General features: G+C 38.1%; 181 protein-coding genes, 6 pseudogenes, 3 riboswitches and 1 other annotated feature (1 of these 191 only partly in view). Of the genes and pseudogenes, 140 read left to right on the forward strand and 47 right to left on the reverse strand.

Going from position 1 to position 189,162, the window contains the following annotated elements; genetic code table 11:
- The 6 genes from H131_RS10255 to H131_RS10270 all read left to right on the forward strand — a co-directional run.
- On the forward strand, positions 1-274 hold the 3' end of the coding sequence (locus H131_RS10255) for a phosphotransferase (RefSeq protein WP_010859056.1). Its footprint begins 662 nt before the window's first position; 274 of the gene's 936 nt are visible here — the last part of the coding sequence; the start codon falls outside the window, past its left edge; its stop codon occupies positions 272-274.
- Between the two features lie 475 nt (positions 275-749).
- Positions 750-872 (forward strand): hypothetical protein, encoded by a 123-nt coding sequence (locus H131_RS25850; RefSeq protein WP_268890989.1) that lies wholly within the window; start codon positions 750-752, stop codon positions 870-872.
- A 57-nt stretch (positions 873-929) separates the two neighbouring features.
- Positions 930-1,070, forward strand: coding sequence for a hypothetical protein (locus tag H131_RS24960; RefSeq protein ID WP_196228878.1), 141 nt, complete (start codon positions 930-932; stop codon positions 1,068-1,070).
- Positions 1,039-1,464, forward strand: coding sequence for a trypsin-like serine peptidase (locus H131_RS10260; RefSeq protein WP_196228879.1), 426 nt, complete (start codon positions 1,039-1,041; stop codon positions 1,462-1,464). The genes H131_RS24960 and H131_RS10260 overlap by 32 nt, the downstream gene beginning before the upstream one ends.
- An 803-nt stretch (positions 1,465-2,267) precedes the next feature.
- Entirely contained in the window at positions 2,268-2,417 is a 150-nt protein-coding gene (locus tag H131_RS24350; protein WP_010859059.1) for a hypothetical protein, read from the forward strand.
- A gap of 443 nt (positions 2,418-2,860) precedes the next feature.
- A complete protein-coding gene (locus H131_RS10270) occupies positions 2,861-10,468 on the forward strand; it encodes a non-ribosomal peptide synthetase (RefSeq protein WP_010859061.1) in 7,608 nt (2,535 codons plus the stop codon).
- A gap of 281 nt (positions 10,469-10,749) precedes the next feature.
- On the opposite strand, the pseudogene H131_RS10275 reads toward H131_RS10270, so the two are convergent.
- Positions 10,750-11,128: pseudogene (locus H131_RS10275) on the reverse strand (MFS transporter); the annotation flags it as partial.
- 107 nt (positions 11,129-11,235) lie between these two features.
- Positions 11,236-12,246 (reverse strand): alpha/beta fold hydrolase, encoded by a 1,011-nt coding sequence (locus tag H131_RS10280; protein ID WP_010859063.1) that lies wholly within the window; start codon positions 12,244-12,246, stop codon positions 11,236-11,238.
- Between the two features lie 134 nt (positions 12,247-12,380).
- On the opposite strand from H131_RS10280, the gene H131_RS10285 reads away from it, so the two are divergent.
- Positions 12,381-13,274 carry a LysR family transcriptional regulator gene (locus tag H131_RS10285; protein WP_010859064.1) on the forward strand — a complete coding sequence of 298 codons (894 nt, stop codon included), beginning with the start codon at positions 12,381-12,383 and terminating at the stop codon, positions 13,272-13,274.
- A gap of 324 nt (positions 13,275-13,598) precedes the next feature.
- On the opposite strand, the gene H131_RS10290 is transcribed toward H131_RS10285, so the two are convergent.
- The 5 genes and pseudogenes from H131_RS10290 to H131_RS25320 all read right to left on the reverse strand — a co-directional run.
- Positions 13,599-13,943 (reverse strand): hypothetical protein, encoded by a 345-nt coding sequence (locus H131_RS10290; RefSeq protein WP_010859065.1) that lies wholly within the window; start codon positions 13,941-13,943, stop codon positions 13,599-13,601.
- Positions 13,944-14,019: 76 nt separating this feature from the next.
- Positions 14,020-14,265, reverse strand: a complete 246-nt coding sequence (locus H131_RS10295; RefSeq protein ID WP_010859066.1) for a hypothetical protein — start codon at positions 14,263-14,265, stop codon at positions 14,020-14,022.
- A 65-nt stretch (positions 14,266-14,330) separates the two neighbouring features.
- On the reverse strand, positions 14,331-14,633 hold the full coding sequence (locus H131_RS24965; protein ID WP_010859067.1) for a VanZ family protein: 303 nt from the start codon (positions 14,631-14,633) through the stop codon (positions 14,331-14,333).
- A 401-nt stretch (positions 14,634-15,034) separates the two neighbouring features.
- On the reverse strand, positions 15,035-15,349 hold the full coding sequence (locus tag H131_RS10305) for a hypothetical protein (protein ID WP_010859068.1): 315 nt from the start codon (positions 15,347-15,349) through the stop codon (positions 15,035-15,037).
- Positions 15,350-16,122: 773 nt separating this feature from the next.
- Positions 16,123-16,287 (reverse strand): annotated as a pseudogene (locus H131_RS25320) (IS110 family transposase); the annotation flags it as partial.
- Between the two features lie 367 nt (positions 16,288-16,654).
- Between H131_RS25320 and H131_RS10315 the strand changes: the two are divergent.
- The 18 genes and pseudogenes from H131_RS10315 (at position 16,655) to H131_RS25325 (ending at position 42,540) form a co-directional block, all read left to right on the forward strand.
- Complete coding sequence (locus H131_RS10315) at positions 16,655-18,136, forward strand: serine hydrolase domain-containing protein (RefSeq protein ID WP_051112148.1); 1,482 nt, start codon at positions 16,655-16,657, stop codon at positions 18,134-18,136.
- Positions 18,137-18,496: 360 nt separating this feature from the next.
- A complete protein-coding gene (locus H131_RS10320; protein ID WP_010859071.1) occupies positions 18,497-19,045 on the forward strand; it encodes a GNAT family N-acetyltransferase in 549 nt (182 codons plus the stop codon).
- A 381-nt stretch (positions 19,046-19,426) separates the two neighbouring features.
- Complete coding sequence (locus tag H131_RS10325) at positions 19,427-21,463, forward strand: hydantoinase/oxoprolinase family protein (RefSeq protein WP_010859072.1); 2,037 nt, start codon at positions 19,427-19,429, stop codon at positions 21,461-21,463.
- A gap of 3 nt (positions 21,464-21,466) precedes the next feature.
- Positions 21,467-23,146 carry a hydantoinase B/oxoprolinase family protein gene (locus H131_RS10330; RefSeq protein WP_010859073.1) on the forward strand — a complete coding sequence of 560 codons (1,680 nt, stop codon included), beginning with the start codon at positions 21,467-21,469 and terminating at the stop codon, positions 23,144-23,146.
- Between the two features lie 15 nt (positions 23,147-23,161).
- A complete protein-coding gene (locus H131_RS10335; protein ID WP_010859074.1) occupies positions 23,162-23,914 on the forward strand; it encodes an IclR family transcriptional regulator in 753 nt (250 codons plus the stop codon).
- A 19-nt stretch (positions 23,915-23,933) separates the two neighbouring features.
- On the forward strand, positions 23,934-25,508 hold the full coding sequence (locus H131_RS10340) for an OPT/YSL family transporter (protein WP_010859075.1): 1,575 nt from the start codon (positions 23,934-23,936) through the stop codon (positions 25,506-25,508).
- Between the two features lie 15 nt (positions 25,509-25,523).
- Positions 25,524-26,567: an S-methyl thiohydantoin desulfurase domain-containing protein gene (locus H131_RS10345; RefSeq protein ID WP_010859076.1), complete on the forward strand. Its 1,044-nt coding sequence runs from the start codon at positions 25,524-25,526 to the stop codon at positions 26,565-26,567.
- A 2,631-nt stretch (positions 26,568-29,198) separates the two neighbouring features.
- Positions 29,199-29,909: a YrpD family protein gene (locus tag H131_RS10350; protein WP_010859078.1), complete on the forward strand. Its 711-nt coding sequence runs from the start codon at positions 29,199-29,201 to the stop codon at positions 29,907-29,909.
- A gap of 524 nt (positions 29,910-30,433) precedes the next feature.
- Complete coding sequence (locus H131_RS10355) at positions 30,434-32,353, forward strand: N-acetylmuramoyl-L-alanine amidase (protein ID WP_010859079.1); 1,920 nt, start codon at positions 30,434-30,436, stop codon at positions 32,351-32,353.
- 128 nt (positions 32,354-32,481) lie between these two features.
- Positions 32,482-32,691: pseudogene (locus H131_RS26250) on the forward strand (IS110 family RNA-guided transposase); the annotation flags it as partial.
- Between the two features lie 939 nt (positions 32,692-33,630).
- Positions 33,631-34,179, forward strand: a complete 549-nt coding sequence (locus H131_RS10360) for a hypothetical protein (RefSeq protein WP_010859080.1) — start codon at positions 33,631-33,633, stop codon at positions 34,177-34,179.
- A gap of 340 nt (positions 34,180-34,519) precedes the next feature.
- On the forward strand, positions 34,520-34,963 hold the full coding sequence (locus H131_RS10365) for a carboxymuconolactone decarboxylase family protein (RefSeq protein WP_010859081.1): 444 nt from the start codon (positions 34,520-34,522) through the stop codon (positions 34,961-34,963).
- A 216-nt stretch (positions 34,964-35,179) separates the two neighbouring features.
- Positions 35,180-35,554: a hypothetical protein gene (locus tag H131_RS10370; RefSeq protein ID WP_010859082.1), complete on the forward strand. Its 375-nt coding sequence runs from the start codon at positions 35,180-35,182 to the stop codon at positions 35,552-35,554.
- 147 nt (positions 35,555-35,701) lie between these two features.
- Complete coding sequence (locus H131_RS10375; RefSeq protein WP_010859083.1) at positions 35,702-36,100, forward strand: hypothetical protein; 399 nt, start codon at positions 35,702-35,704, stop codon at positions 36,098-36,100.
- 8 nt (positions 36,101-36,108) lie between these two features.
- Positions 36,109-40,932: a DUF4132 domain-containing protein gene (locus H131_RS10380; RefSeq protein ID WP_010859084.1), complete on the forward strand. Its 4,824-nt coding sequence runs from the start codon at positions 36,109-36,111 to the stop codon at positions 40,930-40,932.
- Between the two features lie 45 nt (positions 40,933-40,977).
- Positions 40,978-41,127 (forward strand): DUF6678 family protein, encoded by a 150-nt coding sequence (locus H131_RS26120; protein ID WP_419185163.1) that lies wholly within the window; start codon positions 40,978-40,980, stop codon positions 41,125-41,127.
- Entirely contained in the window at positions 41,124-41,372 is a 249-nt protein-coding gene (locus H131_RS26125; protein ID WP_419185164.1) for a DUF6678 family protein, read from the forward strand. The genes H131_RS26120 and H131_RS26125 overlap by 4 nt, the downstream gene beginning before the upstream one ends.
- Before the next feature lie 214 nt (positions 41,373-41,586).
- On the forward strand, positions 41,587-42,540 hold the full coding sequence (locus H131_RS25325; RefSeq protein WP_036130088.1) for a methyl-accepting chemotaxis protein: 954 nt from the start codon (positions 41,587-41,589) through the stop codon (positions 42,538-42,540).
- A 276-nt stretch (positions 42,541-42,816) separates the two neighbouring features.
- On the opposite strand, the gene H131_RS10390 is transcribed toward H131_RS25325, so the two are convergent.
- Complete coding sequence (locus H131_RS10390) at positions 42,817-43,680, reverse strand: YwqG family protein (RefSeq protein ID WP_010859087.1); 864 nt, start codon at positions 43,678-43,680, stop codon at positions 42,817-42,819.
- A 369-nt stretch (positions 43,681-44,049) separates the two neighbouring features.
- Between H131_RS10390 and H131_RS10395 the strand changes: the two genes are divergently transcribed.
- Entirely contained in the window at positions 44,050-44,664 is a 615-nt protein-coding gene (locus H131_RS10395) for an HD domain-containing protein (RefSeq protein ID WP_036131328.1), read from the forward strand.
- A gap of 221 nt (positions 44,665-44,885) precedes the next feature.
- Here H131_RS10395 and H131_RS10400 read toward each other — a convergent pair whose 3' ends face one another.
- Positions 44,886-45,329 carry a hypothetical protein gene (locus H131_RS10400; RefSeq protein ID WP_010859089.1) on the reverse strand — a complete coding sequence of 148 codons (444 nt, stop codon included), beginning with the start codon at positions 45,327-45,329 and terminating at the stop codon, positions 44,886-44,888.
- Positions 45,330-45,902: 573 nt separating this feature from the next.
- Between H131_RS10400 and H131_RS10405 the strand changes: the two genes are divergently transcribed.
- From H131_RS10405 to H131_RS26135, 4 genes are all read left to right on the forward strand, one after another.
- The gene (locus H131_RS10405; protein WP_036131331.1) at positions 45,903-46,664 is read left to right on the forward strand and encodes a DUF817 domain-containing protein; all 762 of its coding nucleotides are present in this window, start codon (positions 45,903-45,905) and stop codon (positions 46,662-46,664) included.
- A gap of 969 nt (positions 46,665-47,633) precedes the next feature.
- Entirely contained in the window at positions 47,634-47,759 is a 126-nt protein-coding gene (locus tag H131_RS25855) for a hypothetical protein (protein WP_268890999.1), read from the forward strand.
- A gap of 235 nt (positions 47,760-47,994) precedes the next feature.
- Positions 47,995-48,420, forward strand: a complete 426-nt coding sequence (locus H131_RS26130; RefSeq protein WP_010859092.1) for an excalibur calcium-binding domain-containing protein — start codon at positions 47,995-47,997, stop codon at positions 48,418-48,420.
- Between the two features lie 28 nt (positions 48,421-48,448).
- Positions 48,449-49,309 carry an SH3 domain-containing protein gene (locus H131_RS26135; protein ID WP_010859093.1) on the forward strand — a complete coding sequence of 287 codons (861 nt, stop codon included), beginning with the start codon at positions 48,449-48,451 and terminating at the stop codon, positions 49,307-49,309.
- A gap of 171 nt (positions 49,310-49,480) precedes the next feature.
- Here H131_RS26135 and H131_RS25340 read toward each other — a convergent pair.
- Positions 49,481-49,782: pseudogene (locus H131_RS25340) on the reverse strand (transposase); the annotation flags it as partial.
- 319 nt (positions 49,783-50,101) lie between these two features.
- Between H131_RS25340 and H131_RS10425 the strand changes: the two are divergent.
- From H131_RS10425 to H131_RS10480, 12 genes are all read left to right on the forward strand, one after another.
- Positions 50,102-51,988 (forward strand): ABC-F family ATP-binding cassette domain-containing protein, encoded by a 1,887-nt coding sequence (locus H131_RS10425; RefSeq protein WP_010859095.1) that lies wholly within the window; start codon positions 50,102-50,104, stop codon positions 51,986-51,988.
- A gap of 12 nt (positions 51,989-52,000) precedes the next feature.
- Positions 52,001-53,125 carry a conserved virulence factor C family protein gene (locus H131_RS10430; protein WP_010859096.1) on the forward strand — a complete coding sequence of 375 codons (1,125 nt, stop codon included), beginning with the start codon at positions 52,001-52,003 and terminating at the stop codon, positions 53,123-53,125.
- A gap of 375 nt (positions 53,126-53,500) precedes the next feature.
- Complete coding sequence (locus tag H131_RS10435; RefSeq protein ID WP_010859097.1) at positions 53,501-54,730, forward strand: M20 family metallopeptidase; 1,230 nt, start codon at positions 53,501-53,503, stop codon at positions 54,728-54,730.
- Positions 54,727-55,821, forward strand: a complete 1,095-nt coding sequence (locus H131_RS10440) for a tartrate dehydrogenase (RefSeq protein WP_230491836.1) — start codon at positions 54,727-54,729, stop codon at positions 55,819-55,821. Before H131_RS10435 ends, H131_RS10440 begins: the two co-directional genes overlap by 4 nt.
- Position 55,822: 1 nt before the next feature.
- Positions 55,823-56,569 carry an SDR family NAD(P)-dependent oxidoreductase gene (locus H131_RS10445; protein ID WP_010859099.1) on the forward strand — a complete coding sequence of 249 codons (747 nt, stop codon included), beginning with the start codon at positions 55,823-55,825 and terminating at the stop codon, positions 56,567-56,569.
- Between the two features lie 10 nt (positions 56,570-56,579).
- Positions 56,580-58,034, forward strand: coding sequence for an aldehyde dehydrogenase family protein (locus H131_RS10450; protein ID WP_010859100.1), 1,455 nt, complete (start codon positions 56,580-56,582; stop codon positions 58,032-58,034).
- A gap of 15 nt (positions 58,035-58,049) precedes the next feature.
- On the forward strand, positions 58,050-59,078 hold the full coding sequence (locus H131_RS10455) for an ABC transporter ATP-binding protein (protein ID WP_010859101.1): 1,029 nt from the start codon (positions 58,050-58,052) through the stop codon (positions 59,076-59,078).
- Complete coding sequence (locus tag H131_RS10460; RefSeq protein WP_010859102.1) at positions 59,053-60,030, forward strand: ABC transporter ATP-binding protein; 978 nt, start codon at positions 59,053-59,055, stop codon at positions 60,028-60,030. Before H131_RS10455 ends, H131_RS10460 begins: the two co-directional genes overlap by 26 nt.
- 99 nt (positions 60,031-60,129) lie before the next feature.
- Positions 60,130-61,095 carry a P1 family peptidase gene (locus H131_RS10465; protein ID WP_010859103.1) on the forward strand — a complete coding sequence of 322 codons (966 nt, stop codon included), beginning with the start codon at positions 60,130-60,132 and terminating at the stop codon, positions 61,093-61,095.
- A gap of 20 nt (positions 61,096-61,115) precedes the next feature.
- Positions 61,116-62,669 (forward strand): ABC transporter substrate-binding protein, encoded by a 1,554-nt coding sequence (locus H131_RS10470; protein ID WP_010859104.1) that lies wholly within the window; start codon positions 61,116-61,118, stop codon positions 62,667-62,669.
- Between the two features lie 16 nt (positions 62,670-62,685).
- Entirely contained in the window at positions 62,686-63,627 is a 942-nt protein-coding gene (locus H131_RS10475) for an ABC transporter permease (RefSeq protein WP_036130091.1), read from the forward strand.
- A gap of 12 nt (positions 63,628-63,639) precedes the next feature.
- Positions 63,640-64,467 carry an ABC transporter permease gene (locus tag H131_RS10480; RefSeq protein ID WP_010859106.1) on the forward strand — a complete coding sequence of 276 codons (828 nt, stop codon included), beginning with the start codon at positions 63,640-63,642 and terminating at the stop codon, positions 64,465-64,467.
- Here H131_RS10480 and H131_RS10485 read toward each other — a convergent pair.
- Complete coding sequence (locus H131_RS10485) at positions 64,456-66,093, reverse strand: PucR family transcriptional regulator (protein ID WP_010859107.1); 1,638 nt, start codon at positions 66,091-66,093, stop codon at positions 64,456-64,458. The genes H131_RS10480 and H131_RS10485 overlap by 12 nt on opposite strands.
- 152 nt (positions 66,094-66,245) lie before the next feature.
- Between H131_RS10485 and H131_RS10490 the strand changes: the two genes are divergently transcribed.
- Complete coding sequence (locus tag H131_RS10490) at positions 66,246-67,604, forward strand: aspartate aminotransferase family protein (protein WP_010859108.1); 1,359 nt, start codon at positions 66,246-66,248, stop codon at positions 67,602-67,604.
- A gap of 45 nt (positions 67,605-67,649) precedes the next feature.
- Here H131_RS10490 and H131_RS10495 read toward each other — a convergent pair whose 3' ends face one another.
- Positions 67,650-68,102, reverse strand: a complete 453-nt coding sequence (locus tag H131_RS10495) for a MarR family winged helix-turn-helix transcriptional regulator (protein WP_010859109.1) — start codon at positions 68,100-68,102, stop codon at positions 67,650-67,652.
- 159 nt (positions 68,103-68,261) lie between these two features.
- On the opposite strand from H131_RS10495, the gene H131_RS10500 reads away from it, so the two are divergent.
- The 4 genes from H131_RS10500 to H131_RS10515 all read left to right on the forward strand — a co-directional run bounded on the left by H131_RS10500 (position 68,262) and on the right by H131_RS10515 (position 70,128).
- Positions 68,262-68,525: a methyl-accepting chemotaxis domain-containing protein gene (locus tag H131_RS10500; protein ID WP_010859110.1), complete on the forward strand. Its 264-nt coding sequence runs from the start codon at positions 68,262-68,264 to the stop codon at positions 68,523-68,525.
- Positions 68,526-68,562: 37 nt separating this feature from the next.
- Complete coding sequence (locus H131_RS10505) at positions 68,563-69,003, forward strand: GNAT family N-acetyltransferase (protein ID WP_010859111.1); 441 nt, start codon at positions 68,563-68,565, stop codon at positions 69,001-69,003.
- Positions 69,004-69,010: 7 nt separating this feature from the next.
- Positions 69,011-69,637, forward strand: a complete 627-nt coding sequence (locus H131_RS10510) for a YczE/YyaS/YitT family protein (RefSeq protein WP_036130094.1) — start codon at positions 69,011-69,013, stop codon at positions 69,635-69,637.
- Between the two features lie 188 nt (positions 69,638-69,825).
- Entirely contained in the window at positions 69,826-70,128 is a 303-nt protein-coding gene (locus tag H131_RS10515; RefSeq protein WP_155242402.1) for a hypothetical protein, read from the forward strand.
- A gap of 52 nt (positions 70,129-70,180) precedes the next feature.
- On the opposite strand, the gene H131_RS10520 is transcribed toward H131_RS10515, so the two are convergent.
- The 3 genes from H131_RS10520 to H131_RS10535 all read right to left on the reverse strand — a co-directional run bounded on the left by H131_RS10520 (position 70,181) and on the right by H131_RS10535 (position 73,084).
- Complete coding sequence (locus H131_RS10520) at positions 70,181-71,512, reverse strand: hypothetical protein (protein WP_010859114.1); 1,332 nt, start codon at positions 71,510-71,512, stop codon at positions 70,181-70,183.
- Positions 71,505-72,002, reverse strand: a complete 498-nt coding sequence (locus H131_RS10525; protein WP_010859115.1) for a sigma-70 family RNA polymerase sigma factor — start codon at positions 72,000-72,002, stop codon at positions 71,505-71,507. Before H131_RS10525 ends, H131_RS10520 begins: the two co-directional genes overlap by 8 nt.
- 692 nt (positions 72,003-72,694) lie before the next feature.
- Entirely contained in the window at positions 72,695-73,084 is a 390-nt protein-coding gene (locus H131_RS10535) for an RDD family protein (RefSeq protein ID WP_010859117.1), read from the reverse strand.
- Positions 73,085-73,270: 186 nt separating this feature from the next.
- Between H131_RS10535 and H131_RS10540 the strand changes: the two genes are divergently transcribed.
- A complete protein-coding gene (locus H131_RS10540) occupies positions 73,271-73,576 on the forward strand; it encodes a Dabb family protein (RefSeq protein WP_010859118.1) in 306 nt (101 codons plus the stop codon).
- 77 nt (positions 73,577-73,653) lie between these two features.
- Here the strand turns inward: H131_RS10540 and H131_RS10545 are convergent, their stop codons facing one another.
- From H131_RS10545 to H131_RS10565, 5 genes are all read right to left on the reverse strand, one after another.
- On the reverse strand, positions 73,654-74,616 hold the full coding sequence (locus H131_RS10545; protein WP_010859119.1) for a carbohydrate kinase family protein: 963 nt from the start codon (positions 74,614-74,616) through the stop codon (positions 73,654-73,656).
- A gap of 11 nt (positions 74,617-74,627) precedes the next feature.
- A complete protein-coding gene (locus tag H131_RS10550) occupies positions 74,628-75,506 on the reverse strand; it encodes a DMT family transporter (RefSeq protein WP_010859120.1) in 879 nt (292 codons plus the stop codon).
- Between the two features lie 367 nt (positions 75,507-75,873).
- Complete coding sequence (locus H131_RS10555) at positions 75,874-77,124, reverse strand: glutamate-5-semialdehyde dehydrogenase (RefSeq protein ID WP_010859121.1); 1,251 nt, start codon at positions 77,122-77,124, stop codon at positions 75,874-75,876.
- A 12-nt stretch (positions 77,125-77,136) separates the two neighbouring features.
- Positions 77,137-78,231: a glutamate 5-kinase gene (gene proB / locus H131_RS10560; protein WP_010859122.1), complete on the reverse strand. Its 1,095-nt coding sequence runs from the start codon at positions 78,229-78,231 to the stop codon at positions 77,137-77,139.
- Positions 78,232-78,598: 367 nt separating this feature from the next.
- Positions 78,599-78,982, reverse strand: coding sequence for a hypothetical protein (locus H131_RS10565; protein ID WP_010859123.1), 384 nt, complete (start codon positions 78,980-78,982; stop codon positions 78,599-78,601).
- Between the two features lie 345 nt (positions 78,983-79,327).
- Between H131_RS10565 and H131_RS10570 the strand changes: the two genes are divergently transcribed.
- Together H131_RS10570 and H131_RS10575 are read left to right on the forward strand one after the other, a co-directional pair.
- Positions 79,328-79,951: a LysE family translocator gene (locus H131_RS10570; protein ID WP_010859124.1), complete on the forward strand. Its 624-nt coding sequence runs from the start codon at positions 79,328-79,330 to the stop codon at positions 79,949-79,951.
- Positions 79,952-79,966: 15 nt separating this feature from the next.
- Positions 79,967-80,764: a DUF1835 domain-containing protein gene (locus H131_RS10575; RefSeq protein ID WP_010859125.1), complete on the forward strand. Its 798-nt coding sequence runs from the start codon at positions 79,967-79,969 to the stop codon at positions 80,762-80,764.
- A gap of 117 nt (positions 80,765-80,881) precedes the next feature.
- On the opposite strand, the gene H131_RS10580 is transcribed toward H131_RS10575, so the two are convergent.
- Positions 80,882-81,808 (reverse strand): LysR family transcriptional regulator, encoded by a 927-nt coding sequence (locus tag H131_RS10580; RefSeq protein WP_010859126.1) that lies wholly within the window; start codon positions 81,806-81,808, stop codon positions 80,882-80,884.
- A gap of 302 nt (positions 81,809-82,110) precedes the next feature.
- On the opposite strand from H131_RS10580, the gene H131_RS10585 reads away from it, so the two are divergent.
- Positions 82,111-82,863, forward strand: a complete 753-nt coding sequence (locus H131_RS10585; protein ID WP_010859127.1) for an alpha/beta hydrolase — start codon at positions 82,111-82,113, stop codon at positions 82,861-82,863.
- Positions 82,864-83,283: 420 nt separating this feature from the next.
- On the forward strand, positions 83,284-84,636 hold the full coding sequence (gene brnQ / locus H131_RS10590) for a branched-chain amino acid transport system II carrier protein (RefSeq protein WP_010859128.1): 1,353 nt from the start codon (positions 83,284-83,286) through the stop codon (positions 84,634-84,636).
- A 150-nt stretch (positions 84,637-84,786) separates the two neighbouring features.
- On the opposite strand, the gene H131_RS10595 is transcribed toward brnQ, so the two are convergent.
- Positions 84,787-85,545: an SDR family oxidoreductase gene (locus H131_RS10595; RefSeq protein WP_010859129.1), complete on the reverse strand. Its 759-nt coding sequence runs from the start codon at positions 85,543-85,545 to the stop codon at positions 84,787-84,789.
- A 193-nt stretch (positions 85,546-85,738) separates the two neighbouring features.
- On the opposite strand from H131_RS10595, the gene H131_RS10600 reads away from it, so the two are divergent.
- From H131_RS10600 to rarD, 15 genes are all read left to right on the forward strand, one after another.
- Positions 85,739-86,305, forward strand: a complete 567-nt coding sequence (locus tag H131_RS10600) for a TetR/AcrR family transcriptional regulator (RefSeq protein ID WP_010859130.1) — start codon at positions 85,739-85,741, stop codon at positions 86,303-86,305.
- 91 nt (positions 86,306-86,396) lie between these two features.
- On the forward strand, positions 86,397-86,900 hold the full coding sequence (locus H131_RS10605; RefSeq protein WP_010859131.1) for a DUF4275 family protein: 504 nt from the start codon (positions 86,397-86,399) through the stop codon (positions 86,898-86,900).
- A 286-nt stretch (positions 86,901-87,186) separates the two neighbouring features.
- Positions 87,187-87,789 carry a TetR/AcrR family transcriptional regulator gene (locus tag H131_RS10615; protein WP_010859133.1) on the forward strand — a complete coding sequence of 201 codons (603 nt, stop codon included), beginning with the start codon at positions 87,187-87,189 and terminating at the stop codon, positions 87,787-87,789.
- A 58-nt stretch (positions 87,790-87,847) separates the two neighbouring features.
- Positions 87,848-88,717 (forward strand): alpha/beta hydrolase, encoded by an 870-nt coding sequence (locus tag H131_RS10620; RefSeq protein WP_010859134.1) that lies wholly within the window; start codon positions 87,848-87,850, stop codon positions 88,715-88,717.
- Positions 88,704-90,098, forward strand: coding sequence for a dihydrolipoyl dehydrogenase (lpdA, locus tag H131_RS10625; RefSeq protein ID WP_010859135.1), 1,395 nt, complete (start codon positions 88,704-88,706; stop codon positions 90,096-90,098). The genes H131_RS10620 and lpdA overlap by 14 nt, the downstream gene beginning before the upstream one ends.
- A 748-nt stretch (positions 90,099-90,846) precedes the next feature.
- A complete protein-coding gene (locus tag H131_RS10630; protein ID WP_010859136.1) occupies positions 90,847-91,161 on the forward strand; it encodes a PadR family transcriptional regulator in 315 nt (104 codons plus the stop codon).
- Between the two features lies 1 nt (position 91,162).
- Positions 91,163-91,699 (forward strand): DUF2812 domain-containing protein, encoded by a 537-nt coding sequence (locus H131_RS10635; protein ID WP_010859137.1) that lies wholly within the window; start codon positions 91,163-91,165, stop codon positions 91,697-91,699.
- Positions 91,700-91,713: 14 nt separating this feature from the next.
- The gene (locus H131_RS10640; protein WP_010859138.1) at positions 91,714-92,244 is read left to right on the forward strand and encodes a DUF2812 domain-containing protein; all 531 of its coding nucleotides are present in this window, start codon (positions 91,714-91,716) and stop codon (positions 92,242-92,244) included.
- A gap of 12 nt (positions 92,245-92,256) precedes the next feature.
- Complete coding sequence (locus H131_RS10645; protein ID WP_010859139.1) at positions 92,257-92,787, forward strand: DUF2812 domain-containing protein; 531 nt, start codon at positions 92,257-92,259, stop codon at positions 92,785-92,787.
- 12 nt (positions 92,788-92,799) lie between these two features.
- Positions 92,800-93,705: an ABC transporter ATP-binding protein gene (locus H131_RS10650; RefSeq protein ID WP_010859140.1), complete on the forward strand. Its 906-nt coding sequence runs from the start codon at positions 92,800-92,802 to the stop codon at positions 93,703-93,705.
- Positions 93,689-94,933, forward strand: a complete 1,245-nt coding sequence (locus H131_RS10655) for an ABC transporter permease (RefSeq protein ID WP_080647652.1) — start codon at positions 93,689-93,691, stop codon at positions 94,931-94,933. The genes H131_RS10650 and H131_RS10655 overlap by 17 nt, the downstream gene beginning before the upstream one ends.
- A 157-nt stretch (positions 94,934-95,090) precedes the next feature.
- Positions 95,091-95,351, forward strand: coding sequence for a hypothetical protein (locus tag H131_RS10660; protein ID WP_010859142.1), 261 nt, complete (start codon positions 95,091-95,093; stop codon positions 95,349-95,351).
- A 62-nt stretch (positions 95,352-95,413) separates the two neighbouring features.
- Positions 95,414-96,595 (forward strand): toxic anion resistance protein, encoded by a 1,182-nt coding sequence (locus H131_RS10665; protein ID WP_010859143.1) that lies wholly within the window; start codon positions 95,414-95,416, stop codon positions 96,593-96,595.
- 170 nt (positions 96,596-96,765) lie between these two features.
- Positions 96,766-97,302 carry a hypothetical protein gene (locus tag H131_RS10670; protein WP_036130104.1) on the forward strand — a complete coding sequence of 179 codons (537 nt, stop codon included), beginning with the start codon at positions 96,766-96,768 and terminating at the stop codon, positions 97,300-97,302.
- 413 nt (positions 97,303-97,715) lie between these two features.
- Complete coding sequence (gene rarD, locus H131_RS10675) at positions 97,716-98,621, forward strand: EamA family transporter RarD (RefSeq protein ID WP_010859145.1); 906 nt, start codon at positions 97,716-97,718, stop codon at positions 98,619-98,621.
- 74 nt (positions 98,622-98,695) lie between these two features.
- Here the strand turns inward: rarD and H131_RS26140 are convergent.
- The 3 genes and pseudogenes from H131_RS26140 to H131_RS10685 all read right to left on the reverse strand — a co-directional run.
- Positions 98,696-98,761, reverse strand: a pseudogene (locus H131_RS26140) (IS3 family transposase); the annotation flags it as partial.
- A 149-nt stretch (positions 98,762-98,910) separates the two neighbouring features.
- Positions 98,911-100,125, reverse strand: coding sequence for a tyrosine--tRNA ligase (gene tyrS / locus H131_RS10680; RefSeq protein WP_010859146.1), 1,215 nt, complete (start codon positions 100,123-100,125; stop codon positions 98,911-98,913).
- Positions 100,126-100,200: 75 nt separating this feature from the next.
- Positions 100,201-100,442: a binding site (T-box leader), on the reverse strand.
- Between the two features lie 461 nt (positions 100,443-100,903).
- The gene (locus tag H131_RS10685) at positions 100,904-101,281 is read right to left on the reverse strand and encodes a hypothetical protein (RefSeq protein ID WP_155242404.1); all 378 of its coding nucleotides are present in this window, start codon (positions 101,279-101,281) and stop codon (positions 100,904-100,906) included.
- 572 nt (positions 101,282-101,853) lie between these two features.
- Here H131_RS10685 and H131_RS10690 point away from each other — a divergent pair.
- On the forward strand, positions 101,854-103,755 hold the full coding sequence (locus tag H131_RS10690; RefSeq protein WP_010859148.1) for an endonuclease MutS2: 1,902 nt from the start codon (positions 101,854-101,856) through the stop codon (positions 103,753-103,755).
- 82 nt (positions 103,756-103,837) lie between these two features.
- Here H131_RS10690 and H131_RS10695 read toward each other — a convergent pair whose 3' ends face one another.
- Positions 103,838-105,085: a helix-turn-helix domain-containing protein gene (locus tag H131_RS10695; protein WP_010859149.1), complete on the reverse strand. Its 1,248-nt coding sequence runs from the start codon at positions 105,083-105,085 to the stop codon at positions 103,838-103,840.
- Positions 105,086-105,295: 210 nt separating this feature from the next.
- Between H131_RS10695 and H131_RS10700 the strand changes: the two genes are divergently transcribed.
- Positions 105,296-106,591, forward strand: coding sequence for an MFS transporter (locus tag H131_RS10700; RefSeq protein WP_010859150.1), 1,296 nt, complete (start codon positions 105,296-105,298; stop codon positions 106,589-106,591).
- A gap of 121 nt (positions 106,592-106,712) precedes the next feature.
- Here H131_RS10700 and H131_RS10705 read toward each other — a convergent pair whose 3' ends face one another.
- The 4 genes from H131_RS10705 to H131_RS10720 form a co-directional block, all read right to left on the reverse strand.
- Positions 106,713-107,429, reverse strand: a complete 717-nt coding sequence (locus tag H131_RS10705; protein WP_010859151.1) for a LutC/YkgG family protein — start codon at positions 107,427-107,429, stop codon at positions 106,713-106,715.
- Entirely contained in the window at positions 107,429-108,856 is a 1,428-nt protein-coding gene (locus H131_RS10710; protein ID WP_010859152.1) for a LutB/LldF family L-lactate oxidation iron-sulfur protein, read from the reverse strand. The genes H131_RS10705 and H131_RS10710 overlap by 1 nt, the downstream gene beginning before the upstream one ends.
- Positions 108,857-109,005: 149 nt before the next feature.
- Complete coding sequence (locus tag H131_RS10715; RefSeq protein WP_010859153.1) at positions 109,006-109,722, reverse strand: (Fe-S)-binding protein; 717 nt, start codon at positions 109,720-109,722, stop codon at positions 109,006-109,008.
- Between the two features lie 175 nt (positions 109,723-109,897).
- Complete coding sequence (locus H131_RS10720) at positions 109,898-110,626, reverse strand: FadR/GntR family transcriptional regulator (RefSeq protein ID WP_010859154.1); 729 nt, start codon at positions 110,624-110,626, stop codon at positions 109,898-109,900.
- A 583-nt stretch (positions 110,627-111,209) separates the two neighbouring features.
- On the opposite strand from H131_RS10720, the gene H131_RS25860 reads away from it, so the two are divergent.
- The 4 genes from H131_RS25860 (at position 111,210) to H131_RS10740 (ending at position 113,080) form a co-directional block, all read left to right on the forward strand.
- A complete protein-coding gene (locus H131_RS25860; protein WP_268891021.1) occupies positions 111,210-111,344 on the forward strand; it encodes a hypothetical protein in 135 nt (44 codons plus the stop codon).
- Between the two features lie 82 nt (positions 111,345-111,426).
- Positions 111,427-112,137 (forward strand): cytochrome c biogenesis CcdA family protein, encoded by a 711-nt coding sequence (locus H131_RS10730; RefSeq protein ID WP_010859156.1) that lies wholly within the window; start codon positions 111,427-111,429, stop codon positions 112,135-112,137.
- Between the two features lie 34 nt (positions 112,138-112,171).
- Positions 112,172-112,558 carry a response regulator gene (locus H131_RS10735; protein WP_036130115.1) on the forward strand — a complete coding sequence of 129 codons (387 nt, stop codon included), beginning with the start codon at positions 112,172-112,174 and terminating at the stop codon, positions 112,556-112,558.
- Between the two features lie 24 nt (positions 112,559-112,582).
- Positions 112,583-113,080 carry a CcdC family protein gene (locus H131_RS10740; RefSeq protein ID WP_010859158.1) on the forward strand — a complete coding sequence of 166 codons (498 nt, stop codon included), beginning with the start codon at positions 112,583-112,585 and terminating at the stop codon, positions 113,078-113,080.
- Positions 113,081-113,139: 59 nt separating this feature from the next.
- Here H131_RS10740 and H131_RS10745 read toward each other — a convergent pair.
- A protein-coding gene (locus tag H131_RS10745; RefSeq protein WP_155242405.1) for an IS3 family transposase occupies positions 113,140-114,284 on the reverse strand; the annotation gives its coding sequence in 2 pieces (ribosomal slippage) (positions 113,140-114,011 and positions 114,011-114,284; 1,146 coding nt in all).
- Between the two features lie 355 nt (positions 114,285-114,639).
- On the opposite strand from H131_RS10745, the gene H131_RS10755 reads away from it, so the two are divergent.
- Positions 114,640-114,831, forward strand: coding sequence for a hypothetical protein (locus tag H131_RS10755; protein ID WP_010859160.1), 192 nt, complete (start codon positions 114,640-114,642; stop codon positions 114,829-114,831).
- A 42-nt stretch (positions 114,832-114,873) separates the two neighbouring features.
- Here the strand turns inward: H131_RS10755 and H131_RS10760 are convergent, their stop codons facing one another.
- A complete protein-coding gene (locus H131_RS10760) occupies positions 114,874-115,314 on the reverse strand; it encodes a DUF2621 domain-containing protein (RefSeq protein ID WP_196228881.1) in 441 nt (146 codons plus the stop codon).
- Positions 115,315-115,425: 111 nt separating this feature from the next.
- On the opposite strand from H131_RS10760, the gene H131_RS10765 reads away from it, so the two are divergent.
- The 11 genes and pseudogenes from H131_RS10765 to nikE all read left to right on the forward strand — a co-directional run bounded on the left by H131_RS10765 (position 115,426) and on the right by nikE (position 123,980).
- Positions 115,426-115,641, forward strand: coding sequence for a DUF1659 domain-containing protein (locus H131_RS10765; RefSeq protein ID WP_010859162.1), 216 nt, complete (start codon positions 115,426-115,428; stop codon positions 115,639-115,641).
- Positions 115,642-115,673: 32 nt separating this feature from the next.
- Positions 115,674-115,898, forward strand: coding sequence for a DUF2922 domain-containing protein (locus H131_RS10770; protein ID WP_010859163.1), 225 nt, complete (start codon positions 115,674-115,676; stop codon positions 115,896-115,898).
- A 168-nt stretch (positions 115,899-116,066) separates the two neighbouring features.
- Entirely contained in the window at positions 116,067-116,189 is a 123-nt protein-coding gene (locus H131_RS23660) for a YvrJ family protein (protein ID WP_010859164.1), read from the forward strand.
- Positions 116,190-116,297: 108 nt separating this feature from the next.
- Positions 116,298-116,903, forward strand: coding sequence for an SCO family protein (locus H131_RS10775; RefSeq protein WP_010859165.1), 606 nt, complete (start codon positions 116,298-116,300; stop codon positions 116,901-116,903).
- A gap of 266 nt (positions 116,904-117,169) precedes the next feature.
- Positions 117,170-117,706 (forward strand): annotated as a pseudogene (locus H131_RS10780) (DUF1572 family protein).
- 118 nt (positions 117,707-117,824) lie between these two features.
- Positions 117,825-118,026, forward strand: a riboswitch (cobalamin riboswitch).
- 392 nt (positions 118,027-118,418) lie between these two features.
- Complete coding sequence (locus H131_RS25350; protein WP_010859167.1) at positions 118,419-118,844, forward strand: class I SAM-dependent methyltransferase; 426 nt, start codon at positions 118,419-118,421, stop codon at positions 118,842-118,844.
- A 16-nt stretch (positions 118,845-118,860) separates the two neighbouring features.
- A complete protein-coding gene (gene nikA / locus H131_RS10790; RefSeq protein ID WP_010859168.1) occupies positions 118,861-120,480 on the forward strand; it encodes a nickel ABC transporter substrate-binding protein in 1,620 nt (539 codons plus the stop codon).
- Positions 120,481-120,596: 116 nt separating this feature from the next.
- Positions 120,597-121,559: a nickel ABC transporter permease gene (gene nikB / locus H131_RS10795; RefSeq protein ID WP_010859169.1), complete on the forward strand. Its 963-nt coding sequence runs from the start codon at positions 120,597-120,599 to the stop codon at positions 121,557-121,559.
- A 1-nt stretch (position 121,560) separates the two neighbouring features.
- The gene (locus tag H131_RS10800) at positions 121,561-122,385 is read left to right on the forward strand and encodes an ABC transporter permease subunit (RefSeq protein ID WP_010859170.1); all 825 of its coding nucleotides are present in this window, start codon (positions 121,561-121,563) and stop codon (positions 122,383-122,385) included.
- A gap of 2 nt (positions 122,386-122,387) precedes the next feature.
- On the forward strand, positions 122,388-123,176 hold the full coding sequence (locus H131_RS10805; RefSeq protein WP_010859171.1) for an ABC transporter ATP-binding protein: 789 nt from the start codon (positions 122,388-122,390) through the stop codon (positions 123,174-123,176).
- A 12-nt stretch (positions 123,177-123,188) separates the two neighbouring features.
- Positions 123,189-123,980, forward strand: coding sequence for a nickel import ATP-binding protein NikE (gene nikE / locus H131_RS10810; protein WP_010859172.1), 792 nt, complete (start codon positions 123,189-123,191; stop codon positions 123,978-123,980).
- 86 nt (positions 123,981-124,066) lie between these two features.
- On the opposite strand, the gene H131_RS10815 is transcribed toward nikE, so the two are convergent.
- Positions 124,067-124,627: a hypothetical protein gene (locus H131_RS10815; RefSeq protein ID WP_010859173.1), complete on the reverse strand. Its 561-nt coding sequence runs from the start codon at positions 124,625-124,627 to the stop codon at positions 124,067-124,069.
- 359 nt (positions 124,628-124,986) lie between these two features.
- Between H131_RS10815 and H131_RS10820 the strand changes: the two genes are divergently transcribed.
- The 7 genes from H131_RS10820 (at position 124,987) to H131_RS10845 (ending at position 133,904) form a co-directional block, all read left to right on the forward strand.
- Positions 124,987-126,666, forward strand: a complete 1,680-nt coding sequence (locus tag H131_RS10820; protein WP_010859174.1) for a methyl-accepting chemotaxis protein — start codon at positions 124,987-124,989, stop codon at positions 126,664-126,666.
- A 326-nt stretch (positions 126,667-126,992) separates the two neighbouring features.
- Positions 126,993-128,954 (forward strand): methyl-accepting chemotaxis protein, encoded by a 1,962-nt coding sequence (locus tag H131_RS10825; protein ID WP_010859175.1) that lies wholly within the window; start codon positions 126,993-126,995, stop codon positions 128,952-128,954.
- Positions 128,955-129,200: 246 nt separating this feature from the next.
- The gene (locus tag H131_RS24380; RefSeq protein ID WP_155242406.1) at positions 129,201-129,350 is read left to right on the forward strand and encodes a hypothetical protein; all 150 of its coding nucleotides are present in this window, start codon (positions 129,201-129,203) and stop codon (positions 129,348-129,350) included.
- Positions 129,351-130,085: 735 nt separating this feature from the next.
- Positions 130,086-130,241 (forward strand): hypothetical protein, encoded by a 156-nt coding sequence (locus H131_RS24385; RefSeq protein WP_155242407.1) that lies wholly within the window; start codon positions 130,086-130,088, stop codon positions 130,239-130,241.
- 402 nt (positions 130,242-130,643) lie between these two features.
- Entirely contained in the window at positions 130,644-130,904 is a 261-nt protein-coding gene (locus H131_RS10835) for a hypothetical protein (RefSeq protein ID WP_010859177.1), read from the forward strand.
- A gap of 661 nt (positions 130,905-131,565) precedes the next feature.
- Positions 131,566-132,846 carry a hypothetical protein gene (locus H131_RS10840; RefSeq protein WP_010859178.1) on the forward strand — a complete coding sequence of 427 codons (1,281 nt, stop codon included), beginning with the start codon at positions 131,566-131,568 and terminating at the stop codon, positions 132,844-132,846.
- Between the two features lie 413 nt (positions 132,847-133,259).
- Positions 133,260-133,904, forward strand: a complete 645-nt coding sequence (locus tag H131_RS10845) for a hypothetical protein (protein ID WP_010859179.1) — start codon at positions 133,260-133,262, stop codon at positions 133,902-133,904.
- A 219-nt stretch (positions 133,905-134,123) separates the two neighbouring features.
- Here the strand turns inward: H131_RS10845 and H131_RS10850 are convergent, their stop codons facing one another.
- On the reverse strand, positions 134,124-134,774 hold the full coding sequence (locus H131_RS10850) for a FusB/FusC family EF-G-binding protein (protein ID WP_010859180.1): 651 nt from the start codon (positions 134,772-134,774) through the stop codon (positions 134,124-134,126).
- A 461-nt stretch (positions 134,775-135,235) separates the two neighbouring features.
- On the opposite strand from H131_RS10850, the gene H131_RS10855 reads away from it, so the two are divergent.
- The 9 genes from H131_RS10855 (at position 135,236) to thrS (ending at position 142,690) form a co-directional block, all read left to right on the forward strand.
- Positions 135,236-135,634 (forward strand): MarR family winged helix-turn-helix transcriptional regulator, encoded by a 399-nt coding sequence (locus H131_RS10855; RefSeq protein WP_010859181.1) that lies wholly within the window; start codon positions 135,236-135,238, stop codon positions 135,632-135,634.
- Entirely contained in the window at positions 135,634-135,981 is a 348-nt protein-coding gene (locus H131_RS10860; RefSeq protein WP_010859182.1) for a DUF3147 family protein, read from the forward strand. The genes H131_RS10855 and H131_RS10860 overlap by 1 nt, the downstream gene beginning before the upstream one ends.
- Before the next feature lie 16 nt (positions 135,982-135,997).
- A complete protein-coding gene (locus tag H131_RS10865; protein ID WP_010859183.1) occupies positions 135,998-136,474 on the forward strand; it encodes a GNAT family N-acetyltransferase in 477 nt (158 codons plus the stop codon).
- A 91-nt stretch (positions 136,475-136,565) separates the two neighbouring features.
- Positions 136,566-137,030, forward strand: coding sequence for a hypothetical protein (locus H131_RS10870; protein ID WP_010859184.1), 465 nt, complete (start codon positions 136,566-136,568; stop codon positions 137,028-137,030).
- 221 nt (positions 137,031-137,251) lie between these two features.
- Complete coding sequence (locus H131_RS10875) at positions 137,252-137,761, forward strand: hypothetical protein (protein ID WP_010859185.1); 510 nt, start codon at positions 137,252-137,254, stop codon at positions 137,759-137,761.
- A gap of 277 nt (positions 137,762-138,038) precedes the next feature.
- The gene (locus tag H131_RS10880; protein WP_010859186.1) at positions 138,039-138,854 is read left to right on the forward strand and encodes a lipid II flippase Amj family protein; all 816 of its coding nucleotides are present in this window, start codon (positions 138,039-138,041) and stop codon (positions 138,852-138,854) included.
- A gap of 38 nt (positions 138,855-138,892) precedes the next feature.
- Positions 138,893-139,504 (forward strand): hypothetical protein, encoded by a 612-nt coding sequence (locus H131_RS10885; RefSeq protein ID WP_010859187.1) that lies wholly within the window; start codon positions 138,893-138,895, stop codon positions 139,502-139,504.
- A 186-nt stretch (positions 139,505-139,690) separates the two neighbouring features.
- Positions 139,691-140,095, forward strand: coding sequence for a hypothetical protein (locus H131_RS10890; RefSeq protein ID WP_010859188.1), 405 nt, complete (start codon positions 139,691-139,693; stop codon positions 140,093-140,095).
- A 666-nt stretch (positions 140,096-140,761) separates the two neighbouring features.
- On the forward strand, positions 140,762-142,690 hold the full coding sequence (gene thrS, locus H131_RS10895) for a threonine--tRNA ligase (protein ID WP_010859189.1): 1,929 nt from the start codon (positions 140,762-140,764) through the stop codon (positions 142,688-142,690).
- 93 nt (positions 142,691-142,783) lie between these two features.
- Here the strand turns inward: thrS and H131_RS10900 are convergent, their stop codons facing one another.
- Together H131_RS10900 and H131_RS10905 are read right to left on the reverse strand one after the other, a co-directional pair.
- A complete protein-coding gene (locus tag H131_RS10900) occupies positions 142,784-143,272 on the reverse strand; it encodes a hypothetical protein (protein ID WP_010859190.1) in 489 nt (162 codons plus the stop codon).
- Between the two features lie 234 nt (positions 143,273-143,506).
- Positions 143,507-143,674, reverse strand: coding sequence for an aspartyl-phosphate phosphatase Spo0E family protein (locus H131_RS10905; protein ID WP_010859191.1), 168 nt, complete (start codon positions 143,672-143,674; stop codon positions 143,507-143,509).
- Positions 143,675-144,218: 544 nt separating this feature from the next.
- Between H131_RS10905 and H131_RS10910 the strand changes: the two genes are divergently transcribed.
- Complete coding sequence (locus H131_RS10910) at positions 144,219-144,581, forward strand: nuclear transport factor 2 family protein (protein WP_010859192.1); 363 nt, start codon at positions 144,219-144,221, stop codon at positions 144,579-144,581.
- A 167-nt stretch (positions 144,582-144,748) separates the two neighbouring features.
- On the opposite strand, the gene H131_RS10915 is transcribed toward H131_RS10910, so the two are convergent.
- Positions 144,749-145,303 carry a GNAT family N-acetyltransferase gene (locus H131_RS10915; protein WP_010859193.1) on the reverse strand — a complete coding sequence of 185 codons (555 nt, stop codon included), beginning with the start codon at positions 145,301-145,303 and terminating at the stop codon, positions 144,749-144,751.
- 495 nt (positions 145,304-145,798) lie between these two features.
- On the opposite strand from H131_RS10915, the gene H131_RS10920 reads away from it, so the two are divergent.
- From H131_RS10920 to H131_RS10930, 3 genes are all read left to right on the forward strand, one after another.
- Complete coding sequence (locus H131_RS10920; RefSeq protein WP_010859194.1) at positions 145,799-146,395, forward strand: SMI1/KNR4 family protein; 597 nt, start codon at positions 145,799-145,801, stop codon at positions 146,393-146,395.
- Between the two features lie 53 nt (positions 146,396-146,448).
- A complete protein-coding gene (locus tag H131_RS10925; RefSeq protein ID WP_010859195.1) occupies positions 146,449-146,934 on the forward strand; it encodes a GNAT family N-acetyltransferase in 486 nt (161 codons plus the stop codon).
- Between the two features lie 190 nt (positions 146,935-147,124).
- On the forward strand, positions 147,125-147,544 hold the full coding sequence (locus H131_RS10930) for a GNAT family N-acetyltransferase (protein ID WP_010859196.1): 420 nt from the start codon (positions 147,125-147,127) through the stop codon (positions 147,542-147,544).
- 165 nt (positions 147,545-147,709) lie between these two features.
- Here H131_RS10930 and H131_RS10935 read toward each other — a convergent pair whose 3' ends face one another.
- Positions 147,710-148,444, reverse strand: coding sequence for a class I SAM-dependent methyltransferase (locus H131_RS10935; protein ID WP_010859197.1), 735 nt, complete (start codon positions 148,442-148,444; stop codon positions 147,710-147,712).
- A 467-nt stretch (positions 148,445-148,911) separates the two neighbouring features.
- Here H131_RS10935 and H131_RS24970 point away from each other — a divergent pair, with 467 nt between their 5' ends.
- The 3 genes from H131_RS24970 (at position 148,912) to H131_RS10950 (ending at position 151,159) form a co-directional block, all read left to right on the forward strand.
- Positions 148,912-149,433: a CPBP family intramembrane glutamic endopeptidase gene (locus tag H131_RS24970; protein ID WP_268891043.1), complete on the forward strand. Its 522-nt coding sequence runs from the start codon at positions 148,912-148,914 to the stop codon at positions 149,431-149,433.
- A gap of 99 nt (positions 149,434-149,532) precedes the next feature.
- Positions 149,533-150,708: a c-type cytochrome biogenesis protein CcsB gene (ccsB, locus tag H131_RS10945; RefSeq protein WP_010859199.1), complete on the forward strand. Its 1,176-nt coding sequence runs from the start codon at positions 149,533-149,535 to the stop codon at positions 150,706-150,708.
- 22 nt (positions 150,709-150,730) lie between these two features.
- Positions 150,731-151,159 carry a hypothetical protein gene (locus tag H131_RS10950; RefSeq protein WP_010859200.1) on the forward strand — a complete coding sequence of 143 codons (429 nt, stop codon included), beginning with the start codon at positions 150,731-150,733 and terminating at the stop codon, positions 151,157-151,159.
- 71 nt (positions 151,160-151,230) lie between these two features.
- Here the strand turns inward: H131_RS10950 and H131_RS10955 are convergent, their stop codons facing one another.
- The 4 genes from H131_RS10955 to H131_RS25355 form a co-directional block, all read right to left on the reverse strand.
- Positions 151,231-151,431: a cold-shock protein gene (locus H131_RS10955; RefSeq protein ID WP_010859201.1), complete on the reverse strand. Its 201-nt coding sequence runs from the start codon at positions 151,429-151,431 to the stop codon at positions 151,231-151,233.
- A gap of 355 nt (positions 151,432-151,786) precedes the next feature.
- Positions 151,787-152,413 carry a response regulator transcription factor gene (locus tag H131_RS10960; RefSeq protein WP_010859202.1) on the reverse strand — a complete coding sequence of 209 codons (627 nt, stop codon included), beginning with the start codon at positions 152,411-152,413 and terminating at the stop codon, positions 151,787-151,789.
- A complete protein-coding gene (locus H131_RS10965) occupies positions 152,406-153,917 on the reverse strand; it encodes a sensor histidine kinase (protein WP_230491837.1) in 1,512 nt (503 codons plus the stop codon). The genes H131_RS10960 and H131_RS10965 overlap by 8 nt, the downstream gene beginning before the upstream one ends.
- A gap of 117 nt (positions 153,918-154,034) precedes the next feature.
- Complete coding sequence (locus H131_RS25355; RefSeq protein WP_230491838.1) at positions 154,035-154,601, reverse strand: hypothetical protein; 567 nt, start codon at positions 154,599-154,601, stop codon at positions 154,035-154,037.
- Positions 154,602-154,814: 213 nt separating this feature from the next.
- On the opposite strand from H131_RS25355, the gene H131_RS10970 reads away from it, so the two are divergent.
- The 22 genes from H131_RS10970 (at position 154,815) to H131_RS11075 (ending at position 173,453) form a co-directional block, all read left to right on the forward strand.
- A complete protein-coding gene (locus H131_RS10970) occupies positions 154,815-155,735 on the forward strand; it encodes a hypothetical protein (protein ID WP_010859203.1) in 921 nt (306 codons plus the stop codon).
- 169 nt (positions 155,736-155,904) lie between these two features.
- Positions 155,905-156,882 (forward strand): thymidylate synthase, encoded by a 978-nt coding sequence (locus H131_RS10975; protein WP_010859204.1) that lies wholly within the window; start codon positions 155,905-155,907, stop codon positions 156,880-156,882.
- A gap of 198 nt (positions 156,883-157,080) precedes the next feature.
- Positions 157,081-157,287, forward strand: a complete 207-nt coding sequence (locus H131_RS10980; RefSeq protein WP_036130132.1) for a hypothetical protein — start codon at positions 157,081-157,083, stop codon at positions 157,285-157,287.
- A 55-nt stretch (positions 157,288-157,342) separates the two neighbouring features.
- Entirely contained in the window at positions 157,343-157,549 is a 207-nt protein-coding gene (locus H131_RS10985; protein WP_010859206.1) for a hypothetical protein, read from the forward strand.
- Between the two features lie 149 nt (positions 157,550-157,698).
- On the forward strand, positions 157,699-158,109 hold the full coding sequence (locus H131_RS10990) for an Rrf2 family transcriptional regulator (protein ID WP_010859207.1): 411 nt from the start codon (positions 157,699-157,701) through the stop codon (positions 158,107-158,109).
- Positions 158,110-158,182: 73 nt separating this feature from the next.
- Positions 158,183-158,812, forward strand: a complete 630-nt coding sequence (locus H131_RS10995) for an NAD(P)-dependent oxidoreductase (protein ID WP_010859208.1) — start codon at positions 158,183-158,185, stop codon at positions 158,810-158,812.
- A gap of 149 nt (positions 158,813-158,961) precedes the next feature.
- Complete coding sequence (gene aspA, locus H131_RS11000) at positions 158,962-160,380, forward strand: aspartate ammonia-lyase (protein WP_010859209.1); 1,419 nt, start codon at positions 158,962-158,964, stop codon at positions 160,378-160,380.
- A gap of 377 nt (positions 160,381-160,757) precedes the next feature.
- The gene (locus H131_RS11005; RefSeq protein ID WP_010859210.1) at positions 160,758-161,048 is read left to right on the forward strand and encodes a PAS domain S-box protein; all 291 of its coding nucleotides are present in this window, start codon (positions 160,758-160,760) and stop codon (positions 161,046-161,048) included.
- Positions 161,049-161,289: 241 nt separating this feature from the next.
- Complete coding sequence (locus H131_RS11010) at positions 161,290-162,531, forward strand: methyl-accepting chemotaxis protein (RefSeq protein WP_010859211.1); 1,242 nt, start codon at positions 161,290-161,292, stop codon at positions 162,529-162,531.
- 509 nt (positions 162,532-163,040) lie between these two features.
- Positions 163,041-163,343, forward strand: a complete 303-nt coding sequence (gene ureA / locus H131_RS11015) for an urease subunit gamma (protein ID WP_010859212.1) — start codon at positions 163,041-163,043, stop codon at positions 163,341-163,343.
- A 16-nt stretch (positions 163,344-163,359) separates the two neighbouring features.
- Entirely contained in the window at positions 163,360-163,728 is a 369-nt protein-coding gene (locus H131_RS11020) for an urease subunit beta (RefSeq protein ID WP_010859213.1), read from the forward strand.
- Positions 163,725-165,440, forward strand: a complete 1,716-nt coding sequence (ureC, locus tag H131_RS11025; RefSeq protein WP_010859214.1) for an urease subunit alpha — start codon at positions 163,725-163,727, stop codon at positions 165,438-165,440. Before H131_RS11020 ends, ureC begins: the two co-directional genes overlap by 4 nt.
- 97 nt (positions 165,441-165,537) lie before the next feature.
- Positions 165,538-165,984 carry an urease accessory protein UreE gene (locus H131_RS11030; protein ID WP_010859215.1) on the forward strand — a complete coding sequence of 149 codons (447 nt, stop codon included), beginning with the start codon at positions 165,538-165,540 and terminating at the stop codon, positions 165,982-165,984.
- Positions 165,926-166,666 carry an urease accessory protein UreF gene (locus H131_RS11035; protein WP_230491839.1) on the forward strand — a complete coding sequence of 247 codons (741 nt, stop codon included), beginning with the start codon at positions 165,926-165,928 and terminating at the stop codon, positions 166,664-166,666. Before H131_RS11030 ends, H131_RS11035 begins: the two co-directional genes overlap by 59 nt.
- 20 nt (positions 166,667-166,686) lie before the next feature.
- Entirely contained in the window at positions 166,687-167,316 is a 630-nt protein-coding gene (gene ureG, locus H131_RS11040) for an urease accessory protein UreG (protein ID WP_010859217.1), read from the forward strand.
- The gene (locus H131_RS11045) at positions 167,309-168,115 is read left to right on the forward strand and encodes an urease accessory protein UreD (RefSeq protein WP_010859218.1); all 807 of its coding nucleotides are present in this window, start codon (positions 167,309-167,311) and stop codon (positions 168,113-168,115) included. Before ureG ends, H131_RS11045 begins: the two co-directional genes overlap by 8 nt.
- Positions 168,116-168,150: 35 nt before the next feature.
- Positions 168,151-169,743 (forward strand): ABC transporter substrate-binding protein, encoded by a 1,593-nt coding sequence (locus H131_RS11050; protein ID WP_010859219.1) that lies wholly within the window; start codon positions 168,151-168,153, stop codon positions 169,741-169,743.
- Positions 169,733-170,701, forward strand: coding sequence for an ABC transporter permease (locus tag H131_RS11055; protein WP_010859220.1), 969 nt, complete (start codon positions 169,733-169,735; stop codon positions 170,699-170,701). Before H131_RS11050 ends, H131_RS11055 begins: the two co-directional genes overlap by 11 nt.
- A complete protein-coding gene (locus H131_RS11060) occupies positions 170,701-171,513 on the forward strand; it encodes an ABC transporter permease (RefSeq protein ID WP_010859221.1) in 813 nt (270 codons plus the stop codon). Before H131_RS11055 ends, H131_RS11060 begins: the two co-directional genes overlap by 1 nt.
- The gene (locus tag H131_RS11065; protein WP_010859222.1) at positions 171,506-172,255 is read left to right on the forward strand and encodes an ATP-binding cassette domain-containing protein; all 750 of its coding nucleotides are present in this window, start codon (positions 171,506-171,508) and stop codon (positions 172,253-172,255) included. Before H131_RS11060 ends, H131_RS11065 begins: the two co-directional genes overlap by 8 nt.
- A 12-nt stretch (positions 172,256-172,267) precedes the next feature.
- Complete coding sequence (locus tag H131_RS11070) at positions 172,268-172,990, forward strand: ABC transporter ATP-binding protein (RefSeq protein WP_010859223.1); 723 nt, start codon at positions 172,268-172,270, stop codon at positions 172,988-172,990.
- Between the two features lie 265 nt (positions 172,991-173,255).
- Entirely contained in the window at positions 173,256-173,453 is a 198-nt protein-coding gene (locus H131_RS11075) for a hypothetical protein (RefSeq protein ID WP_010859224.1), read from the forward strand.
- Positions 173,454-173,553: 100 nt separating this feature from the next.
- On the opposite strand, the gene H131_RS11080 is transcribed toward H131_RS11075, so the two are convergent.
- A complete protein-coding gene (locus H131_RS11080) occupies positions 173,554-174,021 on the reverse strand; it encodes an NUDIX hydrolase (protein ID WP_010859225.1) in 468 nt (155 codons plus the stop codon).
- 439 nt (positions 174,022-174,460) lie between these two features.
- Positions 174,461-174,642: riboswitch (cobalamin riboswitch) on the forward strand.
- Between the two features lie 276 nt (positions 174,643-174,918).
- Between H131_RS11080 and H131_RS11085 the strand changes: the two genes are divergently transcribed.
- The gene (locus tag H131_RS11085; protein ID WP_010859226.1) at positions 174,919-175,701 is read left to right on the forward strand and encodes a hypothetical protein; all 783 of its coding nucleotides are present in this window, start codon (positions 174,919-174,921) and stop codon (positions 175,699-175,701) included.
- Between the two features lie 1,113 nt (positions 175,702-176,814).
- On the opposite strand, the gene H131_RS11095 is transcribed toward H131_RS11085, so the two are convergent.
- Positions 176,815-178,755, reverse strand: a complete 1,941-nt coding sequence (locus H131_RS11095) for an elongation factor G (protein WP_010859228.1) — start codon at positions 178,753-178,755, stop codon at positions 176,815-176,817.
- A 175-nt stretch (positions 178,756-178,930) separates the two neighbouring features.
- Positions 178,931-179,114: riboswitch (cobalamin riboswitch) on the forward strand.
- Between the two features lie 227 nt (positions 179,115-179,341).
- Between H131_RS11095 and H131_RS11100 the strand changes: the two genes are divergently transcribed.
- On the forward strand, positions 179,342-180,337 hold the full coding sequence (locus H131_RS11100; RefSeq protein WP_010859229.1) for an ABC transporter substrate-binding protein: 996 nt from the start codon (positions 179,342-179,344) through the stop codon (positions 180,335-180,337).
- A 95-nt stretch (positions 180,338-180,432) separates the two neighbouring features.
- The gene (locus H131_RS11105) at positions 180,433-181,104 is read left to right on the forward strand and encodes an NAD(P)/FAD-dependent oxidoreductase (RefSeq protein WP_010859230.1); all 672 of its coding nucleotides are present in this window, start codon (positions 180,433-180,435) and stop codon (positions 181,102-181,104) included.
- Between the two features lie 23 nt (positions 181,105-181,127).
- Here the strand turns inward: H131_RS11105 and H131_RS11110 are convergent, their stop codons facing one another.
- Together H131_RS11110 and H131_RS11115 are read right to left on the reverse strand one after the other, a co-directional pair.
- The gene (locus tag H131_RS11110; RefSeq protein WP_010859231.1) at positions 181,128-182,324 is read right to left on the reverse strand and encodes a class I SAM-dependent rRNA methyltransferase; all 1,197 of its coding nucleotides are present in this window, start codon (positions 182,322-182,324) and stop codon (positions 181,128-181,130) included.
- Positions 182,325-182,384: 60 nt separating this feature from the next.
- Entirely contained in the window at positions 182,385-183,302 is a 918-nt protein-coding gene (locus H131_RS11115; protein WP_010859232.1) for an alpha/beta hydrolase, read from the reverse strand.
- 172 nt (positions 183,303-183,474) lie between these two features.
- Between H131_RS11115 and H131_RS11120 the strand changes: the two genes are divergently transcribed.
- Positions 183,475-183,963, forward strand: coding sequence for a dihydrofolate reductase (locus H131_RS11120; RefSeq protein WP_010859233.1), 489 nt, complete (start codon positions 183,475-183,477; stop codon positions 183,961-183,963).
- Positions 183,964-184,028: 65 nt separating this feature from the next.
- Here H131_RS11120 and trhA read toward each other — a convergent pair whose 3' ends face one another.
- Positions 184,029-184,664 (reverse strand): PAQR family membrane homeostasis protein TrhA, encoded by a 636-nt coding sequence (gene trhA, locus H131_RS11125; protein WP_010859234.1) that lies wholly within the window; start codon positions 184,662-184,664, stop codon positions 184,029-184,031.
- Positions 184,665-184,939: 275 nt separating this feature from the next.
- Between trhA and H131_RS11130 the strand changes: the two genes are divergently transcribed.
- The 6 genes from H131_RS11130 to H131_RS24390 all read left to right on the forward strand — a co-directional run bounded on the left by H131_RS11130 (position 184,940) and on the right by H131_RS24390 (position 189,066).
- A complete protein-coding gene (locus H131_RS11130) occupies positions 184,940-185,782 on the forward strand; it encodes a DegV family protein (RefSeq protein WP_010859235.1) in 843 nt (280 codons plus the stop codon).
- Between the two features lie 328 nt (positions 185,783-186,110).
- Positions 186,111-187,040 (forward strand): GDSL-type esterase/lipase family protein, encoded by a 930-nt coding sequence (locus H131_RS11135; RefSeq protein WP_230491841.1) that lies wholly within the window; start codon positions 186,111-186,113, stop codon positions 187,038-187,040.
- Positions 187,041-187,044: 4 nt separating this feature from the next.
- Positions 187,045-187,623, forward strand: coding sequence for a YpmS family protein (locus tag H131_RS11140; RefSeq protein WP_010859237.1), 579 nt, complete (start codon positions 187,045-187,047; stop codon positions 187,621-187,623).
- Between the two features lie 13 nt (positions 187,624-187,636).
- Positions 187,637-188,167 (forward strand): peptide-methionine (S)-S-oxide reductase MsrA, encoded by a 531-nt coding sequence (gene msrA / locus H131_RS11145; protein ID WP_010859238.1) that lies wholly within the window; start codon positions 187,637-187,639, stop codon positions 188,165-188,167.
- The gene (gene msrB / locus H131_RS11150; protein ID WP_010859239.1) at positions 188,164-188,592 is read left to right on the forward strand and encodes a peptide-methionine (R)-S-oxide reductase MsrB; all 429 of its coding nucleotides are present in this window, start codon (positions 188,164-188,166) and stop codon (positions 188,590-188,592) included. Before msrA ends, msrB begins: the two co-directional genes overlap by 4 nt.
- Before the next feature lie 300 nt (positions 188,593-188,892).
- On the forward strand, positions 188,893-189,066 hold the full coding sequence (locus tag H131_RS24390) for a hypothetical protein (protein ID WP_010859240.1): 174 nt from the start codon (positions 188,893-188,895) through the stop codon (positions 189,064-189,066).
- Positions 189,067-189,162 lie beyond the last annotated feature (96 nt).

Raw genomic sequence — 189,162 nt, forward strand, 5'->3', positions numbered from 1 at the left:
CTTACTTTTATTCCATAATGAGCTAGAAACAGCTCCAGATACCTTGTTTAATCCAAAACAATGGGAATTATTCTTGTCTGGCTATACCAAGTGGATTACCTTAACTACCTTAGAAAAAAAACATTGGCAATATGCAGTGAGTCATGTTTTTTTAGATGAAGTGATGTGGCTTATGGCTGAATATGAAGAAGATTGGATAAATGATGAGCAATACAATTTATTTAAAAGTATCATACAGATTTTTATGGATTCTTCAGCCTATTTACTTGAATAAAGGTCGTAAAGCCGCTTCAACCCTTGATGTATTAGAGTTTGTATGTAAGGTGAAAGTAAAATGCTAACATAAGGGATTATAATCGAGGCTTCTCATTAGTTGTGCAAACTTTTGGGAAGCTTCTTTTTTTATTTCTTTCGTTACATGAAGTAAAACATTTTTTGTTATTTGATCATCTGAATGACCAAGTCTGTCCATAATTTATTTGAGTGTAACGCCACTGCTACTATAAGCGAAGTGTGTGTATGTCTCAATGGAGTAAGGTGTTAAGTCAAAGTTTAATTTTGCGATTGAAAGAAGTCTTGCCATCCTAAGTTGTACCACTTGATGACTATAGGATATCCGGAATGTCTCTAAGAAGAATAAATATAAATGAATTTTGCTTCTTTTTAGAATAGTTTACATATAGGGTTTTTTATGGTGATATTATGAAAGTATTACAAAAAAATATATTAAATAAAAAAGGGTTAGTTAAATGAAAAAAACACTTATTTTAGGCGTAACAACAATGTTAACTTTAGGATCTCTAGGTGGAACTCTAGCACCTACTGCACATGCAAGTGAAAATCCTTCAAACAATTTGGAATTACCCTTGTAAATAAATCTCTGAAGAATTATGAATGCATCGGATAAATTCTTTATTGGAGGTTAAAAAATGGCAGATTCTAATATCATGAAATCTACAGTTATTAAAAAGGCACATCCATTAAAAGTTTCTCAAGAAATGTTGTTTGACGATCGTATACAGGTGGCTCGTCCAAAATGTGTTCTCAAACCGTTGCGTTGGCCAGATTGAAATTAAGCTACGGAATGGTACATTATTGCAAACAACAGGTTCTTTAATCAGCGACTATACGGTTCTGACGGCGGGACATGTTGTGAAAGGCGCTAACAATCAATTCCTTGATATAGAAATTTTTCGTTTTATACCTGCAAGGAATCATTCTAATATGCCTTGTGGAATTTACGATTGGTCTGAAATGAGGGCTGTACACAATGGCGGTTTACGATATAGGGCGTTAATCTCTCTTACACAACCAGCTGGATTTCAAACTGGTTTTTTAGGAACGTCTGCAACGTATCCAGTAAATCGTTGGGCTAATGAAAGAGATCGCTTTCAACACATTGGTTTTCCAGGAGATCACACTGATGAAATGTGGATTGATGATTGGATTTGGCCCCCACAATAGACAACCACATACTTGTGGATTATTAGAGAACCAGTTAAGTTAATGGACCACCTGATTGTCCATGAGCAGCATCAATATCTGTCTTGAGTTGTCTACTAACATAAATTTCAGTACAAACACCATCTTGAAGATCCAAACTATTTCACTCCAGGTAACGAAGATGTAAAGACCGATGAGTGGATTATAAAAATTAGTAATTTTATTATAGTTGTTAGTTTTAATATAGTAGTGAAGAGGAAACACATATTTATTCTAAATGAAGAAACGAATAGGTAATTGTTTTTCTTGCTATCTTATCCCCACGTGTGATTGCCTGGTGGCCGAAATGTGATCAGGGGTAGATAGAAAGTCTTGGTCGGTAGAGATTGGAATTTGACACACAAGAAGAAAAAACTGAAGCACTCTTTAAATTAGCCGATGAACGAATGTACATTTCAAAGAATACTGGGAAAAACAAAATTACAACCCAAAATCCGGTAGAAGCTTCTTAGGATTAATTCGTCACAGTTTTTCCAAATGTATTCCAATTTATTTGTGTTATTATAACTAATAATCGGTACCAAGATTGTATCAAGCAATCGCAACTTACATAATGTCGTTAATCGTCTTATTTCTATATAAGGTGGTTAAAGTGGAATTTATAGTAATAAATTAACCTTTTATTGTAAATCTTAAATGACACCGCTATCACTTTTATTTCCCATTTGATTAAATGTAAAAATTTGACAATTTATTTCGTTCGTCATATACTATTCCCATGCTTTGCGATATATAAATATAAAACCTTGTCTAGGTAATAAAATGTGAGATGGGAAAAGCTTATATTCGAGCTTGGCTCAGGTTTAGTTGACACTTGTGTGGTTGCTATCGGCGATAAAGAGGATGCTTACGGTTATTCATTAACATCACAAGTACAATCTGAAATAGATAAAACTACGCTGTACCCGCTATAAACAGCGAACTAAGGGTTTATGTAGTAACGGAACAGAAATGGCAATAGGGCTCTAAACATCAAATATTTTATTTCTATTCCATTTTTAGTAACGGACGTAAAGATCCATTTTCAACTTCCTCTGGTGAGTAAAACGAATATCTTCCCTTTATATCTATATGTGCATGTCCTACTGAAGAGAGTCTTTGTTTGATTACTTGAATAATTATAAAAGGGGCCATGCCACGACCAACCTCAAAATACTTTCGAGTTAGTCCTGAGTGTGCCACTTAGTCATTGTAACAAACCGAAGACTACCCGCTGAAGCTGTTTTCTCCATCCTCTCTTCTCACATTCAAGCGTTTCTAGACACGTTTATATAAGCAAAACTATACATTTTAAATAAACACCTACATGTATTATGTATTTTATTGGTAATATTTTTCGTTAATTAGGAGGGACAGTATGAACCGATTTGTTAAAGTAGAAAATGCCCAGTTGATAACCGAAGCTCAATACGATGTAACAGAAAGTCAGAAAGTATTATGGTTTGCACGTCAAATGGACATAGAAGCCGGCATTTATAATGAACCCGTTTCTATACAAATAAAAGGGGACTTAGATCATAAAAGACTACAAAAGGCATTACAATATATTGTAGCGAAACACGTAGCGTTACAAATGAATATTGTATCTACGATTGACGGTCTGAAACAAATAAGGAAAGAACAATTTCATGTAGACATGGATTTTTATGATTGGTCTTCTTATCCTGGTGCCAAAAGAAATCAGATGTTGGACGAATCTTTGAAATCAAATCTTTACACAAGATTTGATTTAACCTCAGATGCCTTGTTTCGATTTCAATTGTATCAGTTGGAACCAAATGAATATCTCCTTCACATGATATTCCATCATATTATTTTTGATGGATGGAGTTTAGGATTATTCCTGCAAGATTTAGAACAAGCTTATTCATTAGACCAAACTTTTGAAACAGAAAAAAACATTCATAGAATACAGATGTATGAAAAACTTTTACATAAACATCAAAATTATATTGGAACAGAGAATTATGTTGCTTCTGAAAAATATTGGCGTGCAAGATTAGAAGGCACCTTACCGTGGAGTGAATTTCCAACAAGTTGCGCAAGGTCACTTGTACCAACATATCAAGGAGGTGCTTTACAATATGCAATAAAGCCTACTTTATCTAACCTTATAAAACAATTTTCAAAGGAAAATCAAGTTAGCTCATACCGTGTATGGTTAAGCATCTATATTGTTTTATTAAATCAAATGACAAATCAGACAGACTTGGTAGTTGGCATGCCAATTAACACCAGAAGCCGTGACGAAGAAGCACGAGAGGTATTTGGCTACTTTGTGAATACAGTTCCACTACGTATAGCATTTTCACCTACCGAAACATTTACAGAGTTAGTTCAAAAAGTGAATGACTCTGTAAAAGAAGCGATCGCACATAGAGATTATCCATTGGACCATTTGATTCAGCAAATTAAGAATCGAGAAGGAAATAACCCATCTTTATATTCAACAGTATTCAACATGGTGAAACTTCCGAATTTCAGAATGGAAGACTTAGAAACGAAAGTCATCACACATCAAAATCGAGTAAGTGTGTTTGATATGGTATGGCGATTAGTTCAAAACCAAAGTGATGCTTTAAATATTGAAATTGATTATAACTCTGGTATATATGATGAAAACGACATACAGAACTTTATAGATAGATTTCAACATTTACTACCGATATTGTTAGAAAACAGTGACATAGCTATATGCAATCTAGAATTGCTTTTACCACAGGATTATGATGTTTATCAAAACACATTGGCTGTGAAAAATGTGATGCCTATGACATTAGACCAACTCATCGATGAACAAGCGGATATACATCCAGATCGTATTGCTATAACGGTGGGTCAGCAAAATATCACTTATCAAGAGTTGCGGGTCTTGTCGAACCAAATGGCGCAAACTTTATTGCACCAAGGGTTTCAAAAACAAAATCGTGTAAGTATCATTATGAATCGTAGTATAGAAGCCGTTGTTTCCATGATTGGAGTATTAAAGGCAGGGGGTATCTATGTACCTGTGGAGCCGGATTTTCCTGTAGACCGGGTTCGTTTTATATTACAGGATAGTGAGTCAACTCATATTATTACAAGTCATAAGATTAGTTTACGACATATTCAACTAGAGCAACAAGTTATTTTATATGAAGATATGCCTAAACAATTCATTACTGAACAAGCGAAACGTACACATACAATGGAAGATGCAGCCTATGTCATTTATACATCTGGTTCTACTGGAAATCCTAAAGGTGTATTAATTCCTCATAAGGGAGTAATTCACTTTATACAATCCTTAAAAGATACGTATCATTTTCAGAAAAATCATGTACATCTACAATTTGCATCACTTATCTTTGATGCATCTGTCTGGGAAATCTATAGTAGCTTGTTAACTGGTGGAAGGCTTTATATTTTATCGGAGATAGAAAGAAAATCTTTCAATCACTTTATCGAGGCAATTCACAAACAGCAAGTAAATTTTTGTCTTTTACCTACTGTATTTTTCCATACTTTAACGCAAGCGTCTCTTCATGACTTAGAAAAATTGCAATCACTAAACTATATATTTGTTGGTGGAGAGACATTGCTACCGGAAACAGTACGAAAATGGCAAGAAAAAGTAGATTTGAAAATTCCAATTGTAAATGCATATGGTCCAACAGAATCGACAGTTTGTGTCGCCACATATCCGATTATCAACAAAGTAGATGAAACACAAGCAAATATACCAATTGGGAAACAGTTATCTCATACAGAAATCTATATTTTGAACGAACAGCATCAAATTTGTCCGCCGTACGTACCTGGAGAGATTTATATTGGTGGGAGTAGCCTTGCACAGCAATATGTCAATCAACCTGATAAAACCAAAGAAGCATTTGTAACTGTAAATTTACCAACTTCGTCTAAGGCGAGACTATATAAAAGCGGTGATCAAGGTCGTATCACACAAGATGGACAAGTTGAATTTTTAGGACGTATAGATAACCAGGTGAAGATTCGTGGATATCGTATCGAATTAGAAGAAATAGAAGAGCAAATGCTCCAACACCCATCTATTCAACATGCATCTGTGATAGTTTATCAGAATAAAAATGGCAATCAGCAATTGATTGCTTTCTACATATTGCAAAAAGAGTCTATTGTGACTGCTGAAGATATCCAAGCATATCTTTCGGGGAAATTACCTTATTTTATGCTACCGAATTACATGCAAGATGTCGAGAAGTTTCCTTTAACACCGAGTGGCAAGATAGATTATAACTCATTTCAAAAGCAAGCAGAGTCCTTATTAGAAAACCGTACCCATAGATATATCCCACCCAATACAGATACTGAAATACACTTACAGAATATCTGGGCAGAAGTTTTACAGATGAATTCTGAACAGATAAGTATCGAAGATGATTTTTTCAAAATTGGTGGACATTCTTTACTCACAGTCCAAGTCATTAATCGTATTCATGCCAGATTCCATGTACAGATCAGTTTAAAAGACTTATATATATATCGAACGATTCATACATGTGCTGATTATATAGACCAATTAAATCCTTTAGATAAAGAAGTTGTAATACCGCAAATTCCTGAACAAACGTATTACCCGTTATCACATGCACAAAAAAGACTTTGGTTTTTATACAAAAGGTATCCAGAAGATAGAACGTATGACATCCCTGTCCTGGTAGAAATACAGCCCGGTATACAAATCAATATGTTGAACAAAGCTTTATATGAAGTTGTACAACGACATGAAATTTTTCGAACGGTTTTCATGGAAAAGCAAGGGGAGCCTGTGCAACACATACGAGAAGAAATATCTACGATAGCTAAACACGTGGATATTACCAGTATTAAAAAGAGTAAACAAGCAGCATATAGGATGAAGTGTATACAGGAGTTTGATTCTAAAGAGTTTGATTTAGAACAGGGTCCGTTATTCCGAACGATACTATTCACAGCAAGTGAAGATTGCTCTTGGTTATATTTGAATTTCCATCATATTATTATGGATGAATGGAGTTTACAACGCTTTCTAAAAGAGCTATTGGAGGTATATGAAGAAATATTACTAAATAAAAGCGTGCATGCTACCAAACCTACTGTTAGATATGTAGATTATGTAGCATGGCAATATGAACACCTTTCGTTAGGGACATGGGAATTAGAAAAACAATATTGGAAACAAGAGTTTCAAAACGTTCTACCTCAATTATCACTACCATATGATCGGATGCGTCCTAGTACTCCTTCGAACCATGGTGCGGTGCTTTCTAAGAAAATAGATCAGGTACATTTGGCAGGATTAAGAAAAATTGCACAACAAGAGGAAGTTTCACTATTCATATTGCTATTTACTGCTTATACACAATTTTTAAAGCAGATATGTGGGCAGAACGACCTTATTGTAGGAACACCTGTGACAGGGAGACAACATACGGCATTTGAAGATGTACAAGGCTTTTTTGTCAACACAGTTGCAATTCGAGTAAATACAACCGATGCTTCCACAATGAAAGAATTGTGTGAAGTCGTAAAAGAAAAATGTCTTTTGGCATTCCAGCATCAAAACTATCCATTTGATAAGGTGATTGAAGTAGTAAACCCTGAACGAACAGCACATGATAATCCAATTTTCCAAACTATGTTTAGTTATCAACAGAACACAGCTCAACAACATAATTTGCATCGATTGGATATACAACCCGTGGAGCAAGCAATTAGTAAATTTGACTTATCCCTTACATTCTTAGAGTCAGAAGATGGCCTAGTTATGGATTTAGAATATAATACTGATTTGTTTGAAAGAACAACAATTTCACGTTTTGCAGAACAACTTTTGCAAACATTACAGATGATACAAACTGATTTTACTACATCCCTTTGTCAATTAAATATGTTGTGTGATACAGATAAAACTGTGTATCAAAAATTGAACGATACGTATATGGCGATGCCATCACATTCATCTATACAAGAACGTTTTTATCAGCAAGTATATAAAAGACCCGATTCGATCGCAATTTCTACAGAGTATAGTTCATATACCTATGAAGAGGTGAATCATTATTCTAATCAAATTGCCCATTATTTGATTGAAAAAGGAATGCAACTCAATGATGTAGCTGCCATTTTCTTAGAACGAAGTTTTGAAAGTATTGTATGTATGTTAGGGGTTCTCAAAGCTGGCGGTACCTATGTGCCAATTGATATTAAATATCCGCCAGAACGTGTATCGTATATTGTAAACGACAGTAAGGCAAAGCTGATTCTAACGAAAAATTCTCTAAAAAAAGAATCACTATCCCATTATGAGCAAGTAGCAGTAATAGAAGATATGTTAGCATCGTCTGCAATTCAAGACATCTTAAACAAAAACACAGCGGAAGACACAGCCTATATGATCTACACATCTGGATCGACGGGAAATCCGAAAGGTACATTACTCCGACATGCTGGCGTACTTAATTTAGTGGAATGGCGTTCACAAACATTCCATATAACAGAGCAAGATGTGTTATCTCAGTTTTACTCTCACAGTTTTGATTCGTCTGTTTCGGAAATTTTTTCGGCTTTATTAACTGGAGCAAGACTTCATCTATTAAATGAGGAACAACGTTTCTCCTCACAGGCATATTTCGATGCCGTTTCTACTTATAACATTACGATTTCAGATGTGGCGACAGCCTTTTTTAAACAATTAGCAAATGGAGTATCTTCAAAACAGCACATTCCATTAAAAAGTTTACGTGTGCTAATTATGGGGGGTGAAGCTGCGTCGGCAGAAGCTATTCGAAAATGGCAATCTGAAATGAGTGATACTGTACAGATTGTCAATGAATATGGACCTACGGAAACAACGGTTAGTTCGTTGTATTACTCTGTTTCTACAAAAGTGGATAGTACTGTTACCCAGATTCCTATTGGGAAGCCCATTGCAAATACAAAAGTCTATATCTTAAATGAAAACATGCAACTGTGTCCAATAGGTGTAATAGGAGAACTGTACATTGAAAGTGTTGGAACAGCAATCGGGTATGTAAATCAGCCAGATAGAACCAAACAATCATTTTTGTCTAACCCGTTTTCTACTGAAAATCATTCTATTTTATATCGGACAGGAGATCTAGTAAGACTAGCATTAAATGGAAGTGTAGAATATATGGGTAGACGTGATAGACAAGTGAAAATAAGAGGATATCGTATTGAACTAGGAGAAATTGAAGATGTACTGGTGCAAGAGCCTCGCATTCAACAAGCGGTGGTTTTACCTGATGCAGAAGGAAACGAATTACACGCATATTTCACTGTTTATAACCAATCAAAAATAAGTATTGAAGAAGCCTATAAGTATGTTTCCACTACTTTACCGGAATATATGGTGCCAAAAGGATATGTTTGTGTTTCAGAGATTCCTGTCACACAAAATGGCAAAATAGATGTTCAAAAACTACTAGGGCAGTATCAGATACAGTACCGGAAAAATAAAAATCATCAACCACCTGTTACAGAAACACAAAAGGTACTAGCTAACGTTTGGGCAGAAGTATTAAACATAAAAGACTTAAACATAAAAGATGATTTTTTTGCTCTAGGGGGGCACTCATTAAAAATTATGCCTACTTTGGTGAAACTAAAACCATACTTCCCTCACTTGCGCATACAGGATTTCTTTCACTATCGTACAATAGAAAAACTGGCTCGAAAAATAGATTCAGAAGCGCTTCAGCAAGAAAACAGTATAGCAGCAACTGTGGGTGAGCATAAAAAAGAAAATAATATTTATATAGATAAGCAAGAAAACAGTAAGAAATGGGATACATTAATACAAGTTTCACAACAGAAACCTCGTAGTATATTATTAACAGGCGGAACAGGTTTTCTTGGTTCCCATATTTTAGAGCAGTTATTATTACTACCTGATACAGTGATTTATTGCCTAGTTCGGAATCAAAAACAAACTTCAATGGAAAATAAAGTACGAGAAAAAATGGAGTTTTACTTTGGAGAGGCTATTTTAGAAAAAATGAAACATCGCGTTCATATCATTGAAGGAGATTTGAGCAAAGAACATCTGGGTATTACACCAAATGTAAAAAAACAATTGATTCAAGAAATAGATACAATCATACACTGTGGAGGAGATGTGCGTCATTATGGAGATAGAGAACATTTTATCCAAGTTAATGTGGAATCTACTAAATACTTATTAGAACTGAGTAAAGACGCACGGGCACGTTTTCATTATATTTCAACAATTAGCATTTCTGGACATGCTCCTCATGATGCTAAAGAATTTTTGTTCTCTGAACGAGACTTTGACAGAGGACAGCAGTTAGATAATGTGTATATAGAAAGTAAATTTTTGGCAGAAAAATTAGTCAGAGAAGCAATAAAAGAAGGCGTGCCAGCAACAGTGTATCGTGTGGGAAACCTCGTAGGGCATACACTTGACGGAAGGTTTCAAGAGAATATAGAAGGTAATGCTTTTTATCGTGTGATAAAAGCTATCTTGTTACTACAAGTTGCACCGGACATTCATACGTATATTGATCTAGTACCAATCGATTTTGGTAGTAAAGCTATTGTACAATTGGCATGTACAAAGGAAACTGAAGGGGAAACTTTCCACATTTGTAATCCTGTTCAAATTGAATGGAAACCGTTTGTTGAATATCTGAAACAGAGCGGTCATCCTATTAAAATTGTCGATACTGAACAATTTATGAATTTATTTAAAGACTATACATTGTCTGATAAACAAAAATATGCTTTGGAATTGATGGTGCCTTTACTAGAAGAAACAGCTGAAAATTCTTTATCAATCCCAACGTGCCAAGATACGCAACGTTTTTTACAAGAAGTTGGTGTGGTATGCGAATTACCTGATGCAAAGTTTGTATCTAATTTGATAGATTACGGATCCAGTATAGGGTTTTTCCCCTCTAGCAGAGAACATACTACGGTTTAAATGACGATTAAAATGAGGTATGCACATGATAAATTGAATGATTATTCGGCATGGTAAAAGGGGCACCTTAATCTGAAGAAAGCATTTTCTATTGGATTAAAACAATTATGTCTGAAAGAGGCTGGGACAAAACAACTTACCTCAAAAATGAAAAGCCTCGAAATAATACTCTTTCTTATGATTCTGGTATGCCAAGGCCTCTCTCAAATTCTAATCTCTCCTCTGTCTCAGTCCATTTTACTTTTCTTTAATACCCATCGTATTGTTCATTTTTGTGAATAGCGAGATCGCAAGACCAGTTGAGTGGCTACAGCCATGGCTACCACCGTAGCGATTCCTCCGCTAGCTCCCTGAACAATTCGTACTAATAGTACGGTTTCGTAAGTAGGACTTATAAACATTAGTCCGTTGCTACCTATAAAAATACCGAGAGTAATCACTAATAGCTTCTTTCGATCCACATTAATTGTTAAGGCGATCAGAATCGGAGCGACAATAGCTGCTGCAAGCGCAAATAAAGTTACCAATAGTCCTGCTTTAGAAGTAGATACGCCCAAATCCACGGCAATCATTTCAATGATACCTGTGATAATGTATTCAATGGTCCCTATCAAAAAAAACAGCAAGAGCCAAAATATAGATGAGCTTGTTGTTTTTCAATTTAGATTGTCCCTTCTCCATTGGTTTAAGTATATTCCCCTGCCCGGTTTGTTTTCCTTAATAGACGTATACAGTTTCCTTGACAGGGAAAAAGCGTGCTTTATCCTTCATTCGAGCAAGAATCGCTTGAGACGTTCATCTATCCATTCCGAATCCTGTTCATGCTGTCCGATGCCCGCGCAATGTCCCCAGTTGGATTCAATCGGCAGGAAAATGGCGTTTGGCATGTGTCGGGTTTCATATTCGTTGTCCTGCGGAGGGAAGAATAGGTCTGTGCTTCCAGGCATGACTAGCGCCCTTGCTGTAATGCTACTTAATGCAAGCTCGAAGTTGCCGTTATAAATCGAGTTCGCGCTAATATCTCCGGTGATGCCGGTACGTAGCATGGTAATCAGATTATTGGCATCAAAACTGAAAAACACTTGATCCCAGTAATCTACGAGATATTCTTCCAGGGTATGGTAGCCCTCTTGCTGGTAAAGCTGCTCCAGATAATAAGCCTGTGAGAAGCCCCAAGCCGCATAAACCCGTCCCATGGCTGCCAATCCAACTTTCGGCTGCTCGTTGTAAAAACCATCCTTCCAGGCAGCATCGACTTGAAGCGCGGCAATCATTCCCTCGAATACAACCTTTGCATGAGGTCGGGTTTTAGCGGTTCCTCCAAATGGAGCGATGCGCTCGACCATATTGGGATAACTTGCCCCCCACTGAAAGGTCTGAACAGCACCAAGTGACCAACCGACAACAAGCGCGATATTTGTAATGCCAAATTTCTTCGTCACCAGTTGATGCTGAAGTCGCACATTATCATAAATTGAAATGTGCGGAAAGTGTGCCTGGTGATAAGGCGGTGGTGTATTGCTTGGTGAAGAGGACAGCCCGTTTCCAAGCATATTGGGGACAATGATAAAATACTTTTCTGGGTCCAGTGCCTTACCAGGTCCAATCAACCATTCGTTATCGGTATGTAGTCCTGCAAACCAAGTAGGATAAACGATCACATTATTTCTAGCCACATTCAACGTACCGTAAGTTTTATACGCAAGCACGGCATTGGGTAGGGTGTCACCGGATTGCAGCTCCACATTCCCCAGTTCATACAGTTCATAATCTTTCATATCAAAATCTCCTCCCTATCATCAAAGACTTATTGTCTTTCTTGTCATAACTTTACGAGGATGCTATTGTTAAGTCAAAGAAACGTTTTTGAATTGAACGTTCATTTTTTTTGAATATAAGGAGGTTTTGCAGTATGGAATTGCGGCAACTCAAAACATTTCATACCCTTGCTACCACACTCAACTTTACCCGCGCAGCGGAAGTACAGAACTATGTTCCCTCAACGGTGACTATGCAGATGAAATCATTGGAGGAGGAACTCGGTGTCAAGCTGGTGGACCGACTTGGGAAAAAGGTGGCTCTGACCGATGCGGGCAGAAGTTTTCTAGGCTATGTGGATCATATCTTATGTGAGCTGGAAGAAGCGCAGCATGCTGTGAAGCAATCTGGCGAAATGACCGGTACACTGACCATAAGTGCGGATGAAACCTTGTGTACATACCGACTTCCGGCTGTGCTTCGCCGATTTCGTTTGCGTTATCCGGGGGTTCGGTTGATGTTTCGCCCTCTCAGTAAGCCGAACCTGAAGCAAAGCTTGCGTGAAGGGAGTGCGGACATTATTTTTATGCTAGATGAGCTGAAGGGAGAGGCGGGAATCTGTGGGGAAAAGGTGCGTGACGAGCTCTTTTATTTATTAGTCGCACCGGAGCATCCGTTGGCTTCACAGTCCAATTTGACGATAGAGGACTTTAATGGCGAAACTTTCCTGTTGACGGAACAGGGCTGCTCCTATCGCATGTTTTTTGAACGAAGCCTTTCTCAAAAGGCCATGGGAAGCATTACGGAATTGGAATTTAACAGTGCAGAGGCAATTAAGCAATGTGCAAAAATAGGGATGGGCATCGCCATATTGCCTGAAATGGCCGTGGCGGCAGAGCTGAATCGTGGTGAGTTGGTTCCACTGCCGTGGGATTTGACAGCCGTCTCCTTTGCTACCCAAATGTTTTGGCATGAAGAGAAATGGATGTCCCCCGCCATTGAAGCCTTTTTGGACTTAACCAGAGAGACCTTCCTGACCCATCCGTAAAGAAAAAACTGGATGTCAATTAAGTGAAAAAGTCGCACCACGAAAAAAGCTAATTCTTTTAACAGATGATTAAGATGCGCACGCAATGAAAATAGTCATAAATAATTGCGGCCCGTTTACGTATAGTCTTTGAAATATAAAGCGAAACTGCAATCAGCGGGATTTTCTTCATCCCCCGCTGATTGTTAGTTGAACCAATCGGGCTATTACGGCGTTGATCGATCACCAGTTTACGCATTCTCCTCTTTCCACTTGAGGTGGCGTCTTCCTGACCAAGTCGCTATCATTCCTATTTTTTATAAATTATGGCACTAAAAAATTGAGTTACATAACATATATATAACTACTTATTGTTAATATAACAAATATTAATAAACTTCTGATTTTACTTTTCTTCCATATAGTTAACATTGACAAGATTCCGCCTAAAAACATTAAAGTAATACCCATTATTTTCATGATGCTTACTCCAAATAAAGTTCCTAAATGTGCAAAAAAAGATCCTATTACGATAAAACCAATTGTAAAAATAAAACGGCGGGACCTAAAATCATGCATGGCTGATTTTCTATCGTCCGTATTCATTTTTAAATAACCTCTAACAACCATAAATGTTGGTATGCCCCAAATAATGACAAAATTCACAAGGGACATAGTATCTTTCCTCAATAGTCTTACCCCCATTTAGTGTAAACAGCTCAATGATCTACTAGTAAAGCTTCGTCCGTTTCGCAACTTCTTTCTATCAGAAAATACTATCAATCGTCATCAAGTCCCAAACTTCCTTGATTCGTTTGCCATCAAGGTTTACTTTTCGAAGTAAATTTTCAACATCTTCTCCTATGATTTCACTTGCAGAATCATAGAACTTCCAAAACATATACCGACCTGTTCCATGACCTATATAGTAATTTTCCTTTTTATAAATGAAATGTATCTCTCTACCCATATGTAAATCTTCAAGAAATTCTTCATATTTGTAATCATTCATCATTTAAACTCCCTTCGTTCAACAAAAAGAACGTTGACCCTTTCTTGAATCAAAGTCCCCGTGAGTTAAATAGTATTTGATGCTTCGGCTTCCATTGTCTGTTTTTGTAAGTTGAATATTTTTATCGTTGCTTTCCCTAATAAAAATCCAAGAATTCCTCCAAGAATGTTAAGTAGCATGTAGCCAATTTCCATACCCGTATGGCGTGGCACAACTAATCCAAGCCCGCTAAAAAGAAGTCGGGAAATTTCGATTGTCATACAACTGAAAATAACCATAGCAATTACTTTCTTTATATTATGTAAATTGAACAGAGCTACATACATGCCCAGGGGAATGAATAGTAACACGTTATAAAATACAGCCAAAGATCCCCCATTAAAATCTTGAACTGTATCGTATCATATATGCCAAACCAGTCATTCGTTGATATAAATGTACTACCCATGTCAGTTGGATTTTGAGGAGGAAGTGTAATTCCACCAAATTTTATTTGAATTAAACTCATTAAATAAAAGAGGAAACTAGATAAAAGAACTCTTCTTACATAACTTCTATTTATTTTTCTAAAATAATCAAGAAATATATCTATAAACATATAAACAAGCAACAGTAAGAAACCTAAAGGAATAATATTGTAAAGAATGTATGTTGAAAATATATATTTTCAACTCTTATATTTTGCAATCAATACTCATTCTACTTTTTTTGACAATATAAGGCAACTAAAATTATTCCACGATTGCTCTTCAACCAAAAATCATTCAGCCTACTTTACTGTTCTGTCACGATAAACAATCAAAGTAATTGCATTTAATAGGATGGTAACGATGACAAGAATTGCCGCTACGAAAGCCACAGCACCCATTGTGTCCATAAGAGCAGACCAATCCTCAATCTTTACTAGATGATAGTTATAGAAAATCTGGAAACATAGCGAAATAGCACAAGCACTGATGCTCAAAATGGCAAGACCGCCCCATTTGCTATGACCATGCTTTTCATATCGCATAAGATTTACAACAGGAAGAATCCAAGCAATTAGTCCAAGTACGAGACTTCCAATATTAAGCAAACTAATCATATCTTAATCCCCTTTGTGTTTTCTTTCTTGTTCAGCAATGCTGCTCCTTTAATTGAAGAAAAATAAGAGTTATCTAAACCGCTCATAAGCTTCAAGTAAAGCGCTGTGGCGGGTTGAAGAAAGATTTTTTATTTCATTTCATAATCATGTTTCATTATAATTTGCATTGTCAGAGCGATACTAATTAAAGTAACGATTAGTATTAATATCCTTTCCTCATTATTCAAATGAAATCCATAAATAATACTCAAGCAAATCACACAACTTAACGAGTTTAAGCCGAAAAAAAGTCCCCAAATGATAGCCTTAAATCTTTTATAGGCCCTACTACCTGTTAAATACCTAATATAAAAAAAGCAAACCAAACCTATCCCTACTATTATAAGCAATGACTTTATGAAAGAAGATGTTAAGGTGATCGGCTCTTCCCAAGGCATATCAATAAAAATAATGTTAGAGAAATTAGTCAAATGGAAAACAAAGACACAGAGAAGAACATAATAGAATAAAACCCACTCGACTACATAGATCATCGGGAATATAAGCTTTTTCCACATTTTCTTACCTACCATCTTGTTTATTTCCTCCATAAACTTTCTAGATTATAAATTTTGACGGGTAAAATTGGTAAAAGTTCCATAACTGTAATCAAACTCAAAAATTGAGTTTGATTACGTTCCGTTGATTTCCGCTACAGCGGACGCTTTTCGCGGCCATGGCTTCAGTCTCCTCGTCGCTACGCTCCTGTGGGGCCTTCAACTCATGCTATTCCCGCAGAATTCTTTAATTTTAGTCGCTAAAGTTTCTGTATCAACTATCAAGACCTCTTCTGAAGTAGGAAATGCTTGTAATGTTTTTAAAGAAACATCTGAATATAAGTCTCCAAAAACCTTACTATATTCAGGGAAAACTTGATCTAAAACTGCCTGGAATTGTAGAAATAAAGTGATACAAAAATGCGGTTTTTATTTTAATGGAGAAATGGAGATCGACAACCAAACGCATTATCATTACACACTTAACAAAGCACAATGGAAAAGTGAAAATAATCACTAAGGCTATTGCAAGTGCTTTACTTCGATAAGAAGTAGAGCCTTTTTCACGTTCTACTTAAAGTCCGAACAAGCTGAGAACTGATTTATGTAAGAAACCTCAAAGTATATACCTTAGATTGTGATGTTGAAACTTTTTCTAGTGTAATTACGTATAAAGTAAAGTTCAAAAAATTTCAAAATTAAGAAGGTGTTAACAAATTAATAAAAGCAATAATAAGGTCGGAAAAATTAACAATTAAAGGGAAATTAAATGATGACAAGAAAACACTTTTCAATCGTTAAAATGTTCGTAATCGCCATAGTCATGCTCATGACAAATGTTAACGGTATGGTATGGGCAAACGAAAATGAGTCTACAGCTAGTAATCTAGATATTTCTAAAATTGATGCGTTTATGTCACATGAAATAGAAAGATTGCACATTCCCGGTGCTTCATTGGCCATCGTAAAAGGAAATCAGGTGGAATACTTGCAAGGATATGGTGTTTCGAGCCCAGATGGAACAGCAATGACAGCGCAAACGCCAGTTGTTATTGGCTCGGTTAGTAAATCATTTACAGCGCTAGCCATTATGCAGCTAGTGGAACAAGGAAAAATCAATCTAGAAGATCCAGTACAATCAGTGATACCGTGGTTTCAATTAGCAGATAAAGAGGCATCAAAAAAAATCACCATTCAACACTTATTAAATCAAACAAGCGGTCTTTCTACATTTGATGGTCAAGTAGCGATATCACAAGGAGATAGCACAGTAAAAGAACATATAGAAGGTTTGGCTAATACAGTATTGACATTCCCGGTTGGTAAGCAATATCAATATTCGAATTTAAATTACAGCATCCTAGGTGCAGTCATCGAAGAAGTTACACATAAATCGTATACAGCGTATATAAAGGAATACGTATTCAAACCACTTGCAATGAACAATAGCTATGCGGACCCTATAGATGATTTAAACAATACAATTGCGGTAGGCTATCAAACTGTCTTTGGATTTAAGATGCCAACTGAGCAATTAAACCACCAAGGAACTGTTGCTTCTGGTTACATTATTTCCAGTGTGGAAGATATGGCAAATTACATGATCGCACAATTGAATCAGGGACAGTTCAAAGGAAGAAGTATTTTATCAGCAAATGCCATAGATACAATGCATCATCCATCAGCACTCGTTGGCAATGATACTTACTATGCTATGGGATGGGAAGTGAATGATGTAATCGCCCATAATGGCTGGACAGAAAACACCTACTCAAAAGTCATGTTAGATGGGGAGTATGGCATCAGTCTACTTATCAATTCCATGGATTATTTCAATCTGAATGAATATGAAGCAATAACGAGCGGCATTCACAAGCTGGTCCATAATGAAGAACCTGCTATATCTACAAGCAATCCATTTATGAAATATATCATTTTGGATATGATTTTACTGGCCATCATTGCTTACATTGTTTGGTCTGCTTATAGAATTTTTAAACCTAAAAAACGGAAAGTAATGACCATTCGTGTTATTTTAAATGGCTTGTCTATAGGCGTATTCCATTTGCTACTTCCATTGATTATTTTAATTGGTTTCCCAAGATTATTTGGTCCGTTGTCTACGACAACATTATTTGCTCCAGGTATAGGGCATTTGTTTTTTTTACTACCTTTGTTCCTGTTAATTGTGGGAATCGCTAAAATAGGTATTGGCATTAAAGAAAAATACGTTCAGCAAGATGTCATTTGACGCATAGAACGAATGCCAAAAACAGTCATATCAGGAGAGAAAAGCTGCGAGGCTCCTGCGTAAAAATGAGTTTTGCAACGGTAAAATAGCGAAAGAGGAGACGAAACAGTTCGTTCATTACTTTTTAATAGCTACAGTGTAAGACAAGTCCTTTCTAAAATTTTGTGAGATGACTTGTCTTTTGTGATTTAAAACTCTCTGACGCTGGAAATTTCCATATATCCCGAATGAAACAAGCGCAACGATTCTGAGGATAGCGCGACAGGATTTTTGGTAATATTTGTAGAACCAATATCTGTAGCCCAAGAAAGTTAAGTAAAACACAGGGGTGTCATATTGGAGATAAAGGGAGTCGATGGAATGGGATATGATCGTGAAAAATTAATGATTACGACGGAAAGACTGGTCCTTAGATTATTTCAAACATCCGATGCCGAAGCGGTCGCGACGCTGTGCAATAATTATCATATTTACAAAAATACATTGTATTTACCTTACCCATATAGTTTAAACGATGCATTATCATGGATGGAGCACCATTATGATAATTTTATGGGAGATCAATCGTATGAGTTTGCGGTAACAGACAAGGACAGTGGTGAAGTATTGGGCGCTATTGCATTATCGAACAATCCCAGCTTTAACCAAGGAGAACTAGCCTATTGGATTGGCGAACCTTATTGGGGCAATGGCTATGCAACCGAGGCAGCGCAAGCAATTTTACAATTTGCTTTTAAAGAAAAGAAGCTGCACAAAGTGTTTGCCCGCTATTTTTCATCAAATCCTGCTTCAGGAAAAGTGATGGAGAAGATTGGCATGGAAAAGGAAGGGACTTTAAAGGACCATGTTATGAAAGATGGTAAATATGAGGATTTGGTATATTACGGAATTATTAAAGAAAAGGCTTAACATGGCATAAAGCGTATTCGAATACTTTTTTTCGAATAGGCTTTTTTTATTGGAGAAAATCGATTCATTAAAAATCAGTGCTAAATATGCCAAAAAATCTTTCGCATAAACGGGCAATAGTTGACTCTCGTTGCATAGATGGCAACACTTTTTGCTGACATACAAAAAGGAAATAAAGACGTTCCTTTTGCTGAAAATATCATATAAGTTATAGTGTAATTTTCACTTTAAATGTAAGTGAATGACATTTTTTACTATGAAAAAGAATTTGACTAAAAAATTATTATAAAATACATTGAATTTTCTATCTTTTTTGACTATAATCTATTTAATTCTAAATGGAACAGTGTTCCTATAATCGGAACAGAAGGGGATGAGGATTTGAAAATAGCAACAGATATTGGTGGCACTTTTACCGATTTAGTATTCACAGATGAAAAGGGGAATCTTCATTTTGATAAGGGGCATACAACGCCAGGCCATTTTGAGGATGGGATTTTAAATGTCTTAAGTCGACATGTAACGGAACAATCGCTGGTCGAGTCATTTATTCATGGTTCGACAGTTATTATTAACACATTAACGGAAAGAAAAGGGGGAGTAGTTGGGTTAATCACGACGAAAGGCTTTCGTGATGTCTTAGAAATCGCTCGGGGAAATCGACCAGATTTGTACAATTTTAAATATATAAAGCCGCAACCTTTTGTAGAGCGCTATTTAAGACAAGAAATCGATGAAAGAATCGATTTTAAAGGAAATATCATGAAAGCGCTTAACATTGATGAAGTAGGTCCGTTAGTAAATAAATTTAAAGCATGGGGTGTTGAAGCAATTGCCATTTCATTTATTCACGGCTATAAAAATCCACTACATGAAAGACAATTAAAAGAAGAAATTTTAAAAATTTGGCCAGAGGTCTATATAACCCTTTCTAGCGAAACCATTAAAGAATATCGAGAGTATGAAAGAACCAATACAACCGTCTTGAATTCATATGTAAAACCTATTGCACATGCTTATTTAAAAAGTTTGAAAGAAAAGTTAGGGACAATTGGTATTACACAACATTTAAAAATTATGCAATCCAATGGGGGGACGACCAGTTTTGGTAAAGCAATGGAGTTGCCAATCAACCTCGTTGAATCTGGTCCTGTTGCGGGCATGTTCGGTGCTGCTAAATTAGGACAGCTTCTCAATGAATCGAATATTATCGCTTTTGATGTTGGCGGAACGACGGCTAAATGTTCGCTGATTACCGACGGCAAAGTGAATGTCACAACAGATTACTATATAGAAAAAAACGACAAGTTTGCAGGTTATCCCATTAAAACACCCGTTGTCGATATTGTGGAGATTGGCAATGGGGGAGGTTCCATTGCAAGAGTCGACCAATTTGGCTCATTAAAAGTAGGTCCAGATTCTGCTGGAGCGAACCCAGGCCCTGTGGCATATGGCTTAGGCAATACACAACCTACCATTACGGATGCGAATGTCTTTTTAGGCAAACTATCATTAGCCAACTTTGATCATCCAGTAGCCATGAACAAAATTGAAGAGGCGCTTATGCAATCGATTGCCAGACCATTTAATGTTACGGCTGAAGAGGCGGCCCAAGGAATTTTAGATATAGCCAATTCAAATATGTTAAATGCGCTTAAGTTAATCTCTATTCGTAAAGGCTATGACCCAGCGGAGTTTACAATGGTGGCCTTTGGTGGCGGCGGTCCACTACATGCTATTCATTTAGCACAGGAGTTAGGGATGAAAAAAGTCATTATTCCATATGGTTCATCCGTTTTTTCAGCATTAGGTATGATGATGACCGAATACCGACAAGATTATATCCAAACCAATTTATTGAATTTCCATAAAGATCATTTAGCCGAAATTCAACGAAATATGAAAGAAGTGATGCAAAAAGCCTATGCTGAAGCACCTTTATCAACAGAACACTATCATTTTGAAATGAATTACGATTTACGTTATAAAGGACAGGAACACGCTGTAAAGTTAAACTCATCCAATGGACGTCTCGATGAAGCGGAACTACAGCGCTTAACAGCAGACTTCCATATTAAACATCAGCAAGAATTTTCTTTTGAGCTACCTCAAACACCGATTGAGCTAGTGAATCTTCATCTCACGATTTATGGCAAAGACGAAGCTGTTCAGTTTAAGGAATTAGATTTCTCGCACATTGATGGTACAACTTGCATGAAATTGACACGTCAATTATATGTAAAACACACGGGTTGGGTAGATGTAAATGTCTATGATCAACAAAAGTTAGTGCCCGGCTATGTGATTCAAGGTCCAGCCATTGTCGAAAATTCTAGCTCTACGGTAGTAATCAATGACAAGCAGTCCATTAAAATGGATAAATACGGCAATCTAATTGTAGAGATGGAGGGGAAGTAAATCATGCATAAAGATGTTTTTGCAATAGAAATTATTCAAGATTCGTTGCTAGCCATCGGGGATGAAATGTTTGTCGCTTTAGCCCGTTCTTCAATGAGTCCTGTTATCTATGAAGTTTTAGATTATGCATGTGGTTTGACAGATGCAAAAGGTAATTTAATTAGCCAAGGAAACGGTGTGACAAGTTTTATCGGCATGTTAAGTCCAATGGTCCAACATGTTATTGACAAGTTTAATGGCGGTGCGGATTTACACGAAGGTGACGTCATTATTATTAATGACCCCTATGTTGGGGGTGGCTCGCATTTATCCGATGTTGGCTTAGTACTACCTATCTTTTACAATGGAGAAGTGATTGCTTATTCGACAAATAAGGCGCACTGGACAGAAGTTGGTGGAATGGACCCAGGTTCATTTACCAGTAATTCAAATGAAATCTATCAAGAAGGCTTACAGTTGCCAGGTGTCAAGCTCTATCAAAAAGGCGAACTAAGTGAAGCAGTCTATGAAATTATTGCGACCAATGTGCGTTTACCCGAACTATCCATCGGCGATATGTTTGCACAAGTTGCCGCATTGAAAACAGGTGAAAAACGCATCCGTGAACTTTGTCAGAAGTTCGGTGCGGATGCTGTTAAATTGTCTATCCAAAAATTATTGGACAAGGGTGAAAAAATTGCAAAGCTTGAACTGCAACAATTACCAAAGGGCGAGTTTTATGCGGAAGATTTTATTGAGGGCGATCCATTAAAAGGTGGACCATACCCTATAAAAGTAAAAGTTACGATTAGTGACCAAGCATTCATTTGTGACTTTAGAGGATCACATCCTGCGGTGCACGCTCCTGTCAACTGTTCGCAATTTGGATTAATGGCCAGTGTGAGGGTGATGTTTTTAGCGTTACTTGGTGATATCGATGTCATCAATGAAGGGGTATTTCATCGTTTGAAAATCATAACTGATGATAATTCCATCGTCTCTGCTAAACGGCCACATCCCGTTTCTATGAACTTTGAGGCGCGTATTGGCGCAGCCGATTTAATATGGAAAGCACTTGCACAGCACCTGCCAGACAGACTTTCGGCAGGACATTTACAGTCTGTTTGTACGTTTATTTTAACGGGCAAAAACCCACACAATGACGATTCATTCCTAATTGTCGAGCCATCTGTTGGTGGTTGGGGCGCATCCAATGATGTAGATGGGCAAAGCGGGCAATATTGTATGGGGGATGGGGAAACGTATAACCTCCCTGTGGAGATTGCGGAGACAAAATACGGTATCCATATCGATGAATATAGCTTAAACTGTGATGGTGCAGGCGCAGGAGAATTTAGAGGTGGTTTTGGTGTACGTCGAGTTTATACCATTAATCATGATGGACAAAAGGTTTCTGTTAACTTAGGCAGACATCAATTTTCACCTTTTGGCCTAAATGGCGGACATGAAGGTTCACATAACTATCTGATTATTCATAAACAAGATGGAACGAAGGTAGGGCCAATTGGTGTACTAGCAAATTATGAACTGCAAAAAGGAGACCAAATAGAGCTTGTTACGGCAACAGGGGGAGGTTATGGCAACCCCAAAGAGAGAAGCATAGACGCAATCGAAAAAGACTTGTTGAATGAATACATTTCTTTGGAAATGGCACACAAGCACTATCGCTATAAAAACGCATAAAAAAAGGAGAAGGTAATGACTGTCAAGACGTTAAAGAACTCATTGGATATACTAGAATGTTTTGCCTCTACAGAAAACGCATTAGGGGTGCGTGAAATTTCACGCATGACAAACATGCATACAAGTGTTGTGCAAAGAACAATCAATACATTTACAGAAGCGGGATACTTAATACAAGATGAAGGCACTAAAAAATATAAAATGGGTTACAAAATGTTTATATTTTATGATGTGCTTTCGCATTCAAATGACCCGCATTCTACCATTTATGAATTGATGCAAAATCTCGCTAGTGAAATCAATGAATCCGTATTTCTAACTTATATGGATAATGAATACGGTGTCACAACCAAAATAGCTGAAAGCAATAAGAATATAAAATATGCGGTGTCATTAGGAACGAAAACGCCGCTTTATATCGGTGCTTCCTGTAAAGTAATGTTTGCCTATCTAGACGAAGAAAAACAGCTTGAATTGTTAGCGCATTTTAATAAAGAACAGTCACAAGAAGAACATAAACAGCTTCTTGCACACTTAAAAAATGAGCTACAAATCATTCGACAACATAATTGGTGTATGACAGTAGGTGAATACAATGAGCATGCTTTTGGTATAAGTGTTCCATTATTCAATAAAAAGAAAGAAATTATGGCGTCTCTTACGATTTCTGGTTTGATATATGACATGAATGAGCAGAGGGAGAAATATATGCTTGCACAGTTATTACAAGTTTCTCATCAAATTCAATCTCACATTACTAAACTATAACTAGATAGGAGCTGACTTAATGAATAATAAAGTATTACATCCTAGAGCCTTAGAACCTATGACTCTACTAATGATAGTTTTAACATCTGTGGTTGGTGCCATAATTGGGATGCAACTGATTACTTCCTTAGGAATTTCTGCAAATACGTCTATTGTCGGTGCTATTTTTGCCATGATTTTAGGAAGAATTCCTATTGGGAAATTCCTAGAGTTTAAATCAGTTCATCGTCAAAATATTATCCAAACGGCAATATCTTCGGCAACGTTTAGTGCAGCGAGTAGTTTAATGCTGCCCATTGGTATTCCGTATGTTTTAGGCTATGAATCCTTAGTTTTACCATTGTTTATTGGTGTTATTTTAGCGATGTTTGTAGATGCTTTATTATTATATAAATTTTTTGATACGAAGATTTTCCCGGCGGCCGGTACATGGCCACCCGGGATTGCCACTGCTGAAGCGATTAAAGCTGGAGATAAGGGCGGTAAGAATGCAAAAGTTTTAATCGGTGGTGTGATAATCGGTATTGTGGGCTCCGTACTAAAAATTCCTATGTCAGCTTTTGGTGTAGCGTTTATCGGGAATATTTGGGCGCTTACCATGTTTGGAATTGGTCTTTTACTAAGAGGCTATTCGGTTCAATTATTTAATGTAGATTTAAATCAATATTATATTCCACATGGCATTATGATTGGTGCAGGTATTGTGGCGCTGTTCCAAGTAGCTTTTGCTTTACTAGCGAAAAAGTCTGATAAAAAGACAGAAGAATTACAATATTCTAAAAATGCGAAAGAAATTAGACAGGCCTTTGGTGCTGGATTTATCGCTTATTTAATGATTTCCTTATTAATCGCATTTTTAGGTGGAATCATTTCACATATGTCTATTGGTATGTTAGTAGGCTTCATCGTGTTCGCAACCGTTGCTGCCTTTGTACATGAGCTCATCGTTGGTATTGCTGCCATGCATGCAGGATGGTTCCCGGCGTTTGCCGTTGCATTTATTACGCTAATTGTCGGCATTTTGATTGGTTTCCCGCCCCCAGCACTGGCATTATTAGCTGGCTATAGTGCAGCAACAGGGGTTGCATTTGCGGATATGGGCTATGATTTGAAAACGGGGTATATTTTACGTGGAAATGGTAGTAATCCAGCATTAGAAAAAGAAGGGCGCAAACAGCAAATGATCGCTGGGATTATAGCCTTTTCTATTTCTGCCATTGTTGTTTTACTATCGTACAAATCTTATTTTGCACAAGATTTAGTAGCACCAGTCAACCATGTTTATGCGGCAACTATTCAATCGGGTGTTACAGGCGATGTGGCGAAACAGTTAATGATTTGGGCCATTCCGGGCGCATTGATCCAACTTCTTGGTGGGTCAAAGAGACAAATGGGTATCTTGTTTGCGACAGGTTTATTGCTTGTCAATCCTCTTGCTGGGTGGGCAGTGTTAATCGGTATTTTACTGCGTATTATTTTCACTAAAGTCACGAAAGGGAAGAAAGAGTCTGAAATGACGGTGTTTGCAGCAGGTGTCATTGCTGGGGATGCTTTATATAGTTTCTTCTCTTCCGTTTTCAAAATGGGAAAATAGAAAGGGGATATCTTGATGGTAAAAGTGCTAACGTATGAGGATGGTATTGCTGCTGTCTATGGCGGTACGATTCTAGGAGGCGGTGGTGGTGGCCTCCTAGAGGAAGGCCTAAAGCTTGTAGAGGAAATTTTCGAGGCCGGGGCACCTCAGTTAATGGATATATCAGAATTAGCGAATGAAGATTTAATCGCTTGTGTGGCCATGGTGGGAGCTCCGTCAGCGGCAAACCAATATATATCTAATGAACAGCTGTGCTGGAGCTATAGCAAGTTGAATACCTATATGGCTAATCGATTAAAAGGAATCATTACGAACGAAAACGGTGCGATTACGACGATTAATGGCTGGCTGCAATCGGTGTTATTACATGTACCGGTAGTGGATGCCCCCTGTAATGGGCGAGCACATCCAACAGGAATCATGGGCTCCTTGAATTTACATGAACAACAACATTATCAATCGGTGCAATTTTATGCTGGTGGAAAAAATAAATGGGCCATACAAGGTTTTGTAGAAGGTGATTTGCAAAATACGGCAAAAAGCGTTCGCCATGCTTCCGTGTTAGCTGGTGGCATGGTGGGGGTAACGCGAAACCCAGTAACCATTAGCTATTTAAAAGAACATGGCGCACCATATGCCATTTCTGATGCCATTGCGCTTGGCTATAGCTTCCTTAAGGGACAAACAATGGATGAAAAATTGCAAAATGTCATGCGTCAGTTGAATGGCATACACATTGTCTCGGGAAAAGTAACAGACTATTCTCTAACCAAGGACAATGGCTTTGACGTAGGCAAATTATCGGTTGAGGATTTCAGCCTGACATTCTGGAACGAGTATATGACTTTAGCAAAAGCAGGTACCATCCATTCTAAATTTCCAGACTTACTCATGACATTCGATACGGAAAGCATGATGCCTGTACCAAGTGCAAGCATTAAAGAGGGCATGCATGTAGCCGTTATTCAAGTCGATCAAAGCCACTTGAAATTAAGCACAACGATGAAAAATGCTGCGCTACTTGCGGAAATTGATGAAGTCATTGGCGCTGTTCGATAGTCATTTGACAGTGCGCTGATGTCGTTGGGTATGCAGGCGCAAAACGCTCAGGACCGACGCAAATCGGGGATATTGCGGCAACACGGATAGGCAAAATATAAAAGCTGCCAACATCTAATATCAAGATGGGCAGCTTTTATTGTTCCTTCAGCGGGAAGGTATTACATAACATCACTTTAGTTCCTACTTCCTTTACGCTTAATGCTTCGTTATTACCAATGGCTTAAATGTACATACTTCGGAAAAATCGTTGCCTAAAACGATCATTCTATTTGTTGTTAGCACGACTCAGATGAACAGCCCTTCGCAAAATGATAACAGCTACTTGGTGATTCCTTTACCATTAAAGGGAGGAGTTACGTTCACACATACTTAACTTCTGTATAGAAGAAGGTAACATCAATCAATGAAAAAATCTATCACACAGCTGCTAGCAATTGGCTAAAGCCTACTTGGTCATGAAAACAAAACTAACTGTTTGTTCACATATTTTGTATTGTACATTCACTATGCGGGTTAACAAAAAAGAAATTCTAAGGGAAAGTGTTCACTTTTATTTGTTTCTCTCAAATGCTTATTTCAAAAGATGATCGGTAACGCTATACGCCCGTTAATCTTTCAAAAAATTTGTTCAAACATTATTCAATTGTAAGCCCGCTGAAGTTGTATAAGTTTGTAAAAAACATAGCGCCTGTACATTACGCAAATAGTGAGGGTACAGAACAATAGAGGTTGTTCTGTACAATTATCATATAATATTCTGAAAAATTAGTCAATTGAAACCCTGTTCTTGTACTAGAAGTTTTTTTGACTACATAAAAGGCTTCGTTGTTACCAACTCTTGCATGCACTCTAATATTTGCCATATAAGCGATTTAGTATATATGAATGAGAAAAAATCGTATTGTTAAGTGTGTAGTGTAAGGCATTACTTGTAGGTCATTAACGATGATTGAGTGGACTATTGATTTTTGAGAGAATCTATAGTGAACTGCAGGTTCTATTATTTGGTAATCAGTTGCTATATATTAATAGCAGATCTTAGAAGCATGTTCGTGAACTATATTATACTTCTTAGCGGAGAAAATCGTTTAATGTAAGACGTATTGAAGACTTCTAAATGATTGCGGCTCTAGGGACGCCTGTTTATTGGTACAATGCTATGTGAATTTCAAATAGGTAAACTAAAATACCTAAAATTGCAGAGATTGAAGAAGATTTTTTTAATTTTATTTTAATAGGAACTACCTTTTTACTTTACAATTTCATATGCTTTTTACAAAGATATATAAGTTATTCTGTAATAAAGAAGGCAACAAATGATATATACCAAATTAATAAGAGAAATTTATATATATCTTTTTTTTATGTATTATGGTCTAGTTCGAAAAAATACTTTTCTTTTAAATCACGGAGAGAAGTATTAAATTTCCTTAAAAATTTGGTTTCCCCAGATTTATTTTTCTCAAAATTCTTCAAGCATGAATTAACAAAAAATAAAGTAAGTAAAGATAATTCTCAAAATGAACTTTATTATTCAATTGGAAAAAATGGAGAGAACTATTCTAATATAGAATGGTGCGAAATTAAAATTGAAAGAAAGTTCTTTATTGAATGGACTAACTGGCTAAATATTCTAATTACGGTATTATCGGTAATTATAAGTGTTAGCTTATTCTATTTTTGTAGCGAAAACTCTATATTAATAATGTTGATTTGGTTTTTAATATTCAGAATGATATCAAGAGTTATAGAAATTTGATAGCATTTTATTCAGGAGAGGTTTTTCATCAAAACGATAAATATGATATTAATAACCACATATTAAGGTGTAATAATGGAGTTATATGTGAATTTTAAGGAGAAGAGCTTACTAAAAACATAGTATATATTGATAAATTTAAATCCTCAATTTTAAGAAGTGAAGCTAGAATTTCTTTAGCAATGCATACATTAGTAGAATTATTTTATTTGTATAGTGCGATTTATATTTTCTGTGATTGGGCTTATGTTTTAGATAATAGATTAGAAGTTATAAGTCCATTAAAATCACTCTTAATTAGTATGAGTCTTGGAGTTTTTAACATATCATATTCAATGGATTATAATAATTTAATAATAGGAATTATACATGTGAGTCAGGTCTTTCTAAGTGTGATAATATTATTATCCCTGGCACAATATCTTAGCTAAAGTGATAACATTAATTAAAATCAGTATGAGAACAGGCTTTATTCATATCTGGTGAAACGGTACAAGGTGAGCCATATAAAAGGACCATTGTTCGTTCTAAGTATATAAAATAGAATATTATTTCAAACATAGTTTATAAGTGTAAATGACACTAATAAACTATTTTTGTACTTTTAAGGGCGAATTCTATATATTTATCAGAGCAATTTAAAGCTTACATAATTCGGGAAAGGTAAGCTTTTCTAAAATTAATGGAGTAGTAGTATAAACGGGCACGTATGTCTTTGGAAAGCTCATGAAACCCCTCTTCAGTGAATAGCCCCTTCACAGTTTGTATAAGTTTTAGAATTAGTACGATATTACATTTATATTAAATATTTACAAATTTGTTATTTTGGCATAAAATGTAAGGTGAAATAAAATTTAGGAGGTAGTATATTGAAAAAATTAATTAGTATGTTATCTATCTTTTCTTTACTGGTGTTATTAATCCCAACGCAAGCTGATGCTGCATCAACGGGTACGGGACCATACAGAAAGGTATTATCAAATTCAGGTTATTCGTGGATGTCTACAAATGTTTACATACCTGGTGGGAATGACGTAAGTTATGGTAATTCAACGGATACAGGTTATATTTATTTAGGTGGACATAGTGGTTCGGTAGAAGTAGATGCGGGATTACAACATAGTCCAACACTAGATAATTGGGCACCTTTTATTTCTGTGAATGGTACTCGTCCTTCAAGTGGTACGTCAACAACTCGTTTTAAAAGTGCACAAACTGTCTTTATGAAGTTTTATGTAACCTCTGATAATACTGTGGAGCTTAGTGTAAGTGGGATTGCTACAGATGGGGTCAAACGTACAGTCGTGGTAAATGCTACTGCTAATGGATGGAAAAAAAGTGGAACAGGCAATTCTTTAAAACGTGTAACGTCAATTGCACAAGTTGGTGGCGATAATTTTGCTTCTAAGTCTTATCTGAAAAATGTATATTGGTCAGACGCTACAATAGGGACAAGTTCTACTTCAAATGCAGTTTGGTCTGGAGAACATACGAATGCTTTCACTAGCTATCAAGCACCTTATGTATCAGTTCAATATGTAAATCAAAGTACAGAAACTGTAAACATAAATTTAAATTAATTTAAATAGAAAATTATGCTAATGAAATTGGTATTCCACATCACACGTAGGGTAGGTTGACATCGTTAGAACTTCCAATGCGGACGCAACGCTATCATTAAAGACTATCAAGAAGGCGTTTCAATCGCTGACAATCAAAAGACTAACAAAGTTGGAACCGGAACAATTTATCATTCCTTAAACGTGTTGGAACAAAACGATCAATGAACGAATTAAATTTCGTTTGTTGGTCGTTGTTTTTTGCGTTGAAAGTGCGTAACCCCAAAGCCTCTATTCTGATAAGTGCTTTCTGGTGTTCGGAATTTGCGCACAACTTTTTTGGGGGTTTGATTTTCTAAAAGATTGTTACTAGTCAACTAACGGTAGGTTAGTTAGGTAAGAAAGTTATTAAAAAAATTTGAGGTTTATATTGGAAGTATCACTTGATTTTAACTAGAAAAGGAAATGATTACATTCTTATGATAGTTTTATGTGTAAAATTTTGCTATAATAGATACAAGAATAGGAAGGGAGGAAATAGGGCATTGTACCTCAAGAAAATCAGTCTTATGTTATGCATCTTATTCATATCAGCTTCTATATTTTCCATACATAATGCAAGTGCAAGTGGTGGTTTTGAAGATATTTCTTCAAACCATGAAGCTTATGAACAAATCAATTATTTAGTTAATTCAGGTGTTATTAAAGGATATACAGAAAAAGGGAAAATATATTACAAGCCTAATAATAACGTAACGCGTGGGCAAGTTGCCAAGATGGTTGTTGTTGCTTCAGGGAACAAGCCACTAGTTGTCAAAAAATCAAGCTTTTCAGATGTAACAGTCGGTACTGAGCTTTCAGGCTATGTAGAAAGTGCCAAACAGCTTGGTTTCTTTGCGACAAATACTAAGGATAAATTCTTGCCAAATATGCCTTTAACTCGTGATGAAATGAGTTTTGTATTAACAAAAGCATTTAAGCTTGATTCCAGTGAATATGAAAAAGTAGATTCACCTTTTGTTGATGTAGATATGACACATCCTTACATTCAATATGTAAAAACAATTTACTACAACGGTATTACAAAGGGAAGCGGTCAAAATTATAATCCAAATGGCCAAGTGACACGTGCACAGTTTGCGTTATTCGTAGCGCGTGCAAAAAGTGAAAAGTATCGTTTAGAGTTACCAGTAAAAGATGTGGATGTACCTGATGCATCACAGATTATTGGGACAGTTCAAGTAACGACTGACGGATTAAATATTCGTAATACTAAAGATTCTTCATCTAAAGCTAACATTGTGGGTACAGTGAATAAAGGTGATAAACTATCAGTCTATGCAGCCGAAGGAGACTGGTTAAAAGTTTCGTCAAAAGATGCCTATACTTATATTTATAAAACGTATGCTCAGTTTTTAGATGCAGATGGTAATACTTTAGAGAATGTTCAAAAGCAAGTAACAACAACTCAATCTATTAATGTTTACGTTAAAGCAAGCTCATCTTCAAAGATTATTTCGACTGTGAATAGTAAAGTGAAATTACCAGTTTATAAGACGGTTAATGGCTACTATTTAACAGAAGTGGGCGATGTACCAGGCTATATCGTAGCGAATAGTACAGAGGATGTTACAGTAGAACAGCCTGCTATCCCAGTTCCAGACCTAAAGCCAACTCCAGATCCAATCACGCCACCAGTTACAGGTGACTTACTTGGTCGAGTGACAGTTGACAATTTAAATATCCGTAAAGAGGCTAACTCTACGTCTATGGTTTTAGGTAAGCTTAGTAAGGGTGAATATGTTCAAGTGAACAGTATTTATGATTACTGGGCACAAGTTACTTTTGAAGATCAAACGGGCTACGTGCATAAGTCTTACTTAAAGCTATTAAATCAAAGTGGTAATCCGTTAAAAGATCGAATTATTATTATTGATCCAGGTCATGGTGGCAAGGATCCAGGAACGTCTTTCGAATCTTTTTCCGAAAAAAACATTACATTAAAGGTTGGTACTCTTGTTAAGGATAAATTGGAGGCTGCAGGTGCAAAGGTATTGATGCCTCGTACAGGGGATACATTTCCTACACCACAAGATCGTGTTGACTTTTCACATGCTAATTACGGTGAAATCTTCGTAAGTATCCATGTTAACTCAGCAGCGAATACTGCTGCACAAGGTACCGAAACATATTACGCTAAAACACCAGGTGATATGTATGAAGAAGACATTGATCTTGCGACATTTGTAAACAATCAAATAGTAAATAACTTAAATATGAAAAATCGTAAGGTCAAAGAAGAAAAACACATTGTGAGCGCTAATACGAATATTCCAGCCATCTTAGTTGAGCTAGGCTTCCTAACAAATAGTGAAGACCGTGCTAAAATGACAGATGATCAATATGTTGAGCAATTTGCTGAATCCATCTATAAAGGGATTTTGCAATATTACGAAAAACAATAATAAATAGAACTACATTGGTGTCAATTGAACTCCCCGCATAGTGGATACTTTAAAAAAAGTGAACCTATTCGGGGTTTTTCTATACTCAATTAGATTAAATCCCGTTATACTCAATTTTTAATTTTACATTAGTTTTCGCGTACTTATTAAAGGACGGACATTTTGGTTATTTACGTATACTGAAAGACATGAAGCTGAGCTTCGGATTGGTTCAACTCTTCGTTTAAAAATGGACGGAGGATTCGGCTAGCATCAAAAATCAAAACATTCGTTGGCTTGATTGTTACTTTCCAGAGTCTATTCAAGTCTTTCCTAATTTCGGGAAGATGGCACTTGCAACACATCTCTGTTCCTTTTAAATGAGAAAGGTGAATCAAAAATAGTGCGTTGTTCCAATCTTGAATTCGTTTGTGTTCACTTTTAACACTACTCGATTGCGAGAAGGATAATTCCAAAGAGTTTGCTATGGACTTACTGTAAACAAATTAGCTTAAAAGATTGTAGCACCAACTTCAAGGACACGATTCACCTCCTATCAACCCACACAAGTGCATTAAACATTTCTATGAGGGGGTTACTCATGTTTTGTAATGGTCAAATTCTACTTGTTATACATTTACCATTTATCTGTACACAAACTCCGCTATGCTTTAACCGTATAGAATGGGTATCCAGTTAATTAAGAAAGACAGTTAAGGAGTGAAATGGATTGAAGAAATCACTTTTAGTGTTTTTGAATAAAGTTAGATGTTACCAATCAACAAGATAATGCAGTAAAACAGCATGTCTATAAATTAACGTTAGACCCTAACCTTGATACGATTGATATTCGCATTAATGGTAAATCTACAGTTATTGATAGTGTAACAGGTATATGAGGAGTAAAGCCTCTTTTCTACAATTGAAACAATAACCTTAAGGCTTGTGTAAAAATTCCACACAAGTTCTTTTTTATGCTCATAGAAAGCTCCTGTAGTTTTATAAATGTCTTTGTAGCTACGATTAGATTGCCCGTGTGACCAAGGGTACTGGTACTGAATATTAGAACGAGAAGTTGACATTAATTGAAATTAGGAATGGAAAGTAGATTGGGAGTGGCATAGCGGAGGAAGGAAAAATTGGAAGTAATGTAGAATGTAAGGATTACTCAGAGTCAACGGTTTTGCCCCTGCACATCGAGACGGGGGATGATTATGATCAGAAAAAAGTTCACTTAAGGATACACTGATTTCAACACATTGTGTCCTTTAAGCGAAGCGAAAGGAATGGATATACACATGAAAGAACCATCTGAACGGCTCATTGACATGCTTGGTCATCCGTATAATCAGAGGAATGTTCAAGCTTTGCTGCAATCATTCGGTGTCAAGCACATGCCACCACCGAACAGCTATTTCAACGACGATATTATCTGGTCTGTGAAAACATCGATACGCATCGATATTTATCGCGCACCAAAAATAAATGATTTGACTGGGCGCAAATATACAAATCAAGATGGATGGATCATTGGGGCTATACATTTTCTTGCGCCCGGTTCGGATGACAGAATTAAAGCGCCGTTTCCTGGAAAGCTTCCCAACGGAATCACGATGAGCGCAACACCAGATGAGTCGATAAAGGCATATGGTCAACCTGAACTGTATGAAGAATGTTGGTGGCCTGGATTTTCCGGTCGAATTTTGGCATGGCGCAAGCCGGGCATAAATATCGCAATTGAATATGCGGACAGTGAGGTTGATCGCGTGATGAGAAGCTACACGGCCTGTTTAATTGGCTGCATAGGCGCATGGCGAGACGATAATCCAGATATCTTTGCGCCCTGATTGCAGGTCGACCGCCGCGGCTGCGCATGGCAGTCATAGCTAATGACATTGAAGTGTATCGAACGATGAAAGATCACACGTTCATACATAATGACCCTAATCCTGGAAATGTTATTGGTGCACAATAATGATGATGTTTTTTCATTGATTGGCATGATGCAAGGTATAAGCCTCTTTTTCTTAGACATCACATTACGTGTCGCATTTCATTTATCCATATATCTGTACATTTCCTTTCTTTGATTCCATTTAATTCAAAAATTATACAGCTAAAAACTAGCACAAACGTTCTTATATGGTTATAATTGTCTTATCTTAAAAACAAAAGGAGTCTTGCCTTATGAGTCAAAGAGTTGCCTACTACGATATTGCGCCTGACGGTATGAAAATAATGATGGATATGGAAAAATACACGAAGAAATCAACGATTAATCGAGCAACGAGGGAACTTATTAAAATTAGAGTATCTCAAATGAATGGGTGTGCGTTCTGCATAGACATGCACACATCCGATGCTCGTAAGATGGGTGAAACTGAACAGCGTATTTATTGTTTAAATGCTTGGCATGAATGTACTTTTTATACACTTGAAGAGAAAGTTGCTCTAGAACTAGCTGAGCATATAACTTTCATTCCTACGAAAAGAGTGCCAGATGACCTCTATAAGCGAGTACGTGAATTCTATGACGAGAAACAGTATGTTGATCTTGTTCTAATCATCAATCAAATCAACAGTTGGAATAGAATTTCTATTGCAATGGGGAATACAGCAACTGAAAAATAATAACAGGGTATAGATAGGTGAAAGACGAAAGCAAATGATTCAAGAAGTCAAAGAACACTTATAGCAATTGGAGCAATCGACAAAACTCACTTTTCGAGAAGATACAGAGGAGCAGGGCTGGCATGTAGTGAAACAATACATTGCGAAGCGCCGATAATAGTCTATGCAAAAGCATAGGCTCTTTTTTTCAGCCAATAAATTTATAGGGGGATAACAATGGAGCACTGGTATTATGAGTTTTCGGACAAGTATAAGAGTTATGAAGCGACTCTTGATGGTATGAAAGTCAATATACCTGCGCATTTAATGAACGATAAAAGTATGCGATTTGCTGAGAATGTCAGAAATCAATACACCGCTAGATTAGAAGAGCTGGCTAGGTTTTGTATTGAATCAGAGACATTTGAATATGTTTATCCAGAGGCAACAATCGAGGATGTCATGAAGAAGCTACATTTACCTATTTTAAAGGTGGATGAGATGGGTGGACGCTTTACCTACACGCAGCATGAGCTTGATGAGGATCATTTAATTGATATTGAATTTGTGGGTGTAATGGAAAGCTTTTTTTCTGTAGAGGTGGATGGCTAAAATATATGAAAGCCTAGTAGGCCAGCTACTGCATGAACACTTGTCAATTGACACTAAATTCTTTCATATAAAAACCTTCAATAAAGCTTTAAATTTGAGTATAGAAAGGGAAGTAAATAATTTAATGGAAAGTTAGAGGTGACATAAATGGAAATTATTATACAAAAGAAATCACTTGGAAGAGAACGAAGGATAAAAGGGGTGGCGTATGAGTTGCCACAGCATCCAAAAACGTTACGCGATTTACTACATATGCTTGTGGCACTAGAGGTGGCACGCTATAACGAGGGCGAAACGCTGCTAGAGTTTTTAACGGAACAGCACGAGCAACATTTACAAGACATGGGTGCTGTAAAGTTTTCGACCATAACTGAACGTAGTAAAGTGGATGTACAAAAAAGCATTGAAACGATGGAACTTGCCTTTGAAGACAGTTTATTTAAGGTAGTACAAAACGAGCATGTGTATGAGTCGCTTGACGCGCCAATTGTGTCAGACAATCCGCAGTGGACATTCATTAAATTATCATTTTTGACGGGAAGATAGGTGAGCTTATGGAAACAATAACACTATTAGAAAAGCAGTTAAAAAACACGGATGATTACAGATTTCATGACATTAAAGAAACACTGGAGAAGTTGCCAATTCGGACGTTTGAAGATTTCTCGGGTAGCGAGCTAGATTCTTTATTGCAAAATCTTTTGTCAAGAGACCGTTACGAGCTATTCTTGAAATTTTTACAAATAGTACCGAAGTTGCCGTATAGCAAATCGTATTATCGTCGTTCGTACCGTGCGCCGAATTCTTTTAAGTTACATAGCTACCGTATCACTTCGCTCATTATGGCGCTTTTACAAACGATGCCTATTCAGTTTTTTGAGGCGTTTGAGCATGGCGGAAAAACGAGTTATATGCATTTTGACAGTTACTATGTCACGAAGGATGATGAAGCGCTTGTTTCTGTTGAGCTTTTTCCATATTTTGTTGCACTAATGTTAAATGAGCGTGATGAAAAGCTGGAGCAAATAATTCGTGATATTTTATGGAAAAATGGTGCGCATCCAATGTACTCGAAGTATTTAGCTCAAGGCATTGTTATGTCAGATCACGAGGACATGCATCAGCTCTTAGGTGATGTGCTACTAGCAGCTAAAAATCAAGAGGGAGCTCGTCAAGTGATTGCTGAGACGATGGATGAGGGGACTATCGAGGCACAGATGTATTTTATGCAGCTATTGCTAGCTAATGATTTAACAAGATTTTCTTCTATTGTACGTGCTGTGGATGTGTGGTTTGGACTTGGCTATGAGGCAAAGGATCAAAAGCACTTGCGGTATGCAATTGAGACAGGGGTAAAGGGGCTGCAAGATGAAGCGTATGTCGAACAACTGCTTGCAAGTAGCAGCAATCTGGATGTATTTATTGGTATTTGGGTTATGTCATGCCGGGATGTGGCCATGTTTTTATTGCGTACAGACGAGCTGATGCAAAAGGCTGATTATATTCAGCAAACAGTGCTTTATGCACTGCGCAATATGGAAATGGAACGTGTCGGTGAGCGTATTTTCCCCTACCTTCTTCAATCGGACAATTTAAATACGTTTATTTACGGCTATAGGCTTGTGACGGATTCGATTCCTAGTCGTTATTATTATCACCGTGAAAAAAATCTAAAGGGAAATATTGCGCAGTATTTTGCGGAGCATCCATGGTTCCTTGCGCATGCGGACGCTTGGTTAGCAAAGCTTGAACAGTTTTCAACGCAAATAAAGGGGGAGACACATACAATAGACGGTTCGCCGTTTACATTTTTAAATTTTGCGTTTGATAAAAAAGGTTTTTTCGAGCTACGTGTGTTGCTGTTAAGCATGTTAAAACGGGACATGGAGCTTGAAGAAATAGCGGAAGAGATACCAAAGTTCGCTGTTGATGCGAGGGAATATTTTTATTATTATGTGCCGCGATTGCTTGAGCGTTATGACCTGCTGATGCCAGCGTTGAAGGATCGTAGTGTCGGCATTCGACGTGATGCAATCGAGACGATGACGGAGAAAAAATATCCGCTCGTTGCCTTTAAAGCTGCTGTGCCACAGCTTTTAACATTAAAGTCTGGCGAAATGCGTCAGTCGATACTTAAGCTACTGAGCATTCAGCCAATTGAAGAGGTGGAACAATTAGCGGAGGAGCTACTGACAAATAAAAAAGAGATTGTACGTTTAGGCGCGTTAGAGCTATTAATTGAGGTGCGAGAAAGCTTAACAATAGTAGATTGGTCAGATAAAATCGCCCAATCTACTGATAAGGAGAAAAACTTACTTGCGCAGCTAAGAAAGCAGGAAGAAACTTTCTTAACGCAACCTTTTGAGCCTGTGAACTATGTAGTAAAGCCTGATAAAACGATATCTTTTACGTTTAAAGACTTACTACATTACGATTTTACAAAGCTGAAGCAGAAACTTTCACCATTAGCGAAGCTAGTTGAAAAGCACGCGGACTACGCCTATAAGGTAGAAAACTATAGCGGTGAACTATATGAAACACTCGTTGGCGAGTATTTGACAGCTGATGGTGAGAAAAAGAAAATAATTGGCTCGATTGACCATTTACCACTTGCGGAAGTTTGGTCGGATTGGCTCGTTCAGAGTGAGCTAACGGCGACGGACATTTGTGCTTATTTATATACGCAAAAAATTTCAAACTTGAATTTTATGCATGCATTGACGGAAAAGGGGAAAGCATTTTTAAAACAATTCCTTGGCGACGTAAAAGTGCAGGTACTTGCACAGTTTGAAGACGAGTTGTACAGGAATCAAGTGCATACAATTATGCAATATACAGTTGCTTCTGGTGATGAGCTGCACCAGCAAAAAATCGCAAATCATTTTAAATCGCTGAAAGAACCACTAGATTATGTGCAGTTTTGTAGTAGTATGCTCATGCATTTTCATGCAACAGTGGATAATGATGAAGGAGGCATGCTGGCATATACAGATAAAGAGTACCGTGCGAGTGACATTTATTTATTTAGTGCAGCACACTCTGAAATGGGTTTATATGCACGCACACCAAAGCAAGTCGTGCAGCTACTCTATACGATGTCGTTGTTTACCGGTGAAAGTATAGATATGCTAGAGAATCTATCATTAGTTGGATTAGGTGTGGCATTTGAGGCACAGATATTTACTGACAATCATGTACGACGTTTCATTTCTTCGGAGCATTTTGCGTATTTATTGCAAAAGCGAAAAGGTGATTTAGAAGTTTTACAACGTTTTAGCCGTTACGAAGAGCTTGTGGCAATAATCGACGAAGTGGTGATGTTTATTGTTGAGCAGGAGCTTCAGCGTGGGGATATGGAGACAGCGGTGACACCTTTTGTGAAAGACCTTCACGAGGTGAAAGGGGTTTCGTATTTCATTCGCATATTACAAGCACTCGGCACTGAAAAGTTGAGTCGCCAGTGGATCTATACAGTGCATACACGAAAGGAAAGCTTGTCGGTGCTCCTACAAAAGGTTGTGCTGGATGAAAATGAGTCGAATGAGGAGATGTTTGAAAGGCTGCGGGCTGTGGGCATTTCAGACAAACGACTGATTGAGGCGATGCTCTATAATACTAGGCTCATTCCGCTTATTAGCGAATATATTGGCTGGGAAGGGCTTGAGGAGGTGGTATGGTATTTTATCGCGCATACGACTGAGGGCACGAATGATTATGAAAAGGCAAAAATTACTGAATACAGCGCCATCCCAATTCAGGACTTTGAAAAGGGTGCGTTTGATCGCAGCTGGTTTATCCGTGCACATCATGCAATGAATCCAAGCCAATTTGACATGGTCTATGATGCGGCGAAATATAGTACATCTGGCGCAAATCACAGAAGAGCACAACTGTATGCAAAGGCTAGTCTTGGGCAGCTAGATGCGGCGACGTTAAAAGAGGAAATTGTCGCAAAGCGCAATCAGGAAAAGCTACGGTCGTATAGCTTGCTGCCGATTACGATGGATGAGGCGAAGACACGTTATATATTTTTCCAACAGTTTTTAAAGGAATCAAAGCAGTTTGGTGCGCAACGTCGCGCAAGTGAGGCGCAGGCAGTGGAAATGGCAATTCGCAATTTGGCCGAACAAGTGGCGGGCGGTAATACGACGCAGTTTATTTGGCAAATGGAAAATGAGCGCTATGAGGAGCTGAAGCACTATTTTGAGCCACTTGAGGTGGAGGATGTGACGTTCCAGCTTGTGGCGACTCGTCCAGGCAAGGTCGATTTAGCGATTACAAAGGCAGGAAAAAAGCTGAAATCTGTACCAAAAAAGTTATCAAAAGATGAGACAGTGCTTGACATGCAGGCGGTTAAAAAAGAAATCGTTGAGCAATATCAGCGTGCAAAAATCCAGCTTGAGCGTGCGATGTGCGAGGAAACAAGCTTTAGTAGCGACATTTTATATAGCTTAATGAACAATGAAAATCTTGCGCAGCTCTTAACGAAACTTATTTGGTGTAAAGATGATGCATTCTACTATATAGAGGACAGTCAGTTTAAAACGCTACATAGTGAAGTAGTGCACGTGTCTGGTGAGCTTCAAATTGCACATCCTGCACATTTTTACGAGCAGAAAAATTGGCGTAACTGGCAGCACTTTGTGTTTGAAAAACAGTGGCAACAGCCATTTAAGCAAGTGTTCCGCGAATTTTATGTGGTGACAAATGATGAGAAGGAACAACTATGGACAAATCGCTTTGAAGGCTATCAAATTCAACCAAATAAAGCGATTGCACTGTTGAAATCACGTGATTGGAAGGTCGGCTATTATGAGCCAATTCGTAAAATATCATACCGCTATAATTTAATGACGGTTATTGACTTTGTTTATGATTATTTTACCGCTGCGGAAGTAGAAGCCCCGACACTACAAGAGGTAACTTTTGTTGGAAGACTGACAAGTAAGCAGCTTAAACTTGCCGATGTGCCAACTGTACACTTTAGTGAGGTAATGCGCGACTTAGATTTAGTTGTGAGTGTTGCTCATGCTGGAGAAGTGGATCCAGAGGCTTCCCATTCTACAGTGGAAATGCGCGCAGTCATTATCCAGGAACTCGCATTATTATTTGGCTTGAAAAATGTGCGTGTCAAGGCTCCGCATATATTAGTAGATGGTAAGCTCGGACAATATAGTATTCATCTTGGTAGTGGTAACGTGCATCAACTGGGAGGCACGATGATTCCAGTGCTCGCGGTGCCATCACAGCATCGAGGTCGAGTATTCTTACCGTTTGTTGATGAAGACCCAAAAACAGCGGAAATCAGTTCGAAAGTATTATTATTTGCAGATGACGAAAATATTACGGATCCACAAATCAGGCAGTATATTGTTTGACTTGAAGCGCTTGAGGTGAAAATCGAAAGATTAATGTTGAATATTATGAATGAACGTCAGTTAATTTCTCTTATGAATCAAACAAAATGGGGTAGATTGACAGAGGGAATCGCTTCGTTGGCTTTTCCACCTGCGTTCCAGATGAAGCTTTTAACGGAACCGGAACCTTTCCGCCACAGTTTTATGAACATATAACATATCATGGCGATTGGCAGCATTTAGAGACTGAATCGTATTGTACTTCAAATATCGAGTGGTTAAAAATTCAACCGTATTATTATAAAAAGCAAGGTCAATTACTTCCTGATCAAAAAATCGACTGTCATTTTGCGCTAGGGGAGTTGTTAAAAAATTCAAATATTCCGTTCCAAAAGGAAAATGAAGATTATATTGTTTTTGGATATGTAACGACTTCAGAAGGATTTTTAAATGACGAATAGCATTTCACATTTGACTGTCAAATAGATGTATCAACTAACAATCGTTTTATAGGAAGAAGTCAACCAAAAAAGTGGGATTCAAAGGTGCAGTTTTTTTATGTCAAAATTTGTTTAGCGTACAAAATTTACTAAATGTATGCAATACCCCTATTTTCTGATAAAATAAAAGGTTTATATAAAATACTAATTTAAACTATATTTGAGGTGCTATGTAATGTTGGATATATTTAATGCTAAAAAAGATGATATCGAGCTTTTTAAACAGAAAATTGATGAATTAAACCGATCCCTTGATGAAAAAGATCATGCTTTCCAAATTTTTTTAAATAATTTACATGTTGAACTTATCGCAACTGTCGAGCAACATGACAAAGTTAATAATCAACATAGTATTCTGGGTAAAATGGTCAAGCAAATTTTAGAAGAATTTAATCACGTTGAAAAAAGTACGATTGCTTCCAACGAAATTTCTGAAAATGTTTTAAAAGATGGAAATGAATTAATCGGCGGTATGGATCAAATCGAAAAATCGATTGTTGATAATCAAAAAGCTGTTTATAAACTCCAACATATTATTAATGATTTAGGAGAGCAATCGAACGAAACTTCACAAAATATGCATGCCTTAAATGAAGGGTCCCAACAAATTGAATCCATTGTAAAAGTGATTGATGATATATCAAATCAGACTAATTTACTCGCCCTTAATGCATCTATAGAAGCTGCAAGAGCTGGAGAACACGGAAAAGGCTTTGCGGTAGTTGCAAATGAAGTAAGAAAACTTGCAGAAAGTACAAAATTAAGTACAAAACATATCTCACGTCTAACTTCACAAACACAAGAACAAATTCATAAAGTGTATGAAAATATTCAAGTGAATCAAAAGCTAATTCATGACGGAATCATTGTTGGGAATAGTGCCAGTGAAAAAATTGCACAGTTATTAATATCAAACGAAAATGTTCAGCAAGAAGTGAATCGTCTTCTTTTGAATATTAATGAACAAAAAGCATCTACTAAAGATGTTATTGAAAAATTCACAATAACGACAGCTCTTTTTGATGATACCAATGCAGTTTTAACAAGTCATATAGAAGAGTCTGATATTGTCACAATTAAATTACTAGAAGCCGTAGATAAAGTTAAACAGTATCCATTTAACAAATGACAAATTTAGCATCCTTAAAAGCCTCTCGTTAATATATCTAATAATAGTAATAAGAGGCTTTTAATATAGAGCGATAATTTTTAAAAAATAAAACTAGCCCAAGCTCGTGCCTGGGGCTAGTCCATTTTTCACTTGTATTTAATTGCAGTGATAGATTTACCGTATTTATTTCGTGTTACTTAGTAGGTACCAATATCATCGGGAGGGGTGGACAATGCGAGCTGTTGATAGTGGTACAGTACTTCATATAGCACTGAAATCATCACATACAAATAGTCAATAGCACTGCAAAACAGTCCATGCTTTATCGAATTTTTTATTTTTGCAGTCTTCCTTGCGAATCCAGAAGTATAGTTTACCGCTATCGCCCCACATACAGCCGAGGTCATCTTCCGAGTCAAGCTGTAATAGGAGATGCCAATCCTTTGCGTGTGGTTCAAGCTCCTTGCGTAATGGGTGATTGTAGGCTGTTGCATCCCCGCAATATAAACCATTTGTGACAAGCTGGCATTGTAAATACATATCTCCTTGAATCATATCAGGATGACCATCTATGCGATGTGTCGTTTGTTCCGTTGTCTCTTCATCGCCCCACTCATATAAAAAGTCATTGTAGGTATCCTGTTGTTGCTCTGTTAAAATGTCTTCTAAATTTTCAGCATAGGGAGACTCCCATGAGGGTAGTGTCCATTCATTTCTAAAGTGTAACGCCGCGCTACCAATATGTTCATCTAATGCTGCGGGTTGTTGCATTCGATGTAAATGGTCAGGTGCTTGTGTGAAATGGAAAATGTGAAAGCCATCGCCATCATTTGGATCATAGCCCCAGGGTTGTCTAGCAGCATCATAGAAAAAGGATAACAGCCCCTCATCTGGTAATAAATTGTCTGAATCATATGGCTGTACTTCCGTTAAATTGAGCTGACATAGAAAGTATAATGGTTGGTCATTATTTGTATATGGCCATACAAAATCTGTCGGTACATCGGGCGTACCGCCAATTTTAGATTGTCCGATTTGAATGGCGTCATCTGCTGTTGGTGTTGTCGTAGCACGAATTGACTTTTTTGCGAACTGCAAAATTTGCTCTGCTACTTCTCTAAGCTCAAAAGCATGCAATGCAGCACGTAGCTTTTCCATGTGTATTCCCCCTCATTTTTGTCTAATGTTAATATAGCAAATATGTTCTTCTTTTGTAAAATTTGTATTTTGAATTGTGAAAATATTGTTGAATCAATGCTTACGTCAGCTCTCGCTCATAAACATCGAATCATAACTCAGGTTTCTAGGAAGTCACAGATTAAGCTTTTGTCATGACCTAAAGTAAGGGGCACCACTAATTCATGTAAATAGTTAGCGTGTAATTTCTATAATCAATCGGTATAATAAAATATAAATAAGTAAGATAAAAAATTGGAAGGAGGAAGCATAGTATTAGATCAAATCAATGAAAAAAAGCGCGTTTAGATGCATGTGGGATTTGCAAAGAGAAAGGACTGAGTGAACAAGATGAATGATTTAAAGGAAAAGGTTCGTGGCATTTATGAGCAGTTTGATGCGAGTCACGACTTCCAACATATTGAACGTGTTTATCACAATGCGTTAGCGATTTTACATACAGAGCCTGAAGCAGACGAAGAGGTTGTAAAAATTGCGGTGCTTTTGCATGATGTTAGCGATAAAAAGTATACCGATAGTAAAGAACAGGAAGAGAAATTCATTAGCGAACTGCCAATGAGCGAGGAAAAAAAGCAACATATTCGTGATTGCATCGCACAAGTATCGTTTAATGGTGGCAATGAGCTAGAAGCCACTTCGATTGAAGCGAAAATTGTGCGTGATGCGGATCGACTAGATGCCATTGGTGCAGTAGGGATTGCCCGCACATTTGCCTATGGTGGCGCGAAAGGGCGTAAGCTGTACGATGAGGCAGAGGAAGCCCGTACAGCTATGACAGAGCAGGAGTACCGTAGTAAAAATACATCGTCTGTGACACATTTTTACGAGAAGCTTTTATCGTTGAAGGATTTAATGACAACGGACAAAGGCAAGCAAATGGCTAAAGAACGCCATCAATTCATGGAAAGCTTTTTACAGCAATTACAAAATGAAATCGGTAAATAAAAATTACACGCTTTAAAAGTTACTGTGAGTAGTAGGGGTAGATCTCACTACATCCTCATCGCAGTAACAATTACACATGAAAGCAGAGAGGTGGTCTTTTGAAGACTACCTCTCTGCTTTTTGTGCTCATTGGTTTCTAATCCACTGCCAGAGACCCCAAAGTACATACATTGACAATTACCAAGATAGCTAAATTGCCGTCTTGCTCTACCAATTTCGTTTTAATTAGCCACTTGTGAAACAATTGGCACATCATAAGACACTATTTCAATTATATGATCTAGACATGATACGCCATAATGGATAAATTCTTTATCTGGATATATTACATTTGCGATTGTTTGTTGCATCACAAAATTTAAATACCTAGACTTCTCATAGATTCGAATAGCATTACCCTTAAAATTGTCCTCGGTACCATAAAATGATTCATCAAATACTGAGTAAGATACATAAGAATCAAAATCTATTTGAATAATTGGTAAACTCTCGTCAATTTCAATCGGTTGACAGTGATCTAAAATATTGTCACCTATTATTACATCTGTACTGTGAGCACTTATTTTAGCTCTTTTTAGTTGAACTCTAAGTGAATTTGTATGCGGCTCAAATATTTTATGTAAAAAAAAATACCCTTCCCATTGCATTAAATCATCATATTGCATTATTTCACCATCTTCTAATAATTTTGCTTATATTACAATCTAAGTTCCACTATGTCAATGAAGATAATTAACAAGGAACGTGAGGTTATATTTAATGGGAAAGATAACAACGTGATAATCAAGTCATCGATAATTTGAAAATGAAACTGTTTAGTTGACTGCCTCAGTCTAGGCAAACCAAGCTTTAAAAACTCAGATGAAAGCATTACTTTGCTATTTAAACATCAAATGACCAGGACTCATATGTATTATGAGTTCCTGGCTTATTTGTGTGAAAAAGTAATAGGTGATTTATTTAAAACAATACTTTTTTATTGTTTTACGATAAAAAAATATTGACTAAAATTATTTTTGTAGTTATTATCTGTATTATAAAAATCGTGCGCGAGGGAGGAGTAACTGTCCTGGGGTGACCCCCTCATTCGCAGATACCAATTTTCTTCAAGCGCGTATTAAGCCATAAACGTGAAGTATTATACGATTTTTAGTAGACACATTGTCATTTCGGAGGAAGTTTACATGGTTACAAAACTAAGAAGGGGTTTGTCGAGGTACAAAACTAAGCATGCAGATATGAAAATAATGAAAGATTTATTTTATTTTGCCTACCACCAATCATTATCTTGTATTTTTCCTGTGGTCATTTTTATAACACTGGCGCTATCAAAGTCTATTTATATACCTGGGTTATCACGTTACGACTTTATTCTAATTATTTGTCTGATCGCTCAATTTTTAATGTATACATTCAAATTTGAAACAAAAGATGAGATGAAGGTTATATTATTATTTCATATGATTGGACTAGTGTTAGAAATATATAAAGTTAATTTTAATTCATGGGCATATCCAGAAGAAGCAATGACAAAAGTTTTTGGCGTGCCATTATATAGTGGTTTTATGTATGCAAGTGTTGCTAGTTATATTTGTCAAGCGTGGCGTAGATTTAATTTACAGATGTATTGTTGGCCGAGAAATTATTGGACCATTCCACTAGGGGTGATGATTTATGGGAATTTTTTTACACATCATTTTATTTATGACTTTCGCTGGGTGTTAACTACCTTACTTTTCATTGTATTTGCTCGCACTTATGTGAAATTTACAGTGCGAAAAACGACATATAAGATGCCAATTATTTTCTCTTTTTTCTTGATTGGCTTTTTTATATGGATTGCCGAAAATATTGCGACATTCTTTGGCGCATGGCAGTATCCAAATCAAGCTGTTTCTTGGAATCTTGTACATTTTAGTAAAATCAGTTCTTGGTTTTTGCTTGTAGTCATAAGCATCATGATTGTTGCACAACTCAAAAAATTATATCGCAACACGTAAGGTATGTTTTAGAGATACTGTTGCTTCTACATCTATTATGACATTACTATGGCTATCAATTTTATGCTTTTTGCATTTTGAGCGAAGGATTAGATGAAAGAAACGGGCATCTACATGACAAACAAGATGCTCATTGAAGTGAAACATAAAGGAAGGATATAGTATGAATAAACGTCAAACAAAGAAACAAATAAAAAGGCGCAGACTGAAATGGCTGAACATGTTCAAACTAAAAGGCAGAATGCACATGGACAGACGGGGGGAAAGGTTATTATTTGAAGTGAATAAAGTATGACACTTTCTTTTATATGATAAAAATCCGCTTCGCTTTCCGCGGGCAAGGTATGAGCCGCATCAGGGCTACAAATGTTTTATGTGCGAAAGCGAAGCGTCAGCAACAGGATGTTGGTCACGAAGGCGTTGTCACAGGACGTGACGACTTTAGTCTTTGTTCCACTTAATGCTCCCTGCTGGGTCTCAGGCTCTTGCTTTCCCGCAGGAGTCTACGCGGGTTTTTACCTTTGCATCAAAAAATAGCATAATTGGATACCTCTAAGCATGTTGTTTTTACTTTTGGGACAGCCCCTTTTTTTCCTTTATTCGTTTAGCAGCCCTCATTGAAAAAGTATCGACCTTTCTCTATCTTAGAATACTACCATCTTAAAGAAAATAAACTAAGGCTTAGCACACAAGCTCGTATAAACGGATTCTAATATAATGAAATTATACCAATTTACAACAATTCATGTATAATAATTTTGAAGGAGGAAAAATTATGAAAAAAAGTACGGTCAATCTTGACTTGCTTTGGCTTTACCAGTTAAAACTGAGGCCGCACAAATATTTAGTGATGTGCCATCAACACATTCAAACTACTATGACTTTACATATTTATTGAGCAAGAATGTAATCAACGAAAGTAGTAAATATGGAGTATCAGATATTGTCACTCGTGAAGAGGTTACCGTAATGGTGGCTAAAGCCGTTGGATTAAATGGTACGCAGCGTGCTACAAAATTTAGTGATGTTCCAGCAAGTAATAACCTGATGTGGATGCTAATGCTTCAGATACAAATGATGCATCTATTGTCTTAAATGCGGGATACAAAGATGTTGAGTTTCTATTAATGGCTGAAGCTAGTACTGAGATTGAACATCTGCTTGTTAGTGAGTACGACACATTAAATGTTCAAATTTTAAATGCAGGAAATCATGGTTTAAACGCTAGTCTTCAACTTATTTTTTAAAAGCTGTAAAGCCAGAAGTTACTATTTTAAGTTATGGAAAAGGGAATAGCTATGTGCACCCATATGATGAGGTCATAGCTAACATGAAAGCGGTAGGCAGTAAAATTTATTCAACAGCACAGGATGGGACAATCGTTGTAACTACAAATGGAAGCACTTATTCAATAAATGCACCTGTAAAAGTTCCACCAGTATCGGAACCAGTTAAAGAGTCCTATAAAAATTGCACTGTGTTAAGAAAAGTATATCCTGATGGAGTTAGAGTTGGACATACTGCGTATGATTCAAATCATGATGATGATAACGACGGATGGGCTTGTGAACCATTTAAAGAAACTAATACATCAGAACCTCCCCCACAGCCAGAACCTGTACCTACACCTATGAAAGAATATTTTAAAAATTGTACAGAATTAAATAAAGTTTATCCTAACGGTGTTGATTCATCACATCCAGCTTACGACAAGAAAATGGAGCGTGATGGAGATGGAGGGGCTTGGGAAAAATAAACAATAAAAAGTTAAGGGAGACTTACACATGAAAATTAAAACACTAGTACTATTCATGACATTATTGTTAGCATTTACATTCAAATTTGATGTAGCTGACGCAAATACTTTTAAAGAAGTAAAAATTATTAATTCTTCAACTAAGGTATATGAAAAACCAGATTCTAATTCCAAAGTGCTGGGTACTGTAGAGAAAGGCACTTTTGTTACTTTAATTAGCGAGAATCATAACGTTTCATTTTCTCGTATAACATATCTAACTAGCGACGATAAAATCATAGATGGTTATATTAGTGGTTCTGCACTTGAAGATGCTCAATATACTATTAAAATAGCTAGCTCTAAAAGTGGTTTAGTTGTAAAAGAAACGCCTTCATTAAAAGGAAAGACGGTTGCAACATTGCAACATAAGATGGTCATAAAAGATTTTGGATCAGTTAGAGATGGCTTGTCATTGGTACAGTATGGAAATGTAATTGGGTATGCAGCTACTAACTTTATGAGTAATACGAAACCAACAACTAAATACGTTGTATCGAGTAACCTTGTTGTGAGAAATATTGCAAGTCCTTCTGGAGTTAATGTAGGAGAACTTGATAAAAACGAAGAAGTATCAGTTCACTCTACGATCGCTGGGTGGTCATACGTTACAACTTCTTCTTCTGAGGGCTATGTCGTAGATTCTAATTTAAGTTCAAAAAATCCGAATGCGACAACAAGTAGTAAACCAAGTAACTCATCAAACACTAATACTTCAAATGGAAGTAAGTCAACATATAAAAATTGTACAGAACTTCGTAAGGATTATCCAAACGGAGTAGATTCTTCTCACCCAGCTTATGCTAAAAAACATGACCGAGATGGTGATGGATGGGCTTGCGAAAGATAAAAATCTATGGAAAAGCTACCCGTGAATAGGGTAACTCCAGATTGACGAACAAAAGGTATTCGGAATGTGAACATTCCGAATACCTTTTGACATTTTATCAGAAATAGTAGTACCAAGTAAGGAAGCCCCTATTAACGACAGTAGTACACTACGGGCAACTATTTCCTGCCATTATTGGACTTTGCCCATCGCTTGCATGAACAATTTTTGTATCCCTCGTAATGTTGTCCAACGTATATCATGCTTTTCTTTCGCATCTGCAAATACACGTTCAATCGTTTCTTTTCAACGTGCATAGATTTGTTCATGTCACTTTGATGTCGTAAATGATCGGCTTCTTCCTTATGATGCGCCTGAATATGACGTTCAATGATTTTCCGATGGTCCTTACTCGTCGTACATGGAGCCAATAATGGACAACTTGCGCATGGAAGTGGATTGGATTTATTCTGTCTTTTACCTTCTTTCGCTGTCATTTGAATAGGATTCACTAGTTGATTGGAGCGCAGGCGGCGACTTCTGCGAAGAATAGCATGAGCAAAAGGCCTCTCAGGAGCGTAGCGACGAGGAGACTGAAGCCATGCCAGAGAAAAGCGTCCGCCACAGCGGAAAGCAACGGGTTTATAAGATACATCTACTTTACACATGAGGAAAAGTTTGTTGTCCTTTGTTTACCTTTTGTTTGATGTTATGATAAACAAGGATATCAATAAAAGTATAGATAGAGATGTTTACATGTAAAAGTAGTGTGGACACTTACAACACCTAAAACGAAAGAGATGGAAAAACGTAATGAGTCATTTAATCGTACAAAATTTAACGAAAACGGTGGGCGATAAAACGCTCTTTCAAAATATTGAGTTTACCCTTTATGAAGGAGAGCGTGCAGGTTTAATTGGCATCAACGGTACGGGTAAATCGACCTTGCTTTCTATTTTAGCTGGTCAAATCGAAGCGGATGCCATGGATATTGATCGCCCCAATAAATACCGCGTAGCCTGTTTACCGCAGGAGCCGACTTTTAATAGCGGGGAAACTGTACTACAGGCAGTGTTTTCAGGTGATTCACCTATTTTAAAGCTCAACCGTGAATATGAGGAGACCGTTGCGGCACTGGCATTAAATCCAACATCTGAAAGTTTGCAAAAAACTTTGTTTAGCTTACAACATCGGATGGATGAGGAGCAGGCGTGGGATGTCAATGCGCTTGCCAAAACGGCGTTAACAAAGCTTGGCATTGAAATGTTTGATAAGGAAGTATTAACGCTATCAGGTGGTCAACAAAAGCGTGTCGCGTTAGCGAAGGTATTAATTGAACCGGCCGATCTTTATTTACTGGATGAGCCGACCAACCATTTAGATGTACAGTCTACTGAATGGTTACAGGAAATGGTGTTACGTTTAAAGGGTGCTGTCATTTTCATTACCCATGATCGTTATTTCTTAGATGAATTGTCGACACATATTTATGAGATAGCAGATCAAACCTTGTATCGTCATACGGGGAATTACGGAGACTTTTTAGAGGCTCGTGCCATTCGTGAAGAAATGGCTGCGGCTTCCGCACAAAAGGACCGCAACCGCTACCGCTCGGAATTGAAATGGATTCGTCGCGGGGCTAAGGCGCGTTCAACAAAGCAAAAGGCGCGTATTCAACGATTCGAGCAGTTAGAGGATAACTTAGAGCGTAAGACGGATGATGTTTCCCTTGAATTGGGTCTAGCTACAACTCGTCTTGGCAGAAAAGTATTAGAGGCCGAAAACATTTCGAAAGCGTTTGGCTCACAAAAGATTCTAGAAAACTTTGCTTTTTTACTGCAGCAGGGCGATCGTATCGGTATCATTGGGGCAAACGGTGTTGGTAAATCAACATTGCTCAATATGCTGGCGGGTGAGACTACACCAGATGCCGGAGAGATTCATGTCGGCTCAACAGTGAAACTGGCGCATTTCAAGCAAACTTTACCGAAAATGAATGAAAACGAGCGCATGATTGAATATATTCGTGAAGCTTCAAATGATATAACAGATGCAGAGGGTGTACGCTATTCGGCTGCCCAAATGCTTGAGCGGTTCTTATTCCCACTGCATGCGCATGGCACACCAATCGGGAAGCTATCTGGTGGGGAACGTAAACGTCTGCATCTATTAAAGTTATTAATGGAACAACCAAATGTGTTATTACTGGATGAGCCTACAAATGATTTAGATATTGAAACACTAGGGGTGTTAGAGGATTTCATTGAGCATTTCCCTGGTGTTGTTATCACCATTTCCCATGATCGCTTCTTCCTCGATCGGATTGCTAAGAAATTATGGATTTTAGATGGCAAGGGTCATGTAGAAGAGTCACTCGATATTTATAGTGAATACTTACAGAAGCGTGAGCAGCAAGCCACTGTCAAAGTGGATGCTCCTAAAATCGAGAAACCGAAAGCCGAAAAGCTGAAGTCAGAGAAGAAAAAATTATCATTTAAAGAGCAAAAAGAATGGGAAACCATTGCAGTTGATATTGAAAAGACAGAGACAGCAATAATGGAAGCGGAGGAAGGCATCGCAAACGCTGGTGCTGATTTTACGAAACTACAGAACTTAACGGCTAAACTAGAAGAACTAAATGCACACTATGAGCATCTGATTGAAAGATGGTCGTACTTAGATGAAATCGTAAACGGATAAGGAGTGTAGTACATGAAGATTATGACAATTGAACCGACACCAAGTCCTAACTCTATGAAGATTATCGTGGATACGGAGTTACCGTTTGGTAAAAGCTTTAACTTTACAAAGGACAATAAAGACCAAGCCACTGGCGAGGCAGCGGCTATTTTAGCTATTGAAGGCGTTAAAGGCGTTTATCATGTAGCTGATTTCTTTGCGGTCGAGCGCAATGCGAAGTACGCATGGGAAGGTATTTTATCGAGTATTCGTCAAGTGTTAGGTGAAGATGTACAAGAATCTAATGACATACAGGTGGCCAATGAATTTTATGGTGAGGTGTATGTCCATGTCCAGTTTTACAAACAAGTACCACTGCAAGTAAAGGTCTTTGATAATCAGCGTGAACACCGTGTGAGTAGTGGGGAACGCTTTGTCGAAACCTTCAATAAAATTATTGAAACCGATGTGGATGAAAACTACATTTTCCAGCGTAAGTGGATTGACTATGGCGTGCGTTATGGGGAGCTTGAGGAAATTGCCGAAGCGGTGAAGCAAGAAATCGATGTGACCTATTCAGCGGAACGTTTAGCTGACATTGTGGCAACGATTAATGATGCAGAGAAAGTTAACCAAAAACCTGCTAAGTTAAAAATTTCTGTGGAGCAGTTTCAACAACCAGAATGGGAAAAACGTTTCCAATTACTCGACCAAATGGCTGATCCAGAACTAGACGATTTACCATTGTTAGATTTAGCCTTGCAAGACGAACAAATGTCCATTCGTCGCCTGGCAACGGTTTACCTAGGCATGCTTGAAGATGTTGCGGTTGTACCGTATTTGGAAAAAGCTTTGCAGGATAAAAGTGCCGCGGTGCGCCGTACTGCTGGAGATTGCATGAGTGACCTAGGTTTAGTCGAGTTTGAAGAGGCGATGCAACAAGCATTACTGGACAAAAATAAGCTCGTTCGTTGGCGCGCGGCTATGTATTTATATGAAGTGGGCACAGAGAAATCGCTACAAGCATTAAAAGCAGCGCAAGATGATAAAGAGTTTGAAGTAAAACTCCAAGTGAAGATGGCGATTGCTCGTATAGAACAGGGTGAGGAAGCAAAAGGCTCTGTATGGAAGCAAATGACGCAATCTCGTCAACAATAATATTTAAGGAAAAATCAGCACTCTAATCATGAGTCGCTGGTTTTTTTATTGGGCAAAAATAGTCACTCGGGTAGGCAGTGCAATCCGCTCAGGTCAGGGGCAGCAACGCTCGGGTGGTCATAACAACTGCTCGAGTCAGGAGCATCATTGCTCAGGTTCCTAAGGATTTTAAAAAAATCCGGCGTTATAAAAAGTTCTTTCTAAAGTAAAATATATTGTTTTGTAGAATATTTCGTCGTAAAGTAGCAATTTTCAGTTAAACAAAAAGTTAATATGATTCTATGATTTATTAACATAATGTCTAATATATTGGTCTATACACCATGTTAAAATAAAATAAATTCTGAATATTCTTTTAAATAAGGGGGCCTATGAATGACAGTAACAAGCTTAAAGACAACAGAATCCTATGTGCGTGATCGTGAAACGGTCATTGCTTTAACACAGAAACTCGTAAGAATTGACAGTGTATTTCGTGAAAATAATCCAAATGGCAATGAGGAAGAAGTAGCCAATACTGTAGCACAGTATTTACGAGATATCGGCATTGAAACCTATGTGGAGGAAGTTGTACCAGGAAGACCGAATGTGATTGGTATTATCGATTCGGGTAAACCAGGTAAGACCTTGTTATTTGAAGGACATACAGATGTTGTAACAGAAGGAAATCGTGAGGCGTGGACATATGATCCATTCGGTGCGGAGATTATCGATGGCCGCATGTATGGGCGTGGCACGAATGATACAAAAGGAAATCTTGCATGTATGATTACAGCTTGTCAGTCGTTGTTACTGGATCAGGAGGAATTTACAGGCAAGATTGTTTTGTGTATACCGTGTGATGAAGAAGGGTTAATGCTCGGCATTAAACACTTTATAAAAAACGGCTGGGCTGATGGGGTAGACGGAGCTATTATTTGTGAGCCGCAAGAAAACAATGTCTGTATCGCACAACGGGGAGCCATTCGGTTAAAGGTAGATATTTTCGGCAAAATGGCGCATGGAGCCATTTCTTGGAGTGGTATAAATCCTAACTGGCGAATGGCACGCTTTATTGTTGAGCTTGAAAAATTAGAAAAAGAAGAGCAGGCACGTCTAGGGCGTGATCCGATGTTAAACTGGCCGTCCATTACGCCGACAATTTTGCGAGCACCTGTGAAAGGAGATGCGCAAATTAATGTCATTCCAGATCACTGTATGACAACGCTGGATATTCGGACCGTGCCGGCACAGGATCATGATGAGCTACTAGGGAAAATTGAGGCTATTATCAAACGTTTGCAAGCAGATGATGCTGATTTTAAGGCGGAGCTTACAGTGCTAGATAATCGTCCAGCGACCGCAACGGCGAAAGAAGAGCCTGTTGTTCAGGCCATTTACGAGGCAGTGGCACAAGTGACAGAAAAGGAGCCGATTTATAACGGTGTCCCAGGGGCAACGGATGGTACATTCCTCCATGTGCATGGTGTACCAATCGTGACAATTGGGGCTGGTGATCGTGAAATCCCACATCAAATTGATGAGTATGTCGATATTGAAGAATTGGCTGAAACAACGGCGATTTATCGTTTAGCGGCATTAACATTTTTAGCAGGTGATGCATGATGGTCAATACAATAAAAATCGCGGTTATTCCAGGTGATGGCATTGGCAAAGAAGTAATGGAAGAAGCATTGAAAGTTCTTAGCCAACTCCAAGAGCGAGATTCATCATTACAAATAGAAACAACTATTTTCCCATGGAGCTCGGATTATTACCTGCAGCATGGTTGTATGATGCCACAAGATGCCCTCGACACATTAAGGGGATTTGATGCAATATTGTTCGGTGCCATTGGTGATGCGCGTGTACCTGATGATGTCACGGTATGGGAATTAATCATGCCGATTCGCAAACAATTTCAACAATACGTTAATTTCCGGCCGATTAAGTCGTTACCGGGTATTGCTTCACCGCTTGCAAACGGTAAGGATATAGATTTTGTTATTTTCCGAGAAAATGCGGAAGGCGAGTATTCCAATAGTGGTGGTCGTATTTATCATAATCAACCACAAGAAATGACGATTCAAAATACGATTATGACTCGCATAGGCATTGAAAAAATTGTACAAGCAGCCTGCGATTATGCTTATAAATATGGCAAGTCGAAAATTACGAGTGCCACAAAATCAAATGCTATTATCCATACGATGAAGTTTTGGGATGAGCATACGAAAAACATCCTTGCACAAACCTCACCAGCGTTAACGTTGGAATCTATTTATATTGATGCTTTGGTGGCTTATTTCGTGGAGCGACCACAGGATTTTCAGGTGGTCGTTGCGTCGAATCTATTTGGCGATATTTTATCAGATTTAGGGTCTGCAATAGTCGGTGGACTGGGGCTGTCACCATCCGCAAACTTGAATCCCAAAAAAGAGTTCCCATCTATGTTTGAGCCTGTGCATGGCTCAGCACCGGATATTGCCGGAAAAGGGATTGCCAATCCAATCGCGCAAATTTGGTCTCTTGCTTTATTGCTCGGCTATATTGGAAGACCGGACGCAGAGGTGCTTATTGTAACTGCTATTGAAACGGTATTAAGAGAAGGCATTGTCAAAACAGCGGATATTGGCGGACAGGCGTCAACCGTTCAAATGGGTGATGCGATTTGTCAGGAAATTGCCAAAATGAAACTAGCAATAGGGGGTGTGTAGTATGGCAGTAGCGCAACTAGTTGTGATTGTGACAGGTGCTGGGGGAGGCATGGGGAAAGCTATCCTGCAACACCAGCTCGCACAGGGCAATATGGTCGTGGGGCTAGATTTATCGGTGGCCTCACTTGCTGAGATCGCGCATGAAAATTTGCAAACATACGAAGTAAATGTATTACAGGAGGAGCGCATTCAGGCAGTCTTTAAGGAAGTGTATGACACCTACGGACGTATAGATGGACTCGTCAATGCACTGGGCATTGCACAGGCGGCGACACCGATTGAGCAAGTTTCAATGGCTGAATGGAATCGTTTGATGGACGTGAATGTCAAAAGTTTATTTATTACAACGAAAGCGATTGTGCCATATATGAAGAAGAGAAAAAAGGGCTCGATTGTAACGATTGCGTCGATTTCTGCGGTGCGTCCTCGTCCAGGTTTGCAGGCATATATTGCTTCGAAAGGAGCGGCGGAAAGCTTTACAAGAGGGATGGCCATTGAGCTTGCCGCCCATCAAATTCGTGTCAATACGATTCATCCAGGGCCAGCCGATACACAGATGCTATCGCAATTTACAGCACATGGCGCAGATGTGGAACAAACGAAGCACGATGTCTTTGTGCAATCGGTACCTCTTGGACGCTTAATTGATCCAAGTGATATTGCAGGAGCAGTTAGTTACTTATTATCAGATGCAGCGAGCATGGTGACAGGGACGACTTTACATGTTGACGGTGGCCGAGGCTTATAGGAGGGATAAGATGCAAAAAATTCCAATGTTGATCAATGGTGAGTGGGTACACGCAGACGGTGAAGACTTACTACGTGTGACGAATCCGTCTACTGGTGAAGACCTCGCGCAAATCATTAATGCCAGTGAAGCACAGGTAGATGAGGCCGTCAGAGCTGCACGTCTGGCGTTTGAAAGTGAAGAATGGCGTCAGGTGAGGGCGTTTGAGCGTGGTCAACTGCTCATAGAGTGCGCGCGCTATATTCGCCTGCATGCAGAGGAATGGAGCTTGCTAGAGTGCCGTGATGTGGGGAAACCATTGACACAGGCACGTGCAGATATTGAAGCGGCTGCTCGTTATTTTGAGTTTTACGGCGGCGCTGCGGACAAGGTTATGGGGGATACGATTCCGATTGAGGATGGACTTTTAAATGCGGTCGTGTTAGAGCCGGTAGGGATTACTGTACATATCGTGCCGTGGAACTACCCGATTCAAATTACAGCGAGAAGTGTGGCAGCGGCTATTGCCACGGGCAATGCGGTGATTGTCAAGAGTGCGGAAGATACGCCTTTGACGACACATGCCATGACCGAATGGTTTGCCGATAAATTGCCAAAAGGCATTTTCCAACATATTACGGGATTAGGGCGTGATGTCGGCCCATATTTAACATCTCATCCTGATATTAATCATATTACCTTTACAGGCTCGGTATCTACCGGCATTGCTGTGATGAAAGCAGCGGCCGAAAATATTGTCCCTGTGACATTAGAGCTGGGCGGGAAATCACCGAACATTGTCTTTGCAGATGCATCGATGGAACAGGCAGTGGAGGGGGTACTCCGAGCCATTGTTCAAAATGCAGGGCAAACTTGCTCAGCGGGCGCGCGCTTACTCATTGAAGAGCGTGCAAAAGAGCCGTTTATCGCTCAGTTAGTCGAGAGATTCCAAGCATTAACGGTCGGTCCGGGTGAAGCGGATGTCGATATGGGTCCACTATTAAATGAGCGCCAATATACGAAGATTTCAGCCCTATTACAACAGGCGAAGGACGATGGCTATGTTATCACAGGTGGCGAAACATTGACGATTGCGGGCTATGAAAACGGCTATTATATAGAGCCCACGATTGTGGATGGTGTAGATGCGAACCATGCGCTTGCCCAGGAGGAAATTTTTGGGCCGGTATTAACCGTTTTGTCTTTTACAACGGTTGAAGAAGCGATTGCTATAGCAAACAGTACCGATTATGGATTAGTGGCAGGTGTGTGGTCAAAGGATTTAGATACGGCACATTATGTGGCAAGTCGTGTCAAGGCTGGACAAGTGTTTGTCAATAATTATGGGGCAGCCGGCGGCATTCAAATGCCATTTGGAGGCTATAAGAAGAGCGGCATAGGTCGTGAAAAGGGCTTTGTTGCATTGAGAAATTACACGCAAATGAAAAATATTGCGATACGCTATGCACCACCCAATCGGATGTGACAAGGAGGGAAGCGTGTGGAACGAGCACAAGAGCAGCAAGTGCTGTTAGAAGTGAAGCATTTAAAAATACAATTTCACTTAAAAAATGGCAAACAGGCAAAAGTAGTCGATGATGTTAGTTTTTCTATTCGCAAAGGTGAAACCGTGGCACTTGTAGGTGAATCTGGCAGTGGAAAAAGCATTACATCCTTGTCGATTATGCGCTTGCTTCCGATACCTCCTGGAGAAATCACAGCAGGCACTATTAAACTGAATGGCAAAAATCTATTAGATTATAAAAGTAAAGAGATGAGTCATATAAGAGGTAATGAAATTACTATGATTTTCCAAGAGCCGATGACATCGTTGGATCCTGTTTTTACGATTGGCAATCAGATAATTGAAGCCATTCGTCGGCATCAAAAGGTGTCCAAAAAAGAAGCATGGGAGCAATCGCTAAAGCTCCTACAAGAAGTGGGCATTGCCAACGCAGAAAAAATTATTGCTGAATATCCCCATCAGCTATCAGGAGGCATGCGGCAACGTGTCATGATTGCGATGGCGATGTCCAATAACCCTCAGTTACTAATTGCCGATGAGCCGACAACGGCATTGGATGTAACGGTGCAAGCACAAATTCTAAAGCTCATGATGAAAATGAAGAAAGAGCATCATTCCGCTATTTTGTTTATCACACATGATATGAGTGTTGTGGCAGAAACAGCCGATCGGGTCATGGTGATGTATGCAGGGCAAATCGTTGAAGAGGCACCGGTACGAGAGTTATTTCTAAATCCGAAGCATCCTTATACAAGTGCCTTATTAAAAACGATGCCAAGTCTTGAGACAGATGCAAAAAGATTACCTTCTATTCCAGGCACTGTGCCACCAGCTTATGCACTGCCAGATGGCTGTCGCTTTGCACCACGTTGTCCGTTTATGATGGCGAAATGCCAGCATATGCAGCCAGAAGTTTCTTATATCCAAGATGAGCATAAAGTACGCTGTCATTTATTCACAGAGAAAGGGGAGCTTGCGCATGACGGAGAAAGAAGTCTTACTTGAAATCAATCATTTAAAAGCTTACTTTCCTGTGAAACGAAAGTCGATGAAGGAAGAGAAAAAAGTCGTTAAAGCTGTTGACGATATTTCTATTGAAATCTTTCGTGGGGAGACCCTTGGTATTGTAGGGGAATCAGGGTCGGGCAAATCGACGTTTGGGCGCACGATTTTGCAACTTGTTGAACCGACAGCGGGCGAAATTTTGTATAAAGGGCAACCAATTCAGCATTTGAAGGGACGTAAATTGCAAAAATATCGCAATCAAATGCAAATGATTTTTCAGGACCCATTTGCCTCCCTAAATCCTCGCATGCGTATTGGCACCATTATTGAAGAACCGATGGCATTACAATTGTCGTTCACAAAAGAGCAACGGAAAGAACGAGTCAAGGAGCTTTTACAAAAGGTTGGTTTACCAGAAGATGCGATGCAAAAATTTCCACATGAATTCTCAGGTGGACAACGGCAACGTATCGGTATTGCGCGTGCACTGGCCATTAATCCAGAATTTATCATTGCGGACGAGCCCGTATCAGCACTCGATGTATCCGTGCAATCACAGGTCTTGAACTTGATGATGGACTTGCAAGATGAATTCCATTTGACGTATTTATTTATTTCACATGATTTAAGTGTCGTCAAGCACATTAGTGATCGTGTAGCAGTCTTGTACTTAGGGCGAGTGGTGGAAATTGGCACGAAAAAGGAGTTATACGCGCAGCCACTCCATCCGTATACGCAGGCATTATTATCTGCGATTCCTGTTGTGAATTTTGATGAGCCGAAACAGGTCATTCCATTGCAGGGCGAGCTACCGAGTCCCATGAATCCACCTGTTGGTTGTGTCTTCCATACGCGGTGTCCATTTGTGATGGAAAAATGTCAGCAGAAGCGCCCCACACTGCAAGACATAAATGAGCAGCAACGAGTAGCTTGCTTTTTATATGATAAATAAACTGAATTTTCAATATTCATTAGAGGAAAGCACTCATTGCTATCGATGATGAGATGGAAGAAGTCGTGGCATAAATTGATAAAAAACGAGGTGTTGACGATGTTTGGCAATATTACCGATGTGCCTGGTGTGAAAGTAGGACATGCAGAAAATAGGGAAGGCATCACAGGTTGCACTGCCATCCTTGTGGAAAATGGTGCAGTATGTGGGGTCGATGTACGAGGCTCTGCACCGGGCACACGTGAAACAGATGCGCTCGACCCGATAAATGAAATCGAGCTTGTACACGGTATTTGCTTATCGGGTGGCAGTGCATTTGGCTTAGATGCAGCAACAGGGGTTATGCACTATTTGGAAGAGCAAGGGGTTGGCGTTGACGCGGGTATCGTGAAAATTCCGATTGTACCAAGTGCAGTGCTGTTCGATTTATTTATAGGTGATTCACATACAAGACCAACAGCGCAAATGGGCTATGAGGCGGCAAAAAATGCGGTCGTTGGTGCTTTTGCGAACGGCAATACAGGAGCAGGCTATGGTGCAACGGTTGGCAAACTCGCAGGCCCACAATTTTGCATGAAAGGTGGGTTAGGCAGTACTTCTACGACTGGACAAGATGGTCTTGTTGTTGGCGCAATAGTAGCTGTTAATGCGGTCGGGGACGTTAAGGATCCGAATACAAGAGAAATCCTTGTCGGAGCACGTAATGCTGAAACAGCACAATGGATTGATAGTTGCGCTTATTTAGAACAGCATGCCCAATCACAAGCATTAGCTGGAATGAATACGACGATTGGCGTCATTGCCGTGAACGCAAAATTAACAAAAGCGCAAGCCAAAAAAATAGCACAGCTCACACAAAATGCACTGGCACGGACGATTTACCCTGTTCACACAATGCTGGATGGCGATACGATTTTCGTGCTAGGCACAGGCGACAAAACGTATCCGGTTGACTACATTGGGCACTTAGCGACACAGGTCATGGAAGAGGCTATTGTGGTTGGGGTAAAAGCCGCTGATAAATTGGGGGATGTTGAAAGCTATGTAAGTATACAAAGCACATAAGGCAAAGGGGGAGAAAAGGGATGAAGCAGACAAAGAATTGGATGTTCCTAATGTTGACAGTAATTGTAGGTCTAATCATGACTGCCTGTTCGAGTGATGAGGGGAAGGACGCAAGCCAAGGTACTACAGATGGATCGCTGGCAGATGTACCGCAAGCCATCGTGGTACGTGTAAATGATGACCCCGACTTTTTAGATCCACATAAAGCGACAGCATCAATTTCTTACCAAATGATTCTCAATATTTTTGAAGGGCTCATGGCGCCAGAAACGGATGGTTCGTTAAAGGAAGGCCTAGCGGAAAGCTATGAAATTTCCGAGGATGGATTAACCTATACATTTAAAATCCGTCCAGGTGTGAAATTCCACAATGGTGAGGATGTTACGGTGGAAGATATTCAATACTCATTTGATCGTTTAATGGGCAAGAATGGTGGCGAGAAAATGTCGAATAACTTCGATAATGTTGCGTCTACTGAAGCACCAGATGCTAGCACTTTTGTCATCACATTAAAAGAACCGAATTCAAACTTCTTATATTCATTAACAGCACGACAATCGGCAATTGTTCCGAAAAGCAATGATGGTAAACATAATGAAAACCCAATCGGCACAGGGCCATTCGCGTACGTGAAATATTCTCCAGGAACCAATTTGGAGTTAACAAAAAATGAAAACTACTGGAAAGAAGGCCTACCTTATTTAGATAAAGTAACGTTTGCTTTCCAATCAGACGATCAAGCAGCAATCATGAGCCTAATGGCCAACGAAGTTGACTTAACAAGTGTACCTTGGCAACGAGTAGGTGAAGTGGAGGGTAGCCATACTTTATCACATCAAAATAATAACTCATCGTTAATCGTGACATTTAATGAAACAAAAGCACCATTTGATAATGTCAAAGTACGTCAAGCCATGAACTATGCTATTAGCAAATCAGATATTATTGACTCCGTGTTTGCAGGTTACGCAGTACCGCTTGGCTCAAATATGAGTCCAGCGATGGGTGACTTCCAAAAAACGGGCTTAGAAAAAATGTATGCACAAGACGTGGAAAAAGCAAAAGCTTTACTAGCAGAGGCTGGCTATCCTGACGGCTTCAAAACAAAAATTACCGTTTCGTCGCACAATGATATGTATTCAAATATAGCGCAAATCGTTGTGGCTAATTTAAAGGAAATAGGTGTAGATGTGGAAATTGAGGTCGTGGAGTGGGGTATTTGGCTTGATCGAGTGTACTTTGGCCGCGATTATCAAATGACGACGATAGATTTAACGGGTCGTGCGTCAGCCTATGAAATTTTAAATGATTATATTTCAACGAATGACGGCGAAAACTTCTTCCTGTTTAGAAATGATGAGTATGACCAAATTATGACGGATGTCCTGAAAGAAACAGATCAGGCGAAACAGATTGCCTACTACCAACGTGCACAAGAAATCTTAGCTGAGCAAGCAGCGGCAGTTTATATCGCGGATTATCAAATCGTTTGGGGCTCAGATAAGCAAGTAACTGGTTTGAAGAGTTATCCATTCTGGTTCCATGATATGTCTGAGGTCAAGTTCTCTAACTAGAAAGGGATGAGCGCAAATGATGTATATAATACGTCGATTCATCCTGTTAATAACAACCATCCTTCTAGTGTCGATGATTACTTTTGGTGTTTTTCAAATTTTACCTGGTGATCCCGTTCGAACGATGTTAGGGACAGAAGCGGATCCCACACAAATTGAAAATTTGCGGTCTGAACTTGGCTTGGACCGCCCTCTTTATGAACAATATGGTGATTGGATGAAGGGATTATTGACAGGGGAATTAGGTAATTCAATTCGTTTCTCGATGCCTGTAAAAGATTTATTGTTTGATAGACTTCCTGTAACGATGTCGCTAGCGGGTCTCACCCTCATTATTGTATTAACCGTGTCGCTGCCGTTAGGACTGTTTGCGGCACGCAGACAAAATAAGTTAAGTGATGTGTCGTTATCGACTGTGACGCAAATTGGCATGGCCGTACCTTCTTTTTGGCTAGGGATGATGCTCATTTTATATGTGGGGATGCAATTTAGCTTTTTCAAAATTAGTGGCTATATTTCATGGTCACAAAGTGTATCTGGTGCGCTAAGTACGCTCATTCTACCGGCGTTAACGATAGCCATTCCACAGATTGCAGTCAATTTCCGCTACGTACGAACAGCGATTTTAGAGCAAATACAGCTCGATTATGTGCGTACGATACGGAGTAAGGGGATGTCAGAGCGCAATGTGATGTATAAGCACGTCTTGAAAAATTCCATGATTCCGATTTTGACGGTATTTGGACTGATTATGGCAGAGGTTGTTGCTGGGACAATCATCGTAGAACAAGTATTTTCATTGCCAGGCATTGGTCAGCTGCTGATCACAGCCATCAGTAACCGTGACTTCCCATTAGTACAGGGAATTGTAATGTATATTACAGTTGCCGTAGTCGTTATTAATTTTATTGTTGATATTTTATATTCCGTATTAGATCCAAGAATTCGATTGCGATGAGAGGTGGATACGATGAAAAATAGTCAGAGATACACGAAAAATATTAACATAATCATTGGTCTACTTGTTATCGTCGGATTCTTCTTGGCCATGCTTGTCAGTTTCTTTTATACGCCACATGATGTGAATTCGATGAATATCCCTGATAAATTGCGTGGTCCAAGTAGTACGTATTTTTTTGGTACAGATGAATTTGGCCGTGATATTTTTAGTCGCATTATGCAAGGTACGCAAACAGCCTTTGCGGTGGGGATACTAACGGTGCTAATTGGTACGACATTTGGCATTTTAATTGGTGGCATAGCAGGTTATGTAGGGGGCTGGATTGATGAGATTTTTATGCGTCTCATGGATGCGTTAATGGCTTTCCCGGGCATTATTTTAGCACTCATGCTTGTGGCGATTTTTGGTCCAGGTATCGTCAACACGGCCATTGCGCTAGGGATTATTGCGATACCGTCCATTGCCAGAATTTCGCGTAGTGGCTTTGTCCAGCATCGCGATGCAGAATATGTGCTAGCCGCAAAATTGATTGGCGTGAAGCCGTATAACATTATGTTCCGCCATATTTTACCGAATATCTCCTCACAAATTATTGTAGCGGCTACTGTAACTTTTGCGACGGCGATGCTAGCTGAGGCGGCCCTTAGTTATTTAGGGCTTGGCGTCCAACCACCAAACCCAAGCTGGGGACGTATGCTAAAGGATTCGCAAGCGTATTTAGTGAAAGCACCGTGGTACACTTTTGCGCCAGGGGGAGCTATCACTATATTAGTACTAGGGTTGTATATGTTAAGTAATGCCTTACGCGATTATATGGACCCTCGTTCAAAATCGTAGGAAATCGGGCGCTGTTTTATTTAATAATTCGTACGCCTTCATGGCCATTTCTAAATTGAGCCGATACGGAGCTTGTAAAAAGTCAGCGCCTAAAATACTTTCGAGCCGCTCAATACGTTTATATAAGGTTTGGCGCACGATAAATAATTGTTCCGCGGTATCATTTTTAGCCCCATTACAGGCTAAATAGACACCAAGCGTTTGATAAAGGTCATGACCATTTTTTTGATCGATCAGCAGTATTTCCTGTAAATAATCTTTCACATATTGTAATAGGGTAGCGTTATCTTGCTGTAATAATAGTCGATACACGCCTAAATCCTTAAAGTAAATAGAGGAAGTAAGCTGATTATGTTGCATTTGAATGACAGACTTTGCTTCCTTATAGCCTTGCGGTACAGATTCAATCGTCTGATAGACATGGCTAATACCGAAAGTGATGGCTAGTTGATTGAAGGGCTGTGGTGCTTTTCGAGAAACAATTTGTTGCATCGCTTGATTAAAGCTTTCCTGATTTTCCTTGACATCGTCAGCCGCAATGAAAAACGCAAGGATGATTATTTCGTGCTGACGTACAGAAACGGTCGGGAAAAAACCTAGCTTTTTTAAAATGGAACGAACATACATGGCATTATGTAACTGAACTTCTTGCCAGTTCTCCTCTGAAACGAAGTGGGCTTGATAATGAATATTTAGCACGACTACACGATGAAATAAGTTGCGACTTTCAATCGGTAGATAGCTTTGATAATGCTGAATATCAACAGGTTGACCTTGAATGAGGGCTAAGATAAATTCATCTTCTCGACTTTGTTGACGTTCCTGGAGCATGCGATTGCGCATTAAAATATGCGCAATGGACATCGTCGCACGTTCAAGGTTTAACAGCGTATAATTACTTGGCTTTGGTTGCTTTGTATGCATGCATAAATAACCCCAAACTTGTCCAAGTCCATTGACAGGAATCATGACGAAATGGTCACTTTGAATCGTTAGGAAATGGAGCGGCTCCTGGACATCCTGCTGCTGGCAATGTTCTTCAATGAAGCGTAAATGTTTCTTTGCCTCCACTGGATAATAAAAGCTTTTCGTATCTTCCGAGACAAATAAAAAATGGGCATCGGTATCTTGATGGAGCACCTGTAAAATTTTTAAAATACCATTGGGCATTAACGACAACTCCATAAACGTTTTTGATATGGTATCCAGCTGTGTTAACGCTTGTTGATGTTGATTAATGATGTACGTATGTAAATCTTGCGTAATATCAATAAAGCGGACAATCTTGTCAAAAATAATGATAGGAAAATGATGTTCATCTGCCAAGGCAACAAGCTCCTCGGGCACATGGTCAAAATAGTCACCAATTTCAATACAAAGGGCGGCTGCCTCATTGCGAATCAAGTTTTGTAAATAGGCGACTTGTGTTTCGCGTTCTAATTGTAAACCGACACCAGTCGTTAAAATCAGCTCACCACCATTTATTAACGTATCAAAATCTTTAATTTCTAAAATATGTGTCCATAGTACTTGGCGATTTACGCCTTGGTGGCCCGCGATGAGCTTGGCTGCTTCAAAATGCTTTCGCTTTAATACATCTTGCACGAGTAAAGGATATTTCGTCATAAATAAGCACCTGCCCTTCAAATATAGACAATAATACTTTATTATGTGAGAAAAATCAGAAAATTTCAATGCATAAAAACTATCATCATAGGTCAAGGCATGTTAAAGGGGAAATGGCTAGACAATGTTTATAACGAACGGAGGTTTTATATATGGAGCGCAACGACAATTTGACCAATACATTACAGCAAAAAGACCGTGAAAACGTTTGGCATCATATCTCGATGTATAACGAAAAAGCCCCACCAATGATAGTAGAACACGGTGAAGGTGCATGGATAACGGATAGTGCGGGCAATCGTTTTTTAGATGGCATGTCGGGGTTATGGGCTGTCAATGTCGGCTACGGGCGAGAGCGACTAGCACAAGTAGCGTATGAGCAAATGAAAAAATTGTGCTATGTACCGATGACACAAAGCCATCAACCTGCCATCGCGCTAGCGGAAAAAATGAATCAATTGTTAGAAGATGACTATATGATTTTTTACTCCAATAGTGGTTCTGATGCAAATGAGGTTGCTTTCAAAATGGCACGTCAATACCACAATCAAAATGGTGAAGGGGCGCGCTTTAAAATTATCTCACGCTATCGTGCGTATCATGGGAGCTCCCTTGGGGCATTAGCGGCGACAGGGCAGGCACTGCGAAAGTACAAATATGAACCATTAGCGCCAGGCTTTTTGCATGTGGCACCTCCAGATAATTATCGACGACCTAAGGGGCAATCGATTGAGCTCTATAATCTAGAACGTGCACGAGAAATCGAAGAAAAAATTATTTGGGAGCAAAAAGAAACGATTGCGGCTGTTATTATGGAGCCGATTATTACAGGTGGTGGCGTACTGATTCCACATCCTTCCTATGTCAAGGAAGTAGAACGGATTTGTCAGAAGTATGGTGTGCTTCTGATTATTGATGAGGTAATCTGCGGTTTTGGTCGAACAGGTCGGCTGTTTGGACATCAGCATTTTGCTATTAAACCAGATATCATCACGATGGCCAAAGGGTTAACAAGTGCCTATTTACCATTATCTATTACCGCTGTACGAAAAGATATTTATGAAAAATTTAAGGATACGGATGGCTATAGTCATTTCCGACATGTCAATACATTCGGTGGGAACCCGGCAGCCTGTGCTGTCGCCCTCGAAAATATTAAAATTCTAGAAGAAGAAAAGCTAGTACAGCGTTCAAAGGATTTAGGCGAACAACTTTTACATGACTTGCAAGACTTATTGGAGCTGCCGTTTGTAGGGGATATTCGTGGCTTAGGATTCCTTGTGGGTATTGAGCTCGTAGAAGATAAGCTAACCCTAGAGCCAGCAAAATCTGAACGGCTAGCAAAAATTATCGCAGATTGTAAAGCTAACGGACTGGTTATTGGCAAAAATGGGGATACGGTAGAGGGCTTCAACAATATACTGACATTAAGCCCACCACTGTGCTGTACGGATGAGGATTTAGAATTCATTAGCGCAGTACTGAAAAAAGTATTTGCCGCAAATGCATAAGTAAAAGGCGATTCCCAGTGTTTATCTACACAAGGAGTCGCCTTGTTAATAGTATCGTTTATGCCCTTTTTTTACATAGTCCCAATCGACTTCAATGTTTTGGCGGACGCGTCCTAATAAATGATGAATGCAGTCGATTTCCTCATCTGAAAAACCATCCAATGCCCGTGCATTCGAATAATCGCCCTCACGTTTTAAAAATGGATATAACGATAAGCTTTTCGCAGTCGGAAAGAGATGCTTGTTTTTCTTATTATGTGCATCAAAGCGCTTCTCAACAAAACCCTTAGTGACAAGCTTTTGAATAGCTCGAGAAGCGGTGGTACGATCCACTTTTAAAAGTTCTGCCACCTTTTCTTGAATGATGCCAGGGTTTTCACAAATGCGAATGACATATAAATACTGTCCTTTTGTTAAATCTAGTTCTTTAAACTCAATATTACTTATGGAATCAAGTGCCCGCGCAATCGCTCCAATATCCCGTAAAATCTCCTTCATCATTATCCTCCTGAAATTTTTGTTGTATTTGCAATAAAAAACGTTCTATACTATATAGTATCATCGATCAAGAAAAATTTCACTGACTATCAAAAGGGTGGGCACTCTATCAGTGCAGTAGCCGATTCTATCAGTGCAGTGGGAGGCGCTATCAAAGAAGTGCTGATTTTTATCGACGAAGTTATTGAATTTATCGACGAAATTCCGAGTTTTATCGACGATATTGCAAGGTTTATCAGCGAAGTGACGGGTTCTATCGGCGATATTGCAAGGTTTATCGGCGAATTGAAGAGTTTTATCAGCGATATTGCAGATTCTATCAGCGGAGTGACCAGTTCTATCCACGAAATAGCTGATTCTATCGACGAAGTAATCAATTCTTTATCCACGCAAAAGTTTTACAGACGAATTGACAAAATTTAAGGGTTATCTTTAGCAAAGAAAGCTAGGAGGAATATAAATGAATGCAAAAGTAATTACTACAGAGGTGGATTTACAAACGGCATTTGCCATTCGTAGAAAAGTATTTATAGAAGAACAACAAGTTCCAGAGCCCGAAGAATATGATGAATTTGACACACTCGATGCTGCCTGTAAACATATTCTTGTATACATCGATGGCCAGCCAGTTGGCACAGGACGTTTGCGGGTTGTAGACGGCTACGGCAAGCTTGAACGCATCTGTATTTTGCAAGCATTCCGCAAATACGGGCTGGGTAAGGTCATCGTTCAAAAATTAGAGGATATGACCCTGGCAAAAGGCTTAACAAAATCGAAACTAAATGCCCAAGTATATGCAGAGGGCTTTTATGAAAAATTTGGCTATAAGCGTTCAGGTGAGGAATTTATGGATGGAGGCATTCCACACATTTTAATGAAAAAGCAATTTAGCGAGGCGTAGAATTCAATTGTCAAGAAAATGGAAGTATACGCTGTATGTGAGTGGCTTAGGCATTTTAACGCTCGGTGTATGTTTCACGATGCAGTCCAATCTGGGTACATCGCCGTTTGATGCTTTATTAGTCGGTTTGACGAAAAATATTGGCTTAACAGTAGGTAGCTGGGAAATCATTACGTCATTTATCATCATTTTTTGTAATAATTTACTTGCGCGTAAACGACCAGAATTTTTAGGGTTATTAACCGCTTTCGTGACAGGCGTATGTATTGATACTTGGCTATTTTTGCTTGGTGATGTTCTACATCCGACTCATTTCGTGAGCAAAGTAATGTGTCAGGCAATTGGATTAGTCATTATCGGACTGGGGTCGGCCATCTACTTGCAAGCCAAATTCGCACCCAACCCAATCGACTTTTCAATGCTGGTTATTCGTGACCTAACGGGTAAAAGTATCATGTTTTCCAAAACACTTATCTATATCCTATTCTTAGCGTTAGCCTTTGTTTTTGGCGGTCCGATAGGTGTCGGGACTGTGCTAACCGTCTTTTTAGGCGGTCCCATCCTAAATTACTTTATGCCGCTAATCGAGAACATGCTAGTAAATGCGCAGCAACCACATTATCGTCATTCTTAATAATACACATCCAACAAGCAGTCTGTGAAAAATTCACAGACTGTTTTTATCTAATGACGCTTCAATATAATATCTATAGTTTGAGAAATACCCGCGGAAGGAGCTGAAATCCGCGAACTGAATCTGGATACCCGTGGAAGCAGAAGAAATACCCGCGAACAGAGGCTAGACCCCGCTCTTTGGATGAAGTGCAGAAAATTGAAATTTATTTAGCCTATACACAAGATGGGCCAAAACAGCTAGCTGAAATACAAGAGAAGCAGGACATAGACAATTTCCTGGAAATCTTAAATACAAGTGAAGAGAACCTTTCATTTCATTCAAATACAACAAATGGTGATCCTATCAATTATGAGGTTGTTTTATATACAGGTGAACGGATTGCTTATCAATACGGCGTGCAATTTGACGGAACTACATATTATTGGCACCCATGGGAAACAGCTATTATAGCAGAAAACATAAGCCAATTTATTTCCAAAACGCCTTGATTCTTCATGAAATAGTCCTAAAAAGACAGCTCCCTAATACTCTTTATTAACGTCATTTAGTTGTAGGTTGCCAAATGCCTTGATCATTTTTGATCATTCTTATTAACATCCAAACATCCCCGTACGTTGGGGTAAATTTAATAGTTCCTTCGATTTCACTACTTTGTTCAAATTGAGCACCCTCAATACCGTTATAGTTGTATGCACTTACTAGCCTTTGAATTTTCTTTGTAGAATAATAGCCCCTGATTTTTTGTTTGTCCTGTATATACTTTACTATTTCCGATTGCGTAGGTCGTTCATTCGTGGGTTTGAACGCAAATTTTGTTTCGTAATCTCCTTCAGATTCTGCTAGCACATACATTTTTGCAATGGTTAACGGTTTAGTCCCTTTAAGTACAGACAAATCATAATTTTCTTTAAAAGCATCATAAAGTGATTGTTCATCAGTTGTTAACGTAAAGGTTGGCTCAAGATTTTTCAGTCCTATGACTTTCCCAGCAATCTGGGCATCATTAATGACCGATACTGTCTGACCGACCTCATTCTTATAAACGGCATACTCATCTTCGTGTAATGGGTCAAGGTCTACATCAATATATCTCATTTTTGTTTTATGGTAATTTGCCAGGTCCCTAAAATAAAACTTAAAAATGTTCTCTTGTTCGGCATCCTCGAATACGATGGGAGCCACTGCGCCTGGCAGAGCTAGAAAGTTACCATTTAACGTCACTTGTCCATGTGATGTTTGTATTTTATCTCCCGCAACTCCGAATACAGGAGCAACAATAATATCTTTCTTATGATAGTAGGCAATATAATCTCCTATTTTTATTTCTGTATCGGGTTCAATCACCATTGGAATACTGCTCAATCCAAATTGCTTTCCCATTAAATATCCGATAGTAGGTTGGATAACTAATTGCCCATTTGGCTCGATAATGGGTAGCACCGTTTCATTTTGTTGTAGTAAATCAAAAAGCTCATTGTGGTCTGTGGGCAAAGTTTCCACCGTTTTTGACGCTGTTACTCCGTTCGGCTGGTCTGTGGGCAAGGTTTCCACCGTTTTTGACGCTGTTACTCCGTTCGGCTGGTCTGTGGGCAAGGTTTCCACCATTTTTGACGCTGTCACTCCATTCGGCTGGTCTGTGGGCAAGATTTCCACTGTTTTTGACGCCGTCGCTCCGTTTGGCGTAACTTGCAACATTACGACGAAACCTAAAATTAGCACAAAGGCCAGTGAAATAACGGATACTTGCCAATTAAATTTTTTCGCAGGTGCTGTTTTTGGTTGTTTATTTATGACAATGCGTTGCTTCATGTCCACAGTAAAGGGTGCGTCAGTACGAAGCTCCTGTTTTAGTTGCTCTTTAAAATTATTCATGGATAAATACCTCCGCCTGTGTTGATAATTTTGATTTTAGTAAGTCCTTTCCTCTACGTAATCGTGTGCGCACTGTATTTTGAGAAATACCTAGCAAATCGGCAATTTCCCATGCTTCAAAGTCCTCATAATAAAACAATATAATGACTTCTCGGTAGTGGATTGGTAGCCTCATTACTTCATGCTTTAATGTTTGAAATTGTTGTTGCTTCATTACTTCTTGCTCTGCAGATTTTTCGTTTGTCCAAAACGGTGTTAAAAATTGCAGGACATTTTTTCGCTTCATTTTCCGTAATTCATCATGGCATCGATTAATTAATATTCTCGTTAAAAATGTTTTCAGTGCGGCCTCACCACGAAACGTGTCCTTCTTTGTAGCATACGTAAAAAACACATCCTGTGTAATTTCCTCTGCTAGTTGCTTGTCCTTCACATATAAATAGCTGAGATGGAATAGGTATTCTCCATATTCCTCTACAAGCTGTTCCATAGTATCATCACCTTACTGGTCTTTTAATAATTTAGACGTAAAAAATTACGAATATTGTTCAAAAAATAAAAAATTAGCATTTACTAACTGTTAGAGCGCGACGACTCAGGCTAAACCGCCTTGCCTTTGTGCAGCGTGACCGCTATATTTTATGCACAATCAACAATGCGCGGCGCAAATAACGCTACTATTTGTATAGAAGAGTGTACCAATTGTAGAAGATTATTTATTGCAAAGACCAAAATTAGTTAAATATTAGAGTAATTTATTGTAAAATAAGGATTATTTAGTGTGATTAATGTTGGTGTATATAGAGGGGACCTGGCTTGGAGGAGGGGGATGTAGTGAATAATCAGCAAGAGGTGCTAAAAGACAGAAGATGTACCCAAATTAATAGATGGTCATTTGTCTCGTCCATAATTTGTCTGCTATTGTATGTTATTTTTCGATGGCAATCTATTGTTTTATGTATAACTATAGGAACATTCTTCTTTGGTTTAATTGGTTTTTCAGGGGTTAGGGATTGGAAAGGGATGTTACGGAGTATAACGACGGTAATTATTACTTTAGCATTATCAATTTTTCTAACTTTCATTTTATTGTTCGGAAAACTATTACATCTGGTATAGCTGCATTCAAACATTGTATTTTTAGGAAAGGAGGCTGCCTTAAAAAGACAACACCCTTGGGTTTTATAATTCTTTTACGATAGTTTCAGAAAAACGATCGTGTGGAAGGATTTCTCCTTGTTGTTTTTCAAATGCTTTAGGATTTTTCAAATAATCGAAAGTACTGACTGTATCTCGGTAAGCCATGCGCTTAAGAATTTGATTGGACGTTGGTTTTGAACCGTCTTCATGTTCAAGGGCTAGTCCCATCTTCTTGTAACCAATTGTCTGTCCATTTTGGCGCAGTTGTGCATATTCAAGAGCCCACATCACTACTGTTGGTGTAACCAAGGCATGAACCGCTTCATTTTTCACCTTTTTTCGCAGGAAATATTCAACACCAGCTGTCACCGCGGTAGAAATGGCCATATCTATCAAAAATGCCTTCGTCCGTTTTTTTGTAATCGATTTCACATCAATTCCTCCTCATATTTCATGTGTCTATAGTAATACGGATAACAATGCAAGAAGTTCCAACATATCGACAAAACTGAAAAATCTATGATAGCACAAAATAAGTAGTTGAGTGATGATAGTTGCTATGGTACTTTAATATAAAGTACGGAATATTAAAACAATTCGTTAGGGAGGATGATGTAAATGATAAGACATATTGTCATGTGGAATCATAAGGATGATTTTAATCATGAAGAGAAGGTGATAAATGCGCAAAAGGTGAAAAATGAATTGGAGAGCCTGCCCCAAATGATTGATGGCATTATCTCTTTAAATGTCATTATAAATCCATTATCAACGAGTAATCGAGAAATCATTTTAAATAGCCTATTCGAAAGTGAAGATCACTTGCAACAATACCAAGTCCATCCTGAACATGTTCGCGTAAGTCAATTTGTAGGTTCGGTCGTGAAAGACAGAGTTTGTATTGACTTCGAGGTAGATGAGTAACTACATGCCTGAAAATACATATTTTCTTTGAAAACGTAACTCCATTTTGAACAGTCAAAATGGAGTTTTGCATTTATTTAAAAAGTGAATGGCAGTTCCTGTTTTGTAGGATAGGACGCGATGGCACCCTGTTTTTTTGTTGATGTTCCAGCATAGCGATTGGCGAATGTGACAAGAGGGGAGGCGAATTGCTCACAAAAGGCTCCAAGCGTCGCTACTGTTATGTTATTCTCCAGCAAGATTGTTAAAACTGCGCCAATAAAGGCATCCCCCGCACCAGTTGTATCAATGGCTTGCACATATTCAGCCGGTACCTTGATATGTTGCTGTTTCGTATAAAGGGTAGCGCCGTCTGCACCATGCGTAACGAGAATGACTTGTACCTTTCCTTGAAATAATCCAAGTACCGCTTGCTGTTCATCTTCTAGATGTGTTAAGAACAATAGCTCTTCGTCAGAGAGTTTAATGATATGGGCCTTCGGTAAAAACGCACCGATCGTTTTCCGACAGGCTCCTGCATCGTGCCAAAGAGGAAGGCGTATGTTTGCATCAAAAGACACGAGACAACCTGTCAGATGTGCTTGCTCAATCAATGCTACATGTGTTTGCTTCATCGGACTTTCCACTAAATTGACCGAGCAAAAATGAAGAATATCGAGCGCGCTCAGCAAATTAGTAGGCAATTGCTCTTGGCGATACAGCAAATCTGCTGCGTTTCGGCGATAAAATAAAAAGTCACGTTCCCCATCGTCTGTCAAAGAAACAAAGGCAAGACTTGTGTCACCTTCAGTCGTTTGCGTAATATACGTTGTCTCCACACCTGCTTGTTTCAAGGTTTCGATTAAAAAGTCGCCAAATGCATCCTGTCCTACTTGAGAGAGCAGGGCAGCCTGTTGTCCAAACTTTGCACAAACAGCTGCAACATTCGCTGGGGCGCCACCTGCATGTTTAGTAAAATGTTCGACTGACGCAAGCAACCCACTTTGCCCAGTGGGTGTAAAATCGATTAATAACTCACCAATGGTATAAAGCTTACTCATGGAAAACCTCCTCACTCACGACTAGTAACTCTAGGCTTTGGTATATAAACAGTGTAAATAATACCACCAAAAACTAGCAAAATGCCAACCGTTTGTAGCAGGCTCGGCATGAAATCAAGGAATAGCATATCTAGTAAAATAGCGACAACAGGATCTACAAATACTAATACCGAAACCAAAATCGTCGATAGACTACGAATACTATCAAAAAATAAATAATAGACAAAACCTGTATGAATAAAGCCAGTGCCTAATATATAAAGCCAGTTCGTTGTTGTTAAACTTTCAAATAATGTAAAATCCACAAATGGCAGCAGAATAACAATACCAACAGTCGTTTGTATATATGTCAATGCATAAGAGCTGAGATTTTTAATTGTTCTGCTTGTGAGCATGGTAAACGCATAAAACAACGCAGACAGTAACGCCCAAACAAAACCGGACTGCATAAACTCAGACAGCGATATAAAATTATTCAAGCCAATAATGAAAATACTGCCGATAAAACATGTTAACGTTGCGAGAAGTGCCCGTACAGTCATCTTTTCTTTTAAAAACAATGCCCCGAAAATTAACACAAAAATCGGCGCTATATTATAGATAGAAATGGCAATAGAAATGGACATCTCTTCAAATGCCTTAAATAAAAATACCCAGTTTAAGACGATAAAGACACCACATATAAGCGTGCGCAATACCTCTTTTTTCTCCCATTTCTCTGTTTTATGGCCACCGGTTGCGAGCCACAACCCTCCAATAAAGAGGGTAGCGCAAATACAGCGGATAAAGACAAGTTCCAGTGCAGGAACCCCCGTATGTATAGTGAAAAAACCTATGGAGCCAAAAATCGCCATAGATACGGTCAGTTTGATGATTGCAGAAACGTTCATATTCAACCTTCTTTCTAAAAAAAGTAATAATTCTTACTATTGATTTTACATGTGTACCATACATTTGACTTGGGCAAATGATTATTCGGGTAAGGCGCTCGGGTATGCCGTGTTATCGCTCAGGTAGAGTCGTTTATCGCTCGGGTATACCGCGCAACAGCTCAGGTAAAGCCACTTACCGCTCAGGTAGAGTCGTTTATCGCTCAGGTATGCCGCGGCAACAGCTCAGGTAAAGTCACTCAACGCTCGAAGTGACCGGCGTTATCTACACACAAGTGCCTCCGACTAAAGAAAGAGAGAAAGCCGACAGCGTATGCCATCTGCCGGCTTCACATAAAATTAGGGTTCTATCTATTATTTAAGAATATTATTCTCTAATTTGTCCGTCGCCATGAACGAAATATTTTGTAGAGGTTAACGCAGGTAACCCCATTGGCCCACGGGCGTGTAATTTTTGTGTACTGATGCCGATTTCAGCCCCGTAGCCGAATTCAAAGCCGTCTGTGAAGCGGGTAGAGGCATTATGATACACAGCTGCCGCGTCCACACTATGTAAAAATGTATCAGCTACTAATGGATCTTCCGTTACGATGGCTTCAGAGTGATTCGTTCCGTATTGATTTATATGCTCGATCGCCTCATAAACGTTTTCAACGACTTTAACGCTTATTTTTAAATCCAAATATTCAGTTGCATAATCTTCTTCTGTCGCTGGCTGCGCGAAATCAACGGCTCCACAAACGGTTTCATCGCCAATAATCGTTACCCCTGCATGATGAATGGCATTTAGTAACTGTGCACCGTGCTCACTAAACCAATCGGGATGAATCAGTAAACTTTCAGTGGCATTGCAAACAGAAGGGCGTTGTGTTTTCGCATTGATACAAATTCTTTCTGTTTTTATGTAATCGGCAGTGTGATCCACATAAATATGGCAATTGCCAGCACCTGTTTCGAGTACCGGTACAGTGGCCTCATTTACGACTAAATCAATAAGTGCCTTTCCGCCACGAGGGATTAGCACATCTAAGTATTGTTTTAAATGGAACAATTCCTTGACGGTTCCACGATTCGTATCCTCGATTAATTGCACTGCATCGACTGGTATGGACGTTTTTTCAAGGGCGCGATGAATACTTGCGACAAGTGCCACATTGGAAAATTTAGCAGAAGAGCTACCACGTAAAATAACTGCATTACCAGTTTTCAGTGATAATGTTGCGGCATCGATGGTTACATTTGGACGTGCCTCATAAATCATCCCGATTACACCAAGTGGCACCATGCGTTTTTCAATCACAAGACCATTCTCTTTGTTAATACGCTCAAGAAGTTTACCAACTGGATCATCTAATTTTACCAATAAATCAATGGCACTTGCCATCGCTTCGATACGTTCTTTGTTCAGCATAATGCGGTCTAGTGTAGAAATGGGCATTCCTTTTTCTTTACCAATGGCTAAGTCCTTTGCATTTTCAGCGATTAAAACATCCTGGTCAAGCACCAATTGCTCAGCAATTTTTGTCAGCGCCTCATTTTTTTCACTCGTTGTTTTAATATTTAAAATATAGCTCGCAGCTTTGGCCAGCTTTCCTTTTTGTTGTACTTCACTTGTCATCAAAATTCCTCCCTAATTGCTTTGTATTTTGAGCCATTTATCTCGGTGAATCACTTCGATTGGGTATTTCGTTAACTCATCCGTACGTTTTCCCATGGCATGTGCTAGCTCAAGGGATGAATACAATACCTCGCCACGTCCAAGTAAGCCATTCTCACTGTACACTTCAACTACGTCTCCATGTTCGAAATCACCTTCGACACGAAATACACCTGCCGGTAACAAGCTTTTGCCGTTAGCTAACAGTGCTTGTTCGGCACCGCTATCTATAAAAATTTTACCAGAAACTTCCGTAAGTGCAATCCACTGTTTATTATTCGTTAAGACAGCAAGTGCCTCATGCTCCACATACGTACCATCTCCACGGCCATCCACGATATCGACAAGTTTACTGGCACCATGACCCGTACCTATAAACACCTTGACGCCTGCATTTAAGGCAGCTCGAGCGGCCAATAATTTAGATTCCATGCCACCAGTACCGACTTTAGAACCCGCACCGTCTGCAAAACCAAGCATTTCATCTGTCACCTCTGTCAAACGATCAATGCGCTTGGCATGTGGGTTTTTATTTGGATTGGCATTATATAAACCATTAATATCAGTCAAGATTATGAGTTGGTCTGCATGGACAAGTCCACTAACTAAAGCGGAGAGCATATCATTATCACCGAACGTTAATTCACTAACAGACACCGTATCATTTTCATTAATGATAGGGAGTATGGAGCGCTCTAATAGTTCCTCAAAAGTTGCATAGGCATTTTTATAGCGTTCCTTTTTGGAAAAATCAGTACGTGTCAATAAAATTTGAGCAGGTACGATATCATAAATGCTAAATAAAGCATGATAGGTTTGAATAAGAAGGCTTTGGCCTACAGCGGCAGCAGCCTGTTTGCCCTTTACCGTTACAGGACGAGAGGGGTAGCCAAGCTGTTTAAAGCCCGCCGCCACTGCACCAGATGACACAAGCAATACTTCATGACCGCATTTTTTTAACTCGGCAATTGCTTGGACATGATCCATTAAGCGCACCTTATCAATTTCGCCTTTTGCATTAGTTAAGGAGCTACTGCCAATTTTTACGACGATTCTCTTTCTTTCCATCTCAATTCCTCCCGTTCGCCATTTACTGAATAACATAAAAAAACCCCTTCCGTCCTAGAAATTAGGACGAAAAGGTTTGCTTTCCGTGGTACCACCTACATTGAATGCCCATAGACATTCCTCTTTTCTCATAACGCTTGAGACTGCGCCTAGTTTGGCTAGGACGTTTTACGAAGGAGGTTCTTTAGTCTTTCTTGTACAATGTCTTGCAGCCAATGGACATCGTTCTCTTGCCAAGCAGTGTCTAGTTACTAGTCTTCGCACGCTTTTTTATAGTAATTGAATAAAGAATGCACTACTTCTGGGTGTCTGTCAAGTTGAAAAGAGAAGTTAATAGAAAGTTGCGAAAAAACAAGGAAGTTTGAGACTATTTATACCACCAAATTGCGATGATCAAGGGAAGCATTGCCAACATCATCACAAAGAAGCTCCAAAGAATTTGCTTGCCCGTCGTCATATTTTTTGGCTTAATGCTTAGTTTTTCGTATAATTGGTTGATTGCACGTTGTTCTTTTGCATATAACATGGATTGAAAGTCGTCGTAATCCTGGATATAGGTAGATGGGGGTCTTGGGCTAAAACGCAATTTTCGAATGTCCTCGGTAATTTCTTTATCGCCCATCCAATAAGACATAACAGGCGCTAATCCAGAATTTTGAATGGCCTGAACGTCGATATCATGCGTCCTCATTTTATAACAAACGTCACCATGCTCGTTTTCAAATTCTATCACAATATCACTCACTGCCACTGTCGATCACCTCTTTCTAAAATACAATGGAAATAAATATATATATCATTAGTATCTATTATAATGGATTGAACGAGAAAAGTATTGCGCAAACGAGCATAATGGACTGTGTGAAGCTAATAATCTCATGTCAAGGTGTCGTATGATCAGTACTACAATCTCACTGAACAAGAACGCCGCTGTCGACGGTGCGCTATGATACACAATAAAACTGCTAAATAGGGCGAAAAATTCTGGATAAAGTCATAAACTTACCTCTTAAGGTGACAAGTTCATGTAGTATAATGAGAATTAAACCATTCTAATAATGGTTCTTTCTAAAAGAAATGGAGAGAAGGGGAAATTTTGGAGTTTTCAACGTTATTTGCATTTTTAGGAGCGGCAATCATCCTAACTTTAATGCCTGGACCAGATAATTTATTTGTCCTTGCGCAAAGTATTGCACAAGATAAAAAAGCAGGATTTGCGACTTCTCTGGGCTTATGTACAGGTTTACTTGTTCACATTAGCGCGGCAGTTCTCGGTATTTCGGCCATTATTTATCAATCGACGGTGATTTTTTCTATCGTAAAATTTGCAGGTGCAGCGTATTTATTGTATTTAGCGTGGCAGTCATTCCGTGCGAAGGGTGACCCGTTTACTCTAGAGCAACAAAATGCCCAAGCCTATGTGACATTATATAGAAAAGGGATTTTGATGAATATTTTAAACCCTAAAGTATCTTTATTTTTTTTAGCACTATTGCCCCAGTTTGTAAATCCAACGCAAGGTCATGTGGCTTTACAAATGCTTATTTTGGGTATTGTATTTTTAGTACAAGCGTTTTTATTATTTTCGTTATTTAGTATTTTTGCAGGAAAAGTACGAAAAATCATTATCGGTAAACCAGCCATTGCAAAACGTTTGAACGTTGTACAAGGTGTACTATTCACCTTTATCGGGATACAAATTGCACTGAGCAAACAATAAAAGGAGGAAATTTTCATGGCAATCTTACATATTACCTTTAGCTTATCTACACAAGGTTCAATTAAACATGCAATCCGTCAAAATCATTTACAACGAGATGAGTCGGTGATTTGTGTCAATGAAATTTTCTCGATTGGACCATTAACGACAATAGAAGAGCGCCAAAAATGGTTAGCAAGCTTTATTTTAAAAGATGAAGAAGAACGTGAATTGTATGATGACATACAAAAAGCGTGGGCAAAAAAAATTGCGGGTCTGCCTTGTGATGTGGATGTATGGATTTGGTATAGTCAAAACGCCCATGAAGAAATCGGTCTTCGCTATGTGATGAGTGAATTTGTCAATAAATGCAGTATGGTTTATGGGGTGGACGTAACAGAAGGTTTAACGCGAATACAGCCGAACAGGTCGATACGTGACACAGGACAGCTCCCTTCACATTGGTTAATGAAACTCCGCCCAGATGCCAAACGTTTTTCCGTTGAAGCGTGTCAGCGACTTGCAAAAGAATGGCATGAGCTCAAGCACAATCCAAGTACATTGCGAACTTGGGAAAATGGCATTGTCCATGTAGCAGAAGATGCATATGATTCTATCATAATAAAAGCTGCAAAAGATATTCGTACTAATCAAGGAGAAGAATGGCTTTCAGCAATGCCTATCATTAACGAAACCTTAGGTGAAATAAATGATTACATTAGTGATGCGTTTATAGAAAACCGAATTTTAAAACTGGCCAAACAAGGACTTTTTGCAATTGACGGTGACTCGACAGATATGTATTCCTACCAAATTAAATACATAGGAAAATAATAAAAAGCGGTAAGGTGCTATTGAGCATCTTACCGCTTTTTTTGCATTATCTAAGATTTCACGCCGCACCTCAAAATTGCTTCGTTCGCTTAGGACAAAGTAGCGGAACGTATACTGTCACTTCGAATCATTCGGCGCTTGTTTTGTGCGAACAGACGCGGATGTATCTTTGTCATAAAAATCGAATACAAATTGTTGGAATTGTCGGGCAGAAGGGGAGATATAACGATTGTCAATCCAAGCCATCCCAATGATCCGTTCACACACCATATCTTCAACATGAATTTTTACAACTTTGTTCGGATTTAAGTCTTCATCATCAGGCAACAATGAAACACCAAGACCAGCGCCTACAAAACCAGCTACGGTAGATACTTCATCGCCTTCATAAGTAATTTTCGGTTTGATGCCGGCCGCATTTAATAATCGATCAGCAGTACGGCGCAGTGCATAGCCCTTTTTTAAGAGTACAAATGTTTCATGCTCAAGTTCCTTCATTTTAATGCTTTTACGATTGGCAAGGTGATGGTCAATGGGCACCATTATATACAGCTCATCACGCCACAGCTCCTTCCAGCAAACTGGCGGTTCGGTGTCAATCGCTGCAAGTAAGCACAGGTCTAACTCGCCTGCCAGTAATTGCTTTAACTGCGAGTGTGAATAGTTTTGCGTAAAGTGAAAGCGTATATGTGGATGCTTTTGGCGAAAAGCACGGATCAAATCAGGTACGATACTTGTTCCGAGTGTATGTAAAAAGCCGAGCGACACATCCCCGAGTTCAGGATTATTGAGCTCCTGTAATTCCAATACGGCCTTTTCATATTCCTTACGCATGCGTTGAACACGATACAAGAATAATTCACCATAGCGATTTAGCATGATGGAACGTCCTTGCCGGTCAAATAAGGGGACGCCTAATTCTTCCTCGAGCTTAGAGATGGAACGACTTAGCGCAGGCTGAGAAATGGCTAATACATCGGCAGCTCGTGTCATATGCTCCAATTTTGCTACTGTTGCAAAATATTCTAATTGTTGCCACTCCATTTTTTTCACCTCCATCTATAGTATTACTGTGAGTTAACTGCATTATAACGGTAAAAGATTAGGAAGTATAGGTAACGTCAAAAAAAATTAGAAGGTGTTACCAAGTAAATTTCCATTAAATAAATTTGATCACTTTTTAAACAGGTGCAAGTGGTTGTTTTACAAGGATTCAACCTCACATCATTCATGCATGAAACACATTGAAACGATAAAAACTATAAATTGTACATTATGAATAAAGGGTGTTAAGATAGACACAGAAATTACACAAATACAAATTTCCGTGAAGGGGATATTATAAAATGAAGTTATCGAAGCCAGAACCTCTAACTATTGAGGGGGGCAAAAAAGCCGTACTATTACTGCATGGATTCACTGGTAGCACAAAAGATGTGAAAAAGCTAGGAGAATTTTTATCCAAACGTGGTTATACCGTTCATGCACCAATTTATAGTGGGCACGGGGTAGAACCTGAAGCGCTACTTGAAACAAAACCAGAAGACTGGTGGAACGATGTTGTGGAAGGCTACAACTTCTTAAAAAATAATGGTTATGAAGAAATTGCAGTTGTAGGGATTTCACTTGGTGGCGTATTCTCGTTAAAGGTAGCAGAGAAGTTTCCAGTAAAAGCATGTGTTGCTATGTGTGCACCAATTACGCGCGATAACTCAAAAGGCTTATTTACACGTTTATACCATTACGCTCGTTTATATAAACATTTTGAAAACAAATCAAAAGATCAAATCATTTCAGAATTACATGAACTACGTATTACGCCAAAAGATTCATTAGATGGTGTAACACGTTTAACAACTGAAACTCGTGAAGAATTACAAACTATTAAAGCACCAACATTAGTATTACAAGGTTCATTGGATGACGAACTATATCAAGAAAGCGCGCCATTCATTCTGAACACAGTTGAAACAGATGATAAAGAAATCATTTGGTATGAAAATTCAGGCCATATCATTACATTAGATAAAGAACGTGACAAAGTGTATGAAGACGTATACAACTTCTTAGATCATATCGAGTGGTCTGTCGCAAACTAAAATAAATCAGTAGATGGATTATGAAAGATTTCATAATCCATCTTTTTTGTTTGTAATGGTTCTTGAAGAGAAGACATGAAAACCATATTTTTGTAACCGCTTTTATTTTATCGATATATTATTTTGTTATTCTATTTTTGGTGTTAATGGATAGTTATAGCATAATTGGGAGCCATAAGATGGTTGCAGGTGTATCTTGTACAATTGCTTACAACAAGGCAATCACTTCATTATTTTGCCTGATTTTTCCGATATTTTACTAATTGATTCGTTTACACGTTCATATTTGAACAATTAGCAATAATCTAAGAAAAAACTATTGTTTTTATAATAAATGCCTGATACCATTGTGGAATTGTAGTGAAGAATCGTTCTAAATTAATCATTTGCTATAGTCAACACATCTAAGGGAGCACAGTTATGCAAAATAAAATACCTTTTTCTACTTATGCAGTCATCGGCACCATGCTTTTTGGGCTGTTTTTCGGAGCGGGGAATCTCATTTTTCCAATCCAACTTGGGCAATTAGCGGGGACAAACTTTTGGTTTGCGCTTATAGGCTTTCTAGTAACAGCTATCGGTTTACCGTTTTTAGGTATTTTAGCGATCGGTTTATCGGGTAGTAACGGCCTACGTGATTTAGCGAGTCGTATCCATCCGTTATTTGGCGTTATTTTTTCATTGGCGCTATATTTAACAATTGGTCCGTTTTTTGCCATTCCACGTACAGCAACAGTACCATTTGTTGTAGGCTTTGAACCATTTATACAACCAGAGCATACATTACTCTTTCTTGGGTTATTTAGCTTTGTGTTTTTTGCAATTGTCTACTATTTCTCATTAAACCCTGCGAAAATTATGGATTACATCGGAAAGTATTTAACGCCCGCGTTTTTGATCTTCTTATTTATGTTAATCATTACAAGTATTCTTTCTCCAATGGGTCATTTCAAACAGCCAATGGGTGAGTATATCGACTCAGCATTTATGACTGGCTTTAAAGAGGGCTATAACACGATGGATGCGCTGGCGTCTTTGGCGTTTGGGATTGTCGTGATCAATGCCATTAAAAGCTCAGGCATTACAGAGCCCAAAGAAATTGCCAAGGCAACTTGGAAATCCGGCATTTTTGCGATGTCATTAATGATGCTCATTTATGGGTTAATTACGTACATGGGTGCATCGAGTATTGCAGCAATCGGCACGTTTGATAATGGAGGTTTAATATTTGCAGCGGTTGCTAAACATTATTTCGGTTCATTCGGGGCGATATTGTTAGCAATTATTATCGTTCTTGCGTGTTTAAAAACCAGTATTGGACTCATCACTTCTTGTAGCGAGTTTTTCCATGAGGTATTTCCGAAAGTCAGCTACAAATGGTTTGTCTTCATTTTATGCCTCGTATCATTTACAATCGCGAACTTTGGTTTAACGAATATTATTAAATTTGCAATTCCAGTACTAATGTTCTTATATCCGCTTGCAATCGTTCTAATCTTACTTGCATTAAGCGGTTCGTTATTCAAAAATAAGCAGTCGGTTTATGCAACGGCCATGTTCTTTACCATTTTCATTAGTGTAATTGATGGCTACAGAGCATTAGTGGATAGTGTTCCTGCAGCGAAATTTGGTTTATTTGAGGCTGTAGCACAGTTGTACACTGATTTTTTACCATTTTATGATATTGGTTTAGGATGGATTTTACCGGCGCTAATCGGTGCCCTAATCGGGGCTGTATTGCCTAAAAAAAACAAGTTAATACCTCAATCTTAAGGTTGTAGTATTTTGTTAGTTCGTTTTATCGATAACTTTTCTTGATTTATCACCGAACTTTTTCGTTTTATCGATAACTTTTGACGATTTATCCTTAAGTATGAAAAAATGCACGCACTAGGCTGATCCCAGTACGTGCATTTTTATTAACTAGTAAGCAGTCCAACCACCATCAACAGCAATCACTTGTCCGTTCACAAAGCTCGCTTCATCTGAACCTAAGAAAATAGCAAGCTGTGCAATCTCTTCTGGCTGTCCAGCACGTGGATTGATGCCTAACCCAAGCGATTGGCGAGCCGCACCGACTTCACTAATATTTGTCATCGTTGTTGCGATGTTTGTGATAACTGCCCCTGGTGCGATGCCGTTACAACGAATGTTTTTATCTGCATACATAAAGGCTGTGTTTTTTGTTAGACCTACAACGGCATGTTTGGAAGCTGTGTAGGCAGCTCCTGCGCGGGCACCATAAAGTCCGCCAGCTGAAATGTTATTGACAAAGACACCATGACCTTGTGCTAGGAAAATATCTGTTGCTAAACGCATGGAACGCATAACCGCTGTTGTGTTTACCGCAAACACTTTGTCCCAACGCTCATCAGAAATTTCACCTACAGGCTCCATCCCATCCATAATGCCGGCATTATTTACTAAAATATCTAATTGACCATAAGTATTTTTTGTTTCATCAAATAAGCGTTGTAGGTCTTCTGTTGAAGCAACGTTAGTTTGGATAGCAATAGCTGTGCCGCCAGCTGTATGAATACCATCAACAACTACCTGAGCACCGGCCAAATTCAAGTCTGACACAACGACTTTTGCGCCTTCTTTTGCATAACCTTCTGCGATTGCTTTTCCCATACCTGAAGCTGCACCTGTTACGATTGCTACTTTACCTTCTAATCTCATAGTTAAAGACCTCCTGTTATTTTCAAATTAACTACCGAATATCAAGATATACACGAACGATTAGATCATGTATTGAACATGTGTTCATTAAAATAATATAATAGAGTTGTAAGCGATTTCAATATGCAGAAATCTGAGAACTGTTCAGTAATCAACACATTTGAAAAATCTGTTTAATAGGGGATGAAAAAATTTGAACGTTAACGATTTACGCGTCGTCAAAACGAAGCAAGCGCTTCATAACGCATTGCTCACATTGTTAGGTGAAAAACCTTTAGAAAACATTTCGATTGCAGAAATTTGTCGTGAGGCGCAGGTCAATCGAGGTACATTTTACTTACATTATGATCAAAAAGAAAAACTATTTGAAGAATACTTTCAGGGAATAATGGCGGATCTAAATAATTCCTATGAGGAGCCTTACCGTGCTGTCACAGCTTTTAATAAAAACGAACTCGATCCAACTACAGTGCGGATTTTCCATCATATCGAGCGATTTAAGATGTTTTATCGCATTGTTTTTTCAAAAAATGTGCCACTCACTTACTATTACATGTTATTTGATGAAATCCAAACTTTGTTAAAAAGAGATTTAGCTCAAAGTAAAAACCCTGAAATTTCTATAGATTTTTATAGTGCTTATCAAGCGAATGCCATTATCGGCATGATACTTGAGTGGTACCGCCATGATTTTGCGGAAAGCGTTAGCACTTTAAATGAGCAGCTAGTGGCCATTTTAAATTTCAATATGATTCAATGACGTCTCGCGGCATAGTACCGATTCAGGTCATTATTTTGTTTTCAAACGCTGGTTTTTGTATAATTTAGTATATTGAATAAGGAGGTAGACAATGGTACGAGAAATAATTAACCACATTTTAGATAGCTTACCCGAAGAAGAACTGGAGAAAATCCATTACTTATTACAAACAATTGAAGAAGATTATTTGTTTCGCAAAAGCTTCACAGATAAAGGTGTAATAATTTCACAATACGAAGAACCTCAATCGATTTATAAGGCATGGGACAGCGTGTTCGCCAAAAATATTAGTGAGGAAACAAAGCATAGTATTTTTTACGAGCAGTTTAAGTGGCATATTTTTAGCTATGAAAAACAACATTGCCTAAATGGAGACGAGGCACGTAAAGCTTTTGATGATGTGCCGAAGGATGAATTATTTGTAATGTATCAATTTTCACCTCATGTCCTTAAATTGAGTGCTGCGCAAGATGTCGTTGCGGCTGATTTCGATTCACAGCAAGACATATATATTTTTGACCGAGATTATACTTGGACATATGTACATACGCATGAGGAGCAATGTGGGCCTTATTTTTACAACATAAATGCATAATAGCTCGTCACTAGCTGTCCATTAAAGTAAATGGATGGCTTTTTTTATTGCGCTGACACGGGACTGACGGATAGAAAGGCTGAATTGACGGATGGAACTAGAAAAGTGACGGATAGAAAGGCTAAAGTGGCGGATAGAACTACTGAACTGACGGAAAAAGCCATTACAGTATTGCCGAACCGCTCAGGAAAGTGGATGCATGTAATTTCTGATAAATAGTACTTGAAGTTGCAGCGGATTTCCTTTATATTAAAAGAGACTAAAAGGTATCTTTTTGGAGGTTTACATGAAAAAAGGTGAAATAACGAGGCGTAATATTATTCGGAAATCTGCTATGATTTTTAACAAAAAAGGTTATATGACAACAACAATGAGTGACATCATTCAGGAAACGAATATTCAAAAGGGAGGGATATATCGACACTTTAAGGATAAAGAGCAGCTGATGGTCGAGTCTTTTCATTTTTCTACCGAAATAATGCAAAGTCATTTAATGGCGAGTGTGTCACAACACGATAATGCAACGGACAAATTAATCGCATTTGTGGAGGCCTTTTTACAATTAAGTGAAGGAAAACCGATCGTAGGTGGATGTCCAATTTTTAATGCAGCCATAGAAATGGACGATTTAGAAGGGAGTGCATTACTGCCATCGATTAACGAAGCAATCGATATGATGATAAAATGGATAATGAAAATTATTGAGGATGGAATTAGGCAGCAGGAGCTGAAGCAGTCCATACAGCCATACGACACTGCGCTATATATTGTGTCAACACTTGAAGGTGGACTCGTATTAGATCGATTAAAAAAAGATGGGCAATTGACGAAGATCATCATCAATAATTTGAGGCAATATATTTCAATAATTGCTAATGAGCGGCAGTAAAGCCGTCTTTTTTATCGTCAAAAAGAGACTGTTTGGTATCTTTTAGAGGGGGGTTATGATGACATACTTATTATTCGTTGCTTTTATAGTCATTATTTTATTTGTGAGAAACTATATCATTCTTCATATTTTTACACCGAAAATGAAAGCGGATAAAAAATACCCGAATTCCGCTTATGAAAACATTGAAATTGAGCTGGGTACTGGGACAATTCGAGGATGGCTTATAAAAAGTGAGCAGGCAAGAGGTTGCTTTCTACTGGTACATGGCTGGGGCTCTAATAAATCAGACATGTTACGATATGTCGATCCGCTATTAGCTAACGGTTATGACGTGGTAATTATAGATGTCCTTGGACATGGGCAAAGTGAGTCGCGACAAAAACAAGCGAGTATCGCATCGTTTGTCCTAAGTATTACATCAACGATTGATTATGTGGCGGAGAGTCCAGATATTCATAGTAAGGCAATCTATGTTTTAGGGCATTCAATGGGTGGAATCGCTGCAAGTATTGTGAATTCTACAGATGTGAGGCTACAAGCACTTATTACCGATTCTATGCCTACATCATTAAAAAGTATTAGCCAATCTATGACAAAAGTAACAATACCGTATATTCCTTTTGGCTGGCTATTTATCAGTTGGTTTTTATTGCGTGGAGGTGTTTTTATAAAAGCCAGAAAAGAATGGTGCCTAGAAAAAATAGTGAAAAACCAACAGTCTCCAGCTCTTGCCATCCACTCTATTCAGGATAAAAAAGTGCCGATTTCAAATGTGGAGATCCTAATAAATGATAGCAACTTTAAACACGTCATTAAAGTTGTCACAAAAGGTCACCATAATTGTGTAAAAGATAAATTTTTTTGGGATAATGTTTTTCATTTTATCGCAAGCAATAAGGGGGAAATAGTAGATGAGATATATTGATACGCTGGTGATTGGTGCAGGTCCAGGAGGATATGTAGCGGCTATTCGCGCTAGTCAAATGGGGAAAAACGTAACGATTGTAGAGAGAGAGTATTTAGGTGGAGTCTGCTCAAATGTCGGTTGTATCCCCTCAAAAGTGCTGATTTCAATAGGACAACGTTTTGAGCAAGCAAAGCATTCAGATGATATGGGTGTTGTTGCACAAGCAGTAAAGCTTGACTGGACAAAAGTGCAAGAATTCAAAAAAGGCGTAGTTTCAAAATTAGTAGGCGGTGTTGAAGGTCTATTAAAAGGCAACAAAATCGACATCGTGAAAGGTGAAGCATACTTCGTAGATGCAAACACTGTACGTGTAATCGATGGTGACAACGCACAAACGTACACATTCAAAAATGCAATCCTTGCAACAGGTTCTCGGCCGGTTGAAATTCCAACATTCAAATTCACTGAACGTGTCATCAACTCAACTGGAGCCCTTTCTTTACCTGAAGTACCGGAAAAATTAGTGGTCATTGGTGGTGGTTACATCGGTACAGAGGTAGGGTCTGCTTACGCTAGCTTAGGTTCGCAAGTAACAATCATTGAAGGCGGCAAAGACATCTTAGCTGGTTTTGAAAAGCAAATTACACAAGTTGTGAAAAAAAGCTTACAGAAAAAAGGCGTAGAAGTGGTTGTAGACGCATCCGCTAAAGGTGTAGAAGAAAATGAAACCAGCGTAGTTGTGACGTACGAGGTAGGCGGAGACGAAAAAACAGTTGAAGCTAACTATGTATTAGTAACTGTAGGTCGTCGTCCAAATACAGATGCAATGGGTCTCGAAGCAGTAGGTATCGAATTCGCAGAACGAGGTTCACTAAAAGTTGACAAACAATGCCGTACTTCAGTCCCAAACATATATGCAATTGGTGATATCGTAGCTGGTCCACAGCTTGCACATAAAGCTTCTTATGAAGGTAAAGTAGCTGCAGCAGCAATCGCTGGTGAAAAAACAATCGTAGATTACTTAGCAATCCCTGCTGTATGCTTCACAGATCCAGAACTTGCAACTGTTGGTTACAATGAAGAACAAACAAAATCAGCCGGTATCGAGGTGACAGTAGCGAAATTCCCGTTCACAGCAAATGGCCGTGCACTGGCACTAAACCAATCGGAAGGCTTTGTGAAACTTGTTGCACGTAGAAAAGATGGCGTATTAATCGGTGCTCAAATCGTAGGCGCTGGTGCATCAGATATGATTGCTGAAATGGGTCTTGCGATTGAAGCCGGTATGACTGTCGAAGATGTAGCATTAACCATCCATGCTCACCCAACTTTAGGTGAGATGACAATGGAAGCTGCTGAGGTAATGATGGGGAGGCCCATTCATGTTGTGAAAGCGTAATGGATATACTTCGAATACCGAATTGATTACTAAAGGGCAAGTAGAAAATTAGTCAACATAAATCAAAAAAGACCACTCAGGGATGATGAACTGTCTCCAATTGTTAGTTAATGTCTAACAATTGGGGTGCAGTTCGTGATGGGTGATTTTTTTACCGCATTGCTCAGGTAAGGTGCCTATCAGCTCGGGTAGCGAGTCGAACCGCTCGGGTAGCGTGCAGTACCGCTCGGGTAGAGTGTAGTACCGCTCAGGTAGCGTGCCCCACCGCTCGGGTAGAATGTAGTACCGCTCAGGTAGCGAGTCGGACCGCTCGGGTAGCGTGCCCCACCGCTCAGGTAGAGTGTAGTACTGCTCGGGTAGCGTGCCCCATCGCTCAGGTAGAGTGTAGTACCGCTCGGGTAGCGTGCCCCACCGCTCGGGTAGAATGTAGTACCGCTCAGGTAGCAAGTCGGACCGCTCGGGTAGCGTGCCCCACCGCTCAGGTAAGCATAAGCATCGCTGTAGTGCCGCTCAAATCAGTGTTAACACCCCCGGGTCTGCTGCCGTATCCTTGTAGAAAAGGTACCGCAAAGTGCACGTACCATAAAATAGAAATCGTGAACGGTACAACGGAGAGCACAATACCGCAAAGCGGAGGCTGCCACATGCAGTGAAATTTGATTTGCCGTTGACAACTATATCGGCTGCTGATATAGTTTGATTATATCGTCAGTCGATATATTGTTGGGCGATATAGAGGGGGGGTATTATGTCACAACAACATCCGCCGTTAACAGAGGGCGTTTATTATATTTTATTGGCATTATTTGAGGCACGACACGGCTATGGCATTATGCAACTGGTTGAGGAGATGAGTAAAGGCCGAGTACAGCTCGGGGCTGGCACGATATATGGTGCCATTAAAACTTTGCTGGAACGAGGGTGGATTGAAGCGTTGGACGGTGATGGACGTAAAAAGGAATACATCATAACTGCAAGTGGAAAAAAGGTTGTAGAATACGAAATTTTGAGATTAAGGGAACTTTTTGACAATGGTATCCGTATAACGAAAGGTGATGGGTAATATGCATAAATATCGCTGGGTCTTTAATCCATATGACATAGAGAAATGGATCAATGAAATGGCTACTCAAGGCTGGCATTTGCAAAAATTTACATGGACTCGTTTTACATTTGAGCGTGGTGAGCCAGGCAGCTATATTTTCCGCCATGATGAATTAGATAGGCTTGGAGCACCATACGAGGATGATTACCTAGAATTTTTGCAAGCCTCAGGGATAGAGCTTGTCCATCGCTCTGGCAATATCGTTTTTTTTAGAAAATCTGCAAGTGAAGGACCATTTGAACTTTATACGGACAAAAAAACCAAAATCAGTAACCTGTCCAAGAAAGTAACATTGTTATTATCGCTATTGCTGCTTAATTTTGTAATCGGCCTAACAGGGCTGACTGGCGACTTTTCACAGCAGGCTACGAATTGGGCGGGACTAACAATTAACATAGGGAATTTCCTAATCGTCCTATTACTGATCATTCCTTTATTAAGGCTGGTTCAATTACGTAAACAATTGAAAAAGGATCTTGATGTGTATTCAGACTAATTGAGGTGATTTTTGTGAAACTGATAAAATTTCGCTTTTATATCGATCATGAACATGAGGAAAAATGGGTCAATACCATGGCAGAAACGGGTTGGCATTTAAAGAAATTTTGGCCCTTTGTCTATTTATTCGAAAAAGGCAATCCAAGTGAATACATTTATCGCAATGAAATGGTGATAAAAAGGAAGAAAGATTATTATGAGTTTCTCAAGACGATGGGTGTAGAATGTGTGCATTCATTTGGCGTATGGGCGTACTTTCGGAAAAGACGTGAGGATGGACCATTTGAAATATTTTCCGGGAAATTAGATAAAATCAAAGATCTGTCACGTCTAAATACACTGTTTATGTTTGCTGCTCTGGTGAATGTACTCGTCTTGCTGATCAATATTGTGTTACCACTTCTTCGTCATGAAGTACATCAAGAAGTCCTGTGGGCGAGCTCATTAAATATGTTGATGCTGGCTTTGCTTTATATAGGAATTCATAGAAATAATAAGCGAAAAAAGAAACTGCAAATGCATGCTCATATTTTTGAAGATTAAGAGAGGGATTATATGAAAAAGAGAAAGTACCGCTTTTTTGTGGATTACGAAAAAGAAGAAGCGTGGGTCAATGATATGGCCGCGCAGGGCTGGCATCTACAGAAAACATTCTTGGGCTATTTTGTATTTGAACAAGGGGAGCCGGGTCAATACATTTACCGCAATGAATGGGTGCATGGGAGAAAGCAGGACTACTTTGATTTTTTAGAGACATTGAATATTGAATGTGTCACAAAATTTGCAGGCTGGGCCTATTATCGAAAAAAAACCTCAGATGGTCCATTTGAATTATTTACAGATGCCCCTTCTAAAATGAATTCTTTAAAGTCGATGAACAATTTTTTTATTCCATTAGCACTGTTAAATATTTTAGTGGGCATCTTTAATATTGCTCTTGGACTGACAGGATCATCACAAAGTTTCTTAAATATGAGTCTTGGATTTTTCAATATTGTAGCCTCAATATTATTGTGGATACCCATTTTGAAAATTGTCAAACGAAAAAAACGATTGGCTCAAACATTACATATATTCGAAGGGTAGGGAGGAAATAATATGACATTGCAATTACAACATGTCACGAAGAAGTATAAGGATTTTACAGCAGTCGATGATTTGAATTTCACCATTGAAAAAGGAGAAATTTTCGGACTGATTGGACAAAATGGTGCGGGCAAAACGACGACATTTCGTATGATACTAGATTTGCAGGAAACAACATCTGGCACGATTACTTGGAATGGTCAACCTGTTAATAGCATCAATCGTGATGTACTGGGTTATTTACCGGAGGAACGTGGGATTTTCCCAACGATGAAGGTTGAGGATCAATTATACTTTTTCGGCGAACTTCGTGGAATGAAAAAGGCAGAGCTGAAAAAGGATATCGACTTTTGGATTAGTCGATTTGAGCTGGAAGAAAAACGCAAAGATAAAGCGGAGACGCTGTCCAAAGGGAATCAACAAAAAGTACAACTGATTGCAAGTTTTATCCATAAGCCACAGTTTTTAATTTTGGATGAACCATTTAGTGGTCTTGATCCTGTCAATAAGGACTTGCTGAAGGACGCGATTTTACTTCTAAAGGAGCAAGGGACGACAATTTTATTCTCCAGTCATCAAATGGATAATGTTGAGGAGCTATGTGATCATCTTTGTCTATTAAAACGGGGCGTGTCATTATTTACAGGTAGTTTATTAGATTTAAAGAAACAGTATGGTAAAACAAAGCTGGCGGTGCGTACAGATTGGTCTACTACACAGTTGCTGGCACTAGAAGGTGTCAAAGACGTACGTGTGGAAAAAGAACAAACGGTGTTAACACTGGAGGATGAGCATTTTGCTCAGCGCATTTTCGAGCAATTATCAAACGGTAAGTATATTGAAAAATTCAGTTTAGATTATTTAACATTAGATGAAATCTTTAAGGATAAGGTAGGTGGTAGTGTTGTCGAAGTTTAATTTATTGATGAAACAATTATATATGACAAAATTGAAATCGAAGTCGTTTATTTTGATGACGCTATTATACGTTGTTGGTATGTCAGTGGCCATTTTTTGGTCAGATATTAAAGAGCTCTTTACAGGAAATGATGAGGCGCAGCAAATTGCCATTATCAATGATACTTCTGCAGATTTAAGTGACATTTTTGTTTCAAATGGTGAGATGGAGTTTATTCAGAATGAAACGAATTTAACCGTATTACAGCAGAAGGTAAAGGACGAGGAAATTGACGCGATTGTTGAAGTAAGCGATAAAGATGGACAATTACATGCTGAAATTTCAACCTTTACGCCGTTAAAATTAAACGATCAATCAACGATTTCTTCTTTATTACAATATGCAGGTCAGCATTATGCCGTACAGCAATTATCGCTATCTCCAGAGCAGGCAGCGCAAATTATGGCGGCAAACACGATTATTACGAATAAAAATTTAAATGAAGAAACATCAGGTGGCAAAAGTGAGGAAGAAAAGCAATCAGGACTGTGGGTATCCTATGCAGTTGGTATATTAATTTACTTCTTTATTTCCACATTCTTATCGATGATTACAACTGAAATTGCTTCTGAAAAGGGCTCACGTGCAATGGAAATGCTATTAGTAAGCGTGAAACCTGCAACCCATTTTAAAGCGAAAATTGCTGGTGTACTGCTACTTGCATTCACGCAAATGGCAATTATTGCGGGTGTTTTCCTCATCTACGCGAAGTTCGTCAAGGATGGCGTCATTTGGGATATGGCGGCAAGCATTGTCAAGGAATTATCGATAAGCTATGTGTTATATGCAATCTTGTTCCTATTATTAACGATTATTCTCTATTTAATTGTGGGCGCATTATTCGGTTCTTTAGTTTCCAAGGTAGAAGAAGCAGGGCAAGTGCTCATGCCTGCAATGATGATTACGTTAATTGGCTTCTATGTAATGTTATCAGGAATTGGTAATCCAGATACAATTGTTATAAAAGTCTTCTCTTATATTCCATTTACGTCTGGTATGGTCATGCCGATGCGTATTGGGGCGACTGATATTGGTGTCATGCAACCACTATTATCCCTGGGTATACTCGTAGCAACGATTATTGTGGCATACTTATTTAGCTTATCGTTCTACAAACGCAGTGTGCTGACATATAGCACAGGTGGCGTTATCCAAAAAATTAAAACAGTGTTAAAAGTGACAACATGATGTGAAAGAGCAGCTACTTTATGTGGCTGCTCTTTGCTGTAATAACTAGACAATTCGTACCAAACGCACGAGGAGTCGAAGAAATGGCAGGTATTTCGACAATTCAGTCGTATTTCAATTTCAAACAAGCTATAATTTATGAAAAGGGGATGATCAGATGTTCTCAAGAGAGGAAGTTGAAACTTTACTCAAACAGCCGCAAACTAAACGTTCAGCAACACAAGTAGAGAAAGAACAGTTCTTTTTGAAGCTTGCACAACAATTACCCATGAGTAAAGAATTAGCAGAAATTTTGACAAAACGTGAACAACTACAGCTTTTTGTCGATGTAGAAAACGATAATCATGACAGCTTTCAATTGAAGTGTCTTGATAATCCCTATTCAGTAAAGGACTCATATTTTGTAAGGCTTGAATAAATGAAACTTTTTCATCTTTTATTCGTATTAAAAGTAGAGATTAATCGCAGGGGGTATTACTTATGTCTGAATTCAACAACGATTTGTTAAAATCTAAAGATCCATTTGCTACAGAGAACCCATTATTACAGCCGAATCCATTATTGCAGGCTGCACCAACACAAACGCCAGCACAAGCACCGACGTTTGTTTCAGAACAAGAGCTATCACAAATTGCGCAAAATCAGCTTGCGTTAAAAAAAGATCCAGAGGTGCACGCACTAGCACAGAAAATTGATGTGAAAGACCAAATAGCTATGTTGGAACTAGGAAAAGAAACAGCTACGGGTATTTCTACATTTTCAGATAAAATGCTAGCAACGATGAAAGCAAGTAAACTTGAGGAATCGAGTGTATTGCTAAACAATTTAAATAAAATTATGGATAAATTTGATCCACAAGACTTTACAGACGAAAAAAAGGGTGGCTTCCTGACAAAGCTGTTCAATAAAGGTAAGGAACAATTAGAACGTATTCTCTCTAAATATGACAGCATGAACAAGGAAATTGACGTAATTTACCGCGAAATTCAAAAATACGAGGTCGAGATGAAACGCAATACCGTAGACCTTGAAACATTATATGACCAAAACTTAAACTACTTCCAAACATTGAGTAAATTTGTAGCGGCCATTGAAGTGAAGGCAGAAGAGGTGCGTTCAACACTACCGATGCTAGAGCAAAAAGCGCAAACAGGTGACCAATTAGCAGCAATGGAATATGAAACGATGCAACGTGCGGTAGACTTGCTTGAGCAACGACGCTATGATTTAGAAATGGCGCAGCAAGTATCATTCCAATCTGCTCCACAAATTCGTTTAATGCAGCAGGGCAATAATCATTTAATCGGTAAAATCAACTCTGCATTTGTAACAACAATTCCAATTTTTAAACAAGGTCTCATTCACGCAGTAACATTAAAGCGTCAAAAACTCATTTCAGATTCAATGAGTGAACTTGATCGTCGTACGAATGAAATGCTAGTACGAAATGCTGAGAATATTAGTAAAAACAGTGTCAATATCGCACGTGCTGCAGGTAGTCCGAGCATCAAAATCGAAACGATTGAAACAACATGGCAAACGATTATGGCAGGTATTCAGGAAACGAAGCAAATTCAAGCAGAAACAACGAAAAACCGTGAGGAAGGCCGTAAGCGTATTGAACGATTACAGCTTGAATATGAAAAACTGAAAAAAATGTAACAAGGAAGCTTCTTGCATAATCTCAATGCAAGGAGTTTTTTTATTTTGACAAAATGCGATTTACTCATTATGATTATATAAATGAGAATGATTATCAAAGAAGAAGGAAGCGGAAAGATGTTAAACAAAGCAATACCATTACATGGACTATTGAGTAATGGAGTGAATAAATGATGAATAAAATAGACCCTTTTGCATTGTCTTGTGAAACATTGCAGGATGGCACGCTTGCCGTCCAAACTTCAGAACCCTTGTTGCTGTTATCACAAAATCGCTACAAAGAATTAGTGCATATCGAACAATTATTCAATAATATGCATGTAGAATCACATGAAAAGCATACGATTTTGGAGCTGGATCGGAGAACTTTAAAAAAACAAAATGCACAGCTGATAGAAGAGATTCAAAAGATTGCAAAGCAAAATGCAGTATTGCAAAAAAAGCTAACAGAATATAATTGTATCGTTGAAGAATACAAAGAGCTACGTAGTCAAAATACGGAACTCCTCATTGAGTTGAGTAAATATACTGCTTTGTCGAGAGAAACACTTTCGGGCCCACTAAAATCGATGATTCGGGATTTACGTGAGCAGGGTGTGGGGATAAAAGAAATTCATATTCGCATCAAACGTCAAATCAATCCAGATATTAGCTACAGTATGGTACGAAAATACATTTCTGAGATTGAAAGTGAAAACGGAGACTAGCTCCAAGTGATAAAACTGGAAATATGAAGCCATTAATGTATTACACATTTCTGGTTTTATTGATAATATTTTGTGATTCACCATTGTTTTTTATAGTTTATGGTCTGTTTTTACTATTTTAGCGATAACCAATTCGCTTATAGTGAAAATGTGCATTTACAGTTTTCAAACAAAGTCCTATAATGAGTCTATTCTTTAACTTTATTCAGCATGAACGGACCGTAAAGCTTGATTGATTCAATTAGCCATCAGAGGAGGTTGCAGAAAACCTTACTGATTGAAGTTTGGCTGTATTCAGCGAAAGTCAATCTTGCCAGTGGTCGTTTTATTGCCTACTGTACAAAGTTATGTTTACTGACATTTACGCGCCGTCGTAAATGATTTATTCAACTAGAGTAGGAGAATTATAGACAATGTCGAACGAGAAAAAAGGGATTTTGGCGGCGTTTTTTGCCTATGTCATTTGGGGCGCCTTCCCACTTTATTGGAAAATGCTTGAGCATGTACCAAGTATGGAAATTTTATTGGGGCGTGTTATTTGGTCCTTTGTTTTTACGGTGATCGCAGTGCTACTCATCGGTATGCGTAAGGAACTACTAGCAGATTTAAAATACTTATGGACGCATCAGAAGCTTTTTTGGCTGCTAGCAGGGGCTTCTTTTGTAATCTCAATGAATTGGTATTTATATATTTGGGCCGTAACGCATGAACATTTAATTGAAACAAGCCTCGGCTACTATATAAATCCACTGTTGTCCGTTATTTTTGGCGTAGTTTTCTTTAAAGAGACACTTAGCCGTGCGCAGTGGGTTGCCACGGGTATTGCCTTTATCGCTGTCGTTATTCTGACGTTAAACTACGGCTCTATTCCATGGGTAGCGTTACTTATTGCATTGTCCTTTGCCATTTATGGCGTGCTGAAAAAGAAAATTACCATTGATGCAACACGTGGGCTTGCAATTGAAACATTGTTTATCTTGCCTTTTGCACTAGGGTATTACATCTATCTTTTTACAACGAGTCAAGCTTCTTTCTTACACGTTGATGTACAAACAGATGTCCTCATGATTGTAAGTGGCATTGTCACAGCAGTACCGTTAATTTTATTTGCGAAAGGTGCACAAAATATCCCGCTCTACTTATTGGGCTTTATTCAATACGTTGCACCAACAATCGTCTTAATTTTAGGCGTAGTTCTTTATAAGGAGCCATTTAGCCAAGTGGAATTAATGGCATTTAGTATTATTTGGATAGCGTTATTATTATTCTCAGGCTCAAAAATTATTGAAACACGAAGAGCCCATCATAAATCTGTGTAAAAAAGGACCTGTAGAAAATTTCTACAGGTCCTTTTTGAATTCATCCGGTGTTAAATAACTCCGTGTTCCATCATTCAGATGTTGCTGAACCAATGTACGTAATCATTAAGTTCAAGAGCCAGCTGTTCAAGTGAGGAGAAGTGAGCTCATTTACCTCTATCAATTTAAAAGAATGCCATCTATTTTGAACAAAGATTAGTCATAATAGATGGCATTTAGAATGATTAAATGGATAATATAGCGGAAAAAATAATGTTTATTTCGGATAGAATAATATTCAAATCGCTAATCATTTAATAAACTTTATAAATCGTTTCTTGCCAATTTGTAACACGTCATTATTCATTAAGATATAATCTAGATCATCAGGTAGGAGCTTTTCTCCATTTAATGATACGCCGTTTTGTTGGATTAACCTTACAAATTCGCTTTTACTTTGAATAAAATTCATGTTAATAAGCTCAGGGAGGATGTCCGCAATTTTCTCTTGTCCGATTTCGATTAAAAGGCTAGGGATATTTTCTGGAATTTTCCGTTTTTGAAAGGCTGTTTCAAAATACATTTTGGCTTCCTTCATGGCGTTTTTACCATGATATAACGCAGTAATGATTTCTGCTAATTCTAATTTCACATCACGGGGATTTTCGCCATTTTCTAAACGTTCCTGAATCATATTGATTAAATTAGGATGCTCATCTGTGGCCAATTCAAAATATTTAATGATTAAATGATCTGGTACTTCCATCACTTTTTTAAACATTGTTTCTGGTGCCTCATTGACACCGATATAATTCCCTAGACTTTTACTCATTTTTTCAACCCCATCTAAACCTTCTAGCAGAGGCATGAAAATCGCAATTTGTTTTTCTAATCCTAAATGCTTTTGTAGTGTTCGACCCATTAAAATATTAAAGGTTTGGTCTGTGCCGCCTAACTCAATGTCTGCAGAAATTTCTACTGAATCATACGCTTGCATTAAAGGGTAGAAAAATTCGTGAACCCCAATAGGCACTTGATTTTTGTAACGTTTTTGAAAATCATCTCGTTCTAATATTCGCGCTACCGAAGTCGTTGCAGCTAATTGAATGACTTCTTCAAACGTTAATTTTGACAGCCATTCACTATTAAAACGGACAGTTGTTTTATCCTTATCTAATACTTTAAAGATTTGCTCGCAATAAGTATTGGCATTTTCCTTAACCACTTCATCACTTAGAGCCACACGACTTTTTGATTTACCAGTGGGGTCACCAATGCGACCAGTAAAGTCCCCAATCAAAATGACTACCTGATGCCCTAAATCTTGCATTTGCTTAATTTTGCGTAAAACAACGGCATGACCTAAATGAATATCCGGTGCTGATGGATCAAGCCCTAATTTAATTGTCAACGGCTCTTTCTTCTCGAATGAACGCGTTAATTTTGCCAGTAATTCTTCTTCATGCACAATGGTGTCTGTCCCTTTTTTAATGATTGCTAATTGCTCTTGTGGTGTTACCAACATGTATAACAACTCCTTCAAATGTTAATCTTGCAGATGCTATAAGAGAAAAACAAAAAACGCCCTTTAGGAATAAACCTAAAGGACGTGTGTGAACGTGTTACCACCTTTATTTGAGAGCTATTCACATAACTCTCCTCAATAAGTACGGCTATATGCGATACCCATGCATTGATTACGGATGCAACTCCGTCGTAGCCTACTATAAGTTCGGTACGCAGCTCCAAGATGTATTCACAATAACTTTCCTTGCGCCTCTCAACAACCGGCTACTTTCTGTAAGTTCCATTAAAGCTACTCGTTCTCTTCAACGCTTTTACTCTTATACTCCGAAATGTATGAAACAAATCTTCGTTATGCAGATTTAGTACATTATTATAACCTAACTTCTTAAATTGTCAACCAATTTTGAGTATTCATTATTTAATGCATTCGCTGAGATGAAGATGAATTTTTAGAATTTAGAGCGCTAAATAGTTTTTCTATAAAGAAACACGAACATTTTTGGTAGGAGCATAAGGCGGCAATTCAAAGCGGGAAAAGCAAGCGAGACCTTAGACTGAGCATTTATGGGAACAAAGGCTAAGCTTTCGCACATAAAAACACTTGTTGCCCCGAAGCGAATCGGTGCCCCGCAGAAAGCGTCCACCTGTAGCGGAATATACTTAACAAAAAGTGGAAAAGAAAAAGTTGTTCATTGTAGTTTTTGTGTTTGTTGAACCACTTGACGCATTAAGCATAATGTTTTATCTCGGTCTAGTAGGTTTAGTGGCAGGGTCATTTATTTTTTAGAGGCATTTTTTATTTCGATGGCAAATGAATGAAAACCGTTTTCTTCTGCCACAATGGTCACGATATTTTGAATTTCAATTTTTCTTTCTGTATTCATTGAATCGACATCGTACATTAGCAGTGCGATTACTTGTTTATCAGGGTAAATGGTGTATCCAACGCCTCCAGCAAGAGTATAGCCATGCACGTTTAGCCGACTAACAATTTTGTTGGAAAGATCCGTTTTAGTGATTTGTGCATCAATGTAGGCAACTTCTTCCAATAATTTTTGGTGATTCGCAAAATTAACACGATCGGTATCATCTGATGCGTTGAAAAAATTATCAAGAATTAAGAAAGATCCACATATGAATATGACAGTTGCCACAAAAAAGGTTCCTTTTTTTCGGATATGCATCATCCTTTCTTATTTCTAAATACATGTTATGCATGAAGCGTCAGTAAAAGTCTTGAGAATTTAGCTCGAGCATTTTGGGGGGCATAAATGAGCAACTTTACTTTTCATTTCGCATATAGTATGATGATGGCAATCAATTAGATGATAATGAAACGAACTATAAATTAATGCGAGGTGCTTTTTGTGAGTGCGGTAGTTTCTAAATAGGAAAAATTTAATGAAGTAAATTGATGGCGACAGGGGATTATGGTTTAAACCACTCCTAATTTTGTCATGGATTTATTTCGAAACCTATGAAGATACCTACTATACTTTATAAAGCGTGTAATGTTGAATTAGCTACAATGGATGTTAGCTTGATTCTATTTGCGTATGCCTTGTAAATGTAAAAAGAAGCTGTGGTATCCCCACGGCTTTTTTGTGTTTATTTTTAAATGGAGTAAAAGAAAATGACCCAATTTTATAGTTGCAAAATCATTGCCATCTAATGGGTAGGTATCTTCATTATGACATGGGAAAAATCATAGTGAGGAGAAATGAACATGAATCATACAACTTTTGAGAAGTTACAATATAACGAGTTAAAACAATTAGTAAAATCTTATTGTGTCAGTGGATTAGGGAAACAATTACTGGATAAGTTGACACCCAGCTCGAATTTGAAAATCGTTCACAACCGATTACACGAAACAACAGAGGCACGTGCAATCTTAGATGCAGAGGGACATATCCCATTTTTAGGAGTATCCAATATTGACAATACCCTTAAAAATCTTGATAAAGGCATCATTCTAGACCCAAGTGACCTCATTAGCGTATCGGACTTTTTAAGAGGATGCAGGAAAATTAAAAAATTTATGTTCGATAAAGAATTTTTTGCACCAGTATTAGCTTCTTACGCAGTTTCGATGTCCGAGTTTAAAAGTGTGGAAGAAGAAATTAATTTTTCCATTAAGGCCAATCGAGTGGATTCAGCAGCAAGCAGAGACTTAAAACGTATTCGTAGCAGTATTGAAACAACGGAAGAAAAAATTAAAGAACGTTTAACAAAATTTTTAAACAATAGTGCAAATAAAATGTACATTCAGGAATTCTTTATTAGTAAAAAAGACGATCGTTATACCATTCCTATTAAAGCATCCTTTAAAAATCAAGTGCCAGGCACGGTTATTGAAATTTCTTCTAAAGGTTCGACCGTCTTTATAGAGCCTACTACAGTGGCAAAATTAAATGGAGAACTTGCCGTTCTAAAAGCAGAAGAAGCGATGGAAGAATATCAAATATTAGCTACATTATCGGGATTGTTGCTGGAGCACATCCATGGCATCAACATCAACATGGAGCTAATTAGCCAATACGATATGGTGTTTGCCAAAGCAAAATTTAGCAAACATATTGGCGGAGTAGAACCAACATTAAATGACCATGGCTATATAAAATTAGTAAATTGTACACATCCACTGTTAATAGGAGAGGCTGTGCCACTAAATTTTGACATAGGTAAAGATTATCGCAGTTTGATTATTACAGGTCCGAATGCCGGCGGAAAAACAATAGTTCTGAAAACAATTGGCTTATTAACCTTGGCGGCCATGTCTGGTTTTCATATTAAGGCAGATAAAGGTACAGAACTGGCAGTGTTCGAACATATCTTTGTAGACATTGGCGACAATCAAAGCATCGAAAATGCCCTTAGCACATTTTCATCGCATATGAAAAATCTTTCAGAAATTATGCGTGCATCCAATAATAATACACTTTTATTGTTTGATGAAATCGGAAGTGGTACGGAACCGAATGAAGGAGCGGCACTAGCGATTGCCATTTTAGAGGAATTTTATCATATGGGCTGTATAACAGTGGCAACTACGCACTATGGCGAAATTAAACGTTTTTCAGAAATGCATCATGATTTTATGAATGCCGCGATGCGTTTTAATAGTGAAACGTTAGAACCTATGTATAAATTGATGATCGGTACATCCGGCGACAGTAATGCCCTATGGATTTCGAGAAAAATGAATGTTCGGGAAACAGTGTTACAAAGAGCAAAAGAATATATGGAAAATAAAGATTATCATTTACAACGAGTGCATGAGGATAAAATAAGAAAGCCGAAGATTGTTAAAGAGCAAAAACACGAGAACTATGCATTTGAAAAAGGGGACCGCGTGAAATTATTAGAGCATGATGACTTTGGCATTGTCTATAAAGAAATGGACAATACCTATAATATTGTCGTGTTCTATCACGGGAATTTCATGGAAGTCAATATGAAGCGACTGGCCTTAGAGGTTCCGGCGAAAGAATTATACCCAGAAGGCTATGATTTAGATACACTATTTGTGGATTATAAAGACCGAAAGTTACAGCATGATATAGAGCGTGGTTCGAAAAAAGCGCTGCGCAAAATTCAAAAAGAAATGAGAAAAGATAGAGGTTGAGTTAAACAACCGGAATCATCTGTTATAAATTTAAAAGGGATTGCACTTCGATACGTAGAAGTGCAATCCCTTTATCATATTACTAAACCGAATCAATCTGTGCTTTAATCGTCAAATATGTTTTCTCAATCATGTCTTTATAGGGAAGGTCGACTAAATCCTTGGAATCCATATAGGCTTTTTTGGCGATTTCATAAGCAGTAGTGAGTTCGCCAAGCTGAGCGTAGTTAAGGGCTTTATAGGAGAAGCATTCATTCATACTCAACAAATCATAGGGATGTGAGACGTACATAGGGATTTCTTTATAGTGTTTAAATGCTTCTTTTGCCTCCAAATACTGGCCAAGTAAATAGTAGGATTTTCCTTTTTCGGCATAATAAAAGTTTTCATCCAATTTTTTTATATCTCCATGCGTGAGTGCTTTAAAGCGTTCTATTTCTAGTAATGCCTGCTGATAATTGCCTGTATAACTGTTATAATAATGTGCTCTTAATACGAAGATAAAGGCATCCACGTCCACCTGTTCAACAAAAACACGATACTGCTCAAGCTTCATCATCATATGCTCTGCCTGCATGAAATCCCCATCAATCATGGCACAATAAGCAGCGATACGATACATATCATCAATGTGATAGTACAGTTGGTTTTGGTGGGCATTGGTAATGGTTTCGTTTATCAGTTGTTTCCCTGCTTCATGCTCCCCAACGGCCAATTGAAGAATGCTAATATAATAAGCCAATTTCCCCATTTCACGTGAATCTAACTGATAATTTTCTCGAGATATTTCCTCTTTCACCTGTAAAATACAGGCGTATGCCGCATCATATTGACGATTTTCCGATAAAATGGCTAGCTGTAACATATATGTTTTAAACCAATGACTCAGTAAATTGATTTCTTTAAATATTTGTCGTGCTTGTTGCAATGGTGACGCCCATGTTGATAGACCTGCTTCATACTGCGCGTCTGCGTAAATATACAGCAAACGTCCAGCCTCATAGCTAAGAGACAAATTCTCCGCGTAAGGTTCAATCATATCGACGATTTGCTGATGGTTGTCCGTATCTCCGCGCTTTACCTCAGCAAATAAGATTTCCACTTGTTCTAAAAGGTGGCGGATTGTAGCGGGCGTTATTTGTTCGAGTAGTTCACTTGCTTTTACGCCAAGTCGTTCCGCTATATAATTCAAGCTTTCCATGGATGGCTTAGCCTTATCATTTTCAATTTGGCTTAGCATGCCCTTAGTTAGCCGATCAGCAGCAAGTGCCTCTAATGTTAATTTTCGTTCTTTCCGTAATTTTCGAATACGTGTGCCTAAAGAGTCCACTGCCTCGCTTCCTTTCTCGATTAACAATAATCTTTAATCTTAACCATGTCTAGGCATTCATACTATAAGACTGACAGTACTTTTGAGTTGAATGCCTTTTTGTTTAATTATATTAAACTTTTTATTGCATGAAAAGGAAGTGCTATGGTATATTTTGTTTAATTAAATTAAACATTTAAAATTAATTAAACAGTTGGAGGGGTTTTCTGGATGAACGAGGCGGAAAAATATAAAAAGGCGACCTATCATTTATGGACTTTTACCGCCAGTAAAATGATTGCGATGTTAGGGTCTCATGTACTATCATTTGGTATTAGTTTGTATATTTTAGCAATGACAGGTTCTGCAATGAGCTTTGCGACGAATATGATTTGTTCTATATTACCGCGGGCACTCGTTGCACCACTTGCAGGCTATGTGGCCGACAATTTCTCAAAGAAACGTACCATTTTATTGGCACAGGCGGGAACAGTTTTGACCATGGCTGGTTTACTACTATATACGGAGACAGTTGGCATGTCGGTCAATGCGATTTATGTGACGACCGTTTTCTATACGTTGTGTTCAGCATTTTCGGGTGTAACGTTTAGTTCAGCAATCGCTACACTTGTGAATCCTGAGCGTTTACAACGTGCGATGTCATTCAACCAAATGTCGATGTCAGTAGCGGCTATTGGTGGACCGGTTATCGGTGGGATGATGTACGGCTTTTTCTCGATGGAAGTATTTTTAATGGTGCATATAGGTGCCTATGTGATTGCCTTTTGTTTAGAGGCAACGATGAATTTCAATTTATATAGTACAAGAGGGGAGAATGCAGAGAAAGAAAAAATGTGGGCAGGTCTAGCTAGTGGCTTTCGCTATATCAAACAACATAAAGTCATTAAAGTAGTGATGTGGCTGTCATTATGGATTAACTTATTTTTCTCTGCCATCGTTGTTGGAGGAACCTATATTATTATTGAAGTACTGAAAGTGGAGTCAACACATTTTGGCTTTATTCAAGCGTCAGGCGCAATTGGTATGTTGGTAGCTTCTCTCTATTTTGCAACACAGGCAGAAGTTAAAGTACCGTTGCGGTTCTCAAAAATTAGTTTATTGCTCCTATCTAGTAGTTTAGGGCTAGCGGTAATCCCATTAGTGACAAATCTTTCGTATTTAACGATTTTTATCTTTTACATCTGTCTCTATTTTATATTCGCTATTTTTGAAATGGGTATTAATATGCCGCTTGGCGTTTTTATGCAAAAGCTCATTTCAGAGGAATATCGAGGACGCGTGTTCGGGCTTATGGAAACAATGGCTATGTCGATGATGCCGCTTGGCATGCTGGTGTACGGCGTATTATATGATACGTTACCAGCAACGGGGATTCTGCTAGTTACGAGTGTCATTATTGTTACCATTACGCTTGTACTACTAAGACCAGCTGTCTTAAGAGAAGCACATCCTGAATTGGAGGAGCCAACGATGGCAAGCGTTCAATCCGTTCACAGCAATCAATAAAGGGCTTCTATCGGCGTAGGTGAGAGGCTTAGCAGAGATTTCGATATTTCTATTAGCAGTGTAACAAAAAGGAATTAAAAACAGGTATGCAATGGAACAACTGCATACCTGTTTCGTTTTGTTATTGATCTTCGATAACAATATAAGTGGCTTTAATAGGTCCGTGTACGCCTACGATGAGTATCATTTCGATATCCGCAGAGTTGCTTGGTCCTGTGATAAAATTGACGCACGATGCAAGTTTTTTACCACTTTGGATTTTTTGTCGTATCGAGCGAGCTGCTTGCGTCATCCGTGGAACGATAGTGCTTTTGGGAATCAAAATAATGGATTTTTCGGGTAAAAAGCTGACCGATCTACCTTTATCTTTATCACTAAAGAGCACAGCTGTTCCGGATTCAGCAAGTGTGATTTCACTAATAGTAATGCCAATGTTTGCTTGTTCGGCTTGTCGGATGTTTTCTTCGGGCTGTTCATAGTCCCAAACATATAAATCGATGTTTGCTTGTGGCCATTGTTCGTTCATTAAATTGGACAGCCCGTATTCATAAAAGCGGTCGTCTTTCCATGTCACCACTGAACGGCCACCGTAATTTTCGACTACTGTTTGGAGTGCATCTGAAAGATTTGCTGTCTTTGTAATGACTATATTTGTATGAATATTTTGGCATTGTTTTTGTAATACAGCCACTAATTTGTCTTTTGTTGCCCCTTTTAGGATGCGATCTTGTGGTTGATAGTGCCAAGTTGGTGGGTCAATTTGCTTTTGAGGTGCACGACCTAGCTGACTGGCAATTTTATTTAAAAATGTATCTCGATTTTGAATGATACCACTCATTATTCATCGCCTCCTTGTGGACGTTTTTTGAACCATTCACGGAAATTATCTTTGTTTGGTGCTGGAAAATCCCGTTCTGTTGTCCACGCTTTTAACGGACCTGGACCATTGGAAATCTTATTATCTTTGGTAAATGGAGACATCACTGGTGCTGCCATTTTTGTTGCCATTTTAAATAAGGAAGGGGAGGAAGCACCAAAACCGAATGCTTTCATGAGCAGTTTTTCAGAGACGGGTGCTTTTCCTTCGTTTTCAACAATGACTTGGCGATGCTTATGAATAAGTTGATGTAATGGAATTTTCACTGGACAAGCATCGGTACAAGCGCCACATAATGTGGAAGCATACGGTAATTCCTTGTAATCTTCATAGCCTCCTAGTAATGGTGATAGTACAGCTCCGACCGGCCCAGAGTAAATAGAGCCATATGAATGACCACCGACATGACGGTATACAGGACAAACGTTGACACATGCCGCACAGCGAATACATTGTAGAATCGGTTGGAATTCTCCGCCTAAAATAGCTGAACGACCGTTATCGACAATGACTAAATGGAATTCCTCCGGTCCATCCGTATCACCTTCATCTTTTACGCCTGTTAATGTCGTAATATAACTTGTTAGCTTTTGTCCAACAGCACTTCTTGTTAACAAACTCACAAGCACTTCCATCTCTTCAAAGGTAGGGACAATTCTTTCCATCCCCATAACAGTAATTTGTGTTTTCGGTAAGGCTGTCACTAAATCTGCATTTCCTTCGTTTGTTACAAGGGTAATGGAGCCACTTTCTGCGATGGCGAAGTTACAGCCTGTAATGCCAATATCTGCGGTTAAGTACTCATTACGCAATTTTTCACGAACATAAAGTGCAAGTTCTTCCGGTTGTTCGCTCTTATCGTAGCCTTGCTTTTCTTTAAAGACATCACGAATTTGCTCTTTGTTTTTATGCAGAGCAGGAGCAATAATATGGGAGGGGGGTTCGTGATCATCTACCTGTAAAATGTATTCACCAAGGTCAGTTTCAATAACCTCACAGCCAAGCTGTTCGAGCGCTGCGTTTAAATGAATTTCTTCGGTTACCATTGATTTGGATTTTACGATTTTTTTCGCTTGTTTTACTTTCGTGATATTTTGAATATAGGCTGTCGCTTCTTGTGCTGTTTGGGCGAAGAAGACATGCCCACCTCTTTTTGACACGTTTTCACTTAATTCGTATAAGTAATAATCTAAGTTTGCGAGCACATGTTGACGAATTTCTTCACCGTGTGAGCGCCATTCTTCCCAATTTCCAAGTTCGTCCGCTTGTTGAAGGCGACGTGTATGCAACCGTTCTTGTGCGCTGGATACAGCACCTCGCATAAAGGTATTGGTTAATTCTTTTGCAACCCGATTTTTAAACGGTTCATCACTGATTTTCATTGACATCTGATACCCCTCCTTGGAGATGATTGATTTGTTTTCGAACATCAAAGTTAGCAATTTTTTATCGGTGTCTTGATCTCTCGGGAGAAAGTGGTGGAGTGTTTCCTTTCTCTTCGTGCTGGCAAGTAAACGGGGCGCTTGCGCTTTTTTATTTATCGACAGTTTAGAACTTCTGCAATATGCATAACTTTTAGTGGTTTACCTTGTCGATCAATTTTACCGCCGATATTGATTAAACAACCGGCATCTGCACCGATTACAATGTCTGCGCCTGTTTGCTCTACATTTTGTACTTTTTCACTTACCATTTGTCCTGAAATGTTGCCCATTTTTACTGAGAATGTACCGCCAAACCCACAGCAACGATCTTTTCCTGGGAGCTCTACATATTCCAAACCTTTTACATGGCTTAACAATTTCATGGGTGCCTGTTGTACACCAAGTAATCTCGTCATATGGCAGGAAGTATGATAAGTTGCTGTGCCCTCTAGATGAGCTCCTACATCTTCTATCGTTAATACATCTACAATAAATTCAGTAAATTCATATGTTTTCGCTGCTAATGCTTTGGCTTTTGGCTCCCACGTAGGATCGCCTTTAAACACTTGGGGATACTCCTTAAACATATAGGCACATGAACCGGAAGGGCACACTACATATTCAGCATGTTCGAAAGCCATTATCATTTTTTTCATCGCATTTTTCGATTCTTGCACATAGCCGCTATTGTAAGCGGGCTGTCCACAGCAAATTTGATTTTCTGGAAAGTCGATGTTACAGCCAAGTCTTTCTAATACTTCCACGACTGCTTTTCCTACATCACCTTGAAACATATCGACTAAACACGTCGCAAAAAGTGTTACTTTCATGTTCATCGCTCCTTTATTCCTCACATTTCCCCTCGGAACACCTAATCAACTGGTCATCAGATGACTTTGGTAGTGAATAGATTGTTTTTATAATACTACAACTTTTCAGACGAAAGAAAGTGTTTATCTTAAATTTTCTAAAAATAAAAGCGGCCTACAGAAATAGGCAGCTTACTTAGTTGATGGATTCTGTCTGTTCAAAGTATTGCATCAGTACTTTTTCTACGCTAGTTAGATGCGAAGACATCGTTTGTTTGGCAAGTTCTTCATTTTGATGTTTAATAGCGAGGAAAATTTGCATATGTTCATCATATAATTTTTCGCTCGTCGTTTTTTTAGAGAACAACCAAAGACGTCGAGTTTCTCGCATGGTTTCAATTATTAAACCAGAAACTTGATCTAATAAAGTGGAAAGTAGGGGGTTTTGAGAAGCTGTAGAAATGGCTGCATGAAACTGGAAATCTACTTTTTCCCCTAGTTCACCATCACCTTGTACGCGTTTCATCTCATCCAAGATTTGCATCATGGCTTGTAAGTCTTCTTCTGTTCGATGCATGGCAGCACTGGCAGCGGCACCAACTTCAATGATTTTCCGTACTTCTAACAGGTGGGAGACATCTTGTTTATTTGTCAAGATAGCTGTTGATAATGGGAAATCAAGCTGGTTGGCCTGGATACTTTTTACAAACGTTCCCGAACCTTGTTTAATTTCGATTAAGCCCATTGCTTTTAAAGCTGACAGTGCCTCTCTTACAGCAGATCTGCTGACCTGTAACTGTTCAGCTAGTTGTTCTACAGAATCAAGACGATCGCCAGGTGTAAGTTCTCCAGCTCGAATCTTTTCATAGAGGATTTCTGCTACTTCTTCATATATTTTTTTCGGTTTAATTTTTTTTAATTCCAAGGAACTACACCTCATTTGTTTCTTTCGATTGCTATAATATTAGTTTTATTATACATGAAGGTTTTGAAATTACTCACTGTTAAATGTTATGTAAGTGAATTTTAAAAAACAAAAAAATAGTGAATATTATGAAATTACCCACTATAAATAATCATAACATATAATCATCGGATGACCTGACTTATTGTTGATTATTAAACATTTTACATTGTCTCTTCATTGCATGGAAATATGTTGTACCGAAAGGCAAACGTCGTAAATTCACAAAAGGGAGATAAATTTAATGTTTGGGGTATGAAATGTAATGTTTACACAAGACTAGTCTTTCGAGCAATGTTAGACGGGCAGTATCAAAGGCAATCCCGTAAAACGTGGCGACCTCTACTGATGATTGCAGCAAGGAAAATGGAGACGACGAATACAAGCACAAAACAGAACAGAACAGAACAGAACAGAACAGAACAGAACAGTAAGCAGGGGATACTATATCGACGGATGAATTATTAATTGAAAGAATATATAATAGAAGGAACTAAATAAATTTCAAAAAGCCTCCAATTTATTATTTACTAGTAGCGACATCTTGCAGGCAAAGTCGGGCGCTGGCGTCTTTTGTGATGATGCTGAAACGTTGACAGAAAAGGGGATAGGGGTGCATAATGCAAAAGGATCTTTAAGTGTTGTGGCACTTCACTATTTCAACATCATTCCGCCATGAAACGTTCACAAACAGGAAGGGCGCATTTTACCTATTTTTTTGGTACGATGGAGGCATTAACTGTAAGGAGCGAATAAAAAATATGCAAACCGATATTAACGTATTTTTAGCCTTTGGTGCTGGGTTTTTAAGCTTTATCTCACCATGTACACTCCCTCTGTATCCTGCATTTTTATCATACATAACGGGCATGACATTAGATGAGCTAAAATCTGAGCGAGGCATGATGCAAAAGCGCGCTATTTTGCATACACTATTCTTTTTACTTGGATTCTCGATCATTTTCATCATGATTGGTCTCGGCGCATCTTTAGCTAAAGAGTTTTTCCTTAACTATCAAACTTTATTGCGTCAAATTGGCGCGATTTTAATCGTCGTTTTTGGATTAATGATTGTAGGATTACTGCAAGTCGATTTCTTAATGAAGGATCGTAAATTCCAATTTAAAAACCGACCATCTGGCTATTTAGGCTCGGTATTAATCGGGTTAGCCTTTGCGGCTGGTTGGACACCGTGTACAGGTCCCATTTTAATGTCGATTATTTCATTAGCAGGAGCAAATCCAAGCTCAGGCTTTAGCTATATGTTTGCCTATTATTTAGGCTTTGCTATACCATTCTTTGTGTTGTCTTTCTTTATTTCACGTATGACGTGGATTCGAACACACAGTCAAAAAATCGTAAAAGTTGGCGGTTTTATTATGATTGCCGTAGGGATTTTATTATTCTTTGACGGTTTAACGTATATCACGCGCTTATTAGAGCCTATTTTTGGTGGATTTACAGGCTTCTAATCTGCTAAACTAAAGTGGCATACCGTACTTTAACGTGGAGGGAGATGAACACGTGCCTACAGTTTTAGTAGTGGATGATACGCTATTTATGCGTGTTGCAATAAGTAATATGTTTAGTGAATGGGGTTATGAGGTTGTCGGCAAGGCGGTTAATGGTAAAGAAGCTGTGGCGATGTATCGCGAGTTACAACCGGATCTTGTAACAATGGATGTAACGATGCCCGTTATGACAGGTATTGCGGCTGTAAAGAAAATCATTCCTGAATTTCCCAATGCGAAAATTGTTATGATTACGGCTTTAGGGCAACAAAAATTAATCGTGGAAGCGATTGAAAGTGGTGCGAAGGATTTTATAACGAAGCCTTTCGAGCCAGAAAAATTAAAAGCTGTTGCCGATCAATTAGTTGGTCAAAATTGTTAATTTGACATTAGAGGAGGATTTTACATGTTAAGCAATATACCTTCTCAATATTATGTAATCGGTTCGACCATCATGGCCATTTTGATGGGTAGTTTTGTAATGGTCATACGTATGAGAGCTTCCAAAAAGCCAACAAATGAGAAGAAAATTATCATTCCACCTATCGCGATGTCTTCAGGTGCCTTCATGTTTTTATTTGAACAATTTAGAGTTCCACCTATGCAAGTTTTAGAGGCAGGTGCTGTCGGGATGGTGTTCTCGACGATTTTAATAGCTACTTCTAAGTTTGAAGTAAAAGGGCAGGATATTTATTTAAAACGTTCAAAAGCCTTTGTTTTTATTCTAATGGGCCTTTTAATTTTCCGTGTTGTTGCGAAAATAATTTTAAGTAACGCCATAGATGTCGGCGAATTAGCAGGCATGTTTTGGATTTTGGCTTTCGCCATGCTAGTACCTTGGCGGATTGCCATGCTCCTTCAATTTATAAAAATAAAGAAAACCGTACCGCTAAAAGCTATGTAATACAAAAAAACTGCACTAGAGTAGGCACTGAGTGTCATTTTTGAGACAGTAAGAACACCCTATTTTACAGCCAGTCGACGGTATTGAACCGGCGACTGGTTGTTTAATTTCGTTTTAATCCGAATATTGTTATAATAGAAAATGTATTCTTCGACAATATTTATTACACACGCATTTGTTGTGCGATAAATATCATCGAGGTAGAACGTTTCAGACTTTAGCGAGGAGTGAAACGTTTCAATTGGGGAATTATCAGCGGGCGTGCCTTTACGAGACATGCTCATGGTAATTCCTTTTTCTTTGACTGCCTTCTGATACACGTAAGATGTGTAAACAGAACCTTGATCGCTATGCAGAATACAGCCCCCTGGTAAATCTGGTAATTGATTCAGCGTATCTAAGACAAGGTCAGTGTCTTGTGTAAACCCAATTGTATACGCAATAATTTCGCCATTAAATAGGTCTAAGATACTTGAAAGGTACATTATGGATTGTCCAAAAGGCAAGTAAGTAATATCTGTTACGAGCTTTTCCAACGGTTTTGTTGCCGTAAAATCACGTGCTAATAAGTTAGGAACAATATGAGCTGGTTGTCCTGTACGTTTACGTTTCTTTACCTTCACACGACATTGCCAGTCATATTTTCGCATCACACTTTGCACTGTTTTCTCACTAATGCCTTTAAGTAATTCTGTGATTTTTCGATAGCCGTATCTGAATTTGTGTAGCTTGCACAAGTCACCAATTTCTTGGTCTCGAAGATCCTTTTGAGTTAATTTGTTTCTATTGGCCTTCCAGCGATAATACGATGAACGGGCTACACCTAAATGACGGCAAATTTCACCAATCGGCATAATTTCTTTTAGCTCCTCTACTAGCGCAACTACAACTTTTGGGACCACTTCCACTCCAACTCTGCGTACTTTTTTAAAACTTCAATTTGTTGCTTTAAATAACGATTCTCTGCTTGTAACTTAGCGGTTTCACTTTCATATTCAGGTCCTTTGCCAAAGGTATATTGTTTTCCTACAGGTTGTTCAAGACGATGTAATTCACCATTCCTGTACCATTTCATCCATGTTTTTAACTGAGAATGGTTACGAATATTTAGCTCCTCTAGTACTTGTTTTACAGGAATCCCTGCTAATCTCATTTCAATTGCTTTCATTTTCACTTCTACTGGATAACTAACTCTTGTCCTCATAGAAAAACACCTCCACGTTGATTTGATAAGGTACAATACCCGTTTTTCAACGAAAGGTGTTTTTATTTGTCTCAATTTTTTAGGTCAGTGCGGTATGCGCTAGCGCAGTTTTTTTATGTAGACTGGGTGAAGTGACGGATAAAGTGGCCAAAGTGACGGATAGACTCGTTGAAGTGACGGATAGAGTGGCCGGAGTGACGGATAGACTCGTCGAAGTGACGGATAAAGTGGCCTAACTGACGGATAAACAAGCCTGACTGACCGATAGACTCGCAGAACTGACGGTTCATCTCACTTTTTAACAAGTAATCGTGCTATACTAGTAAGCACGTTAAAGAATGAGGAGCTCGACAAGATGAAATATTTTAAACCACAGATGCAGCAGTTAGTGAGAGAAAATCGTGAACTGCATGATCAATTAAAAAAGCTTATGGCTGAAATGGACCTGCAAAAAAATTATGCATTAAAAGCGCTGTATCATGCTGAGGTAGCTGACGGTGGTCGTTATCAGCAAGATTATCAGGCACTTGATCATTTATTTAAGTAATACTGAAAAAACCGCACTTGCAAAAAAGTGCGGTTTTTCCTATTAATCAAATAAGTGCTCGTACGGTGTCACATCAATTTGCAACTGATCTAATTTTTTACGTAAAAATTTATGATCACGCTTAGGGGTAGCTTGAATATAGCCACGAATAATTAAGTCATTGTCTATAGCTTTCGCTTTTTCCTCTAAAGCAAGTTCCCCGATTTTTCCTGCAATTTTTTCTTTCGCTACTTGTCTAAATAACTCGGGTACAGGGCTTACAAGTTCATACAAGAGCTCTTTCTCTGGTTGTCCCCATAAATGAATCGTTTTATCTAAATAAAATTCTTGCCAATCTAAATCTGATTTGCCATCCTGCTTTGGCAAGGCCTTCAAAAACTTACGGAACATGAAAAATCCACCAATGCCCATTAGAGATATAAGGACGACAACCCAAAACAAGATAAACCATAAAAACCAACCTTCTAACTGCAAACCGTTCACCTCTTTACCTTCTCTGACTCTATTATAAAAGCTTGGCCAAAAAAATTCATCCTTATTGTCCCTCTTTTTACAATTTGCCTGTATATATTTTGTAGAAAGGGGGTGGGGTATATGGCAAACGCAATTTTTATAGGTGCTACACTGCGCTTAAAGTATATTGTAGGTCACGATGAGCACAACGAGCCGAAGTTTTCTACAAAAACGTACCAAAATCTTAACGGTTCTCATTCGAATGCAGACTTACTGAAGGTAGCAAAGGCGATTGCAAGTCTTTCATCACAGCCATTAGACAGTGTAGTAAAACAAGAAACAACAGATTTATCGTAACAGCACAAACGGAAAACAAGGAGGTGAACATGATGACACAAATATTAGAGTTGCAATTTGAAACAACAATGGGGAAAACAGCCATAGTAACGATTGATGCCCCGAAGCCGGCTATTACAGCATCGGATATACAACAGGTGATGCAAACGATTATTACAGGTAACGTCTTTGAAGTAAAAACAGGTGCTTTTGTTGCTATAAAGGGGGCCCGCATCATTAATCGTCAAGTTTCAACATTCGAGTTTGGTACTGTGTAATGCAAAAAATGGTCTTTGCGCAATTAGTGGCGAGGGCCTTTTTTTAAATGTCTAGGTATGTCGCTTACTTTGGTGAAAGGGATGGCCCGTACTATTAAGTCGCGTGATTAAAGCTACGATGCTATAGGACGAGTTTTCCTGTCTTTTCATAGTTAGGAGGAAATTTAGATGGATCAATGGTTGAATATGATATCCGATATTGGTTTTCCGATTCTTGTGTCGTTTTATTTGTTACATCGCGTAGAAGTAAAACTAGATGCAATTCATGATGTCCTTGTATCTTTAAAATGAAAGTGAAATTGATTTCACAAAGATGTACGAAAGCTGTCACGTCGAGTGGTTGTCAACGCTTACACCATTCGATAAGATGAAGGTAATGTGAGTAGGGAGTGTGTTAATATGAAAAACAAAGTAACAGGGCTTGTACTACTACTTGTCTTAACAACAGTGCTTAGTGCATGTGGCAATGTGAAGTTTAAGGCCGATTATAGTATGGAAATACAGGATTTTGATCATGTCAATCAGCGTGGAGAAAAGGTCTCTTTAGAAAGCTTGAAAGGGAAACCATGGTTAGGTATGTATGTTTTCACAAATTGCACTTCAATTTGCCCGCCAATGTCGTTTAATATGACACAGGTACAAGAAAAGCTGAAAGAAAAAGGTGTAGAAGATTATAATATAGTTGCTTTTTCAATTGACCCAGAAGTGGATAAGCCCGAAGTATTAGCAGATTATTTAGCACATTATAATGTGCCTGATGAGTCGAAATGGAATCTTCTTACAGGTTATGCACAGTCATATATTGAGCAATTTGCCCAAAAATCAACGAAAATATGGGTGAAGGATGATCCGAACAGCGACCAAGTTATCCATGGATCTCAATTTTTCTTAGTGGATAAAGATGGCGTTCTCGTGAAAATGTATAACGGTTATTCTGAGGATGAAGATGTACCAATCGATACAATCGCTGGGGATATCGAAACATATATTGAAGAAAACTTATAACAGAAAGCTAGTGCTATTGTAAAGTAGCACTAGCTTTTTTTGTACGCGCTAAAGGAAATTTAGTGTTTCGTGGATAATCTGATGACTTCCGCGTGGTATTCGTTGTCGAAAGTGACCTATAAAAATGAGTAACTGGAAAAGGTGTTCCGCTAAAAGGTTGAGTGGGAAATTTTTCTTAAATCGCATTCTGCTTCATTCGTCCTTCGTTTATAATTGTAGAGGTAAGAGCAACGTTACAGTTTAAGGCGAAGGGGAGATGTTGTTGTATGACTATGGGTGAAACATATTTAAAAGTTGTACTCGAAAGATTTACACGTGTCAAAGTGGATGGCGATAAAACACTCGCACAATTAAACAATGAGCAATTGCATTGGGCTTTTAATGAAGATTCGAATAGCATTGCCGTCATTGTCAAACATGTTAGTGGGAATATGATTTCCAGATGGACGGATTTTTTAACAACGGATGGTGAGAAAACTACAAGGAATCGTGATGATGAATTTAATGATAGTTTGGACTCAAAAGAAGTGATATTAGCGACGTGGGAAAAAGGCTGGCAAGTGTTTCTGGATGCACTACAGGGGGTAACAGAAGCTGATTTATTAAGGTCAGTGACGATTAGAGGACAGCAACATACGGTCATAGATGCCATTGAAAGACAAATGGCACATTAGGCTTCACATGTTGGTCAAATTGTCTATATCGCTAAGCAAATTAAGGGCGACGAATGGAAAACGTTAAGTATTCCACGAGGACAATCTCAAGCTTTCACAGATGCGATGTTGAAAGAACATCAAAAATAGCAAGGAGCCGCCTCACGGGAGTGTTGGCGGCTTTGTTCAAAAATAATAATCAAAACTTTATTATATTCAGAAAATAAAATTGACGACGGAAATTGAGCATGTTATGTTTATTACTAATTTAATATCTAACATTACAAGTTTGTGTGAAGAATATCCACATGATTAAAAGGAAAATGGGTGTAAATCCCATGCTGTCCCGCAGCTGTAAATGAGGAGTTTTGTTTCAAGTATTACTGAGTATGCTTTTATAATGTACTTGGGAAGGTGAAGCAAGATGACGATTCATAAGCCAGTATGCCTGCTTGTAATAAGATTCATTGGAGATCTACGAAAGATAGGGAGATGGATGGAGAGCCTTTTTATAGCGAGTTTTTCTGTCCTTATTCTACTGGAATAAGGTTTTTTTTATGCCTTTTTCTATCTGGAGATAATGTATTCTTGAAGGTGGTGTAGAAATGAAGGAAAACCAATTATATGATGTTTGGTGGAAGGAGCCAAATGGCGGCGAAGCAACAATGGAAGAAGAGCATGGGCTTTGACATTGGGAAAAAGTACTGGAGATGATACTTGAGAGCGACTTAACGAACAAGTCGATATTAGATTTTGGCTGTAATCAAGGGGGAGTTTTAAGATATTTGTATCGGGAACGACCTTTTGCTCAAGTGATTTAGCGATCGATTCCATAGCTGTTGCCAATGCTCGTAAAGCCGATTTGCCCCTTAGCTATTTTGCTACAACGAGTATTGCACAATTCTCACAAAAATTTAATATTGCCACCAGCATATCCGTTATTTATTTAATAAGCGATTTAGCAGCACATGCAAAAGAAATAAAAGCAGCCTTAAAGCCAGAGGGTGTCTATATTGCAACATTTTCAGACTATCGGAACAATCCGAGTATGAAAAATATTGAGAAAATCATTCGTCAATTTGGCACGACTAAAATGAATTTACATATGTTAGATGACATCGCATCCGCATTTTTTGCCGAAGGGTTTGATGTGCAAGTAAGGCGTATGTTACCAAGCGGGTATATCCCACTCGATAAAAATGAGCGATGGTTTTTAACAACAGAGGATCGGCTACATTTCGAATATGAAGAAGCTTATATGTTTCGCATGGTAGCACCAAGAAAATAGATTGGGAGCAATGATGATGAGTATAAAAAAGAATATATACCCATTGATGTTAGCGCTGATTATGATCGTATTAGTAGGCTGTTCTAGTGCTAATGATAGTGATGGGAAAACACAAAATGCCACAAAAAATGATGACAAGATGTTGACCATCGGATGGCCTTTAGATATAGGGCCATTAAATCCACATACTTATTTACCGAACCAAATGACTGCGCAGGTAATGGTCTATGAATCATTAGTGGAATATAACGATGATGGGACAATCTCTCCAAAATTAGCGGAAAGCTGGGATATTTCAGAAGATAAAACAGCGTATGTATTTCATCTAAGAAAAGATGTAAAATATTCAGATGGAACTGCATTTAATGCTGATAATGTGATTCGCAATTTTGATGCTGTTTTAGCAAATCGAGACATGCATTCTTGGATGGGGATGGTCAACCACATTAAAGAAGTTGTCAAAGAGGATGATTTTACAGTCCGTCTACAGTTAGATGAACCCTATTATCCAGTGTTAAATGAATTGGCCTTTGTTCGTCCGTTCCGTTTTTTAGGGGATAATGGATTTCCAAAAAAGGACGCTACATATGAAAGCATACAAGCACCTGTTGGAACAGGTCCATGGGTGTTAACAGATTATAAAAAGGATGAATATGCGCTTTTTAGTCGCAACGAAAATTATTGGGGTGAAAAGCCGTTGGTAGATCAAGTGAAGGTGAAAATTATTCCTGATTCTGAATCTATCTCACTGGCCTTTGAAAATGAAGAATTAGACTTAATCTATGGTCGCGGTATTATTAGTTTAGATAACTATTCTTTCTTGAAAGATAGCGGCAAATATAATACGGCTATTTCAGAGCCACTATCAACACGTGCTTTATTATTCAACACACAATCTGGCCCTTTAGCAGAATTAAATGTGCGCCAAGCCATACAATATGCGATTGATAAAGAGCAAATGGTTGAAAGCATTACACATGGTACAGAAAAAGTAGCAAATACATTATTTTGGGATGCGATTCCGTATGCCAATATCGAGTTAGCCCGGATTTTATTTAATCCGAAAAAAGCTGAGCAATTACTTGATGAAGCGGGTTGGCTATTAAAAGATGGTGAAAAGGTTCGTTCTAAAAATGGAGAACTGCTTGAACTGGATTTAATTTATATTGCAACAGATGCTATCCAAAAACCGATGGCAGAGTTAATGCAAGGGGAGTTAGCTAAGATTGGTATACAACTTAATCTTGAAGGTGCGGATGTGATGGTAGGCCTTCAAAAATTAATGGATAATCAAGTGGATATTAATTTCTGGCGCACAAATGGCCCACCTACAGATCCACATAGCTTTGCCAATGAATCAGCGACGCCAAACGCAAGTGGTGTCTACGAAGCGAAATTAGGTTTACCAAATGCAGCTGAAATTGATGAAAAAATTCATCAATTATTAATTGGCACGGATGAAGTACAACGTGTGCAATACTATACAGATATTTTAACAATGTTACATGACCAAGCATTATTCTATCCTATCTCATATGAGACAAACAATGTAATCTATCACGACTATGTAAAAGACTTTTTACCTCGTGCGTCAGAATATGATATTCCATACGCTCAAATGGATGTAAAGAAATAGTTAAAAAAGTGTTGGTCAATTAGGCACATAGGCATATTGCTAAGCGCTAAGGCTGACGTGCAGAAAGGAGCCATCTCATGTGAGACGGCTCCTTTTGTAAGAGGACAGTTGGGGAAGTGAAAAAATTGTATGAATCCACATGGCTTTTTTGTCTAAAACGCATTATTACCCTACCATTTGTATTAGTAGGCGTATCTCTTATTACTTTTATTTTCGTTCGGTTTGTGCCTGTGGAGCCTGCAGAAGTAATTCTTAGACTGTCACGAATTGCTCCTACACCTGAAGCAATACAAGCACTTCGAGAAGAACTTGGAACTGACAAACCGTTGCTCATCCAATATTTTATCTGGCTAAAGGGCGTACTACAATTTGATTTTGGTACATCCTTTGTGAGCAAATTACCTGTTGGACAAGAAATTTTTGCAAAACTACCAGCTACTATCGAATTAGCATTTGCTGCTTTTGCCTTAATAATCTGTTGCAGTATACCTCTTGGGGTTATCTGTGCACTGTATAAGAATTCGATAGTTGACAAACTGATTGGTTTTTTATCGATTATCAGTGTATCGATTCCAACGTTTTGGTTAGGGTTTTTACTGTTGTATATATTTAGTTTAAAGCTTGGTTTTTTTCCGTCAAATGGCAAGGGAAGTCTTTCGCATATCGTACTGCCAGCGGTGGCATTAGCATTACCTGTGATTGGCTTATTTACCCAGTCTATCCGAACGAGTGTCATAGACGAATTACAAAAGCCATATGTCCATTATGCACAGTTAAGAGGTTTAAAGAAGCACATCATTTTAAGTAGACATGTGCTGAAAAATGCAGCTATCCCAGTGACGACGATGCTTGGCATGACGCTTGGCAACTTACTAGGTGGGGCTGTCATCGTAGAGCAAGTGTTTAGTTGGCCAGGTTTAGGGCGTTATTTAATTGAATCAATTATCAATCGCGATTATCCAGTCGTACAAAGTTATGTACTCATTATTGCCATCATTTATGTAGTGGCTAATTTATGTACAGATATTCTACAACGGGTGCTTGACCCTCGTTCTGCGATTATGGAGAGGAGGGGATGACATGAGCATATTTTATAAAATGTCTAGATTAACACGTATGCAATTCCTTTCGATAATTGTACTTATTATCATTGGCATGCTAGGCCTTTTCGCACCTTGGTTAATGCCAAATGATCCGTATGTAGTGGAGGTTTCTAAAAAATTTTTAGCGCCGTCATGGACGTATCCATTAGGAACAGACCATTTAGGTAGATGTACATTTTCACGTCTTTTACTAGGTATTCGCTATTCTGTAGGCTCTGCGGTATTCATTCAAATCGTTGCCAGTATCCTGGCTATATTGGTAGGAGCAATCGTTACGTTTAAAGGTGGCGTGATAGATTTCTTCTTTATTCGTATTTGTGATATTTTATTAGCTTTCCCTACGTTAGTACTTGCCTTTGGACTTCTTGGGATTTTAGGGCCAAGTTTAAAAAATGTTTTAGTAGCTTTGATTTTTACACAGGGTATTTATTATGCAAGAATTTTAAGAGGCCTGTTTTTGAGTATAAAAGAAAAAGAATTTATTCAAGCTGCAAAGGTCAGTGGAACATCGGGATTTCAGTTGATTTCCCGACACTTTATCCCCAATACAATCACACCAATGCTAACAATCGTATCATTGGATTTAGGAAAGGTCATTTTAGAAATTGCGGGCTTTTCGTTTATAGGCCTCGGTGTACAAGCACCAACGCCAGAATGGGGGATGATGATTAGTGAAGGCAAGCAATATATTCGATTACATCCTGAACTGATGTTGTATCCTGGAACAGCCATCGTCATCGTTGTCCTGCTAGTCAATGTTTTAGCAAGTAGTGTTAAGAAACTAAATCATCAAAAGGGGTAGCTATGAAAAATGAGACATTCTGTCATCCGATTCTAACGATCAAAGATTTACATGTCACAATCGGTGAAAAAAAAATTTTGAAAAATATTAATTTAAGCGCTGATAAAGGACGTGTATTAGGGATTATTGGCGAAAGTGGCTGTGGGAAATCCATGTTATGCCAAGCGATTATGCGGTCACTTCCGATTTGTGCTCAACAACAGGGACAAATTCTCTATAATAATCACGATTTAACAACACTTTCTGACGTAAACATGAGAAATTATCGGGGTAAACACCTATCGATGATTATGCAAAATCCATCTATATCATTTGATAGCAATCAAACCATTGACATGCATTTTCGAGAAACGTTAAAGGCTCACTTTACCATGAATAAAAAAGAAATAAAGCAAACGGCAATTTATTATATGAATAAAGTACATCTGCCGAATCCAGAAAAACTTTTAACTTTTTACCCCTTTCAATTGAGTGGTGGTATGCTTCAGCGTGTCATGATTGCGCTAGCTCTTGCAATGCAAGCAAACTTATTAATTGCTGATGAGCCGACGACAGCTCTCGATACAATCAATCAAAAAAATATTTTAAACCTATTTAATGATATTCGGACAGAAACGAATGCAACCATTATTATAGTTACACATGATTTAGGTGTAATTGCTGAGCTTGCGGACGATGTTGCGGTTATGTACAAGGGGGAAGTCGTCGAGCAAACCAATGTATTTGATTGTTTTGATAACCCACAGCATTCTTATACAAAAAAACTATTACATTCAAGGATTACAATTTAAAGGTGTGTGTAGATGACATTATTAGAGGTGACCAACGTAGTAAAGCATTATCCGTCTGGCCAGTCATTATTACGAAAAAAGCAACTTGTGCCTGTCTTACAAGATATAACATTTTCACTTCATGAAGGTGAATGCTTAGGATTGGTCGGACAAAGTGGTTGTGGTAAAAGTACCTTAAGTCGTATTCTTTTAGGTTTAGAGAAACCTACAAAAGGCATTGTACGATTTAATGGTGTCAATTTATATCAGGCAAATGCGAAGGAGAAAAAAGGCATTCGTAGAGAGTTACAGGCCGTATTTCAAAATAGTTTTAATTCATTTAATCCAAAGCAAACGATTGCGGAAATAATTGAGGAACCGTTACTAAATTTTGAACAATTTTCACGATTAGAACGTCAGCAAAAAGTAGTGGAATTACTTAATTGGGTTGAGTTAGAAAAAAATGTAGCGAATAAATTCCCCTGGCAGCTAAGTGGTGGGCAACAGCAGCGGGTAAATATTGCCCGAGCTATTGCTGTCCACCCAAAATTAATAGTTTTAGATGAAGCGATTAGTAGCCTTGATATGATATTACAAAAACATATTTTACAACTGCTACAAACGCTTCAACAACAATTGAATTTGTCGTATATTTTTATTTCACATGATTTAAATGCCACTCGCTTTATAGCAGATCGAATACTTGTGATGCAGCAAGGTCAAGTCGTTGATGAAATGAAGAAAGATGCTTCATTTCAACATCCTGCTGCACTTGAGTTGTACAATGCCATCTTGCCTATGCATCCAAGAGATTGTAAAAAATGAATGGAAAACAAAAAAATCGTAGTGTGTCGATTTGCTACGATTTCTTGCCATTGACTATACTTGCGTGAACCTCTATATAGATTACGCTATACTTTCGGTAAGTAAAGTTGATACATGGCAGTTTCTTCATCAATCGATTTGGCAATGTCAAATGCTTCTTGCTGGGATTTATGATTATTCATCATTTCATACATAAACCTTACAACAAACATTAAATTTGAGTTACCGTCTATGTAATCATCAGGACCTATATAGGAATGGCAACCACTTTTAAAAAATGCGTCTGCTAGTCGTTCATCTCCTAATGTACAACCCGGGGCGATGACCTTCACATCTTGCAGTTTTGAAAAGTGTAAGACCTCCTGAGGACCGAAGAATTCACCTCTTGGCTCACCCTCCTCATAGATATCCTCACCTAGTTCGGGTAGACAAAATCTTCCTTCATCTCCATGGAAATTTAATATCAAATAATCCATTTTCGACTCTCGATCTTCACCAGACAGAACATCAACCAAGTCACTTGGTCGCCCTATCCAATGAACCGTAACTCTTGCGCCAAAATACTCAAGCATTGAGCGTAATGCGAATGATTCCAGATCACAATCTGGTCCTACCACTAAGCTCACATATAACGCTGGTTTACTCATGTGATTACCCCTTCCTATATTTCAAGATAAATTAAGCGTACTACTATAAAGTCATTATAAACTGAAATTATCCTAATTTGGAAATATAATGAATAAAAATTTAATTTACAGTAAGTAGAGAGCAGGTAGTACATAAGCTGTCGGTTTTTCATGTAGAAAACAGTTGAACTGCTATTCGTCCTATATCTGAATGACTAGTAAAATACTCCTTAAAAAAGTCAATACTCTTTAATAGGAGTTTTTATTTTTGTCAAATATTAGATTTTATTTGTTATTATAGTATTAAGTAATATAGGAGGACACGTGAACTTACGCTATACTCAAGATGGCTAAGTACAATAGCGGAATAGAGGGGTCGTATGAGAATAACCGTAGAACGAAAACTGCAGTTTGCTTTTGGCATTGTTTTAGTATTTCTCTTAGGAATTACCGGCATTGCGATGTATTATTTGAATGAAAATAAACATACACTTGCGGAAATTGAAGAGAATACGGAATTTATCAATTTGTATAATGATATTTCCTTCCAAACGGTGCGTGCGAATGCAGCTATTCGAGGATACATGTTATATGGCAAAGAAGAAATGTTAGATAACCATCATGAAATTCGTGATACCTTACATAAGTCCATTGATCGTCTTGCATCATTAGGACAGGATAATGCAGATTTTAAACAATTTTTACAACAGTTAAGTGAGTGGGAAAAACCCATTGACGAGCAAATCGTACCATTATATCAAAACGGTGAACAGGCACAAGCACAGCAGCTAGCGTTACCAGTGCTTGGAGAAGGCTCTCAAAAACTTGTTGTCTTTGGCAAAACGATGGCTACTGCACAGCAGGAAGAAATGTTGGCACATATCGAGGCTACCAAACAAAGTGGTGCAAGAAGTGCTAAGGAAATCGCTGGATTAGCGATTGTTTCTTTGGTAATAAGTATCATCATTGCGACAGCTTTTGGTAGACGTGTGGCAAAGAATATTCAACAAACGGTTGTCGAGATGGACAAGTTCTCAAATGGCAATTTACAAACCCATTTACAATTTACAACGAAGGATGAATTTGCACAGCTCGCAGCTTCATTCAATACGATGTCTGAAAAATTGCGACATACTATGAAGCAAGTCGGTGACTCTTCTGAACAGGTTGCAGCGACATCAGAGCAACTGACTGCCAGTAGCTTGGAAGTAACACAAGCAACGGAAGTTGTCACAGAATCGATTCAAGATATTGCACAAGGGATTGAAAAACAAGATGCATTGACAGGGGATGTAAGAGATTTATCTTCCCATATACTGAAAAAAATGAATGAAATCTCAACGAGCATAGATAACGTAAATGATGCAACGGTCGAAACAAAAAATATGGCGAGTACGGGGCGTTCCTCTGTACGTAATGTCATTGAGCAGATGAATGAGATTACGGATAATACAGCTGAGCTTAGCACACGTGTCAATGATTTAGATGAAAACACAGCGGCCATTGTTTCAGCAGTCAATGTCATCAAAAATATTACGACCCAAACAAATCTACTGGCGATCAATGCTTCCATTGAAGCGGCACGAAGCGGTGAGCATGGCAAAGGCTTTGCTGTTGTTGCAGAGGAAGTTCGTAAACTAGCGGATGAATCAAATTTAGCTGCAGTAGATATTGAAAAGGTTGTGGCACAAATTACCAATAGCACGAGAATTATTGAAGAAGATATGGTCAATAGCAATGATTCCGTTACTGTTGGGCGTGAAAAAGTGAATGTTGCTCGCGACAACTTCCTTTTAATTGACCAGGCTATAGATGATGTGCAAGCGCAGACTGAATCCGTGACTGCGGCAATTCGTGCCATCCATGTTGACATTGAAAAACTAGTAAAAGAAATTGACTATATAAGCGAGGTATCGATGCAATCGAGTGGCAATGTCCAAAGCGTTGCAGCTTCATCGCAGGAGCAAAACGCCGCGATGGAAGAAGTAGCCGCAGCCTCCACACACCTAGCGAAAATGGCTATTGATTTACAAGAATCCATTCAGGCATTTAAATACTGATTACGTGAACCCCATGCATTTGCTGTAACGGATGATGCATAGGGGTTTTAACTGTGCAAAAATTGCAAATACATTAAATTATTTTATTTATGTAAAGAGCTCGTGAAAATGAAAAAAAGTATTTGAATTTGCGCATTTTGACCGATAAAACCTTTGGGTCAAATTTATCGATTGAAGGAGCGAGTATTGAAAAATTATATGTAGATGACAGCGACATCCTTTTCGAGTCTAATCATTACATCAAGTGGTGTGCACATAAAGGCATACGCAAAATAATCTTAAGAACAAGCTTTTATAACTTATGAAGACAAAAGGAGAATGGATGCATGAAAAAAATATTTGGAAGTTTTAAGGGCAAGCTCTATGTATTATTTGCACTTGTCTTACTCATCCCAGTTTGCTCAGTAGGAATCTTATCGTATATCTCATCGAAAGATTCAATTAAAGATGAAATTTTATTTAGTGCAAATGAAAGTGTTGGGATGTTAAATAATCTTATCGATAAAACCGTCAGTGAAAAAATACACGAAGTCGGTGTTTTTAGTGAAGAGATAAATGCTTCTATGTATGAAGAGGGAGAAGCGACTCTACGAACAACGTTCAAACAATATACTGCATTAAATCCAGGTACATTAAGTATTTATGTTGGAACACAAGACGGTGAATTTATTGTAGAACCAAAAAAGTATGAATCTGAAGATAACCCCTTGGAAAGAGAATGGTATAAAGAAGCTGTAGCGCTTAAGGGCAAGCCTTTTATTACAAAACCTTATGTAGATGCAGGAACTGGAGAAATGGTCGTTACAGTTGCTAGTCAGGTAAAAGATCAATCAGGCGTTGTGGCAGTAGATATAACACTGACAGAACTGCAAAAAATCTCAGACTCTATTACAATCGGAAAAAATGGCTACTCCTCTATATTTGGTGCAAATAATATGGTCATTTCTCATCCTACATTAGAAGCTGGAGGGGAATTAAAAGAGAAATTCTTGGATCAGATGCACGAAAGTGAATCTGGTACGTACGATTATTTCTATAACAATGATCATCGCACCATGTTTTTTACTACGAATGAATTAACCGGTTGGAAAATTACAGGCACCATTTTTTCGAAAGAAATAGATGAATCAGCGTCCTCTATTTTAGCTACTACGACTCTTGTGTTAGTCATTGCCATTATTTTAAGCTCTATTGTCGTATATTTTGTGTTGAGAGCAATCATCAAACCAATTAGAGCCTTAAAAGATAGTGCAGTAACAATTAGTAAAGGTGATTTAACCGAGAAAGTGAAGATTACCTCGAATGATGAAATAGGGCAATTGGGACAAGCCTTCAATGACATGCAGGATAGCCTTCGTACCCTGATTAAAAAGATAGAAGTAAATGCGGAGGAAGTTGCATCTTCAGCAGAAGAGTTAACCGCAAATGCCGATCAGACGAGCGAGGCAACGGAAAAAGTGGCCATCTCTATACAAGAAGTGGCATTAAGCGCAGACACACAAACAACGAATGCGACAAGGAATGCGGAATCGTTAAATGAGCTTTCAAAAGCAATTCTACATGTGGCGGAAATATCGTCCACAGTGACGGATCTGTCTCAATATGCTACGAAACAGGCTGATGAGGGCGGACAAGCAGTACAAGATACCAAAAATCAAATGAATTCAATTCATTTATCCGTCACAGATTCAAACAGTAAAATTCAATCTTTACATGAACGATCTCAACAAATCTCGTCAATTTTAGATGTCATTACAAGCATTGCCGATCAAACCAATCTACTCGCGCTCAATGCAGCTATCGAGGCGGCAAGAGCAGGGGAGCATGGCAAAGGCTTTGCAGTAGTTGCCGATGAAGTACGCAAGCTGGCTGAGCAATCACAGCAATCAGCAAGTCAAATTTTCGAGCTCATTCATGGTATTCAGGAAGAAACAAAACAGTCTGTTCACATCATGGCAAAAGTGTCAGAGGATGTACTCGATGGTTTACGTGTATCAGATGAAGCAATCGCCAAATTCCAAGTGATTATGACAAGGATGAATGAAATTACACCTAAAATGGAAGAAGTTTCTTCTGCATCAGAACAGATGTCTGCTAGTGTTCAAGAGGTAACCGCAATTACGGAAGATTTGGCTTTCTCAGCTAAAGGGAATGCTTCCGCATCAGAAGATGTTGCTGCTTCAACTGAAGAACAATTAGCTTCAATGGAAGAAATCAATGCATCCGCACAAGCACTATCTCACATGGCAGATGAATTAAAAGGGCTAATCAGTCAGTTTAAATACTAAAAAAAACATACTAACATTAGTAGTACAAACCAAGGCCATGGTTTGTGCTACTATTTTTTTATAGTAGAAGTGAAGAAAAGCCGACCAGCCTCTGGGACCATTTATGAGTCCGTATATAAAACCGGCTAACTTCATGCCCTTATATAATCAGTTTAGTATGTTGGGTCCAAGAGATCGTGTATAAGAAAGTGGAATCGATAAGGTACTGTGAAGGCTTCTATGATTGGTCAAAAGGAGAAGAATGAGATGAAACATGTCATTGCGTTAGATGTCAGTAAAGGAAAAAGTACCGTTGCGATTTATGATGGTCACCGCCAATGTGTGTGTAGTAACTCTCATTATACAGGATTTGGGGAGGTGCTCTATTTTCTTGTCATTTTAAGCTTAGAGCCGTAAGGTCTCAAAATTACGAAATTGACTCAATTATAAGAATATTACTGAAAAGGGTCACTTCCCATCCAAAAGTGACCCAAACCAACAAATCGGGAGGTGTAAGGCTATATTAGCTTTACATTACTATTATTATGATTGGATTACTATGTTTATATAGTTCATTGCCTTTGAATTAGATTTAAATTAAAAAAACCGCAGCGAGGGAAGTTGCTGCAGTATAGAGATTAACTGCACAATATGTTATTTCTTTTCATCTTTTTTACTATCCCATGCCCATGTTATAAACGCATAAACAATAGTCGCAAATAAGGAACAAAAAAAATTTTCACTCAAATCCCAATTACCTTTTCTGAAATAATCTCCAACTGATAAAAGTAAAAACAATATGACGAAGTAAAAAATATATAAGTATTTTCTGATAAATGTCATTTGAATCACCTTAATATGTATTTTATGTAAATTGTAACATAAAAAAAGCTGCAACGAAGGGAGTTGCTGCAGCTTTAAATCAGTAGAGAAAAACTTTATGACAATATTTATTTTGTACACATTTTGTTTATTTATGCATTAAAAAAGCCGCAGTTCAATCAGACGCTACAGCCTAGAATTGATTCATGCCCATTGATGTTGCACTGACAGCATTATACCACAACTTAGGAGGGCAAAATTAATGGGCAAACAAGGGCAAAATAAAGTTATAAAGAAAATTTATTACACTGGATTGAGCATTATCGATGGATGGTTGAAACGATTGAGGAAGCAAGACAGCCAGTAGAGAAGGTTGATAACGGCAGTTACATTAGAGCTAAAACAACTATGTATGGCATCGAGGCAACACTACCAAAGGCAAGTGGTGGTGCAAGTGATCCAGTTCTTGGCATTTATAAAAATTAATTACCAGGAAGGCGACCGACGACCCATAAACTTGTTCGGGGCATGACATACATGACCGGCCTATATTTTTTAAAAGATTAGGTATCTAAATAATATAAAGGACTAAAAGGAGCTGAACGGAAATGCACTGTAAACTAAAAACAATTTGCTTTCCAATATAACATGATGTAGACCTACCACAATTTTGCAAGTGAGCTATCGACAATTAAATAGGTTTACCACAAAAGATGAGCCTTCACCCTGAGCGGGATGGAGGTTTTTATTATGCTTTGAAGACTGCATCAAACAGCCAATACAAAATGTGATGTGAGGGCGGAGTTTGGTGTAGTTTTGAGAGTGAATTTGTAGAAAATTGTTCCAATTTGTTACTTCTCACATTATGATTGAGTGGGAGTGATTGGAATGTATAGTATAGGGAATTTTATGAAGCTTATGGAATTACAAGAGGAAAATAATTTACTTGAAGCTGAACTAAATTTGCTTGCAGAAAACAAAGTTCAACTAGAAATGAGACATGCAATTATTAGCTTGAACGATAAATTATTACGGTATTTGGAAGCGTGGGGTTTTAAGGTTCAGAGCAGAGATAATAGATTTATAGCTTCGTATAAAAAAGGGACTATTAGCACAGAAATTATAGAAGACGATACGCACTCAAATTAAAGATAAATAACAATGAAATTGATACAATAAATTCAATTGTTTCACCTAGGATATACTATAGGGCTCAAGAAACTGTTGAGGATGAACATTTTGGGAAACAGATAATGGATGTTCAGAATAAAATTAAAGAGAAAATGGGCTTATTAACCAGTTATAAAGATTTGAAATTTGAGTATCAAAACAATAAAAATGATATCTTTTATTCTGAAGAAGAGTTAATTGAAACATATTTTGGATAGAGTAACAGACGCACCTTCAGTAGTAAGAGGGTGTTTTTATTTTGCCTTGAAAAGTGAGTATCGAGCAGAGTTTCCTCCCCTTTGATTCGTCGGTACTTGCTTTTAGAGTGAAATAATTCATCAAAATGTTATTACATATTTTCAGTATTCTAACTTAATATTAGATAAGAAAAGCACCCCTTCCAAAATATTTTTCCTAATAGAATCCATTCACGTTCGACCACGAATGGATTTTTTCGAAAATATAAATAATGGAAAATTATTAATATTATATTCTTTGATGTATTTATTATAAAAAATAGTATTTTTTTCTATAATTGAAATTTTATATATGATATACTATTTTTGTTTTACATAGAAATTGGTAATAATTTGTTGATTGAAGAGGAGGGGAAATAACATCTTTAGAAGGTGTGATTGGTATGAGTAAATTGAAACATTTTTTTGGAAAGTTAAATAAGATTGATATGTTTTCACCGTATTTCTTTTTACCGTTTATTTTAGTGCTATATTTCTTTACAAGCTTATTTGATTGGCATAAATTTGAACAATTCAGTGTACGTATATCCATATGGCCAGTCGTTATTTTAGCTCTTGTCTGCTATTACATAGGTGTATATATGATCGATAAACGCCAGTGGACGATTCCTTCATTCGGGCTGTCGCTCCTAGGAAAATATGTGATTCACTTTGTTATTATATTAACTTTGCTTGGGCTAGGTGCCTATTTAATGATGATTTTTAGTGGCGACTTAGGGATTACTGACGAAGCAAACCGCCGTAATCTAGACCCAAAGTTAAACTTCTTTAGCCAGTTATTATGGTTTGGGACTTTATTGCTGTTGTCTTATAAAATGATTTTGGAAAAGAATATGACATGGAAAAAGGCAATCATCTACGGTTCAATTTTCGCGGTGGTGATGTTCCTGTTCTTATTAATGGGCTATCGAACGCCATTAATCATCATGTTGTTTACAGGAATCATCATTTTCCACTATGTGGTTAAACGAGTAAAGTTGACGTGGTTCTTAACGGCATTAGTCGTGATTGGTGTTGCTTTCTCAATGTTTGGATTTATACGTGTCCTCACAGAGGATTTATCAAAAGATTTTAATAACCGTGATCAACCGAATGTGGAATTAACAGCAGAGGCAAAAGAGAAGCTATTAACGGCTGAACAAAAGGTAAACTTAACACCAAAATGGATGCGTGCCATAAACGCGGAAAGTGTAACAAGCCATATCGTTTTGAGTAAGATTATTGAGTATACACAAGATGAAGGGCACTTAAATGGTGAAATGCACAAGGGGATTTTCAATACGATTTTACCAGGTGAACAAACTTCACCTCGCATGAAGGTAACAGAAGTCGTAAACTCAATAAGTGTAAAAGATGGTATATTTATTACTCGTGAAACACGAACAACAACCCCGACCTTTATAGGACAATTGTTCTTAGATGGTGGTTATTTGTTAGTGGCGATTGGCTTCCTGTTATATGGTGTGTTAATTTCATTAATCTATAATAAAGTGAAGCAGGAGGGAATTCGCAGTTTCCATACTGTAGCATACGCATTTATTATTACGTTGTTTACCGTATCGATGCATACGGGTTTACTAGATTTAATCTTTATTTTAATGCTTGGGTTTGTGATTATCGCATCCTCTATCATTAAAACGGACAAGCGAAAACTTCAATCTTAGAAAAGATAGGCTTCACCAAAAAGTCGGTTTACACTTGCTTTTGGTGATAGCCTTTTTTTGTGGGGTATATTGAAAGGTGTGTAAATATATTGAAACTTTTTGCTGTTTTAACCGTATAAGTAAAGAAGTGAGGTGGAAACACATGCTCCAGCTCATAATATATGGTGTCATCATGTATTGGTGGATGGTTATTACTAGATAAGTATTTTTACAAGCGATTTCAAATTCCAAAGCAACCAAGCATGATGGATAAAACGGTTCATACAGAAGCGAGAGAATTTCTAATAGGCCTTTATCTTCTTAAGTAAATGTTAATGTTGAGCACACTTGCTTATTTTGTTAGTTATTTGAGTATTATGTCTGTATTAATGCGAATCTAAATTAGAATGTACAGACAAGAGGAGGGGTGATATATGATAAAAAGTAGGCGTTACTTTAGTATAGCCATAGTGCTGTTATTCGTTGGTATATTGCTAGCGATGCCGTACCCCGATGCGTTGAATAATATTAGCGATGTTGTTTTGTTGAATGTTCCTATCGTTACACTTGATGCTATTCAAGTAAAGAGTATATTTGCAATCATCTTACTAATCGGAAGTCTTTATTTCTTAAGGAGGGCATTGAAGAAACATTTCTTTATGGTATATGTAACTGTGATTTTAAGCTTTGTCTTTATACCATCTTTCTTTGTTTATATCTATCAAATTACATTTGCAACAGGCATTGAGGCAATATCGTTTGAAGCCTATAAAAGTGATTGTACATTTGAAATGCTGGATGAAAATACTTTACAAGGGGCTTGCCTATTAGCGCTACATAATTTAAGTAAGGATGATGTTACGTTTCAAGTAGAATTTAATGATGCCCACTACAAGGAAAAAATGATCTTCATGAATAATAATGCACCATACGAGGTTACGCTTCACGGACAACAAAAAAAGCTAGTGAAAATTAAGACAGTAATGGATATGACACAAATGGAAGGTCACATTGATGAAGGCAAAATATCCAATCTAAGTATTAAGATCTCAGCAGGTCATCAACAACGGAGGATATAACAGGGTTACGTTTAGTGAAGGATAATCAATAAGCTATACAACATTACATAATACTTTTATATTGCCAAAGAGAAAACGATACTATCCAAAATAGGTGATGGATAAGTTAGAGAATATTCAAACAGTACTCCTCAAAAATTTAAGGGACATACTCCATTTAGAACCGAATAGCTGAGCTAAATAAAAAGCCTTCTCCCTATCAAGGAGAAGGCCCGTTTATTATTGTGTGATGCGATTGAAAAAAGCATTTACTTTTTGCATATCAGCTACATGCTGATTACAGTTGGCACTGTCCGCACAAATGTAATTACTGTGATTGGTAAATGTTCCAACGACTTGGCCTTTAACGGAAGTTGTAAAAAGACCAACATCGGAGTGACGGTTACAGATCGCACAAATACCACGAATCGTACTGTTTGCGAAAATACCTTTAATGGCTTTTAGCTGCTCTTCTTGCTCGATGAGTACATATTTTCGATGCGTACCAGGATCATCCCAAGCTAAATAGCACATTTGCCGAAAATCCATATCATTCAAACTTGGCAACTTTAACTTTTTTTCCTTTTTGAACAAGCTTTTTATCGTACTTGCTGTGACTGGTTTGAAAGGGATGACGTAGGGCTTTAAACTTTCTAAATAATCCTCACCCTGTTTACGCTCTGTTACGGTAAATAGCGTCTCGATAAGCTGAGCTTCGGCAGCAGTCATTGTAACCTTCGTTGTAATTTCAGTTTCAACAATACCGCGAACGGCGAGAATGACATTTTTATCTTTTGTTGTAGCAAGTGCTTGTAAGATTTTATTCATTTGTTGCTCGAGTAAATGATAGTTAGCAACCGTTAAAAACGGCTGGATTGTTTGTTTTTCCATGTGAAATCACTCCATTACATATAGGCTTTTGGTTGTGGCCTAAAGAGATCATCCATTATGTTTCATCTGGGTTAACTTAATCTAGATCTCTTTGACCTGCAAAGATGTGGTTCTAGTGCAAGCATTACAAAAGAATGCGACCATTTCGATTCCTCCTTGTAAAGAAAACTACAATTATCTTAACATTTTAAGGAAACGAAATAAAGAAAAGGAGTAATTTATTTGTAATACATGCACTACTTATTATCAAACTCAGGAGATAGAGGCAGTTCATTTAAAATGTCGATAAATAGCAAAAGTTGGGAGGTAAATCACAAAAGATGGGTGATAAAACAAACAAGTTAGGCGATAAATCCAAAAAGTTAAGGGATAACGAGATACCCTCCTAAAAAAATCCTCTTTTAATATATCGATAATTACGATATAATCGTTTCTAACGATATAATAAAGGAGTAATAGTCATGATTCAGGATATAAATAATTATTTTACAACCATTTTCTATCATCTGCACACTACACATGAGGATGTTATTTCGCATCAGAGTGTCCGCATATTGCAAATGATTCAAAAGGAAGATGAAGTGACGGTTCGTCAAATTGCCGAGTTATTGAATATTTCACAAAATACAGCGTCTGAACATATAAAAAAACTAGTACGTAATGGGTGGGTGCAAAAGGAGCGGGCAGTTGATGATCAGCGCAAAGTGAATCTCCACCTAACGGCGCAAGGGCTAACTGTCGTAAAGAAAAACACTGAATTGGATGATCAGAAGCTACAGTATGCACTAAATCATTTATCAGCTAGTGAACAGCAAACAATCTTACAGGCATTTCGTCTATTAAGTGAGGTGTCGAAGTAATGTATACACTGTTAAAAATTCTTAGCTCCGCAGCAATTATTGGTATCGTAACAGAGGTGGCAAGGAGGTTCCCTACATACGGGGGCATTATTGCAGCTCTACCACTTGTCAGTATTTTAAGTATTATTTGGCTGACGGTTCAAAGTGAATCGAGTGACCATATCCAACGATTTACAGTTGGTGTTTTGGTCGGTCTTCCAGCAACGATGGTCATGCTTTTTGTCATCTATATGGCGATGAAATCATCCGTCCATATTGTGTTTGCGATTGGACTGGGCATTATTTCGTGGGCGGTGTTTTTAGGTATTCAAAAAGCGGTTGCGGGTGTATTTCATATTTCAATTTAGAGTAGGAGATATATAAATGTCAATTGTACTAATTCAGCAGTTGCCTCAACAAAAAGTTTTGCAGTTTTTTAAAGAGCATTGGGGAAGCACAGAGATGGTTATTTCCAGTGGCATCTATGACTGTAGCCAATTAGATGGCTTTGCTTATGTTGATGAAGATCAAACAATTATGGGCCTAGTCACCTATATTATTCGTGGTGAGACATGTGAAATTATTTCGCTCGATAGTATAGATGGTGGAAAAGGTGTTGGTTCATTACTTGTACAAGCCGTAGAAAAAACTGCAGCCCAAAATGACTGCATCATGATGACGCTTATTACCACAAACGATAATTTACCAGCATTAAGATTTTATCAAAAAAGAGGGTATCATTTAGTAGAAATCCTACAAAATGCAGTAGAGCTTGCAAGAGCTAATAAGCCTGAAATCCCATTGATTGGCGATCAAGGTATTCCGATACGTGATGAAATTGTATTGAACAAAACATTGTAAAGTACTGTGAATTTTTGATAATGAAAAAATCGATTCCACTGGCAATGATTTCTCGCTATACTTGTTGTGAAGCAGGAAAGAGAGGAATAGAATGAAAAAAGTACTATTTGTTGTGTTTTTTAGTTTGTTTGTGGTGGGGGCTGTTTTGATTATCTATCTAAAAAGTAATCCACCACTTGTCATAAATGGTTATACAAGCCTTGATGATAATTCAACGGTTCGATTTATAGAAATTGACAATAAGGGACTGCGGGAGATTCAGTTACAGAGTATTGTCGTCAATGAAAAGCATCCTGAAAGTGTTGAATTGGTGGTAAGTAAGTCTGAGCCATTTGAAGCAGAAACTAAAATAGAAGGTAATCCAAACTTTACATTTCATAAATTACAGCAAGTGAAGATTTTCCCTAGTCAATACATAGATAGACAGGCAATTGGCAAGCAGCCACAGCACTACGCTCTAAAGGTAAATGCTTCAGATATCCAAAAGATTACCATTCAGTACGAATATTTAAAAATGCCTTTTACAGTAACTGCTGAATTGCAAACGACCAAATAGAAAAAAATAATGAATGAGCGAAGTCAATGAAAGCTTCTATCCTCTACGATTTCACAAATTAATGGGATGCCTACTTATTACTTGATAAGTAAGGCATCCCGTTTTTTGTCACATCATTTATGCCCATGTCATATCCTAAGATTGTTTGGTGAAAACATACTATTATACCCAAAACATGGTAATCTATTGGTAATAGTAATTGGGAAGATAGGAGGGGTCTAATGGGGTTGATTATTATTGGCGTCGTGCTTGTCATGTGTATTTTTATTGCGATTTTAGTTGCTGTATTTAAACTCTCAAAAGAAGATATTAAACTTCAAGTAGCAGCGACGTGTGCAGGGAAAAATGAGTTGGATCAGGCTATTATAAAGATATATTTTACATTCTCAATTGGCAAACTCGCCAGTCGCAAAAAAGAAATACTCGGTACTATTGACTGGTCAGAAGGATGGATGCCAGTGTGCTACAATTTGAAAGAGCAGGGGGTATTTAAAGAGGAGCGTTTACTCGTTTCGCAGGGTGAAGATTCGTATGCAACTTTTGAATTTGATGCCACAAACGCGGTAGACGAACAGGGGCAAGGGGAAGGCTATGTCGTTTTAGTATTAGAGAATCCTACAAATGTGACGAGCTTTCGAGCTGGCATCGTACTCGCCGTAACTGCCAATATGGTAACCTATCAACTTTCAGAGTCTACAAGTTGGAACAATGAGTTTGTCATAAACCATTAATTAATCTATAAAATGCTATTCACAAGGGAAATCTTATGAATAGTATTTTTTTGTTTTTGGAAATAAAATGTAAAATATAGTGTTCAACGGAACTTATTAACATCAATTTCGTAAAATATAATAATGAAAGGCGTGTTTGGCTTAAATTCTTCACTTTATTTTAAAAAAAAGAAAGGGGAAATAGAAAACACTCACCAAAATGGTGACAGCATTTTCAGATGAATAAAAGCGTGAGTGCTTAGAAAACAAGCGCTTGCTGAAAAGAAGGTATAAATATTTGGACATATTAACGGAAAAGCTCATCATTATATCTTTATTCATTCTCATCATACATTCCATTGAAACACTCGCATATGCAGTGCGTTTATCGGGAGCTCGTGTGAAATTATTAGCTTCGGCACTATCACTGTTTAATGTCATGGTAATGGTATCAAGGTTAGCGAATATGATGCAACAACCCTTTACAGGGAGTTTGATAGATAAAGCACCCGAGGAAAACACCTTTGCGTTTGTAGAGCAGCAATTTCGCATTATTATTGGCTCTGCTTCACTCGGAACTTTACTAGGTATTCTTTTGTTACCAACGTTTGTAGCCATTTTTTCGAGAGCAATTATTCATTTGTCAGAGGAAAGAGGATCTATTCCTGGACTTATAAAAAAGGGCTTTAGTATGGAATATTTTAAACGAGGGATGAAGCATATACGTGTGCCGAGCTTCTCCTATTTAAAGGGAATCAGTTGGCGCGACATCCCACTTAAATTATTTATCATTAATGTAGTGATTACAGCGATTTATACGATAGGTGTTTTGTCGGCACTTTATGCTTCTTTATTGGTGCCTGAAAGAGAGACAACGGCGGTGATGGCTTCGGGACTTATCAATGGGGTGGCGACGATGTTATTGATCGTATTCATTGACCCGAAAATTTCAATTCTTGCAGATGATGTAATCAATCAAAGAGGTAGTTATCTTAGTCTAAAAAGAGTCTCGGTAATGATGATGGGGTCTCGTTTGTTAGGAACAATCTTAGCACAAGTTTTATTTATCCCGGGTGCCAAATATGTAGCATGGTTTACCCAATTTATGGTGTAAATCATTATTTTTTATTATTTAATTTAAGGAGGAGTAACTTGAACCGAGAATCTGATAGTGGTCCAACAGATCATTATGATGAGCAACTTCTCACGATTGATGAACAAATTTGTGCGTTAATACAACAGCGTAGAAACCTTTCAAACAATAATCCAGGTCTTCCTCCAGATGAGGCAATGTCAATATGGGCTAAAAAATACGGTTTTTATGAAGCCTATCTTGCCTCGTTATTTTACATGATGAGAACGGAGAATCATTATAAACCACGTGTTGAACCAACTGATTTTAGGAAGTACATCCCCGTTTTAAAATCGCTTGAAAAGGATGGACGAAATTACACGGTAAGCTTTATACGTCAATATGAAAATGCTAGCGTTGTACAACTTCTCGTCGATTGGGATGCTACAAATGATACGCCCATAAATCTTATTCAAAAATCTTCTCGCAATCATTTTGAGTTGTCTTTAGGGGAACCTTATGAATGTCGGTTGGATTGCAGTGGAGGGTCAACAGGACATTATAGTACTAACTTTGTTGTTACGCCACCGTTGCCTGACGATATTGCAGGACTAGACTTTGTCTTTAAAGAATACAGTGACGTCTTTGGAGAAAAACCTACAGGATTAGCAATTGTCATGCAAGGGGACTAACTACTTTTCACTTCCACTGTGTTTGACAATTCATATGTAAACGCAAGATTCAAGGGAGAGTAGCGTCGAAGGGGAATATTATTTGTAAGAGGGTGATTTCTCCTCTTGCTTGCATTTTTATGCAATATAGGAAGTAGGTCATAAACTATAGTGAGGGGTTTAGTTACACCTGGGAATATTCATCTTATGTTACTAGGGTTAGGAATAAAAGGGGGACTAAAGAAAGAAGTGAAATCGATGAAAAAATACTACTGCCTGCTGTTAATGATTTTCATATTAGGTGCATGTAGCGAGGGCTCTCAAGAAGTACATTATGTGGCAAAAAGCGAGCATTGGAAAGCAATTTATCACAGTAATACCAATAACGGCTTACAGCTAATTTATCTTGGTGATGAACTAGAACTTGGCGATTTACACATAAATATTGAAGGTGCACAAGACTCACTGGATATGTTAGATATTCGTGTAAATAGTGATGGTAAAGTTAGTATACCTAAAAAAGATATGGCTAAAATTTTCAATGAAAGTACCTCCGAAACGATTATTCAAATTAGTTGGCAGTCAAACAAAGAAATATTAGATGTTCAATAAGTCTTGAGATTACGGGCTTTTTCCCGCATGAACGGTCAGTAAGCCCGAGATGGTCTATGCACTGACCGTAAAAGCCTGATTGGTTCAACTAGCAAACCATGGGAGTTGAAGAAAACCCCCATGGTTTGCTAGCACTCGATAGGTATACATACAATAATTGGAGTGTATTATGAAAATATAACAGACGAAGATGATGCACGGACAACATAAATTGCTTTTGGAGTGTGTGATGACGAAACAATGAGGAATAAAAATATTTTTTTATGGTGAAATAGCTGTAAAAATACATTGCTGTATCAACAAATAAAGAGAATTCAGCGTACATTAAAAATAATTTTCAATTATTGACAAGTTATGGCGTGTCCGATATAGTGAATATCAATTTCATGAAACAATGAAAACAGCGATGATTAGGACATGAGTTTTGATTGAACGATTCACAGAGAGGGAAGTCTAGGCTGAGAACTTCCTAATGCAGCATCAAACCTTACTACCTAGGAGCAGTGCTTGGAAACTTGCACCGTGTATGCGACGTTACAGCATAGTCAATGAGCCACTAGAGCATCTAGTGGGAATTTGGGTGGAACCACGGGTAATTAACACATACTCGTCCCTTTTTGGGGCGGCTATGTGTTTTTTTATATTTACAGAAAAGGAGAAGAGAACATGTCAAATCAATCAATTAACATTCAGTTTCCAGATGGTAAACAACAAGTATTTACAAAAGGTGTTACACTAACCGACATTGCACAAGCGATTAGTCCAGGTTTACGTAAGAAAGCAATTGCAGGAAGTGTCAACGGAACCATCATTGATTTGACACGCCCGATAGTGGAAGATGCACAAATTACACTATACGATGCTCGCTCAAAAGAAGGAATAGAGGTTATTCGTCACTCAACAGCTCATTTATTAGCACAAGCTTTTAAGCGCTTATTTCCAACAGCTCAATTTGGTGTAGGGCCGGTCATCGAAAATGGATTTTATTATGATATCAACATGGCACATACGCTTGTACCAAGTGATTTACAACAAATAGAAAAAATGATGAAGCAAATTGTTCAAGAAAATATTCAAATCTTGCGAAAAGAGGTAACGCGAGGAGAAGCGAAACAGCTATTTGCACACGATAAGTTAAAGTTAGAGCTCCTAGAGGATATCCCTGAAAACGATATTGTGTCGGTTTATGAACAGGATGAATTTTATGATTTATGTCGTGGGCCACATGTATCTTCAACAGGTAAATTACAACATTTTAAATTAATGCATGTTTCAGGTGCGTACTGGCGTGGTAATAGCCAAAATCAAATGTTGCAACGTATTTATGGCGTAGCATTTGCGACAAATGAGGAAATGAATGATTACTTTGTTTTCTTAGAAGAAGCTGAAAAGCGCAATCATCGTAAACTTGGAAAAGAACTTGATTTGTTTATGTTTTCAGAAGAAGCACCTGGTATGCCATTTTACTTAGCAAATGGTCAAATCATTCGAAATGAATTGGAGTCCTTTTTACGCAATCTACAAACAAAATATGACTACCAAGAAGTACGTACACCGTTGATGATGAATCAGCGCTTATGGGAACAATCAGGACATTGGGATCACTATAAAGAGAATATGTATTTTACACAGGTAGATGAACAAAGCTTCGCTTTAAAACCAATGAACTGTCCAGGGCATATGTTGATGTTCAAAAATGAACGCCATTCTTACAGAGATTTACCGATTCGTATGGCTGAATTTGGTCAAGTTCATCGTCATGAGTTTAGCGGCGCTTTAAATGGACTTCTACGTGTACGTTCGTTTTGCCAAGATGATGCGCATATTTTTGTGACACCTCAACAAATAGAGGACGAAATCGCGCTCGCGCTAAAAATTATTGATCAGGTGTATAAGGTATTTGGCTTTCAATACGACATTGAATTGTCGACACGCCCTGATGACTTTATGGGGGATATTAAGCTTTGGGACCAAGCCGAAGCGGCATTAGAAAACGTACTAAATCATTTAGGATACCCTTATATAATGAATGAAGGTGACGGGGCATTCTATGGACCAAAAATCGATATTCATATTAAAGACGCCATTAAGCGAAGCCATCAGTGTGCAACAGTCCAACTCGATTTCCAATTGCCAGAGAAGTTCGATTTAACATACATTAATGAGCTAAATGAAAAAGTAAGGCCTGTCGTCATTCATCGTGCTGTTTTTGGCTCACTTGACCGTTTTCTAGGCATTTTGATTGAACATTTTGGAGGTGCCTTCCCAACATGGTTAGCACCTCAACAAGTAAAAGTGATTGGTGTAACAGATTCGCATCAAGTATATGTACAGCAAGTGATGCAAGCCTTACAACAGGAACAAATACGTGTTAGTGAAGATAATCATCAAGAAAAACTTGGGAAAAAAATACGAGAAGCCCAGATGAAAAAGATACCGTACATTCTAGTGCTCGGTGACAAAGAATGTGACAACCAAAGTGTGACAGTTCGTAAATACGGTAAGTCAGAATTAACGACTATGCCACTTCAGCAGTTTATAGAGGAAATAACACAAGAAATTTGGGATAAAAAGTTGCCTGGTCGTGATTTATAGAGAAGTTGACAATCTATTTTTAATGTAATACTTCTAGAAATGGTTTTTCATGCATACTATTAACTATAGAGATTATATAAACTAACTCTCTATTCATTGACTATCAGCTTGTTGATAGGGGTTATCGTAATGATGATAATGACTTCCACCGAGAAGTATGCTTTTTGTTTCGGCATCAATGACAACGAATTTATGGAATTCTTCTTGTCCATTTTGATAAAAAGATGCCAAAAAATATACTTGTCGATTCGGATGAATAAATGTGTGATTGGAAAGATCCATTTTGTCATTGGCATGATTCGTTTTCACATTAAATGTATGCTCAGCATCCGGTACGTCTTTAAACAGTATTTTTTGACGCATACTAAACGTAGCATTGTTATATTCCTCGTAGATTGTTCTATCTAATTGCTGATAAAATTCGTCTTTATCTAGAAATGATTTAGTTTGATTGACAGGGTATTGTAAAGTTGGGCTGGATGTTTCAACGGGTGCACAAATATTGTCTGTCGAAACTTCTGGCGTTGTTTGAGGTTGAAACAAGTTCGAAATAACAACCAATGATAGAAATAATAACTGCATGATTGTACCTCCTGATTTAGCAATAACAGTAGGTTTCCCTAATTCTTGTTATGTATACATTGATTTACATACTTGTATATGAGGGAAGTTGCTATTAAGGAGGCTATAAGGTAGCCGTGGCAATAATCTAATTTTGTGATGATAAAACCAGCCATGCGAACGTTTCGTTTTGACTGGTTTTATTGTAAATAAGTATGCTAAATGAAAGTTATTTATAAAAACTCCTCCTTCGACTTAAGATGCTTGCTTTAAATATCTATTCAGTAATACATCTAATTCTTGACTACAATCAACGACTTTGGGATGGGTAAATCCTAAATCTTTTGCCTTTTTGTACATAATTCTTCTTTTAATTTCAATTTCAACCTTCAAGAATTGTTTAAGTAAAAAATTCACAAACATAATTTCCTCCTATGATTTTCTCCATATTCATGAAATAAATTCTAGTGGCCTCGATTCAACTTTTTCATTGTATATCACTTAAATTAAAAAATATGTCATATTGTGTATCGGAAAAGAAATTCGTAAATTAGTCACACATAAGTGGCTTAAACCTTAATAGGGAATAAAATTCGTTAATTAATTATACGGGACTTTAGTATTTGGTTGATTTACTTTTAATGTAATTTTAATGTAGTTTTATAACTAATATAATAGATTTTTAAGCTTTTGTATGCACTGAATTTTAGAAAATCTAAAGAATAAGACATTTATTTTTAGTGTCTTTTTTACTATATAGAAAGTCGATTAGAATGGTAATAGAATGTAACGAAACGTATTGATCTACATATCTTGTCATAATTTATCAAATAACCTTTAATGTTGTTTATTTATTAAATAGTTTCTTTCATTTAAGAGCTAAAGATTAAAAAATAAATAAATCGTTGTATATTTTTGTAATAAATGGAATAATTGTTTTAGAATTATTTAAACATTTCTGGAGGAGATGAGTAGTGTAGTGGATACAAAGCTGAAAGAACAAATATTAATGCTAGAAAAACAACTAATGCATTATAGAAAAGATGATTTTGAGAAAATACTAGCAGATCATTATGTGGAGTTTGGTAGTTCTGGTATGAAATACGATAAAACAATGCAATTAAGCGCTTTAGATGATGAAACGGGCTTACATAAAATACCTTACAACATTACAGATTTTACAATTAAACAATTAGCCCCGAATATAGTCCATTCCACATATTGTACAACGACAATGGCAAGTGGTAAAAAATCGTTAAGAAGTTCCATTTGGCTTTTACATGAAACGCAATGGAAAATGTACTTTCATCAAGGGACACCAACAATGTGAACAAAAGGATAATACAGAAAAAAAGTAGCCTTGCAGAGGGAAAGACGAAGTGTTTTTTGTGCGACCGTTGGGGCAATTTTAGTTACTAACGTAAAGGATTGGGTATAATTCACAAATAGAAAACGCACGCATTCAGTAAATTTTGAATGCGTGCGTTATTGTTTTCGCTAACCCAATTCAGACCACTCTTCACGTAATAGACCAAATAAGATGATGTCATGAAATTTGCCGAAGCGGAAAAGTTCATTTCGTAAGATGCCTTCTTTTGTAAAGCCACATTTTTCGTAGGAACGTATGGCTGAGCCATTAAAGCTAAATACCTGAAGTTTAATTTTGTTTATCGCGATGTAATGAAAGATAAATGTGATGAGGGTCCGCATGGCATCTGTACCAAATCCTTTTCCGTGCCACTCTTCACCTATTGAAATCCCCACAAAGCAAGTGCTGTTTGTCCAGTTAATCGAAAAGACACTACATGAACCAATAAGCTGGTGAGAAGTCTTTTCAAAAATCCCAAAAATGAATTCTTCTTTTTTTCCACTAATACTTTGAAAGAATGAAGAATGGTCTTCAAATGTATTTGGAAAAGGAATTTCATCATTGGCGAGTAATAAAGTGCTCTTTTCGCTCTCGATTTTTACAAATGCATCTAAATCAGAAGTAGTCATTTGTTTTAAAGTAATCAATTGACCTTGAAGAAAATCATTAAAATATTGTTCCATTATATATTCTCCCTCGTTCAAGGGCTGCAGTATGAGTTACAACCCTTGGATCATTTGTTTTGCAAACCAAACATCTACTGAACTTTGCGCAATCATATTCACAACTCCTTAAAATCAGAATGAAAAAATAATAGCACATATTGGGATTTTTTTAAATAATGAATTAATTAAAGTGAAAATTAATGAAAAATGGAACTATTTTCATTTTGATCCGTATAACACTAAGAAGCTATTCCCGAATTGATAGTTTAATGGTAGATAACAACGAAATAGGGAGGTTGGTAATTTTTATAATTTTAATAATCTAAATGTTTTATCTTTCAAGGATTTATAATTCTTGCAATTTTGCTGATTATGGAAAGTTAAACAACAAGAATGTATTTTAATAGAAATTGTTGAGATTTATTAGTACAAGATGAGGCAATGATTTAGAACATATATATTGATTCGACACGGACCAAAACCGGACCAAAAAAGAAAGAAGGGTAATAAAGAATGCGACAGTTTAATCGATATTTTAGTGAATTAATTCAATATTTACCTGAAGAAGAACAGCATCAATTACAACTCACTGCAGGCGCAACTGAACACCAAATTAACGCCTTACTGGCAGTGTTTCCACAATGTCCACAATCACTTATAAGTCTATTAAAAGATGTCAACGGAACATATTATTGTAAGCATGGTGCGCATACGATTTGTGTGCTAGTCCTTGGCTCCGATTTATATGAATATCCTTATTATTTAAAGTCAATTGAGCAAATCATGAATGATGATCACATGGATGCGGAGGATAGCATTTTAGATCGATATGGAGAGTTTATGGACCAAATTGAACTAGATGAACGAATCAATATCCATGTGCCGTTAAGAGAGCGATTATGTTTTTCTGATTGCATGAATAATGGTGGTACGTCGCGCTTATACATTGACTTTACACCAAATGAGGGAGGAACAGTCGGGCAAATAATTCGTTATGTACATGACCCTGATAGTTATGAGGTCATTGCACCTTCTTTTGATGTGTATCTACAGCAACTCATGGATGGGGTATATGAATTTACTGCCATTTATGAGGAAGAGCGGGACTAGGGTTTAATGCTAGTAAACGTTTACTCAATTCACCACTAGAAAGAAGGGGTATAATGCAACTAAAATTTTATGAAGAAACCGATAGACAATTGATTGAGCAGTACACGATAACAGAACAACAGCTTCGTTATACGAAGTCCCCTCAAGATAGCATCGAACTAGCAAAAGTCGAAGCAAGCCGTCATCCAGTTCTAGCACTGAAAGAAGAAAAACTCGTTACGTTTTTGGTGCTCCATGAAAATGAAGGTGTCATACCGTATTCTACGAATGAACGAGCCATTTTAATCCGCTCATTTTCGACAGATTTTCATGAACAAGGGAAGGGCTACGCAAAGAAGGCATTACAATTATTGCCTACTTTTGTCCAAAAGTATTTTCCAACTATAAATGAGCTTGTTTTAAGCGTAGACTTGCCGAATATAGTGGCACAGGAATTGTATAAGAAATGTGGTTTTGTTGATGAGGGAGTGCGTACAAAGAGTTACGATGAAGAGCTTATAGTGATGAGTTACTACCTTGATGGAAACAAAGTTGACTAAAAAACATGTGATAAAGAGCATTCTTTTTAGCAGGAATTTTTTTGGCTGTTGTACTGACAAATTATCAGTCGTTTGTTTCTACTTAAAGTAAAAACATGTTCTGGCATCATGGCTGGAACAACATTTTTTTAGCATCGTCAGTGAAAGATCAATAGCAAGTTACTATTATTACGATTGGAAGAGATGGACAATGGAATATTCGATGTACGCTTGTATGGGTGATTTAGATGAACTTGTCACAATCGATCAACAGGTGATTGGAAGTACTACTAGACGTCATTTCATACAAAAAGCGCTTGTAGAAGAACGATGCATCATCCAAAAAACACAGAGCAGTATAGCAGGATTTCTAATTTTCAACACTGATTTTTTTGCATGTAGCTTTATTTCTTTGGTCATCGTCAAACCCACTGAGCGACGAAAAGGCATAGCAACGTCCTTATTAGCACATTACGTCGAGATGGCATCAACTCAAAAAATTTTTTCTTCGACCAATCAATCGAATACGGCTATGCAAAAAGTATTTGAAACAGCAGGATTTAAAAAGAGTGGCTATATAGAAAATTTAGATGAAGGTGATCCGGAAATCATCTATTTTAAATTAAAGTAGTATAGGTCATCAAAAAATCCTCTTGTTTTTCTTATGAGTAAGGCATTTAACCTTGAAGGGCGAACCGCAAGCCTCACAGGTGCAAAAAAGCATCTGTGAGACTTGCGGTTCACTACCCGTTGGCATATCGTGAAACGTCTACAATCAATTAGGCAACTCCCGCACTCATTTTCTTGCTTTTACTAATAAAAAGGATGGTCGCCGCAGTTCTTTTTCGAGGGAAGACAGTGTTTGAATAGCTTCTCTATCAGGAATTGGCTCAATAACTTTTTCAATCGCTAGACCGTGCGCAATAAGTGTGTTGATAATGGTTGACATAGTACGGTGGTATTTTTCGACACCCTCAACAAACCAAGTTTGTTTACGCAAGCCCTCATCCTGATAATCATCAATGGCATAATGACACCTGTTACCATCCTTATCGTAAATCCAACTTTCCATTTCCTTACGTGCTGTTACTATCGGATGCTCCACGGAGAAAATTAGTACACCGTTGGGACGTAGCATCGTCGTGATTTTGCCAATTAAGGCATGGAAATCGCTTATATAATGAAGGACAAGGGAGCTTGCAATACAATCAAAGCTGCTTGGTTTTGCCTCAAAATGCTCTAACGATTGTTGATAAAAATCAATCTTTGGGTGAGCATGCACGCTCTGCGCTATCAAAAGCATATTTTTAGAAATATCAATAGCTGTTACATGCTGTGCTCCGTTTTCAATACAATATTTTGCAAATCCACCCATACCACAACCGATATCAAGTACCTTTAAATTACAAAGATCAGGTAATAACGATTTTAAAGCTGGTTGTTCAAGCAAAGTATTAAAGTTATACTTTGTTTTTCGTAATTGTCGATAATGTTTGAAAAAATTAGGGTCATCATAAATATTTTGCTGCATGTAAAACCTCCAGTTGTTTTACATAACGTTATGTAACATTTGCGCATATTCATTCTCCCATAATTAAACAAAAAGAAATAGACTTATAATTCAATTTTTGGTAGGATGTAGATAGAGGCATGTCAACTTTAATTTTTCGAAGATACCATCTTTTCCCATTGCGGGGATAGGTGGTTTAATTTTAGCTATTCAATGTTTTGACTATGTTAAGGGAAGGGGATTACAACCTTTTGACAATATATCGTACTGTTTACGACTTTTTTTATTTATGTCATTACTATAGGTAGCCATGTTTTTTGTATCAATTCGACAATGGGCGGACTTTTTTAGGTTTAACAATGTTGATTCCACTTTTTTCAGTTTTTCTACTTCAAAAATTCATCATGAAACAAGCTATTATGCATACTTTTTCATTCATAAAACCCTCGAGGAAGTGGTTACTTTTCGCTATACTCCTACCTATTTTTATGGGTTACAGCTATCATACATATATCCGTTTAACCTATTCTGAATTTTTCCTTTTTCCTACTTTTACCGAATTCCTTCCAGTCTTTTTTATTGGCCTTACTATAGGCTCTCTTTCTGCATTGCTAGAAGAAGTAGTTTGGCGTGGTAATTTTCATTACTATTTCCGAAAACAGTACGGTTTATGGTCGACTGCTTGTTTTACAGCCGTTATTTGGTCAATGTGGCATTTACCGATTGCTCTATTTTACAAATCCTATGTCACACCAGGTATCATTTCATTGGTCTATTTATTGTTGCTATGTATGTTGTCAATTATTCTAACGCTGATAAGAGAATATGGAAAATCAATTGTTCCAGTTGCAATCATGCACGGTATGATGAATGTCTTTTATTTAAGTGAAAGGCAATTGTATATATCAATTGATAGTCAAGAAGTGTTAAAAAGTATTGGCATGTTGTTGGCTCTACTAATCTGCATTTTATTCATGTGTCATAAAACTGTAACAATTTTAAAAAAATAAATACATTTGTAGGTAAAAATGGCACTTATTTTGCGGAGCAACGTTCATTTATAGGAGAAGTTAGTTTACAGCTTCTACTAAAAAAGGATGTTAGGGGAAATGAAATTGAGTACAGAAGAGATTTTGAGTTTAAGTAGCAATTCGTTGTTTATCGCATTCATCTTGCTACTAATCGCCATTTTACCGCTAGGGCTTGCTGTGAAATCAAAAGGAAAAATATTTAAGCGTCTGGGACTGGTCCTTACATATATCGCTTTTGTTTTACAATTAGGCTATTTCATTTTAAGGTGGAATGCTGTCGAGCATGCACCAGTAAGTAATATGTATGAGTTTATGACGTTTTTTGGCATTATGCTAACTGGTAGTTTTCTGCTCATTCATTATTTGTATAAACAAATCGTTGTAGGCTTGTTTACGATTCCCGTGTCGTTAATTATTATTGGCTATGGTAGTGTGTTTGCAAAAGAGGTCACACCACTTGTGCCTTCATTGCAAAGTAACTGGCTAACGATTCATGTTATGACCGTTGCCTTTTCGAGTGCGATTTTATCTATTTCCTTTGCAACAGGTATTATTTACTTATTAAGAACCTTGGATGTTTCCAAGAGATCAATTAGTACCTTTGGTTTGGAATTTGTCATGTATTGTTTACTTGTTGTCATTGGCTTTATTGGCGTTTCCACGGTTTTTAACTTAATGACTGATGAAGTAACAGTCCAATTTGAAAATGTTCAAGGCAAGGAAGAAAAGGTAGTTTATACAATGATGCCGCTAATCGTCAATAAAGGTACTGTGACAGAAAACGGGGAATCGATAGGCTTTTTGAAGATAACTAATGCGGTTGATGCGAAAAAGCTGAATTCAATCGTCTGGGCATTTATTGTAGGCACTATTTTATATAGTATCATTCGACTTATCACAAGAAAACCAATTACTGTATTATTAAAGCCTTTAACAAACCGAGTGCAGCCGGCCTTGATGGACGAAATTTCATATAGGGCGGTTGTCATTGGGTTTCCCTTGTTTGCTCTTGGGGGATTATTATTTGCAATGATTTGGGCACAAATCGCGTGGAGTCGATATTGGGGGTGGGACCCGAAAGAGGTATGGGCGCTCATCACATTTTTATATTACGCAGCCTTTCTGCATTTTCGACTCTCTAAGGGCTGGGAAGGGGAGAAAACGGCATGGCTATCTATTATTGGTTTTGGCATCATCGTCTTTAACCAAGTATTTGTTAATTTAGTCATCGCTGGTTTGCATTCTTATGCGTAATTAATTGCAGGAGGAATGGGGTATGAACTATTTTTTTAAGATAAATGCAATAAGCGCTCTCTATGGACTTTTGTTTTTTACCTTAATAGAATTGCAATTGAATTTTTATCGTATTGTGCGTTTAACGGGCTGGGAAAGCAAAACTATAGATACTTTATTGTTGGTCGTACACCTAATGGCTTTCGTTACTGCCAGCTTGCTACTGTATAAATTGACCTATAAATGGCTGGGGTGTAGGCGCGCAAATTATTGGACAATGCTTCTTTGGTTACCTTACGCAGTATTATTTCTCATCCTATTCGCCATTGCTTTTCCGATTACAAATCGGGGCGACATGCCAGCACCTGTACAAGGTTTAATACTATTAGCTCAACTTATAAGCTACCCCTTCTGTATTGGTTTTTTGAATTTACTGTACCATGTACAAAATACTGATGTAGTACAGGGATGATAACAATAAAAGAGACACCCACAACATGTGGATGTCTCTTGGATTTTGAACTGTTAATTCTAAATTGAGAATTAAAGTTTCACAACGTTTGTAGCTTGAGGGCCACGGTTGCCTTCTTCAACGCCGAATTCAACTTTTTGACCTTCTTCTAGTGTTTTGAAACCTTCAGATTGGATAGCAGAGAAGTGTACGAATACATCGTTTCCACCTTCTACTTCGATGAAGCCAAAACCTTTTTCTGCGTTAAACCATTTTACTGTACCTTGTGTCATTAGAAAAACCTCCAAAAATTAAATTCAACAATCATATTCCTTCACTCAGTATAAAAAAACACATAGCTAGAAGATCGCATGAACACGACACTTTTGAATGCGTGATTTCATTGTTTACGATGAAGCAATTTAATTATTGTTTTTATTATATAACAGATTTATACATTTATCCAGCATATTCCGTTTTTTAGTAAGAAAAAATTACATGGGATTGTTTACAAGTATAATATTGAAAAAACTTACTAAAAAAGAGGGGATTATTGTGCCATTTTCCATCCATCCAAAGTTAAAAATGATCAACTAATAAAAATCGCTTCATAAAATTTATTTCGATAGCATTCATTTTTTTAGGTAATCAGTCAATCCATGCTTTTTCCTTGGCGACAATTACTGCTTCGGCACGTGATTCGACATGGAGTCTTACAAAGAGTTTAGATAAATAATTCTCAACCGTACGTTGTGTCACACCAATCGCTGAGGCAATGGCCTTATTGGTGCAACCTTGTGCTACAAGTTGTAAAATTTCTTGTTCTTTGTCGCTCAGTAATACCTCCTGCTGCACATTTTGATGATGCGAGCGACGTTGCACGAAATCTAAAAAGTCGGCGGACAATAAAATTTCCCCTCGAAGTGCAGCCTGAATGGTTTGAATAACTTGTTCTTTTGTTGCAAGCTTCGATAAAAGCCCATCTACTTTTTTTTCGACGAGTAGCTCGTAATAATCAGCAAGTTCGTAGCCTGTATAGAGCAAAATAACCGCTTCAGGTTGTTTTTTCTTAATCATCTCTGAAAGTTGGATGCCATTCAGAGGCTTCATATTAATATCAATTAAAAAGAGTTGAAATGTTTGCGTGTCCATTCTTGAAAGTACGGCAGCACTGTTTTGCTCTGTTGTGATTTGTACATTTACTAAGTCCTGTAATAATGTTTTTGTGCCGTCTAACACAACCGGATGATCATCTATAATAAGTATGTTAATCATGTATGTTTTCGCCTTCTTCTTGTATTTTAATATAGATATGCATGCCTTCATTTTCCTTGGAGGTTATGGTCATGTCACCATTAAAGGCGCGAACACGTTCACGAATACCGTTGATGCCCATGGAAGCAGAAGATTGCATTAAAGCTTCGATATTACAGCCGATGCCGTTATCATCGTATTGCAAAACAAAACCACGATCTAATGCAAGTAGTCTCAGAGAAACTTCTGTAGCTTCAGCGTGTTTAATAGCGTTATTGAATAGCTCCTGAACAAGACGGTATACAACTAAATGTAACGATAAATCTTGGAAATGGACACGTTCTATTTGTGTATTCAGTAAAAAATTAGCCCGAATATTTACTTTTTGTATAAGTTTTTTTAGCGCAATGTGTAAACCTAACGTATCAAGTAGGGGAGGACTTAAATTTTCACAATACTCTCGTAAATCTTTGGCTGCATTAAGAAGTTGCTCTCGGATAGCTCGCACCTTTTCTCCTTTAATGGATGGTGAGCCTGCTAGTACATCAAGCTCTCTGGCCAAATGGAGCTGCTCCTGTAAAATAGTGTCGTGTAATTCCTGCGCTAATATACTCTTTTCTTTCTCGATAATATTCCATAATAACTTATCAAGCCAAGGTAAGGGTGTATTATTGGTCACTTTCATATGCTGTATTTCAAGCACTAAATCCTCTATGAGCTTTAAACTATCGATAAGCATAGAAACGTAGAGTGCAAGTAATTCCAACCATAGTAGCTCTTCTTTTTGCAGTGTATGGCTAATCAATAATACGATTTTTTCATCCGCAGAATCATATATAAGTAGCTGTGTCTTTTGGTCTCTTGCATTAACTTCACCACGTGCTAATGAAACATCTTCTGTAATTGTTTCAATCGTAAAAGCGGTTGTGCCAAGTTTTTCAGTAATTTCATACGTGAAGCGGGCCAGTAAATCCTGTTGATTTTTTGCATTGCCCATTCGATTGACCGCTGCATATAAACTATGAACATAATCTCCATTTGACGAAAATATCACTTTTCGATGCTTGAAATCGAGTTGCTCTTTCAAATAGAAACTAGCGATATTTACTAAAAAAACAAGAACAAAGATAGCTGTAAGCAAAGTGATTGAAAGGTGGTTCACTAAAAATATCGACAGGCCTAGCGTTATGACAAATGCACTGAAAAATGCAAGTGCACAGTAATAGCGCAAGCGAGATAATTGGTACTCAATATCAAATAAGCGCTCATTTACCTGAATGAAAACAAAAGAGAAAGGTATGAACAATAAAAATAATGCACTGAATTCTGCTTGTAAAATCGGCGTATAGCGAAAAATTTCCGGAATGACAAATAAAAATAAAAAAGGTAGGAAAGGAACGATTAATGCAATGGCAATTAATCGTATTTTTGCTGAGTGTGTCCGTAAATAGCCAGTTATTAAAATACAAATCGCAGAAAGAACAAGTATACCAAACAAACCTAGAATCACAATTGGTGTTATCATTTTGAAACGAGAATCATACATTTCCAAAAAATAACAGCATGTAATGAGTATAGGTAGTAAATAGAGCCATTTCGCATGAAAAAACGGCCATTTTATATGTAGAAAATAGTAATAATGTTACAAAAAATGAATGAATACTACGAAGCATAATACAATACAATGGCCCATGACCATCTTGCCAAGTAAGTCCTCTCTGCCAGAGGCTCCAATACTTGTATAGGCTAAAGAACACGTTAATAAAAATAGTATAAGTAGGTTCGTGAGTTGATTTTCTCTATTACGTTTCCATAAATAGATAGCCACGCCAAAGGACAGCGCAAAATATAATAAGGGAAAAACAATATGTATAAACAGCTCTTCTGGCATATCTGTATGCTTGACTGGAATAGAATGAACGAACCCATCAGCCTTCAAAATGGTTAACTCATGCGCACTTCTCAATGTATGAGGTTTTCCCATCATTATTTTTTCTTCAGCAAGTTGCTGGTCGATAGTAACTAGGATGTCACCTTTTTCGATGTTTTGTTGTTGTGCCCAATCTGGATAATAAGATTTTACAATGACAGGTTGACCACTAGTTGTATCAATAGCGATGCCAATGAACGGTGTTTGGATAGCAATGACAAGTACATAAATGCCAAGAAGTAGGTATGTGATGAAAATACTGTATGTTAATTTACTCATGTACATCGCTCTTTAATGTTTAATAAAATCATGATCATGTCTCATTTCTTAAAAATGTATTTTATATATTATGCGGAATTATTGGTATTTTTGGAAGACCGAAATGGATACTTTCGGAAAACCACTAGCATTTTTTCGGAATGACGAAATAGTGTTTTCGGTCAAATATATGCTAGTGTGAACATAACAAACGCGGCGGGGAGGGGGCGTAGTGTGGGAACATGCAAACTGTCATTTATCCTGTTATTTCTAGTTGCTATGATGGCGTATCCTATGACATCAACAGCCGAAACATGGAAGACAGATGCTGTAGAAGTAGATATTTGCATTATTGGTGTCGATAATCATTTTGTCTACAAGATTCCAAAACATTTACATAATGATACTACTTATTTTGAAATGAAGGATTACTTAGAAGGTTCCTTATCCAGACATTGGAAGGTAGAGAAGGTTCATTATGAAACAAATCAATCGAATGTAGCCTATACATTTTTCATTGAGGATTTATTTCAAAAGAAGCAAAATGGACAACTAAAGATAGCTATACCATACAGTATTTTAGTGGGAATGTTTGGTGAAGAGGAGAACATACAATTACGAATCATGGCAAGTAAATTGACAAATTGGCAGGTCAATGCTACGGAATGGGCATCGCTCGGATTTGTTCAGCCATTTACATTTTTAAGTGAGCGTGAATATGTGTTTGAGGGTGCCGTCAACGAGCTATTACAGCAACGTGTTGGTCATTTGGATGGGTCCATCGTTAAAGGACAAATGATACTTTATAGTGTCATCTATTTTAGTTTCATATTATGGCAAGTGGCAACTTGTCTGTTGTTTGCGAGGCGCTTAAAAAAACGAATCCTCCAGCGTCCAGAGGAGATGCATCAGTTTAGAAAGCTTAATTATATGTACCAAATCATGCCGTTAATGATTATAATAGCTCAAATTGTGTTTCTAGTGATGTCGGGACTGCTGACAGCATTTGGGCTCTATTTTAACCCAGGAATTGATTTGTTATTTATTGCTGGACCAATTTTACTTAATATTATTGTTTTACCTATGTTCTTTGTAACGACTGAGCATGAAATTTCTAAGGAATTACGCAATAATTCGTTGGGCACGGGTATGTGATTAAACGAAAATTAATAGTAATTATATGCGAGAAAATGACGTTTCAAGTATTGATATTTCCCAATATTAACAGGAATAAGCTGTACACTGTTTTTTCCTTTTTGGCGTTCAAATGTCATTTTTGATGGTATAATGGTCAACAGCATACTTGAAGGAGCTGTTGACAGTAATGACGCATCCAGAAACTGCGTATTTAAATTTATTACAACATATATTAGAGAACGGTGTAAAAAAGGAAGATCGTACGGGAACCGGTACATACAGTGTATTTGGCTATCAAATGCGCTTTGATTTAAATGGGGGCTTTCCACTTCTAACGACAAAACGGGTGCCGTTTAAACTTGTTGCAAGTGAGCTTCTTTGGTTCATTAAAGGAGATACTAATATCCGCTATCTCTTACAGAATAACAATCATATTTGGGATGAATGGGCCTTTAAAAAATGGGTACAATCAGATGAATATTCTGGTCCTGATATGACAGATTTCGGTCGTCGCTGCTTAGTAGATGAAGCTTTTAACGCTAGTTATCAAGCTGAGCTAGCATCATTTTGTGAACGTGTACTAACTGATGATGAATTTGCTAGCAAATATGGGGAACTTGGCAATGTTTATGGTAAGCAGTGGCGTCATTGGACAACATCAACCGGAGAAAGCTTAGACCAACTGCAAGATGTTATTCATCAGATTAAGCACAATCCAGATTCGCGTCGTATCATTGTGAATGCTTGGAACCCTGAAGATGTCATTAATGCCGGAGCGAAAGGCAGTAAAGCTGCACTACCTCCTTGTCATGTCATGTTCCAATTTTATGTCGCAAATGGAAAGCTGAGTTGTCAGTTAATGCAACGAAGTCTGGATACTTTACTTGGCTGTCCGTTTAATATAGCTTCCTACGCATTACTTACGCATCTAATTGCGCATGAATGTGGGCTTGAAGTTGGCGAATTTATTCATAGTATAGGCGATGCACATATTTATGCAAATCACGTGGAGCAAGTGCAAGAACAGCTATCACGCGAGCCTAAGGACCTACCAACCTTAAAAATAAATCCAAATAAAACGTCAATTTTTGAAATGGAACTTGAAGATCTTTCACTCGAGGGCTATGACCCACATCCAGCGATTAAAGCGCCGATTGCCGTATAGCTAAAAGCAGCAGCCGAAAAGGTTGCTGCTTTTTTAAAAATATATTTTAAAAATCAATCTAAGGTAGAAAATCCTAGGTCGAAATAATCTTTTTCTAAAATAGGCTAGTTGGCCGATGCTATGTTGAATGATTGATTTTAATATTGTATATGGTATTTATAGGCTGTTTTTCCAACTAAATGTGCAGAGGTGATTGTGGTGAGAGAAATTTTAAAGTACCCGATAGAAGGGGGCGGAGGGGGACAGAAACTGAGGGAAAAGACACTCGAAGCACCTCCGCAAGAAAAATTGGATATTTTACACAAACAATGTGACTTATCACACATCTCAACTGAACTCTCGCAGGAGCAAGTACAAAAAATGATGCAGGTAATTGAAGAGATTCGCCTCAATCGCCAAAAATAAACGCTGTAAATGTAAGCGCCTTCTAAGCTATAATGGCTAAGGAGGTGTTTTTTTGATGAATGTGGTATTTGTTGAAACGTTATCTGGTACAGAACTTTTACAAATGGTGTCGCATGATGTGGCTGGAATATTGTCTGCGGCACAAGGAGAGAGCGTCACTTTTCCAATGGGGCATTTTAAATATGAATTTCATAACTTGGATTTTTATGAAGAAAACGGTGAAATAAGACAAGAGTTAGTTATTTACGTTTCGAAAATATAAATGCAGCAATAATTATAAATTCTCCATGTTTATTAGTAAATGTTTAGTTTATAGTATATAAAAGACTAATTTTGTACAGGGATAGGAAGCAAAGTATTTGCTATTTTCTAAACCTGTAACTATAATAGTTACAACAGGTGGTGATACATATGGTGAACAGTCGATTTTCGGTAGCAATCCATATACTTTCGCTCATTGCAACAACTTCAGATAAAAGCCAGCTTTCATCAGATTTTATCGCAGGTAGTGTGAATACAAATCCAGTTGTCGTTCGTCGTATGATTGGCAAACTGAAAAAAGCAGGCTTGCTCACTTCACAATCAGGTTTAGCAGGCTACGAGCTTTTAGTTGAACCTAAGGATTTGTCATTACTAACGATTTACCATGCGATTGATGGGCCTGAGCAGCTTTTTGCTATTCACGATGAGCCGAATCCAGATTGTACGGTTGGGCGTAAAATTCAACGCACTTTGGAGGGTGTTTATACATCTGTTTGGGATGCAATGGAAGAACAGTTACAAGCACAGACTTTACAGGATGTGCTAGATCAGCTTCGTTAACAAACGAGGTCGATCTTACTGTATCCAACCTGTAACTTATTTCGTTACAACTAATCTGTAGGAGGAATTTAAGATGAAAATTGCTGTAATTGGTGCAACAGGAAAAGCAGGACAAAAAATTGTTGAGGAAGCATTACAACGCGGTCACGATGTAACTGCAATTGTACGCTCTGCCTCAAAAGTGACGGCTGATATTGCTGTCATTGAAAAAGAAGTTTTTGAGCTATCTCAAGAAGATGTGAAAGGTTTTGACGTTGTCGTAAATGCGTTTGGTGCTCCTTTTGGACAAGAGGATCTACATGTAAAAGTGGGTCGTCACTTAATTGCTATTTTTACTGGCATTGCGACAAAATTAGTCGTTGTCGGTGGTGCAGGAAGCCTGTTTGTTGATCCAGAAAAAACTGTACGAGTAATGGATACACCAGACTTCCCAGAGATGTTCCTTGCCACTGCAAAAAATCAAGGGGAAAACTTAAAAGATTTACAAGCGTCAAAAATTACATGGACATTCTTAAGCCCATCTGCATTCTTCGACCCACAAGGTCCACGTACAGGTAGTTATACAGTTGGCATTGATCATCTATTAGTGAATGCCGCAGGAGAAAGCTATGTCAGCTATAGTGATTATGCAATTGCGTTAGTAGATGAAATCGAAAGCCCACAGCATGTAAATAGTCGCTTTACAGTTACTTCAAATAAATAATGATTAATCCGAGCGTATAAATAGCGCTCGGTTTTTAGTTTTTCTTGGCCATCAACAAAAAATTCTTCTTTTACAGAAAATTGACTGTTTACAATCGGTCATTAATTAGCTACTATCAGTGTGAGTATACATAAAAGGAGTCGACAATAATGTCCACAGTACGTATTGAAAAAGATTTTTTAGGTGAACGTACCTTACCAAGCAGTGCCTATTACGGGATTCAAACACTTCGAGCAACGGAAAACTTCCCGATAACAGGCTATACAATCCATCCAGCACTTATTAAAGCAATGGGAATTGTGAAAAAAGCAGCTGCATTAGGCAATATGGAGGTACACCTGCTATCAAAGGACATTGGTGAAGCAATTGTCGAAGCAGCACAAGAAGTAATTGATGGTAAATGGAATAGTGAATTTATCGTAGACCCAATCCAAGGCGGTGCGGGTACATCGATTAATATGAATGCTAATGAAGTGATTGCGAATCGTGCACTAGAGATTATGGGGAAAGAAAAAGGGGACTATCAATCGATTAGCCCGAATAGTCATGTCAATATGTCCCAGTCGACAAATGATGCATTCCCAACGGCGATTCATATTGCCGTATTACATTTAGTGGATGAGCTTTTAGTTACAATGGAGGACATGCAAGCAGTGTTCCACCAAAAAGCCGAACAATTTGCACATGTGATTAAAATGGGCCGTACGCATTTACAAGATGCTGTACCGATCCGTTTAGGTCAAGAGTTTGAAGCATATTGCCGTGTTATCAATCGCGATATTCAGCGTATCCGTCAAACACGTCCAAATCTATACGATGTAAATATGGGGGCAACTGCTGTAGGAACAGGATTAAACGCATTCCCTGATTATATTAAGTCAGTAGATCAGCATCTTGCTGAAATTTCTGGTTTACCACTTCAAGGGGCTACACATTTAGTGGATGCTACGCAAAATACAGATGCATATACTGAAGTGTCTGGCGCACTAAAAATTTGTATGATTAATATTTCTAAAATCTCCAATGACCTTCGTTTAATGGCATCAGGACCTCGTGCTGGTTTAGGCGAAATTATTTTACCAGCTCGTCAACCTGGTTCTTCGATTATGCCTGGTAAGGTAAATCCAGTTATGCCAGAGGTGCTTAATCAGGTAGCATTCCAAGTTATCGGAAATGACCAAACGATTTGCCTTGCTTCTGAAGCGGGTCAGTTAGAGTTAAATGTAATGGAACCTGTGTTAGTCTTTAACCTGATCCAATCTATTAGTATTATGAATAATGTGTTCCGTGCATTTACGGAAAACTGCTTGAAGGATATTGAAGCGAACGAAGAACGCATGAAAGAATACGTTGAAAAGAGTGTTGGTGTATTAACAGCGGTAAACCCTCATATCGGTTATGAGATTGCAGCGCGCCTTGCACGTGAGGCAATTTTATCTGGCCGTTCTATTCGTGAGCTTTGCGTCGAGGCAGGCGTTTTAACGACGGAGCAATTAGATTTAATTTTAGATCCATATGAAATGACACATCCAGGTATTGCTGGTGCAAGCATCATGAAATTAAAATAATACCTGTATCACAAACATTTGTTTCTTGTGAACTTCATTCACACAGTTAGACAACAAAAAAAGCATCTTTAAAAGAACTTCGGTAGAAGATACCAAAACTGTTCTTTTGGAGGTGCTTTTTTATATGCGAAAAAAAGTAAGTTTTTGAACTGAATAATTTCTGAGCTTTTTTAATTTAGCATGATGAAGAGGAAAGGGAAGATTTAAAACGTGTTTAAATATCTACGTTTCTTTCTACATATCATTCATTCTATTTGCTAGTAAAGTTTTTATTATTTTCTAAAAACCTTACATAAAGTGATAAGTGAAAGTCGTGTAATGTATGAAACTATGGACTTTATGGAAAAAATAATTACTAGTAAAAAAGGAGTTTTAAAGTGGTTGATAACATAAGTACTCAAGTACTAGATCCGAATGATGTATTGTATGCTTTGGACGTTAATCTAGCCATGATTGAATTCGATACGGAAGGGAATATACTTTGGGTAAATGAGCATTTTGCAAGTGCGGTAGGTTATTCCATAAAAGAACTACAACAAATGCATCATAAAGAATTATGTGCTGACGAATTTCAAACAAGTATAAAGTATACAGAACTATGGAGTAACTTAAACAAAGGGAAGAAGTTTCAGGAGAAAATACAAAGAATAGGAAAAAGAGGAAATTAGATTTGGCTTGAAGCAACTTACATCCCTATCGTCAATACTGAGGATAAAGTGACAGCAGTTTTAAAGATTGCAACTGATATTACAGAGCCGTGCCCGCGGAAAGCGTCCGCCGTAGCGGAGAGAAATGACTACGAAGTAGACTATATGTATCACTATACAAAAGTAGTGCCTTTCGCTATGTTTTTTGGGAAAATTAAACTATAATGACAACGTCGGAATAATATATTTGGAGGGACTTCGGATGAGTTTAAGCAAAAAAAGTATTCTTGGCTTTTCTGTATTAAATGTAGTAATGATCATGCTTTTAATTATAGATTTAACAAATTTAACATCATTAGCATGGCTATCTACGGTATTAACTTTTGTAGGAATAGCTATTACATCGTCCTACATTCTTTATGTGAAATACAAAATTACTACACCCCTTAAACAGCTGTCCATAGCTGCTCAAACGATAGCAGATGGCAACTTACAAGTGAAACCTTTACAAGTAAAATCCAAAGATGAAATTGCAGATTTAGCAAATGCATTTTTTATTATGAAAGAGCAGATACATACAATGACGCAGAAAGTGGCCAATAGTTCTACAGATCTATCTGCTAGCATGGAGGAACTATCAGCAAGCACAAATGAAATTACTATTGCAGTAGATGAAGTAGACCAACAAATGGAAAAAACTACAGACGCACTTAAACGAGTGGCACAGTCTGCCAATGAAAGTGCTATTTCTATGCTTGAAACTGCTAAAGGAGTGGAACGTATTACGCAAGCTACTCAGGATGTCTTTGACCATGCAAAAGGAGCTAACGAAATTGCAGGTAATGGTGTGCAAATCTTAAATATCGCGAAAAATCAAATGCAATTTATCTCAACTTCTACTGAAAAAACAAGTGGTTTAATGCAACAACTGACAGAAAAAATGACGGATATTATATCCATGACAGCCATGATTACCGATATTACAGATCAAACGAATTTACTAGCATTGAATGCGGCGATTGAAGCAGCACGGGCAGGAGAACACGGTAAAGGCTTTGCGGTAGTTGCTGAAGAAGTTCGTAAATTAGCTGAGCAATCGAAACAATCTGCAAGTGAAATTGTGGAATTAGTTGTAGCGATTGAAAACGATACAAAACAAGTTGCTAGTTCTGTTGAAGAAGACTTAAAAAATGTACAGCAGGGTGTTTATGTTATTGATGAAGCGACGCAGTCTTTCGGAACAATTTCACAACATGTAAGCAAAATGACAAATCAGCTTGAGGAAATTTCAGCAACAGCAGAAGAATTATCTGGTAGTGCCAATGTCGTAACTAATTTAGTGACGAATATCGCAAGCGGTATGGATAAATTATCTGATTATACGGGCGTAATCTTACAATCAGTTGATGAACAAAGTGCTTCGATGCAGGCCGTAAATACTGTAACTAAGGAGTTAAGTGTGCAGGCAGAAAATTTACAAAAACTTACCCAACAATTCAGCTAAATTGCGCAAATGTGAAGCTATCTAACTGGGCAGGTTATTAAACAATGGTTGGTTAGCGAATGTAGTGTAATTGAAAAAAAGTAAAGTTTTGAGAGCGTGTGTGAGCAGTTTAATATCTAGTATAATACTGCTTTTTACGTTGATTGTTGAGGGGTTTTGCAGCAATAATGATAAGGTCTATTTTGAGAGAAGTCCATTCTTCTGCAAAATAGGCCCTTTTTTATTTTTCATTCGCTAAATTTATAAATTGACAGAGTAATATAAATGTTGAATTTTTTGAATTAGTTTCTTATAATAGGTTAGCTGTTACCTCTAATATTTCACCTCACACTTTGCAACCCGCGTCTGCCGGGTCAAATCGTCAATTCTTTGTCTTATTCGCTTGTCCTTGCGAAATCTAAATTGTTAGACCAAACTAAAAGTTAATAAAGTAAGAATGCTGGAACCTGTTTTATTGAAATGGAATAAAACAGTTGGAAAATTCAGATTTAAGAAAGAGAGAGATTGAATTGAAGCTATCACAAGTGGAACAAGAAAAGCTACTACTCCATTTGGCAGGAGAACTTGCGCTGAAAAGAAAAGCGCGTGGATTAAAGTTAAATTACCCTGAATCAGTAGCACTGATTAGTAGTTATATTATGGAGGGTGCTCGAGATGGAAAAACCGTTGCTCAGCTAATGAGTGATGCAAAACAAGTACTCACAGCAGAAGATGTAATGGAAGGCGTCGGTGACATGATTTCGGATGTTCAAGTTGAGTGTACATTCCCAGATGGTACGAAACTTGTAACAGTTCACCGTCCAATACAGTAAAGGGGGTATTTGCATTATGATTCCTGGAGAAATTAGGCCAGCACAAGGCGAAATCGAAATGAATGTAGGGCGCGCTACTAAAACTGTAATTGTAGCGAATACAGGAGATCGCCCGATTCAGGTTGGTTCACATTTTCATTTTATAGAAGTGAATAGATTTTTAGAGTTTGATAGACAAGAAGCTATTGGTATGCATTTAAATATTCCTTCAGGTACAGCGGTTCGCTTTGAACCAGGTGAGGAAAAAGAAGTTGAACTCGTTGAATTTGGTGGCAAACGTCATATTTTTGGATTAAATAAATTAACAGAGGGTTCAACACATAATAAGGACGAAATTTTAGACAAAGCGATTGAAGGTGGCTTTAAAGGAGCTGAAGACAAGTGAAGGTAACGCATGAAGCATATGCAAAAATGTTTGGACCTACTGTTGGAGACAAGGTTCGTTTAGCGGATACAGAACTTTGGATTGAAATAGAAAAGGACTATACATCTTATGGTGACGAAGGAGTTTTCGGAGGTGGAAAATCACTTCGTGTATCTATGGGGCAAAATGGTAATAACAAAAGAAGTGATGGCGTGCTAGATACAGTCATTACAAATGTAATGATTATTGATTATACCGGTATAGTAAAGGCGGATATCGGCATTAAAGACGGTCGAATTATCGGTATTGGCAAAGCTGGAAACCCGAATGGGATGGACGGTGTTGACCAGGACATGATCATTGGTGTTGGTACAGAAGTTTATGCAGGAGAGGGCTTAATTGCTACAGCTGGTGCTATCGACACACATATTCATTTCATCAGTCCAGATCAGGTGGAAACGGCTTTATTTGCTGGTACAACAACATTTATTGGTGGTGGAACAGGACCAGCTGCTGGCTCTAAAGCGACAAGCTTAACTGCTGGTGAATGGCATTTACATAGGATGTTGCAAGCTGTCGAAAGTTTACCAATAAACGTTGGGCTATTAGGAAAGGGGAGTGCCTCTGACCCTGAACCGATTATTGAGCAAGTTCGTGCTGGGGCAATTGGTATGAAAATACATGAAGATTGGGGTGCAACACCTGCAGCTCTTGACCAAAGCTTAACTGTAGCGGATGAGTATGACATTCAAGTTGCATTACACTCAGATACATTGAATGAGGCAGGCTTTGTAGAAGATACCATTAACGCAATCAATGGTCGTGTTATACACATTTTCCATACGGAGGGTGCTGGTGGCGGCCATGCGCCAGACCAGTTAGTGATGGCCTCGTTACCTAATATTTTGCCAGCATCGACAAATCCAACGAAACCATTTACTACCAATACGATTGACGAACATTTAGATATGCTCATGGTATGTCATCACTTAAAGCATGATGTTCCTGAAGATGTGGCATTTGCGGATTCTCGTATTCGTCCGGAAACAATTGCGGCGGAAGATATTATGCAGGATCTGGGTATTTTAAGTATTATGTCATCCGATTCTCAAGCGATGGGGCGTGTGGGGGAAGTCACATTACGTACGTTCCAAACAGCAGACAAAATGAAAAAACAACGTGGTCCATTGCCACAGGATGAAGGCAAAGATAACGATAATTACCGCGTGAAACGCTATATGGCAAAACTGAACATAAATCCAGCGATTGCGCACGGTATTAGCCATGAGGTTGGTTCTTTGGAAGAAGGTAAACTAGCAGATATCGTTCTGTGGGACCCAGCATTTTTCGGTGTAAAAGCAGAAGTTGTTATTAAAGGTGGTATTGCAGTTTATGCCATTACAGGTGATCCCAATGCGTCAATTCCGACGCCACAACCTATGAAAGGTCGTCAGACGTTTGGCTTCTATGGACAAGGTCCTCAAAATTGTGCGATGACATTTTTGCCAAAGATTGCAGTTGAAGAAGGATTACCGGAGAAATTAGCTTTAAAACGACAAATCGGTACAGTGAAAAATTGTCGAAATATTGGTAAAGCAGATATGAAACATAACAACGCGACACCGCACATTGATGTAAACCCAGAAACGTATGAAGTGAAAATCGATGATGAATTAGCGACTTGTGAGCCAGTAGATGTATTGCCGATGGCGCAAAGATATTTCTTATTCTAACTATTTTGTGGTGATTTTTACGTTAATTAATTGTTAGAATATTGCAGGAATTACAGGGTGATTTGAAAACCATTAATAAATGAGGAGTGCAAACAACATGTTAATCGAAAAAATTATTGGAAATATTGGTCAAGAAGAAGAAGTAGACAGTAAGTTAACAGAATGGATTGAACTTGACTGGGAAGCGTTAAGTAAACGCATTCTTCGTACAGAAACAGATAAAGGGACAGATATCGCTTTACGTTTAAGCGGTGAAGAACCGTTAAAATATGGTGATTTATTATTCGAAGACGGGGAGCGACGTATTGCAATCCGTACAAAATTAGAGCCAGTCATTGTAATTTGCCCAAAAAACATGATGGAAATGGGAAAAGCTGCGTTTGAGTTAGGCAATCGCCATACACCATGTTTGATTGAAAATGGTGAAATTATTGTACGTGCCGATCATACGATTAATCCGTTATTAGACGAAGTAGGAGTCCAATATGAAACGACAGAGCGACGCTTTAAACAACCGTTCAAATTCCGCGGACACTCTCACTGATTTCTCTTTGCTGCGTTTATTACAAATTCATGACTCAGCCTTTCCAATTGGCTCCTATACGCACTCATACGGCATGGAAACGTATATTCAGGAAGATTTGATTCAAACGAAAGCGCAGTTAATTGAATTTTGTAAAACTTATTTATTTCATAATTTAGTAAGTGGAGATGCATTGATTATTCAAGATGCGTTCCATGCAGCAAAAGCAAGAAATGAAGCGCGTCTTGCTGAGCTAGATGAGCTTTGTGGGGCTATTAAGCTAGCAAAGGAATCAAGAGATGCTAGCGTGAACGTTGGCAAACAATTTGTTCGAACTGTAGCCCCTCTCATTGACAGTTCGTTAGTAGAGCAGTGGAAGCACAAGATAGACAAAGAAGATGTCAAGGGCCATTATGCAGTCCTTTACGGTATATATAGTGAGGCGCTTGGGGTCAATGTGTATCATGCAGTTATGACATTTATGTACGCGTCATTAAGTGGGTTAGTACAAAATGCCGTACGGGCAGTGCCGTTCGGACAAAATACTGGGGTACAGGCTTTAAATGAACTGCTTGTTCATGTAGAGGAAGCCGCACAAAAAGTGATGCGTTTGACGATAGATGATTTATCAAATAATGCATTAGGAATTGAACTTGCCTCTATGAAGCATGAATTTTTATTTTCAAGATTATTTATTTCTTAAGTAGGGAGTTGGAACTTTTTATGAAACCAATACGAATCGGCATCGGTGGACCAGTTGGGTCAGGAAAAACATCGTTAGTTGACCAATTAACGCGCGTTATGCATGAGCGATATAATGTGGCTGTTATTACCAATGATATTTATACTCGAGAAGATGCGCAATATTTAATAACAAATGGGGTGCTTAATGAGGATCGCATCGTAGGTGTTGAAACAGGTGGATGTCCACATACAGCAATCCGAGAAGATGCATCCATGAACTTTTCGGCAATCGATGAACTAAACAAACGCTTCCCAGATTTAGACATTATTTTCTTAGAAAGTGGTGGCGATAATTTATCGGCAACATTTAGTCCAGAGCTTGTGGATGGTTATATTTACGTAATTGATGTGGCAGAAGGTCAAGATATCCCACGTAAAGGTGGTCCAGCCTTAACACGGTCGGATCTATTGCTTATCAATAAAACATCACTTGCGCCTCATGTTGGCGTGGATTTAGACCTTATGGATGAAGATGTGAAAAAAATGAGAGCCGGACGTCCTTACATTTTTGCGGATGTTCGCTCACAAACAAATGTAGATAAAGTGGTAGCGTGGATACAGCACCAGATGTTATTAGAGGGTGCTGAAGCAGTTGACGCACATGTCTAAGCAAGGAAAAGTAAATCATTTTGGAAAATTAGAAATGGCCTTTGAGCCAAGAAGAGGGTACACACGACTTGTTCATGTGTACCAACAACCTCCATTGAAGGCAAGTCGTGAATTATATGAAGGTCAAAAGCCAACAGCAACTGTTTTTATCATGGAATCTTCAGGTGGCATGGTCGCAGGAGACAGGAATGAAATTGATATAAAACTTGCTCCTGACAGTCAAGTTAGATTAAAGCAACAATCCGCTTTAAAAATTTATCCTTCCCATACAGGTGAATTTTGTACACAATCCATTACCGTTAAATTGGGAGAGAATGCTCGATTAGAATGGATGCCGGAAGTGACAATTCCATTCGAACGAGCCAAATTTCAGGTTGATACGACCATTCGAATGATGGCAAGCTCTACGTTGATCTGGGGAGAAATAATTGCCCCTGGACGAGAAATGCGCGGAGAAATTTTTGATTTTCAGTCGTTTCGCTCGCAATACAAAATATATGTAGAAGATGCTTTAATCGCCTTTGATACATTGCATTTTAAACCAGAGGAAATGGATTTTTCATCTATGGGGATTCTTGAAAATTCGTTGTATATTGGTTCGTTATGGGTGGTTTCGCCAAATGTTGAGCAACTTAATGTAAGAGAATTACAGGAAACGATGCATGCCGAGAGTGATACGCAAGCGAGTGTAACGAAGCTTAACGATTTTGCTATTCATTGTAGATGGCTTTCGAAAGAGCAACGGACACTACATAAAGAAATAAACCGCATGTTTGTACATGTTTCAAATTTAATATAAGAAAGTATGTTGAATTTTAAAGGAGATAGAGAGAATTGAAAAAGTTTTCATTATTTATAATGTTAACAGCTCTTGTTTTTAGCTTGGTTGGGTGTGGAAATGAGTCTAATCAAGGGAAAGAAAAACAAAAGTCTGCTGAGACATCATCAAAAGCTAATGAACTTATTTATGCCTCGGAGTCAGAGTTCAATGGTTTGAACCCAATTTTAGAAGAAACGAATTTAGATGCTTTTTTATTTCGTGGATTAATGCGTTTTGATAAAAATAATTTACCAGTCAATGATATTGCTGAGAATGTACAAGTTTCCGATGATCAGTTGACATATACAGTGAAAATAAAAAATGATGTGACGTTCCATGATGGCCAAATTTTAACGGTGGACGATGTCATTTTTACCATAGAAAGTATTCTAGACGATCATAATGCATCGTTTTTAAAGTCTGATTTTATTCACGTGACGGCTATGGAAAAAGTGAATGAAACAACGATGAAGCTGAAGTTAGATAAGCCATTCACGCCGATGCTGGATAAACTAACGGTACCTATATTGCCGAAGCACGCATTTAAAGGACAAGATATGCGCACAGCTTCATTTAACGCAGAACCTATAGGGGCTGGCCCATTTATGTTTGACAAATGGGATCGAGGCACCAGTTTAACATTGAAAGCCTATCCTTCGTTTTTTGGTACAAAAGCTTCTTTAGATAAAGTAATATTTAAATTTATACCAGATAGTAATGTTCGAGCGTTACAACTTAAATCGGGTGAAGTTGATATTGCATTACTAGATCCTACGCAAATTGCAGAGCTTTCGCAAGCAGAGCATTTAAAAATGTATGAGGTAGATTCAGCAGATTACCGTGGTATTTTATTTAACATGCAATCAGACCTTTGGCAAGATGTAAATATCCGAAAGGCCATTAGCTATGCGACAGATCGCGCAGGAATTGTGAAAGGCATTTTACAAGGATTTGGTATAGAGGCATATTCGCCACTACAAAAGCATACATTCGCCAATGAAAATATTGAGCATTATGCTTACAATGTAGACAAAGCACAAGATTTACTTGAGCAATCAGGTTGGAAATTAAAAAATGATGGTTTTCGTTATAAAGATGGTCAAAAGCTTGGCTTCACCATTACAGTGCCTGCAACAGATACTGTACGTGTCAATATGGCTAACTATGTTGCTGAGGGCTATAAAGTAGTTGGCGCAGATGTCGAAGTAGCTGCATTAGATTGGAGTAATATTGTGATTGAAGAGACAGAAACGTTTATGGTCGGTTGGGGCAGTCCATATGATGCAGACCATCATACGTATAGCTTATTCCATACAGACCAATCAAGTTTAACAAGTGCCGGCTACAATTACGGAAGCTATTCTAACGCAAACGTGGATGCGTTATTAGAGAAAGGGCGTGTAACAGTTGACCCTTCTGAACGACAAGCAATTTATATGGCATTACAAGAGGAATTAGCAGAAGATCCACCGTTTACTTATTTTGCATATGTTGATGCAGTTTACGGTATCGATAAAAATATTAGCGGTGTGAAAGAACGCATATTGGGCCATCATGGCGCAGGCTTCTTGTGGAATGTCGAGGAGTGGAAATGGCATGATCGCTAAGTGGATTGGGAAGCGCATGATAATGGGGACAATTGTCCTCATTATCGTGAGCTTCCTGTCTTTTTTCATCATGCATGCCGCACCAGGAAATCCAGCAGCGGCCTACTATGGTGGAAATTCACAAACTTTAACAACAGCTGAGAAGGAAAGGATTGAACAAGCTTTCGGCTTAGATAAATCAGTTATGTCACAGTACGGTGCTTGGCTTAGTGAGGCTGTCACAGGGAATCTAGGTTATTCCGCAAAAGAAGGAAGAGCGGTTTCTACCATTTTGCTAGAGAAGCTGCCAAATACGTTACAACTTGTTGGTATCACCTTATTGATATTAGCAATATCATCTACTTGGCTAGGTTTACTGGCTGGGATGAAAGAAGGTTCACTCCTAGATCGAGGATTGTCGATCTTCAGTATTGCTAGCTCCGCTGTACCTTCGTTTTGGTTAGGCATATTAGTAATGATGGTCTTTTCAGTACAGTTAGGCTGGTTCCCTTCATCTGGAATGAACGATGTGCGAGGGGAAGGGGGATTTGCTGATAGAATGCACCATATTATCCTACCTGTTTCAGTCCTTGTACTTTCTCATGTGGGTATATTTGCACGATTTTTACAGGACTGCGTAAAGAGTGAAAGTAAAAGCTATTATGTTCAGGTTGCTCGCGCTAATGGCGTAGCAGAACGAGAAATTAGAAAAAATATTTTGCGTAATGCATTTATTCCGTATGTAAATTATGTAGGGGTTACGATTCCATCATTTTTTGGAGGTTCAATTGTTGTAGAATCCCTATTTGGATGGTCAGGGTTAGGACAGCTACTCGTCAAATCAGTTATGGTGAAAGATTTTCCATTATTAATGGGTGGGGTACTGATTATCGGTGTGGTCGTTGTTGTTAGTCTTTTTATCATTGATTTCTTAATGATTGTTATCAATCCAAAGCTAAGAAGGGGTGTGCTGCGCTGATGAAATCGCGAAAAATGCTCTTTTTCTGGCTAATCTTACTTGCTATCATTTTTGCTTTGACTGCTTTGTCATCATTGCTAGCCCCTTATGAGCCAAATTCAATGGATATGAATAATATTTATGCTTCTCCTAGTGGTGGTCATTTACTTGGTACAGATCAATTAGGTCGTGATGTGCTATCACGCTTACTTGTAGGGGGGCAGGTGACTTTTCTGATAGCTGTAGTATCTGTTGTGATTTCCACAATCATTGGGCTTATTTATGGCGGGATTAGTGGCTATTTTGGGGGAATGGTAGACATAGTCATGATGCGGATGCTAGAAGCATTTTTAACCATCCCATCACTAGTCATCGTGCTTGCTTTTCAAGCCATAATGCGAGGAAGTGTATGGAGTATGGCTGTCATTATAGGCGTGACAGGTTGGTTTGTCACGGCGCGTATTGTACGCTCTGAATTTATGCGACTAAAGGAATCAGAATTTGTCCAAATGGCCGTGATGTTCCGTACACCTACATGGAAAATATTGTTTGGGCATTTGTTGCGCAATAGTTTCCCTGCTATTTTTGTCGTAACACTATTTAACTTCGCTGGTGCTATTTTCATGGAAGTATCGCTTAGTTTTTTAGGAATCGGTGTACCACCAGCAACGCCGTCTTGGGGCACAATGCTGTATTCAGCTCAAACAGATTTACTTGTTGGTGCATGGTGGATTGGATTATTTCCGGGACTTTTAATTTTCTTCACAATTTTATGTCTTCAATTTATCGGGGAGGCATTAAAGAAGCAAGGAGGTGAGCGTTCTCATGCTTAGCATTGATGGATTATCTGTTTCATTGAACGGAAGACAACTTATCAATAATGTAACGTTTACAGTACCTAAAGGCCGTATTACGTCAATTATTGGGGAGAGTGGTAGTGGGAAAAGTATGACTGTATCTGCCATCCTTGGCTTATTACCTGTGCATGCACAGGCGTCGGGAGCTATTTCTTTAAATGACAAAAATTTAGTCGAAATGTCCCCAAAAGACAAAGTGGAGCTACGCAAAATGCATTTTTTTACGATCTTTCAGGATGCAGCGAATAGCTTTTCACCCTCCACGAAAATGAAACACCAATTGTTTATCTTTACAGGGCACAAAAAAGGCCATACGAAAATGGTGTTTTTTCAAAAAATGCGTCTGATTTTACAGGATTTGGATTTAACAGAAGACATAATGGAACGCTATCCCTTTGAGCTTTCAGGAGGCATGCTGCAACGGTGTATGATCGCTTGTGCCTTATATACGGAGCCCACATTATTAATCGCAGATGAACCAACATCTGCACTCGATATGCTCATTCAAAAGGATTTTATTGAATTACTGAAAAAACTTAATGACGAAAAAGGAACTACCATATTACTCATTACGCATGATTTGGACATCGCTGTTTCAGCTGCGCATTCAGTAGTTGTCATGAAGAAAGGTGAGGTCGTGGAAACAGGTCTGGTAACCGATATATTTGAAACGCCGAAAAATTCATATACAAAGCTACTTTTAGAGAATCATTTTTAGGGGGAAATGTCATTGTTGCTGCAAGTAGAAAATGTTAGTAAAACCTTTCATAGAGGGCAGCAAATACTACAGCATGTGAACGTTTTCGTAGGACATGGCGAAATCGTTGGACTGGTAGGCGAAAGTGGAAGCGGTAAAAGCACACTTGCCAAAATCATTATGCAGTTGGAAAAGGCCGATCAAGGTCATATTCATTTGAATGACGTGCGCATTACGAAGAAAAATTGTCAGTCATTTTATGAACAATGTCAGTTGATATTCCAGAATGCAACTGCCGCCTTAAACCCATTGTGGACTGTGAGGGAATCATTATTGGAGCCATTACAGCATAAAAAATCAGTAACCAACGACTATTTGCATGCCATGCTCGACAAGGTGAAGCTACCAATCGCTGTGTTAAATTGTTTGCCAAATGAGCTAAGTGGTGGAGAAAGACAAAGAGTTAATTTGTTAAGGTCCATTTTAGTAGAGCCCAAATTGTTAGTGTGCGACGAAATTGTTTCCAGCTTAGACCGATTAATTCAACGGGAAATTATTGATTTATTAATGACACTAAATAAAGAACGGAACATGGCGATATTATTTATTTCCCATAATTTAAAGGCTGTTTCCTATTTATGCGAACGATTATACGTCATGAAGGATGGCGTAATGGTCGATGAAAGTAAAAAAGAACAAGGTGTTTTTCGATTAACCAACAACTACGCCCAAAAGCTGTTTCAAGCGATAGAATGATGAACTTTTGCAGGGGGCGAGCTACTATTTCAAAAGTTGCTGCATGTTTATATACAATTTACCGAAATTATTTCATACTGAATTAAACAATCAACGGTTAAGTTCCTATAGCTTGACCGTTTTTTGAATTCCTTTAGCAATAATCTTCTAAAAGATAATTTATGAAGTAACTTTAGTTTAGTTCTCTAAGGTTTATTTTTAGGTACATGCCACTAAACATGTTTTCTACAAGTATTCACGTTATAATTGAATGGGGTGATACCGAATGAAAAGTGTAAACTTACAACTTGACCACAATAACTCGATTGAGATAACGCAGATAGATAATACTTTATTCGAAGTTCGCCTCGGTATTAACGGAAGTATTAGCATGTACTATATGACGCGCGCTCAACTTGAAAATCTTGAACTAGGCGCTGATGTTCATATTGAGACGATTCGTGCTGGATTACTTAACGATTAATGGTAGTTCAAGACGTTCTACTATAACGGTTAGGCTATTGCAGCTTAACTGTTTTTTTATTTTCCCAAAGGCCCCGTACCTGATTAGTTCAAGAACGTTTTCATTTTATTACTGGTGTAGGCATACCATTGTGCCAATCCATGATGAATGGGGCTTGGTGAGGATTGAGATTTAATGGTATTTCATTTCTCGATACAAAGTGCAATTCGCTACTTTCATCATTGATTTGTAAAGTGCCTTGATAATCGTTTGAGTAAAATATTATCTGAACACTAAATACTTTATCTCCATTTGAGTACTCTGCAAAACCATTTTTACCTGAATACAATCCAAACAAACTTACATTGTTCAGAATAAGATTAGTTTCCTCAAAGACCTCCCTTTTGACTGTCTCTTCATAGGTTTCTCCGATTTCCAAGATGCCTCCTGGGATGCCCCAAATATTATTGTCAGTCCTTTTTTGTAAAAGAATACGTCCAATATCATCTTCAATTATTGCTCCGCATCCAATCGTCAATAGAGTTTCATGTCCAATCATTTGTCTCATTGTTTTAATGTAGTCATTCATCAATGATTACCTCATTCCTTGTTTTAGCCCAAATGTCTCTGTATTTAACTTTATTTTCCAGAAGAGAATTTTTTATAAAGATGGACGGTGTCTTTTTTTCCTTCAAGTCCTTGTCCTACTTTACGGTCAAAAAATTTTTAACTATGTAGGCTGATGTTTGCCATTTACAACTTTTCTTAAAGAGTCTCAAGTTGAATGCAAGGGTGCGTTGATAACTATATTATATCTTATATAGAACTTTATAAAAAAAACTTCCACATTAGCATGTAGTCTATCAAAATAAAAAAAGGTAATTTTAGAGAACTAACAAGTGACTCTATACTCTCCATCATAAAGTATATGGAATATTTTGTTATAATTGACAATGTAAAAACACTTCTTTACAATTAATACTAGTAATCTATAAGGAATGTGACGTAGTTCACGTTCTTTCACAACTGAATAGCGTGTAGTAATAGGTGTAAATTGAATCAATTTACTAAAAGGGAAGTCGGTGGAAGTCCGACACTGTCCCGCAACTGTAAATGTGAGCGTCTTTTTTGAATACCACTGTCTAAAGACGGGAAGGGGAAAGATGCGTTGACCGTAAGTCAGGAGACCTGCCTATTACGAGTACACACCAAAACCCTACGAGGAATAGGAGGTGGCATGTTGACAAAACAGAATATTCTGTTTGTCACTGTACGTCAAACGCCCATAGTAAAAGAAGTTATTCGGTACCGAACCGTTTCTTTCCTATGTTGGCGATGTTTGATGTTACGTGATGAATGATATGTATAAGGTGTTATAGCCATTACATAACGGATTTCCTCTTATTGAAGAAGAAATCCGTTTTTTTTTTTTTAGTGGCCGTACACCTGTCGTTTTGAAAATATGTACGAAAAGAGGAATGCACGTATGACGAATATTCATGTATGTACAGCACAGGAAAAGCATCAATCAGCTATGAAAATTTGTAAGCATCCACGCACTGAAGTTGGTAAGCAGACGAAGACAAGAATCGTCATCGAATCACTTGTCGATCAGTTTTTAGCAACAGGACTTATTCGCAACGAACGATTATTTAATCGCATTTTATATAACAAAGCAATCATCTGGATTCAAAATGAAGGGTATGATGGACATCTATTGGCCAAAGCAAATGTAGCTGATGAGTTAAAAACAAGAAAGAATGGCTTTATGATGTATATGCCGACCAATCCGATTGTTTATGAAGTGAACGGAGAAGCGTATCATTTAATTACACGTATCGATTCGGTTCGTGCAAAACCAAATTTAGAAAGACTTCATTTGGACCCAAAGCCGATTTTAAGCGCTGCACGTGTAAATGATTTATTGTGCTCGATGGTCATGCGTTTTTATGAGACGTATGTAGCAGATTTAGCATTAGTAATTGCGACAAAAAGAGAGTCAAATAAATTATCGAATCTAAAAAAATACGTAGAGCACGAATATGCGCAATTTATGCAAGCTGTAAAAACACTAAATGATTACCATTTAAATTGGCATCCTCGTGGCAATGGTCATGAACTATTGCTCCAAGTTATCGATAACTTACAATTATTAAAAAGTAAGCCGGGCACTGTGTTAGTTGATTTTTCAAACAATCATGGCTATGTCATTGTGGAACCTGCTTATTTACTCATTGAAGAGACAAATAGTACCGCGCAAGCTTTATAAAAGTAACTCCTCCACCTTGGTGGTGCATTTAGGCTGTCAACAAACTCAAAAAATTGGTTTGTTGACAGCTTTTTTCTTTTAGAGGGACCTATAACCTGTTGAGATCCGCTACGGCGGACGCTTTTCGCGGGCATGGCTTCAGTCTACTCTTCGCTACGCTCCTGCGGGGCCTTTTCGCTCATGCGATTCCCGCGGAAATCAACGGTTTTTTACTATTTATTCAAAAGACTGAAGGCAAAATCAAAGAGATTTAAGTTTGCCTTTAGTCTGAATCCTCCACTTTTGTGGAGAATTTTTTTTATCATTCTCTTAAATGAAACTAGGGAAGGATGCATTAAGTCCAGTTATCAATCATTTTTAGGTGCGCTGAACATACTAAGGATGAGTGACATGCCAGCGATTATACCGAACACATCCGAAGAATAAATGTTTAGTAGCCAATCCAAAATGATTGGTTTTTTTATAGTTATTGGCAACGATTCAAATGTAGCGAAAACTGGGTAAGCGAACGTAAGTAACAAACAAGGAATAGCGACACACCATAATAATGATAGATTTATGTTGAGTGACCCATTTTTTTACAATGATAAGCGAAATATAGAAACCTAGTAGAACAGCAATGAATGGATTTGACCAGATGACAGGCATAAAGTTGAAAGTTTCACTTACATTTTGTTGAATGATTTTTTCAATCTTTGACAATAACATTACTAATAAGAGTAAGCCAATTAGCCAAAGAATTTTCCTGCAATAAACTAGCCAAATAGATTTTTTCAAAAATATACCCCCTTCGTTGCTTAATAATTGATAAGATTTATGTATCCCGCATTAACGGTCAGTAAGACACCGCTTCAAGTTGAAGATGACAACGATTCCGCTAGGGGAGATTAACACTGACCGTAAAAGCCCGATTGGTTCAACTAACAATCAGTGGGAACAAAAGCCTCCTCTGATTGAAGTTTCACTGTATCCCGCATTAACGGTCAGTAAGACACCGCTTCAAGTTGAAGATGACAACGAGTCCGCTAGGGGAGATTAACTGACTGTAAAAGCCCGATTGGTTCAACTAACAATCAGTAGGGACAAAAAGCCTCCTCTGATTGAAGTTTCATTTTATTTTATGCAATGCATGGCAGCTTGTGCTTCATGCCATGGAATCGAGTAGCCTTTTCCTTTGGCACAAAATATACTAGATGAAGTATACGCAGGGTCGGCATTTTTATCGTAGGCTATTTGGGCAATGATTTCCTCTGTATTATGACAAACATCATAGCCATCAAATTGTAGCGACAGTGAGCCTTTGCCATTTGTGTAAGCTGCAAAGACTGTACTGTAGCTCATAAAGGTAGCGACAGGTGCACGCCCTGTTAAAATTACCTGTTCTTCTGTCATAATCGGCGCATCAAAAGTGCCGGCTGCTTGTTGAATATCGGTCATCATGCGGCCAATAAAATCGTTAGGCGCCTTTAGCTTGAAGCGGTAATAGGGTTCAAGCAATAGATTTTCAGCTTGTTCTAGGCCTTGACGCAGTGCGCGGAATGTCGCTTCTCGAAAATCGCCGCCATCCGTATGCTTGATATGTGCACTGCCAGTTAGAAGGGTGAACCGGATATCTGTGACAGGGAAACCTGTTAATAGTCCATGGTGTTCACGCTCGAATAGGTGCTTTTCAATAAGCCGTTGATGCCCGACAGATAAATCATCAGCGTGACAAGAGTTGACAAACGTATTGCCAGCACCACGTGTAGTGGGTTCCATGCGTAAATGCACCTCAGCATAATGCTTTAATGGTTCAAAATGGCCATAGCCTGTCACCACTGTTGCAATTGTTTCCATATATAAAATTTGGGGTTCACCAAATGTAACTGTCAGTGCAAAGCGATCTTTTAGCACGTCACTTAGTACTTCAAGCTGAATGACGCCCATAATGTGTACGTGAATTTCCTGAAATTTCTCGTGCCACACAACACGTAATGAGGGCTCCTCGGCTTCAAGCAAACGGAAGATTTTCAATATTTCCTTTATATGTTGTTGTCCTACATATTGCACTTTCGCTTGTAATGTTGGTACTAGTTCAAATGGCTGAGGACACATCGCACTGCCCAAGATGTCACCAATGTTTGCTTGACTGAGCCCCTTCACTGCAAATACTTCTCCAGCACTTACTTCTTGCACTGTTTCAAAGCGATTCCCATTATATAACCGTATTTCGGTCACTTTTTCAGAAATCTCACCAAAAGTAAAATCATCACGAACATGCAGCGTGCCTTGTAATGCTTTAATAAATGTTAAGCGCTGTTGCCCGTCATGGCGAATTTTAAATACCTCACCTTGAAACGGTTCGTCTTTTTTATATTTAGTCTCAGTGAGAAGGGAAAGTTGCATCAAAAATTCCTTGATGCCAATATCTTTTAAGGCAGACCCGAAAAAGCAAGGGAAGGCTAGCTCTTCCTTGATCATTGTTTGCAAACGGGTTAGACAAGTATGGTTCTCTAGCGTTTCAGCGAGAAAAGCATCGAGTAACTGTTCATCTCGCTCAGCAAGCCACTCCTTCATTTGACTCGATATAGAGTCAGTGCGGAGCGGTTCATTTATTAACAAAACATCAGCAGAAAATTCCTTTTGAAGCTGTTTCTTTACTGCTTCGACATCGGCCCCTTCACGATCGATTTTGTTGATAAAGAACAACGTTGGTACATGATACTGGCGTAGTAGCTGCCACACTGTTTCGGTATGGCCCTGTACGCCTTCGACTGCACTAACGACAAGAACGGCATAGTCCATGACACGTATCGCACGTTCCATTTCAGGAGAGAAATCCACATGCCCGGGCGTATCAATAAGCGTATATGTTTCATTGCCAACTTGCATGCGTGCTTGCTCAGCAAATATAGTAATGCCACGTGCACGTTCAATCTCATGATTATCTAAAAAAGTATCCTGGTGATCGACACGTCCGCGAGCTTGAATACTATTCGTATGATAAAGTAACTGCTCAGAGAATGTCGTTTTCCCTGCATCCACGTGAGCGAGTACGCCAATTGTTTTATACATAAAAATCCTCATTTCCATCGTACATTTCTCTTTATTGTAACAGAATTCACATAAAAAGATTTCGTGTGAAATAGTTAGTGTTTATGTTTAAATAGTGCTAGGTTATTAATCATTTTTATTATTGGATATTTTTGTGTGATTGCTATCAAATTTCACTTCTGCTAGTCTTTCAAGTAGAAATAAAATACATATTGGTGCAAATGGCTTTAGGTCATTTGCTTAAAAGGGAAATCGGTGCAAATCCGATGCTGTCCCGCAACTGTAAATGGGGAGTCTAGACTACATCCACTGTAGGAAACTATGGAAAGGAGTAGATGATGAGCCTAAGCCAGGATACCTGCCAATACATACATAATTTACTTCAGGCCACGAGGATGGCTGTAGTGACTGGTTGGAGAACCTGGATTAATTCACTATGATACCCTCTTGGAAACAAGGGGATTTTTTATGCCCTTTTTTAACGAATTGACGTCATAAGTCGTTATATTTGGGCTGAATGTTACTAGATTCAGTCAATAGAATATAGGTAGCAAAGAAATCTTTGATTTCTTACTATACAGATTACATAACAAAGGGGAAAACAGACATGAACAAGTGGAAAGGCATATGGCTTATTCTTGTTATTGCGATGTTAAGCATTTTAGGTGCTTGCAACAGTAAGGATGAACAAGAATTAGCTGCGCAAAGTGAAAAGGTAGAACCAGCACAAGCTGAAACTACGGAAATAACGATGGAAAATAATGATACGAGGCAAGTTTATACAGAAGCGCCAAAAAAGGCGATTAGCTTAAATCAGCATGTCACAGAGATCATGCTGGCTCTAGGCCTAGAAGATTCAATGGTAGGTACAGCTTATTTAGATGACAAAATTTATGAGCCGTTACAAGCTGCATATGATAAAGTAACAGTTTTAGCTGAACAGTATCCATCGAAAGAACAAATAATTGATACAGAAGCTGATTTTTTATATGCAGGATGGAAAAGTGGTTTTAGTGAGAAGGGCGTTGGAACACCAGAAGAATTAGAGGCACTTGGTATCCACACATATTTACATACATCTTCTAGTATTACGAATCCAACGCTGGACGATATTTTCACCGATATTCGTAATATCGCATCCATTTTTCGAGTAGTGGATCGTGGGGAAGCTTTAATTGAGCAGATGACGAAAGAGGTAGAGTCTGTACGAGAAAAGCTACCACAAGATAAGGAAGCGCTACGAGTTCTTGTTTATGATAGTGGGGAAAAGGAAGTCTTTACAGCTGCACAAAACTTTATGAATGAGCTTGTTACAGTTGCCGGTGGTCACAATATCTTTGGCGATGTGGAATCAGGTTGGACAACTGTATCAAAAGAAGATGCAGTAGAACGTAATCCTGAAGTTATTGTTGTCATTGATTACGGTGCTACAACAGCCGAGGAAAAAATCAACTTTCTAAAAAATGATCCAGCGTTAAAAGAAACTGCAGCCGTAACTAATGAGCGCTTTGTTATTTTACCGCTATCAGCAGCATCAGAAGGGGTACGTGCAGCAGAGGCGATTCAAATTTTAGCGCAAGGATTCTATCCGGAGAATTTTTAACTCTTAAGCACAAAAGAAAATGAAATCCAAAAAGTAAATTTGTAATTAAAATGGGCTAGCAATTTGCTAGCTCTTTTTCATAGGGAGAGAGATTGGTGAACGCATTTCGTAATAATATTCCTGAAAAAACATTTGCAACACTCAATGCCAATGGAGAATTTGCACGTCTAGCCGTGAGTCCTGGTATGATTAATAAACACTATACGCCAGCCCAATTTCAAAAAATTGCGGAAGTTGTTGGTGAGGGTGGGGCCATTAAATATTCTGCATCGTACAGTATCCTTTTATCTGTACCTACGAATGGTGTGGAGCAAGCGATTAAGACATTACAACAAGCTGGCTTGTATATAGCAAAACAAGGTTCAATTGTTGCGATGAAGGCCTGTGATTTTTGCGATGGCGATAAAATGGAGGCCGCTGCGATTACAGAACAATTATACATTGCATTGGAAGGTTTAGAAGTTCCGAAAAGGTTACGATTAAATGTCAACGGTTGTGCATCCGCCTGCTATAATGCGATATATGATGATATTGGACTTGTTTATCAGAAGGACAGCTTTGACATCTATTTAGGTGCAGTTCCAATGGGTGTTCATGCACAAGCGGGTACATTATTTGCCAAACGTGTGTCGATTCAACATATAGAAGTCTTGCTTCATCAAATTATCACCCTATATAAAGACTATGCGCGTCCAGAAGAGCCGTTTTATAAATTTTACCGTAGAACAAATACCGCTGCATTTTGGCAACATCTAAAAAACGAGTGACTCGAAAAGAGCCACCCGTTTTTTTAGTTTAGTTTTTGAATAAAAACAACCTTTAAATAATTGAACTCAGGAAATTCACGAGGTACGCGGAAGTCCTTTGGTAGGCCGAATTCTTCAACAATTTTATAGCGAGTATTTGTTTCCTTGAATGCTTGGTCAATAAAACCTCTAAACTTTTTTATGCCAAAGCTTGCGTTATTCGTTGACGCCACTATAATGCCATTTTTCTCTGTAATGTCGATTGCATCCATTAATAATTTAGGATAGTCCTTGGCAGTTGAAAACGTTATTTGCTTTGTACGTGCAAAGCTAGGTGGATCTAAAACAACAAGGTCAAATTTTAAATGATGTCGCTGTGCATATTTGAAATATTGAAATACATCCATTACTTTAATGTCTTGTGCTTCGTAGTCAATGTTATTGACACTAAATTGCTCTATTGTTTTCGCTAAACTACGCTTGGCTACGTCTACACTTGTCGTTTTCATTGCTCTACCAAGAGCTGCTGCAACTGAGAACGCTCCTGTATAAGAGAATGTATTCAACATATTTTTATGTTGAGAATAGCGCTCGTGAATAGCAAGTCGCACTTCACGTTGATCAAGGAAAATACCTGTCATCGCACCATCGTTCAAATTAACAGCGTAGTTCATGCCATTTTCCTTCACAATGATTGGAAATTCGCCGGGTGTACCCATCACGAAATCGTCTTGTTCGATATATTGCCCTTTGCTATCAAAACGCTTCTTCTCATAAATGGCTTTATAGTTTACTGTCTCTGCAAGTGCCTCGTAGACCGCTTCTTTAAATGAATAGATGCCTGCACTATACCAACTCACCATATAATAGCCTTCAAAGAAGTCAATCGTTAGTCCACCAATACCATCACCTTCCCCATTGAAGACCCGGAAGGCTGTAGTATGACCATTGTTAAAGAAAGCTTCACGATTTTGAATGGCTTTTTTTATTTTTTTAGCAAAAAATGCTTTATCGATTTCTTCATCTGCATCGGGCGTTAACATCCAGCCGATACCTTTATTTTGTACACCATAATAACCTGTACCAATAAAGCGGTTATGGATATCCAGTAGTCGCAGTAGGGCGCCTTCCTCTTGTGGCAGTTTCCGTACGTCGACCGCATCTTTTGAAATTAGCGGATAGCCCTTTTTTAATGATGCGGCAAATTGATTGTTAATTTGTAATGCAATAGTTTGTGTCATGTTGTCATCCTTTAAAAACATTTTGCTCTATTATCTCATTGTTTGGTAGGGTTAACAAACTTATTTCACAAATGCGGCGATTTTTTCAACAGTATCAAGGGTAGCTTCTTCGAAAAACTCCATTTTGCTAAAATAGCTATGGATGAGTCCAGACATGTGTACATGTTCGACAATCACACCTGCATCGGCCAGTTTTTGTGCGTAGGCAAGGCCTTCATCATAGAGTACATCTGCTTCCGCTGCTATAATGATTGTCTTTGGTAAGACACTAACATGTTCAAGAAGCAATGGTGAAACAAGTGGATTTGTATAGTTATCTACATCTGTATAATGACTAGCAAACCATTCCATACCTTGTTTGTCTAAACCAAAGTGTTCACCATAAGTTGTGTAGGAAGGGGTAGTGAAATCGACATTTGTGACAGGATAAATAAGTGCCTGTGCAGCAATTTTAGGCCCGTTTAAAATGGCAGCTAAATAGGCCACGACCGTCGCTAAGTTGCCACCCGCACTATCTCCAGCAACTGAGAGACGCGATGCCTCTCCACCAAAACTTGCTATGTTTTCATATACCCAAAGTAAGCCATCATAAGCATCGAGAAGCGGTGTTGGGAAGTGGTATTCAGGAGCTAATCGGTAATCTACTGACACGACGATTGCCTGCGCTTTTTCAGCAAGTAACTGACAACCTGCATCAGCCGACTCTAAATCACCAAATACCCAGCCACCACCGTGGTAATACACGATAACAGGTAATGTTTCGTTATGAACAGGTGTATAAATACGTGCATTAATTTTTGCTCCATCACGCACAAGTATTTTTTTATTGACAATCGATGCAAGTTGCGGAACGCGAGTAGATTGCCATTTAGGAACGGCTCGCATTGCTCTTGCTTCTTGAGGGGTTGCTTCATAATAATGTGCATTCGAATTAGTTGCATGTATATAACGTACAGCTTCATTCGTTAACCAGGTCATGTTCATCAGTCCTTTATATTTACGTTTATAATCTTATTATAAACTATTCATATAATTTTACTAGGATTTAATATTGAAAAACAAAATAATTTTATTAATGAGCAGAAATATTCCGATTGTAAAGCAAAAATATGTTTATAATATAATGAACTAGTTAACTAGGAGGGACAAAATGATTTCTTTAATTGTAGCACATGATGAAAAGTACGTAATTGGTTATGAAAACGGCATGCCGTGGCATCTCCCCGGAGATTTACAATACTTTAAAGAAAAAACGATGGGCAAGCCAATGATTATGGGACGTAAAACATTTGAATCCATTGGTAGAGCGCTTCCGGGACGCCGCAATATTGTCATTACTCGTGATGAAAGCTACCATGCTGATGGTATTGAAACAGTAACGAGTTTAGAGGCGGCTCTTGCCCTTGCAGGAGATGTCCCAGAAATTATGATAATTGGTGGTGAACAAATATTCCGTATATCAATGCCAATTACAGATCGAATATACATTACAAAAATTAATCATGCGTTTAATGGGGATACATTCTTCCCAAAATATGAAGAGGACTTTATTGAAGTTTCGGCACAAGAACCTGAGACTGCACCAGAGGGCTATACTTTTCAATATCAAATTTTTGAACGAAAATCTCAAAATCGTTAAATCACTCGTTTACAGCCAGTCGGTTATAATGAAGGTGCACGGTGTCTGCTAACACCGTGCTTTTACTATAGGTAAAAATAGATACAGGCATACATGGAACCACATCCTGCTAGAACAAAGAGGTGCCAGATTGTATGGTTGTAGGGAAGAGAGCGCCATGCATAAAAAATCGCACCAATTGTATAAAAAAGACCACCAGCTAATAGCAGTGAAAAACCAGGATTCCCTAAGTAAATATAAACGGGTTTAATGGCAAAAATAATGAGCCAGCCCATACCAATGTAAAAGAGTAGAGAAAGAATTTCAAAGCGATTGATAAAAAAGCATTTAAAGAGTACGCCAACAATGGCAAGTGTCCAAATTATGCAAAGTAACGTAACGCCCATTGCTCCGCCAACCGCAAGTAATAGAAAGGGTGTATAGGTCCCTGCAATTAAAATATAAATAGAGGAATGGTCGAGGATGGCAAAAAAGCGTTTGTATTTTTCAGGCATGCTATGAAGCAGTGTCGACATTAAAAACAAGATGATGACGGAGGTGCCGAATACACTGAAGGTTACAATATGCATCGCACTGCCATGTTGTACACCTGCTAAAATCAGGACAATAAGTGCTGGAATACTGGCTATAAAACCAACGCCGTGTGTAATGGCATTCCAAAGCTCTTCCTTCCACGTTTTATAGTCAAATGAATTCATCATTTAAAACACTTCCTTTCGTTACTTTTACTATACCCCGATAGCTTACATTCGACTATTTACATTTGTCATATCTTTCATGTCAAAAGTGTCATACGGATTTTCTGCCACTTTTAGAGGTATTTATTAGACAAATTCAGTAAAAAAAAGCTATAGTATCAAAGGTAAAGTCCACGAAAAAGACTAGGAATTGACATGTCAAATGACAAATGTCATGTTTACATATGGAAACATTAGTCTATATAATTAATTTTAATGAAGTAAAAGGATGTGTCAAAGTGGGACGAATTCATATTGTAACGGACTCAACTTGTGATTTAACTAAAGAAGAGGTAGCACAACACGGTATACATATTGTGCCGTTAACGATCCAAATTGATGGTAAAACGTATATAGACGGTGTAGATTTAGAGCCACAACCCTTTTTAGGCTTAATGAAGGAAGCGGAAAATTTACCAAAAAGTTCACAGCCTGCACCAGGGAAATTTAAAGAGTTATATGATGAACTCGGTAAAGATGGTGACCAAATCATTTCAATTCATATGACAGGTGGCATGAGTGGTACTGTAGAGTCTGCTCGACAAGCTGCTCAAATGACTGATGCAGATGTCACAGTTATCGATTCACGATTCATCGCCGTTGGACTTGCTATTCAGTTAAGAGAAGCAATAAAAATTCGTGATGCGGGTGCTACAGTTGAACAAATCGTCGCACGCCTAGACCAAGTACGTGAAAACACTCATTTATACGTAATTGTTGATACGCTCGAAAACCTTATTAAAGGTGGACGTATTGGTAAAGGTACGGGCTTTATCGGTTCACTGCTCAATATTAAAGTCATTGCGAACTTAGAGGGTGGGGCATACAACCCGGTGTCAAAAGTACGTAGTCACAAACAAGTCGTTAACTTCCTATTTAAGCAATTCCAAGCGGATACTGCTGGTAAAACAGTGAAGGCTGTTGGGATTTCCCATGCTGATGGGTTGACAACTATGGGAGGACCTTTAAAAGAATTAGTAGAAAGTACTGGCTTTGATGAGGTAGAGATTGCCTTTACATCACCAATTATCTCTACACATACAGGTCCGGGTGCGATTGGATTTATTTATTTTTCAGAATAATAATCAAGAGCTGCTACATAAATAATTGTAGTGGCTTTTTATTTACTTACAATAGGCGTTTTAGTACTGCCACAATTGAGGGGATTTGGGTCCTTAGCAGATCTAGATAAATATAACGCATTTTTTCCCCCTTGGTGGTGGTCTGCCTTCTTTGGCAGATGTATGCTATGCGAAAAATAGCCATGACGTTGAGATCTAAAGATGGATTAAAAACAGTGCAAGTGAAATGCATTAGGTTAATTTATTTATAAAGTGAAGTATAGTCACTTTTCATTGCAGCGTGAACTATCTATAATAGTAGTAACAGTAAAAGATGGAAGGTGGTCAAATGGACATCTGGCGAGTAATTTTGTCATGTTTGATCGTCTTAGTACTAAGTGGTTGTGCTATTTCAATAGATGAACCGAATCCGCAGGCTGAACCAGAAAGTGATCAGGCAGCGACGGAGCAAGATATGAGACAGGATGAGCAACAAACAGAAGACGAGGGTAAATCCTCTAGTAATATGTTGACGCAAATTTTTGAACATTTTTTTGAACCTTCACCAGAGGATTTACGGCAAATTGATGATGAAAACGCGGAGCAACTACATTACCTGGCACTAGGAGATTCTTTAACGGATGGTGTTGGTGATGAGTATAGTCAAGACGGTTATGTTGGAAGATTAGCAGACTCACTGCTCACTTGGCCTTCGATTTCAGAAGTTGAGGTTGATAATCGAGGAAAAAGGGGAAGACGTAGTGATCAGCTATTAAAATTAGTGAAAAAAGGGCATTATGATGAAGAGTTACAACAAGCACAACTCATTTCATTGACAATGGGTGGAAACGATGTAATGAAAGTTGTTAAACAGGATCTATTTAATCTGAAACGCGATGCTTTTGATGCTGAATTACAGGCCTATGAAAAACGCTATAGTAAAATTATTGATGGTATTCGTGCAAAAAACCCAACAGTACCACTATTACTAATTGGCTTTTATAATCCATTCTCTATCGTCACAAATGAGGCCAATGAATTTGATACAATTATTACTGAATGGAATAATGTGATTGAAAGGGTAGCTAGTAAGGATACAAATGCATGCTATGTATCAGTGGAAGATTTATTTGATTCGAATGAAGAACTCGTTTATCATACGGATTTCTTTCACCCTAATGCAAAAGGTTACGATAAAATGACAGAGCGAATTTTAGAAGCAATGGGGCAATGCGGAATGGAAAAGAAGATTAACAAGGAAATAGGCTTCGAGGAGTGACAAAATGAATAAATGGAAATTCGCATTTTTCGCATTAGCAGGAACGGTGCTTTTTGCGATCCTCCTCGTCGTTTATTTAGCTACGAAACCAGTAGATGGAGTAAATTTAGCGAAGAGTTCAGAAAGTGAAGAAGTAAAAGGCAATGTACTAGTCGTTCAAACAACAACGAAGGAATTTGAATCGATATCGAAAAAGTATTTAAAGGATACAGCCAAGGGTTCGCCATTACCGATTGATTTCACAATAGGTGATGACATTCAACTTAAGAGTAAATTGACGGTCTTTTATACTGAAATTCCAATTACCATGAATTTTGAACCGATTGTGGATAAGAAAGGCAATATTATATTAAAGCAAACGGAGATGAATGTCGGCCTATTGAATATTCCACCGGAGACCACGATGAAAATAATGCGTGATTCGGTGGAATTCCCTTCATGGATTACTGTGGATCCGAATAGAGCAGAAATTTACATTGATTTATCACGTGTAAATATTGCTTCAGGATCTCGTGTGCGCGCGAAGGAACTAGACTTACCAAACGATAAAATTTTATTGGAAATTATCGTTCCTGGTCAATAAGGAGTGAGAAGAAATGGCAATACAATATGCAACGTTTGCGGGTGGCTGTTTTTGGTGCATGGTCAAGCCATTCGATGAGACACCTGGCATAGAATCCGTGATTTCTGGCTACACAGGAGGCCATGTTGAAAATCCAACATATGAACAAGTGTGCTCTGAAACGACAGGTCATGTGGAAGCTGTTCAAATTATGTTCGATGATGAGCTCTATTCGTACGAGCAATTACTGTCAACATTCTGGACATTAATCGATCCTACTGATGCTGGAGGACAATTTTATGATCGAGGTCAATCTTACACAACTGCGATTTTTTATCATGATGAAGAACAAAGTGAACTGGCAGAACGCTCAAAGGCTGATTTAGCGGCATCAGGAAAATTTAACAAGCCGATTACCGTGAGAATTTTACCTGCAAGTACGTTTTATGCAGCCGAAGATTACCATCAATATTATTATAAGAAAAATCCAATGCACTATGAACGCTATGCAGTCGGCTCAGGTCGCGAAGCGTTTCAGGCGCTACACTGGGGGCACAATAAATGAGCAAAGAACAGCGATTAAAAGAGTTAACAGATATGCAATACTATGTCACGCAGGAAAATGGGACAGAACCACCATTTCGTAATGAATATGACCAGCACTTTGTAGATGGTATTTATGTCGATATCGTTTCAGGTAAGCCGTTGTTTAGCTCATTCGATAAGTTTGACGCAGGTTGTGGCTGGCCAGCATTTGCTAAACCAATTATCATTGAAGAAGTAATTGAGCATTTTGATACGACACATGGCATGCGTCGTGTAGAAGTGCGTAGCAAAGAGGCTAACTCGCATTTAGGACATGTCTTCCCAGATGGACCAGCTGAGCTTGGGGGCTTACGTTATTGCATTAACTCTGCGGCTCTTCGTTTTATCCCAAAAGAAAATTTAGAAAAAGAAGGCTATGCTGAATATATTTCATTGTTTAAATAAGAACGTAAAAACGCCTAGTACCCACCGTGCTAGGCGTTTTCAGTCTTTTTTCTTCTCTTAATAGAAGTATATATGGAGCCGTTGATTTCCGCTACGGCGGACGCTTTTCGCGGGCCTGACTTCAGTCTCCTCGTCGCTACGCTCCTGTGGGGCCTTTTCGCTCATGCTATTCCCGCAGAAGTCGCCGCCTACGCTCCAATCAACTAGTGTACGTCTATAAAAAATTGAGGTGATGGGTAGGATGACGAACACGAGATCAATTACATACTGACAATTGACTAAATGGTGACTGAAGACCATTTGGTACGCATATTGGAAGTGGCTATTGATTTTAATTTTAAGGCTCATCGAAAAATTATTGAACGTCCTATGTGGGCGCATCATGTGGAAGAAGCCGATTATTTACGTCATCAAAGTGACATGAAACAAATCTATGCACGTCGACGCCTAGTACACACTGTGCTAGGCGTTTAGACAAATTCAAAAAATGGATTTTGTTTACAGTTTTTTCATTTTAGAAGAAATAGTAAGAAATCGTTGCTTTCCGTTCCAGGCACTCCCTTTCCTCAG

The organism is Lysinibacillus sphaericus OT4b.31 (assembly GCF_000392615.1).
Classification (GTDB): Bacteria; Bacillota; Bacilli; order Bacillales_A; family Planococcaceae; genus Lysinibacillus; species Lysinibacillus sphaericus_B.

Bases quoted from the DNA above. Each gene is read 5' to 3' on its own strand.
- H131_RS11060 (WP_010859221.1), top strand. From the start codon at position 170,701: ATGAAATCGCGAAAAATGCTCTTTTTCTGGCTAATCTTACTTGCTATC.
- H131_RS10335 (WP_010859074.1), top strand. From the start codon at position 23,162: ATGACTGTCAAGACGTTAAAGAACTCATTGGATATACTAGAATGTTTT.
- lpdA (WP_010859135.1), top strand. From the start codon at position 88,704: ATGAGATATATTGATACGCTGGTGATTGGTGCAGGTCCAGGAGGATAT.
- H131_RS11135 (WP_230491841.1), top strand. From the start codon at position 186,111: ATGGACATCTGGCGAGTAATTTTGTCATGTTTGATCGTCTTAGTACTA.
- H131_RS10870 (WP_010859184.1), top strand. From the start codon at position 136,566: ATGAAAAAAGTACTATTTGTTGTGTTTTTTAGTTTGTTTGTGGTGGGG.
- H131_RS10630 (WP_010859136.1), top strand. From the start codon at position 90,847: ATGTCACAACAACATCCGCCGTTAACAGAGGGCGTTTATTATATTTTA.
- H131_RS11115 (WP_010859232.1), bottom strand. From the start codon at position 183,302: ATGACCTGGTTAACGAATGAAGCTGTACGTTATATACATGCAACTAAT.
- trhA (WP_010859234.1), bottom strand. From the start codon at position 184,664: ATGATGAATTCATTTGACTATAAAACGTGGAAGGAAGAGCTTTGGAAT.
- H131_RS10605 (WP_010859131.1), top strand. From the start codon at position 86,397: ATGGTACGAGAAATAATTAACCACATTTTAGATAGCTTACCCGAAGAA.
- H131_RS10690 (WP_010859148.1), top strand. From the start codon at position 101,854: ATGAATCATACAACTTTTGAGAAGTTACAATATAACGAGTTAAAACAA.
- H131_RS11045 (WP_010859218.1), top strand. From the start codon at position 167,309: ATGTCTAAGCAAGGAAAAGTAAATCATTTTGGAAAATTAGAAATGGCC.
- H131_RS10295 (WP_010859066.1), bottom strand. From the start codon at position 14,265: ATGAATGATTACAAATATGAAGAATTTCTTGAAGATTTACATATGGGT.
- H131_RS10935 (WP_010859197.1), bottom strand. From the start codon at position 148,444: ATGCAGCAAAATATTTATGATGACCCTAATTTTTTCAAACATTATCGA.
- H131_RS10770 (WP_010859163.1), top strand. From the start codon at position 115,674: ATGACACAAATATTAGAGTTGCAATTTGAAACAACAATGGGGAAAACA.
- H131_RS10440 (WP_230491836.1), top strand. From the start codon at position 54,727: ATGATGGTCAATACAATAAAAATCGCGGTTATTCCAGGTGATGGCATT.
- H131_RS10270 (WP_010859061.1), top strand. From the start codon at position 2,861: ATGAACCGATTTGTTAAAGTAGAAAATGCCCAGTTGATAACCGAAGCT.
- H131_RS10280 (WP_010859063.1), bottom strand. From the start codon at position 12,246: ATGAAAGATTATGAACTGTATGAACTGGGGAATGTGGAGCTGCAATCC.
- H131_RS10405 (WP_036131331.1), top strand. From the start codon at position 45,903: ATGAAAATAATGAAAGATTTATTTTATTTTGCCTACCACCAATCATTA.
- H131_RS10345 (WP_010859076.1), top strand. From the start codon at position 25,524: ATGGTAAAAGTGCTAACGTATGAGGATGGTATTGCTGCTGTCTATGGC.
- H131_RS10990 (WP_010859207.1), top strand. From the start codon at position 157,699: ATGGTGAACAGTCGATTTTCGGTAGCAATCCATATACTTTCGCTCATT.
- nikA (WP_010859168.1), top strand. From the start codon at position 118,861: ATGAGTATAAAAAAGAATATATACCCATTGATGTTAGCGCTGATTATG.
- proB (WP_010859122.1), bottom strand. From the start codon at position 78,231: ATGGAAAGAAAGAGAATCGTCGTAAAAATTGGCAGTAGCTCCTTAACT.
- H131_RS11080 (WP_010859225.1), bottom strand. From the start codon at position 174,021: ATGAATGACTACATTAAAACAATGAGACAAATGATTGGACATGAAACT.
- H131_RS10840 (WP_010859178.1), top strand. From the start codon at position 131,566: ATGAGTAAATTGAAACATTTTTTTGGAAAGTTAAATAAGATTGATATG.
- H131_RS10645 (WP_010859139.1), top strand. From the start codon at position 92,257: ATGAAAAAGAGAAAGTACCGCTTTTTTGTGGATTACGAAAAAGAAGAA.
- H131_RS10580 (WP_010859126.1), bottom strand. From the start codon at position 81,808: ATGGAGTGGCAACAATTAGAATATTTTGCAACAGTAGCAAAATTGGAG.
- H131_RS10390 (WP_010859087.1), bottom strand. From the start codon at position 43,680: ATGGAAAAGCTACGTGCTGCATTGCATGCTTTTGAGCTTAGAGAAGTA.
- H131_RS10920 (WP_010859194.1), top strand. From the start codon at position 145,799: ATGCGACAGTTTAATCGATATTTTAGTGAATTAATTCAATATTTACCT.
- H131_RS11020 (WP_010859213.1), top strand. From the start codon at position 163,360: ATGATTCCTGGAGAAATTAGGCCAGCACAAGGCGAAATCGAAATGAAT.
- H131_RS10480 (WP_010859106.1), top strand. From the start codon at position 63,640: ATGAAAAATAGTCAGAGATACACGAAAAATATTAACATAATCATTGGT.
- H131_RS10470 (WP_010859104.1), top strand. From the start codon at position 61,116: ATGAAGCAGACAAAGAATTGGATGTTCCTAATGTTGACAGTAATTGTA.
- H131_RS10705 (WP_010859151.1), bottom strand. From the start codon at position 107,429: ATGAGTGGTATCATTCAAAATCGAGATACATTTTTAAATAAAATTGCC.
- H131_RS10765 (WP_010859162.1), top strand. From the start codon at position 115,426: ATGGCAAACGCAATTTTTATAGGTGCTACACTGCGCTTAAAGTATATT.
- H131_RS10365 (WP_010859081.1), top strand. From the start codon at position 34,520: ATGAGTCAAAGAGTTGCCTACTACGATATTGCGCCTGACGGTATGAAA.
- H131_RS10775 (WP_010859165.1), top strand. From the start codon at position 116,298: ATGAAAAACAAAGTAACAGGGCTTGTACTACTACTTGTCTTAACAACA.
- H131_RS10975 (WP_010859204.1), top strand. From the start codon at position 155,905: ATGACGCATCCAGAAACTGCGTATTTAAATTTATTACAACATATATTA.
- H131_RS10805 (WP_010859171.1), top strand. From the start codon at position 122,388: ATGAAAAATGAGACATTCTGTCATCCGATTCTAACGATCAAAGATTTA.
- H131_RS10450 (WP_010859100.1), top strand. From the start codon at position 56,580: ATGCAAAAAATTCCAATGTTGATCAATGGTGAGTGGGTACACGCAGAC.
- H131_RS24380 (WP_155242406.1), top strand. From the start codon at position 129,201: ATGAAACATGTCATTGCGTTAGATGTCAGTAAAGGAAAAAGTACCGTT.
- H131_RS10485 (WP_010859107.1), bottom strand. From the start codon at position 66,093: ATGACGAAATATCCTTTACTCGTGCAAGATGTATTAAAGCGAAAGCAT.
- H131_RS10820 (WP_010859174.1), top strand. From the start codon at position 124,987: ATGAGAATAACCGTAGAACGAAAACTGCAGTTTGCTTTTGGCATTGTT.
- H131_RS10925 (WP_010859195.1), top strand. From the start codon at position 146,449: ATGCAACTAAAATTTTATGAAGAAACCGATAGACAATTGATTGAGCAG.
- H131_RS10540 (WP_010859118.1), top strand. From the start codon at position 73,271: ATGATAAGACATATTGTCATGTGGAATCATAAGGATGATTTTAATCAT.
- rarD (WP_010859145.1), top strand. From the start codon at position 97,716: ATGTCGAACGAGAAAAAAGGGATTTTGGCGGCGTTTTTTGCCTATGTC.
- H131_RS10910 (WP_010859192.1), top strand. From the start codon at position 144,219: ATGAGTAGTGTAGTGGATACAAAGCTGAAAGAACAAATATTAATGCTA.
- H131_RS10445 (WP_010859099.1), top strand. From the start codon at position 55,823: ATGGCAGTAGCGCAACTAGTTGTGATTGTGACAGGTGCTGGGGGAGGC.
- H131_RS10460 (WP_010859102.1), top strand. From the start codon at position 59,053: ATGACGGAGAAAGAAGTCTTACTTGAAATCAATCATTTAAAAGCTTAC.
- H131_RS24970 (WP_268891043.1), top strand. From the start codon at position 148,912: ATGGGTTACAGCTATCATACATATATCCGTTTAACCTATTCTGAATTT.
- H131_RS10550 (WP_010859120.1), bottom strand. From the start codon at position 75,506: ATGAACGTTTCTGCAATCATCAAACTGACCGTATCTATGGCGATTTTT.
- H131_RS10715 (WP_010859153.1), bottom strand. From the start codon at position 109,722: ATGAAAGTAACACTTTTTGCGACGTGTTTAGTCGATATGTTTCAAGGT.
- H131_RS11035 (WP_230491839.1), top strand. From the start codon at position 165,926: ATGAAACGACAGAGCGACGCTTTAAACAACCGTTCAAATTCCGCGGAC.
- H131_RS24385 (WP_155242407.1), top strand. From the start codon at position 130,086: ATGGTTGAAACGATTGAGGAAGCAAGACAGCCAGTAGAGAAGGTTGAT.
- thrS (WP_010859189.1), top strand. From the start codon at position 140,762: ATGTCAAATCAATCAATTAACATTCAGTTTCCAGATGGTAAACAACAA.
- H131_RS10615 (WP_010859133.1), top strand. From the start codon at position 87,187: ATGAAAAAAGGTGAAATAACGAGGCGTAATATTATTCGGAAATCTGCT.
- H131_RS10425 (WP_010859095.1), top strand. From the start codon at position 50,102: ATGAGTCATTTAATCGTACAAAATTTAACGAAAACGGTGGGCGATAAA.
- tyrS (WP_010859146.1), bottom strand. From the start codon at position 100,125: ATGTTGGTAACACCACAAGAGCAATTAGCAATCATTAAAAAAGGGACA.
- H131_RS10960 (WP_010859202.1), bottom strand. From the start codon at position 152,413: ATGATTAACATACTTATTATAGATGATCATCCGGTTGTGTTAGACGGC.
- H131_RS10890 (WP_010859188.1), top strand. From the start codon at position 139,691: ATGTTACTAGGGTTAGGAATAAAAGGGGGACTAAAGAAAGAAGTGAAA.
- H131_RS10860 (WP_010859182.1), top strand. From the start codon at position 135,634: ATGTATACACTGTTAAAAATTCTTAGCTCCGCAGCAATTATTGGTATC.
- H131_RS10400 (WP_010859089.1), bottom strand. From the start codon at position 45,329: ATGCAATATGATGATTTAATGCAATGGGAAGGGTATTTTTTTTTACAT.
- H131_RS10850 (WP_010859180.1), bottom strand. From the start codon at position 134,774: ATGGAAAAACAAACAATCCAGCCGTTTTTAACGGTTGCTAACTATCAT.
- H131_RS10505 (WP_010859111.1), top strand. From the start codon at position 68,563: ATGAATGCAAAAGTAATTACTACAGAGGTGGATTTACAAACGGCATTT.
- H131_RS10915 (WP_010859193.1), bottom strand. From the start codon at position 145,303: ATGGAACAATATTTTAATGATTTTCTTCAAGGTCAATTGATTACTTTA.
- H131_RS10575 (WP_010859125.1), top strand. From the start codon at position 79,967: ATGGCAATCTTACATATTACCTTTAGCTTATCTACACAAGGTTCAATT.
- H131_RS24960 (WP_196228878.1), top strand. From the start codon at position 930: ATGGCAGATTCTAATATCATGAAATCTACAGTTATTAAAAAGGCACAT.
- H131_RS10905 (WP_010859191.1), bottom strand. From the start codon at position 143,674: ATGTTTGTGAATTTTTTACTTAAACAATTCTTGAAGGTTGAAATTGAA.
- H131_RS10370 (WP_010859082.1), top strand. From the start codon at position 35,180: ATGGAGCACTGGTATTATGAGTTTTCGGACAAGTATAAGAGTTATGAA.
- H131_RS10430 (WP_010859096.1), top strand. From the start codon at position 52,001: ATGAAGATTATGACAATTGAACCGACACCAAGTCCTAACTCTATGAAG.
- H131_RS10555 (WP_010859121.1), bottom strand. From the start codon at position 77,124: ATGACAAGTGAAGTACAACAAAAAGGAAAGCTGGCCAAAGCTGCGAGC.
- H131_RS11140 (WP_010859237.1), top strand. From the start codon at position 187,045: ATGAATAAATGGAAATTCGCATTTTTCGCATTAGCAGGAACGGTGCTT.
- H131_RS10900 (WP_010859190.1), bottom strand. From the start codon at position 143,272: ATGCAGTTATTATTTCTATCATTGGTTGTTATTTCGAACTTGTTTCAA.
- H131_RS11065 (WP_010859222.1), top strand. From the start codon at position 171,506: ATGCTTAGCATTGATGGATTATCTGTTTCATTGAACGGAAGACAACTT.
- H131_RS10330 (WP_010859073.1), top strand. From the start codon at position 21,467: ATGCATAAAGATGTTTTTGCAATAGAAATTATTCAAGATTCGTTGCTA.
- H131_RS10375 (WP_010859083.1), top strand. From the start codon at position 35,702: ATGGAAATTATTATACAAAAGAAATCACTTGGAAGAGAACGAAGGATA.
- H131_RS10815 (WP_010859173.1), bottom strand. From the start codon at position 124,627: ATGAGTAAACCAGCGTTATATGTGAGCTTAGTGGTAGGACCAGATTGT.
- H131_RS11055 (WP_010859220.1), top strand. From the start codon at position 169,733: ATGATCGCTAAGTGGATTGGGAAGCGCATGATAATGGGGACAATTGTC.
- H131_RS10710 (WP_010859152.1), bottom strand. From the start codon at position 108,856: ATGTCAATGAAAATCAGTGATGAACCGTTTAAAAATCGGGTTGCAAAA.
- H131_RS10985 (WP_010859206.1), top strand. From the start codon at position 157,343: ATGAATGTGGTATTTGTTGAAACGTTATCTGGTACAGAACTTTTACAA.
- H131_RS25325 (WP_036130088.1), top strand. From the start codon at position 41,587: ATGTTGGATATATTTAATGCTAAAAAAGATGATATCGAGCTTTTTAAA.
- H131_RS11010 (WP_010859211.1), top strand. From the start codon at position 161,290: ATGAGTTTAAGCAAAAAAAGTATTCTTGGCTTTTCTGTATTAAATGTA.
- H131_RS10800 (WP_010859170.1), top strand. From the start codon at position 121,561: ATGAGCATATTTTATAAAATGTCTAGATTAACACGTATGCAATTCCTT.
- H131_RS10660 (WP_010859142.1), top strand. From the start codon at position 95,091: ATGTTCTCAAGAGAGGAAGTTGAAACTTTACTCAAACAGCCGCAAACT.
- H131_RS10835 (WP_010859177.1), top strand. From the start codon at position 130,644: ATGTATAGTATAGGGAATTTTATGAAGCTTATGGAATTACAAGAGGAA.
- H131_RS26120 (WP_419185163.1), top strand. From the start codon at position 40,978: ATGAATGAACGTCAGTTAATTTCTCTTATGAATCAAACAAAATGGGGT.
- H131_RS11030 (WP_010859215.1), top strand. From the start codon at position 165,538: ATGTTAATCGAAAAAATTATTGGAAATATTGGTCAAGAAGAAGAAGTA.
- H131_RS10665 (WP_010859143.1), top strand. From the start codon at position 95,414: ATGTCTGAATTCAACAACGATTTGTTAAAATCTAAAGATCCATTTGCT.
- msrA (WP_010859238.1), top strand. From the start codon at position 187,637: ATGGCAATACAATATGCAACGTTTGCGGGTGGCTGTTTTTGGTGCATG.
- ureG (WP_010859217.1), top strand. From the start codon at position 166,687: ATGAAACCAATACGAATCGGCATCGGTGGACCAGTTGGGTCAGGAAAA.
- aspA (WP_010859209.1), top strand. From the start codon at position 158,962: ATGTCCACAGTACGTATTGAAAAAGATTTTTTAGGTGAACGTACCTTA.
- H131_RS11075 (WP_010859224.1), top strand. From the start codon at position 173,256: ATGAAAAGTGTAAACTTACAACTTGACCACAATAACTCGATTGAGATA.
- H131_RS10855 (WP_010859181.1), top strand. From the start codon at position 135,236: ATGATTCAGGATATAAATAATTATTTTACAACCATTTTCTATCATCTG.
- H131_RS10950 (WP_010859200.1), top strand. From the start codon at position 150,731: ATGAACTATTTTTTTAAGATAAATGCAATAAGCGCTCTCTATGGACTT.
- H131_RS10930 (WP_010859196.1), top strand. From the start codon at position 147,125: ATGGAATATTCGATGTACGCTTGTATGGGTGATTTAGATGAACTTGTC.
- H131_RS10585 (WP_010859127.1), top strand. From the start codon at position 82,111: ATGAAGTTATCGAAGCCAGAACCTCTAACTATTGAGGGGGGCAAAAAA.
- H131_RS26135 (WP_010859093.1), top strand. From the start codon at position 48,449: ATGAAAATTAAAACACTAGTACTATTCATGACATTATTGTTAGCATTT.
- H131_RS10620 (WP_010859134.1), top strand. From the start codon at position 87,848: ATGACATACTTATTATTCGTTGCTTTTATAGTCATTATTTTATTTGTG.
- H131_RS10845 (WP_010859179.1), top strand. From the start codon at position 133,260: ATGATAAAAAGTAGGCGTTACTTTAGTATAGCCATAGTGCTGTTATTC.
- H131_RS10965 (WP_230491837.1), bottom strand. From the start codon at position 153,917: ATGATAACACCAATTGTGATTCTAGGTTTGTTTGGTATACTTGTTCTT.
- H131_RS10755 (WP_010859160.1), top strand. From the start codon at position 114,640: ATGAAATATTTTAAACCACAGATGCAGCAGTTAGTGAGAGAAAATCGT.
- H131_RS25355 (WP_230491838.1), bottom strand. From the start codon at position 154,601: ATGAGTAAATTAACATACAGTATTTTCATCACATACCTACTTCTTGGC.
- H131_RS10360 (WP_010859080.1), top strand. From the start codon at position 33,631: ATGAAAGAACCATCTGAACGGCTCATTGACATGCTTGGTCATCCGTAT.
- H131_RS10955 (WP_010859201.1), bottom strand. From the start codon at position 151,431: ATGACACAAGGTACAGTAAAATGGTTTAACGCAGAAAAAGGTTTTGGC.
- H131_RS11100 (WP_010859229.1), top strand. From the start codon at position 179,342: ATGAACAAGTGGAAAGGCATATGGCTTATTCTTGTTATTGCGATGTTA.
- H131_RS25855 (WP_268890999.1), top strand. From the start codon at position 47,634: ATGGTGGCTAAAGCCGTTGGATTAAATGGTACGCAGCGTGCTACAAAA.
- msrB (WP_010859239.1), top strand. From the start codon at position 188,164: ATGAGCAAAGAACAGCGATTAAAAGAGTTAACAGATATGCAATACTAT.
- H131_RS10825 (WP_010859175.1), top strand. From the start codon at position 126,993: ATGAAAAAAATATTTGGAAGTTTTAAGGGCAAGCTCTATGTATTATTT.
- H131_RS10700 (WP_010859150.1), top strand. From the start codon at position 105,296: ATGAACGAGGCGGAAAAATATAAAAAGGCGACCTATCATTTATGGACT.
- H131_RS10995 (WP_010859208.1), top strand. From the start codon at position 158,183: ATGAAAATTGCTGTAATTGGTGCAACAGGAAAAGCAGGACAAAAAATT.
- H131_RS10465 (WP_010859103.1), top strand. From the start codon at position 60,130: ATGTTTGGCAATATTACCGATGTGCCTGGTGTGAAAGTAGGACATGCA.
- H131_RS10320 (WP_010859071.1), top strand. From the start codon at position 18,497: ATGGGATATGATCGTGAAAAATTAATGATTACGACGGAAAGACTGGTC.
- H131_RS10650 (WP_010859140.1), top strand. From the start codon at position 92,800: ATGACATTGCAATTACAACATGTCACGAAGAAGTATAAGGATTTTACA.
- H131_RS26130 (WP_010859092.1), top strand. From the start codon at position 47,995: ATGAAAGCGGTAGGCAGTAAAATTTATTCAACAGCACAGGATGGGACA.
- H131_RS23660 (WP_010859164.1), top strand. From the start codon at position 116,067: ATGGATCAATGGTTGAATATGATATCCGATATTGGTTTTCCGATTCTT.
- H131_RS10395 (WP_036131328.1), top strand. From the start codon at position 44,050: ATGAATGATTTAAAGGAAAAGGTTCGTGGCATTTATGAGCAGTTTGAT.
- H131_RS10380 (WP_010859084.1), top strand. From the start codon at position 36,109: ATGGAAACAATAACACTATTAGAAAAGCAGTTAAAAAACACGGATGAT.
- H131_RS10315 (WP_051112148.1), top strand. From the start codon at position 16,655: ATGATGACAAGAAAACACTTTTCAATCGTTAAAATGTTCGTAATCGCC.
- ccsB (WP_010859199.1), top strand. From the start codon at position 149,533: ATGAAATTGAGTACAGAAGAGATTTTGAGTTTAAGTAGCAATTCGTTG.
- H131_RS11095 (WP_010859228.1), bottom strand. From the start codon at position 178,755: ATGTATAAAACAATTGGCGTACTCGCTCACGTGGATGCAGGGAAAACG.
- H131_RS10435 (WP_010859097.1), top strand. From the start codon at position 53,501: ATGACAGTAACAAGCTTAAAGACAACAGAATCCTATGTGCGTGATCGT.
- H131_RS10545 (WP_010859119.1), bottom strand. From the start codon at position 74,616: ATGAGTAAGCTTTATACCATTGGTGAGTTATTAATCGATTTTACACCC.
- H131_RS10520 (WP_010859114.1), bottom strand. From the start codon at position 71,512: ATGAATAATTTTAAAGAGCAACTAAAACAGGAGCTTCGTACTGACGCA.
- H131_RS10285 (WP_010859064.1), top strand. From the start codon at position 12,381: ATGGAATTGCGGCAACTCAAAACATTTCATACCCTTGCTACCACACTC.
- H131_RS25850 (WP_268890989.1), top strand. From the start codon at position 750: ATGAAAAAAACACTTATTTTAGGCGTAACAACAATGTTAACTTTAGGA.
- nikE (WP_010859172.1), top strand. From the start codon at position 123,189: ATGACATTATTAGAGGTGACCAACGTAGTAAAGCATTATCCGTCTGGC.
- H131_RS10865 (WP_010859183.1), top strand. From the start codon at position 135,998: ATGTCAATTGTACTAATTCAGCAGTTGCCTCAACAAAAAGTTTTGCAG.
- H131_RS10490 (WP_010859108.1), top strand. From the start codon at position 66,246: ATGGAGCGCAACGACAATTTGACCAATACATTACAGCAAAAAGACCGT.
- H131_RS10875 (WP_010859185.1), top strand. From the start codon at position 137,252: ATGGGGTTGATTATTATTGGCGTCGTGCTTGTCATGTGTATTTTTATT.
- H131_RS10635 (WP_010859137.1), top strand. From the start codon at position 91,163: ATGCATAAATATCGCTGGGTCTTTAATCCATATGACATAGAGAAATGG.
- H131_RS10670 (WP_036130104.1), top strand. From the start codon at position 96,766: ATGATGAATAAAATAGACCCTTTTGCATTGTCTTGTGAAACATTGCAG.
- H131_RS10595 (WP_010859129.1), bottom strand. From the start codon at position 85,545: ATGAGATTAGAAGGTAAAGTAGCAATCGTAACAGGTGCAGCTTCAGGT.
- H131_RS10740 (WP_010859158.1), top strand. From the start codon at position 112,583: ATGTTAAGCAATATACCTTCTCAATATTATGTAATCGGTTCGACCATC.
- H131_RS10495 (WP_010859109.1), bottom strand. From the start codon at position 68,102: ATGAAGGAGATTTTACGGGATATTGGAGCGATTGCGCGGGCACTTGAT.
- H131_RS10305 (WP_010859068.1), bottom strand. From the start codon at position 15,349: ATGATTAGTTTGCTTAATATTGGAAGTCTCGTACTTGGACTAATTGCT.
- H131_RS10340 (WP_010859075.1), top strand. From the start codon at position 23,934: ATGAATAATAAAGTATTACATCCTAGAGCCTTAGAACCTATGACTCTA.
- H131_RS11085 (WP_010859226.1), top strand. From the start codon at position 174,919: ATGACGAATATTCATGTATGTACAGCACAGGAAAAGCATCAATCAGCT.
- H131_RS11120 (WP_010859233.1), top strand. From the start codon at position 183,475: ATGATTTCTTTAATTGTAGCACATGATGAAAAGTACGTAATTGGTTAT.
- H131_RS11110 (WP_010859231.1), bottom strand. From the start codon at position 182,324: ATGACACAAACTATTGCATTACAAATTAACAATCAATTTGCCGCATCA.
- H131_RS10730 (WP_010859156.1), top strand. From the start codon at position 111,427: ATGCAAACCGATATTAACGTATTTTTAGCCTTTGGTGCTGGGTTTTTA.
- H131_RS10525 (WP_010859115.1), bottom strand. From the start codon at position 72,002: ATGGAACAGCTTGTAGAGGAATATGGAGAATACCTATTCCATCTCAGC.
- H131_RS10475 (WP_036130091.1), top strand. From the start codon at position 62,686: ATGATGTATATAATACGTCGATTCATCCTGTTAATAACAACCATCCTT.
- brnQ (WP_010859128.1), top strand. From the start codon at position 83,284: ATGCAAAATAAAATACCTTTTTCTACTTATGCAGTCATCGGCACCATG.